187 protein-coding genes, 3 tRNA genes and 2 riboswitches (1 of these 192 cut by a window edge) are annotated in these 230,686 nt (G+C 36.4%); of the genes, 103 read left to right on the top strand and 87 right to left on the bottom strand.

The window, feature by feature from the left end:
* The 4 genes from rmuC to JML65_RS05090 all read left to right on the top strand — a co-directional run.
* A protein-coding gene (rmuC, locus tag JML65_RS05105) for a DNA recombination protein RmuC (protein WP_084086561.1) crosses the window boundary here: on the top strand, positions 1 to 1,361 show its 3' portion. 142 nt of this gene lie to the left of the window's left edge; only the last 1,361 of its 1,503 coding nucleotides appear in the window; its start codon lies off the left edge, out of view; the stop codon is at positions 1,359 to 1,361.
* 57 nt (positions 1,362 to 1,418) lie between these two features.
* Entirely contained in the window at positions 1,419 to 2,258 is an 840-nt protein-coding gene (locus JML65_RS05100; protein WP_202270112.1) for a LytTR family DNA-binding domain-containing protein, read from the top strand.
* Positions 2,259 to 2,348: 90 nt separating this feature from the next.
* A complete protein-coding gene (locus JML65_RS05095; RefSeq protein WP_202270111.1) occupies positions 2,349 to 3,140 on the top strand; it encodes a type II CAAX prenyl endopeptidase Rce1 family protein in 792 nt (263 codons plus the stop codon).
* A 20-nt stretch (positions 3,141 to 3,160) separates the two neighbouring features.
* Positions 3,161 to 3,928 (top strand): TrmH family RNA methyltransferase, encoded by a 768-nt coding sequence (locus tag JML65_RS05090; protein WP_047491333.1) that lies wholly within the window; start codon positions 3,161 to 3,163, stop codon positions 3,926 to 3,928.
* Between the two features lie 142 nt (positions 3,929 to 4,070).
* On the opposite strand, the gene JML65_RS05085 is transcribed toward JML65_RS05090, so the two are convergent.
* Positions 4,071 to 4,409 carry a hypothetical protein gene (locus JML65_RS05085; protein WP_047491330.1) on the bottom strand — a complete coding sequence of 113 codons (339 nt, stop codon included), beginning with the start codon at positions 4,407 to 4,409 and terminating at the stop codon, positions 4,071 to 4,073.
* A gap of 183 nt (positions 4,410 to 4,592) precedes the next feature.
* Here JML65_RS05085 and JML65_RS05080 point away from each other — a divergent pair, with 183 nt between their 5' ends.
* Both JML65_RS05080 and JML65_RS05075 read left to right on the top strand, forming a co-directional pair.
* Positions 4,593 to 5,774: a hypothetical protein gene (locus tag JML65_RS05080; protein WP_202270110.1), complete on the top strand. Its 1,182-nt coding sequence runs from the start codon at positions 4,593 to 4,595 to the stop codon at positions 5,772 to 5,774.
* Positions 5,758 to 6,339, top strand: coding sequence for a hypothetical protein (locus JML65_RS05075; RefSeq protein ID WP_047491324.1), 582 nt, complete (start codon positions 5,758 to 5,760; stop codon positions 6,337 to 6,339). Before JML65_RS05080 ends, JML65_RS05075 begins: the two co-directional genes overlap by 17 nt.
* Here the strand turns inward: JML65_RS05075 and JML65_RS05070 are convergent.
* Both JML65_RS05070 and JML65_RS05065 read right to left on the bottom strand, forming a co-directional pair.
* Entirely contained in the window at positions 6,288 to 6,863 is a 576-nt protein-coding gene (locus JML65_RS05070; RefSeq protein WP_202270109.1) for a 5-formyltetrahydrofolate cyclo-ligase, read from the bottom strand. The two genes, JML65_RS05075 and JML65_RS05070, sit on opposite strands and share 52 nt — an antisense overlap.
* Before the next feature lie 5 nt (positions 6,864 to 6,868).
* Complete coding sequence (locus JML65_RS05065) at positions 6,869 to 8,239, bottom strand: rhodanese-related sulfurtransferase (protein ID WP_084086556.1); 1,371 nt, start codon at positions 8,237 to 8,239, stop codon at positions 6,869 to 6,871.
* Positions 8,240 to 8,632: 393 nt separating this feature from the next.
* Here JML65_RS05065 and JML65_RS05060 point away from each other — a divergent pair, with 393 nt between their 5' ends.
* Positions 8,633 to 10,168, top strand: a complete 1,536-nt coding sequence (locus tag JML65_RS05060; protein ID WP_047491316.1) for a trypsin-like peptidase domain-containing protein — start codon at positions 8,633 to 8,635, stop codon at positions 10,166 to 10,168.
* Between the two features lie 69 nt (positions 10,169 to 10,237).
* Here JML65_RS05060 and JML65_RS05055 read toward each other — a convergent pair whose 3' ends face one another.
* The 3 genes from JML65_RS05055 to JML65_RS05045 form a co-directional block, all read right to left on the bottom strand.
* Positions 10,238 to 10,693, bottom strand: a complete 456-nt coding sequence (locus JML65_RS05055) for a hypothetical protein (RefSeq protein ID WP_047491313.1) — start codon at positions 10,691 to 10,693, stop codon at positions 10,238 to 10,240.
* A complete protein-coding gene (locus JML65_RS05050; RefSeq protein WP_047491629.1) occupies positions 10,693 to 11,073 on the bottom strand; it encodes a RidA family protein in 381 nt (126 codons plus the stop codon). The genes JML65_RS05055 and JML65_RS05050 overlap by 1 nt, the downstream gene beginning before the upstream one ends.
* A 144-nt stretch (positions 11,074 to 11,217) precedes the next feature.
* The gene (locus tag JML65_RS05045) at positions 11,218 to 13,803 is read right to left on the bottom strand and encodes a putative LPS assembly protein LptD (protein ID WP_202270108.1); all 2,586 of its coding nucleotides are present in this window, start codon (positions 13,801 to 13,803) and stop codon (positions 11,218 to 11,220) included.
* A gap of 53 nt (positions 13,804 to 13,856) precedes the next feature.
* On the opposite strand from JML65_RS05045, the gene JML65_RS05040 reads away from it, so the two are divergent.
* From JML65_RS05040 to JML65_RS05000, 9 genes are all read left to right on the top strand, one after another.
* A complete protein-coding gene (locus tag JML65_RS05040) occupies positions 13,857 to 15,143 on the top strand; it encodes an N-acetylmuramoyl-L-alanine amidase (protein WP_052188676.1) in 1,287 nt (428 codons plus the stop codon).
* 57 nt (positions 15,144 to 15,200) lie between these two features.
* Positions 15,201 to 15,275, top strand: a tRNA-Glu gene (locus JML65_RS05035).
* 11 nt (positions 15,276 to 15,286) lie between these two features.
* Positions 15,287 to 15,607, top strand: a complete 321-nt coding sequence (locus tag JML65_RS05030) for a hypothetical protein (RefSeq protein WP_047491306.1) — start codon at positions 15,287 to 15,289, stop codon at positions 15,605 to 15,607.
* A 67-nt stretch (positions 15,608 to 15,674) separates the two neighbouring features.
* Positions 15,675 to 15,929, top strand: a complete 255-nt coding sequence (gene rpsT / locus JML65_RS05025) for a 30S ribosomal protein S20 (protein WP_047491303.1) — start codon at positions 15,675 to 15,677, stop codon at positions 15,927 to 15,929.
* A 10-nt stretch (positions 15,930 to 15,939) separates the two neighbouring features.
* Positions 15,940 to 16,011: transfer RNA gene (locus JML65_RS05020), tRNA-Glu, on the top strand.
* A 64-nt stretch (positions 16,012 to 16,075) separates the two neighbouring features.
* A tRNA-Glu gene (locus JML65_RS05015) sits at positions 16,076 to 16,147 on the top strand.
* A gap of 379 nt (positions 16,148 to 16,526) precedes the next feature.
* Positions 16,527 to 17,300: a T9SS type A sorting domain-containing protein gene (locus JML65_RS05010; RefSeq protein WP_202270107.1), complete on the top strand. Its 774-nt coding sequence runs from the start codon at positions 16,527 to 16,529 to the stop codon at positions 17,298 to 17,300.
* Positions 17,301 to 17,505: 205 nt separating this feature from the next.
* Positions 17,506 to 18,294 carry a T9SS type A sorting domain-containing protein gene (locus JML65_RS05005; RefSeq protein ID WP_202270106.1) on the top strand — a complete coding sequence of 263 codons (789 nt, stop codon included), beginning with the start codon at positions 17,506 to 17,508 and terminating at the stop codon, positions 18,292 to 18,294.
* A 127-nt stretch (positions 18,295 to 18,421) separates the two neighbouring features.
* A complete protein-coding gene (locus JML65_RS05000; protein WP_202270105.1) occupies positions 18,422 to 19,906 on the top strand; it encodes a T9SS type A sorting domain-containing protein in 1,485 nt (494 codons plus the stop codon).
* 81 nt (positions 19,907 to 19,987) lie between these two features.
* Here JML65_RS05000 and JML65_RS04995 read toward each other — a convergent pair whose 3' ends face one another.
* The 20 genes from JML65_RS04995 to JML65_RS04900 all read right to left on the bottom strand — a co-directional run bounded on the left by JML65_RS04995 (position 19,988) and on the right by JML65_RS04900 (position 45,981).
* Positions 19,988 to 22,309: a DUF5074 domain-containing protein gene (locus JML65_RS04995; protein WP_202270104.1), complete on the bottom strand. Its 2,322-nt coding sequence runs from the start codon at positions 22,307 to 22,309 to the stop codon at positions 19,988 to 19,990.
* Positions 22,310 to 22,344: 35 nt separating this feature from the next.
* The gene (locus JML65_RS04990; protein WP_047485019.1) at positions 22,345 to 23,538 is read right to left on the bottom strand and encodes a hypothetical protein; all 1,194 of its coding nucleotides are present in this window, start codon (positions 23,536 to 23,538) and stop codon (positions 22,345 to 22,347) included.
* Positions 23,539 to 23,552: 14 nt separating this feature from the next.
* Positions 23,553 to 24,689 carry a YncE family protein gene (locus JML65_RS04985; protein WP_202270103.1) on the bottom strand — a complete coding sequence of 379 codons (1,137 nt, stop codon included), beginning with the start codon at positions 24,687 to 24,689 and terminating at the stop codon, positions 23,553 to 23,555.
* Positions 24,686 to 26,665: a TonB-dependent receptor plug domain-containing protein gene (locus JML65_RS04980; protein WP_317194027.1), complete on the bottom strand. Its 1,980-nt coding sequence runs from the start codon at positions 26,663 to 26,665 to the stop codon at positions 24,686 to 24,688. Before JML65_RS04980 ends, JML65_RS04985 begins: the two co-directional genes overlap by 4 nt.
* 184 nt (positions 26,666 to 26,849) lie before the next feature.
* Positions 26,850 to 27,035, bottom strand: a riboswitch (cobalamin riboswitch).
* Positions 27,036 to 27,175: 140 nt separating this feature from the next.
* Positions 27,176 to 28,195, bottom strand: coding sequence for a cytochrome-c peroxidase (locus JML65_RS04975; protein WP_202270101.1), 1,020 nt, complete (start codon positions 28,193 to 28,195; stop codon positions 27,176 to 27,178).
* A gap of 16 nt (positions 28,196 to 28,211) precedes the next feature.
* Entirely contained in the window at positions 28,212 to 29,078 is an 867-nt protein-coding gene (locus JML65_RS04970; RefSeq protein WP_202270100.1) for an MbnP family protein, read from the bottom strand.
* A gap of 46 nt (positions 29,079 to 29,124) precedes the next feature.
* A complete protein-coding gene (locus tag JML65_RS04965; protein WP_202270099.1) occupies positions 29,125 to 31,104 on the bottom strand; it encodes a TonB-dependent receptor plug domain-containing protein in 1,980 nt (659 codons plus the stop codon).
* Positions 31,105 to 31,108: 4 nt separating this feature from the next.
* Positions 31,109 to 32,008, bottom strand: a complete 900-nt coding sequence (locus JML65_RS04960) for a hypothetical protein (protein WP_237390788.1) — start codon at positions 32,006 to 32,008, stop codon at positions 31,109 to 31,111.
* Positions 32,009 to 32,277: 269 nt separating this feature from the next.
* On the bottom strand, positions 32,278 to 32,649 hold the full coding sequence (locus JML65_RS04955) for a hypothetical protein (protein WP_202270097.1): 372 nt from the start codon (positions 32,647 to 32,649) through the stop codon (positions 32,278 to 32,280).
* A gap of 3 nt (positions 32,650 to 32,652) precedes the next feature.
* Positions 32,653 to 33,327, bottom strand: coding sequence for a superoxide dismutase (locus JML65_RS04950; RefSeq protein ID WP_284460114.1), 675 nt, complete (start codon positions 33,325 to 33,327; stop codon positions 32,653 to 32,655).
* 138 nt (positions 33,328 to 33,465) lie between these two features.
* Complete coding sequence (locus tag JML65_RS04945; protein WP_115920836.1) at positions 33,466 to 34,143, bottom strand: SCO family protein; 678 nt, start codon at positions 34,141 to 34,143, stop codon at positions 33,466 to 33,468.
* A complete protein-coding gene (locus JML65_RS04940; RefSeq protein WP_115920815.1) occupies positions 34,130 to 34,405 on the bottom strand; it encodes a YHS domain-containing protein in 276 nt (91 codons plus the stop codon). Before JML65_RS04940 ends, JML65_RS04945 begins: the two co-directional genes overlap by 14 nt.
* A 157-nt stretch (positions 34,406 to 34,562) precedes the next feature.
* Positions 34,563 to 34,925: a hypothetical protein gene (locus tag JML65_RS04935; protein WP_202270096.1), complete on the bottom strand. Its 363-nt coding sequence runs from the start codon at positions 34,923 to 34,925 to the stop codon at positions 34,563 to 34,565.
* Positions 34,926 to 35,442: 517 nt separating this feature from the next.
* Complete coding sequence (locus JML65_RS04930; RefSeq protein WP_410668905.1) at positions 35,443 to 37,092, bottom strand: heavy metal translocating P-type ATPase; 1,650 nt, start codon at positions 37,090 to 37,092, stop codon at positions 35,443 to 35,445.
* 371 nt (positions 37,093 to 37,463) lie between these two features.
* The gene (locus JML65_RS04925) at positions 37,464 to 37,883 is read right to left on the bottom strand and encodes a Fur family transcriptional regulator (protein ID WP_047484998.1); all 420 of its coding nucleotides are present in this window, start codon (positions 37,881 to 37,883) and stop codon (positions 37,464 to 37,466) included.
* 17 nt (positions 37,884 to 37,900) lie between these two features.
* Positions 37,901 to 38,803 carry a cation diffusion facilitator family transporter gene (locus tag JML65_RS04920; RefSeq protein ID WP_047484995.1) on the bottom strand — a complete coding sequence of 301 codons (903 nt, stop codon included), beginning with the start codon at positions 38,801 to 38,803 and terminating at the stop codon, positions 37,901 to 37,903.
* An 18-nt stretch (positions 38,804 to 38,821) separates the two neighbouring features.
* Complete coding sequence (locus JML65_RS04915) at positions 38,822 to 39,703, bottom strand: bestrophin family protein (RefSeq protein WP_202270095.1); 882 nt, start codon at positions 39,701 to 39,703, stop codon at positions 38,822 to 38,824.
* A 129-nt stretch (positions 39,704 to 39,832) separates the two neighbouring features.
* On the bottom strand, positions 39,833 to 41,062 hold the full coding sequence (locus tag JML65_RS04910) for an efflux RND transporter periplasmic adaptor subunit (RefSeq protein WP_202270094.1): 1,230 nt from the start codon (positions 41,060 to 41,062) through the stop codon (positions 39,833 to 39,835).
* 91 nt (positions 41,063 to 41,153) lie between these two features.
* Positions 41,154 to 45,518, bottom strand: coding sequence for a CusA/CzcA family heavy metal efflux RND transporter (locus JML65_RS04905; protein WP_202270093.1), 4,365 nt, complete (start codon positions 45,516 to 45,518; stop codon positions 41,154 to 41,156).
* A 139-nt stretch (positions 45,519 to 45,657) separates the two neighbouring features.
* Positions 45,658 to 45,981: a DUF6660 family protein gene (locus tag JML65_RS04900; protein WP_202270092.1), complete on the bottom strand. Its 324-nt coding sequence runs from the start codon at positions 45,979 to 45,981 to the stop codon at positions 45,658 to 45,660.
* 264 nt (positions 45,982 to 46,245) lie between these two features.
* On the opposite strand from JML65_RS04900, the gene JML65_RS04895 reads away from it, so the two are divergent.
* Positions 46,246 to 46,788: a hypothetical protein gene (locus JML65_RS04895; protein ID WP_202270091.1), complete on the top strand. Its 543-nt coding sequence runs from the start codon at positions 46,246 to 46,248 to the stop codon at positions 46,786 to 46,788.
* A gap of 55 nt (positions 46,789 to 46,843) precedes the next feature.
* On the opposite strand, the gene JML65_RS04890 is transcribed toward JML65_RS04895, so the two are convergent.
* The 3 genes from JML65_RS04890 to JML65_RS04880 form a co-directional block, all read right to left on the bottom strand.
* Positions 46,844 to 48,337, bottom strand: coding sequence for a RagB/SusD family nutrient uptake outer membrane protein (locus JML65_RS04890; protein WP_202270090.1), 1,494 nt, complete (start codon positions 48,335 to 48,337; stop codon positions 46,844 to 46,846).
* An 18-nt stretch (positions 48,338 to 48,355) separates the two neighbouring features.
* Complete coding sequence (locus tag JML65_RS04885) at positions 48,356 to 51,289, bottom strand: SusC/RagA family TonB-linked outer membrane protein (RefSeq protein ID WP_115920827.1); 2,934 nt, start codon at positions 51,287 to 51,289, stop codon at positions 48,356 to 48,358.
* Positions 51,290 to 51,372: 83 nt separating this feature from the next.
* Positions 51,373 to 51,470: riboswitch (SAM riboswitch) on the bottom strand.
* A 287-nt stretch (positions 51,471 to 51,757) separates the two neighbouring features.
* Positions 51,758 to 53,005: a hypothetical protein gene (locus JML65_RS04880; RefSeq protein ID WP_202270089.1), complete on the bottom strand. Its 1,248-nt coding sequence runs from the start codon at positions 53,003 to 53,005 to the stop codon at positions 51,758 to 51,760.
* A gap of 359 nt (positions 53,006 to 53,364) precedes the next feature.
* On the opposite strand from JML65_RS04880, the gene JML65_RS04875 reads away from it, so the two are divergent.
* Entirely contained in the window at positions 53,365 to 54,354 is a 990-nt protein-coding gene (locus JML65_RS04875) for a helix-turn-helix domain-containing protein (protein ID WP_202270088.1), read from the top strand.
* A gap of 38 nt (positions 54,355 to 54,392) precedes the next feature.
* Positions 54,393 to 54,800, top strand: a complete 408-nt coding sequence (locus tag JML65_RS04870) for a type II 3-dehydroquinate dehydratase (RefSeq protein WP_202270087.1) — start codon at positions 54,393 to 54,395, stop codon at positions 54,798 to 54,800.
* Between the two features lie 118 nt (positions 54,801 to 54,918).
* Here JML65_RS04870 and pckA read toward each other — a convergent pair whose 3' ends face one another.
* The 13 genes from pckA to rimP all read right to left on the bottom strand — a co-directional run bounded on the left by pckA (position 54,919) and on the right by rimP (position 78,429).
* Positions 54,919 to 56,535, bottom strand: a complete 1,617-nt coding sequence (pckA, locus tag JML65_RS04865) for a phosphoenolpyruvate carboxykinase (ATP) (RefSeq protein ID WP_047484978.1) — start codon at positions 56,533 to 56,535, stop codon at positions 54,919 to 54,921.
* A 127-nt stretch (positions 56,536 to 56,662) separates the two neighbouring features.
* Complete coding sequence (locus JML65_RS04860; RefSeq protein ID WP_202270086.1) at positions 56,663 to 57,568, bottom strand: GYDIA family GHMP kinase; 906 nt, start codon at positions 57,566 to 57,568, stop codon at positions 56,663 to 56,665.
* Positions 57,569 to 57,579: 11 nt separating this feature from the next.
* Positions 57,580 to 58,455 carry an ACP S-malonyltransferase gene (gene fabD, locus JML65_RS04855; protein WP_047484973.1) on the bottom strand — a complete coding sequence of 292 codons (876 nt, stop codon included), beginning with the start codon at positions 58,453 to 58,455 and terminating at the stop codon, positions 57,580 to 57,582.
* 70 nt (positions 58,456 to 58,525) lie between these two features.
* Positions 58,526 to 60,466, bottom strand: a complete 1,941-nt coding sequence (locus tag JML65_RS04850) for a LysM peptidoglycan-binding domain-containing protein (RefSeq protein WP_237390787.1) — start codon at positions 60,464 to 60,466, stop codon at positions 58,526 to 58,528.
* A 38-nt stretch (positions 60,467 to 60,504) separates the two neighbouring features.
* Positions 60,505 to 62,091, bottom strand: coding sequence for a bacillithiol biosynthesis cysteine-adding enzyme BshC (gene bshC, locus JML65_RS04845; RefSeq protein ID WP_202270085.1), 1,587 nt, complete (start codon positions 62,089 to 62,091; stop codon positions 60,505 to 60,507).
* A 12-nt stretch (positions 62,092 to 62,103) separates the two neighbouring features.
* Positions 62,104 to 64,044, bottom strand: coding sequence for a putative porin (locus JML65_RS04840; RefSeq protein ID WP_202270084.1), 1,941 nt, complete (start codon positions 64,042 to 64,044; stop codon positions 62,104 to 62,106).
* Positions 64,045 to 64,138: 94 nt separating this feature from the next.
* Complete coding sequence (locus tag JML65_RS04835) at positions 64,139 to 65,605, bottom strand: RagB/SusD family nutrient uptake outer membrane protein (RefSeq protein WP_202270083.1); 1,467 nt, start codon at positions 65,603 to 65,605, stop codon at positions 64,139 to 64,141.
* A 14-nt stretch (positions 65,606 to 65,619) separates the two neighbouring features.
* Positions 65,620 to 68,415 (bottom strand): SusC/RagA family TonB-linked outer membrane protein, encoded by a 2,796-nt coding sequence (locus JML65_RS04830; RefSeq protein ID WP_202270082.1) that lies wholly within the window; start codon positions 68,413 to 68,415, stop codon positions 65,620 to 65,622.
* Between the two features lie 372 nt (positions 68,416 to 68,787).
* Positions 68,788 to 70,227 (bottom strand): RagB/SusD family nutrient uptake outer membrane protein, encoded by a 1,440-nt coding sequence (locus JML65_RS04825; RefSeq protein WP_202270081.1) that lies wholly within the window; start codon positions 70,225 to 70,227, stop codon positions 68,788 to 68,790.
* Positions 70,228 to 70,239: 12 nt separating this feature from the next.
* Positions 70,240 to 73,032, bottom strand: coding sequence for a SusC/RagA family TonB-linked outer membrane protein (locus JML65_RS04820; protein ID WP_202270080.1), 2,793 nt, complete (start codon positions 73,030 to 73,032; stop codon positions 70,240 to 70,242).
* Between the two features lie 642 nt (positions 73,033 to 73,674).
* Positions 73,675 to 76,632: a translation initiation factor IF-2 gene (gene infB / locus JML65_RS04815; protein ID WP_202270079.1), complete on the bottom strand. Its 2,958-nt coding sequence runs from the start codon at positions 76,630 to 76,632 to the stop codon at positions 73,675 to 73,677.
* A 76-nt stretch (positions 76,633 to 76,708) separates the two neighbouring features.
* Complete coding sequence (nusA, locus tag JML65_RS04810; RefSeq protein WP_047484955.1) at positions 76,709 to 77,944, bottom strand: transcription termination factor NusA; 1,236 nt, start codon at positions 77,942 to 77,944, stop codon at positions 76,709 to 76,711.
* A 17-nt stretch (positions 77,945 to 77,961) separates the two neighbouring features.
* Positions 77,962 to 78,429, bottom strand: a complete 468-nt coding sequence (gene rimP / locus JML65_RS04805; protein WP_047484954.1) for a ribosome assembly cofactor RimP — start codon at positions 78,427 to 78,429, stop codon at positions 77,962 to 77,964.
* Between the two features lie 215 nt (positions 78,430 to 78,644).
* Here rimP and JML65_RS04800 point away from each other — a divergent pair, with 215 nt between their 5' ends.
* From JML65_RS04800 to JML65_RS04705, 20 genes are all read left to right on the top strand, one after another.
* On the top strand, positions 78,645 to 79,958 hold the full coding sequence (locus JML65_RS04800; RefSeq protein WP_202270078.1) for a UDP-glucose dehydrogenase family protein: 1,314 nt from the start codon (positions 78,645 to 78,647) through the stop codon (positions 79,956 to 79,958).
* A gap of 5 nt (positions 79,959 to 79,963) precedes the next feature.
* Positions 79,964 to 81,043, top strand: coding sequence for a dTDP-glucose 4,6-dehydratase (rfbB, locus tag JML65_RS04795; RefSeq protein WP_202270077.1), 1,080 nt, complete (start codon positions 79,964 to 79,966; stop codon positions 81,041 to 81,043).
* A 229-nt stretch (positions 81,044 to 81,272) separates the two neighbouring features.
* Positions 81,273 to 82,136 carry a glucose-1-phosphate thymidylyltransferase RfbA gene (rfbA, locus tag JML65_RS04790; RefSeq protein WP_047484947.1) on the top strand — a complete coding sequence of 288 codons (864 nt, stop codon included), beginning with the start codon at positions 81,273 to 81,275 and terminating at the stop codon, positions 82,134 to 82,136.
* A gap of 173 nt (positions 82,137 to 82,309) precedes the next feature.
* A complete protein-coding gene (locus tag JML65_RS04785; protein WP_202270076.1) occupies positions 82,310 to 83,158 on the top strand; it encodes an ABC transporter permease in 849 nt (282 codons plus the stop codon).
* A gap of 45 nt (positions 83,159 to 83,203) precedes the next feature.
* On the top strand, positions 83,204 to 84,457 hold the full coding sequence (locus tag JML65_RS04780) for a polysaccharide ABC transporter ATP-binding protein (RefSeq protein ID WP_202270075.1): 1,254 nt from the start codon (positions 83,204 to 83,206) through the stop codon (positions 84,455 to 84,457).
* Between the two features lie 3 nt (positions 84,458 to 84,460).
* Complete coding sequence (locus JML65_RS04775; protein ID WP_202270074.1) at positions 84,461 to 85,543, top strand: DegT/DnrJ/EryC1/StrS family aminotransferase; 1,083 nt, start codon at positions 84,461 to 84,463, stop codon at positions 85,541 to 85,543.
* Position 85,544: 1 nt separating this feature from the next.
* Positions 85,545 to 86,246: a WbqC family protein gene (locus JML65_RS04770; RefSeq protein ID WP_202270073.1), complete on the top strand. Its 702-nt coding sequence runs from the start codon at positions 85,545 to 85,547 to the stop codon at positions 86,244 to 86,246.
* Positions 86,247 to 87,206: a hypothetical protein gene (locus JML65_RS04765; protein ID WP_202270072.1), complete on the top strand. Its 960-nt coding sequence runs from the start codon at positions 86,247 to 86,249 to the stop codon at positions 87,204 to 87,206. It begins immediately after the preceding gene.
* Positions 87,191 to 88,558: a GNAT family N-acetyltransferase gene (locus JML65_RS04760; RefSeq protein ID WP_202270071.1), complete on the top strand. Its 1,368-nt coding sequence runs from the start codon at positions 87,191 to 87,193 to the stop codon at positions 88,556 to 88,558. The genes JML65_RS04765 and JML65_RS04760 overlap by 16 nt, the downstream gene beginning before the upstream one ends.
* Before the next feature lie 2 nt (positions 88,559 to 88,560).
* The gene (locus JML65_RS04755) at positions 88,561 to 89,157 is read left to right on the top strand and encodes an acyltransferase (RefSeq protein ID WP_202270070.1); all 597 of its coding nucleotides are present in this window, start codon (positions 88,561 to 88,563) and stop codon (positions 89,155 to 89,157) included.
* A gap of 217 nt (positions 89,158 to 89,374) precedes the next feature.
* The gene (locus JML65_RS04750; RefSeq protein ID WP_237390786.1) at positions 89,375 to 90,340 is read left to right on the top strand and encodes a glycosyltransferase family 4 protein; all 966 of its coding nucleotides are present in this window, start codon (positions 89,375 to 89,377) and stop codon (positions 90,338 to 90,340) included.
* On the top strand, positions 90,341 to 91,216 hold the full coding sequence (locus tag JML65_RS04745) for a glycosyltransferase (RefSeq protein WP_202270068.1): 876 nt from the start codon (positions 90,341 to 90,343) through the stop codon (positions 91,214 to 91,216).
* A gap of 43 nt (positions 91,217 to 91,259) precedes the next feature.
* On the top strand, positions 91,260 to 91,928 hold the full coding sequence (locus tag JML65_RS04740) for an NAD(P)-dependent oxidoreductase (RefSeq protein WP_202270067.1): 669 nt from the start codon (positions 91,260 to 91,262) through the stop codon (positions 91,926 to 91,928).
* A gap of 1 nt (position 91,929) precedes the next feature.
* Entirely contained in the window at positions 91,930 to 92,850 is a 921-nt protein-coding gene (locus JML65_RS04735) for a glycosyltransferase family 2 protein (protein ID WP_202270066.1), read from the top strand.
* A 26-nt stretch (positions 92,851 to 92,876) separates the two neighbouring features.
* Complete coding sequence (locus JML65_RS04730; protein ID WP_202270065.1) at positions 92,877 to 93,809, top strand: glycosyltransferase family 2 protein; 933 nt, start codon at positions 92,877 to 92,879, stop codon at positions 93,807 to 93,809.
* A 19-nt stretch (positions 93,810 to 93,828) separates the two neighbouring features.
* Positions 93,829 to 94,752: a glycosyltransferase family 2 protein gene (locus JML65_RS04725; RefSeq protein WP_202270064.1), complete on the top strand. Its 924-nt coding sequence runs from the start codon at positions 93,829 to 93,831 to the stop codon at positions 94,750 to 94,752.
* A gap of 47 nt (positions 94,753 to 94,799) precedes the next feature.
* A complete protein-coding gene (asnB, locus tag JML65_RS04720; RefSeq protein WP_202270063.1) occupies positions 94,800 to 96,596 on the top strand; it encodes an asparagine synthase (glutamine-hydrolyzing) in 1,797 nt (598 codons plus the stop codon).
* Positions 96,596 to 97,531 (top strand): glycosyltransferase family 2 protein, encoded by a 936-nt coding sequence (locus JML65_RS04715; RefSeq protein ID WP_202270062.1) that lies wholly within the window; start codon positions 96,596 to 96,598, stop codon positions 97,529 to 97,531. Before asnB ends, JML65_RS04715 begins: the two co-directional genes overlap by 1 nt.
* Before the next feature lie 331 nt (positions 97,532 to 97,862).
* Entirely contained in the window at positions 97,863 to 98,804 is a 942-nt protein-coding gene (locus tag JML65_RS04710; protein ID WP_202270061.1) for a glycosyltransferase family 2 protein, read from the top strand.
* A 133-nt stretch (positions 98,805 to 98,937) separates the two neighbouring features.
* Entirely contained in the window at positions 98,938 to 99,879 is a 942-nt protein-coding gene (locus JML65_RS04705; RefSeq protein WP_047484920.1) for a glycosyltransferase family 2 protein, read from the top strand.
* Here the strand turns inward: JML65_RS04705 and JML65_RS04700 are convergent.
* The 4 genes from JML65_RS04700 to JML65_RS04685 form a co-directional block, all read right to left on the bottom strand.
* Positions 99,876 to 100,793: a hypothetical protein gene (locus JML65_RS04700; protein ID WP_237390785.1), complete on the bottom strand. Its 918-nt coding sequence runs from the start codon at positions 100,791 to 100,793 to the stop codon at positions 99,876 to 99,878. The genes JML65_RS04705 and JML65_RS04700 overlap by 4 nt on opposite strands.
* A gap of 1 nt (position 100,794) precedes the next feature.
* Complete coding sequence (locus JML65_RS04695) at positions 100,795 to 102,228, bottom strand: MBOAT family O-acyltransferase (protein WP_202270059.1); 1,434 nt, start codon at positions 102,226 to 102,228, stop codon at positions 100,795 to 100,797.
* A 137-nt stretch (positions 102,229 to 102,365) separates the two neighbouring features.
* Entirely contained in the window at positions 102,366 to 103,388 is a 1,023-nt protein-coding gene (locus JML65_RS04690) for an acyltransferase family protein (RefSeq protein WP_202270058.1), read from the bottom strand.
* 172 nt (positions 103,389 to 103,560) lie between these two features.
* Positions 103,561 to 104,331 carry a class I SAM-dependent methyltransferase gene (locus JML65_RS04685; protein ID WP_202270057.1) on the bottom strand — a complete coding sequence of 257 codons (771 nt, stop codon included), beginning with the start codon at positions 104,329 to 104,331 and terminating at the stop codon, positions 103,561 to 103,563.
* Positions 104,332 to 104,431: 100 nt separating this feature from the next.
* On the opposite strand from JML65_RS04685, the gene JML65_RS04680 reads away from it, so the two are divergent.
* From JML65_RS04680 to JML65_RS04670, 3 genes are read left to right on the top strand one after another with little or no spacing between them, the layout of a single operon-like run.
* Positions 104,432 to 104,974, top strand: a complete 543-nt coding sequence (locus JML65_RS04680; protein WP_202270056.1) for an acyltransferase — start codon at positions 104,432 to 104,434, stop codon at positions 104,972 to 104,974.
* A 7-nt stretch (positions 104,975 to 104,981) separates the two neighbouring features.
* Positions 104,982 to 105,821: a glycosyltransferase family 2 protein gene (locus JML65_RS04675; protein ID WP_202270055.1), complete on the top strand. Its 840-nt coding sequence runs from the start codon at positions 104,982 to 104,984 to the stop codon at positions 105,819 to 105,821.
* Positions 105,821 to 106,993, top strand: coding sequence for a glycosyltransferase (locus JML65_RS04670; RefSeq protein WP_202270054.1), 1,173 nt, complete (start codon positions 105,821 to 105,823; stop codon positions 106,991 to 106,993). Before JML65_RS04675 ends, JML65_RS04670 begins: the two co-directional genes overlap by 1 nt.
* Positions 106,994 to 107,010: 17 nt before the next feature.
* On the opposite strand, the gene JML65_RS04665 is transcribed toward JML65_RS04670, so the two are convergent.
* Both JML65_RS04665 and JML65_RS04660 read right to left on the bottom strand, forming a co-directional pair.
* Positions 107,011 to 107,247: a phosphopantetheine-binding protein gene (locus JML65_RS04665; protein ID WP_202270053.1), complete on the bottom strand. Its 237-nt coding sequence runs from the start codon at positions 107,245 to 107,247 to the stop codon at positions 107,011 to 107,013.
* Positions 107,248 to 107,273: 26 nt separating this feature from the next.
* Positions 107,274 to 108,248, bottom strand: a complete 975-nt coding sequence (locus JML65_RS04660) for a 3-oxoacyl-ACP synthase III family protein (RefSeq protein WP_202270052.1) — start codon at positions 108,246 to 108,248, stop codon at positions 107,274 to 107,276.
* Positions 108,249 to 108,289: 41 nt separating this feature from the next.
* Here JML65_RS04660 and JML65_RS04655 point away from each other — a divergent pair, with 41 nt between their 5' ends.
* The 3 genes from JML65_RS04655 to JML65_RS04645 are packed head-to-tail and all read left to right on the top strand — an operon-like array spanning position 108,290 to position 110,571.
* Entirely contained in the window at positions 108,290 to 108,853 is a 564-nt protein-coding gene (locus tag JML65_RS04655) for an acyltransferase (protein WP_202270051.1), read from the top strand.
* Positions 108,854 to 110,005 (top strand): glycosyltransferase, encoded by a 1,152-nt coding sequence (locus tag JML65_RS04650; protein ID WP_202270050.1) that lies wholly within the window; start codon positions 108,854 to 108,856, stop codon positions 110,003 to 110,005. It abuts the gene before it with no gap.
* Positions 110,006 to 110,016: 11 nt separating this feature from the next.
* Complete coding sequence (locus JML65_RS04645) at positions 110,017 to 110,571, top strand: serine acetyltransferase (RefSeq protein WP_047484901.1); 555 nt, start codon at positions 110,017 to 110,019, stop codon at positions 110,569 to 110,571.
* Here JML65_RS04645 and JML65_RS04640 read toward each other — a convergent pair.
* Both JML65_RS04640 and JML65_RS04635 read right to left on the bottom strand, forming a co-directional pair.
* Positions 110,568 to 111,176, bottom strand: a complete 609-nt coding sequence (locus JML65_RS04640; RefSeq protein WP_202270049.1) for a DUF2306 domain-containing protein — start codon at positions 111,174 to 111,176, stop codon at positions 110,568 to 110,570. The genes JML65_RS04645 and JML65_RS04640 overlap by 4 nt on opposite strands.
* A gap of 100 nt (positions 111,177 to 111,276) precedes the next feature.
* Positions 111,277 to 112,395, bottom strand: coding sequence for an AraC family transcriptional regulator (locus JML65_RS04635; RefSeq protein WP_202270048.1), 1,119 nt, complete (start codon positions 112,393 to 112,395; stop codon positions 111,277 to 111,279).
* A gap of 391 nt (positions 112,396 to 112,786) precedes the next feature.
* Here JML65_RS04635 and JML65_RS04630 point away from each other — a divergent pair, with 391 nt between their 5' ends.
* The 4 genes from JML65_RS04630 (at position 112,787) to JML65_RS04615 (ending at position 116,208) form a co-directional block, all read left to right on the top strand.
* The gene (locus JML65_RS04630; RefSeq protein ID WP_115916628.1) at positions 112,787 to 113,455 is read left to right on the top strand and encodes a carbonic anhydrase; all 669 of its coding nucleotides are present in this window, start codon (positions 112,787 to 112,789) and stop codon (positions 113,453 to 113,455) included.
* A 21-nt stretch (positions 113,456 to 113,476) separates the two neighbouring features.
* The gene (locus tag JML65_RS04625) at positions 113,477 to 113,776 is read left to right on the top strand and encodes a hypothetical protein (RefSeq protein WP_047484894.1); all 300 of its coding nucleotides are present in this window, start codon (positions 113,477 to 113,479) and stop codon (positions 113,774 to 113,776) included.
* A gap of 147 nt (positions 113,777 to 113,923) precedes the next feature.
* Complete coding sequence (locus tag JML65_RS04620) at positions 113,924 to 115,516, top strand: SulP family inorganic anion transporter (protein WP_084086499.1); 1,593 nt, start codon at positions 113,924 to 113,926, stop codon at positions 115,514 to 115,516.
* 56 nt (positions 115,517 to 115,572) lie between these two features.
* Positions 115,573 to 116,208, top strand: a complete 636-nt coding sequence (locus JML65_RS04615) for a carbonic anhydrase family protein (RefSeq protein WP_047484891.1) — start codon at positions 115,573 to 115,575, stop codon at positions 116,206 to 116,208.
* A 113-nt stretch (positions 116,209 to 116,321) separates the two neighbouring features.
* On the opposite strand, the gene pth is transcribed toward JML65_RS04615, so the two are convergent.
* The 7 genes from pth to mfd all read right to left on the bottom strand — a co-directional run bounded on the left by pth (position 116,322) and on the right by mfd (position 125,145).
* Positions 116,322 to 116,885, bottom strand: a complete 564-nt coding sequence (gene pth, locus JML65_RS04610; RefSeq protein ID WP_047484889.1) for an aminoacyl-tRNA hydrolase — start codon at positions 116,883 to 116,885, stop codon at positions 116,322 to 116,324.
* 84 nt (positions 116,886 to 116,969) lie between these two features.
* Positions 116,970 to 117,902: a hypothetical protein gene (locus tag JML65_RS04605; protein ID WP_202270047.1), complete on the bottom strand. Its 933-nt coding sequence runs from the start codon at positions 117,900 to 117,902 to the stop codon at positions 116,970 to 116,972.
* Between the two features lie 97 nt (positions 117,903 to 117,999).
* Positions 118,000 to 118,857: a hypothetical protein gene (locus tag JML65_RS04600; protein WP_202270046.1), complete on the bottom strand. Its 858-nt coding sequence runs from the start codon at positions 118,855 to 118,857 to the stop codon at positions 118,000 to 118,002.
* A 153-nt stretch (positions 118,858 to 119,010) separates the two neighbouring features.
* Positions 119,011 to 119,757 carry a hypothetical protein gene (locus tag JML65_RS04595; RefSeq protein ID WP_047484883.1) on the bottom strand — a complete coding sequence of 249 codons (747 nt, stop codon included), beginning with the start codon at positions 119,755 to 119,757 and terminating at the stop codon, positions 119,011 to 119,013.
* Positions 119,758 to 119,765: 8 nt separating this feature from the next.
* Positions 119,766 to 120,584 carry a hypothetical protein gene (locus JML65_RS04590; RefSeq protein WP_237390784.1) on the bottom strand — a complete coding sequence of 273 codons (819 nt, stop codon included), beginning with the start codon at positions 120,582 to 120,584 and terminating at the stop codon, positions 119,766 to 119,768.
* 6 nt (positions 120,585 to 120,590) lie between these two features.
* Positions 120,591 to 121,406 (bottom strand): hypothetical protein, encoded by an 816-nt coding sequence (locus JML65_RS04585; protein ID WP_084086495.1) that lies wholly within the window; start codon positions 121,404 to 121,406, stop codon positions 120,591 to 120,593.
* Between the two features lie 370 nt (positions 121,407 to 121,776).
* Entirely contained in the window at positions 121,777 to 125,145 is a 3,369-nt protein-coding gene (gene mfd, locus JML65_RS04580) for a transcription-repair coupling factor (protein ID WP_047484877.1), read from the bottom strand.
* A 255-nt stretch (positions 125,146 to 125,400) separates the two neighbouring features.
* Between mfd and JML65_RS04575 the strand changes: the two genes are divergently transcribed.
* The 18 genes from JML65_RS04575 to JML65_RS04490 all read left to right on the top strand — a co-directional run bounded on the left by JML65_RS04575 (position 125,401) and on the right by JML65_RS04490 (position 150,945).
* Complete coding sequence (locus JML65_RS04575) at positions 125,401 to 125,796, top strand: hypothetical protein (protein WP_047484875.1); 396 nt, start codon at positions 125,401 to 125,403, stop codon at positions 125,794 to 125,796.
* Between the two features lie 181 nt (positions 125,797 to 125,977).
* Entirely contained in the window at positions 125,978 to 126,280 is a 303-nt protein-coding gene (locus JML65_RS04570; RefSeq protein WP_202270044.1) for a hypothetical protein, read from the top strand.
* A gap of 136 nt (positions 126,281 to 126,416) precedes the next feature.
* On the top strand, positions 126,417 to 127,916 hold the full coding sequence (locus tag JML65_RS04565) for a GH3 auxin-responsive promoter family protein (RefSeq protein ID WP_202270043.1): 1,500 nt from the start codon (positions 126,417 to 126,419) through the stop codon (positions 127,914 to 127,916).
* Between the two features lie 69 nt (positions 127,917 to 127,985).
* Positions 127,986 to 128,348, top strand: a complete 363-nt coding sequence (locus JML65_RS04560) for a hypothetical protein (RefSeq protein WP_084086493.1) — start codon at positions 127,986 to 127,988, stop codon at positions 128,346 to 128,348.
* A gap of 92 nt (positions 128,349 to 128,440) precedes the next feature.
* Positions 128,441 to 129,676: an MFS transporter gene (locus tag JML65_RS04555; protein WP_202270042.1), complete on the top strand. Its 1,236-nt coding sequence runs from the start codon at positions 128,441 to 128,443 to the stop codon at positions 129,674 to 129,676.
* 957 nt (positions 129,677 to 130,633) lie between these two features.
* Entirely contained in the window at positions 130,634 to 132,724 is a 2,091-nt protein-coding gene (locus JML65_RS04550) for a T9SS type B sorting domain-containing protein (RefSeq protein WP_202270041.1), read from the top strand.
* Between the two features lie 332 nt (positions 132,725 to 133,056).
* The gene (locus JML65_RS04545; RefSeq protein ID WP_202270040.1) at positions 133,057 to 135,207 is read left to right on the top strand and encodes a T9SS type B sorting domain-containing protein; all 2,151 of its coding nucleotides are present in this window, start codon (positions 133,057 to 133,059) and stop codon (positions 135,205 to 135,207) included.
* A 153-nt stretch (positions 135,208 to 135,360) separates the two neighbouring features.
* The gene (gene dnaB, locus JML65_RS04540) at positions 135,361 to 136,950 is read left to right on the top strand and encodes a replicative DNA helicase (protein ID WP_084086489.1); all 1,590 of its coding nucleotides are present in this window, start codon (positions 135,361 to 135,363) and stop codon (positions 136,948 to 136,950) included.
* Between the two features lie 46 nt (positions 136,951 to 136,996).
* Positions 136,997 to 137,473, top strand: coding sequence for a ribonuclease HI (gene rnhA, locus JML65_RS04535; protein ID WP_047484858.1), 477 nt, complete (start codon positions 136,997 to 136,999; stop codon positions 137,471 to 137,473).
* 165 nt (positions 137,474 to 137,638) lie between these two features.
* A complete protein-coding gene (locus JML65_RS04530; protein WP_202270039.1) occupies positions 137,639 to 139,894 on the top strand; it encodes a lectin-like domain-containing protein in 2,256 nt (751 codons plus the stop codon).
* Positions 139,895 to 140,022: 128 nt separating this feature from the next.
* Positions 140,023 to 142,284 carry a T9SS type B sorting domain-containing protein gene (locus JML65_RS04525; protein WP_202270038.1) on the top strand — a complete coding sequence of 754 codons (2,262 nt, stop codon included), beginning with the start codon at positions 140,023 to 140,025 and terminating at the stop codon, positions 142,282 to 142,284.
* Positions 142,285 to 142,403: 119 nt separating this feature from the next.
* On the top strand, positions 142,404 to 143,030 hold the full coding sequence (locus tag JML65_RS04520) for an NAD(P)H-dependent oxidoreductase (RefSeq protein ID WP_047484856.1): 627 nt from the start codon (positions 142,404 to 142,406) through the stop codon (positions 143,028 to 143,030).
* Positions 143,031 to 143,060: 30 nt separating this feature from the next.
* Entirely contained in the window at positions 143,061 to 144,632 is a 1,572-nt protein-coding gene (gene nadB, locus JML65_RS04515; RefSeq protein ID WP_047484854.1) for an L-aspartate oxidase, read from the top strand.
* A 13-nt stretch (positions 144,633 to 144,645) separates the two neighbouring features.
* Complete coding sequence (nadC, locus tag JML65_RS04510; RefSeq protein WP_047484853.1) at positions 144,646 to 145,506, top strand: carboxylating nicotinate-nucleotide diphosphorylase; 861 nt, start codon at positions 144,646 to 144,648, stop codon at positions 145,504 to 145,506.
* A 208-nt stretch (positions 145,507 to 145,714) separates the two neighbouring features.
* The gene (locus JML65_RS04505; protein ID WP_202270037.1) at positions 145,715 to 148,297 is read left to right on the top strand and encodes a TonB-dependent receptor; all 2,583 of its coding nucleotides are present in this window, start codon (positions 145,715 to 145,717) and stop codon (positions 148,295 to 148,297) included.
* An 85-nt stretch (positions 148,298 to 148,382) separates the two neighbouring features.
* Complete coding sequence (locus JML65_RS04500; protein ID WP_047484849.1) at positions 148,383 to 148,823, top strand: hypothetical protein; 441 nt, start codon at positions 148,383 to 148,385, stop codon at positions 148,821 to 148,823.
* A 74-nt stretch (positions 148,824 to 148,897) separates the two neighbouring features.
* Positions 148,898 to 149,890: an aspartate-semialdehyde dehydrogenase gene (locus JML65_RS04495; RefSeq protein ID WP_115916649.1), complete on the top strand. Its 993-nt coding sequence runs from the start codon at positions 148,898 to 148,900 to the stop codon at positions 149,888 to 149,890.
* 56 nt (positions 149,891 to 149,946) lie between these two features.
* The gene (locus tag JML65_RS04490; RefSeq protein WP_202270036.1) at positions 149,947 to 150,945 is read left to right on the top strand and encodes a cation diffusion facilitator family transporter; all 999 of its coding nucleotides are present in this window, start codon (positions 149,947 to 149,949) and stop codon (positions 150,943 to 150,945) included.
* Between the two features lie 20 nt (positions 150,946 to 150,965).
* On the opposite strand, the gene JML65_RS04485 is transcribed toward JML65_RS04490, so the two are convergent.
* Entirely contained in the window at positions 150,966 to 151,400 is a 435-nt protein-coding gene (locus tag JML65_RS04485) for an exosortase F system-associated membrane protein (RefSeq protein WP_047484843.1), read from the bottom strand.
* The gene (gene xrtF, locus JML65_RS04480) at positions 151,387 to 151,917 is read right to left on the bottom strand and encodes an exosortase family protein XrtF (RefSeq protein WP_047484841.1); all 531 of its coding nucleotides are present in this window, start codon (positions 151,915 to 151,917) and stop codon (positions 151,387 to 151,389) included. The genes JML65_RS04485 and xrtF overlap by 14 nt, the downstream gene beginning before the upstream one ends.
* 121 nt (positions 151,918 to 152,038) lie before the next feature.
* On the opposite strand from xrtF, the gene JML65_RS04475 reads away from it, so the two are divergent.
* The 6 genes from JML65_RS04475 to JML65_RS04450 all read left to right on the top strand — a co-directional run bounded on the left by JML65_RS04475 (position 152,039) and on the right by JML65_RS04450 (position 156,485).
* Complete coding sequence (locus tag JML65_RS04475) at positions 152,039 to 153,064, top strand: aminoglycoside phosphotransferase family protein (RefSeq protein ID WP_202270035.1); 1,026 nt, start codon at positions 152,039 to 152,041, stop codon at positions 153,062 to 153,064.
* Positions 153,065 to 153,155: 91 nt separating this feature from the next.
* Positions 153,156 to 153,572, top strand: coding sequence for an RNase adapter RapZ (locus tag JML65_RS04470; protein WP_202270034.1), 417 nt, complete (start codon positions 153,156 to 153,158; stop codon positions 153,570 to 153,572).
* A 78-nt stretch (positions 153,573 to 153,650) separates the two neighbouring features.
* Positions 153,651 to 154,364: an NDP-sugar synthase gene (locus JML65_RS04465; RefSeq protein ID WP_047484835.1), complete on the top strand. Its 714-nt coding sequence runs from the start codon at positions 153,651 to 153,653 to the stop codon at positions 154,362 to 154,364.
* A gap of 10 nt (positions 154,365 to 154,374) precedes the next feature.
* Positions 154,375 to 155,127, top strand: coding sequence for a TIGR00730 family Rossman fold protein (locus tag JML65_RS04460; RefSeq protein WP_052188461.1), 753 nt, complete (start codon positions 154,375 to 154,377; stop codon positions 155,125 to 155,127).
* Between the two features lie 58 nt (positions 155,128 to 155,185).
* Positions 155,186 to 155,656 carry a DUF6702 family protein gene (locus JML65_RS04455; RefSeq protein WP_228377469.1) on the top strand — a complete coding sequence of 157 codons (471 nt, stop codon included), beginning with the start codon at positions 155,186 to 155,188 and terminating at the stop codon, positions 155,654 to 155,656.
* Between the two features lie 259 nt (positions 155,657 to 155,915).
* Positions 155,916 to 156,485 (top strand): AidA/PixA family protein, encoded by a 570-nt coding sequence (locus JML65_RS04450; RefSeq protein WP_047484831.1) that lies wholly within the window; start codon positions 155,916 to 155,918, stop codon positions 156,483 to 156,485.
* Between the two features lie 69 nt (positions 156,486 to 156,554).
* On the opposite strand, the gene JML65_RS04445 is transcribed toward JML65_RS04450, so the two are convergent.
* Positions 156,555 to 158,714 (bottom strand): DUF5689 domain-containing protein, encoded by a 2,160-nt coding sequence (locus tag JML65_RS04445; protein ID WP_202270033.1) that lies wholly within the window; start codon positions 158,712 to 158,714, stop codon positions 156,555 to 156,557.
* A 10-nt stretch (positions 158,715 to 158,724) separates the two neighbouring features.
* A complete protein-coding gene (locus JML65_RS04440) occupies positions 158,725 to 161,469 on the bottom strand; it encodes a TonB-dependent receptor (protein WP_202270032.1) in 2,745 nt (914 codons plus the stop codon).
* Positions 161,470 to 161,873: 404 nt separating this feature from the next.
* Here JML65_RS04440 and JML65_RS04435 point away from each other — a divergent pair, with 404 nt between their 5' ends.
* From JML65_RS04435 to JML65_RS04420, 4 genes are all read left to right on the top strand, one after another.
* The gene (locus JML65_RS04435) at positions 161,874 to 163,073 is read left to right on the top strand and encodes an endonuclease (RefSeq protein ID WP_047484826.1); all 1,200 of its coding nucleotides are present in this window, start codon (positions 161,874 to 161,876) and stop codon (positions 163,071 to 163,073) included.
* Positions 163,074 to 163,124: 51 nt separating this feature from the next.
* A complete protein-coding gene (locus JML65_RS04430) occupies positions 163,125 to 163,544 on the top strand; it encodes a DUF6146 family protein (protein WP_047484824.1) in 420 nt (139 codons plus the stop codon).
* A gap of 193 nt (positions 163,545 to 163,737) precedes the next feature.
* On the top strand, positions 163,738 to 164,475 hold the full coding sequence (locus tag JML65_RS04425; protein ID WP_115916657.1) for a hypothetical protein: 738 nt from the start codon (positions 163,738 to 163,740) through the stop codon (positions 164,473 to 164,475).
* A gap of 18 nt (positions 164,476 to 164,493) precedes the next feature.
* Positions 164,494 to 166,335 (top strand): 3-coathanger stack domain-containing protein, encoded by a 1,842-nt coding sequence (locus JML65_RS04420; RefSeq protein WP_202270031.1) that lies wholly within the window; start codon positions 164,494 to 164,496, stop codon positions 166,333 to 166,335.
* A 58-nt stretch (positions 166,336 to 166,393) separates the two neighbouring features.
* On the opposite strand, the gene JML65_RS04415 is transcribed toward JML65_RS04420, so the two are convergent.
* Both JML65_RS04415 and rho read right to left on the bottom strand, forming a co-directional pair.
* The gene (locus JML65_RS04415; RefSeq protein WP_237390783.1) at positions 166,394 to 166,990 is read right to left on the bottom strand and encodes a superoxide dismutase; all 597 of its coding nucleotides are present in this window, start codon (positions 166,988 to 166,990) and stop codon (positions 166,394 to 166,396) included.
* 217 nt (positions 166,991 to 167,207) lie between these two features.
* A complete protein-coding gene (gene rho, locus JML65_RS04410; RefSeq protein WP_202270030.1) occupies positions 167,208 to 169,025 on the bottom strand; it encodes a transcription termination factor Rho in 1,818 nt (605 codons plus the stop codon).
* Between the two features lie 144 nt (positions 169,026 to 169,169).
* Between rho and JML65_RS04405 the strand changes: the two genes are divergently transcribed.
* From JML65_RS04405 to JML65_RS04390, 4 genes are all read left to right on the top strand, one after another.
* A complete protein-coding gene (locus JML65_RS04405; RefSeq protein ID WP_047484814.1) occupies positions 169,170 to 169,559 on the top strand; it encodes a DUF4293 family protein in 390 nt (129 codons plus the stop codon).
* 132 nt (positions 169,560 to 169,691) lie between these two features.
* Entirely contained in the window at positions 169,692 to 170,615 is a 924-nt protein-coding gene (locus JML65_RS04400) for a M28 family peptidase (RefSeq protein ID WP_202270029.1), read from the top strand.
* Between the two features lie 233 nt (positions 170,616 to 170,848).
* Positions 170,849 to 172,687, top strand: coding sequence for an ABC transporter ATP-binding protein (locus JML65_RS04395; RefSeq protein ID WP_084086475.1), 1,839 nt, complete (start codon positions 170,849 to 170,851; stop codon positions 172,685 to 172,687).
* A gap of 19 nt (positions 172,688 to 172,706) precedes the next feature.
* Positions 172,707 to 173,054: a hypothetical protein gene (locus JML65_RS04390; protein WP_084086474.1), complete on the top strand. Its 348-nt coding sequence runs from the start codon at positions 172,707 to 172,709 to the stop codon at positions 173,052 to 173,054.
* A gap of 142 nt (positions 173,055 to 173,196) precedes the next feature.
* Here JML65_RS04390 and JML65_RS04385 read toward each other — a convergent pair whose 3' ends face one another.
* The 5 genes from JML65_RS04385 to rsfS form a co-directional block, all read right to left on the bottom strand.
* The gene (locus JML65_RS04385) at positions 173,197 to 173,850 is read right to left on the bottom strand and encodes a phosphatidylserine decarboxylase family protein (RefSeq protein ID WP_047484805.1); all 654 of its coding nucleotides are present in this window, start codon (positions 173,848 to 173,850) and stop codon (positions 173,197 to 173,199) included.
* A gap of 4 nt (positions 173,851 to 173,854) precedes the next feature.
* On the bottom strand, positions 173,855 to 174,727 hold the full coding sequence (locus JML65_RS04380) for a phosphatidate cytidylyltransferase (RefSeq protein WP_202270028.1): 873 nt from the start codon (positions 174,725 to 174,727) through the stop codon (positions 173,855 to 173,857).
* Positions 174,728 to 174,751: 24 nt separating this feature from the next.
* A complete protein-coding gene (locus JML65_RS04375) occupies positions 174,752 to 175,333 on the bottom strand; it encodes an LUD domain-containing protein (RefSeq protein ID WP_047484801.1) in 582 nt (193 codons plus the stop codon).
* A 134-nt stretch (positions 175,334 to 175,467) separates the two neighbouring features.
* Positions 175,468 to 177,489, bottom strand: a complete 2,022-nt coding sequence (gene ftsH / locus JML65_RS04370; RefSeq protein WP_047484798.1) for an ATP-dependent zinc metalloprotease FtsH — start codon at positions 177,487 to 177,489, stop codon at positions 175,468 to 175,470.
* A gap of 17 nt (positions 177,490 to 177,506) precedes the next feature.
* Complete coding sequence (gene rsfS, locus JML65_RS04365) at positions 177,507 to 177,875, bottom strand: ribosome silencing factor (RefSeq protein WP_047484796.1); 369 nt, start codon at positions 177,873 to 177,875, stop codon at positions 177,507 to 177,509.
* Positions 177,876 to 177,962: 87 nt separating this feature from the next.
* On the opposite strand from rsfS, the gene JML65_RS04360 reads away from it, so the two are divergent.
* Positions 177,963 to 178,676 (top strand): biotin--[acetyl-CoA-carboxylase] ligase, encoded by a 714-nt coding sequence (locus JML65_RS04360; RefSeq protein ID WP_202270027.1) that lies wholly within the window; start codon positions 177,963 to 177,965, stop codon positions 178,674 to 178,676.
* Here the strand turns inward: JML65_RS04360 and JML65_RS04355 are convergent.
* The 4 genes from JML65_RS04355 to JML65_RS04340 all read right to left on the bottom strand — a co-directional run bounded on the left by JML65_RS04355 (position 178,670) and on the right by JML65_RS04340 (position 182,156).
* Positions 178,670 to 179,782, bottom strand: a complete 1,113-nt coding sequence (locus JML65_RS04355) for an LptF/LptG family permease (RefSeq protein WP_047484792.1) — start codon at positions 179,780 to 179,782, stop codon at positions 178,670 to 178,672. The two genes, JML65_RS04360 and JML65_RS04355, sit on opposite strands and share 7 nt — an antisense overlap.
* Positions 179,783 to 179,788: 6 nt before the next feature.
* Positions 179,789 to 180,919, bottom strand: a complete 1,131-nt coding sequence (gene tgt, locus JML65_RS04350) for a tRNA guanosine(34) transglycosylase Tgt (protein WP_047484790.1) — start codon at positions 180,917 to 180,919, stop codon at positions 179,789 to 179,791.
* 68 nt (positions 180,920 to 180,987) lie between these two features.
* A complete protein-coding gene (locus JML65_RS04345; RefSeq protein WP_228406188.1) occupies positions 180,988 to 181,443 on the bottom strand; it encodes a DUF4296 domain-containing protein in 456 nt (151 codons plus the stop codon).
* Complete coding sequence (locus JML65_RS04340; protein WP_047484788.1) at positions 181,440 to 182,156, bottom strand: polyprenol monophosphomannose synthase; 717 nt, start codon at positions 182,154 to 182,156, stop codon at positions 181,440 to 181,442. Before JML65_RS04340 ends, JML65_RS04345 begins: the two co-directional genes overlap by 4 nt.
* 225 nt (positions 182,157 to 182,381) lie before the next feature.
* Between JML65_RS04340 and JML65_RS04335 the strand changes: the two genes are divergently transcribed.
* From JML65_RS04335 to JML65_RS04310, 6 genes are all read left to right on the top strand, one after another.
* Positions 182,382 to 183,050 (top strand): DUF4271 domain-containing protein, encoded by a 669-nt coding sequence (locus JML65_RS04335; RefSeq protein WP_052188459.1) that lies wholly within the window; start codon positions 182,382 to 182,384, stop codon positions 183,048 to 183,050.
* 12 nt (positions 183,051 to 183,062) lie between these two features.
* Positions 183,063 to 183,803, top strand: coding sequence for a uroporphyrinogen-III synthase (locus tag JML65_RS04330; RefSeq protein WP_047485086.1), 741 nt, complete (start codon positions 183,063 to 183,065; stop codon positions 183,801 to 183,803).
* A gap of 170 nt (positions 183,804 to 183,973) precedes the next feature.
* Positions 183,974 to 185,113, top strand: coding sequence for a T9SS type A sorting domain-containing protein (locus JML65_RS04325; RefSeq protein ID WP_202270026.1), 1,140 nt, complete (start codon positions 183,974 to 183,976; stop codon positions 185,111 to 185,113).
* 158 nt (positions 185,114 to 185,271) lie between these two features.
* A complete protein-coding gene (locus tag JML65_RS04320) occupies positions 185,272 to 187,317 on the top strand; it encodes a S9 family peptidase (RefSeq protein WP_047484787.1) in 2,046 nt (681 codons plus the stop codon).
* A gap of 149 nt (positions 187,318 to 187,466) precedes the next feature.
* A complete protein-coding gene (locus JML65_RS23815; RefSeq protein ID WP_237390782.1) occupies positions 187,467 to 187,685 on the top strand; it encodes a four helix bundle protein in 219 nt (72 codons plus the stop codon).
* Positions 187,686 to 187,725: 40 nt separating this feature from the next.
* On the top strand, positions 187,726 to 188,064 hold the full coding sequence (locus JML65_RS04310; protein WP_047484784.1) for a hypothetical protein: 339 nt from the start codon (positions 187,726 to 187,728) through the stop codon (positions 188,062 to 188,064).
* 124 nt (positions 188,065 to 188,188) lie between these two features.
* Here JML65_RS04310 and JML65_RS04305 read toward each other — a convergent pair whose 3' ends face one another.
* A complete protein-coding gene (locus JML65_RS04305) occupies positions 188,189 to 188,674 on the bottom strand; it encodes an SRPBCC domain-containing protein (protein ID WP_047484782.1) in 486 nt (161 codons plus the stop codon).
* Positions 188,675 to 188,874: 200 nt separating this feature from the next.
* On the opposite strand from JML65_RS04305, the gene JML65_RS04300 reads away from it, so the two are divergent.
* The 10 genes from JML65_RS04300 (at position 188,875) to JML65_RS04255 (ending at position 203,599) form a co-directional block, all read left to right on the top strand.
* Entirely contained in the window at positions 188,875 to 190,410 is a 1,536-nt protein-coding gene (locus tag JML65_RS04300) for a sensor histidine kinase (protein WP_047484781.1), read from the top strand.
* 89 nt (positions 190,411 to 190,499) lie between these two features.
* Positions 190,500 to 191,186 (top strand): response regulator transcription factor, encoded by a 687-nt coding sequence (locus tag JML65_RS04295; protein ID WP_002982671.1) that lies wholly within the window; start codon positions 190,500 to 190,502, stop codon positions 191,184 to 191,186.
* 72 nt (positions 191,187 to 191,258) lie between these two features.
* Positions 191,259 to 191,888 carry a hypothetical protein gene (locus JML65_RS04290; protein WP_202270025.1) on the top strand — a complete coding sequence of 210 codons (630 nt, stop codon included), beginning with the start codon at positions 191,259 to 191,261 and terminating at the stop codon, positions 191,886 to 191,888.
* Positions 191,889 to 191,907: 19 nt separating this feature from the next.
* On the top strand, positions 191,908 to 192,264 hold the full coding sequence (locus JML65_RS04285; RefSeq protein ID WP_047484779.1) for a hypothetical protein: 357 nt from the start codon (positions 191,908 to 191,910) through the stop codon (positions 192,262 to 192,264).
* 68 nt (positions 192,265 to 192,332) lie between these two features.
* Positions 192,333 to 195,020: a TonB-dependent receptor domain-containing protein gene (locus tag JML65_RS04280; protein ID WP_202270024.1), complete on the top strand. Its 2,688-nt coding sequence runs from the start codon at positions 192,333 to 192,335 to the stop codon at positions 195,018 to 195,020.
* Positions 195,021 to 195,291: 271 nt separating this feature from the next.
* The gene (locus JML65_RS04275) at positions 195,292 to 196,053 is read left to right on the top strand and encodes a GntR family transcriptional regulator (protein WP_202270023.1); all 762 of its coding nucleotides are present in this window, start codon (positions 195,292 to 195,294) and stop codon (positions 196,051 to 196,053) included.
* Positions 196,054 to 196,117: 64 nt separating this feature from the next.
* Positions 196,118 to 199,447 (top strand): glycoside hydrolase family 38 C-terminal domain-containing protein, encoded by a 3,330-nt coding sequence (locus JML65_RS04270; protein ID WP_237390780.1) that lies wholly within the window; start codon positions 196,118 to 196,120, stop codon positions 199,445 to 199,447.
* Positions 199,448 to 199,525: 78 nt separating this feature from the next.
* Positions 199,526 to 200,464, top strand: coding sequence for an ROK family protein (locus tag JML65_RS04265; RefSeq protein WP_202270022.1), 939 nt, complete (start codon positions 199,526 to 199,528; stop codon positions 200,462 to 200,464).
* 13 nt (positions 200,465 to 200,477) lie between these two features.
* Positions 200,478 to 202,232 carry a class I mannose-6-phosphate isomerase gene (locus tag JML65_RS04260; protein WP_202270021.1) on the top strand — a complete coding sequence of 585 codons (1,755 nt, stop codon included), beginning with the start codon at positions 200,478 to 200,480 and terminating at the stop codon, positions 202,230 to 202,232.
* 5 nt (positions 202,233 to 202,237) lie between these two features.
* The gene (locus JML65_RS04255) at positions 202,238 to 203,599 is read left to right on the top strand and encodes a sugar porter family MFS transporter (protein ID WP_237390779.1); all 1,362 of its coding nucleotides are present in this window, start codon (positions 202,238 to 202,240) and stop codon (positions 203,597 to 203,599) included.
* Positions 203,600 to 203,693: 94 nt separating this feature from the next.
* Here JML65_RS04255 and JML65_RS04250 read toward each other — a convergent pair whose 3' ends face one another.
* The 13 genes from JML65_RS04250 to JML65_RS04190 form a co-directional block, all read right to left on the bottom strand.
* Positions 203,694 to 204,191, bottom strand: coding sequence for a phosphoheptose isomerase (locus tag JML65_RS04250; protein WP_047484764.1), 498 nt, complete (start codon positions 204,189 to 204,191; stop codon positions 203,694 to 203,696).
* A gap of 23 nt (positions 204,192 to 204,214) precedes the next feature.
* Entirely contained in the window at positions 204,215 to 206,497 is a 2,283-nt protein-coding gene (locus JML65_RS04245) for a GH92 family glycosyl hydrolase (protein WP_202270019.1), read from the bottom strand.
* Positions 206,498 to 206,513: 16 nt separating this feature from the next.
* Positions 206,514 to 207,374, bottom strand: a complete 861-nt coding sequence (locus tag JML65_RS04240) for an ROK family protein (RefSeq protein ID WP_202270018.1) — start codon at positions 207,372 to 207,374, stop codon at positions 206,514 to 206,516.
* A 12-nt stretch (positions 207,375 to 207,386) separates the two neighbouring features.
* Positions 207,387 to 208,721 carry an alpha-L-fucosidase gene (locus tag JML65_RS04235; RefSeq protein ID WP_202270017.1) on the bottom strand — a complete coding sequence of 445 codons (1,335 nt, stop codon included), beginning with the start codon at positions 208,719 to 208,721 and terminating at the stop codon, positions 207,387 to 207,389.
* 81 nt (positions 208,722 to 208,802) lie between these two features.
* A complete protein-coding gene (locus JML65_RS04230; protein ID WP_202270016.1) occupies positions 208,803 to 211,208 on the bottom strand; it encodes an endo-beta-N-acetylglucosaminidase H in 2,406 nt (801 codons plus the stop codon).
* 109 nt (positions 211,209 to 211,317) lie between these two features.
* Positions 211,318 to 212,745: a glycoside hydrolase family 125 protein gene (locus JML65_RS04225; RefSeq protein ID WP_047484760.1), complete on the bottom strand. Its 1,428-nt coding sequence runs from the start codon at positions 212,743 to 212,745 to the stop codon at positions 211,318 to 211,320.
* A gap of 32 nt (positions 212,746 to 212,777) precedes the next feature.
* Positions 212,778 to 215,009 carry a GH92 family glycosyl hydrolase gene (locus tag JML65_RS04220; RefSeq protein WP_202270015.1) on the bottom strand — a complete coding sequence of 744 codons (2,232 nt, stop codon included), beginning with the start codon at positions 215,007 to 215,009 and terminating at the stop codon, positions 212,778 to 212,780.
* A gap of 115 nt (positions 215,010 to 215,124) precedes the next feature.
* On the bottom strand, positions 215,125 to 216,096 hold the full coding sequence (locus JML65_RS04215) for a glycoside hydrolase family 130 protein (RefSeq protein ID WP_047484755.1): 972 nt from the start codon (positions 216,094 to 216,096) through the stop codon (positions 215,125 to 215,127).
* 43 nt (positions 216,097 to 216,139) lie between these two features.
* Entirely contained in the window at positions 216,140 to 217,432 is a 1,293-nt protein-coding gene (locus JML65_RS04210; RefSeq protein WP_202270014.1) for an MFS transporter, read from the bottom strand.
* Between the two features lie 166 nt (positions 217,433 to 217,598).
* Entirely contained in the window at positions 217,599 to 219,248 is a 1,650-nt protein-coding gene (locus JML65_RS04205) for a SusD/RagB family nutrient-binding outer membrane lipoprotein (protein WP_228450299.1), read from the bottom strand.
* 9 nt (positions 219,249 to 219,257) lie between these two features.
* A complete protein-coding gene (locus JML65_RS04200; RefSeq protein WP_202270013.1) occupies positions 219,258 to 222,179 on the bottom strand; it encodes a SusC/RagA family TonB-linked outer membrane protein in 2,922 nt (973 codons plus the stop codon).
* A gap of 373 nt (positions 222,180 to 222,552) precedes the next feature.
* On the bottom strand, positions 222,553 to 223,431 hold the full coding sequence (locus tag JML65_RS04195; protein WP_084086455.1) for an AraC family transcriptional regulator: 879 nt from the start codon (positions 223,429 to 223,431) through the stop codon (positions 222,553 to 222,555).
* A 251-nt stretch (positions 223,432 to 223,682) separates the two neighbouring features.
* Positions 223,683 to 224,675 carry a glycosyl hydrolase family 18 protein gene (locus JML65_RS04190; RefSeq protein WP_047484745.1) on the bottom strand — a complete coding sequence of 331 codons (993 nt, stop codon included), beginning with the start codon at positions 224,673 to 224,675 and terminating at the stop codon, positions 223,683 to 223,685.
* Positions 224,676 to 224,985: 310 nt separating this feature from the next.
* On the opposite strand from JML65_RS04190, the gene JML65_RS04185 reads away from it, so the two are divergent.
* The 5 genes from JML65_RS04185 (at position 224,986) to fabF (ending at position 229,802) form a co-directional block, all read left to right on the top strand.
* Positions 224,986 to 225,852 carry a helix-turn-helix domain-containing protein gene (locus tag JML65_RS04185; RefSeq protein WP_202270012.1) on the top strand — a complete coding sequence of 289 codons (867 nt, stop codon included), beginning with the start codon at positions 224,986 to 224,988 and terminating at the stop codon, positions 225,850 to 225,852.
* Positions 225,853 to 225,940: 88 nt separating this feature from the next.
* Positions 225,941 to 226,360, top strand: a complete 420-nt coding sequence (locus JML65_RS04180; RefSeq protein WP_047484742.1) for an OsmC family protein — start codon at positions 225,941 to 225,943, stop codon at positions 226,358 to 226,360.
* 113 nt (positions 226,361 to 226,473) lie between these two features.
* Complete coding sequence (locus JML65_RS04175) at positions 226,474 to 227,079, top strand: TetR/AcrR family transcriptional regulator (RefSeq protein WP_202270011.1); 606 nt, start codon at positions 226,474 to 226,476, stop codon at positions 227,077 to 227,079.
* 10 nt (positions 227,080 to 227,089) lie between these two features.
* The gene (locus JML65_RS04170) at positions 227,090 to 228,358 is read left to right on the top strand and encodes an acetyl-CoA C-acetyltransferase (protein WP_202270010.1); all 1,269 of its coding nucleotides are present in this window, start codon (positions 227,090 to 227,092) and stop codon (positions 228,356 to 228,358) included.
* Positions 228,359 to 228,560: 202 nt separating this feature from the next.
* Entirely contained in the window at positions 228,561 to 229,802 is a 1,242-nt protein-coding gene (gene fabF, locus JML65_RS04165; RefSeq protein ID WP_202270009.1) for a beta-ketoacyl-ACP synthase II, read from the top strand.
* A 101-nt stretch (positions 229,803 to 229,903) separates the two neighbouring features.
* Here fabF and JML65_RS04160 read toward each other — a convergent pair whose 3' ends face one another.
* On the bottom strand, positions 229,904 to 230,326 hold the full coding sequence (locus JML65_RS04160; protein ID WP_202270008.1) for a hypothetical protein: 423 nt from the start codon (positions 230,324 to 230,326) through the stop codon (positions 229,904 to 229,906).
* Positions 230,327 to 230,686 lie beyond the last annotated feature (360 nt).

Genomic DNA, 230,686 nt, shown 5'->3' with positions numbered 1-230,686 from the left:
ACCTTTCCAACAGTGGGTTGAAAATTCAGGAACTGAGCAAAGAAGTGGAAAAAGAAAAAGAACAAAACCTTCTCCACCAGGATCTCCTGAACGATCTGAAAAATGAATTTGCAAAAGTCTCTGCCGAATATTCGTCACTGAACATGCAGTATCAGGAATTGAAGCAGCTTAGCATCAAACAGACTTCTTATATCGATACCTTGGTTTTAGAAAAACAGGATATTTTTGCTAAGAATGCTGAGCTTTCAGCAAAGAATGAGGGACTTCAAAAATCGCTGGATACACAAAAAGAAGAGATAACAAAAATTCAGGAAGAGTCGAAATTGCAGTTTGAAAACCTGGCAAATAAAATATTAGAGGAAAAGACAGAAAAATTTACGACACTGAATCAAAATAACTTAAAAAATATTCTTGATCCTTTCCAGGAAAAAATTGCAGAGCTCAAAAACAAAGTCAATGAAGCCTATGAAAAAGAAAATAAAGAACGTTTCTCTTTGGCAGAAAAAGTAAAAGAACTTGCAGAACTGAATCAGCAAATTTCTGATGATGCTAAAAAACTGACCAGGGCTCTCAAAGGGGAAAGTAAAACCCAGGGAAATTGGGGTGAAATGATTTTGGAAAGTATTCTTGAAAAATCCGGACTTGTAAAAGGGAGAGAATATTTTCTTGAACATGAACTTCGCGATGAAGATAACAACGCTTTGTTTTCCGAATTTTCCGGTAAGAAAATGCGACCTGATGCTGTTATAAAATATCCTGATGAAAGAAATGTGATTATTGATTCCAAAGTTTCACTCACCGCTTTCACGGATCTTGTAGATGAAACCGATCAGGACGTATATGCCATAAAACTAAGCCAGCATCTGGGATCTATCAAAAACCATATTACACAGCTTAGCCAGAAAGCTTATGACGACTATGGGAAATCATTGGACTTTGTGATGATGTTTATCCCCAGTGAGCCGGCCTATATTGCAGCGATGCAGGCAGACCAGAATCTTTGGAACTATGCTTATGAAAGGAGGATCTTGTTGCTCAATCCAAGCAATCTGATCACTTCTCTGAAGCTCATTGCAGATCTTTGGAAACGTGAATACCAAAACAAAAATTCTTTGGAAATTGCTGAGCGGGGAGCGAAACTTTATGATAAGTTTGTAGGTTTTGTGGAGAATCTCGAGAAAGTGGGAAGAAATCTCGATCAGGCTAAAAATGTGTATAACGATGCCTACAAACAGCTTCACACAGGTAATGACAACCTTATCATTCAGACTCAAAAACTTAAATCTCTGGGCATTAAAAACAAAAAAGACCTTCCTCCAAGTCTTATTGATAATAGCAATATCTTAGACCCTGAAAATTAAAAAGCTTAGGGTGAACCTATGCAGGAACGGATACTAAAATTTGATAAAATAACTGATATGTTTTCTTTTGTACCTTATTTATATCCAAGATCAAAATCTGTAAAAGAAATATTGTTTTCCTCTTTGGCAGCTGGAATTCTTGTTTATCTTTTCCTGATTATTTTTCAACCCTTTGGTACAGAAAGTTTTCATCATCCTTACAAATACATTGTCCTTTTCCCTTACACGCTTATTTTTGGATCAGCTTTTTTTATTTCAAGCCTTTTTGTTTCCCAATTTAAAGATTGGAATATTGGATATGAGCTCATGAAAATCCTTGTGATCTTATTATTAGGATCTATTTCCTCTTACTTTTACAATGCATTATGTATCAGTCATGTAAAACTTAGCTTTGAAAATTATGGCTATATGTTTCTCTACTCTTTAGCAATAGGCATTCCCATTTCTACTATATATATTCTGTCAAGATATATTTATTTAAAAAATATTCCCGAAAATACGGCATTGGATGTGGCTCCGCAGCCCATAAGTAACTGTGAGGCTCCCAAAGAAAAAGTCCTGAAAATTTTGGGTAACAATATCGAACTGGAAGTTACTGAAGAAAATTTCCTGTATGCTCAATCTATGGAAAACTATTGCAATGTCTACTTTTTAGAGGATGGTAAGATAAAGAAACTTTTAATCAGGATAAGCTTATCCAATATCTTAAAACAAGTGGAAACCCATTCCATTAAAAAATGCCATCGCTCCTACATTATCAATCTGGAAAAAGTAAAGGATCTTAAAGGAAATGCGCAGGGTTATAAATTAATTCTTCCGGAAATTGATTTTGAAATTCCGGTTTCCAGAAGTTTTATCTCCAGTATTATTCCCCAATTACAACAGTCTAAAAGGTAAAAACTTGCCATTGGTCACTATTCTTTGACACTCATCACATTAATTTGACACGCATTACTGAATAGTACATTTTTGCTCAAAATAACTGATATGAGTAAAACAATTTGCTTCTTTTCAATCTTCATCCTGGGGTTTATCATCTATTATTTTTTTGATGTATTTTATTTCAAAAATATTCAGCAATTCTCAAAAGAAATATTTCACAGCAAAGCTATTGCCCATATGACGGCTTACACGATTACTTTGATTCCATTAGTCATAACATTAAAGGTTTTATTTCCTACAAAGAGCATTCTCAGTCTGCTTTCTCTGGATAAATCCATTACTAAAGGCTTTATATTAGCATTTCTCGGCACTTCACCCATGCTGATAGGCTATGGACTTTATTTTAAAATAAACACTGCGCTCAACATTGAATCCTTATTCATCAATACTATTTCCTCCGCGTTCTTTGAAGAAATCATCTTCAGAGCTTTTCTCATCGGAACATTATACAGATTCACCCGACTCGGATTTTTATCGTCCTTGTTATTCGGATCTTTATTATTTGCACAGGTTCATTTATATCAAAGTCAGAATTCAATGGAACTCATTGAAATATTTACCATTACATTTCTGGGTTCTGTATTTTTTGCCTGGATATATATTGAACAAGGCTTTAATCTATGGTCTGCTATATTTCCCCATTTCTTCATGAATCTGTATTGGGAAATCTTTACTGTTTCGGAAAATGTTGCCGGAAATCTTTATGGAAACCTCTATAAGCTCCTATCCATCTTTCTTATAATAGCCTTCATTGTATATCATAAAAGAAAAAACAAAATACCTTTTCAGATTACGTGGAGAATGCTTTTTTCTAAAAGCACAGAAGTTCAATCATAAATTTTGCATAATTTTGCAATATGTTGATAGAAAGTTTTCAGAACGAAAAAATAAAAAATGTCACTAAGCTCCTTACTGACAATAGATTCCGTAAAAAATCCAAAGTATTTGTTGTGGAAGGACAGCAGGAAAATGAAAGAGCTGTACAATATCATTTTGAACCTTTAGAGTTTTTTATTTGTGAAAATATCTTTAAAGGAAAAACTCCTGATGGAAAAATCCATTATGTAAGTGAAAAAGTATATGAGAAAATAGCATACAGAGGAAGTTCTGAAGGGATTATCGGTATCTACGAGGCTAAAGAAGCCGTTTTATCATCATTTGTTCCGAAAGAAAATTCTACTGTTATCATTGTTGAAGGGGTAGAAAAGCCAGGAAACCTGGGAGCAATCTTAAGAAGTTGTGAAGCATTCGGAATTGATGCACTCATTGTAGCAGACGGAAAAACGGATTTTTATAATCCCAATGTCATCAGATCCAGTGTAGGCTGTCTTTTTGGTATGGAAGTCTATCAGGCTGAAAATGACGAAACGTTGAAATTTCTTCAGCAAAACAAATTCAATATCTACACTACTCTTATGGATGAAAGTGCGGAAGATCTTTATAAAAGAGATTTCAAACAGCGATCTGCTGTTCTATTCGGTACTGAGCATTCCGGGTTGAGTGATTTCTGGATGGGAAAAGGGCAGAATACGCTGATTCCTATGGCCGGGAGTATTGACTCTTTAAACCTGAGCAATGCCGTAGCGATTACCTGCTATGAATCATTAAAACAGAAAAAAGGATAAAAGATTCTACTTCCTTAAGTCTATAGCCTGAAGTTACTTCACCTATTGGTTTACCATTATTACAACGGAAGTAAAAACTAAAGCATAAAAAAACCGTTTCACTGGGTGAAACGGTTCTTTTATTGTTAAGCTTATGCTAGAATTATTTCTTAGCAGCGTCTTTAGCAGCATCTTTAGCAGCGTCAGCAGCACCTTTAGCAGCATCAGCAGCACCTTTAGCAGCATCAGCAGCTCCTTTAGCAGCATCTTTAGCAACTTCAGCACCAGCAGCAGTAGTAGCAGCAGCAGCATCTTTAGTAGCAGTTACAGCAGTAGTAGCAGCAGAATCAACAACTTTAGCAGCAGAATCAACTACAACAGCAGCAGAATCAGCAGTTACAGCAGCTGAATCAGTAGTACCTTCAGTAGCAGTAGCTTCAGTTTTTTTACAAGCAACTAGAGAGATTGCAGCGATAGCAGCTACGAATAATGACTTTTTCATAATAAATTAAATTTAATTTTGTTAATATTGTTTTATAAAATTTTCTTCTGTTCTGTTATTTGAACAAGACAAAGGTATAGCAGATAGAAAACTTGTTTATGAAAAATAATTGTAATAACTTTGTAAAATAGTTTTACAAAAAAACATAACTGATAATCAACAATTTAATTATTTTTTGAAAAATTGGCAGATTTAGATTTATTACACTTTGAGCAGTTGAAAAAGGATGTTCAGAGTCAATACTTAAAAGAATATACCCCTTCGCATGATGATATTTCAAAGTGGAAGGGTATAGACATTATATATTTCCAGGAAGACCTACGCAAAAAAGCCAAAGGTAACATCAGTGAGAAGTCATTTTACACTTACTTTAAAACTTCACCGGTTACAAAATTACCCAGAATTGATATGCTCAATTTACTGAGTATTTATGCAGGTTACGACTCTTGGTACGAATTCAAAAAGCAGCATCTTTTTGCCGGAGAACTCCTTCAGGAAATTGAAAATTTGGAGGACGAAGATCTTAAAGAATTGGAGAAAACAGTTCAACTAGCTCCGGAGCTACCAAAAACTGAAATTCCTGTTCAAAAAACCGAAATTCAGGTCTCCGAAAACAGTGATTTACAAAAAACAAATACTGATAATCAACCAGTTAATAAAACAACACCAGTTTCTAAGGACCAAACTCCATCACCGGATTTTCCTAAGAAAAATTTCTTCAAAAAAAATGCCTGGGCTTTTATTACTTCGATATTGATCACAATAACCGGATTGCTGGGATTTAAAGATGTACTTTTTTCAAAAACTTACAAATATTGTTTTATTGACAAGGACCGCAGTGTGAATGTGATTAATACATTAGACATTATGGTGATTAAAGAAAATGAGTCTCCGATCATGTATAAAATAAAACCCGGTGACTGTTTTCTCTATTCAACCAAGGATAAAAACCTGAAAATGCGGATCAGCGCGCCATTCTACGAGCCTCTGGACGTTAACAGAAATCTGGAAAATGCACCTGAAGAGGAAAAAATAGAGCTAAAGCCTGATGATTATAAAATGGCAGCTTATTATTTCTCTATTAAAGATATTAAAGGCGGAAACCCTGAAGAACAGGTAGCCCTTATTAAACAAAAAAGAAATCAGTTAGAAAACCTGATCAGCAACAATGCGGTTATATATCAGGTATATGATAACGACACTTATGGTATAGAAAGGCTGGACAAACAAAAATACATTACCCTGGTGACCACTCCCACTACTTCATTGAAAAACCTGAATGTTATAGAAATGAAAAAGGACAACAACGGTAAGATCATATCTATTAAATTTAAAATCGCATCCACAGATGAAAAAAATAAATAATTTTTTAATTTTTGCAGTGCTTTTTTTAGCAATCATTGCCTGTAACAATAAAAAAACAGAAGTAAGCGATCTCGATAAGCTTAGAAACAGCACCAATGCCAAGAGCTATCCTGCCGTACAAATGGACAGTATGCAGGCGATCAATTCAATCACAAAACAAAAAGTTCAGGAATTAATGGACCTTTCTACGCTCTATTTGTCCGGAAACAGAAACACTGAAATAGATACGGTGATCTATTCCCAGATGCAAAGTTATTTCCACAAACCGGACTCTTTAACTTTTAAAAGGTTATTCAGGGAACTGGACAGTATGAAGGTAAAATCCATTAAAGTGAATAATCTGAATGTTTATAAAGAATTTTATAAAAAGGATACCCTGGATTATGCCAAATTCAATGTAGAGTATTTCGACAGCAAGAATAAATCTTTAGGGAATTTTGAAAAGAATGCACAGTATATCCTGCTTTCCACACCTAAGCTTAAAAAAGAATTTAAGTTTTACTTCCTTGATTTCTATTCTAAACCACTTAAGAAAGACAGCACCTCTGTAGGGGTCACCAAATAGTCTAAGGGAATATCATTTTCCCAGACGTCATCAATATATTCATCGGGGTCAAAGTAATTGACTCCGATTTTTTTTGATTCTTTAGGCAGGCTTTGAAAAAAGCCATCATAGAACCCTTTTCCATAGCCTATCCTATTCCCTTTTTTATCACAATACAACAAGGGAGTAATGACAAAATCGAAACGGGTCTCTCCGGAATCTTCATTGGAAACAGGCTCCGGAATCCCCCACGCACTGGTATCAAATACAGTATCTTTAAAGATTTCAATATTGATCAGCTCATCATCCACTACTTTAGGCACATAAACGCGTATATTCTGCTCTAAAAAATACTGAATGAAGATTTGGGTATCTATCTCCTTAAACTTCTCAATTGGAATGAAAATATGCACCTTCTGGCCCGCACATGGTTTAAAGAATATTAAAAAACGGGTGAATATTTTTTCAGATAACAAGAAAGCCTCATCACGTGACAAGGCTTTTCTTTTCTGCATATATTTTTTTCTAAGCTCTGCTTTCAGCATAATGGTTATGCATTTTCAGAAGGTTGTAGTATTTTATATAATTTATCAGATAAACGAACTCTAAACGGAAGTTCAAAAGTAATCTGATCTCCTTTTTTAGCCGTTTCACAAGGACCTCCATTTGCATAAATTTCAGTAATTGTAAGCTCCTGTTCTCCGGTGGTAGGCCCGGAAATCAATATTCTATCGCCTATGGAAAGTTCTTTGTTCTCCATTAAAAACTGTCCAATTTTTGACTTTGAATAATAATGTTCTGCTTTTCCAAGCAACACTTTTTTAACCGTAATTTTCTGACGGATATTCTTTGTTTCAGCTTTTGCTAAAGGCTTATTAGGCAGATCACCAGAATTTTTAAATTTCAGGGCATCCGATTTTCCTTTTCTGAAAACTTTATTTCCGACCTGTAATCCTTTTCTTAATTTGACCTGTTCCTCCATAGGTAAATGTATTGTCTCCAAACATTCCGTAGAACAACAATTCTCCATAGCAGCTTTACATTCGTCACACTGAATAAACAATAAATGACAGGCATCGTTAGAACAGTTGGTATGGTTATCACAAGGCTTACCACACTGGTGACACTGCGAAATAATATCGTCTGTAATACGTTCTCCTAAACGGTGGTCAAATACAAAGTTTTTCCCAATGAATTTACTTTTTATACCCTCTTCTTTAATCTGACGGGTATATTCAATGATTCCACCTTCTAACTGGAAAACATTTTTAAACCCCTGGTGTTTGAAATAAGCACTGGCTTTTTCACAACGGATCCCACCGGTACAGTACATCAACAGCTTTTTATCTTCTTTAAAATCCTGTAATTGTTCATTGATAATAGGTAAACTTTCTCTGAAGTTTTCTACATCAGGAGTGATCGCTCCCTCAAAATGCCCTACTTCACTTTCATAGTGATTTCTGAAATCCACTACAATAGTATCAGGATCTTCAAGTAAATCATTGAATTCCTGTGCTTTCAGGTGAATCCCTTTATTGGTCACATCAAAAGAAGCGTCATTCAAACCATCAGCTACAATTTTATGTCTGACTTTTATGGTTAATTTTAAAAAAGAATGGTTGTCCTGGTCTACTGCTACATTCAAACGAATCCCTTTCATGAAGTCATAGACTTCCAGCGTATCCCGAAAAGCCTCAAATTGGTCTGCAGGAACACTCATCTGAGCATTAATTCCTTCATGGGCAACATAAATACGGCCAAGAGCATCAAGGGCATTCCAGGCTATAAATAGTTCGTCGCGAAATTTTTTGGGATCTTCAATGTTGGCATACGCATAGAAAGACAGTGTAAGACGTTCCTTACCAGCTTCATCAATAAGTTGAGCTCTTTCTTCTGCGCTTAAGGTGTTATACAGTTGCATGCTATAAACGTTTTAAGTGAGAAAAATATTTTTGCAAAGATAATGATTTTTCTATAAAGTGTATTGACCAGGGAAAAAGCAACCTTTTAAGAGCTCGGTAATAAAGAATTCCAAATCAATACCTGATCAGGATCTTTCCAATAAATTATCGTATCTTAAGCAGGATTTTTTAGGGATAAACTTACAAAATGTCACATTTTTTTCTTTAATAATTTTTTAAGTTTTGTTAATAGACCATTGAAGATTATGACATAATATATAAAATGACATAATACCCGTTAAATTTTAGTTAAAATTGAAACATAGCATACTAATTGCTTACTTATTTAACATTAAATTTGTTTACTCAAAAACATAAAAAAGAAATTAATTAATAAACAAGAAAGATATACAATGAAGAGTACTTTAAAAAAACTATTACCATTTGCAGTAGTAGGAGTTGTCTCCGGAGCTACTACCGTTGGAGCAATACAATATTTTGGACACAACTCCAACAACGGAGATCAATCTTATTTCACTACATCAGCCTCTAACACTACATTCGCAGGAATGAACACTGGTGCCGTGGGTGATGACTTTGTAAAAGCAGCCAAAACAACAGTTCCGGCTGTAGTTACCATTAAAAATTACCAGAGTAGAACTGCCAGCAGAGCTTCAGAACAGGATCTGTTTGACTTTTTCTTTGGAGATCCTTTCGGAGGTGGAGGAAGAGGCCAGCAAAGGCAAAAACAACAACAGACTCCAGACAATATGCCTTCAGGAATGGGATCTGGGGTGATCATTTCTCCGGACGGTTATATTATTTCAAACAATCACGTGGTGGCAGGCGCCAACAAACTTGAGGTTGTATTGAGCAATAAAAAAGCCTACATAGCTACTTTAATAGGAACTGACCCTAATACAGATATTTCTTTATTAAAGATTGAAGAGAAAGGACTTCCTTACTTAAACTTTGCCAATTCAGACAATATTGATGTGGGACAATGGGTACTTGCCGTAGGAAATCCGTTGGGATTAAACTCTACCGTAACAGCGGGTATTGTTTCCGCTAAAGGAAGAGGAATCGGTATTTTAGGAAGTCAGGGTAAAGCGGCCAACCCTATTGAAAGTTTTATTCAGACGGATGCTGCCATTAACCCGGGGAATTCCGGAGGTGCATTGGTCAACACAAATGGGGAACTGATCGGTATTAACTCTGCCATTCAATCTACAACAGGATATTATCAGGGATATGGATTTGCTGTACCGGCAAACCTTGCCAGAAAAATTGTTGAGGATATCAAAAAATTCGGAATTGTTCAGAGAGGATTCTTAGGCGTTCAGTCTCTAGACCTTTCCAATGACCAGCAGGTTTTAATGTACAATAAGCAAAACAAAACGGATCTGAAAGCAGGAGCCGGAGTTTATGTTACAGGATTTGGTGAGAACAGTGGCGCAGAAGATGCGGGTCTGAAAAAAGGAGACATCATTACGAAAATAGATAATTATGCCATTACAGATTTTGCTGATCTTTCCATGTCTATCGGAAGCAAACGCCCTGGTGATAAAGTTCAGGTAACGTATACAAGAAATGGTAAAGAAAATACCAGTACTGTAACCCTTAGAGACCAAAAAGGAGGAACTTCTACGAGAACTAAAGCTGATCTTAGTGTTACCGAGAAAATAGGAGCTGAGTTTGATCCGCTTAACGAAAGATTTAAAACTGAATATGGACTAAATAGCGGTGTAGTTGCTAAAAATGTAGCTGAAGGAAGTGAAATGGCTAAGATTGGAATTGTAGACAACTATATCATTATAGAGATCAATGGTAAGCCGGTAAATTCACAGAAAGATGTAGAAAAGGTATTGGATAAATACCAGGGGAATGTTCAGGTGAAGTTTGTAGATGATTACGGAAGAAACTATACCAAAGGATTCAAAATGCCATAATGGAAAACAGACAATAGTCTTTTCATATCAACAAAAAAACGCTGCAGAAATCTGCAGCGTTTTTTTTATTTATTTGGGTTTATTCATTTTTTCAGCGATCCTTTTTTTCTTATTCCGTTCATAAATGACCTCTACAATCTTACCGCCAATCCAGGAAAATGGAAAAAAAGTAAGGAAGATAGAAATCTTATAGAAGGTAGGATGATAAGGAAATATAATAATATCCAGCATCGCTATAAACAGCATAATAAAGCCTATAAGGATAGCATAAGCTACTTTGGCATATTTAACAATGATTGCCGTGGCAACACCGCCTATCGTCGTTCCCAATCCGGAAACAAATAACAGGAATCCAAAGAAAGCTTTATCATCCTTCATACTGAAAAGGAATCTTTGCCAATGCTCAAACGGAGCAAAAGCCTCAAAAGTAACCCATTGCGGAAACGCCCTTATACCAAGAGTAATAATAAGTCCGGTTATCCCAAGACCTACCAGCACCGCAATTGTATTTCTTATAAAATTCATTAATCCTGATGTGCAATCATAGAAATTTCAATATCCACATTTTTAGGCAGACAAGAAACCTGTACCGTTTCACGTGCCGGAAAGCTTTCTGCATCTAAATAAGAAGCGTAAATATCATTCATTACAGCAAAATCATCCATATTCTTAAGGAAGATTGTAGCCTTTACAACATTTTTGAAAGTCATTCCTGCTTCAGTAAGAATCGCTTCAAGGTTCTTCATTACCTGATGAGTTTCTTTTTCAATTCCTTCTACCAGTTTACCAGTTGCAGGATCTACAGGAATCTGTCCGGAGATATACAATACTCCATTTGCCATATTAGCTTGTGAATAAGGCCCGATTGCCGCAGGTGCATTAACTGTGTTTATGATTTGTTTCATAAGTGGATATTTAATTTTTTTAAAGGTCACATGCAATCACCATCTGCTGTATTTACTTGTTTGAAAATTCTGCCAATAGTGATTCCATTAGAATATATTTTGGTTGCAAATATAAAATTTATATTCTCAAATGCCAATCTGATATTAGAAAGGTGCATTAGGCTGAGTAAAACTTCTGTCTTTATACTTCAGAGCATCGCTTAAGATATTGGCTTTTATCCCAATAAAGAAGTCGTATACCTTATACTGTCCGAAAGGAACCCAGTTGAAGTTAATTGTAAAACTTCGCTGATCCCTTGAGAATCCAATTCTTGTATATGCCAGCTCTTTAGTAACCATATCATAATGCGTACTTCCGTTGATATTCCAGTAAGGCGTCAGCTTAATACTACCATCCAATCCTATGGATGCAATTTTACTTCCAAACCTGTTGAGTCCTTTTGAATAAGCATAGTTGGCATTAACATTCAAAGTCCATGCCTGATCAAAATGAGCATAATTATCATCATCAAAATAATAATTTTCATTCCGGACTTCTCCTTTGGAAGAATACTTTTTAGCATAATCGGTTTTCTCACCAAAAATTTCACTGCTTAAAGGATAAGACAATTGGATATTGAAACCCTGTACACTAAAATGTCCGAATTCTTCTGTTCTGATTCCCGTGTCCTGTCCCGGAACAAATGCAATTCTATACGGATCAAGGGTAAGACTTGTATTAACGGTAAGTTTACTGTTGAAGAAAGAAGATTGTCCATTGATGGATAAGATAGACCACGGGTGATCTTTGGCAGCAAAGTTATAACTTCCTGAAAGGTTTAAAGATTCAAAAATCTTAAGTTTCTTTACTCCTGTAGAATCTTTCTTAGACTTTACTTTCATCTCAATATTGTTCCCTATATTAAACCCTAAAGCACCTACCATTCCACTGGAAGGACTTCCTACAATTCCCTTTTCAAAGATAGAATAAGGAGTAATTGCACCGGTTGCATTATAGTAGTTTTTGTAATATCCAAAGTTTGGACTTGAGAAATCCGGAGAATAGGTAAACCCGATACTTGGGGTCATCATATGCCTGATAGCTTCCACCGAAGATCCTTTTTTAAATTTAAGCATTCCATATAGCGTAGTCTGAAGACTGGCAGTCGTAGAGAATGTAGAATATCCTGCAAAGTTCTTATTGATTTCATCTACAGTAACATTCTTTATCGGATCATAGTATCTGTTCAATGATTTTGTCGTCAGGGCATTGTCTATGTTGGCACTTAAACTGAATGTAAAATATTTAGCTAACGTGGTATTTGTTGCCAGCGCAATATTGTTTTTAAGGCCGGTCTGCATTTTATCCCACATAGCCTTTGTAAACAATTCGTTTTCCTGTGTGTTCACAAAATTCGTAAGGTTAAACCCTGTGTTTACCGTAATATTTTCAAGAAGCCCCTGTCGTACTCCTGTTTTTGATTTAAATAAATAAAACTGGTTTATGGCAACGTTCATTTGTGGAAGACGAAGATCAGCCAATCCTGTTGCAAAGTTTTGAGAATAAGATGCCGTTCCGGTGATGGTTACCGGAAGCTTCAGAAACCTCTTGGTAAGAGTTACCGTAGAGTTCTGCTGGGTATTCAGTACATTTTGGTTGAAAATATAGTTGTTATTCAGCGGGTTATTGTAAAACTTTGTACTTACAATATCCACTGATGCACTGAACGTAAGAAAAGGATTAGATTTTGCATCCTGTGAATGGGTCCAGTTGATTCTATAAGTACTATTCTTGTTATAATCATCCAAGCCCTTAATTCCTCTTACCATTGTCCCAATATCTGCATTAAAGCTACCCGAATACTTGTATTTCTTCTGATAATTCATCTGTGGACGCAGGTTCCAGCTTCCTTTTGTATACACATCGGCAAGCACTTTAAGATCAAAATGTTCTCCAATAGGCTGATAGTATCCAATCCCGTTAAGGAAGAATCCTACATCTTCTCTTTCTCCAAAACTCGGAATCAGAATACCGGCTGCTCTTTTATCCGAAAACGGAAGGATAGCAAAAGGCATAATAAGAGGGGTAGGTACCCGCTCAATATACATCTGAATCGGCCCGGTTACAATCTGAGATTTGTTCTTTGTTTTAATCAGCTTAATATTGGAGGCCCGCATAAAGTAATCTGCGGCAGTATCTTTTTTCTTAATAAAATAATCATCGGTGGTATAATCTGCTCTTTTCATGGCAAATACCGAGTCATTGTATTTTTTTGTTTTTTGAGCTATAATTACCCCTTCACTTTCTTCAGTTCTGGCATTGTAGGCGATTGCCTGTTTGGTTTTGGTGTTATAGCTGAATTCGTTGGTTTCATACTTTTTTCCACCCTGCATAGTAATTACAGGTTCAACAATCTTTCCTAAAGAATCTTGTTTTCCGCGGGCATAAATCAGATTTTTATTATCATCTATTGAAATATAATCTGCATCAATCTGCATATCCTGATAGATCACCTGGGCATTTTTATTAAGAAAAGTCATCTTTTTAGGGATGTCTCTTCTCTGATCTTCTGCTTTTGTGCGAAGAATATCATCTAAAGATTCTTTTTTTACAACTATGGTATCCTTTTTGGAAATAGTATCATTAACCACATTTTTAGGCAATTTTTCAGGCGTTTTTTGTGCTAAAAAATTGTTAAAAATTAGGATAATTAAAATTTGTAATATATTTTTGAAGACGGTTTTGGCCAATTTTATTCTATATAATTAAGGCCCAAAATTAATATAATTTTTATAACTGTAAGATGCACAAACAAAATTTTAAAATAATTTTATCATTTCTCCTTATTCTAATCAGTAACCTTATTTTAGCTCAAAAGAAGTTTACAATCGTTCTGGACGCAGGACACGGAGGAAGTGATCATGGGGCAAACAGGTCCTATTCTGACATTGGAAGAGTCGCAGAAAAAGATGTAACCCTTGCCATTACCTTAAGATTGGGCGCAATGCTTGAAAAAAACAGAGATTTTAAAGTAATCTACACCCGTAAGATTGATGAATACCCATCTTTATCCGACAGAACCAACTTAGCTAACAGAAGCAAGGCGGATTTATTTGTATCGATTCACTGTAACTCTTCACAGAGACCTACAGCCTACGGTACAGAAACTTATGTACAGGGACCCAACCAAAATAACGAAAACCTTGAAGTTGCCAAAAGAGAAAACGATGTGATTTTTCTGGATGAAAAAGATAAGCAGATCTTCGGTTCTTATAACGCCGATTCTCCGGAGTCTTTAATCGCACTGAAACTTCAGCAAAGTAAATATCTGGAATCCAGTCTTCTTTTAGGTGGATTGGTAGAAGACAACTTTGTGAATAAAGACAAAAGATCTTCCAGAGGGGTTTTTCAGAAAAACCTACACGTACTGCGTATGAATGCCATGCCTTCTGTACTGATAGAAACCGGATTTATCAATCATCCGGAAGAAAGCCACTATATAGCCTCCGAAAAGGGACAGGCTGAGATAGCAGAAAGTATTTACAATGCTATTATTGACTATAAAAAAGCGATCGACAGAAAAACAGGAGGTTCATTTACCATTAAAAAACAGGAACCTGAAAAACCGGCGGAAACACCGTTGAAAAATGATTTCAGGATATTACTGATGAGTTCTCCTACCAAATACAATGAGGGAGACCCTGCCCTAAAAGGATTAAGCTATATCCTTACCATTAAAGAAAATGGCCAGTACAAATACTATTATGCCGTCACTAATATGGCTTCTGTAAAAGATATTAACCTGAAATCTGCCAAGGATGCAGGATTTAGAAATGCCTTTGCCGTAGGGTTCATGCCTAACCAAAAAATAAGCATGGGTTACTATACCATAGAGCTGTATGCCGGCGATAAACTGAACGGAAATTCTTATATTCTTCAGAACCTAAAAGATGTGGAAAGAGAGAAAGATAGCGGTGTTTTCTATTATACCTATGGAAAAGTGGCTACTTTGGAGGAAGCAGTGAAGCTTCAGAAAGAACTTGAGAACAAAGGAATTAAGAATACCGTGATACAAAAAGTATATAAATAATTAAAAAATAATTTTGAAGTTAAAAAGTTAATCATTACTTTTGCAACCTCAAAATTTGGCCTATTCGTCTAGTGGTTAGGACTCAAGATTTTCATTCTTGCAACAGGGGTTCGATTCCCCTATAGGCTACCAAATTTGATATCATGCCGGATTTAAAAATACAAGAAGCGAAATTGCTTTTTAATAAAATCCACTCTAACCCAAAAAGTTATGATTTACAAATCAATGAAGACGGGATTACAGGCAGGGATGATAAAATAAGTTTCAGGCTTTACAGGACAGGAGAAAGGGTTGCTTTTGAAGTGACAATAGATGAACTTACTTTCACCAATACTACTGGGGAATGGAACAATGCGATGATTATGTTGGGAAACACAATCAAAAAAATAGAAAAGGAACAAGAAAATTTAAAAATAGAACAAGCAATAAATAAACTTAAAAAGTACCTTTCGGAAGAAAATTAAAAATTTTATAAAATAAATTTGGTAGTTTAAAAAAAAGTTTATAGTTTTGCACTCACATTTGAACGATATGGCAAATCATAAATCAGCACTAAAGAGAATTAGACAAAACGAAACTAGAAAACTTCGTAACAGATATTACCACAAGACTGCTAGAACAGCGCTTAAAAGCTTGAGAAATGAAGAGAATAAAGCTGCTGCAACGGAACAACTGCCAAAGGTTATCGCTTTATTGGATAAATTAGCTAAGAAAAATATTATCCACAAAAACAAAGCGGCTAACTTGAAAAGCAAATTGACAAAGCACGTTAATAAATTAGCGTAATAATATAGTAGGCCCGTTCGTCTATCGGTTAGGACCTCAGATTTTCATTCTGGTAAGAGGGGTTCGATTCCCCTACGGGCTACAAACTAAGAGTTGACACTTATAAAAACAAAACTAACACATTGCTTCGGTAATGGAAGATAGAGGGCCCGTTCGTCTATCGGTTAGGACCTCAGATTTTCATTCTGGTAAGAGGGGTTCGATTCCCCTACGGGCTACAAAGAGAAGACTTAATAAAAGTCTTCTCTTTTTGCTTTGGTACCTATCCTATCCATTCAAGGTTAACTTTCGCTAAAAGCTGGACAACTCTTTATACTGATCTATTCTCCTATTAAATGATCACCTCCATCAATCCAACCAATGGATTCCCTTTTTAACAGAAAGGTCTGTTCTTACTCATCCAGTATCATCACAAACTTCTACACTCCCCCAGCTCTTCGTTCTTCAAGAAGACATCCTCTTCACCCTGTTTCCAGGAGATTATATTCCTTCAATATTAAATCTTATTAAAAATATCACCATAAATGGAAATATTATTTCTTACTGTTCTTTTTAATCGTTAAATTCGCGTAAACTTTTAATTTAAAAACCAATCACATGAAATTTACTTTACTATCTGAAAGCCGATTCTCATTTAAAAAGGCTTTAGTAGCTTTATTCCTGATTTCAGCAAATACTTTATCCTTTGGACAAAACAGAATTTATGCTCACGCACAGAGCTCCGGTGTTTTTGGAGTAGCATGCTTAGGCTGTCGTGTAGAAAATGCTCAAAATGCAATTGGAGACAATGAAGATGATTATTCTACAATGACGCTGGGAACTGCATTATTAGGAGGAATCCAGCAAACTTTAATTTTCCCGGATCTTAGGGCAGACACAAGACTCGTTGTAGGTATAGGAACGGACAATATTCCTTTATCGGTACAATTACTAAGTGGAGTAACCCTGGAGACCATGAATGGAGGAACTTCAAATGAAGACCGCAGAACGATAGACATAAGTCTTCTTAAACTGGGAGCAACTCCTAACAGGGGGACTGTAGAATTCAAACCGACAAAAGCTTATGACGGTATCCGAATAGGATTAACCGGCGGTGTACTTAGTCTGGGTGGTGGATTCAGAATATATTACGCTTACCAGGACCCGTTGATCAGCCTAATGGCCAATAGTCAGGACGGAAGAGTTACTCTTGATGGAAATATCGCACTGGAAGGTTCAGAGGTTGCCCTAACCAATACCTCAGGGAAAGAAGTATACCGTTCTAAACTGAAGTCAAAAACTTTTGAATCCGGACAACCCGGAGGAGTATATATCATGACTCTACAGACAAAAGACGGGAAAACCTATTCCAAGAAAATAATGATTAAATAGATATACTTTTAATACTTCAATCCGGCCGGGCAAAATCCAGCCGGATTTTTTATTATATAAAGGTTTAAATTCATTAAATAAAAAACAAACATTTACATTTATATAAACAAATTATTACATAATCACCACAATATTAAATAAATTTGCTAACATAATAATTTTATTTATAAATTTACACAAAACTAAAAATCAAAATTTTTTATATATGAAAACTAATTTATTATTGAGACAACGTGCTATCAAAGCAGCCTTGTCTGCATCATTTTTGTTCCTGATGAATTCTATGTCTACTGCACAAATCGTGAAAACGTATGCGAGCAGCCAAACCAATTCGGTTACCGGAATCTGCATAGGATGCGGTGTAGTGAACCCACTGAACGCAATAGGAAGTAATGAGAACGATTATTCCACTTTACAGGTTTCAATAGGCTTATTGGCAAGGACAGAACAGACCCTGATCTTTCCTACTTCCAATATTGCCAACAATACGAATAAGCTTGTAATCGGAATCGGTTCGAATGGTACTCCGCTATCCGCTCAGGCATTGGGAGGTGTATCTATTGAGACATTTAATGGAAATGTATCTAATAATGACTATCAAAATATCAACAATGATATTCTTCAACTTGGAAGTGCAGACCCAAGCAAAGGTGAAATTGAACTTACAATGAATATTCCTTTTGACCGTGTCAAAATCAACGTAAATTCAGGATTATTGAGTCTGGGTGGCGAACTTCGTGTTTATTATACATACCAATACAAAGATCCTTTTATCAATTTAATGGCCCATACGGAAGGAGGTCAGGTGACACTTGATAAAAAACTTCCATTAGAAGGTTCGGAAATCACTTTAACCAATACTTCAGGAAAAGAAGTCTACCACTCTAAACTGACTTCCAATACCTTTGAGTCAAGACAGCCACAAGGTCTGTATATTATGACTTTGAAAACGAAGGCAGGAAAAACCTATACTCAAAAAATTATGATGAAGTAAAAAGCATCTGATGCATACACTACGGCAAGCTTTTCAAGCTTGCCGTTTTATTTTAGTGAATACCTAAAATTTTAATGGCTATACGATAAATAAGATTCCAAATCACTATAACCCTCAATTCCAAAATATGAAAACAAATGTATTAACAGGTTTCCGTATAATGAAATCAGTATTGTCACTCATATTACTGTTCGTGATGAATACATGGTCTTTTTCACAAACTAAAACCTATGTCAACAATCAAAATTCACAAATCTATGGAGTATGCTTAGCCTGCTCCGTCCAGAATCCACAAAATGCTGTCGGTTCCAATGAAAATGACTATTCTTTGATGCAAATTCCATTGGGTGCTATTGCCAGAATTGAGCAGACATTAATCTTTCCGGCAACCACAAAACTGAATAAAGTGATCATTGGTATCGGAACCGGCCAAGCTTCTTTATCCGTACAATTGCTTGGTGGAGTTGCTATAGAAACATTTAACGGAAATGTTTCAAACAATGATTACAAGATCGTCAACAGTGAACTTCTCAAAATCGGCATATCAAATCCAAGTAAAGGGACAATAGAATTTATTGCCACCAAACCCTATGATCGCGTAAGAGTAACTTTAAACAGTGGTCTCCTCAACCTGAATAGCGGGCTCAGTATATACTATGCCTATCATATACCGGATGGCTGTACATTTCCTGCATTTGATCCATTGCATTATTATCCTCTCAACGGTAACACCAATGATATCATTTCTGGAACCCATATAATCAGCACAACAAATCCTCCATCATTCAATAATATGATATGCCACCAGGGAATTAATGCTTCAGGGACATCCGTCAACAGTCTCAAAGCTAACTTATCACCTAGCTTAAAAGCCGCCTATACAATTGCATTTTGGGTCAAAACGGAACAAAAACAGCCCAACATGTCATCCCCCTCTCTCACAATTGATGCATTTGCTATGAGATTTCGTATAAGAAATGATAGTATAGTCCTGGGTATTACCCCTCCTAATTTTGGCTTAGAACCTCCTTTAGAAGAACGCAGCGGCCTCAGTACATCTACTGCATTCCATCATTATGTTCTCAGCAGCGAAAATAACAGAACAATTCTATATAAGGATGGCAGCATTGTAACGGATAACAGCCACTTTAACCCTATTATGATTGATCTCAGCCAAATGCAAGCCATAACTAATTTAATAGACGGCTCCGTTATAATTTCCCTTGACCGTGCACAGATCGATGAATTTATCGTTTACAATAAAACGCTTACTGATGAAGAAATTCAGGCACTTTACAACTCATATGACAGACCAGTGATCAGCCAATCAGGTCTTTATTCAGATCATAAAATCTTAAAGAACATTCCAATAAAAGAAGATTTCATTATTTCTCCCAACCCCACTACCGGACAGATTAGTATATATGGAAATATTCTTTTACAGGGTGCTACTATTACCCTAAGAAATGCTTTTGGAAGAGAGGTGTTCCTTGCAAAAGTAAGATCTAAAACTTTTGAACTGCCTTCTACTCTACCGGGAGGAGTTTATATGCTTACCTTACAAACGAAAGACAAAAAAGTCTATTCCCGGAAGATTATTCTTACCCGGTAAAACCCAACAATATTTAATAATATAAAAGCCCCGGCCAAAATTGGCCGGGGCTAAATGAAACAAAATCAGCTATGCTAGAAATTATTTTTTAATCAGTTTTTGCTGATACATTGCTTTATCAGTCACTGCTTTTAGAATATACATTCCTTTTGGTAACATACTCATATTGATCTGTCCGTTGCTGAATTGTGTATTCACCAATTTACCTGAAGCATCATAAACAGAAATATTTACAATTTTCTCCTGAGTTTTGATCATAAGAAGATCTGTCACTGGGTTCGGATAGATACTGAACTCCAGTTTTTTCACCTCAGCCGTAGCCAGCGTAGAGCCAAGACTGTTTACGGTAATCGTTTTTTCTGCTGTTTTACCATTAGAATTAAAACCGATCACAATACTAGCTGTTCCTGAAGCAATAGGAGTAAGTACCAGCTCATCATTATTATTGATAACTGCAGAAACTACTGCCTGATTGTCATTTGATTTTATAGTCTTCACAATTGAAGCTGTATTATTGTCTTCATCAGAAACCACTGTTTTCAAATCAATTGTAGTCACATTTCCTACTGTAACCTGTGAAGGCAAAGTATTGCTCACCACCGGAACTGTATTATCCGGGAATACCGTTAATGCAGGGAACCAGTAATAGTCATTCAATATTCTCGTATCGGTAAGGTTACCATTAGCATCATAGATATGAACCCAGTTTTTTTGATAATGACCTCCTGTTTCGGTAGTATTTACAATAAGTTCTCCTGTCACTGGATTTACACGTAATCCTGCTCCATAAGGAGTCTGCTTATAAGTTCCTGTCTGTCCCGGAATGGTAATAAAATTTTCATTAAAGGTTTTAGCCGTCACATCAAATTTAACAATTCTGTTTCCTGAACCCCACCCTGCAGATATAAACCAGTAGAGTGTATTTTCTGTGTTGCTTGCTGAAAAACTTCCTGCATTCCATGCTCCCCAAGGATCTGGATATGTTGTGGTAGGAATAGCATAAGCCTGAACGGCAAAAGTAGTAGGATGGATATTTACTACCGCCTGGTTCTTAATGGCCCAGATACTTCCGTCTTTAGCCTGAGTAACAGAATAGAAGTCTCCGGTAATGGTCGTAACAAGGGTGTCGGTTTTAGGATCAATGACTAAAATACCTTCTCCCTGTTTTACTGCAAATACATATTGTGAAGTACGTATCATGTTTCCCATCTGATCACTGTAAGGACCTCCTGTACCTGCCGTACCTGGAATTAAGCCCCCAACCTGAAGGTTGTCAATATTAAATAAATAGACTCCATTGGAAGCCCCGATATATCCTTTATGCTCATTTACTCCTACAAATGATCTTCCATCACCACCTCCGATATCGTTAAAACTGGCTATTTTTTGCATGGTTTGTGCATTAGCAACTACCAGCCTTCCTCCGGGTGTATATTGTACATCTCCAGGGTCTGCCTCCTGCTTTGATACAAAGTAAAACTTATCCCCATAAATTGTTCCAAATTGGGTAGTGGCTCCAAAAGCATGGTTGTTATTGACTGCACTGTATACACGGTAATTGATCTGCCCGTTATTATCTATGAAGTTTACTGATCCGTTTGTATGACCGAACCATTCTTCGTTAACGATAAAGAAGCCCTCAGTAAAACTTGTCGGATTCAGACGATTAGTAGGGTTCATCAGACTCATAAGGCCCGCAGAAGCAACATAAGGAGAAACCGGGGTCATCGTAGAAGAAATGGGAACTGAAGTGAACGAAGGATTGAAATTCCATACATCCCAAGAACCATTTTGTAGGGTACGGGAAGAAGCTCCTACACCGGAGTATCCAAAATTAGCACTTGCAGGATTTTTTATCCAATAAGACCAGTATCCTTTAGTTGCCCATCCGGACTGCCAATGGTCATTAGCATCCACTCCGGTATAATTATCAAAATTATATGCAGTGGTATTAACGATTCCGTTTACCGGAGAAATCGGGGATGCTGTATTTCCGTTATAATACAGGGCATTGAGATTTTGTCCGTCAAGATCGAAACCAAAACCTCCAACTGCCGTTCCCTGTGGTGTTCCCTGGTAAAGTAATGTGAAAAGTCTATGATCTTCTTTAGCAATTGCTTTGATCATATCTGCACCTGTAGCCGTTCCGTTCCATCTGAATCCCCAAACCAGGGCATCCGGATTTTTACTATCATTCCATTGTACCACAAAAGCAGCTTCGTTTGTACCGGTTCCTACCCAATACTTAATATCGGAAAAACTGATTGATGGTGCTACAGCTGCTCTTAGCTGACTTGTTTCCGTTCCCTGAATGTCATTTCGGAGAACCCCCTGGACTTTTATCTGTGCATTCGTGAAAAATGCAAATAGAAAAAGCAGAGTAAAAAGATAAAACTTTTTCATTTCTATTAATTTAAAATTTATTGTATTGTCTACTGTTATTTAAAGTATAAATCATAAGCTCCTGAAACTTCTGTAGAAACTTCTCCTACCCATCCGGCTTCCTGATTGATTCCTGTGTATACTTTCACAAAGTCGATACCCGGAAGTTTTACGTATCTTCCGTTCCTGTCTACCGCCCAGGAAATATCAATATTGGAAGCATCATCTTTATTTGGAGCGTTGTCTGCATAACCAAATTCATATGATTTTCCTACCCAATAAGAACCCGTTCCGCTTTGATCATAATAATTGTCTTTAAGCTTAGTACCCTTAAAACTGTAAGAAGCCTCGGAAAACCATAAAGGATAATAGCTTTGTAAGTGGAACATATTCTTTGTTTTAAATCCATTATTTCCCAGATTATCCTGCCACTTGATGTATTCTGTATCAACTTGCCAGCCCAAATTTCCAGGAACAGGAGGCTTATTCTCATTAGGCTTGAAATACGTTATGCTATAATCCTTTACTGTTGTATTTTTAAAATGCTCACTTCCTGCAATTTCGTACCATTCATTATCATCAGGTTTTCCGTTTTTGTTTCTGTCGTAGGCCACGACAATGATTCCTGGTTCACAGGATCCTGAACGCGGGTCAGCTGCGGCATTTCCAAAGAAGGCATTTCCGAGGATTTTAAAATCTCTTCCATTCAGATTGGGAATCGTATGATCAAATCCAAAAACGACATAGCCTCCGAACCCCCCAAGACTTATTTCTTGAAAACTGGAACCTATCAAAGATTCTCTCGCTTTCTGAAGCATATTTTCAGCTGTATTTCCCGGTTCATATTCGGGAATCTTATTCATAAACTGTCCGGGAGCAGGACGATAATCAAAAACCTTAGCTATATATTTGCTGTAGGTAGCCGTTTCCTTTTCTACCACTATTTTAGAATGATAGGTATGAACATTTCCATTATTCTCTATCTTAAGTGTCAATGGATAGGTAGCGACTACCGGACTGATAAATTCAAGTTCTGAACTTTGAGAAATAATGGAGTCTTTCACACTCCAGGTAAAGTTTCCTGAAATATTGGTAGGAATACTCAGAACTTCAAAACGTTCGATAGTATAAGAGTCATCCAACCCGTTAAATACAAAATTTTCCTCATCATCATGCTTACAGGCTATCATTCCTATGAGAAGAAATGATAAAAACCCTGTTTTTAAATAGGTAAAAGTTTTGATCTTCATGTTTATCAGTTTAATTATTTATAGAGAAAAGTAAAATGGGCAGGGATATTTCCTCCCTCGGTTTTCCATTTGAAATGGCCATTTTTATCGAAACAGTACACAAAACCCATTGCAACGTAGTTTCGGGCATCAGTAATATAAACATCCTCTGTAATTGGGTTTACAGCAATTCCGTAAGGGGTTTTAATGGCATTTTCATATTCCTTATCAAAAATCCTGTTAGAAATAATCTGTTCTGTTTTTACATCAATAATCCCGAATGTTTTTTGAGAGGTATGGGTATTGTAATTGAATTCATTTCCATAGAAATAAAGTTTATCATTGACAATCGTCATCTCACTTACCGCAATATGGAAATCTTTTTTTATCATCCCCGTTGCAGCATCAATTAGATATAAACTGGAGGGTACCGAGTAATAATCTCCCCGGGAGCTTACATACAGATCACCATAATTGTCTTTTTTAAGCCGGTGGAGGTTAATAGCGACATCTATTTTTCTTGTTTCTGTAAAACTATTTAAATCGATTATGGAAACTGTTCTGTCGTAATTTGGAGCCATATAGCCTCCGGAATTAGCAACAAAAAGCTGATCTCCTACAATTTCTATTTCCTCAGGCTGGTATCCTACTGTAGCCTGACGCTGTATAGACAGGGAAGCTGTATCGATTTCCACTATTTTCCCTTTAGGTGCATTAGGATTGACATCTACAGGCCCTGCATAACTGCTGGCATAACCTTTTCCGTTTTTAAATGTTATATATCTGCAGTTCTGTAAGGGAATAGATGTTATCCGTTTAGCTGTTTTAGCATCCAGCACTTCAATTTTATTGGAAACATTGACTACGATATACAGCTTACTACCATAAATTTTAATATCATTTCCTACGTCCCCCAATTCTTTGATCACATTAGGGTTCACCTCGGCATAGATATTCCGATAGTAAGTTCCTTTGGTATAATCGAAAAAGTCAAGGGTACATTTATTGCTTCCCATATTCCCTTCATTCAATACGTAAAAGCCTTTAATGGCAGTATTTTCCGGTGCTGCCAACCCTTCTACCACTTCCTGACGGACGATAATATCATCGGTACGGCAGGCCACAAGAAAAACCAATATGAAGAGGAGAAGACAGAAGTTTATTTTTCTCATAAGGTGAAGTTTAAAGTAATTTTAAAATTTCTTCCCGGCATGGGATAGTTTCTGACCACATCATAATATTGATTGAAAATATTATTCATTTCAAGACTCAGTTTAAACTGATGTCCTGAGTAGTCGAATTTTTTCTGAACGGATAAATCATGGGTATACCAGGGCTGAACAAAATTGTACTGAATATTATCCTGCTGCCCGTCATAGCGTTCCCCAACATAGATCACACTGTAATTGAAATTCCAGTCACGGTAATCCGCCATCAGCGTAAAAGACCCACTGTGCCAAGGGGTATAAGGGATCTGTTTTTTATAAAAAGTATCCCCCGGGCTTATATCATCTCCGGGATTACTGATATCTTTTGCACTTTGATAGGTATAAGAAAGCAACGGTTTAATTTTTACTTTGCCCCACATCATTTCAGCCTGGACATTTACATCTGTACCTATGATGTCAACCAACCCAAGGTTCATCATCATCCAGCGGAACATATTTCCTGTGGGTGCTGCAACAATTTTATCTTTTACCCGGTTGTAATAACCATCTACCTTGGCATAAAAAGCTTTAAAGACAGGATGATTATATTTCTTCTGATAGGTAAACCCTAAATCATACTGCGTCGTAAACTCCGGTTTCAGAAAAGTACTTCCAATATTCGTATAATAAAGATCATTGAAGGTGGGAAGTCTGAAAATCTTTTTATAGAAAGCTCTAAAAGTAAGCTCCGGAACAATAGCCGGCTGGTAGCTCATAAAAATAGCAGGAGTCCATTCACTTCTGTCCTCAGGTCTTTTATTTCGTTCCACTTCTTCAAAAGTAAAAGTACCTAACAGACTTCCTAAAACTTTAAACCTGTTCCATTGATAGGTCGTAGCCAAAGCTACCAATGTGGTATACCGGGTAGGATAAGAAAACTGATACAGATCTGCATCCAGATTATTGTATTGGAAATCTCCACTCAAGCTAATGTCCCAATGGGAATTCACTGTATATAAATTGGAAGATGAAATATACAGTTCCCTTTGAATGTAGGTATTATCTGAATATTTAACCAACTGAGACTGTACCGTATCAAGAAAACGGGTATAATCATAAGCAAATTTTGCTTTAAGCTGAGTTTCGAATTTAGGGAAAAGCTTTTTCCTCAGGTTGGCCTGTACAAAATAATTCTCATCAAACATTCTTGCCCCTCGCCCGTCAAAACGGCTATTCACAACAGGAGCAGGAACACCCCGATTGGAAATATAGCCATATCCGCGGATATTCCAGCTTCCATTATTTAAAGTACCATTCAAAGAGGTTTCAAAACGTTTGGCTTTAATATCAGAGTCTCTTCTTTTAGCTATTGTATCATAGGCAGGCTCTCCGTTAGGGTATTTTTTTACATACCGGTATCTGTAAATACCATCACTTTGCAGAAATTCAGCACTAAAACTTGCAGAAATTCTTGGTGATAGTTTCTGTTCTAAACGGAAAGAAGGATTGAATAAATCAATTGATGCACTTTTTGCCCTCAAAACAAGATTTGTTTTTCGTGTTCCGGTAAAAACAGGTGTTTTAGGCTGCAAATAAATAGAACCTGATGATCCGAAATCCCTGGCGGGCTGAAATATCTCACTTTTCTGACCGTTGTACAATGATATTTCTTCCAGATCATCCAAAGAATATCTCCCCAGATCCACAAGACCGTTCTGAGCATTTCCCAATTGAATGCCATCATAAAAAACCCCTACGTGCTGGCTTCCCATACTTCGGATATTAATGGTCTTGAGCCCCCCTATTCCGCCGTAGTCCTTGATCTGAACACCGGAAAAATACCGTAAGGCATCTGCCACAGAGTGGCTGTTCAGTCTTTCAAGCTCTTCTCCCTGCAATACCTGAGCAGGAACGATTTCTTTAAAGTTCTTTTTGTAAATATTGACCGCCTTAATAGCTTCTTCCTTTAAGGTGTCTTTTTTCTTTGTTTGAGAAAACAAGAATTGTGATGTTAACACAAATATTGTGAAAACAACTTTATGAAGTTGAGATGTAGTCAGTTTTGCCACCATTAGCTCATTCAGGGATAATGATGACGCTAATGGATATTAGAAAGCAATGACAAAGCACAGCATGTACTGCACAGAATCATTGTAGTCCTAAAGCTTTATTCCACGAAAGCGTCAAACGTTTATTTATTCTGGCAGGTCTTCTGACTTACTCCATTTTTGAAATCCTTCCCATTAAAAAACAGTGGATATAATCTTCAAAAACTTTGGTACGGAGCTTACAGCAGCGGGTCTGTTCCGGATTCTCACCGGATTCCCTTTTAAGAGCTTTTTACGGCTCGCCAAATTTCGGCAAAGATATAAAATTCCGGTTAGATACAATACAACGCAGAATAAAATGATTATCAATACATAAACATGAAAAATCCCGTTATTTTCTAACGGGATCTTTGATGAACTTCAGTCATCAATTATGTTGAATTGTTTTGCTCTTATCTATACTTATTTTTTTGCAAATTCACGATCGCTCAGGGTTTTCATAAATAAGATAAGATTGGTCTTTTCCTGCTCTGAGAGAGGAATTTTATTTCCATTGTTTTTAAAGACCGGATCAAGATTATCGGCATCCAAAACACCTTTATCAAAATAATCAAGAACGGCTCTTAAAGTAGGAAACTGTCCAAAACTTCCATAAGGAGCTGTATATTCTACATTTCGTAATGAAGGCACCCGAAAGCTCATATAATCTCCCGGAAGACCTGTCACTCTTCCACGTCCGGCCTCATTGGGATTGGGATTCACAGGAAATCCGATATTTCTAAAGCTCTGATCGGTAAAAAGTTCTGTACTATGACAGCTTGCACATTTTTGCTGAAAGGTCTGATATCCCTGAGCTTCGTTTTCTGTAAAAACCTCTCCTTCATTTCTTTTTACTCTGTCGTATTTACTATTGGCAGAAATCAGTGTATACTCGTATTGTGCAATACTTTTATAAATTCTTTCCGCAGTAACGGTTTCATCTCCAAATGCCTTTCTGAATAAATCTCTATACATAAGATCAGTCTTTATTTTGCCAATCACCTCCAAAATAGAAGATCCCATTTCTTCATGAGTGATAATAGGAACCAGCGGTTGATTTTCCAGTTGAAGAATATTCCCGTCCCAATTATAAAAATTCAAGAACATCATGTTCTGAATAGCTGGTACATTCCGTAAGCCTAGTCTATTCTCAATACCTACCGCCTGAGCATTGTTATCGGCAAAAGCATTTCCCTGAATGTGACAGCTGGAACAGGATATGGAATTATCTGCACTGAGTCTTTTATCCTGAAATAACTTCTCCCCCAGCTCTACTCCATATTTTGTAGGCACATTAGATTTCACCGAATTATTTAGTTCCGGAAAGCCAAAAGGAATATTGAGTGATACTTGAGGATTATCATAAGAAACAGGCTCATAATTATCGTTATTACAAGATATTAACAATATAAAAATAGCTAAAATGCTTACTCCTTTTTTCATTACAACAGAGATGAATCTAGTTTTCAACACCAGTCACTGAAAACATTCCTGAAATATCACCGGATCCGTTTCCGCCAAGGTTATCCACAAATTTCACCATTTGATTGGCCGTATGGATATTCGGAGTGGCATTCCCATCCGATCCAGTTCCGGTAACCAGTACAATCGTGTTGATCTTACCTGTCAACAGTTTATCAAAATCTGCTTTAACAGTAATTTTAGGGGCTTTATGATCTACTATTGCATGGGTAGGCAGGTCTAGGCTAACATCTCTGTATGCATCTACTCCCTGGGTAAAATTCCCTTCAGATCCTTTGATGGTGCTTCCTGTATGGATAGACATCTGTTTATGATCTGTCCCGTAGAAACCTTCAATCTTTGTAAAACGATAACCGGCTCCCCATTCCCACATCATTTGGGTGTCATTAGAACCGGCAGTTGCATAGAATTTTGGAAACCTCATCTGATCCAGTACATTCAGTTCTCTTTTTACTCCTAATCCGAATTTGATCCTTTTATATTCCCCAGCCGGGATATTGCTCAGAATATAACGAAGCGTTTCCGGTTTTGACTGATCTATTACGGTAGCTCCCTGATCCAGGTCATTAATTTTGTAGGGAACTTCATTACCATCTGCCTTTATCAGACGAATATTACTTATTACATATTTTAATTCTGAGAAATGATGGACCTGACCTTCTGCAGAGATATTGGTGGTAGCTGTTCCAGAGACAGCATCTCCAAGCACAATGGTTGTATTTTTAAAAGTATTATTAAATTCAAGGGTTACATTATTGGCAACAGGATTATCATCACTATTCTGGCAGGAAATTATACCCAGTGAAAAAGCTGATAATAGTAAATATTGTTTTAAGTTTTGCATTGTAAAAATTTTAGTTGTTGTTGTTTTAATTAAAGTTTTATGATCCTTAAAAACTGAATTGTAAAGAGGTGAAGATATTACGCCCCATTCTTGGAATGTTTCCCCAATCTGCATAGGTGCTGTAATATTTGTTCAACAGGTTTTCGGCTCCCACCTGAAAAACAGTTTTAATTTTTTTGATTTTGAAATTATAATCCACGGAAAAATTCCATATGGCATAGGCTGGAGTCTTGTCTTCTCCATATTCCGGACTATAATTAAGCTGGATAAAATCTCCGTTTACAGAAGTATGAATTCCAACATTATGGTGGGTAAAATGTAAAGAAGTCAAATAACTCAACGGGCGGATAAAAGGTAAGTTTTTCCCTTTATCATCTCTTCCGCGGGCGTACGTTAAACTTCCCTTCCAATGCAGTTCCGGCAAAATGCTATAGCTTGTATTCAGAGACATATTAAAAAGTGTCGCATGATCCAGAGAAGTATAAGCCTTCACACCTACCGATTGATAATTCATGGGACTTCCGAGACTTAAAATTTTTCCAATGATGTAATTCTGAATATAGAAGTAATTCACTTTAGCTTCAATACTCATCTTTTCATTTTTAAAACCTGCACTGGCATTGGTTTCGTAAGAAATTTCATTGTTTAAATCAGGATTTCCGATATAATCATATCGATCAAAACTATTGTAGATATAATATCCATAGCCTTCTGAAACGGAAGGTGCTCTATGTCCATACCCGGTTCCTACAGAAAAACTAAAATGATCCTCTGTGAATTGGTATCCAGCATGTAAACTTGGAAGAATTCTCGTTTTTTGCTGAGATGCTCCCGGGTGAAAAATCCAATTGAATTCTACATATTTAGACTCATTATAGTTCAGTCCTAACGATCCACCAAAATTCACACGGCTTTTATCTGATATTTCCCAACTGTTATTCATCGAAAGCCCCGCAAAACGCGTAGTTACCCAGGGCCAGCTGTATGCAAACATTGTCCTGTTCTTCCGATCTTGTGGATACATCCGCATTTCTGCAATGGATGTATTATTGTACATATTCAATTCTATTGCTGAGGTATACCGTTCTTTTTTAAGATGAATCGATGAAATCAGCCCATATGTGGTACTCCATCCCGGCATATCCATATGTACAAGATTTTCAGGACGTCTGGTATCATCCATATAATGTTCTATGGTGTTGTAATAGATTTTGGTATCCCAGGATTTAATCAAACCCTCATTAAACAATTGCCTGTAGGAAGCTGATGTAATCATCGCTCTGGAAAGCCATAAATCCATTGGCAATGCAGGAAATCCGACATTTTTCGCCCTATCGAAAATTGCATCTACCCTTACTGAGGATAAAGGACTTGTTTTATAAGCTATTCCAATTGCAGTGTTGAATTTATTATATTGTGAATGATTGACCTCAGCATTATTTCCGTCATAATAATTATCTGCTTTTCTGAAGGAAATACTTCCATCTACCGCAAGTTTATTCCCGGAATAAGAGATATTTCCAAGATTGAAAAATTGTTTATTGTTGAACTCAAAACCTGTCTGATAGGCTCCATTCCACTTTTTTTCAAGACCAAAAGGTGTATTTTTTCTTTTCAGATCAATGCTTCCGGCCACTGTTGATCCATGTGCACTCCCTTCCTGCCCTGATTTTATATCTATCGCTGAGAGATTATTAGCCTCCAGATAAGAAGTCACCGGATCCATTTTATCAGTGCATGCTCCAAAAATATGCATCCCGTCAATGGTAATAACAGACCGTTCCGTACTCATATTATTAAGTAAAGGTTCCCAGGCATAGGCTCCCCGTTTTATAAAGCTTATTTTTTCTGAAGAAGCGAGAAATTCGTCCACTGAAACGGACATTTTTATATCCGTTTCAATTTTCTTTTTACTGCCCTTTACGTCTACCTGATCTAAAAGAGTAATACTGTCTTTTCTTCCTTTTCTGTTTTGGGCATTCATTAGCATTCCCAAAAACATTAATATAATTCCGAGTTGTTTCATGAAACTAGAATAAGGTATCGATAAAAAGTTCACTTTTAGCTCCCGGAACACCTGGTGTAAAATCAGTGGAAACCTTTGTTCCCTTGATGATTTTTCCATTTTGATCAAGCATAATAAAATTTAATGTCCAGTTCCCTGTCATCGTATAATTAACAACACCATGATACAAACCGTTATTTCCTTGTATTAAATCCTGATTATTGGGAGATGAATGATTTCCCATGGATGGTTCCGGCATTCTGGGATCCAATTGCAGCGTATAGCCTTTTACCTCTGAATATGAAAACTGTGAAGGATCAGGAAAATTTCCTGTAGAAGCGACAGGCTTATTGAATTTATAAATCCCTGCCACCAGTTTATTTTCTGCAACTTTTGGTTTTTGAGGAGCAATAAGAGCAATATAATATTGTTCTCCGTCATTTCCTGTAAACGAGGTCATGTTAAGGTTTTTGTTAGTCTGTTCATTCACGGTAACATCTTTGTTGACCTTATACATTTTTTTGTTCACTGTAAAACTCAAATAAAGCTTCCAGTTCGCTGCGGTATGGCTTATATCAGTAAATACAGAATACCCTGAATAATATTTACCATCCGGCTTGTAATCCAGAGTGTACTGGTAAGGACATGAAGTTTTATTCCCATCAGCTTTTGTCATGATAGGTAAAAAAGTTACATCTGAAACATTGATATTTTCGTTCGTCTGGGTATCAAGAACTTTTAATCTGATTTCATTATACCCTTGATAAAATATTCCGTTTAAAGTCTCGATGCTTATTGTATAACCATCTTTATTGACAGCTGTTGCTTGCTTAAATTCGTAATGTTCCGGAACGACTGTATTGATTTCGCTTTCATAATCCGTTTTGTCGAGAGTGCATGAGACCACTATCAACAGTAAACTCATTATGAAAAGTTGATACATTTTCATTGTTGATTTTTTAGTTGGGTGAATACAATAGAAATACTTTGAATGTTGAAACATTCAGTTTTTTACCACAAATAGCTTTATAACACTTAGGTTTTTAAAGTTATCCACAGAGTGTTAATAAGTACACAGAACACTTTTGAAAATCAAAAATTTTCAAGTTTTGTGAACTTTCTATGCCATGGGATTTTATGCCTATTCAAGATTTCTTAAATAAACTTTTGTAGTTAATTTTCTATAGGAGAATACTAAAAAACCGGTGGTTTGAAAATGTGTTTCAGAAACAGAAAAGAATAGGCTGTTTCATAGATGAAATTAGTTTTGGAAACTATAATTTTTCCAGTGATGGTAACCTCTGTGATCTCAGGCAGTGTATAAATATCAAGAATTTTCTGCCCTGAGTTCTTTATTTTATTGAAAGGAGTAGATTCTGGATCAGTATTAGTTTTTGCCAGTTCTTTGCTCAAATAACATTTTCCATTACAATGAAGTTCCGGTTTGCTTTTGTTGACGCACAGAGTATTGACAATATAATTATAATTTACAGCATACTCAGCCAGTGGTATCAGAGGTCTGAATACCATATAGCTAATAAAGAGTATGCTGTAAATTAATTTCATGAATTATTTTTTGCTTAAAGCTTCATCATATCTTTTGCTCACTTCTTTCCAGTTCAGCACATTCCAGATTGCAGAAAGATAATCTGCTCTTTTGTTCTGATATTTCAGATAATAAGCATGTTCCCAAACATCAATTCCCAGAATAGGAGTTCCTTTTTCTTCTACAATATCCATCAATGGATTATCCTGATTAGGAGTAGAGGAAACGAAAAGTTTTCCGTTTTTATCCACAGAAAGCCAAGCCCATCCTGACCCGAAACGATCTGCTCCTGCTTTACTCATTTTCTCTTTGAAAACATCCATACTTCCGAAAGTTTCAGTAATAGCTTTCGCCAATTTTGCAGAAGGTTGAGTATTCTTCTCTGGAGTAAGGATCGTCCAGAAAAGCTCATGGTTATAATGTCCACCAGCATTATTTCTTACTGCAGGACTTAATTTTGAAGTCTCAGAAAGAATCTTAATTAAGGTTTCTTTTTCCTGTGGAGTTCCTGCAATCGCTTTATTCAGGTTGCTGGCATACGCTGCACCATGCTTTGAATAATGGATCTCCATTGTTTGCGCATCTATTGATCCTTCCAATGCATTATATGCATATGGTAGAGGAGTTTGCTTAAATTGAGCCAGTGTAAACTGAGCCGCCAATACTGCTCCTAAAGCAGCTATTTTCATAATCTTCATAACGTTTTGTTGTATGGTTAAACAATATTTTTATTAATAAGAAAGCTTAGGGCTGAAAGTAATTTAGTTGATCTCAGTTAGCAGACAAATACAGACTAAATATCTGCACAGAGGCACTTCAAATCTCCATCCCCCAGCCTATTTCAATAATTTCCTGATATCTTCAATCAGAATTTCGCGGTCAGGGTGATATTTCCCTGTTAGTTTTGGGTTTTTACCTTCGGGATCTTCATAATTCAACCCTGAATAATAGAGGATTGGCATATTCTCTTTATTGTATCGGCAGCGGATATTTCCTTCCTGATCTACCAATGCAATCATTCCACTGTGGTTAAGACTTTCTCCTTCATCTTCCTGATCTCCTACATAAATATTAAACTTATCCGCAAGGTCCCCGATATATTTTCTATCTCCCGTCAGGAAATGCCAGTTGGGGGATTGAGCTCCAATTCTTTTAGCATGCTCTTTTAGGGCTTCCGGAGTATCATTTTCAGGATCAATACTTATAGAAATAATTCCAAAATCAGGATTATTAATCTGATTCTGAATGGCCTTCATATTGGTATTCATCACAGGACATATGGTGGGGCATTTACTGAAGAAAAACTCTACCAGATATACTTTTCCCAGCATATCTTTATTCGTTATTTTTTTAGTGTTCTGATCAGTCAGATTAAAATCAGGAACTTTCATAACAGTATAAAGATTCTTTTTAAAATATCCCATCCCTACTCCAATACCCAGAAAAAGCAAAGCAAAGGCCACAATGGGGATAATAATCTTCGTCTTGTTGTTAGCGTTCTTATTTTTTGGCATATTTTTCAGGGCTTTTTTTGAATTCATCTTTACAGTAAGCACTGCAAAAACCATAGGTATTGTTTTTATATACGGCAGTGTCCTTCAGGAACTCTGCGGTTTTCATATGACAGATCGGGTCTTCTTCGTTCACCACCTGTATATTCTTTAAGTTCTCTTTAGAAGAACTCATATTGCTTTTATGTTTCACCTGAGGTGTTTCTTTAGCACATGACAGTAATGATATTGACAACAAAGCTGTCAAAATAATCGGAGATTTCATTTTGATATAAATTGAAATTAATGATACTATTAAATGTAAATGGAATAGACTGTTAGCTTTTGAGAAAGCATAACATTTGTGAAAGCAATCAGGACTCAGTATACTAAGTTCAAGAATACTCCCAATCAATAAACTAAAAACATAGTTTAAAGTAAACCTATGCCAAGGGAGGATGGAATATTCTGGAAAAATATCCTGAAGGATGAAAGTTAAAGTCTTTTGTATCCGGAGTTTTCACAGACAGCTCAAGTTCATTTTCGTATGAAAAAGAAAGGATTTCATGGGAAAGGAAAACATCCAGGCCTGCAATTTTTATCGTTTGACGGCTATTGGATTGTTTTTCTGTTTTTGCCAGTTCTTTTTCCACATAGCATTTTCCTTTACAGGTAGACTGAGGTATATCTCTGTTTTCACAAAGATTTTTTACGATATAGTCATAGTTAACAACATAATTTACCAGTGGCAAAACGGGACGTAATGCAACGGTAAAAATGATGAATATGGAAATGAATAACTTCAACTATTCTGTTCTGTGTTACAAATATACTATTTCAAAATTGTTTTAAACCTTATTTATGATCAATGTCATTAATGGTTTTCTATCTCTTTTATGGTTTAGAATTAATTGCAGATGGCTAGATTAATGCTTACCGGCTTACTGTTACCTATAAAAATAATAAAACTGTATCTGTTACTGTAATGATATTATCCCGACCTTTGAGTCCATTCTTAAGAATCTATATCATGCTCAAAATAAGTTTACATTCATAAGATGGAGGAGCATCAGTTCAGTATAGAAAAGAAAATATCTGACTTTTTTCTTATCAAATAAAAAAATTAGTTCTTTATAAAATTTAATCTTGTTAAAAGGCTCTATTGATGTATTTTGGTAGGGCTTTTTTGTTGTTTATGAAGGAAGAATGATTTTAATATAGCCTTTTTTAGTTATTATTTTTTCATATCCATATAAAAAGCTCTGCTGAAAATCAGCAGAGCCCATCATTAAAATCTAATTGTATGTTTTATTTGTGTTTTCTTTAAAATTTCATTCTCTGAATTCTCACTGCATTTAAAATCGCCAGCAATGCAACTCCTACATCAGCAAAAACAGCTTCCCACATGGTTGCAAGCCCTCCGGCTCCAAGGATTAAAACAACAGCTTTTACGGCAAAGGCTAAAATAATGTTCTGCCAAACGATTTTTTTGGTCTGTTTACCGATATTGATCGCCATTGGAATTTTGCTGGGTTTATCATCCTGGATCACCACATCTGCCGTTTCAATGGTGGCATCACTTCCCAAACCTCCCATGGCAATTCCCACATCACTTAGGGCAACTACCGGTGCATCATTCACGCCATCTCCAACAAAAGCTACCGTTTGATTTTTAGCTTTAATTTCTTTGACCTTATTCACTTTATCTTCCGGCAGCAAATCCCCGTATGCATTGTCGATACCGAGTTGATCTGCCACATATTTTACCACTGTACTCTTATCACCACTCAGCATCGTAGCTTTTACATTCATTTTATGCAGTTTGTCAACTGTTTCTTTAGCATCTTCCTTAATGCTGTCTGCAATGGTAATATATCCTGCAAACTTACGGTCGTACGCTATAGCGATAATGGTATACACAATATTGGCATGGTTGATATCATAGCCGATGTTGAATTTATCCATTAATTTAAAGTTCCCTACCAAAAGTTCTTTCCCATTGATCGTAGCTTTCAGACCATGACCTGCAATTTCCTCTACATTTTCCAAAGGAATAGAATGATTGATATCTCCTACATAATTATGAATGGCAGTAGCTACAGGGTGAGTACTTTTACTTTCCAGGACATTGACCATCTGAAGGATTTCATCTTTGTTAAACTCAGGGGTAATACTTACTTCCTGAACTTTGAAAACCCCTTCCGTCATAGTTCCGGTTTTGTCCATCACTACATTTTGAATTTCTGCGATACTATCCAGAAAATTACTTCCTTTAAACAGAATTCCGTTCCGGCTTGCAGCCCCTATTCCTCCGAAATAACCTAACGGAATAGAAATGACCAATGCACAAGGGCAAGAAATTACCAGGAAGATCAGCGATCTGTATAACCAATCTCTGAACTGGTAGTCACTGACAAAGAAATAAGGTAATAAACAGATTCCTATGGCCAGCAGTACAACAATTGGCGTGTATACTTTAGCAAATTTTCTGATAAATAATTCCGTAGGTGCTTTTTGTGCTGTGGCATTCTGAACCAGCTCCAATATTTTACTTAGCTTACTGTCTTCATACGCAGTATTTACTTTAACAAGGGCAATACTATTCATATTGATCATCCCTGCCAGCACTGCTTCTCCTTTATTCTTGGTATCAGGTTTACTTTCTCCTGTTAAAGCTGCCGTATTGAATGAGGCCGCATCTGAAAGCAATTCGCCATCCAAAGCCAGTTTCTCACCAGGCTTCAACTGAATAACATCTCCTATTTTTGTTTCTTTCGCTTTTATGGTCTTGGGCTGATTGTTTTCAATAACCGTTACCTCATCAGGACGTTGATCCAATAAAGCCTTTATATTCCCTTTTGCTCTGGTTACCGCCATAGACTGGAAAACTTCCCCTACAGCATAAAACAGCATTACGGCAACTCCTTCCGGATATTCTCCAATGGCAAAAGCACCAATGGTAGCAATTCCCATCAGGAAAAACTCGGAAAAAACATCTCCCTTAATGATACTTTTATAAGCATCTTTCAACACAGGAAGCCCTACAGGAATATAAGCTGCCAGGAACCATACTAACCGTACCCATCCGGTAAACCATGTGGGTTTTATATAATTGTCAAAAGCAATTCCTAATAATAAAAGAGCAAATGATATGATAGCCGGAAGAAACATCTGAAAGACCGTCTGATCTCCGGAATCATGAGAGTGGTCATGTCCATCATGATCATGCCCATCTCCTTCTGAATGATTATGCTTTTTGGTTTCTGGTTTTTCCGGGGTTGTGCTACAGCATTTTTCCATAACTGATATTTTTATACAAATTTAATGGTGAGACAGATGCAATGCTATTGCAAACTTTCAAGACAATTTTCGCAGATTCCTTTGGCAAACAGCCTTATTTCATCAATCCTGAAATTGGTCTGAATATTCTCAGGGAAGGAAATATCTTCTTTACACGTGGTTTGTTTACATATTTTACAATAGAAATGGAGATGCCAGTCTTTATGTGTTTTCTCATCACAATCATCTTCACACAACTTATATTTTGTGGTAGTATTCTCCTGTATACTGTGAACAATACCTTTTTCTTCAAAAGTTTTCAATGTTCTGTAAATGGTGATCCTGTCTGCATTATCAAAATGATTTTCTATTTCAGAAAGAGACAATGCTGCTTCCTGAGAGCTTAAAAAATCATATACCAGAATTCTCATGCTGGTAGGCTTGGTATTTTTATCAATAAGCTTGCTTTCTATATCTTTTTTCATTGTCAACAATTTTAATGTTACAGATGTACTTCTGCTTCCTCATATCCTTCCTCCTCTATCTGAAAAGTGGTATGGCTTATTTTAAAGTTTCTGATCGTCTCCTCCGTCAAGGTTTTCAATAATTGATTTTGAGAAGCCCCTTCGTTCTTTACAACATGAGCGCTCATCGCGTTGACGCTCGAGGTAAGGGACCATACATGAAGATCATGGATATTCTTCACTCCAGGGGTCTGTTCCAATGACTGACGCAGCTTATGAATGTCTACGTCTTTGGGAGTTCCTTCCAGTAAAACATTAATTGCTTCTTTCAACAGTTTCCAGGTTCTTGGAAAAATCAGAAACCCAATGGCTGCAGAAATCAGAGGATCGGCATAATACCAGCCTGTGGTAAGCATAATAACTCCGGCAATCATTACCCCTACAGAGGTAAGCATATCTGAAAGAACTTCAAAGTAAGCTCCTTTCATATTCAGGCTTCCTTCTGAATCTTTTCTGAGGATCATCATCCCGATAATATTAACTATCAATCCTATTCCTGCTACAATCAGCATCGATTTACTCTGTACCTCCGGTGGACTCTGAAAACGTTTATAAGCTTCAACCAATACATAGATAGAAATTCCCAGTAAAACGACTGCATTAATAACAGCAGCTAATATTTCAGTCCGGTAATATCCATACGTTTTGGAAGGATCTGCTTTTCTTTCTCCTATTTTTATGGCAATAAATGCCAAAAGTAATCCCACAACATCCGTCAGCATATGGGCTGCATCAGCCAATAATGCAAGACTATTGGTAATTATTCCTCCAATAACCTCAGCAATAAGATAGGTTCCGCTGAGACCGAGTACGATCAGAAGGTTCTTTTTATGTCTGCTAGCAGCAGAGGGTGTTTGTATTTGTGTTGGTGTGTTTTCCATATGATGTTTATGGTTTAATTACATTTCATAATACAATGTATTTTCTTTTTTTAAAGGGACATTTTGCTCACCAATCATTTGTCTGATATTGATCTCTATGGTCTGTGCCAAAGACGTCATTGGAGTATCCACCGGGCCATTTTCAAAAGGGTCCTGCATAATGATTGATGTTTTTTCAATAGCAATGAACATGATCGGAATCAGGAATGTAATCGCAATTTCCACTACAAGCTGCGAATCGTCCAGCCCAAACGGAAGTATCGCGGCAAATACATAGATCAAAATATGTACTAAAATGCTGTAAGATCTTGGGAAAACGGTATTTTTCAATCTCTCGCATTTTCCCATGCTGTCACAAAGTCTTGTGACGATATCATTCAGCTGCATTTGCTGAAAATCCGTTAATTCTTTTGTTGTGGCAATTGCCTTTAACTGTTTAGAATGAGCATCCAGCAGAGCATTGGGTATATTCATTCCGCTGATATGATTTCTATCCAGATATTCCTGAACTTTTTCTGAGAAGGGTTGTTTTCTGAGAGATTCTCCCAGCGCATACGTCCAGATGATTTGTCTTTCGGCAAAATCTTTTATTGTTTTGTCATCTCCCGCAGGTATAAACTGGAGAACCAGTCTTACAAACGTCCTTGAATCATTAACAATAGCTCCCCAAACGGTTCTTGCTTCCCACCATCTTTCATAGGACTGTGAAGTCCGGAAAGCCAGCAGTAAAGACACGGCCGTTCCTAAGAGTGCGGGAATATTCAAAGGAAGTGAGATTTTTCTAAACCCAGGCAGCATATCCAAAAGGCCAATAACCACAGCGAATATTCCAATAAACAGGATCTGAGATTTTATTTCACGGATGAAATACCAGACTGATATTTTTTTGTTTAATAACATAATTCATCATTTATTAAATACAACTTCTCTTTTCACCTTCAGACAGTTTTTACAGGGGCAAAAACTAATATGGAATCAGTTCTAAATTAAGCATAAAAAACGATATTTCCCTGATTCCGATCATTTTCATTAATGTTCGTGTTCTCCGGAATTGACTAATTTAGCGTTCACAAAAAAGGCACCTTTTACCACAATTTTTGCATTGTCAGGAATTTTCCCCACAGCGGTAATGGCTGTATATCCCATATCAGATGTACCTTTCACTACTTCTACTTTTTCAAAATTCAAAGTTTTAGGGTGAGGCTTTCCTTTTTCTTCATGTTCTTCCTCTATTTTTTTATCGGTTTGAATAAAAATGTAGTATTTACCGTCTGCTTCTACAATAGCCTCTGTGGGAACAGCCGGTGTAGTGCTTTTATCCAGACTTACAATTCCCGTGATATTCATTCCGTCAATTAAACCGGTTTTATTTCCGATCACTTCGCAGTGCATGGAGATTGTTTTACTTTCATTTTCAAAGGAAGATCCTATACTATAAATTTTTGCGTCATATTCTGTTTCAGGATTATTCGTCAGCTTAAAGTGAACAATCTGCCCTACTCTCATCTTTGGAAGATCTCTTTCAAAAACCTGAAGATCCAAATGAATTGATCCGTTATCAATCACAGTAGCAACGGGAGAAGAAATATCTACATAACTTCCTATCTGTGCCGTAATACCGCTTATGGTCCCACTGATCGGGGCAGTAATCACCAGACCTGATCTCATATTCCCATTGCTTACCTTTCCAGGGCTTATTCCCATCATCTGAAGCTGCTTAAGAAGAGAAGCTTTTTTGGTTCTTAAAGTGTTGAGCTCTGCATCAGCACTTTGAAGGTTCTTTTTGGCGCCTGCATCATTATTAAAAAGCTCTCTTTGTCTTCTGTATTCCTGTTCGGCATAGGTAATCCTGCTGTTTGTGGTCAGATAATCTTCCTGAAGCTGTATATATTCCGGATTGGCAATGGTAGCAATCACCTGTCCTTTTTTCACAGTGCTTCCAACCTGGACATTTAATGTTTTAATGATCCCTCCATACAGAGAAGTAATGGTAGCTTTATTACTGTTAGGAACACTGAGCAGTCCATTTGCTTTAATAGTGGAGGTCAGTTCTTTCATTTCTACCGTTCCCAGGGCTACTCCCACAGATTTCATCTGTTCTTCTGTGAGTGAGGCTATGGTTTCCGGAGCTTCTTCCTTAGGTTGTTCTTTCTGTTCGGTTTTATTGGCAGTTTTTTCCACTGCGGCTTCTTTCTTTCCACAGCTTATAATCAACAGGGAGAAAAGGGTTAGGGCTATGATGTTATATTTGAGTTTCATATGAAAATGTTTACTTTGTCTAAGATCAGATGTAATCGCCTCCTTTACTAAGGCTTCTTTTCCGGAAAATTTTGTTACTAGCGATTTCATATTATTTATTAATGATTGAATTAATGGTCACTACAGATTGATTAACCTGCTGGATAGACTCCAGGTATTTTAGCTGGATATTCGTTGCTGTTTGTAGCGCAAAAAGATATTCCACATAGGAGATTTCTCCTGTTTTATATCCTAATTGAGCGGCTTTTACAATTTTCTCCGCATTCGGCAATGCCTGGCCTGTATAATACTCATATTGCTGAATATCCTGCTGATATTGGCTGAAAGCATTTTCCAACTGTGTAGAAAGTTGCTTCTGCTGCATTTTTGCATTGGTTTCTGCTACCTGCTTTTCATATTCCAGAGCCTGAATTCTTGCTTTTGTAGCTCCAAATGTTAGAGGAATCGCCACACCTACGGTTGCAGATTGAAAACGTTTGCCTGATCCGTAGAAGTTTTCCTGCCCATTGATGGTATGAAGACCTATTAATGACTGGTTTGTATACCCTAAGCTAAAGTCCGGTAATCCCAAAGATTTTTCAACCTTTTTATTCTTTTCGGCAATTTCCATTTCCTGGTAAAAAGCTCTTACTGACGGGTTATTAGCCACCGCGGTACTATCCAGTACATTTTCAGCTCTTAAAGGTTCATAGTCTTTTGTAAACGGTACTTCAAAATTATCTGACGTGTTTAAAAGTGTTTTTAAACTTTTATAAGCGTTATTTAAATATACTTCATTTTGCTTAAGTAACAGATTAATTTCCCCTTTTTGAGTCTCGGCCGTATTAATTTCAATCTTTTTAATATCCCCGGCTTTAAATCTCACGGTTGCAATTCTTATAAAATCATCATAGACACTGTTAAGGTTGGTAAGCTGTGCTTTATTGTACTGAAAATACTCAATCTGATAATAATAAGTACGAACCTGTCTTATCAGCTCGTTGGCTGTAATTTCTCTGTCAATTTGCTTACTCTTAATATTCTCGTTGATCAATTCCTTTTTTGCTTTAAAGAGCGTAGGAAAAGGAATACTTTGCGAAATGGCAAAAGACTGATCAAACTTCGGACTGTTGTACTGTCCAAGCTGGGCATCAACACTTAGCTTGGGAAGTTCTTTAGCTGTAGCCCTTAATGCCTCTGCAGACTTGATACTTAAATCTTTTGACTTTAAAGCCAGGTTATTATCCACCGCCATTTCTATTGCCTGGTCTACAGAGATAGGTCTGGTCTGTGCTTTAAATGTCTGTCCCAACATCATAAACCCTAAGATAAGAATGATCGTAAATGTACCTGTTTTATTATTTTTTCGCTTCAAAAATTTAGTATTAAAAATAATATACAGCATAGGAAGCACAAATAAAGTAAGGAAGGTAGCCGTCACCAAACCACCGATTACCACAGTTGCCAAAGGCTTCTGAACCTCGGCTCCGGCTCCGGTAGAAATAGCCATGGGTAAAAATCCTAATGAAGCTACTGTAGCCGTCATCAAAACCGGTCTTAACCTGGTTTTTGTTCCTTCAAATACTCTTTTCAGGATATCGGTTTCTCCCTCTTTTTCAAGCTGGTTAAAAGTTCCTATTAAGACGATCCCATTAAGCACAGCAACTCCAAACAGAGCAATAAATCCGATTCCTGCACTGATACTGAAAGGCATATCTCTTAAAAGAAGGGCAAATACTCCCCCAATCGCACTCATAGGAATTGCCGTAAAAATTAAAGCAGCCTGTTTGAATGAACGGAATGTAAAATACAAGAGCATGAAAATAAGAAATAACGATATCGGAACGGCAATCATCAGACGCTTACTCGCTTCCTGAAGATTTTCAAACTGCCCGCCATAGGTAAAGTAATATCCGGATGGAAGTTTAATTTTTTTATCCAGGTTCGCCTGAATATCTTTGACGACACTTTCTACATCACGACCTTTCACATTGAATCCAATTACAATTCTACGTTTCCCCTGTTCACGGCTAATCTGTGCAGGACCCAGCTTGTAGCTTATATTGGCAACCTGTGACAATGGAATCTGAACTCCTGTACTTGAGGTAATCATTAAATTGTTAACATCTGCAATATCTGTTCTGTGAAGACTGTCCAACCTTACTACCAGATCAAAACGTCTTTCATTTTCAAAAACCTGTCCTGCAGCTTTTCCTGCGAAAGCCGTACTTACAGCATTGTTAACATCTTCAATATTTAATCCGTAATTCGCTATTCTTGTTCTGTCATATTGTACATTAATTTGTGGAAGGCCGCTTACTCTCTCAATTTGAGGAGCTGTTGCACCATCAACCGTTTGGATTACTTTTCCTACTTTATCTGCATATACTGCTAATGAGTCAAGATTTTCACCAAAGATTTTCACGGCAACATCCTGTCTGATCCCCGTCATTAATTCATTGAAACGCATCTGAATAGGCTGATTTTTCTCAAAAAAGACTCCAGGAATCGTTTCCAGCTTCTCACTGATCTCATCTGCCAGTTCATCATATGATTTTTTGGTTTTCCACTCGCTCTGTGGTTTCAGTACGATAATCATATCGGTGGCCTCCGGAGGCATCGGGTCTGTAGGAACCTCAGCTGAACCGGTTTTTCCAACGACCATTTTCACTTCATCAAATTGCTTAATAATTCTCGAAGCCTGCATAGAAGTTTCTATACTCTGGCTCAGTGAACTTCCTTGCGGCAGTATACAATGGAATGCAAAATCTCCTTCTTGAAGCTGCGGAATAAATTCTCCACCCATATTTTTAAAAATGAAAGCAGCCAGTACAAAAACAACTATTGTAGCTGAAACCACTGCATATTTTATTTTAATAGCCTTCTTCAGTAAGGGTTCATATATCCTTTGCAGGCGGTTCATCATCTTATCTGAAATAGTTTCTTTATGAGAGATTTTTTTGGATAGAAATAAAGCACTCATCATTGGAATATAAGTAACAGATAAGATGGTAGCTCCAATAATGGCAAAGCCTACCGTTTTAGCCATTGGAGTAAACATTTTCCCTTCTACCCCTGCTAATGTAAGGATAGGTACATATACGATAAGGATAATAATCTGTCCAAATATTGCACTATTCATCATTTTAGAAGCAGCAGTTCCTACTTCCTGATCCATCTGAATCTGAGTGAGATTTCCATTATACTTTTTATGATGAAGAAGATGCAAAGTCGCTTCTACAATAATTACAGCTCCATCTACAATCAACCCAAAATCTATGGCTCCAAGACTCATCAGATTGGCACTTACTCCAAAGACGTTCATCATTCCTAATGCAAACAACAATGAAAGAGGAATTGCGGAAGCAACAATAAGTCCTGCTCTAAGGTTTCCTAAAAAAACGACCAGAACGAAAATAACTATTAAAGCCCCTTCAATCAGGTTCTTCTCAACAGTACCAATTGCCCTATCTACCAAATCTGTTCTGTCCAGAAAAGGTTCTATTACAACATCATCCGGAAGTGATTTTTGAATAACAGGAATTTTGGATTTAATATTTTCCACCACTTCATTACTGTTCGCTCCTTTCAACATCATCACCACACCTCCCACAGCATCTACTTTTCCATTGTATGTCAAAGCTCCATAACGTACAGCACTTCCTAAACGAACATCTGCCACATCTTTGATAAAAATGGGAACACTGCCGGTTTCGTTTTTAACGGCGATATTTTTTATATCTTCAAGAGAGGTCACAAGACCAATGCCACGAATAAAATAGGCATTCGGTTTTTTATCAATATAAGCCCCACCTGTATTTTGGTTATTTTTTTCTAAGGCTGTAAATATTTCAGTAATGCTGGTTCCCATTGCTTTAAGGCGGTTAGGGTCAATGGCAACTTCATATTGTTTCAGTTCTCCTCCAAAACTATTGATTTCAGCAACTCCCGGAGTTCCGTTGAGTTGTCTACGGACAATCCAGTCCTGCATAGTTCGAAGGTCTTTAGCATTATATTTCTTCTCACTCCCTTTTTTAGGATGGAGAATATACTGATATACCTCTCCTAGCCCTGTACTTACCGGAGCAAGCTCAGGGGTTCCTATTCCTTTGGGGATTTCTTCTACGGCATTTTTTAACTGCTCACTGATGAGCTGTCTTGCAAAATAAATATTGACATCTTCTTTGAAAACGACTGTAATCACAGAAAGTCCAAATCTTGAAATACTTCTTGTCTCCTGAATATCCGGGACATTAGCAATACTTTGCTCTATAGGAAAGGTAACCAACTGCTCCACTTCCTGACCTGCCAATGTAGGACAGGCTGTGATAATCTGTACCTGATTGTTTGTAATATCCGGTACAGCATCTATCGGTAATCTGGTAGCACTCCAGGTTCCCCAGATGATCAGCAATAAGGTCATAATTCCAATCACAACCTTATTTTTAATACTGAATTTTATGATTTTATCTAACACGATTTTATTGAATTTTTATTGAAAAACAAATACTTACAGCTTATAAAGCTGCAGCAAAAATATCATGAAAACCTCTGCAATGGTATTGCAAAGTTTCAAGTAATGTTTAGAAAGCATCACTTTCTAAAGTCAATAAAAATTAAATTTTGGGAGGCTGCCAGATAGGGTCATATACCTGGTAAGCAAAGTCATTCTTCTGAAAAAGAATTTTCTTTGAAAAATAAGCAGGAACCTGCTTGGGAATCTCTAATAACGGATCCATCTTAAATGCTGATACTGCAATCTGGCAACAGCTGCAGGCACAAAGCGGCGAACAGATATCTCCTTTCTCCGTAGAATGAGCTCCATGGATACTTAGTGATATTTTCTTTTCTCCTGAATCATATGGTGTAGACACATCTTCACATGGCATTAATGATAACGCCATGAAATAAATTGCCAGTATCCATCTTAACAGATTCATTGTTACAAAGGTAAAGCTTTTTTCCAAAACGGGTGATGTCCTGGAATATTTAATATGCAATACAGAAGTGTTTCTGATTATTCTAAGCTTAATAATGAAATAAAAAACAATCACTACATTGGTAAGAAACTAAGATTTTTTTTAAACAAATGCTCCCTACAAAAACTTTATCATTACTATTAATTCCCCAATTTACTATTGCTTTTTCTCAGGAAAGCTGCATATACATGACTATTAATCAGTCAAAATTGACAAAACACATTTTTGAATCCTGACAATTATGATAACTTAGGTATTTTAAAGAATGTCTCTAATCAAGTAATAAGAAATAATATTAGAATGAAACCCTTTTTTGCTACACCTTTACTTATTTCATTGACTTGTTCAATCCTTTTTTCTTGTGAAAAAAAAGAAATATTAAGCAAAGATATCAAGATCTTAAACCAAAATAGAAATCTTTCGACCGTTAATGGAACCGATATTTATACAACAAATCTTATGATCGAGCCTGATACCTCTGACACACTTAGGTTTAAACTAACAGATAAGGATTGGGCCTTTTTAGGGAGAAGTTTTGATAAGAATAAAATCTATCTTATTAATAACAATACAAAGATAGGAGAAAGAGCAAATTCTATTGAACTTGGTGACACAATTATAATTAAAACAAACAAAAGGTCCCTAGCCATAAACTTTCGCCATTTTCTTGACGAAAAAGAAAGTATAGATACCCTAAAAACCAAACGTTTTAAAAACTTCATACACACTTTTGATTCTCTGGTATACTATAGATCTAGGGGAAAATAAAAGCCACCGCAAGTGCAGTGGCTAAAAAAATCAAATCTAATTATTGGGTTATAAACTATAAATTCGGGTTGTTTTCAGATTCCTTCTGTGGAATACTGAATAAATAATACCTGCTATTCGGTACAAATCCTGTTTGATCAGGGAATGCAAAATTAGTATGACCTCTTCCATCAACCGTTTTTACCGTTCCGTCCGGTGTAGTTACCTGAACTTTAACAGGCTCTCCATTAGCGTCTACGAAACGCTTCCTTACTACCGTCCCCTGTGTTCTGATGATATCTGAAAGAGAAAACCCTTCTCCGAATAATTCTTTTCTTCTCTCAATTAAAATTTCCTTTACCACATCATTCTGAGCTAAAGAGCCACTGTAGACATTAGCATTTCTGGCTGATTTAAACTGATTTAAAACAGTTACTGCCTGCGATACATTTCCGTTTCTTGCTTCCGCTTCCGCTTCAATCAGGTACATTTCGGCAGCTCTCATATAGACGATATCAGCAATAAGTCCTGATTTAAATTTAAACTTAGCATACCTCAACAACCCTTCTCTTCCTTTAAGGCCATCCCATGAGAAAAGCTGAGATCTGATATCATTAGCATCAAAGAGGTCTTTAAAATAAGGATCAGCCATAAAACTGTAATAATAACTTCCGGAAGAAGATACATCCAGGTAATGGAATGCATAACTTGCCCCGGATTGCTCCTGGGTTTGTCCGTGCCCCCAAATCCATTCAGCATTATTGATATCGTTGAAACCATCCTTATATTTCTCCGGAGCCATCAAAGGGTAACCTTCTCTTGCAATTTTTGCCGCAGCGGCAGCTTTACTCCATTCTCCCGTATTCAGATAGGTTCTTGCTAAAATCCCGTTTACGACAGAACGATTGATCTTATCTTTATTATTTCTCGTATAATCTTTCAATAAATTATCAGCATCTGTAAGATCACTTTTCACTAAAGCATAGATCTCTTCCAGACTTGCTCTTTTCTTCCCTACTGTAGTTATCGTTGAAGGTTCCGTATAGATAGGAGCTGTTAATGCGGTCTTATCTTTCAGGTAACTGAACTGATAAAAACTGGCAAGATTCAGATAACAGAAAGCCCGTAATGCCTTTGCCTGGCCTTTCACCTGATTCTTTTTTTCCTGACTTCCTTCTGTTCCGTCAATTCTGGCAATCACATTATTCATGTTATTGATGGCAGAATAGAGCATCGACCAGATAAATAATGGACGGCTTGCCGTACTATTAACCATTTCAGTAAAAGTATAGGTAGAAGAAAAACCATATTTATTAGTCAGTACCGCTACATCACTTCCCATAGCATCACTTGCTCTTAAAACAGTTGAATACCCAATATTGGCATAGGTTGTTCCATCATCATTGAATCTGGCCCAGGTTCCGTTGATTACTGTTTCTGCACTTTCAGCCGTTTTAAAAACCTCCACATCATTAGCCTGGTCGGTAGGAGCTGTTGCCAGGTCACTTTCACAGCTGGTCAGTACCCATGCTGCGAGTAAGGCAAAAGATAAATATTTTAATTTTTTCATTGTTTCAATTTTTAAAAGTTAAAGAGTTGCCTGAAGTCCAAAAGTGATTGTTCTCATCGCAGGATACCTGTAATAAGTAGTACCATCCAATGCCTGTTCAGGATCCATTCCTTTATGTTTATAGAAGGTCAGAAGATTTTCTGCCTGAACATAAATTCTGAACTTTTTAAGTCCCAGTTTTTCAAAATAGTCTGAAGGGAGAGTATATCCCAGACTTACATTTTTAAGTCTTGCATACGTCCCGGAATATAAAAATCTCGAAGAATTGGACGTCCAGTTATTGGTAATTGTGCTCAATGCAGGTACATCCGTATTAGGATTTTCAGGCGTCCATCTGTTTAACATTTCTACGCTCCACGCACGACCTCCGGCACTTCCGTTATGCATAATTGAGGTATAATCGGTATCAAGAATTTTACCCCCGATTTTGAAAGTCAGCAATCCTGAGAAATCGAAATTCTTATAGGTAATACTTGTACTAAGCCCTCCGGTTACTTTTGGTAGTGCAGATCCCTGCAGTGTTCTTGTTGCTTTTGCATATTCAGAAGTAGTACCTTCCACTGTATTTCCATTAGCATCTGTACTGATGGTTTTCCATAAGGGTCTTCCGTTACTTGCATCTACCCCTGCCCATTCCGGAATATAGAAATCATATACAGAACCACCTACCTGCAACAACTTTGTTCCGGTAAGGATAGAACCTTTAGGTAATTTCGTAATCTTATTATTCAATGTACTCAGGTTAAGATCTAAATTCCATTGGAAATCATCCGTCTTAATTGGTGTTGTAAAAAGAGAGAATTCAAAACCTGTATTTTTTATGGTTCCGATATTGGCCGGAAAATCATTAATTCCCAAAGACGGAGCTACCGGCATATTAAATAGAAGATCCTGGCTTTTTCGCTCAAAATACTCGATATTTCCTTTCACTCTGTTATTAAGAATCGCAAACTCTAATCCTACGTTCAGATTAAGATTCGTCTCCCATTTTAATTCGTTGGTTCTCGCTTTTTCAAGTACTGCCCCCGGCTCACCAAGGTTATTGTAAAATTTATAAAGTTCCTGATAAGCGTAATAAAGAGGGAGTTTATTAGGCTGTAATAATTTATCATTCCCCTGTCCTCCATAACTTGCACGAAGTGTCAGCTGATTAAAGAAATTCAGATTTTTGATAAATTCCTCATTAGAGATTTTCCATGAACCTCCTACAGACCAGAATTTCCCCCAACGGTTATCCTTAAAGAATCTTGAAGAACCATCGGCTCTTCCTGAAGCTGACAGGAAATAGGTATTATTAAAATCATATTCCACTTTTCCAAGGTAACTTAGCAGGCTGACCTTATCACTGTTTCCACTGAAACTTCCCAATAAAGCGGCAGCATCCGGCTCATAGTAGTAGGGAAGTGAAAACTGACTTCTGGTCCCGGAAATTGTTTGATAATCATATTTATAAAATTCCTGACCTGCCAACACATTAAAGTGATGCTTTCCGAATTTTTTATCAAAAGTCAGAATGTTACTCGTGGTATACGATAAAGTTCTGCTGTTTGACTTTGTGACCGATCCTCCAATCTCACTACCCTGCCCGATAAGCGGGTTTGAGTAATAATGTCCATTATAGTTGACCAAATCTACAGAAAAGCTGGTTCTGAACTTCAATTCAGGTAAGAATGTGAAATCCATGAAACCTTTTCCGGAGAAGTTATCTTCTTTATTTTCGTTTTTATCTAAAGGTAAAGTTGCTGCCAGATTTTGATTCTGAAGAGCGTTGGTAGGCCTGTATTTTCCAAAATCGTAAATTCTGTTTCCGGCACCATCCAATACATAAGACCCATCCGGATTTCTCTCATAATAAGGATAGAATGAAGGAACAGATCTTGCTGCCTGGATAACATTGCTTGTATTGGAATCTGAAGACGTAGGAGCCTGTTGAATACTGTTGGTATAACTTAGGTTTACCCCTACATTCAGCCATTTCTTAACTTCAGAATTGAGTTTTAACCTTGTGCTGTATTTTTTAAATCCAGATTCAATGGCAATCCCTTTATCATCAAGATATCCCAATGAGAAAAAGTAATTGCTTTTTTCACTTCCTCCACTGATATCCAGATCTACCTGATTTCTCGAAGCCACTCTCTGTAAAACATCTCTCCAGTCATCATTCCATAAAGGTGTCGCTCCGGATAATAGTTTTCCGTCTGTACCTACAGGTTTTGAATAATTGGCTCCATAGGGATTAATACCCAGCTCAGAAATAAGATTATTGGTAGCCATCTGAGCTGCCTGCTGTCCATTGATCTGGCTAGATCTGTATCCGTTTCTCAATGCTTCCCAATACAGTTGGAAATACTGATCCGTATTGACTTGTTCGTAATCTTTTACTGCTCTGGTGGAAAAACCCTGGCTCATATTAAAATTGATTCGGGCTTCTCCTTTTTTACCGGATTTAGTCGTAATAATGATGATCCCGTTCGCCCCTCTTGATCCATAAAGAGCACTTGCCGTAGCATCTTTCAGTACACTGATTGATTCTATATCATTAGGGCTTATAGAGTTTAGATTTCCGTCAAAAGGAATTCCGTCCACCACATATAAAGGATCGCTGGATGCACTGATAGAACCAATTCCTCGGATCCTGATTGTTGCTGTAGATCCCGGCTGTCCGGAAGAACTTGTTGTCTGCACTCCTGCAACCTGTCCTTCCAATGCTTTTGTAATATTGGTAACAGGTCTGTTGTTAATTTTATCACTGGAAATAGTTGCCACAGAACCGGTATAGCTGGTTCTTTTAGCCTTCCCATAGGCTACCACCACCACTTCATCAAGCTCCTTCTCATTGAGTGTATCTTTTTTAGCCTTGGTATTCTGTCCGCTTAAGCTTCCTATTCCTAAAAAGAATACCGCTACAGGGGGAATCCAAATTTTTGAGCTAATCAAATTTTTATTAATCATAATCAATTTTGTTTATCATATATTAAAATTTTGCCCTTTGCAGATAATACAGCAAAGGGCATCGATAAATACGATAAACCTAATGCTTATTTTTCCTTTAAAGGCTGAATGTAACACCTTGCGCGAGAGCAGGTTGTTAAGATTTCATTGGGTCAGTTCCCTCCATCTTTCTTTATAAGCCGATCGAAATATGTCTGCAAATCTAGAAATATTTAGTCTACAAAACAAGTAGACTTATAATTTTTCATGATAATTTTTCAAAAATTAACTTAATATTTTATTAAAAAGCCGATAAAATAAGGACTTATAAAAATTGACACTTTAGCAAACATGAGAAATATCATTAATAATAATTGAATCAATACACTCTGTGTGCATGGAAATAAAAAAATGACGCCAATGGCGTCATTAAATTTTATCTGAGTAAGAATTTTTTAGGAATTACAAATAATAACTCACTTATTAAGATCAGTAAAGTCTCTGGATGGATACAAAAACCTCCAGTGTATTATCTGAAGTATTGGAATCTGAAGTCGTATTACCATTCCCTGCACTTGTAAAAGATTTGTTATCTATACGGAGTGCATAGTACACTCTGTACCATTTGTTGTCAGCAGTAGTAATATCAAAAGTTACCGTTTCGTTTCTTCCATAGGTAAGATAAACCCCATCATCAAACTGTGCATAATTATTAGGGAAAATTAATAAGTTAGCGCCATGTGAGTCACCTGTATGGGTAGACACTTCAGAAACCCATACTTTCGCATTGGCAGTAGTGATATTATAAAGACGCGGATCAAAATTAGTAGTTGCCCCGCTTGAGTCAAATGCATTGGGAGCAGTAATAAAAGCATCCACTCTGAACGTATTATTGATAACGGGAAGATCATTAAGAAACTGGCTTAAAAGAAATGATGTTGTCTTGCGCGGAATTGAAGAATGATAATAAACCAGCTCTCCGGGAGCAATCACAGCTCCGGCTCCTACTGTTGCACTACAGGTCTGTCCGCCAATATTTAACGCAAAAGTAGTCAGTGTAGGGCTGGAAGCCGTAGGTACACCTGACACTGTATAGCTAAGAATTCCTGATCCTACATTAAAATTTCCAGCAGCCAGTGTTGCCGTAAGACCATTTACAGGTCCCACAGTCTGTGCCGGATAGACCCCTCCGTTTCCTCCGGTGTAAGGAACAGTCATTGTTCCGGTATAGGGAGTTCCGGCCGTATAGGTTCCTGGAGAAAGTGTTACTCCGTTACAGGTAATAGATCCTAAAGTTCCAGGCGCAAGAGAACCATTATTGAATGTTCTCCATTCAGTTCCGTTCCAAAATACGTAACCGACATAGCCTAGCCCTGCGGTTCCCAAATTGTATACAAGTAATCCCGCAGCCGGTGAAGGGATGGTAGCCCCATCCGTCTGAGAAGTCAAGGCAACTTTTGGCCCCAAAAATCCTTTTTTACTACCCACTGCAAGAGCGTCAACATTCACATCAAGCATTGCAGATGCATTAGGCACCGTAGTACCAATCCCAACGCTACCAGAAGAAGTTACAGTAAAATCATTGGATTGCTGTACAGCTGTTGGAACTCCTGTCGCATTGTTATCTTTTAAGCCGTCTACATGGAAACTTCCTTGTGGATTCGCGGTATTAATTCCTACCTGGGAGTAGGCTAATCCTGAAATAATTGTTGTCAATAAGAATAGTGTTTTTTTCATTTTTCGAATTATTTTTTGTTAAAAAGTTGACAAAAGCTTCTTTGAGGTGCCCTATCAAAGCATGATCAATTGTGTTTTATATCTGGATTTTTTTTTCTAAAAATATTGGAAGAGCACAGCAAAGTATAGCTAAGAAAGAATAGAGTTTGAAACTTTTACAATAGAGTAAGGACATTTATTCGGTACATTTGTTTGATACAATTTCTCCTGCAAAACTAACTGTATCATTAAATCAAAAAATAAAAGTATAAATCACAATCTTGAAAATGATTTAAATTTTATATATCTTTGAAAACCAAAACAATATCCTAATGAATTATGATAATTCATTAATTTATTCCTTATAACACGGATTTTAGATGTCAGAAGTAAACACAAAGAATGTACAGATAGAAAAATTTAAGCTTGAACTAATGGATAGGTATACTATTCTTATGCTGCTGGTTTTAGGAGTATATGCCGTAATCTTTACATTCTTTATTCATGACAAAATGATGTCCTGGTATTTAATGATCGGGTTATTTTTTTCCGGTTATACCTATTCAATTGTAAGAAAAAAATATCCGATAAGCCTTATAGTGCATCTGTATCTACTATTTGCCCCTATTTACAACTTCTATATTATGCTTGCCTTCTGGAATAATTCTGTTGCAAGTTTTTGTTGGCTGCTTCCCATCCCACTGGGAGCCTATATTTTCTTTTCCAAAAAAGAAGTATTACTGTATGTGGCTTATATATTATTATTAATTATTACCGGCTATATTGCAGCCAATAACTTCAACTTTACGTTTCCTGAGCATACCCAAAAAGAGGTAATGTTTACAGATACTATCCTTTTTATTTCAAATATCTTAGTTGTTTCATTATTAATTTATTATAAAGATAAGATCCGAAAACTGGAAATTCTCTCTCAAATAGAATCCACTGTAATTCGAAAAGATGAAATACAGGCTCCTACTGAAAACTCATGGGATGACATTGATGTTGAAAGCATGAAAAAACTATTTGAAAAAATAGAAACCGCCATGACCGAGAATAAACTTTTTAAAGATGACAAGTTCAATCTCTCAAAACTGAGCGTAGCACTAGATGTCAACAGCACTTATATTTCTAAAGCTATACGGTATAAAGGATATTCTAATTTCAATACATATCTTAATATCTATAGAATCAACTATGTGAAAAAACTTTTTACAGAGATTGATTTCCAAAAAACGACTTTGATGTATATCTACACTGAAGCAGGGTTTTCAAATCAGTCAACGTTTAACAGAGTTTTTAAACAGATTGTAGGAATTACCCCTTCAGAATATGCGCAGCAAAACCCACAGACGAATATTGATCTGTAGTCTATATAAATTTATTTATCTTTGACTAAATTTTTTAAATGAAAATTCTTATCGTTAACGGCCCCAATCTTAATTTACTAGGAACACGAGAACCGGAAATCTATGGAACAATCTCTATGGAAAAGTATTTGGAAAATCTAAAATCCGAGTTTCATTCTTATGAATTAAAATATTATCAATCCAATATTGAAGGAGAGCTCATCAACAGGCTTCAGGAAGATGATTTTGATGCAGTAGTGATCAACCCGGGAGCATTCACTCATTATTCTTATGCGATAGCAGACTGCTTAAAGAACATACGAAAACCTAAGGTTGAAGTACACATCAGTAACATTTATAAAAGAGAGGAATTCAGACAAAAGTCTGTGACTGCTGCCAACACCGATGCTGTATTGTCCGGCTTCGGAATGGAAGGATACAGATTAGCTTTGCTAAGTTTAAAATAATTTATCTTTTTAAATATCTATCACAGATGTAGCAAAATAAACAATACATTTTACACTATTTGAAATAAAAAAAGCCTCATCAGTGATGAGGCTTTTGTATGTATTGTAAATAATCTTATTAGATTGTTTGTTCCTGTAATTGAGGTCCTGAAGCAATAAGTTTTTTACCTGCTTCAGTATCACAGTACTGCTCAAAGTTTTTAATGTATCTTGAAGCAAGATCTTTTGCTTTTTCTTCCCACTCGGAAACATTAGCGTAAGTATCTCTAGGATCTAGAATACCTTCAGAAACATTTGGAAGTGCTGTAGGAATTTCAAGATTCATGATTGGAACCTGAGTTTTAGGAGCGTTATCAATAGAACCGTCAATAATAGCATCAATGATTGCTCTTGTATCTTTTAAAGAAATTCTTTTTCCTGTACCGTTCCAACCTGTATTTACTAAATATGCTTTAGCACCATGCTCTTTCATTTTACCGATCAATGTTTTAGAATACATTGTAGGGTGTAATGTAAGGAATGCTTCACCAAATGCAGGTGAGAAAGATGGCTGAGGTTCTGTAATTCCTCTTTCTGTTCCGGCAAGTTTTGAAGTATACCCGCAAAGGAAGTGGTACTGAGCCTGATCTTCATTCAGGATAGAAACCGGAGGAAGTACTCCGAAAGCATCTGCTGAAAGATAAACAATCTTTTTAGCGTGCCCTGCCTTAGATGGCAATACAATTTTGTTGATATGATAGATTGGATAAGAAACTCTTGTATTCTCAGTGATTGATCCGTCTTTATAATCTGCTACTCCATTGTTAACAACAACGTTTTCAAGAAGTGCATCTCTCTTGATCGCTCTGAAAATATCCGGTTCTTTTTCTTCTGATAAATCGATAACTTTAGCATAGCATCCTCCTTCATAGTTGAATACTCCGTTATGATCCCATCCGTGCTCATCGTCACCGATAAGGTATCTTTTTGGATCTGCTGATAAAGTAGTTTTACCTGTTCCAGAAAGACCAAAGAATAAAGCAACATCACCTTCTTCTCCTACGTTAGCAGAACAGTGCATTGAAGCCATACCTTTCAATGGAAGGTAATAGTTCATCATAGCAAACATCCCTTTTTTCATTTCACCACCATACCAAGTACCACCGATAATCTGTAGTTTTTCAGTAAGGTTGAACATGATGAAGTTTTCAGAATTTAATCCTTGAGCTTCCCAGTTTGGATTCGTCGTTTTAGAACCATTGATTACAGTGAAATCAGGCTCTCCGAAGTTTTCAAGCTCAAAATGAGAAGGGCGAATGAACATATTGGTAACGAAATGTGCCTGCCATGCCACTTCAACAATAAATCTTACTTTAAGTCTTGTATCAGCATTTGTCCCGCAGAAAGCATCTACTACATAGATTTTTTTTGCCTCCGCCAGCTGATTCATCACTAGTTCTTTACAAGACCCGAAAATTTCTGAAGTGGTAGGTAGGTTTACTTTACCATCCCAGAAAATTGTATCTCTTGTAACATCATCCTGAACAATATATCTGTCTTTAGGTGAACGACCTGTGAAAATTCCTGTTTTTACCGATACCGCGCCAGATTCTGTAAGCTCAGCTTCCTCAAATCCCTGATTTTCAGGAGAAACTTCAGCCTGATACAATTCTTCATATGAAGGATTGTATACGACTTCATAGTTTCCTTTAATCCCTAATTTCTCTAAATCCTGGATGATTTTAGTGTTTTTCATTTTACTTATATTTTCTATTTCTTTATTGAGTTCAACAAAAATAATATTAATTATTTGTTAAAGGTGGTTTAAATATACTGATATAAGTCAGAATCACAAATAAAAAAAGGGGCTTGTAATTTATTGATTATAAATTAATTATATCTTGCCATTCAAAAACACTAGTAAAACCCTTCTCCCAAAAATAGTCTTTATAGTCCCCAAATTTGGCACTCATCACGAAATCTCCACCCCATGCCCCCAAACTTTTTACAAAACAAGGGCAGTCTGAGAATAAACGCTCTTTAACTGTAGGAATTTCAAGGAAATCGGAAATTTTTTGCTCATGAATCATCATTAGCTCAGAAAAATTTTGCAATTCACTGCATAACAAAATTTTCTTTGTGATATCTGAAAATTCACTCACCAGTTCCGGGGATTTCTTTTTTGACTTGTAAAAACGGATTCCTTCTCTGCTATCTTGCTTTTGATTTAAGTGAATAAAAATCAGTTCATTTTTAAAAGGAGGATTGAAAGTCACCTTATCATATTTAATTTCCGGTTTACTGCGGAAAAGGACTGCGGATTTCTCTTTTGCGACCGCAATATCGTAGCCACTTCCTCCTAAGCTGATTGAGTTCAAATAAAAAGGATCGATTTCGGCCCATTCTGCCAGGTTATTCATTAAGGTAGAACTACTTCCTAGCCCATAATCTGCAGGAAACTGAAGATTTGTTTTTAAATGGTAAGTACAATCGTTTTTGAATTTTATACCGGAAAGCTGCTGTACATTCTTTAAGGTTTTTAGAATAAACTCAGCGCTTGACGGGATGTTGGCTTCAAGAATCTGCCAATTTTTATAGTCTATGACAACTTTTAGCCATAATTGGTTCTGATGAAAAGCTTCCCAAAGAATCAGGGATTTGCCGTCATTTTTTTCATCAAAAAAAAACTCTTGTCCAAGCTTGGTAGGTACCGCCAGGACAAGAGCTCCATCTATCGCGAAATATTCTGAAGTAAGCATAAGCTTGCCCGGTGAAAATATCGCGTTCATATTTTTTTATTTTAGATTGCAGAAACAGCGTCTACAGATCCGTCAATTTTTTTGATCAGCCCCTGAAGGGTTTTTCCAGGTCCAACTTCTACAAAATTAGAAGCACCATCTTTGATCATATTCTGAACAGACTGTGTCCATTTTACAGGACCAGTAAGTTGATCAATAAGATTTTGTTTAATCTCATCAGGGTTTGTTACTGCTGTAGTAGTAATATTCTGATATACAGGAATAGTAGCTTTTCTGAATTTTGTTTTCTCAATAGCTGCAGCTAATCTTTCTTGTGCCGGCTGCATTAATGGCGAATGGAAAGCTCCGTTTACAGCCAGTAATAAGGCTCTTTTTGCTCCTGCTTCTTTCAATTTAGCACAAGCTTCCTCTACTGCAGGTGTTTCTCCTGAAATTACCAATTGCCCAGGGCAGTTATAATTAGCAGGAACTACAATTCCATTGATCTGAGCACAGATTTCTTCCACTTTAGCATCTTCCAATCCTAAAATAGCTGCCATTGAACTTGGATTTGCATCACAAGCCTCCTGCATAGCCTTAGCTCTTTCGGATACTAATTTCAAACCATCATCAAAAGATAAAACTCCGTTAGCTACCAATGCTGAGAACTCTCCTAAAGAGTGTCCTGCCACCATTTCAGCTCCAAGACCGTTTACTGCTTTTAATGCTGCTACTGAATGTATAAAAATTGAAGGCTGGGTAACCTCTGTTTTCTTAAGATCCTCATCTGCTCCGTTAAACATAATGGAAAGAATATCGAAACCTAAAATTTCATTGGCAGATTCCATCAGATCTTTGATATCTTTTCTAGAATCATACAATTCTTTTCCCATTCCTACGAACTGAGAACCCTGCCCAGGAAATACAAGTGCTTTCATGTACTGAATTAAATATTATGCAAATATAACTATATTGTTAACAATATACTGTTAAAGAGATATAAATCATTTATGGAACTAACCTGATTACTCTGTATCCAGTATTTACGTAAGCTCCGTTAGCTTTAGATTTTACAAACTCAAATTTTGTTGCAAGCTGGGTCTGAACTTTATTCATCTGTTTAAAGATCTCTCCTTTTTTATTTTCTCTGGTCAGCATATCATTCACCACATCAAAACCTACGATGGCATATTTTGGAGGTGTTTTACAGTATTTTGTTTTATAGGCTGCCAGAATTTCTTTTTCAAATCCTCCGTCAGTATTGATCTTTCTGTCCATCAGGTACACCAGGCTGGCCTGGCTCAGGTCATCTACTTTCTTTTCAAAAATTGGAGAATAGAATAAACTGAAAGCTTTCACTCCCTGTACTTCTTTAGAAAGAGCAATCATTCTGTTGGCAAAAGCCTCTCCCATGCTATCGTTATCATTAGCCAGGACTGCAATAACCGGGGCAGATTGCCCTGTCATCATATTCTGATCCAGCTGAATTTCTGCCGGAGAATTAACGATAACAACATTTGGATTTTTAACAGATTTTTCAAGACCTGCTTTAATATAGTTAGCATTTTCTTTCTTAGCATCTGCTACTACATATATTTTCTGATCTGAATATACTCCTTTTACTTCTTCAACAATTTTATCAGCATATGTCTGATTGTTTGTTTCTACAATAATCAGGTTGCTGTAGTTGTATAATTCCGGAGAGTTAGCAAATGGTGCTACAATTGGAATTTTTTGATTTTTGGTAAAATCTAAGACATCAATCACATTAGACTTAAAGAATGGACCGATAATCAAATCGGTATTGTCCGGATTGATCTGTGTCAGAGAATTTTTAAATGAAGCCTCGTTTCCGGAATCTACTATTTTAATATCCAGTTTCTGACCGCCTCGCGCGTTTCTTTCAATAGCCAGTTTAGCTCCGGTTAGAAAGTCTAAAGCCATTCCTCGGTACTGAGTTTCGTTGGTACTGTAACCAAACGGTAGCATCAACACCACACTCAAAGCATCTCCGTTTTTCTTTACATAAGCAGGATCCTGCTTTTTGATTTTTAAAACCATTCCGGATTTCAATCCATGTGAAAGATCCGGGTTCAGAGCGATCAAATCATCGATACTCACTCCAAATTTATTAACAATAGAGAATACAGTATCTCCCTGCTGAACAGTATAGGTTACATAATCATCTCCTACAACCACATTGGATGAAGAAGATTTTTCGTTTCCTGAATCTATTTTTGTTTTTGGATTGACAGGTTCAGCAACGGTATCCGTATTTGATTTTTTTATTTTGATGGAATCTCCAGGTTTTAATCCTTTTTCTTCTAATCCGGGATTTAAAGCAAAAAGATCCTGTTGAGTGATTCCAAACTGTTTCGTTATTCTGTAATAATTATCCTTAGCCTGAATTACATATGTTTCCCCTTCTACAGCTACAGCTGGAGGAGTTACAGTAACTTCTTTTTCTACTGGAGTCTCTACCGGTTTTTCAGTAGCAATAACCTGCTGGCTGTCTCCATATTTTTTTATGCTGGCAAGAGGTAATGTGATCTCATCTCCGATTTTCATATGAGAATCCAATTCAGGATTCAGTTTTCTTAAATCGGTTTCAGAGATTCTGTACTGCTTGGTAATCCCATAGATCGTTTGCTTTGGCTGTAAAACAATTTTTCCAAGCGAAGCATTCGTATTGGTTTTTACTTTTTCGGCTACGGCAGTTTTGGTAACAACCGAAGCAGTTACTTTATCTGATTTTATTGTCAAAATATCTCCAATAGCCAATTTGCCGTCCTTAAACTTTGGGTTTAGCTTCAGCAATTCATCTACAGTTATTCCATACTTTTTTGCGATGTTGTAAGGGTTATCACCTTGTACAACCGTATGAGATTTTTGAGCTGAAACTCCCAAAACCATACATAAACTAGATAGAATAAAAAACCTCTTTATCATATTCGATAATTATAATTTACAAAAATACTCCTTTAAAATTAAATGGCAACAATTATTAATTTGGATTCTTGAACCACCATTTCTTCCAAACAATTTTCAAGCCATGAATATCCTTCATCTGAAAAGAATGTACTAAAGTTATATACCCTTTCCTGCCATGTTTTAGAAGGATGTACACTTAAGAACAGATTTTCAAGCCTCTCCAGCAATTCGCCCTGTTTAATTTTTTCAGCATGAAGCAAACGCTTTTTCATTCTTTTAAATGATTTCAACTGTCTCACTTCTTCTGCATTCACAAGATTTCCAAAAGATTTCTCCGTAATAGAGGCTGTTGCTTTCAGCTCTGAAAAGCTACGAATTAAAAGCTCTTCCTTTTCATCCAGCAACTTTAAAATGGTATTATCATTTAAAATTTTACGATTGGTAATGATGGTAAAGTTCTGAAAAAAGTCTTCTATACTAAGGTCCAATTTTTCAATTTTTCCCAGTGTTTTTTCTTTCAGGAAAAGCATTGAATTTCTTGGAATCAGAATAGGAAAAGGAATATTAATTGCAGAAAAATAGTCTTTAAGCTCCAGCCAATACATGATTTCAGCATTTCCACCAATATAAGCCAGGTTGGGCAATACTTTTTCCTGGTATACAGGACGCATCAAAGCATTAGGACTGAATCTGTCAGGATGATTTTCAAGTTCAGTTAATATTTCTTCCTGTGTCAATTGAATATCTGTGTCTACAATACTATATTTTTGACCGTTATATTCAATCCTATCTCTTGTTTCGGTAAGATAGAAAAGATTAATATCCCGAGGATTTACCTGTACTTTTCCGTATTTCTCCGTGAGGAAATCGACTTTATTTTTTGAAATTTTCTGTAAACTACAGTGGAGAAGCTCATCTTTAAAAACATCTTTAATCTGATTCTTTAATTCTTTAGAATCTCCATCCAAAATCATAAGACCCCACTCTGAAAAAAGACGATTAACTAATGTTTTAATAGCTTGTGTCAGGGTATTTCCTTGCTTATAGGATTCTTTCAGCATTAAGATAAGCTCGGTACCGAAAACAGAATCTTTAAATTCTTTTTCAAATTCCGAGATAAAAAAGGTATCGGTGATCTGTATTCTTCCTACAGCCCCTCCTGATTTCTCGTGGGTTTCGTAGTAGTTACTTTCAGTTTTAAAATGATTGATCTCCGCAAAATCATGGTCTTCCGAAGCCATCCAATATACCGGTACAAAATTAAAATCCGGAAAATTTTCTTTCAGGTAAGTACACGTCTTAATTGTCTGTAGAATTTTATAGACAAAGAAAACAGGTCCCGAAAATAAATTCAGCTGATGACCGGTTGTGATGGTAAATGTATTGGGAAGTCTGAGATTTTCCAGATTTTCCTTTTGTTTTGAAGAAAGTTTGAGATCTGAAAGCTGTTTTTCAAATACATCATAAAGTATTTCCCTCTGCTCGGGTAAGAATGATTCTTTCTTTAGTTCGATCTGATTTCTGAAATGATCTAAAGAAAATGTATGTTTCTCAAAACCCTCAATTTTCTGATTCAAAAAATCTTTTACCAATTGAGGAATGCTTTCTATATCGTTAAATGATATTTTATTAATTGTTTTCAACTTGTTTTGTTTTTAGTTGAACAAATACCACACAATTCCGATATTCAACCTGAAGTCATATACGGGGTAATGCGGAAATGCATATGCTTTGTTACTGGAAATAACAGTTCCCATCTGTTGTCCTTCGATAAAGAAGAACATTTTTTTGACTTTCATATTTACATAAAGGTCTGCAATAGGTTGTCCACCGATGGAAAATGAATTTGCATCAGGCAAAATGTACTCATTAAGAATTGGAAAATAATCTCTGGATGCAAATTTAGAGAAGTAATAGACTTTAATTCCTGCCTGAATTTCTGCAGCTTTTTTAAATGCCTGAGTCTGAAAGAAGAAATTAGCTCTTCCGATAAAACTTGGCATCGGAAGCAATTCTTTATTCGTTAATGCATTTTGGAAATGCAGTCTTGTATTTAAATGAAATTTGCCATAGCTGAAAGTTGCATCTCCTCCGATCTGAGAAATGTTCAATGAACTTTCACTTTGTTTTGGATTAGCGTTGCTGTCAAAATAAGTATAGTTATCAATTCTGAAATAGTTTGCGAAAATTTCCGTCTTGAACCACTTCAGATTGATACTTCCTCCAATTTCCATGACAGACTGATTCTTGGCATTCTCAAGATAATAATTATACTTGCTGTAAACAGAAGTATTTAATAAATAATTAAATGAAGGGTAAGCACTTTGGAAGTTTACTTTTGCGTTGACAAAATAATCTTTTATAGGTTCAAATTTCAGATTGTTCGTCGTTTTAAGATAGCTTTTAAACTGGCTTCCGTTTGAAAATTCTAAAAATGAATTCAACTGTATTTTATCCAAAAGTTTTACCTGCAAATTTCCAACAGCTCCAATCCTGTTTTCTTTAAGCTCATTAGGAAAAGCTACTCCATTGGCAATAACAGTGTTATTAATTCCAAATTTCAAAATCTGATAACGAACCCCTGCATCCAGTTTGAATTTTTCATTATTGAAAACCAAACTTACCGTATTGCTGAAATTCTCTGAATATTTTTTAGTTGCCAAAGGAAACCCATTGACCAATTCTGTAGGCTCTTTATACCAATACTGCTCCAGAGCTCCCTGGTTATAATAATATTTGTTTCCCTGATGAGAAATGGTATGTCGTATGCTGAATGGGAATTTTTCTGCGTTGAATGGAGTGAATTGATGACTCAAATAGTATCTTCTATAGGCAAACTGCGAGCTGCTGGAGGCCAGATTAACCTGCATATTTTGCCTGTTATTAGAATTACTGTCCCCATTTTGAAACAGATTATCTTCTACCAGCCCTCCACTTTCCTGATTATTTACATTCTGATGAAGATAATGGGCAAATAGCTCATAGTTTCCACTTTTTGAGGTATAATGTCCTGAAAATATAGTATTGTTATTTGCCGCTAAGGAATTCCTGTAAAATCCCTGAGAGCGCAGTCCCATATACTCAATGGCAAAATTGAATCTTTTCCCAATATTCTGGGTATAGGTTGAATTTAATGCAGCACCGTTTTTCATTGCCGTATGATAAATGAATGAGGCAGTAGGTGTTTTTACATCATAATATTTCACATCGTTAGCTCCCAGAATCATATAAGATTTATTGGAAGGCAGCAAAGATAAATTCTGCTCGGGATTCACCTCAAATACAAGCGGATTAAAACCTGCTCCGATGTTAGCAGGTTGAGCTCTTCCAAAATTATCACGGTTGTTGTACTGTGAAAAAATATGGGTCTTATCAAAAGTCATTACCGTATCAAAAACTTTTTTTTCTGAAAACTGGGTTTGGTATTGATAATCGTTGATGGTAGGTTTAAAAATTTTTAAGGAGTCTTTTTTCCCGGAGTCTATGACCAGGGTATCTTCTTCTTTTTGAGTTGATTTGTTAGGATCTGTTTTATCAACAACCTGAGCTTTGCTCACAAAACCAAAGAAGATGAGTATGAAAAGGATGTACTTCATTATTCATTATTGTACAGCAAAAATAAGAAATAATAAGAAATAAAAGAGGCTATCTCAAAAATGAGATAGCCTCTGCTATAGAATTGTACGATAATTAATAATTGTCGTTTTGCTTAATGTTAGGATTAGCCTGGATCGCTGTAATAGGGATCGGCCATTGCCATTTAAAGCTTCCAGCGTCAAGAGTCTGCTTAACAGCCGGTGCTCCTGTACCGTCAAAAAGATCTCCTTTACCTGATCTCTGAACAGAAAGACCTAATCTTTTCAGGGTGTACCATCTGTCATTTTCAAAGGCAAGCTCTAATCTTCTTTCTTTCAGGATAGCATCTAAAAGAGCCTGTCCTGCTTCCGTTCCCGGAGTAAATGAAGAATGTCTTTCTTGTCTTAATTTATTCAATAAAGTAAGAGCCTGTGCAGGGTTACCTGTTTTGTAATAAGCTTCTGCAATATTTAACAATACTTCAGCTGATCTCAGATATTTAATAGGCACTACATTAGAAGGACCTCCGTTACCAGCATATTTTGTTACGTGATTATATTTTTCACCACTGTATACACTTGTTGTAAAATACGTAGGTTTTCTTACATCATCCGCAGTATATGCAGTATATAAATCATAATCTACCACAAATTCTGATCTAAGACTAGGAACCGCCTGGTTGTATGCTGATCCTACTGTATTACTTGGCTCAGCCGGCGCATTAGATATCTGGAATAAAACCCCATCAGTAATTTTAGCTAGGCCTTCATTTTCTTTCCAAATTCTGTTAAAGTTATCTAATGTTGTGATACTTGGTGAAAGTCCTAATGCTAATTCTCCGTATTTGATTGTATTAGCGTAATCTCCTTTATAAAGATTTACTCTTGATAATAATCCATAAATAGCAGCCTTGCTCATTCTCCCTTTATCAGCATCATTCTGTGTAATATTATCAGCAGCAAATAATAAATCTGCTATGATTTTATCATACACCTGTTCAACAGTAAGATTTCTGGAAGCCGTATTATTTAATGGAGCATATTTTTCTGAATAATAAATTCCAATAGAATTTTTAGCTCCTGCAGATTGTGTAGGAATTTGAGAATATGCTCTTACAATATCGAAGTGAACGATTGCTCTCAATGCTCTCGCTTCTGCTTCTATATTCATTTTTTGTGCACCTGACAATACTCCGTTATTGATATAGGACAACACAAAGTTTGTTCTGCTGATAGCAAGATAAGCTGCACTATACAATCCTGTTGTCTGTGAATTGTCTGAAGAAAACTCAAAATTTGAAGCTGCAAAATTTGAATTTCTTCCTGAAGCTGTACGAATCAAATTGTCAGTAGTAAGGTCACCCATAATAAGCTGACTACCTGTATCACTGTTATAATATCCACCTCCTTTAAGTGCTGTATAAGCACCATCCATAGCCTGTCTGAATGATTCAGGTCTTAACATCGCCTGGTCAGCAGTTTCGTTAATAGATGAAACCTGGTCTAAATTTCTATCACAAGACGTCAACGTAACAAAAGCAGTTAACGCAGCTAAACTTATTTTTATTATATTCTTTTTCATAAAGCTATTCAATATTAAAATTCTAATTGCAATCCTACCAGGATTGTTCTTACAGCTGGGTAAGTATAAAGGTTGTATGATCCAGGAACAAATAATGCAGTAGATTCACCAGATCCTACTGAAACTTCAGGTTCTCCGTGGAATTTAGTTACAGTAAATAGATTCTGTCCCTGTACATATGCTCTAAGCTTATTGATAGGAGATCCTTCTCCAAGGAATTCTTTATCAAATGTATATCCCAATGTAAGAGATCTTAATCTTAAATAATCATTTTTTTCAATCCATTGATCAGAATCACGCATACCGTTTGAGTCAACTTTCTGGAATACATTGGTATCTCCTGGGTTTTGCCAAACATTAGCAGCAGATTGTGCCATATTTCTACCTGCAACAGCAAGAGTTGGATCAACAGCAGCAGCGTACATATTGTTATATGTATATCCTCCTAGCTTGAATGCAAAATCTGCACTGAAGTCAAGTCCTTTGTACTGAACTGTAGTTCCGAATCCACCAAAACTTTTTGGGAAAGGAGATTTGTCTGTAATAGGAACTGCATTAGAAGCGCTGTACACGTTAGTTACATTTCCTGCCTTGTCATAATATAATGCATCTCCGTTATTTGGATCCACTCCTGCGAATCTTACATTATAGAATACATATGGAGACTCACCTACTTTAAGATAAGTATCTCCTAAGTTTCTTTCAGTTTGACCATCTGCTAACTTATCAAGAGTTGATTTCTGGAATGAGATGTTAGCATGTAAGTTCCATTGGAAATCTTTCTTTTTGATGATATCTGCACTAAGTTCAACTTCAAGACCTTTCTGAGACATATCTCCTGCATTGATATACTGGTAATGTCCTCCTTCTTGTTTGTCTAAAGGCACAAGCTGTACAAAATCTTTTCTCTTATTCTGGTATACTTCCACGGATCCACGAATTCTTCTGTTCATCATGGTGAAATCAACCCCTAAGTTGGTAATTGCATTAGACTCCCATTTAAGGTTTTCGTTACCGATGATATAGCTGCTTTGTGCGAATGTTCCAGGATACAACGCTGCATTAGAACCATATAAACCGTAGCTGATGTTGGTTACGTTATAATAATCAGGAAGTGTTCCGTCATTACCCGTAGTACCGTATGATCCTCTAAGCTTTAAATCATTGATAAAGCCGCCTTTCATAAATTCTTCTTTCGCAATATTCCAAGCAGCACTTGCAGACCAGAATACACCGCTCTGATTATTTGCGCCGAATCTTGATGAAGCATCTCTTCTTAATGATCCTGTTACAAGATATCTACCTTCATAGTCATAATTTAACATCCCCGCTAAACTGAATAAGGTATTTCTTGTCTTAATTCCGGTAAATGTATTTCTTTCTGAAGGAGTTGTAATAGAAGGAACGTTTAATACTGGAGATTTCAATCCGTAAGCTCCTCCGTTCATCGTTTCATTGAAGTTATCGTTATATTCGATAAATCCTAAGAAATCGAAGTTGTGACTTCCGTATGATTTTTTGTAGTTGATCGAGTTATTCCAAGTATAGTTAAATCCATAGAATGAATTTTTGTTCAACGCTCCTGTAGGAATTTTGTTTGTTGTTAAATCCAGGTTTGATCCTTTTTTCAACCACTGAGTTCCCATAAACCAATCGAAAAGTCCGTTGAAATTAGTTTTAAATTTCAGACCATCGATAATTTTATATTCAGCAAATAAGGTTACCGGAATTCTCAATCTCTGATCCTCCAGTCTGTAGTTACGAATCTGCTCTACCACATTGGAACCTGCTCTCATGGTTTGATTATAACTTCCGTCTGCGTTATAGATCGGCTCATATGGAGCATATTTATACATCGCCCCAAATGGGTTCTGTGTATTGTTTCTATCTCTGAAATTCTGGGTAACCTGATACTGAACTCCCAGGTTGATTCCTACGTTCAGTTTTTCACTCAGCTTATTTGTAAAACCGAAGTTACCTGTATATCTTTTAAGTCCGTCAATATCTCTGATGATCCCATTATCAGAATCATATCCTAATGAGTAATAAAAAGTACTTTCTTTAGAACCTCCTTGTGCACTGAACAAATAAGACTGAATAGCAGAAGGCTTTAACAGGTCTTTTTGCCAATTATGATCATATGCAGCAAGTCTATCCATCTCTTGCTGAGATCTTGGCTTAAATCCTAAATACCCAAGTTGATTCTGAAAGCCCATTAGCTCTCTTGAATTCATCATGGTATAATTATTGTCCTTCAATCTTTCACTGAAACCAAATTTAGTTTCAAATGAATAACGAGTTTTTCCGGCTTTTCCAGCTTTAGTAGTTACTACAACAACTCCATTAGCACCTCTTGCACCGTATTGAGCAGTAGCTGCAGCATCCTTAAGAATTGAAATAGATTCTACGTCTGCAGGGTTGATTGCACTGAACTGTCTTGCAGTCATATACATTCCGTTCACTACATAGGTAGGCTCTGATGAACCACCAACGCCACCAATACCTCTTACCTGAATTGTCGCAGCAGCACCTGGCTGTCCGGTACTACTTTGTACAAACACCCCTGAAGCTCTACCTTGTAAAGAGTTACCGATAGAAGTAGTAGGGCTGTTTCTTCTGATTTCATCTCCACCTACTACAGCCTGAGCCTGAGTAATTTCATCCGCTTTCTTCTTCTGATACCCTGTAACGACTACTTCTTCAATCTTCGTTTCATTCGAATCAGAGTCTTTTGTTGTTTTTTGCGCAAAAGCTGTTTGCCCTAAAAAAAATAAAGCCCCAACACTTAATACTCTTAGTTTCACATTCATATTAACAAATTTTATTAATAAATTTTAAGGCGACAAATATGTTAATAAATATTAACATTCACAAGCTTTTGCCCTCTACAGGCCGTTTCCGACACATTAACCTTGTTTTTTTTATTGAAAAAAAATTTTAACTATTGATAATTTATGTTAATTATTTTTTGCAATACAATAATTTATTAAGAAAAAAATAAATACAAATGATGCTTTTGACGATTATAAAATTTTTTGAAATATTATGCGTTAATTAATAAAATCCTAAGACAGATTAAAAACAATAAAATATATACTTTATTTATAGCATAAGAAGAAATTAAAATCAAAAAAACCTGCTAAAAGCAGGTTTTTCTTTTTTATAATAATTAATTATTATTATTAATAACCAGGATTCTGTTGAATATTTGGATTATTATTAATAGCTGTTTGAGGGATTGGCCACTGCCATTTATGGCTGGAAACAGGAAGACTCAACACAGGCGCTGGATTCCCTGCACCAGTAGATTCCGGACCAAAGTTAGATCTTTGGATTGGAAGAGCAAGTCTCTTCAATGTAAAGAATCTGTCTGTTTCAAATGCTAATTCCAATCTTCTTTCCAACATAATTGCATTCCAAAGAGTTTGTCCGGCTTCTGCACCAGGTACAAATCCAGTATATCTCTGTGCTCTCAATGTGTTCAATAATCCAAGAGCTCCTGCTTCATTTCCTTTTTTAAACATTGCTTCTGCAACATTTAAAACAACTTCAGCAGTTCTTAAATATTTTACATCTACCGCCTCAATTGGCTTATCAGTAGCCTGCTTGTACTTAATAACGTTATTATACGTTTTTGTAAGGAATGGAGAAGTAGTAATATAAGAGCTCTTTCTGATATCCGTAGCAGCAAATTTATTATAGAAATCGAAGTCTACAACATACTCTGATTTAATTTGTCCACCAACAGTTTGGTTATAAGCTGAACCTGTTTTGATGTTTTCAATACTTGAGTTAAGTATTTTAAACAATACTCCATCACTTGATGTATCATTCCAGATATTCTTGAAAGTACCGATAGCTCCTACACTTGGGCTTAAAGCTAAAGCTTTCTGACCCCAAAGAATAGCATTATCATAATCACCTTTGTACAAATACACTCTTGATAACATCCCTTGGATAGCAGGCTTTCTAAGCTTACCTACGTTAGCTGTCTGTGTAATATTTTGCTCTGCAAAAAGCAAATCAGCAATAATTTTATCATATACCTGATTTACATTCAGGTTTCTTGTCACTAACTGGAATGGATCAAACTTTTCTACATAAGCAATACCTAATGAAGTACCTGCATCAGCAGATTGAGTAGGTATTTTACAATATCTTCTTACAATATCAAAGTGAGCTATGGCACGAATACCTCTTGCTTCCGCTTCAATATTACTTCTGAATGCACCTGGTGCTAAATTACCAAGCTTATCAAGAACCGCATTGGCTCTTGCAGCCACAGCATATCCTGTTCCATAAACAGAAACAACCGCATCCACATCTCCTGCGAAATTGAAATTATACGCATCGTTGTTTGATCTTCTTCCCTGAGGATTCTGAATTAAGTTATCTGAAATAACATCAGGAACAATTAATTGTGTATAATCCTGCTGATAATATCCAGAAATCTTAAACGCATCATAAGCATAATCTACACCTTTTCTAAAATCACTTTCAGTTGTGTAATAGGTATCCGAAACCAATCTATCATTCGGCAATACTGTTAAGTCATCAGTACATGACGCAGCAGTAAAAGCTAATGATGTAAATAATACTATTCTTACTATGTTTTTTTTCATGAGAAAATTGAATTAGAAGTTAACTTGCACTCCCATTAGGAATGTTCTTGTATTTGGATAATTGTATAAACTGATAGATCCTGGAATAAACGCTCCATTTGCTTGTGTTTCAGAAGCTAAAGCAACTTCAGGATCTCCCGTATAGTTAGTCCAAAGAGCTAAGTTCTGACCAGAACCGTATACTCTGATACTATTTACAGGAAGGGACTCACCTAAGAATTTCTTATCAAAAGTATATCCGATCTCTACTGATCTCAATCTTACGAAATCTGTTTTTTGTAAAAATGCATCTGAAGATTGAAGACCATTAACATTTGGCTTAGGTAATACATTAGTATCTCCTGGTTTCTTCCAGTAGTTAAATGCATCTGTACTCAAGTTTTGATTGTATGCAGAGAAGTCAGAAAGGTTTTGCCCCATAATATTATAGCTATACCCTCCAGTCTGGAAAGAGAAATCTGCATTTAAATCAAATCCTTTGTATCTGAATGTAGTTCCAAAACCTCCATATGCGCTTGGTAAAGTAGATTTCCCTGATAGGAACTGTGCATCACCTGAGCTGTATACATTGGTAACTGAACCATCCAGTTTATAATACAATGCATCTCCATTAGTAGGATCTACACCAGCACTCTTAACCATTTTGAACACAGTAGGCTCATCACCCACACGCATAAACGTAGTACCATCTAAGCTAAGCTGGGTAGCATTTCCATATAAGCTCTTTACATTATATTTAAGCATAGAGATATTTCCTCTTACAGACCAGTCAATATCTTTACTTCTGATGATATCTATACTTAATTCAGATTCCAATCCTTTAATTTCGATATTTCCTGCATTGGTAACACTCGAGAACAAATAACCTCCTCCTTCAATTGCTGTATTAGGAATTGCATATAAGAAATCTTTTCTGTCATCTTTAAATACCTCGGCAGTTAATTTAATTCTGTTGTTCCACATCACCACATCTACCCCTAAGTTTTGAGATTTTTTAGACTCCCATTTAAGGTTTGGCTGCCCGTAAGAATTAGATGGACCTGCTGTAGGGTCTGTACCATAATCACCGGATACTACAGTAATAAGGTTTTGGTAATCTGCAAGAGCAGATATATTACCTGTTGTACCGATACTGTATCTGAATTTAATATCATTGAAGAAAGGAACATCAAAGAAAGATTCTTTTGCTAAATTCCATGCTGCTGAAGCAGACCAGAAGTTACCATATTTATTATCTTGTCCCAGTCTTGAGTTTCCATCTCTTCTGATGGATCCTGATAATAAGTATTTGCCAGCATAGTTGTAGTCAACTACTCCTAATAAACTCACATATCTTGTTGTTGTTGTATTACCGGTAATCGCAAACGGAGTAGAAGCAGAACCAACATCAGTAACATCAGGTCCTAACATTACCCTTTTTGTTCCTGATAAACTTCCGAATTGTTCCTGGCTATATTCAAATGCAGCAACTGCTGACACTTTGTGTTGTCCAAATGACTTCGTAAAATCGAATCTATTGTTAAATACATATGTCCAGAAATCTGATCTTGTATCTCTGATAGACCCGTCCGGAGTACCATATACTTTAGCGATATCAGAACCTTTTTTCACTACGTATTTATTCTTTCTAAGATCATAAATATTTCCGAAAGTAGATTTGAATGTTAATCCTTTAAAGAATTCATAAGAACCGGATATTTGCCCTGAAATTCTTGTTCTCCAGTCTGTAGTTACCTCATTTCTTCTAAGGTCAACAGGGTTAATAGAGTTGGTTGTAGAATTAAAAGTACCGTCTGCATTATAGATAGGCTCATATGAATTCAATGTATAAATTGAATAGAATGGGCTTAATGCATTATAAGAATATCTTTGATCCTGTGTTCTAACATTAATGATACCAAAATCAAAAGCTAGCTTCATTTTATCACTAACCTTTTGATCAAAGTTGAAACGGGCATTATATCTTTTGAAACCGTCTAATTCCTGAAGGATACCAGAATCTGAATCATATCCTAAAGAAGCATAGTATGAATTATTTTCGCCTCCACCTCTAACGGATAGGTTATGATACTGTATAGTTGAATTTCTTAAGATATCTTTAGACCAGTCATGATCCTGCGCCATTAATTCTGCAGCTTCTGCAGGAGTATAAACCGGGTTTGGATTCACTCCTAATCCTGACATTTCATTCTCAAACTGAATCTTCTGAGCAGTATTCATCATTGTGAAGTTCTTGTCTTTCGGCTTATAGGCAAAACCAAATCTTGTATCATAAGTGATCGCTGGTTTCCCAGACTTACCTCTTTTTGTAGTAACTACAATCACCCCGTTAGCAGCTCTTGCTCCATATACAGCAGTAGAAGCGGCATCTTTTAATTCCGTAACACTTTCAATATCTGTTGCAGGAATTGAGTTGAACTGACGTTGAGTCATGTAAATACCATCCACTACAAATAATGGATCCGATGCTCCTATGGTAGCAGAAACATTGACAGCTCCTCTAATTCTGATAGATCCCGGCTCACCTGGCTTACCTGAATTGGTAGATACCTGTAAACCTGACATCTTACCCTGAAGCATATTCGTAATACCGGTACTTGAAGCTGACATTCTTGTAAGCTCTTCACCACCTACTACTGAAACTGCCTGGGTAATTTCATTTTTTTTCTTTTTTTGTACCCCAACTACAACAATCTCATCAATTACTTTAGTTTTTGCTGTATCTTTTTTTGTTGTCTGTGCAAAAGCAGTTTGCCCCAAGAAGAACAAAGCCCCTACACTCAATACACATAGTTTAACATTCATATTAACAAATTTTAATATATTTTAGCAACAAATATGTTAATAAATATTAACACTAGCAAATTTTTCACATTGATAAAATAGTACATTTTTAACAATTCACACAACATTGAGCTTAAATTATAAACATTTAATAATTTTTAAAGTAAAAAAATATGTAAAAATTAAAATACATTCAAAATAACACATATTAAACAATTAATTCACAGTTTATTTTTTTTTATTTATAACGATTCTAAATTATTTTGTTGTTAAAAACCGCTTTTTTTGAGGATAAAATGACTACAAAAAAGCAAATTATCCCTCCTGACACCACGTTTCCAACACATTACACAAAACCACAATCATCAGCAACAAAATAAAAAACAAGAATATCTGAGAAAAACAAAAGGAACAAATACAAAATAATGAAACCTAATAATTCACCGTATGGTTAGCTATAAAAGCAAGTTACGCCATTCAACAAGCATAAAACCGACTCAGTACGCTTCATCTATCCACGCTCATCGATTAAATAAAAAATAAACCAATAAGTTATTTATGGTTTATAAAATTAACTACACCGATTCCATTTGAAACAAAATAGCACAAAAAAAACTGCCGTTTCTCTGAAACGGCAGTTTAATAATATATTTATTTATGATATTATTTTAGCTTCTTTTTAACAGCTACTTCTTCATAAACTTCAAGAATATCTCCGATTTCAATATCGTTATATCCTTTCAGGTTCAGACCACATTCGTAACCTTTGGTTACTTCCTTCACGTCATCTTTGAAACGCTTCAAGCTTTCAAGCTCTCCGTCAAATTTAACAATACCATCTCTTAATACTCTTACTTTAGAGTTTCTGGCTACTTTTCCTGAAAGAACCATACAACCTGCAATTGTTCCAACCTTAGAGATTTTAAATACCTCTCTGATCTCTACATTACCGATAACCTGTTCTTTAATTTCAGGAGAAAGCATACCTTCCATAGCTTCTTTCACTTCTTCTATTGCTGCATAAATTACAGAATAGTTTCTGATCTCAATTTCTTCTCTATCTGCAAGATCTTTAGCATTTGCACCAGCTCTTACGTTAAATCCGATAATGATAGCATCTGACGCGGCAGCCAAGTTAACATCAGATTCTGTAATCTGACCTACTCCTTTATGAAGGATATTAACATTAATCTCACCTGTAGATAATCTTTGTAACTGATCAGATAGTGCTTCCACTGAACCGTCCACGTCACCTTTCAGGATAATATTTAATTCTTTAAAGTCTCCTAAAGCAATTCTTCTACCTAATTCTTCAAGTGTAGTATGCTTCTTCGTTCTGATCGAAAGTTCTCTCTGAAGTTGCTCTCTCTTATTAGCAATAGTCTTAGCTTCACTTTCATCTTCATATACCTTAAACTTATCTCCTGCTGTTGGTGCTCCGTCTAATCCTAAAATAGTTACAGGAATAGATGGCCCTGCCTCTGTAAGGTTTCTTCCTCTCTCATCAAGCATTGCTTTTACCTTACCGTGGTTTTTACCAGCTACTACATAATCTCCAACTCTTAAAGTTCCGGTCTGTACCAACATAGTGGCAACATATCCTCTTCCCTTATCTAATGAAGCTTCAATAACAACTCCCTGAGCATTTCTATCCGGATTAGCTTTTAAATCCAGCATTTCTGCCTGAAGTAATACTTTCTCCAATAGAACATCCATATTGTTACCAAATTTTGCAGAAATTTCCTGCGCCTGAACATTTCCTCCCCATTCTTCTACAAGGATATTCATCCCTGAAAGCTGTTGTCTGATATTATCAGGGTTTGCACTTGGTCTATCTACTTTGTTTAATGCAATAATCATTGGTACTCCTGCTGCCTGAGCGTGAGAAATAGCTTCTCTTGTCTGAGGCATTACATCATCATCAGCTGCAATTACAATGATAGCAATATCCGTAATCTGAGCACCTCTTGCTCTCATCGCGGTAAATGCTTCGTGACCTGGTGTATCTAAGAACGTAATTCTCTGACCGTTTTCCAATTTCACATTATAAGCACCAATATGCTGTGTAATCCCTCCGGATTCTCCTGCAATTACATTTGTTTTTCTGATGTAGTCAAGTAATGAAGTTTTACCGTGGTCAACGTGTCCCATTACCGTAACGATTGGAGCTCTGCTCATTAAATCCTCTTCATTATCAACTTCATCTTCGCCTTCACTTTCTTCAAGATCAGCATCAGAGAATTCAATTTTATAACCAAATTCATCTGCTACTAATAATAAGGTATCAGCTTCCAATCTCTGGTTCATGGTAACCATTACCCCTAATGAGAAACAAGCAGAAATAACCTCTGTCGGCGAAACATTCATTAAGCTAGCCAATTCACCTACTGTAATGAATTCCGTTACTTTAAGAGTTCTGTCTTGTGCTTCAAGCTCTTGCTGACGCTCATCCTGCTCTCTACGGTACGTTCTCTTATCTTTTCTGTGTTTAGCAGATTTAGACTTACCTCCTTTGTTAGTAAGTTTTTCAAGAGTTTCTTTAATCTGGTTTTTAACTTGTTCGTCAGTTAATTCAACTGGCATAACTCTTTGACCAGGTCTGTTGTTTTGACCTCCTTTCTTGAAGCCACCACCTTGACCCTGACGGTTTCCTCCACCTTGGTTGTTTCCAAAACGGTTTCCACCTCCCTGACCACCTTGTCCTGGGGGACGGTTTCCTTGACCTCCCTGACCTGGAGGACGGTTTCCACCTTGTCCGCCATTGTTGTTATTCTGACGGTTTCCTTGGTTTTGACCACCCTGGTTGTTATTATTTCCAGAATTCTGATTATTCCCTTGGCCTTGTTGATTATTATTCGGACCGCCGGGTTTTTCAATTCTTTTTCTTTTCTTTTTTGCTCCAGAACCTGGTTTTGGCGCAAACTGAGTTAAGTCTATCTTTTCTCCAACGATCTTAGGACCGTCAAGCTTCTGATAAACAGTCTCAATCTTTTGTGGTTCCTGAGACTCCGGTTCAGCCTCAACTTTAGGAGTTTCCACTTTTTTCTCCTCTACAACCGGTTTTGGAGTTTCTTTTATTGGTTCCACAGGTTTTACTACTTCTTTTTTCTCCTCCATTTTTGGTTTGTCTTTTTTCACAGGTCTATTTCTAGATTCTATCTGAGACAAATCAATCTTATCCAAAACTTTAAATTCCTGCTTTTCAGGCGCTGTTTTCACTTCCGGTTCTTCTTTCACTATTTCTTCTTTCTTTTCTTCAACCGGTGTTACTACAGGAGCAGCAGGGGTTTCTTCAACTTCAGGTTTACTAGGTTCTAAATCTATTTTACCTAAAATTTTAGTTTCTGGTTTATTAGCTTTAGCTCTTATCACTTCAGGGGTTTTCTTTTCTTCAATTTCCAGCTTTTCTTCCGGAACTTTAGTAATCACCACCTCATGGGAAGCTTTTCGCTGTTCGCCATCCTTGGCAAACTCAGCTTCCAATGCAGAATATGCCGCTTCTTCTAATTGAGCGTTAGGATTGCTTTCAACTCCAAATCCCCTCGATTGTAAAAATTCTACTAATCTGGACATCGAAATATTGAATTCCTTAACCGCTTTATTTAATCTAATTTTTGGCATTTATATTATTTACTGTTTTTTAATTTTTAAAATTAAAGTATTTCCTTTTTACTGTTTATTAAAATTTATTTAAATCTTAATCTTCAAATTCCTCTCTCAGAATACGTTTTACCTCTTCAATTGTTTCTTCTTCAAGGTCAACCATATTTAAAAGACTTTCAGTTTCTTTATCCAATACTGATTTTGCAGTTGTAAGTCCTACTTTTCTAAATTCATCCAAAATCCACTGCTCGATATCGTCATTGAATTCTCTTAATTCAACATCGTCATCCTCGCTAGCTTCTCTGTATACATCAATCTCATATCCTGTCAACCAAGAAGCCAGTCTGATATTTTGACCTTGTTTTCCAATTACTTTAGAGATTTCCTCAACCGGAGTATATACCAATGCATAGTTAGTATCCTCATTGATTTCAATCTTATTAATTGTAACATTTCCTAAAGCTCTCTTCACCAAAATCTCAGGGTTTTTAGACCACTGAATAACATCGATGTTTTCATTTCTCAACTCTCTTACAACCCCATGAATTCTGGATCCTTTCACACCTACACAGGCACCTACAGGATCAATTCTGTCATCATAAGCATCTACTGCAATTTTTGCTTTTTCTCCAGGAATTCTAACGGCCTTTTTCAAGATGATTGTTCCGTCCTGAATTTCAGGAATCTCCAGTTCTAGTAACTTTTCAAGAAACTTAGGTGCAGTTCTGGAAATAATAATTTGCGGTTTAGAACCTTTAAAGTCTACTGTTTCAACAATAGCTCTGATATTCTCACCCTTTTTAAAGAAGTCGGATGGGATCTGATTTTCTTTCGGTAAAATAAATTCATTCTCTTCATCATCCAACAAAATCACATGCTTATGACGGATGTGGTGAATTTCTCCTACAACTATTTCCCCGATTTTATCTCTAAACTGTTCATACAGCATTGCATTATTGTGCTCCTGAAGTTTTGTAGCCAAAATTTGCTTTAGGGTAAGGATATTTCTTCTTCCTAACTGCGCAACAGGAATTTCCATTGTAAAGTCTTCTCCTACTTCAAATGTAGGATCTATTTTTTTAGCCTCAGAAATTTCAATCTCCAGATCATCGTCTTCAGACATTTCGTCTTCTACAATTGTTTTATTTAAAAATATCTGAAAATCTCCTTTATCAGGGTTTACAATCACATCAAAATGGTCATCTGAATCAAATCTTTTTCTCAAAAGAGTTTTCAGTGAGTCTTCAATAATTGCCATAAGATCAATCTTACTGATCCCTTTTTCGTCTTTAAAATCACCAAAGGATTCAATCAACGCTATATTATCCATCTATTCTTTTTTCTTTTTTAAAATTTAATTACTGCCAATGCTTTTTTGATCTCAGAGTAAGGAATTTCTTTCTCCTCCTCTACATCAACCTTCCCTTTTCCGATATCCTTCGGCTTACGATACCGTAGAACAAGGGTGATCTTTTCTTCATCTACTTTAGATAATTCTCCTTCAATTTTAGAAGAGTCTTCCAACATAACCTCAATCTCTCGTCCTAAATTCTTCCTGAACTGTCTTGGGATAGACAACGGCTCACTAAGTCCTGCAGACATCACCTGAAGGCTAAAATCATGCTCCTCACGGTCCATATTGAATTCCACCGCACGGCTTGCATCAAGGCAATCTTGCAAAGAAACTCCATTGTCACCATCTAAAATCACTGTAATGTCATCCCCTGCAGAAAATTTAAGATCAATAAGAAACAGATCTTTTCTGGTCTCAAGGAATTCATTTAATAATTCTTCAATTCTTTTTCTAAACTCCATACATTGTTTTATCTTGATTTATAGTACGAAAAAAGGCTTTCTTTCGAAGCCTTCTCATTTTTCCCGTAAATCCATTGCAAATATACGCTTTTTTTCTAAAAAAGCAAAATTATCTTATTATCAAGCAAATAGCACAAATTCTATTTACATTAAATTAAACGGGCATATGAAAGTATTTTTATTATTTTTGTCTTGAATTTTAAAAACCAAACATTTTGAATATAACGATTGTAGGAACAGGTTATGTAGGGTTAGTTACAGGAACTACTCTGGCAGAACTTGGCAATTCAGTATACTGTGTTGATATTGATGAAAAAAAAGTTGAAGGTATGAAAAACGGCGTAGTTCCCATCTATGAGCCGAACCTTGAAGAAATGTTTCTAAGAAACATCCAATCTGAAAGATTATTTTTCACTACCAATCTTAAAGAGGCCTTAGATAAAAGTGAGGTCATTTACCTGGCACTGCCTACCCCTCCCGGTGAGGATGGATCAGCAGACCTTTCCTATGTTCTCCAGGTAGCCAATAATATTGGTGAGATGATGACAGAATACAAAGTTATTGTCAACAAAAGTACGGTACCCGTAGGAACTGCTGATAGAGTAAGCAGCGTCATATCTTCCAAAACAAACATTCCTTTTGATGTAGTTTCAAATCCGGAATTTTTAAGAGAAGGTTTTGCTGTGGAAGACTCCATGAACCCATCAAGAGTGGTTGTAGGAGCAAGCTCCGAAAGAGCCAAGGACATTATGTCTAAAATTTATCAGCCCTTTACCAATACTGGGATTCCGATCATCTTCATGGATGAAAAATCATCAGAACTTACTAAATATGCCGCTAATTCATTCTTGGCAGTAAAAATTACTTTCATGAATGAAATCGCCAACTATTGTGAAAAAGTAGGTGCAGATGTAGACAAGGTAAGACTGGGAATGGGAAGTGATGACAGAATCGGGCACCGGTTTTTATTTCCGGGCATCGGCTATGGAGGAAGCTGCTTTCCTAAGGATGTAAAGGCACTTATCAAATCCGGAAAACAGGAAGATTTCAACTTCCAGATTTTGGAAGCTACAGAAAATGTAAATACGACACAGAAGGTAATTCTGGTTTCTGAGATAGAAAAATATTTCGGAGGAAATATTAAAGGCAAGAAAATTGCTATATGGGGGTTAGCTTTTAAAGCCAATACGGATGACATCCGGGAAGCCTCTTCTTTAGATAATATTGCCCTGTTATTGGAAAAAGGAGCTGAAATCATAGCTTATGATACTGTTGCAGAAAGCAACGTACAGAAACTTATTGGGGATAAAATACAATATGCAAAAGGAATGTATGATGCTCTGGAAGATGCAGATGCTCTATTCATTTCCACAGAGTGGCCGGAGTTTAAAAATCCTAACTTTGAACTCATGTCGAAAAAAATGAAGAATAAAGCTATTTTTGACGGTAGAAATATGTATCCGCTAGAAATTCCTGAACAAAATGGATTTTATTATAAAAGTATAGGAAGAAGAACAATTTTAAAATAGACAAAATGAAAAATATAATTATTACTGGAGGCGCCGGATTTATCGGTTCACATGTTGTAAGAGAATTTGTAAAAAACAACCCGGATAGCATGATCATCAATCTTGATGCTCTTACTTACGCTGGAAATTTAGAAAACTTAAAGGATATTGAAAACGAACCTAATTATGTTTTCGAAAAAGCCGACATTACAGAACCTGAAGAATTAAGAAGGGTTTTTGAAAAATACAATCCTGATGCGGTGGTACATTTAGCAGCAGAAAGTCACGTAGACAGAAGTATTACAGACCCGATGGCTTTCATTAACACGAATGTAAACGGAACAGCTAACCTTCTTAATCTTTGTAAAGAATTCTGGACTTTAAACCCGGATCATACCCATGGAAGATTTCCGGATGAAAAAAGAAAAAACTTATTCTATCATGTATCTACCGATGAAGTATATGGTAGCTTAGGAGAAACGGGATTCTTTTTAGAAACCACATCTTACGACCCACAATCTCCATATTCTGCATCAAAAGCAGCGTCTGACCATCTGGTAAGAGCTTATGGTAACACGTATGGAATGCCTTTTATTGTGTCGAACTGCTCTAATAACTACGGGCCCAATCACTTTCCTGAAAAGCTGATTCCTTTATGCATTTCAAATATCATTAATGAAAGACCTTTACCTATTTATGGTGACGGAAAGTATACAAGAGACTGGCTTTTTGTAATTGATCATGCCAGAGCTATTCAGCAGGTCTTCAATGAGGCAAAAACAGGAGAAACCTATAATATCGGAGGATTCAATGAGTGGCAGAATATTGATCTGGTAAAAGAACTTATCAAACAAATGGACGCTAAATTAGGAAAGCCGGAAGGTCATTCTGAAAAGCTGATCACTTTTGTAAAAGACAGACCAGGTCATGACAAGCGTTATGCTATTGATGCGACCAAACTTAATAAAGATTTGGGTTGGAAGCCTTCAGTAACGTTTGAAGAAGGTCTTGGAAAAACGATAGACTGGTATCTTGAGAATAAAGAATGGCTTGAAAATATAACCAGCGGAGATTACCAAAAATATTACGAAAAACAATATAACTAGTATCCATACACCAAAGGAACTACGTATAAAACAATTTTACAATCATAAAAATTTTAATTTTTATGATTGTAAAATGTAATCAGACCACTCTTCCATATATTCTATTAAGAAAATCTAAAAGAGCCTGATCCTATTTTATAAAAAGCATAGAAAAACAGGTTGAAAATCTCTGAACGGGTGATTTAAAATCATACAGACTATGCAGTAGAGAACATAAAAAAATAAAAAGATGAAAGGAATCATATTAGCCGGAGGATCCGGAACAAGACTATACCCTTTAACCATTGCGGTAAGCAAGCAGCTAATGCCTGTTTATGATAAACCTATGATCTACTACCCTCTTTCCACGCTTCTTTTAGCAGGAATTAAGGATATATTGATCATTACTACTCCTCATGACCAACCTGGATTTATCAAGCTTTTAGGTGATGGGTCCCAGATAGGATGTAATATAGAATATGTTGTACAGCCAAGTCCGGACGGACTGGCACAAGCTTTTATTCTTGGGGAGCAGTTTATCGGCAACGATCCGGCAGCATTAGTTCTGGGTGATAATATTTTCTACGGTTCTGAGATGGGAACTTTATTAAAAAACAAAACCAATCCTGAAGGAGGTGTTGTTTTCGCATACCATGTAGCAGACCCGGAAAGATATGGTGTTGTAGAATTTGATGATGACTTTAAAGCAATATCTATTGAAGAAAAGCCTTTACAGCCGAAGTCAAACTATGCCGTTCCCGGTTTATATTTTTATGACAACAGTGTGGTAGACATTGCTAAAAACATTCAGCCATCTGCAAGAGGTGAGCTGGAGATCACAGATCTAAACAATGTTTATCTAAGCCAGGGAAACCTTGAAGTAGGTGTACTGGACAGAGGTACTGCATGGTTGGATACAGGAACTTTTGATTCCCTTCATGATGCTTCAGAATTTGTAAGTGTTATCGAAAAAAGACAAGGCTTCAAGATAGGATGTATTGAAGAAATTGCTTTCAGAAATAAATTCATCAATGAAGAAAAGCTATTGGAAACAGCAGCTAAATATGGCAAAAGCGGCTATGGTGAATACCTGAAACAGCTTATCCGTAAATAACAAAACAATTTGTAAATCCCACACACTATTGGCTTTATGGCCAATAGTTTTTGTTTATAACAACAAATATCAATATATTAGTTGATGATTTTCGTTTTTATGTGAACAATTATTCATAAAACGAAGAAATACGGTAAGAATTAATTATTATAAATTTGTAAAAACTTACACAGATGAATGAACCACAGCAAAAGTGGACAGAAACAATTGAAGCCAATCATTCTTTATTTGATATCCAGCTTAAAGAAGTATGGAAATACAAAGATCTTATTTACATGTTTGTAAAGAGGGACTTTATATCAAGTTTCAAGCAAACTATTTTAGGACCTATTTGGTTTTTTATCAATCCTATTCTAACAACAATTGTCTATTTAGTCGTTTTTGGTGCTATTGCCAAGCTTCCTACTGATGGAGCACCTCCTATTTTATTTTATCTTGCAGGAGTTACTCTTTGGAACTATTTTTCAGCCTCATTACTCGCTACATCCAGTACATTTTTAGGAAATTCCGCAATTTTCGGGAAAGTATACTTCCCAAGATTGGTAACCCCATTATCTATTGTTCTCTCCAATTTAATGCGCTTTTCCGTTCAGTTTCTTTTATTTATTATTGCTTGGGTATATTATTTAAGCCAAGGAAAGATACATCCTAATATATGGATTTTAGCGACTCCTTTTCTGATCATATTGATGGCATTTTTTGCCTTAGGAGTGGGAATGATATTCTCCGCTCTTACTACAAAATATAAAGACCTTAGCATGCTTTTAGGATTTGGTATTAGCTTGTATATGTATGCTACTCCTGTCATTTATCCCGTATCTTCCCTTCCCGGAGCGTTCAAAAAGCTGGCCTATTACAATCCACTTACCGGAATTTTTGAATGTTTTAAATATGCATGGTTGGGTGTAGGAGATTTCTCGCCATTAATGCTGGGAATAAGCTCCTCTATTATTCTTATTCTTTTAGTGATAGGAATAGTTATATTCAATAAAGTTGAAAAAACTTTTATGGATACCGTATAATCTTCAGGAGTCTATCTTATATTAATTTAAAATCCAATCAAAAATATGCTGGCTTTAAAAGCAGAAAATATATCAAAACAATACCGCCTTGGACAAGTCGGAACAGGTACTTTATCCCATGACCTCAACAGGTTTTGGCATAAAATAAGAGGAAAAGAAGATCCCTATCTCATGGTAGGAGAATCCAACGACAGAACTACAAAAAGTGAATCTGAGTATGTATGGTCTCTGCGTGACATCAACTTTGAAATTGAACAAGGCGAGGCAATAGGTATTATCGGAAGAAATGGTGCCGGAAAATCCACCTTACTCAAACTTTTAAGTAAGGTAACCAAACCTACAACCGGGCAAATATACACGAATGGAAGAATTGCTTCTTTATTGGAAGTAGGAACGGGTTTCCATCCTGAAATGACCGGAAGAGAAAATGTATTTCTAAATGGAGCTATTTTAGGAATGACTCGCAAGGAAATCAAACGTAAATTTGATGAGATTGTAAGCTTTTCTGGAGTAGAAAGATATATTGATACTCCTGTAAAAAGATATTCTTCAGGAATGTATGTTCGTCTTGCTTTTGCTGTTGCAGCACATCTGGAATCTGAAATTCTAATTGTGGATGAAGTCTTGGCAGTAGGTGATGCAGAATTTCAGAAAAAATGTCTGGGAAAAATGACAGAAGTAACAAAAGGAGAAGGTAGAACCATTCTTTTTGTAAGTCATAATATGGCAGCTATCAAAACTCTTTGTACTAAAGGAATACTTCTTGATACAGGAAAAGTAGCCTATCAAGGAAATATTGATGATACTGTTCTCAGATATTTAGGAAATAATAAAACATCTAATACTAATCATTTTATATATGAGAATATCAAAAATGGTTTTTTTACTCTGGAAGAGATCATTTTGAAAAATCCATCAAAAAGTATGAATGAGCCTTTGGATGAGAACCAAGAAATAGAGTTTATCACAAATTTTATTCTGGATACGGATCAACCGGAACGTTATCATATTACTTATCACCTTAAAAACGACTATGGTGAAGCATTGTTTTCATTCTCTAGCACAGATATTAGATATAATAAAGGTAAAAACTCTTTAACCTGTACTTTCCCAAAGAAATTTTTTCAATCGGGAAATTATTACATAAGTTTTTTCCTAATAGAAGATAGAAAACAGGCTGTTATTGTTGAAAATGATATTGTTTCTTTTTCAGTCATTGATGGCAACAGAGAAATTGGAGTATACATGGGGCGGGAGCCAGGATTTATCCGTCCTGAATTTAACTGGAAAATACAATAAATTATGATTCCTGTAACGCAACCTTTTCTTCCTCCGCAGGAAGAATACGAAAAATATCTAAATGGTATCTGGAAAAGAAATTGGCTAACCAATATGGGACCGTTGGCAAGCCAACTGGAGATGGAGTTAAAAGATCATCTTAAAGTACAGCATCTATTATTTGTCACCAATGGTACGGTAGCCATACAAATGGCTATAAAAGCATTGGAAATTACCGGAGAAGTAATCACTACTCCATTCTCATTTATTGCCACTACAAGCTGTATTGTATGGGAAAACTGCACCCCTGTTTTTGTAGATATAGATCCTAAAAGCCTATGCATAGATCCGGTAAAAATTGAAGAGGCTATTACAGAAAAAACGACAGCTATCCTGGCAACTCATGTATATGGTAACACTTGTGATGTGGAAGCCATAGAAGTCATTGCCAAAAAGCATAATTTAAAAGTAATCTATGATGCAGCTCATTCTTTTGGAGTGGAAGTCAATGGTAAATCTATTTTTGAATATGGAGATATCTCTACATGCTCACTACATGCTACCAAACTTTATCATTCCGTTGAAGGAGGCTTATTAATTACAAAAAACCCAGATATATTAAAAAAATTAGCCTATATCAGGAATTTTGGCATTTCAGGATATGATTCTTTTTCCGAGCTTGGAATCAATGGTAAAAACTCGGAATTCCACGCTGCAATGGGACTTGCAAACCTGAAGTATATTTCTTCAATACATCATAAAAGAAAAGCCCTTGCTGAGCTTTATAACGAGAAACTTAAAAATTTAAAAGCTGTAAGGCCTCTTTGGCATCCTAAAGCCACACAAAACTACGCCTACTATCCTATCGTTTTAGAAAGTGAAGAACTGTTATTAAAAATAAAAAAAGAAATGGATAGCCAGGAAATCTTTACACGAAGATATTTCTATCCGAGTTTAGCATCTGCCTTACCCTATCTTCCAAAGCTGGAATTGCCAATTACTGAAGAGATTTCCAAAAGATCCTTATGTCTTCCATTTTACTATGATTTAACTTTTGAAGAAGTTGAGTTTATTGCCAGACTTATGCTAAGAATTCAAAATAATTAGTATGAGAGTAGCCGTAATGCAGCCCTATTTCATGCCATACATTGGGTATTTTCAGTTAATAAAGGCAGTGGATAAGTTTATAATTTATGATGACGTAAATTATATAAAACAAGGTTGGATTAACAGGAATAATATCTTGCTCAATGGTAAAAGTTATTTATTTTCTATTCCTTTAAAAGATGCCAGTTCTTTTAAAAAAATTAATGATATAGAAATTAATCAGGAGCTTTTCCCAAAATGGAAAATCAAGTTTTTTAAAACTCTTGAGCTTGCTTATAAGAAAGCCCCTTTTTATACAAGTATAATTCCAGTACTGGAAGAATTGTTGGATTGCCCTAACAAGATCAACGACCTTATATATGTCAGCCTTTTAAAAATATGCAATTATCTTGGAATCGTTACACATATAGAAAAATCATCAACAATTTATCAGAATTCAGAATTGTCAAAAGAAGAAAGGTTAATTGATATTTGTAAAAAAGAAAATGCTGACACCTATATTAATCCTTTAGGAGGACAAGACCTGTATGATAAAGAATATTTCGCAAAAAATAATGTGAAATTATTTTTTATTAAATCTAATAAAGATAATTATATCCAGTTTGGAGATAGTTTTATACCTTGGCTTTCAATTATTGATATATTAATGTTCAATTCGCCTCAGAAAACAAGAGAAATGTTAGACAATTATGATCTGATTTAAATGGAAACAGGAGCTATAGGAGGATACTTTGAATTTGAACTCCCCAATGATAATTTTTTTTGGGGGAATTGCTTTATTGAATTAAACTCTGCAAGAAATTGTCTAGAGTATATAATGACGGCAAAGAAATTCACAAAAATTTATATTCCTTATTATACTTGTGATGCCATTTTAGAGCCTATTAAAAAGCTAAATATTGATTATAAATTTTATGATGTAGATTTCAATCTTGAGCCTATATTTGATTATTCTGAAATACAAGATACTGAAGCTTTTTTATACACCAACTATTTTGGCATTAAAGACCAGTTTATTAGAGATTTGGCTCAAAATATAACAAAGAATATAATTATTGATAATGCTCAAGCTCTTTTTTCTCCTGTAATAAAAAATATTGATCAATTTTATTCTCCAAGAAAGTTCGTTGGTGTTTCTGATGGGGGTTTTCTATATACCGATAAAAAAATTGATGTACATTTTGAAAAAGATGAAAGCTATCAAAGAATGAGTCATCTCTTAAAGCGGATCGATTTATCTGCTGAGCAGGGTTATTCTGATTTCAGTGAAAATGATAAATCCCTAGAGAGACAGCCTATTAAGACAATGTCAAACCTTACAAAAAGAATCCTGTCAGGAATTGACTATGAGTATATTAAAAAAAAGAGAAGAGAAAATTTCTTTTTTTTGCACGAAGTACTGAAAGAAAAAAACATTCTTCCGATTGAATTGTCTGAAGATGCAATCCCAATGGTATATCCTTTCAGAACACATGATAAAAGCCTTAGACAAAAACTGATCAACGAAAGAATATATTGTGCTACCTATTGGCCCAATGTTTTTGATTGGTGCGATGAGGATTATAATGCTTATAATTTGGCAAAAGACATTATAGCATTACCGATAGATCAGAGGTACTCAATTAATGAAATGAAAAAAATTTTAGAATGTATAATGTTTTAATAAGACCTCTTGTTAAGAAAGATGCATTGACATCATATCAATGGAGAAATGATGACGAGATATGGCAATTTACAGGTTCAAAACCCAATATAACAATAACACAGGAAATAGAATCCGAATGGATTGAAAAAGTCCTTCAAGATGATAGCAGCAAAAGATTTGCTATTATATGTAATGAAGAATATATTGGAAATGTACAGCTCACCAATATTAATAGTGATTCTGCCGAGTTTCATATTTTTATCGGAGAAAAAGATTTTTGGGGAAAAGGGATCTCTCAATTAGCAACTTATCAAATATTATATTATGCTAAAGAAGTTTTAAAGCTTAAAGAAGTTTATCTGTTTGTTAAACCCGAGAACATCGCCGCAGTAAAATCTTACCAGAACAATAATTTTGTTGTTACTGAACAGAATACTGAACAGCTAAAGATGTCGCTATTACTATCTGATCTTCCCAATACTACACTAAGCGTATTTATAATGGTATATAATCATGCGGAGTATTTGAAAGAATGTATTGATAATATTTTAACACAAAAAACGAATTTCAATTATGATATTGTCATAGGAGAAGATTGCTCAAAAGATAACTCAAGAGAAATACTACTGAATTACCAAAAATTATATCCCGGAAAGTTTAAGCTTCTCCTTTATCCCTATAATATAGGGGCTATACGCAATCAAAATGAAGTATTTAAAAACTGCCTGGGAAAATATATGGCAATATGCGAAGGGGATGATTATTGGACGGATTCTTTAAAACTTCAAAAACAGGTAAGCTTCCTTGAACAAAACCCTGAGTACAGCCTTACATTTCATAAAATAAAAGAATTAAGTTCCAGACAACAACCATTTACAGTTAAAAATCCTGATGTTGAAAAGACTTATACTTTAGAAGATCTTTCAAAGCAGAATTTTATCATTACAGTTTCTGTTGTTTTCAAAAAAAACTTTGATGAAATGCCTAAATGGATGGATTACTCTCCCATAGGAGATTATCCGTTGCATATGCTCAACGCTTCTTTTGGATTGATAAAATATTTTCCTGAAGAAATGGCTGCCTATAGAGTTGGAAGTGGGATATGGAGCACAAAAAGCAGAGTAGATCAAATGATAAATACAATGTTTTCATTATCTTTCTTATTGGTTCACTTTAAAGAAAACAGGCAAGTTTATGAAAATTTGAAATATCAGTATGATAACCTTAAAGAAGGTCTTACAAAAATTTATGAGGACAAAAACAGTCTTGAATTAAAAATAAAAGACTATAATTATATTGAGACTATAACCTCGTTTGGTAGTCTTTTAAAAATATTAAAAATTAAGATCATTAAAAAAATCAAGATTTAATAATGCTTTCCAAACTAAAAAAATATATCTCAAAAAAAATCATTTCTATAATTTCTTTTAATCAGGCAAAAGAAAAACGAGAGATGTGGACGGACTTCTTATCATTACCGAATATTAATATTCACGATTCTTTTCAGCCCAAAGATGTTACTTATTTTAAAGGAAAAAATACCGAGTATGGCGAAATATCCATTGATGAGCAATTTTATATGAAAGAACATTGCAGTATTTTAGTTTTCCCTGAGGCTAAACTATTAATAGGAAAAAATGTTTTCTTCAATAACAGCTGCTCTATTAATTGTTTGGATAAAATAGAAATTGGCAGCAATACTATGTTTGGAGAAGGAGTGAAGTTATATGATCATAATCACCTTACCACAATATCTGATTCTGAACTATCAATTTCAAAAGCAGAGTTTAGCAAAGCGCCAATCATTATAGGAAAGAATTGTTGGATTGCCAGCAATGTTATAATATTAAAAGGAGTTACTATAGGAGATAATTCTATCATTGGAGCCGGCTGTATCATTCATAAATCCGTACCCTCTAATTCCATTGTGAAGAATAACCAGAATTTAATCATTGAATCTATTACATAAGGTGGCTATAAACAAAAAAATACTATTCATTCTACATGATGCATCTTTATCAGGTGCTCCTATTCTTGTTTTAAATTTATTAAAGAGGTTAAAACAGGACAGAACGGATTATCTTATTGACATTTTATTATTAAAAAACGGAGAGCTATATGAAGATTTCGCGAAAGTCTCCAACGAAATATTTACTTTTAATAATACATCCGAATCATTTTCTTTTTTGAGAAGGAACTTAAAAAAGATTCAGACTATCGTTTTAAAAAAGAAAGAAACTCACCAGGATAAAGTAGATAAAATAATTAATAAGTTACTATTGAATGGATACGATCTGATCTATGGTAATACTATCGTAACTTTAAGCTGGACTCTTCCTTTTTATAAGAAAAATATTCCCACAATTATAGCTGTCCATGAACTTACTTTCGGAATTGAGAGTGTGTATTCAAAAGAATTTGTTTTAGAAAACATTACTAATATTACAAAAATTATAGCAGGATCTAGAGCTGTTGCTGAAAACCTTATCGATCAATACCATGCAGATCCAAAAAAAATAAACGTTGTACATTCCTTTATTGATTCTACCCTTACCATTCAGAAGGACAAAGAAAATTTAAGAAAGGAATTAGCAATACCCAGTAATCATTTAATTGTAGGGATTGCAAGTGCTCAGGAATTAAGAAAAGGAACCGAGATGATCCCCCTACTTGTTCAAAAAATAGCACAAAAAACGGATATCCCTTTTACATTTATAAACCTTGGAGGCGATTCAAAAAGTTCAGCTGTAAGATGTTCAAAAATTGATGCCGAAAAATTAGGGATAGCAGATACGATGATATTTGTAAGCCATAATAAGTTTCCTAATGATTACATTAATCTTTTTGACATTTTCCTTTTAATGTCAAGAGAAGATCCTTTTCCATTGGTAATGCTTACTGCTGCAAAACTAAAGAAACCGATTATTGCTTTCGAAAAAAGTGGTGGTGCTACAGAATTTCTTGAAAATGAACATGGAATTCTTGTTCCCTATCTGGATTTGGATATTATGTCTACTGAAGTTATTAAGCTTATGAAAGAACCCCAACTAAGGGAAAAATTAGGAAAAAATATATACAAAAGACTAGAGGAAGACTATTCTGATGAAAAACTGACTTTAGATATTTTTAATTTAATTGATGAATTAGTTTAAATGATTTCTATAATAATTTCCTCATATCTTCCAAAATACTTTTCTGCGTTAGAAGACAACATTTCTAGCAGCATTGGTGTTCCTTATGAACTTATTAAAATTGATAACCCAGGATTAATGGGGATCTGCAAGGCATACAACCTAGGAGCTGAAAAAGCAAAATATGACAATCTTCTTTTTATACATGAAGATATTCTATTCCATACTCAAGGTTGGGGAGAAAAGCTCATTAAACATTTAAGTAAAGAAAACACAGGAATCATAGGCGTTGCAGGATCTTCATATGTCCCTTCTGCTCCTTCAAGCTGGACCGTTTCAGAGAATTATAATTTTGTACATATATTGCAGGGGGATAAAAGCAATACAGATTCATTTCTAATCCACTCCACCAAGCAAAACAGAGAAGAAGTTTTTGCTGTAGATGGTGTTTTTATAGCCATTACAAAAGAAAATTACGCTCAATTCAAATTTAACGAAACCGTATTAAAAGGTTTTCATGGATATGATTTGGACTTCAGCCTCAGAGTGTCAAAAAAACTTCAGAATTATGTGATAGATGATATTCTCATAGAACATTTTTCAAAGGGAAATCGGGATAAAGTCTGGCTGGACAATAATATTCTGGTTAGAGAAAACAATCACTTAGTCTTCCAAAAAGAATCAGATTCAGAAACCGAAAAAAAAAGTTTCCTTGGTTTTTTATATAACTATTTCACTTATTATCCTATAAATACAAAAAACATAGTATTTACTTTAAAATTTTATCCTAAAAAACTTACTTTTAATGATCATCTGATTATTACAAAGAAGTATTTTAAATATATTAGATACCACAAGAGCATCAACAAAAAGATAAACACAAACACTGAGAACTAAAATTTATTACTTTCACTATGGTGAAGAAAAAATATAATAAAATATGATTATAGGAACAGGGCTTATTGCCAATTCATTAATGAATATTGATACAAACGATATATTATATTTTGCATCAGGAGTTTCCAACTCCCTGGAAACAAGAACATCCGAGTTTGAAAGAGAATTTTCTCTTTTAAAAACGGTATATGAACAAAATAAAGGAAAAAAATTGGTCTATTTCTCCACTTTAAGCATTCTTGACCAATCCAAACAGAAGAGTCCCTATGTCATTCATAAAAAAAAGATTGAGGACTATATAAAAAACAATACTGAGGATTATGTGATTTTAAGAATTGGAAATATTGTGGGTAAAGGCGGAAATCCCAATACCCTTTTTAATTTTCTTAAAACACAGATCTCAAACAAAACTGAATTTACACTCCATACTAAAGCCAGAAGGCTGCTTTTGGATATAGAAGATATTTCCAGATTCCTGAAATCACAATGCTTACATGTTAATAATAAGATTATTAATTTTTCATTTCCGTACAATTTTGATTTGAAAGAAATTATCCGTGCGATGGAAAAAGAAACTTATCAAAAAGCCTCTTATTCAGAAGCAGATGAAGGAGATTTTTATAAAGTAGATTTTGAGGAAGAAATCATCAATTTCTTCTCAGGAATAAGCCCGGAAAATTATCTTGAAACATTAACTCAAAAGTATATTTAAGATGGCTGTTATTCATGTGATTATTGTTACTTATAATGCCATGCAATGGGCAGAAAGATGTTTTGCCAGCTTAAGAACTTCTTCAGCCCCGATACAATGTATTGTAGTAGATAATGGCTCTACAGATGGTACACAGGAATATATCAAAACCCATTTTCCCGAAGTAGATTTTATACAGTCTCCTCAAAATTTAGGTTTTGGAAAAGCCAATAATCTAGGAATTGAAAAAGCATACCGAGAAGGAGCAGAATTCTTTTATCTGATGAATCAGGATGCATGGATTTTCCAGGACAGTTTTCAGCATCTATTGGATATATACAACACTTATCCGGATCCAAAAAAAATTGGTATCCTAAGTCCTATGCACCTGGATGGTACAGAAAAGAATCTCGACATTTTTTTTGAAAGATATCTGGCAAGAAATACCCCTGTCAACAGGATCTTCTCTAATACTTTTACCAGCACACAACAGGAATATTATGAAATTGACTTTGTAAATGCAGCGCATTGGTTCTTACCCAGAAAGACAATTGAAGAAATTGGAGGTTTTAATCCTTACTTTTTTCATTACTCCGAAGATTATGAATATGTTCAGAGGGTAGCCTATTTCAATAAAAAAATATTGGTATGTACTAAAAGTAAAGTAGTACATGATGGTAGACAAGACTTTAATAAAACAAGCCATATCAATGCCAAAAGGGTACAGAGAGAACAGCGTTACCTGGATCCCCGGCTAGAGTTTAGCAGATCTGTTTTAAAAAAAGACTTCATTCCTGATATCATCAAGCAAACGATAATGGGGAAATTCTCAACTGCAATACGTATTTTTAAGGAATACAAGTATCAGAAAAGTAGATTTGAAGAAATTATGAACTCCCGAGAAACACTTAAAAAGAAACAACATTCTTTTTTAAATATATAATTTACAGATATTATCTTCGAATAATAATGGAAAATAAAACACCACTGGTTTCTGTAATAATGCTTACCTATAATCACGCTCCTTATCTGAAGCAGGCTATAGAAGGAGTACTTGCACAGAAAACAGACTTCCCGATTGAGTTGATCATTTGTAATGACAATTCACCAGATTATTCTGATGCCATTATTTCAGAGTATGCAGCCCGTTTTCCGGACCTCATCCGCTATTTTAACCATAAAGAAAATATTGGATTTGTAGAAAATCAGAGATTTGCATTCGGCAAGGCACAGGGAAAATATCTCGCCTACTGTGAAGGTGATGATTATTGGACAGATCATGAAAAATTACAGTTTCAATATGATTTTCTAGAAGCTAATCCGGACTATGTGATGGTTACTGCCAGAAATTTATTATTCCATCAGGATGAAAATAAATTTACAGATGATGGAAAAAACTATATGTTTAAAGATCAGGAATATATTGATTATACCCAAGACAGTTTTTTTGTACAGCGTCCTACACAAACATTTACTTACCTTATCAGGCAAAAGTTTGTGGATCCCAAATGGATAGATGTTTACCCAAATTACAGGGATTTATATTATTTTTACCATGCCCTCGAATTTGGAAAAGGCAGAAGTTTCAATACTGTTGTTGGAGTATACCGGCTTCACAGCGGAGGTGTTTTCAGTTCTTTGGAAAATGAAAAAAAATTCCGTACTTCAATTGATATTTTTAAAAACATCAAGAAGGTCAATAATGACAACCGAGCAGATCAGCAGATCATAAAGAACCTGGATGAACTCATTAATAAATATTATTATGAGAAAGAGTTTGTATCTCCCCTAGTAAACAAAAAATTATATACCGCAATTTTTGAACGCTTTTCAGTTTCCAGAAATTGGGGTACCGGCTTCAGCCAATTATTAAAAATTATAAAATATACTTTTACAAGATAATTCATTTTAAAAATTTACAATGCCTAACGTCTATATTATTATTGTTACTTACAATGCCATAAAGTGGGCCGAAAGATGTTTTACAAGTTTAAAACAGTCTTCTGTTCCTCTGCAATGTATAATTATTGATAATGGGTCCACAGATGGCACACAGGAATACATAAAAAACCACTTTCCTGAAGCTGATTTTATCCAAGCGGAGACTAATCTGGGCTTTGGAAAGGCCAATAATATAGGCATTGAAAAAGCCTATCAAAAAGGCGCAGATTTTTTTTATCTGATGAACCAGGATGCATGGCTTTATCAAGACAGTATAGAAAAAATGCTAGATATTTATAATCATCACCCTAACAAAGATGAGATCGGGATTATCAGCCCTTTTCACATAGATGGTTCCGAAAAATATCTGGATATTTTTTTAGACCAGTATATCGCTAAGAATTATGAAAAAACCAGGCTGATTTCCGACCTGTATTTTCAGACATTGAAACCTTTTTATGAAATCCATTTTGTAAATGCTGCGCATTGGCTGCTGCCAAAAAAAACAATAGAAACAGTAGGTGGTTTTAATCCTTATTTCTTCCATTATGGAGAAGATGATGAGTACGTGAACCGTATTCATTTTCACCAGAAGAAAGTATTACTTGTCCCCGGCAGTAAAGTAGTGCATGATGGTGTGCAGTCCCTTCATAAAATAGACTTCACAAAGTATGAAAACGTCCGTATCGAAGTCAATATTATGAATCCAAATCTGCCCAATGCTCTTGAACTTGAAAAAAGAGCCCTTAAACAAAGCATGCTTAAAAATATAATGACGGGTAATATCAGTCAATATAAACAGCTTTCAAAGAAGTATAAAAAAATATCCAGAGACGGGGAAACATTAACAGGGTTACGAAATCAACTGACTCAGAAAGGTAGTACTTTTCTTAATCTGTCGTAAATTAGCCAATACAAAAAATGAAAATTAATGATGAAAAATAAAAGCCTATGTGTGGAATAGCAGGAATTATAAGCAGTAATACCAGAAATTATCAGGAAGAAATAAAAAAAATGACAGATTCCCTGATACACCGGGGTCCTGATTCCTCGCATTATGAATTTTATGATAATGCAGCCTTAGGCCATCGCAGGCTCTCCATTATTGATTTATCTGAAAATGGAAAGCAGCCCATGTTTTCCAATACCAAAGATGAATGTATTGTTCTCAATGGAGAAATCTACGGATATCAGGATATTAAAAAGGAATATGCCGAATATCCTTATCATGGAGAATCTGATACAGAAGTTATTCTTGCTATGTATCAGAGGAAGCAGGAAAACCTGATCCATGAACTTCCGGGAATGTTCGCATTTGCTATCTGGGATAATCAGAAAAAACAATTATTCTGTGCCAGAGACCGCTTTGGAGAAAAACCTTTTTATTACGCTATTGGAAACAATAACGAATTTATTTTCGCTTCGGAAATAAAGGCCATTCTGGCCACTGGTCTCATTCAGCCTAAGGTAAGCCCCGACGCCCTCTCTCACTATCTTCAGTATGGATATGTAAGTACCTACCAAAGTGTTTACAGTAATATATATACCCTACCTCCTGCCCATCAGCTGATCTGGAAAGAAGGGAAAATTAGTGTATCACGCTATTACAGTTTACCGGCAAAAGACAGGATGATTAGTCTTTCTGATGCTAAAGACGAATTTTTGTATCTCCTCAAAAATGCAGTAAAAAAACAGCTTATTGCAGACGTAGAAGTAGGAAGTTTTCTAAGCGGCGGATTGGATTCTTCCTCCATTGTAGCATTGGTAGATGAATTTCTACCTCAGCAGACTACCATCAGTTTTGGATATGACCATAAAGATAACGAGCTGAAATATGCTAAAGAAATTGCAGATAAATATAAAACCAACCACATAGAAGTCCATGAGAAAAAAGAGGATCTTGTCACTTCTCTATTAAAGATCACTCCTTTTTTTGATGAACCTTTTGCAGATGCTTCCTTTATCCCACATTATGAGATCTGTAAAGCAGCTAAGAAGAACCTTACTGTAGTCTTATCCGGAGATGTAGGAGATGAGCTTTTTGGCGGTTATCATTTTTATACCGTTGAAAACAAAATGAAGCAGCATTTCAGCTATAAAAATATAATGGCTCAATTTGGCTTAAAATTATATCAAAAGCTGAGAACCACTTCTTTCATTACTCAAAAGAACATACAATATAATTCTATCCTTAATTTCCATTTGAATGCTGTAAGAAACGACTTTAATAAAAGAGAACGTGAGCACCTCGGTATTTCTTCAGACTATCTGCAGCCTTACAGTTTCGCACCGGATACAGACTCGCTCAATGATATTATGAGGACAGATCTTGAGAACTATGTTCCCGCCAATATGATGGTAAAATCTGACAGGATGGCTATGGCTAATTCATTGGAAGTAAGAACTCCGTTTCTTGATCTGGATTTTGCCGAGTTTTGTATACAGCTACCCGATCAGTTGAAATTAAGCAATACCAATGACAAGATTATTCTTCGGGAAGCTATGGGATCATATTGGACTGAAACCATCAGAAAACGTCATAAACAAGGATTTGGATTAGGCGTAAAGAATTGGTTTGCCGAAGAAAATCTCATGAATTTCTCTAATGACATGCTGAAAAACCCCAATCATAAAGTATTTAATTTTATTGATTTTAAAGCAACTCAAAGCTATCTGAATAAAGATGAAAAACACTGGAATCTTTTGCAACTTGCCCTTTGGGCAGATAATAACCAATCTGTACTATAATGCTTGATATTTCTGTAATCATCCCTGTATATAATGCTGCTGAATTTTTAGAAAAATCAGTAATCTCTGCATTACAATTTGAAGAAGTTAAAGAAGTTATTTTGGTTGAAGATAAATCAACCGATGATTCTCTGGAGATCTGTAAACGATTAACGAAAGAACATTCAAGGGTTAAACTTTTTCAGCATCCTGACCAAGAAAATCATGGAGCTGCGGCTTCAAGAAATCTGGGAATTGAAAAAGCCGTCGGAAGCTTTATCACATTCTTAGATGCAGATGATTATTATCTCCCAAATAGGTTCGATGCAGAGAAGACGATCTTTAATGATTCAAAAGTAGACGGGGTTTTCAACGCCGTAGGCATTGAATATCTTACAGAAAAGGGAAAACAGGAATTCCAGTCTAAATTCAGTGATAATACACTTACTACCGTCAATTATCCTGCCGAGGGAAAAGAAGTATTCAGAGGACTTCTAGGGTTTACACCGAAAACTTTCGGTACATTCTTCCACCTGAATGCATTAACTATAAAAAAGGCTGCCCTTGAGAAGCATTCTTTAAAGTTCAATAAAGTTCTGCGTGTCCATCAGGATTCTGATTTCATCATTAAACTGGCTTACCACTGTTATTTAAAGTCCGGTATTATAGATCAGGCTGTAGCGATGAGAGGCATACATGATGACAACAGAATTACAAAGATTATAAGGTATTCTCCACAATACAATCAAAGGCAGTATCTTTTCTGGAACTCTTTGTACGAATGGTCTAAGCCATTGCCATTAGAACCGGATTATGCTCAGCATATCTATCTGCAGAAAAAAGCTTTTGAGCTTTCTGCAAAAAAAGGATTTTCAAAAATAACGAGCTTATTGGCCACTGTTCTTAAAAACCCCAATATATTGCGGACAAAATACAGGTTCACCTATTCTCATTGATAGATCTCAATACTCTTCAAATAGTAATAAAACATTAGTATTCTGTTGAAAAGGAGTAACAGATTACTTAAAACTAAAAACATAAAGCCTCTATTCATATATTTTTAGAGGATTTATGTTTAATACCCAATGCTTGAAAATTTATTTTATAAACTAAATTCGCCTTACTCAGATAATAAGAAATTACATTTTAAGGTTTATTATATTCAAAAAAGCAAGTATTTCACTATATCATAATACTAAGAATTGTAAAACTAGAATTAAAAGCTTAAATTTCGTACTTGAAATGGCAGTGTAAAAAAACACAATTAATCTATTATAAAAAGATGAAATGAAGATTTCAGTAGTTATTCCCGTCTATAACGCCGAAAATTATGTCCTTCAGGCAGTGGAATCTGCTCTTCAGTTTGATGAAGTTTATGAAGTAATTCTCGTTGAAGACCAGTCTCCGGACAATGCACTTCTTGTATGTCAGCAGATCGCTGAAAAATATGATAAAGTACAGCTTTATCAGCATCCGGATAAAAAAAATCACGGAGCGGGCCCAAGTAGGAATTTGGGTATAGAAAAATCAACCGGAGATTTTATTGCGTTTTTGGATGCTGATGATTATTTTCTCCCTAATAGATTCGATGCGGAAAAAGAGCTTTTTAAAAACCCAAAAGTAGATGGTGTGTATGGAGCACTTGGTGTTCATTACTATTCTGAAAAAGCAAAAAAACAATACTACAGTTTATTCGGAGACAGGCTTACCACTGTTTATAAAAAACATGATACGTACAATGTTTTCCTGGGACAGCTTCACATGCTTGGAAGCTTTGGGCTGTTCAGTATTGACACCCTTACGATCCGTAGAGAGGCCCTAGCAAAAAAAATGAATACTTTATTCCAACCTCATCTGAGAATGCATGAAGACACTGAGTTTCTGCTTCGCCTGTCTTATTACCTTAATCTATATCCCGGAATTATTGATCAGGCAGTAGCAATACGAGGAGTACACGAAAATAACAGAATAACGAAAATAAATTCCCGGGTAATAAACCCTGCCATATCAAGAACATTGCTTTGGAAAGAGATCAAAACATGGTCAGAAAGTGAAGATGATATTTCTGAAGAGGTGAGGCTTCATATTGAAAGAATGTATCGCAGCTTCGAGATTGCAAAAGCCCCGGTATTCAAAAAATGGGGAATGATTATCAAATATCTTTTTACAGATTATAAAAGTATAAGATCCGGTCTTTATAATATTAACTTCAGACATTCACTGGTCTGATGGGTGATCCCGTGGTGCTCATCTTATTTTACAAACCTATATCTCCACTTTTTTAATTAATTTTTAAGCCACAAGTCTTTATATTTGATTATCTTGCATCATACAAATGATCAAAAAATTCAGCTAGCAAAAAATGAAAATTTCTGTAATAATTCCTGTTTATAATGCCGAAAAATTTGTTTCTCAGGCAGTAGAATCAGCCCTTCAGTTTAATGAGGTGCATGAAGTCATTCTGATTGAGGACAGATCTCCAGACAACGCACTGCAGGTATGCAAACAACTTATTGAAAAAAACGACAGAATAAAACTCTATCAACATCCTGATAAAGGAAATCATGGTGCCGGGCCTACCCGAAATCTGGGAATACAAAAAGCTACCGGAGATTTTATTGCTTTTCTGGATGCTGATGATTATTTCCTTCCCAACAGATTTGATGCTGAAAAAGAACTTTTTAAAGATCCAAAAGTAGAAGGTGTCTACGGAGCGCTTGGCGTCCATTATTATACTGAAAAAGCAAAAGAACAGTACTATCCTGTATTTGGGGACAAGCTGACGACAGTACATAAGAAACATGGTCCAAAAGATGTTTTCCCAGGGCAGATTTATCTGTTAGGAAGCTTTGGACTGTTCAGTATTGATACCTTAACAATACGAAGAGATGCTCTGGTAAAAAAAATGAATACTTTATTTAAAGCCAGTTTGAGACTCCACCAGGATTCTGAATTTTTATTTCGTCTTTCCTATTATCTGGACCTGTATCCGGGTATTTTAGATAAAGCGATAGCGATGAGAGGTGTCCACGAAAACAACAGAATTACCCAGGTAGATTCAAAGAAGATCAACCCGGCTACCACCAGAGTTCTTTTATGGCAGGAAGTTGATAACTGGGCAAAAAATGAAGAGACAATACCTGACCATATCAAGCTTCATATTAACAGAATGTACAGAAGTTTCAGAATCGCAACAACTCCTGCACCTCAAAAATGGGGAGTGATTCTAAAGCATTTGATCTCTGACTACCCAAGTATACGCTCCGGTATTTACAATATTAATTTCAGAAAAAATTTATTTTAGCGTTTCCCTACTTTGATAGAGTCTGCCATTCTGGAAGTAAAAATTTTGCTTGAATTCCGGTACATATGGTTTCCGTCAGTATACATATACGTTTCGCTCTCCTCTGAAAAATCAAAAAATTTCACATTCTGTTTTCGTGAAACATCCTGTAATAGCTTGCTGAAATGGGGGAATTTTTTATTTTCAATCGCCATAATACCTTTAGAAGCAGGAATCCGGACCAGATACACCGTTCCTTTAGTTCTTAAATAGTTAATTATCTCATCAAAAGCTCTGAGACGTTCCTGCGACAACTTTGCTTGTTGAGCTAAAGCCTGATAGAACACTTCTTTTTTGGCAGTTCTGGCAGCCACAGAATCTTTATGCATATTCACATTAATTTCCATCCATCCGTCTTCATGAAGAAATGAATTGGATTTCCCGACCGCACCTACTCTTTCCGTATATATTTTGAACCAGCTTCTTGTATAGTGTTTTAGCAGGTATTCATAATTGGGTGATCTGTCATAGGTGTACACATCATTCAGCGGAGAATGCTCTTCAGGAAAATCTTTACTGTTCTTAATATTTTTATTCAATGATAAAGTCCATGGGCTTACTGTCAGAATGAAAATTCCATTTTTGGTCTCAGGGTCCAACTTCCGTTTTAAAGCTTTAAAGTAGATCTGTCCATAGGGTGATTCAACAACATTGAGAGAGAAATTATCAAAATCCCCGGAAAGTTTCTTTTTTAAAACACTGGGAACAACAGCCTGTGATCCCCGGGAATCCCCCAAAATGATATTCTGAGGCTTTTTAACCGCAAAATGCATATAATTATCATCAGTATTTCCGTCAGCATAACTTCCAAGCACAGCAAATACTGCCACTACTGCCACAAAATAAGGTCCTATTTTTATTAAAAACTTCTTCATGCTAAAACTGAAAATAAATAAATTCATTATTCCCGAAATTGGCATAACGGAGAATGATATAAATAATAACCATATAAAAAATACGTCTCATCCATGGATTGAATCTTTTTATTTCCAATCCGTGAAACCTTTCTCTATTAACCCACTCTACCACAAGCATAAACCCAATCAGCGCCAGGATTTTTACAGGCAATGAATGGGGCAAAGCAAAAATTCCGGTACTGCAAATTCTCTTTATATAATCTAAAGCCTGGGTTATAGATTCTGCCCTGAAAAAAATCCAGGCAAAGCAAGCCGCTAAAAAAGTAATAAAGATCTGAAAACACTCTTTAAAGGAAGGTAATAGTTTTCCCTGTGCTGCTACTTCAATATTCTGACGGTTTTTATTCATTATCAGAAGAGGCATAAAATACAGGGCATTGAGCCCTCCCCAAATAATAAATGTCCAGTTGGCTCCATGCCAGAATCCCGAGACAAGGAAGATCACAAATGTATTTCTGATCTTCATAGAAAGTCCTCCTTTACTCCCTCCTAATGGAATATAAAGATAATCCCTGAACCATGAAGAAAGTGAAATATGCCATCTTCTCCAGAATTCGGCAATGTCTCTTGAGAAATAAGGAAATGCAAAGTTTTTCAGAAGCTCTATTCCAAACAGCCTGGAAACCCCTAGTGCTATATCCGAATATCCGGAAAAATCACCATAGATCTGGAATGCAAACAATACAGCTCCTATTACTAGATTTCCAGGGCTTTCTGTCTGATAGTTCGTAAAGATCTCATTCACTAAGGGAGCACAGTTATCTGCAATGACCATTTTTTTGAAGAACCCCCAAAGTATCTGACGCATGCCATCCACGGCCTGGTCATAATTAAATGTCCTTGTTTTCTGTATTTGAGGTAATAGATGGGTAGCCCTTTCTATCGGACCCGCTACGAGAAGAGGAAAGTAGCTGACAAATACGGCATAATCTGTAAAATTACGTTCCGCTTTAATCCTTTTTTTATAAACATCTATGACGTAAGAAAGTCCATGGAATGTATAAAATGATATTCCAACCGGAAGGATAATTTTAAGAAGCCAGACATTAGCTTTGAAGCCTAATCCTCCAAGAAGTTCGGCAAAGCTCCCAACAAAAAAGTTATAATATTTAAAAAAACCCAGAAAGCCGAGATTGATGACAATACTTAATGTAAGCCAAAATGTAGCTTCCCTTTTATTTTTACTGTTTTCAATCTTAATACCTGAAAGATAATCCAAACCAATAGAAAACATTAGCAAAAAAAGAAATCTCCAATCCCAGCATGCATAAAAATAAAAACTCGCTAACAGCAACAACCTGTTTTGATGCTGAAATTTTTTATTGAAAACAAACCAATAAAGACAGAATACAATTGGTAAAAAGATAAGAAACCCTATTGAATTAAATAACATATTGCCTTTTTAGAAGTTATTGATATTTAAATACCTCCCATAAATCAATAAGCCATCTATATCGATGTTATTTTTTGGGGGAACATTTTTTATTTCGATCATTATGAGTGTTTTAAGTTACATAAAAATAAATATTCTCAACTAATTTTTATTTTTTTAAGATAATCCCTGAGCGGTTTTTCAATAAACTGATAAAATAAAGCAGAAGTAATCATAAGAACTCCCATATACATCCAGAATATAGTATCAATCCCAAAATTATACTGTTCCAGAATTTCCCTCAAGATATATAAAACAGGGATATGTGTTATATAAACAGCATAACTTGCTTCCCCTAAATACTCTAAAGGTTTTAATGAAAATATTCTGGTCAGTGTCCCATTATTTTTCGATATCAAAATGATAAGCGGAATAAACAGCAGTGCCATCAAACCATTATGATAGAAAAGAGGTACAAAGATCAACGCCAATAGTATCAATAAGAAAATGACAATGACAGGAACATCATAATTCTTCTGCTTATGATTTTTTACAAAAAACAGCCCTGCCAGATTTCCTACCAGAAATTCATTAATATGCATCAATGGGAAATAATACAGCAGTTCATGACTTTCTGTATGAGGTCCTTCATAATATAGAGAACCAGCATAAAGACTACAAAACACCTGGGTTATAACCCAGATAATGACCGTAATCACCCAGACACTTTTATTTCCTTTAGAATAAAAATGGTTATAGAGTAATGGAAAAATAAGATAGAACAAAAACTCCACAGAAATAGACCAGCCCGGAAAATTCAGGATCATAGCCTCTCCGGGAATCCAGCTCTGAAGCCCCAACAGGTATAAAAAAACTTTATAAAAGCTGAAACCTGAATATCGGGTGATCAGATAGAGTAAAAGCCCCAATACATATAATGGATAGATCCTGGCAAACCGATTTTTGTAATAATCAAAATAGTTGATCCTGTCTTTCTTATGATAGGCTACGATCATGATAAAGCCGGAAAGAATAAAAAAATAGCTTACCCCTACGTTCGCTTTCAGAAAAACATTAGAAATGTAATCTATTTGGTATAGAAACATATCTTTATTAAAATGGGAAATGACAATAGCCATAGCCGCAAGAAACCGGGTAAATGTAATCTGGGTTATCTTCATAAAAACGGCCAAACAGTCATGTTATACATTGCATTTAATGTTTTATATCCAGAAACCTTACTATATTATTTTATTGCTGTAAACAGAATCATGAATTATTTTCATTGAATAACCTCTCATACAACCCGTTCGCCATCTTATAAAAAAGGAACAAACTCTTCTACTGTATTGCTTATTTAATAAAAACGCCAATATATTTTCCTTCGTATTCTACTACTGTAGTTTCAATATTATTTTTTTCACAAAAATCCTGATAAGCAGAGTTATCACCAATATCGTCACTGATGAAAACACCCCCTTCTCTCAGATGCTTGTAAAGCTCATCATAAGCCCATATCCTGCCATTATAACTCTTATCGGAATCATAGTGGAGAACATCAAAGATCTTATTTTCTGTGAAAATCTTGGGTAAGGATTCTTTGTCTGCAAAGCGGAATAATTTCCAACCTGCTTTAAGATTTTCCGGAACTACATATCCTACATATTGATCACCATCCTGGGCCAGGTAAGGCATATCTGAACTGTATAATGTTCCGTTTCTTTTTACCAATGATAAAAGCGTAGCCAATGAAGACCACCCATAAGCTACTCCAGTTTCTACTGCATGCTGAGCTTTAGTAAACTCACAGGCATAGTAGATAAGCTCCAAAGCTCCGGGGCCGCCCATTTTTACAGGGCAAATCCTTTCTTTTTCTGCTGCCGCAGCTAAAACTTCCTGGTAATTGTTACGGAAAGCATCTATTTCAAGCCCAAAAAGCTTAGAAATGGCTTCTTTTTGTGACACTGCTCTTCCAGCGGCCCAGGAATTGGTTTTATCTTTTCCTTTAAAGGCATTGCCTCTGTTTACAGTATTTTTAATAATTTTCCGGCCCAATTCCGGATAAAGATCAGGTCTTTTTAAATACCCGATAAATGTTTTGAGAACTCTAGTTATTTCACTCACTGTGTTGCCTTTAATTAAAGCAAAAATAAAGATTTTTTTTCATTTATCTAAAAACAGGCTATATTTGTGTAACTCAAAGTGAAAAAAAAAAAGTTACAATATGCTTTATAATTTTTTTGAAAAAATTCAAAGAAAAAAACAACTGTCTTCTTTAAAAAAGCACCCTAACGTATTTTCTCAGAATATAAGGATTGGTGTAGGCAATCATTTTGTCCTGGATAAAAACTTGAAAAAAGTGAATATTGGACAGTCAGCAGATTTTAGAAACTATATTTCTATTCTTGTTTTAGAAAATGCCACTTTACAGATAGGGACTGATTTTTTTATGAATAACTTCTGTTCAATTAATTGTATGGAGCATATCTCCATAGGGGATCATACATTATTTGGGGAAAATGTAAAACTCTATGATCATAACCATTGTTATGAAGCATCTCCTGAGTTTAAAGTATATCCATCAAAGTTTAATAAAGCTCCTATAAAAATAGGCAGCAATTGCTGGCTTGGAAGTAACGTAACCGTTCTCAAAGGGGTAACAATAGGTGATAACTGTATTATTGGTGCCGGATGTACTATTTATCAGGACATTCCTCCCAATACACAGGTAATCAATAAGCAGGATTTAACTTTCAACCCTCTGTAAATCCCATATGAAATTTTCTATCCTCATTGCGCATTATAATAATTCACTGTTATTCAGGGATTGTTATAATTCTCTTCTTTTACAAACGTATCAGAATTGGGAAGCAGTTATTCTGGATGATGCGTCTTCAGAAAAAGAAAAAGAGCAGATAAAAACCATTATTGCCGGTGATGCAAGATTCAAGTTTTTTGAAAATGAAAAAAATGCAGGGGTGGGAGCTACTAAAGGCAGACTGATTGAACTTGCCAGCGGAGAAATTTGTGGTTTTGTAGATCCAGATGATGCTATACTGCCATCAGCGGTTGAATCTGCCATCAATGTTTTTAAACAAAAAAAGAATATTGTCCTTACTTATTCCCGGTTTATGTCCTGTGACAAAGACCTTAATCCTGTTTCAGCATTCAAACTTGCAAAGCAGGTAGAAAACGGAGATCCTTATTTTTTCAATTATCCTATTCAGATAGCACACTTTATAACATTCAGGAAGAATGTTTATGAGCAGACTGAAAAAATGAACCCGGACTTGAAAATCTCTGAAGATCAGGATCTGTATTTGAAAATGTATGAGAAAGGTGATGTTTATTTTATTGACGATACCAATTATCTCTACAGAACCCATGGTGGAGGAATTTCTCAAAACAACAATAAGAAAAACTCTTATAACTATTTTGCTCAGGTTGTTCTTGCAGCCATGAAGCGAAGAAATCTTAAGACTATTCATGGAAAAAAAATTCCGGAGCACTACTCCAATTATCAGGAAATCTTCGCTCTCTTGGAATACCAAAGTGGGATTTTATATAGGATAAAGAAAAAAATCTCCATTACTTTACATAAATTTTTCAGATAATGTCAGAAAACGAAAAAATAAAGGTTCTTTTCAGACACCGCTCTATGGAAATGGGAGGGGTGGAAAAAGTGGTATTGAGCATGCTCAACAATCTGAATCCTGATAAATTTGAACTAACTATATGCCTAAACATGAATCAGGGAGAACTTCGAAATGAAATCCCGAGTCATGTAAAAAAGATCTACCTTACTGAAGGCAAAGAGAGTTTTTCCAAAAATCCATTCATCAATAAACTTCAGCTGGCCCGCAGAAGGCTAAAACTGATACGAATATTAAAAAATCCAAGAATTGCTGACCGTATCTTAGGAAATAAAAAGTTTGATATAGAGATTTCTCCCTCTTATGCTACATTCTCATCTGTAAACAATTCAAGCAATAAACATTCAAAAAAAATAGGTTGGTTTCACTCCGAGATCAATTTACCTGCCCTACAGCCAGTAGTCCCGGAGATCATAGACAACTTTCAAAAGTTTGACCATATGATCTATTGCTCGCAAAGGATCAAAGAAATGATGCATCTGTATTATCCGGATTTAAAATATCCTGCAGAAAGTGTTGTCATCAATGCAATCCCCATCGAAGAAATTAAAAAAAAGGCAGAAGAAAAATTAGAAGACTTCCCCCAGGGACCTGTCTTTGTTTCCGTAGGCAGACTTCATCACAGAAAAGGGTATCACAAACTTATTGATGCTCATAAAAGATTAATAGACGAAGGTTTCCAACACAGTATCATAATCCTTGGAAATGGAGAAGAAATGGAAAACCTGAAAGATCAAATCAACACCAATAATGTTCAGGATACATTTATTTTATGTGGTAATAAAATGAATCCATATCCTTATATTAAAAAGGCAGATTATTTTATTCTTCCTTCCGAATCTGAAGCATGGCCACTTGTAATTGCTGAAGCATTGATTCTTCAAAAACCGATTATTGCAACGGATACCGGCGATGTGGGAATCATGATTAAAGACCGCGAAACAGGATATCTAATCAAATACGAAACCAACGAAATGTATGACGCCATGAAAAAGTTCCTTTCTGATCCGGAATTGATTTCCAAAATCAGAAAGAACCTTCTTACCATCGAAGATCAGTTTGATAATCAAAAAATCTTCAATGCCGTTGAACAAATCCTTGAGAATCTTTATCAACAAAAACAAGGTGAATGATGATCATTATATAATCATCATTCATCTTCAAAATTTTCCAACCCAATAATATTCATCAGATCTGAAACCGTTTCCATATTTTTAAACTGATCCGGATCAATCTGTTGATTAAAGTTTTCATCTACAAAAGCAATGACAGAAAGTAAACTTATGGAATCATAGTTTTCCAGATCCTTTAACTTAGTGTCCCGGTTCAGCATTTGTTTTTCTTCTAGTTCCTCTTGTAACTTTTCTAAAAAAACGGAAGTTTTCATATATTTTAAATTTTGTGATTTGAAAATTAAAAGTCCATTATAGTAGCTCCCCAGGAATATCCTACTCCAAAACCAGCCAATAAAATCTTATTTCCTCTTTTCAACAGGCCTTTATCCAGCATATTTTTTAGTGCAATTGGAATGGTTGCAGAGACTGTATTCCCCGTTGTCTCCATATCAATGTAGAATTTTTCGGTTGGAATTTTCGTTTTTCGTCTCAAATAATTCAGCATAAAAGAATTAGCCTGATGAAAAACAAAATAATCAATATCATCCATGGTAAGCCCATTTTCATCCATGATCTCTTTAATCAATCCCGGAATCTTTTCTATGGTAAAATTAAAAATCTCAGGTCCGTTCATATAAAGATTCTCAGGATCAAATTCATGATTTGGGTTTAATGTAAAATCTGTCCTGAAACCTCCCTTTTTTACGATTAGATTTTCAGCTCCACTGCCATCAGTTCCCAAACAAAATTTATAATCGCCTACATTGGTATCTTTCTCAATAATTACTGAAGCAGAGGCATCTCCGAATATACAACGGTTTCCTTTATCTTTTGGATGAATATGTTTAGTATACGTTTCTGAAGTAATTAACAAAATACTGTTACCAATTCCTGAGGCAATTAATCCTTTAGCAAAAGCCAATCCATACACAAACCCGGAACACCCCAAATTGAAATCTGTAGCTCCAATATTTTTTCTCAGCCCAAGCTTATCCTGTAAAATACAGGCAGTAGTTGGAAAGAAATAATCCGGACTTTGGGTACAGAAAAGAATAAAGTCTATTTTATTTTTATCATAGTTCTCAAAAACCTTTTCTGATGATTGTATAGCCAGATCCAGGACGGTTTCATTTTCAGAAGAAATATGACGCTGCACGATCCCTACTTTTTCCCGGATTCTTTCAGAGCTCCATTCTGGGAACTCCTTTTCCAGATCCGTATTGGTAAGAACCAATTCAGGCAAATAATATTCTATTTTAGAAATTCTTATCATATAAATTCTTTTCTTTGTATGAGAAAAACAAATTTAGAATAATGATATTAATATATCGTATCATATTAAAAATTCATACTACCTATCAATACCTTATCAAGAGAATCTATCTCAAAATTTGTATTGCTAAAGGATTAAAGGTAGGAAAAAATGTTCGTTTTGTAGAAGTTCCCGAATTAGGTACAGAACCTTTTTTAATTGAAATAGGTGACGAAACAACACTTTCTAATAATGTTAGATTCATTAATCATGACGGCGGTTATAATGCTTTACATTTTTTCGAAAAATATAAGGATGTAAGAGCTTTCGGGCGCATAAAAATTGGAAAACAGTGCTTTATTGGCGCAGACACCATCATCATGCTCGGCTCAGAAATAGGTGATAACTGTGTATTGGGAGCCGGTTCCATTTTAACTTCCTCTATGCCGAACGGAACGGTTTATGCAGGGATTCCTGCAAAATTTATTTGCACTATTGAAGAGTATGGAGACAAAGCATTAAAAAACAATGTCATGTATCCAAGAGAGCTCGAAGCAGATAGACCTCAACTTGAAGCTTATGTAAGTGAGCACCTTCCACATACTTATAAACCTATAAAAAAATAAATGTCTAAAAAAAAGAAAATTCTCATTAGAATCGGTTCCCTTCGTCATGGTGGAGCAGAAAAGGTTGTGGTCAACTTTCTTAAAAATCTCCCTGAAGATAAATATGAAGTAGACTTACTGATTAATCTCTACACCGGAATGTATATTAAGGAGGTTCCGTCATGGGTAAATCTATACTACCTTTTGAAAGGGGACATGATCACCACCAACAAACCTCATGAGATTCCTGTAAAAGCTTTCAGGGTACTGTATCAAAAAATGTTTTTATGGTTCCCGTCACTACTCTATAAATTTATTTTAAAGGATAAAAAATACGATATAGAAATAGCTGCTATCCATGGCATGTACAGAGAGCTGCTATCCAGCCCGCAAAAAGATTCAAAAAAAATCATCTGGATCCAGAATGACATCTTTAATCTGAAAGAATACACTCCGGATGTAATCAGACAGCTTTTCAAATTCGACAGAATATTGGTAATCTCCAATAAACTGAAAGAAGAAATGCAGAAACTTGCCCAAAATGAAAGGGAACAGCAGGCTGTTATCAAAATCTTTAATCCTATTGATAAAGGAGATACTTTAAAAAAGGCAGACCTTCCTATTGACGATTTTCCATTTTCAAAGGATCTTCCCACTTTTGTCACTATAGGGACAGTATATCCACAGAAAGGCTATGACAGGCTTCTGGATGTCCACAAAAAACTTATTGATGAAGGGTTAAAACATCAGATCATCATTATTGGTGACGGATTTGATTTTGAGAATATTCAGTCAAAACTTAACCATCTTGAACTTCAGGAAACAGTAAAAATGCTGGGATTCAGAAATAATCCTTATCCTTATTTGAAACAATCCGATTTTTATGTCATGTCATCAAGGCATGAAGGATTTCCTACGATTATTGCGGAAGCCCTTATCCTTAATAAACCTGTAGTTTCTACGGATGTATCCGGAATCAAGGATCTTCTGCAGGATGGAAAATTGGGTATCATTACTCCCAATTCGGAAGAAGGAATCTATGAAGGGATGAAAAAATTCCTCCTGAATAAGGAGCTTGCCAACCAGTATGAAAAGGAAATTGCAGCAGCAGACCTTCCATTTGTGCTTCAGAAATCGGTAGCGCATCTTCAGGAAATTATTGATGAAGTATAAAATATTTTGTTATGCCAGACTACACAGCAATACAGAAAGATTTTTACAGGGAAAGCGGCAAATGGCTTTCTACTTTTGAAATTTGGAAAAAATGTATCAATCCTAATCTCCATTATATTTATCTATTTAGAAAAGCTCAAAAAAGCAATAAAAAAGCTATTTCCGGACTATTCTGGAGAATTGTTTTGAGGCATTTTCAGATAAAATACGGCTTCCAAATCTACCCTGAAACTGAAATCGGGGAAGGATTGTATCTGGGGCATTTCGGAGCACTGGTTATCAATCCTAAAACCAAAATTGGAAAAAACTGCAATATAGCACAGGGGGTAACCATCGGGCAGCAAAACCGTGGTAAGAACGAAGGTTTCCCAGTGATTGGTGATGAAGTATGGATTGGCCCCAATGCAGTGATTGTAGGGAGTATCAACATTGGAAACAATGTATTGATCGCTCCGAACTCATACGTCAATTTTGACGTACCTGACGATTCTATGGTCATGGGAAACCCTGGAAAGATTTACCCTACCACAGAAGCGACAAACGGTTATATCAACAATAAAGTTTAATTGGCCACCCCATTCTTTTTGTTAATAAGATATGCTACCAAAAGATTGGGAAGCCAGCATAACCAGGCTACAGCAATGTAGGAATTGTCCGGATCCTGTGTGATACTCTTTAAAATGGGAAACCAGATTCTTAATGTTACTGCAGCAAAGGTACAGGCATAGCTGTATACCATTAATTGTTGATGCTTTACTACATTACCTTTAGTTATATATACTACTGCTGCCAAAGTTGTGATCAGCCAGATAATTCCCAGGCAAACAAATCCGGCACATGAGACAATTCCTCCGTTAGCATACACTCCCATATAAATTGCAGAAACGGAACTTATCAGCACTGCGGCTACGTAGAGTTTTCCAATGACTCTGTGCGTCTTTAAATATTTATTTCTGAACTGGCTTCCAAACTGACGCCAGCCAATGAAGAGAGAAATTCCCCCAAAAATAATATGCGCAAAAAAGGCAATTTTCCAGATTGAGCTTTGAAGCACCTCCAATGATTTGGAACCCAGAAAAGTATTTTTGTGTTCAACAAAAACATAAATTAAAGGATAAGCACCAATAAGCAATGCAAAAATGGATAGGATAACAAATAAGAATCTCTTCATAACAGTTGATTAAATTTTCTGTAAAAATGAGGATAAAGAAAGCCTCAACTGTTCCAAAATGAAAGATGAAACAAATATGATATCACTTATTATGTGATACTTACTCTTCTAATGTGAGATTTTGACTTTTTAGAAACTCTCTTGGAGAACAATTCATATATTTTTTAAAATTCCTGTTAAATGAGGTCTTGGAATTGAACCCGCTTTCAAAAGCCAGTGATAAAATCGTGTACTTTTGGTTTTCAGGAAGCATGGCTATTCTTTTAAACTCCTCAATCCGCTGTCGGTTGATATAGTCATAAAAATTTTTATTTTCCAACGAATTAATCGTCTGGGATAATAGGTTGGGATGAACATCCAACAGCTGCGCCACATGATTCAGATTCAGATCCGGATCTTTATACAGCTTTTCGTGCTTCATTTTATACACCAGTTTTTCATAAATAGCCTGTATAATATTATCTCCCGGAGAGTTTTTCTGATACTTTGCCACATTATGATCAGCTTCTTTTTCACCGGTAATATCCACGGCAAGCGGTAAATCCAAAATCCCCACACGACTGATACCGAAATAAGCAGCAACCAGAATAAACAAAACAACCATGGAAAAAATGAGAATATCATTCCTTATGATAACTGCAATCCATATGAACGCAATTCCCGTAATCAGATAATAGGACCAATTCAGGTTAATTTTTTCAGTATTAGAGTATTGATCGGAAATTTCTTTTTTGTATTTTCTGACTGCCAGAAGACTTAAGCCCACATATAAAATTCCGGATAAAATCATTAAAAATTTGATAACATCACTCAACACTTCATATCCCTTACCCTTATTCTGATAAACCGCCATCCTATCCTGTGGAGGCAGCATCAGAAATTGAAGTAAAATCATATAAATCATCAAAACAGGCACCCAATGCAGTATCCACATCTTTTTACCCGTATTCCTACCCGTCAGGCTCAGAATATACAGATACAACATCGGACCATGCATGAAAGGAAAAGGAATTTCAAATCCTATGAGATAAGGAAATTTTAAATAACCTCCCGAGCGGAACAACACAAAGAAAACAAGATGTATTCCTATAATCAGAAACCAAAAGGCCAAAAGAAAATCTACAGTTTTCTTTTTCTGCTTTCCCAATATAAGAAAAGATGAAAAACAGGCAATAACAATTCCTGCCCAATAAAATATGCCCAGATCGAAATCCTCCATTGAAACTATAAGGTTAAAATCAGGACCTTAATTTATTCATTTTTCCACAGTAAATGATTATTTATTTTGAATATACTGATCCACAGTTCTTATGAGCAACAGAAAATTTTAAAAATATTTTAATCTACATTTCTCAAATTCTAATTTATACTTTGTAATTTTATCTTAGTTATTTAAACGTTTGAATTATAATAGTGCCAACACTTACTGTAAGACAAAGTATACCGGTTTATTAGACATGATTTTAAGCATATTTTAATATTAAACTTTGTTAAAACTGGTCAATTCTTCTGCAAAAAGTATATTTTTGTACGATTATTGATTTAGTCTATTGATTTTGAAAATAATTTAAACGAAATAAATAATTATAAACTTTTAAAAATTTAAAATTATGTCACAATCGTACGAAGTTATTTTTGAAAACAACAAAAAATGGGTAGAATCCAAAGTATCAGAAGATCCACACTTCTTCGAAGAGCTGGCAAAAACTCAGCATCCTGATTATTTGTATATCGGATGTTCAGACAGTAGAGCCACAGCGGAAGAACTGATGGGTGCAAAACCGGGCGAAGTTTTTGTTCACAGAAATATTGCCAATGTTGTCAACACTTTAGATATGAGCTCCACAGCTGTAATCCAATACGCTGTAGAACATCTTAAAGTAAAACACATCATAGTATGTGGACATTACAACTGCGGTGGTGTAAAAGCAGCGATGACTCCTCAGGATTTGGGATTATTAAATCCATGGCTGAGAAACATCCGTGATGTTTACAGATTGCACCAAGCTGAACTTGATTCTATTGAAGATGAAGACAAGCGTTATGACAGACTTGTTGAACTTAATGTTCAGGAGCAGTGCATCAACGTAGTCAAAATGGCCTGTGTACAGGAAAGATACATCTTAGAAGAGTATCCTGTAGTGCACGGCTGGGTATTTGACCTTAGAACGGGTAAGATCATTGATTTGGAGATTGATTTTGAGAAAATCTTAAAAGACATCCAGAAAATCTATAACCTTACGAGTTCAGACTGGGTCATGAGCAGAAAAACAAAGTAGTTTTTCTAAAAAGAATGTGAAATGAAGTTCTGGAGTATTATTGTATTAACGTTTTTTCTAAATTTTACAGCGCTGCCAAGCATAGCTGCGGTTGCAGGCTGGGATATTTTGAGAACCAATATAATAGTGAACGAAGAAGAACCGCATTCTCACCCGTCTTCTTTTATTGTTTATGAAAAAGCTATTCCGAAAACTTTAAATGTATTCGATTATCTGAAGTTTTCGGAACCTGATTTTCAGGGAATGTCTTTTGTACTGGTAGATGATTCTTTTCATCTATCCCCTTTCCTTAGTATATTTTCTCCTCCTCCGGAAGCTTAACTCCATAGTTAGATTTTTTTGATACCTATTCTCTATCAACTTTTTGATATTGAATACACACGTACTTTAAAAATTAAAAATTTTTCAACTTTTATAACAGACTTATTTAAAGACAAATAAGCCGGTTATTTCTCACAGCTTCACATCATGAAAAAGACATCATTAATAGGAGGAATTAAGGAGAATATTCCTTCAGGACTCGTGGTATTTTTAGTGGCACTCCCACTATGTTTAGGAATTGCGTTAGCTTCAGGTGCTCCCCCATTGTCCGGTATTATTTCCGGTATTGTAGGGGGTCTGGTCGTAGGATTCCTTAGTAATTCAAATATTTCAGTCTCCGGACCTGCTGCAGGTTTAACGGCTATAGTGTTAACAGCCATAACAGATCTTGGTGCATTTGAACTCTTCCTTTGCGCAGGGATCATTGCAGGACTGATTCAATTAATTCTGGGATTTGTAAGGGCCGGAAGTATTTCCAACTATTTCCCGAATAACGTTATCGAAGGAATGCTTGCCGCCATAGGAATCATTATTATTTTGAAACAGATTCCACATGCCTTAGGATTCGATAAAGATTATGAAGGACATGAATCTATTTTTGACAATGGCTTAAACTTCGGATATTTTACTGAATTATTGGGAGCCATCCAACCCGGAGCCATCATTGTTACTTTAGTTTCTGTTGCCATTCTTATCGCATGGGATAAAATTCACGTACTGAAAAGGATGAAAATGCTTCCAGGAGCATTGGTTGCAGTAATTGCAAGTATTATTCTAAATCAACTGTTTAAAATGGCAGGAAGTTCTTTGGCTATTGAAACTCAACATTTGGTTTCTTTACCGGTTCCTCAGTCTTTGGAAGATTTTAAAAACCTGATTGTCACTCCTGATTTTAATGGTTTTACCAATCCAAAAGTATGGATCGTAGGAGCTACTATTGCTATTGTTGCATCTATTGAAACCTTACTCTGTATTGAAGCATCAGATAGATTAGACAGACAGCGAAGAATTACGGATACTAATCTTGAGCTTAAAGCACAGGGAATAGGGAATCTGATCAGTTCATTTATTGGTGGTCTTCCTATGACGTCTGTTGTGGTAAGAAGTTCTGCCAATGCAAATGCAGGGGCAACTTCTAAAATATCAGCTATTATCCATGGACTTTTCTTACTGATCTGTGTACTTTCTATCCCTGTCATTCTTAATCTAATTCCATTAGCTACTTTGGCTGCGGTATTAATTTTAGTAGGGTATAAACTGGCAAAACCAGCTACATTTAAACATTTCTGGCATTTAGGAAAATTCCAGTTTATTCCATTTGTAGCCACTGTTGCAGCTGTTGTAGCAACAGATCTATTAAAAGGAGTAGGAATTGGTCTTGCTATCTCTATCTTCTATATCCTTCAGGGAAATATGAAAAGAGCTTATTATCTAAGCCGTGAAAAGCTGGATGATGCCGATGGGATCAACATCAAATTAGCTGAGGAAGTTTCATTTTTAAATAAGGCAGCTATCAAAAAAACACTTAAAAATATTAAACCCAATTCTACGGTAACCATTGATGCAAGAAGTACTTCGTACATTGCTACTGATGTACTGGAAATGATTCAGGACTTTGCCAATATCCGTGCAAAGGAACAGGATATCATGGTAGAGCTCTTGGGCTTCAAAACTTCATACAGAGATTATGAAAGAAGTGAAGATTCCCATATCCTGGTTACCCATAAAAGAGCAATGTAGTCTCATTACTCATCAACTTTTTTTTAATTTAAATTCAAAAAACAATTACATACTATATGAAAGCACATACATACGAAACCCAATCTACGATTACTCCTGAAAAAGCATTAGATTTTTTAAAGGAAGGAAACCAAAGGTTCGTAAACAATCTTAAAGCTAACAGAGATCTGCTTGAGCAGGTTAATGCTACACGTGAAGGACAATGGCCTTTTGCTGTAGTTTTAAGCTGCATAGACAGCCGTACTTCTGCAGAGCTTATCTTTGATCAGGGATTAGGAGATGTTTTCAGCATCAGAATTGCAGGTAATTTTGTTAACCAGGATATTCTGGGGTCCATGGAGTTTGGCTGTAATGTAGCCGGCTCTAAACTTATCGTAGTATTAGGTCATACTAAATGCGGTGCCTTAAAAGGAGGTCTTGATGCAGCCCAGATTGAAGGTCTGGGAATGGATAACCTCAACCATCTTATCAATCATTTTGACCCTATTATTAATCAAATCATTGAGGAAAATGAAGAGCGTTCATCAAAAAACAGCTCACTTTTGGAGAGACTTAATCAGCAGAATGTAAGAAGTGCGATCGAAGATATCCGTAAGCAAAGTTCAACCCTTCGAAACCTTGAGAATGAGGGTAAGATTAAAATCGTGGGTGCAAACTATAACGTTGAAACAGGATCTGTAACCTGGTTATAGAAGATTAATATCCTTATAGAGGTAGGTAGATCTTACCTCACTAGCAACTATAATAAAAGGCCATCGAGTTTCGATGGCCTTTTCATTTTATGTATGCTCCTCAATACAGAACCTTATTTCCCGTTGAATGCAGACATGGTATTATTCAATCCTGCAAAAACAAAGGAAAGGCTTGCCTTAGAGAATGTTTCAATCCTTTCGGGAAGTTTCTCTGCTTCTTCTCCACTCCACGTACCCAATACATAATCTACCTGACGTCCGGCAGAAAAATCGGCAGAAATTCCAAAACGGAGTCTTGTGTAGTTTTGCGTCTGTAGTACTTCATTAATATTTTTAAGTCCGTTATGTCCGGCATCAGAACCTTTTCCTTTCATCCTCAACGTACCGAAAGGAAGCGCAAGGTCATCCGTTATAATCAGGACATTCTCTAGAGGGATATTTTCTTTCTGCATCCAGTATCTTACAGCGTTTCCTGAAAGATTCATATAAGTATCCGGTTTCAGTACAAAAACCTTACGGCCTTTGTGTTTACCTTCAGCCATCCACCCAAAATTGGCCGTGTTGAAAGAAACATCAAGTGTCTCAGCAATCTTTTCGGCTACTTTAAATCCTATATTATGGCGTGTATTTTCGTACTCTGAGCCTTTATTTCCCAGCCCAACTATTAAATATTTCATCAGAAATTTTTTGCAAAATTAAGAGATAAAAAATAAAAAACTCAACCTTTGGAAGGTTGAGTTTACATATTATTAAAAATAATGTTATTGCGGTTTATAAATATAGTTTACTCCATATCCTTTTGTCATATAAGTCTGTGGATCATAAACGTAATTTGTACTCTTTACAATCGGGTTAGGGATAGGTGGAGTAAGATCTGTAAACGACCATCTCTTAGGATTGTTCGGAGACAATATAAGACTTTCTTTATCATTAAGATCTGTATTTAAAAGTCTTGAAATCTTGTATGCCAATGGTAATAATGTGAACGGACTGATCTCATTATCATAAGCATAATATTCATAGCTATATTTTGTAGTAACAGCTCCCATTACTCCTCCGGCCATAGGACCGTAATGTCTTATTACTTTGGAAACATTGTCTCCGGAATAGGTATAAGCTGTTTTTGAGAAGTTATCATAAGCAAATGGCGTCCCTGTTATATCCGGACCTGTTCTCATAATGATAGAATCCAGTTTTGCAGTCGCAGCACTATACTTCACGCCATAAAGCGATTTTGTTTTTCTGAGAAGCGTCTGTGGTCCCGGAGTAGTAGCCGGTGGAACAGGTGGAGGTCTTCTGAATATAGAACGGTTTTCAGAAATCGTTTCCAATCTTCCGGTATTTCCATAAGTAAGCAGTCTGGTAAAAGAAACACTATCCTTATCCAGTTTTCCGTTTCCGTCAAGATCCAGGAATCCGTTAAAGACAATCTGGCTGATCTTATCTCCACTATACATTACATTAGTGATGGATGCACTATCCGTGATTACTGTATTCACAAGAAGTCCACCATAATGGTATTCTGCTAATGTATCTTTATCTGTAATTTCTTTATATAATGCTCGGGGACCGTTTAACCCTCCTGTATTATTCAGATCTATTAGTGGATTTCCTTCTTCATCCACTAAATTTTTGCAGGAATACACTGAAGAAAATCCTGCTATTAATAAAATAAAATAGAAAAGTTGTTTCATTTCCTGGTAATTGATTATTTTTTGACAAATATAATTTTTTTTTGCATAAAAATTATATTATTATTTATATTCCAATAAGATTAATAATTGAATTCTTTTACAAATTTTTATAACTATAGGTCAGTTTTTGATTTTTCTCAATCACCGGATATTCCTGATCGTAGGTATAACTTTGTATCGTATTAACTCCAGGAGCCGGCGCTGGCATCTGAATATACGTTGACGTAGGGTTGTTTGGAGACATTCTGTAGAAATTGATCGGATTCATCAGACCTCTCATGATAAAAAACACTTTTGGAAGTGTAGAGAAAGGGCTTTTCTGAGAATCGTAATTTTGAAAACTATAGACCGTTTGAACAGCAGTAGTCATATCGGGAACACCATTGATATTCAGGATTCCTTTAGAACTCGTTACTTTAAAAATATTATCTCCGGCATACACAAAAACGTTTTCTACGAATACATTATAGGCAGATATTCCCCCTGCTTTTCTTTTTTCAAGAATCTTGGTAAGTTTTCCCGCTACATCATACGTAAAAGCATAATCACTGATGTATGATGTTCCGGCTAATGAACCTGTTGCCACACATGAAGCATTATAAATCTGTCCATTAATATCCGGAGTTACATTAAACTCATAAGACAAACTTCCTGGAGTCTGGCTTGCAAAATTAATTTTAGTGATTTTTTTATTGGTATTGTAGGTTAATGTACTGGTATAATTGGCATTAGAATTATCATCTTTAAAAACAGCTTGATTTAAAACTCCGGCTGTTGTAATATATTCTTCCTGAGAAACATTATCCATACTGATCTTTTCCAGGACCTTTTTAGGAACAGCTCCTTCATCAGGATTTGGGATTGATTCTGTAGGGTCAGATGTTGTATTGCATGATGCCAATACTCCTAAAAGGGCAACGCCTGTAAATATTTTAAGAAAGTAATTTTTTACCATAGAAAAATTAGTTTTAGTAACGCCAAATATAATTCAATTTTCGATAACAGCATACACTCTATTCGAACAAATTCACAATAAATGGACTTAAAAACAAAAAAAATCTAAAAACATAACGTTTTTAGATTCTTAATTATTATATTTTTATGAAAATTAATAAGGCTGTAGTACCGATGTTGTCAAAACAGACTGTGCCATATCATTATTCAGTACTGCAGTATCCACCGCTCTTCCTATTCCCAGTACCGGTATTGGTGTACCACTTAGCGTACGTTTAATACAGGCTACTTTTACCACATATTTGTTTTTGGGAGTAAGATTGGAAAGAGTGGCATTCAGATTAAAAATTTTATAAGCTCCTGCGCCTCCCAGCAACACATCTGTTCTTACAGCTTTCAGTCTGTCATCTACAAAAATCCCACACGCAAAACTTGCCGAGCCTTTTGCTGTTTTCTGAACAGTAGTTTGAAATGAGAAGGTTACTTTATTATTTCCATTGGTTACGGAGAAATTATCTAATGCCGTTGGCAGTACGGTCCAATCTCCGGCTAAAGGATCACCTTCGTTATAAGGAACAGCTGACCCGCTGGAGTTAAAAGAAACCCCTGTCTGATCTGCTACGGTGTTGATAGAAAACACGGACATACTTCCCTGCCCATCAGCAATTTTAATGGCTTTCCAGTCATTGGTTGCCATCGCTGAGTTGTTATGAAAGATATCTCCACTCGTTCCTGCAGAACCTTTTAAAAGATCCGTACCTCCGGTTCTTAATTCTTTTCTGACATTTAAATCTCCATTCACATCAAGTTTATTTGTAGGATTGGGTGTATCGATGCCCACTTGTGCATTCATCCATACAGCCGCCAGTAAAAGAGATTTTATAAAAAATATTTTTTTCATGATTTGATTTAGTTTATAATCGGGTTAAACACCTCAGGAACCTCATATACATCTACTTTCAGAGAAGACTGTGCAATAAAGCTGTTGATATTAGATGCTGCATTGATTCCGATCGTAAGTGTTTTACCTGATGCATTCCCATAAGATGCCAGTCTTGCACATCCTACACTTACGGTATGAGTTCCTTTTGTAAGGTTTTCAACAATTCCGATCTGGGTATGGGTAAGGAAAGGCTGTAGAGAAGCAATAGCTTTCAGATTTCTCTGTCTCAGATTCACTAATTTATCATCCACAAAGATTCCACAAGCGTAGTCTATCGAAGTATCGGTAGCCCCATTTGCATCAAAATTAGCCTGTACTACCGTTTCAAATTGAAAATAAGCTTTGCTGACTGTACTGTATACGTTGATATCCTGTGAAAGCCCTGCAATTTTCTTGAAGTTACTCAAAGTACCATATTGTGTACCTTTATTAAAAACACTGCCTCTGGAAGTTGTTATATTAGACTGTTCACTATAACTAAACCTCGTTCCCAGTTTATCGGAAAATGAATTATTAAAAATCAGATAAAATTTGTTCGGTTCATATTCAGGAATACGAAGGGTTTTCCAGATTGGAGGATATCCTTCCCCCTGTGATACAAGTAACTGATCATTATTTCCCTGAGATAAAGAGTTATCAGAAGAGTCATACACCGCAATTTTATCTCTTAAATTAAGGTCTCCATTTACATCAAGTTTTGCTTTTGGAGAGTCTGTATTAATTCCCACCTGAGCAGACAATAATAATCCTGCCGGAAGAAGTAAAGTCAATATTATTTTTTTCATCAATTGTTAGTTTTTATAGCTTACAAATTCAATTACATCCATTTTCATCGTAGACTCCAGTGTAAATGCATTAGATACTCCATTGGAATCCTGTACATTTCGTCCTATCGTAAATTGTGATGAAGTACTGGAAGCATCAATTTTTCTGCATGCAATTTCAATTTTATGAGCACCTACAGGTACATTTTGCTCAGTATAATTAAGGGTAAAAATATAGTCCTGGATACCTCCTTTTTCAGAATTATTATTAGATTCTATTCTGTCAGGACGGACAGCTACAAGCTTTCCATTTCTGAATACCCCACACGTAAATCTCACATCATTGATCACAGTAGCTGTTGGCGATTTCATTTCAACTCCTGTCTGGAACTGATAGGTTAATCTGTTTCTACCATTTTTTATGGTAAAATTATTTTCAAGACCTGAAATCTTTACCCATTTACCTTTAGTACCATCAGTGATATTGTCTCCTACACTATTTTTAAAAATATTATCTCCTGCAACACCATTGGTAAGGGTGGTGATACCCACCTGATCTGACGACAAATACGAATTGATCAATTTGTATTGTCCCTCTTCCATAAAGGAAACATTCAACGACTTCCAAACAGGAGATTTACCCTCTCCCTGAGAAACTAAAATCTGCCCGTTCAATCCGGCATCACCTGCCTGAGTGGAGCTTCCTCCTACTCTAAGTTCTCTTCTTAAAGTAGTTTTTCCATTCACATCGAGAGTTGACTTTGGTTTAGGTGTCCCGATTCCCACCTGTGCGTTGGCATAGAATGAAAGAAATCCAGCAACGAAATAAATAGTTTTTTTCATAATTAAGGACTGCAAAGGTACAAATTAAGAACTACAAAAACCTCCACCATACATCCCTAACACCATAGAAATAAACACATTACACCATAGAATTATTCGCACATAAAAGTAGAATTATTACTACACAAGCATACTTTATCTGTTTATTCTAGAACACGCTGCTCCACAACCTCCTTCTACAACGAGGCTTGCGGATTTATTTTTATCATTAAAAAGTGATATTATATTCCCTAAAACTGCTTTAACTCTCTAATTAATGAATATTTTTAATCAGAAAGCTGACAACAATCACAAAAAAACATATAAAAACTTAAGTTTCTATATGTTTTTTCAGCTCCCTGAGAAGCTTTATCATTTCGAAAACCGGATCTTACTGATGTTCGATAATCGCTTTTAGTAACAGATTAACCTCATCAACATTTTTCACTCTTTCCTTTCTCATCATGAGCTGATTACCTTCTTTTCCTGATTTTTCTTTAAGCTGAGCTTCAGCAGGGTTTCGGGTTAAATAATTAATGATATGTCTGAATCTGTCTGTCTGGTAAAATTTATCCTGGGGATTACCCGGGAAATATCCTAAAAACACACCGTTTTTCATTACGATCTTTTCAAAGCCTATATCTGCAGCCAGCCATTTTAACGCAACACTTTTCAAAAGGTTTACCGCTTCTTTTGGAAGAGCTCCAAAACGGTCTATTAATTCAAGTTCAAATTTATGGAGATCCTGTTCATTGGTTATTTCAGCAATTTTCTGATACAATAACAGCCTTTCTTCCGTATTGGAAATATAAGAATCCGGCAGCATAAGTTCAAGATCTGTGTCGATATTGACATCCTTTACAGACTTGAACAGCTTCTGTCTGTCCTCTTCATTTTCAAACAGGTTTTCAAAGTCTGCATCATCTTTAAGCTCTTCAAGAGCTTCCTGCATTAATTTCTGATAGGTTTCAAATCCCATCTCATTGATGAATCCGCTCTGTTCCGCACCCAATAAATCTCCGGCTCCACGAATTTCAAGATCCTTCATGGCAATCTGAAAACCACTTCCCAGATCAGAAAACTGTTCAATAGCTTCCAGACGTTTTCTGGCATCAGAAGTGATCATATCATAAGGTGGTGTAATCAGGTAACAAAATGCTTTTCTGTTACTTCGCCCCACCCTTCCTCTCATCTGGTGAAGATCTGCCATTCCGAATCTTTGTGCATCATTAATAAAAATAGTATTGGCATTCGGAACATCCACTCCACTTTCCACAATTGTTGTAGAAACCAGCACATCGTATTTCCCTTCCATAAAGTCCAATACATTTTTTTCCAGCTGTTTACCTTCCATCTGTCCATGTCCGGTAATAACTCTGGCATCGGGAACCAATCGCTGGATAAGCCCTGCAATATCTTTAAGGTTTTCAATCCTGTTATTGATGAAATATACTTGCCCGTCTCTCTGAAGCTCATAGGAAACAGCATCACGAAGAGTTTCTTCATTAAACCCGATCAGCTGAGTATCAACTGGCTGCCTGTTGGGCGGAGGGGTTTTAATGACCGACAAATCTCTGGCAGCCATTAAAGAAAACTGCAGTGTTCTTGGAATAGGAGTAGCTGTCAAAGTAAGGGTATCAACATTACTTTTCAATGTTTTCAGCTTATCTTTTACTGAAACACCAAACTTATGTTCTTCATCAATGATCAGTAATCCTAAATCTTTGAATTTTACTGAAGCACTTACCAATTGATGAGTTCCTATAATAATATCTACTTTTCCATTTTTTAAAGCATCTAAAGTCTCCGATTTCTGCTTGGCAGTTCTGAAACGGTTGACATAGCCAACATTTACAGGGAAATCCTTCAGTCTTTCTTTAAAACTTCTATAATGCTGAAATGCCAAAATAGTTGTGGGCACCAATATAGCGACCTGTTTTCCATCTGTGGCCGCTTTGAATGCTGCACGGATGGCCACTTCAGTTTTTCCAAAACCTACATCACCACATACCAGCCTGTCCATAACCGTATCAGCCTCCATATCTTTCTTCACATCAAATGTTGCTTTTTCCTGATCCGGAGTATCTTCATAGATAAAACTTGCTTCCAGCTCATTCTGCAGGTAAGAATCCGGAGTATAAGCAAAACCTTTAGCCGTTTTTCTTTGGGCATATAATTGTATAAGGTCAAAAGCAATCTGTTTTACTTTTGCCTTTGTTTTCTGTTTTAAAGATTTCCAGGCAGGAGAACCCAGTTTACTCAGGACCACTTCCTTTCCGTCAGGACCATTAAATTTTGAAATCTTATGCAGTGAGTGAATGCTGACATACAGAAGATCTCCGTTTTTATAAGTCAGCTTAAAACATTCCTGAATCTTACCGTCATTGTTCACCTTTACCAACCCCATAAACTTCCCGATTCCATGATCGATATGAGCGATATAATCACCAATCTTTAAAGACATCAGGTCTTTCAGAGTAAGTTGTTCAGACTTGGCAAATGTATTTTTGGCCTTATACCTCTGGTAACGGTCAAAAATCTGGTGATCTGTATACACCAGAAGCTTATGTCCATTATCTACAAATCCTTCATGAAGTTCAGATTTAAAGCTTTTAAATGGAAGTTCATGCTCCAGTTCTTCAAAAATAGATTCCAGTCTTTCCTTTTGTTTTTCTGTTGAAAAAGATATCCATGTATCAAAACCTTCGCTTTGTTTTTCTTCAAGATCTTCAATCAGCAGTTCAAAGTTTTTATGGAAGGACGGCTGCGGGAGCTGTTCTATTTTAATTTCGGAAATATCTTTCAGCCCTTCTATGGTTATGCCACCAAAATCAACAGTTTTAAATTTTTTATAATCAAAAAGAAACTCCTGATCTGAAATGAAAAGCTCCTGAGGAGCCCTATGGGCAATATCCTTATTTAAAGTATCATATTTCTCTAATGCCTTCTCGTAGAATGTTTTAATCTTCTGCATCCCCACCATCCCATTTCTGGAAACAATAAAACTGTCCTTTGGTAAGAGCTGTAATAATGACACTCTACTTCCTGTTACAGAAAAATTCATATTGGAAACCAACTGAAGTTCTTTTACTTTATCCAGAGAAAGCTGGGTTTCTATATCGAAGGTTTTAATACTTTCCACTTCATTTCCAAAGAAGGTGATTCTGTATGGCTTTTCATAAGAATAAGAAAACACATCTACAATTCCCCCTCTCACAGAAAACTCTCCAGGCTCCGAAACAAAGTCAGTCTGTTGAAAATGATAATGATTAAGCAGCTCATCAATAAAATCAAAATCCAGCTGATCTCCTACTTTTATATGATGTGAAATTGCTTTAAAATCTTCTTTCTTTAACACCTTTTCAGATAAGGCTCCTGCGTAGGCTACAATTACTTTTGAAGACCTTCCTGAGTTGAGTTTATTTAAAACTTCCGTTCTCAATACCAAATTGGCATTTTGCGTTTTCTCCACCTGATAAGGCTCAAGATGGGTGGCCGGAAAATACAGCACCTTTTCTTTTCCCAAAAGATCTTCCATCTCTGCATTCGCATACAAAGCATCTTCTTTATCATCTACCAGATAAAGAATACTTTTCTTTTGAACCAAAAAAAGTTCTGCAACAAAAACAGACACCGAAGATCCTGCACTCCCTTTCACGGCAATATGCTGGTCATTTTCTAACTGGATAAAGATTTCTTTCCCAAATTCCTTTTGTAAAAGATCGGGAAGAAACTTTTCATTGACGGATTTTAACTGCATAAATAGTAGTAATATAAAACGACAAAAGCGATTTCGGGAGTTTTCCGAAACCGTTTTGAGCTATACAAAGATAAGAATAAATTTTTCTTCAATATAAAAACCAATAGATGTTCTAATTTAAAATGAGGCTATTAGACTTTATAAATCTTAATTTTTTACTAATTTATTTAATTACTCGTTAAAAAAAATCAAAAAAATTTCCGTGGCATAATGTTTGGGATTTTACCTTATAACCAAACACTAAAGAATAATATTATGAAAAAAGCAATTAAAATTTTAGGAGTTTTCATGCTGTTTGTTTTTACAGCATTATCGTTTTCGTCGTGCAGCAGTGATGATGATCCTACGAATAACGACTTCTTTGCAGGAACCTATAAAGGGAAGATCTCTTATAACGACGGAGGGTCTACCAATATCAGTACTGATAACGGAAGTGTATTTGTAACCAAGATCGCCAGCGGCACCAAGTATAATTTCTCCTTCTCAAGTGGCATTCCCGATCTCAACGGAATCGAGTTTGAACAGAAAGGAGACCACACCCTTGTCATGATTGGCTCTACAGGAACATCATATATAAGAATTGACAATAATGAATTAAAAATTCTATACCTTAAAGATGGTAAGACCTGGACCGCTAATTGTACCCGATAAACATTTCATACTATAAATTATATTACAAAAACCTGTTTTCAATGAAAACAGGTTTTATTATGGGTTAGAATTGTTTTAATTTTTTTTTAAGCTGTAATAAACTTTAGTTAAGTTTAAAAAACCAAAAATTTTCAGCCCGCTTTTTGCATACCTTTAAGTAACAAAAACAAACAGTATTTCTATGAAAAAAATATTCTCAGCAATGTCACTGATCCTAGGACTAGGACTTGCTACTGCCCAGCAGACAGCTCCCGCTACAAGTACCACAGCTCACCAAACGGTAAAAACAGTAAAAGCGACTAAACCCGTTGAAGTAAAAGCTGCAAAACCCGCTGAAATAAAAACAGCAAAACCTGCTGAAGTAAAACCTGCTCAGCCTGCTGCTAAAATGAAAAAAGACGGGACTCCGGATAAAAGATACAAAGACAATAAGCATCTAAAAAAAGACGGAACTCCGGACAAAAGATATAAAGTAAACAAATAAGCACAACATTAACATATATAGTTGTTATTTTCATAATCAAATTTCGAAATGCCGATGAACAAGTTTTATCGGCTTTTTTATGTCATGCTTTGTAAAAATTGTTCCAGATTCTCTACTTAATTTATAAATTTGGAGCATGTTAAACTTCTTCAAGAAAAATGCAGCGCTTATTTGGGCAAAAAAACATGTTCAAAAAGCAGGGGAATTCAAAAAAAATGCGGAGAAAAACCAGGAAGATCTATTACTTTCTCTTATACATACTGCTCAAAAAACACTTTTTGGACGGGAGCATGATTTTGAAAACATTCGTTCTGTAAAAGATTTTCAGGATAGAGTCCCTCTTGCAGATTATGAAGACCTAAAACCCTATATTGAAAGAGTAAAAAAAGGACAGGCCAATATCCTCTGGACAGACACTCCGGAATATTTTGCGAAAACCTCCGGAACAACTTCCGGATCTAAATACATTCCTATTTCTAAAGAAGGAATGCCATTCCAGATTGCTGGAGCTCAGAGTGCCCTTTTCCATTATATTGCTCAAAAAAATAATGCGGACTTCGTAAACGGAAAAATGATCTTTCTACAGGGAAGTCCCGAGCTGGAAGAAGTCTTTGGCATAAAAACGGGGAGATTATCCGGTATTGTGGCCCATCATATTCCAAGCTACCTTCAAAAGAACCGCCTACCCAGCTGGGAAACCAATATTATGGAAGACTGGGAAGCCAAAGTAAATCAAATCATCAAAGAAACCGAGCGTGAAAACATGACTCTGATCTCAGGAATTCCGCCATGGCTGATTATGTATTTTGAAAAATTGACCGAGAAGCATGGGAAAAAGATCAAACAACTATTCCCTAACCTTCAGCTTATTGTTACCGGAGGAGTCAATTATGAGCCTTACCGTGATAAAATGGAAGACCTCCTAGGAGATAAAGTAGATATTATCCAAACCTTTCCAGCTTCCGAAGGCTTTTTTGCTTTCCAGGATGATTATACTAAAGAAGGATTATTACTGCTGACCAATCATGGAATTTTCTATGAATTTATTCCTCTTGAAGAATATGGCAAGCCTAATGCACGAAGGCTCACATTACAGGAAGTTGAACTTCATAAGGATTATGCCCTGATCCTGACTACCAATTCCGGTCTGTGGGCATATTCTATTGGTGATGTTGTAAGATTTATTGATAAAAAACCTTACAGAGTTCTGGTAAGCGGAAGGACCAAACATTTTACTTCTGCTTTTGGTGAACATGTGATTGCTTTTGAAGTGGAAGAAGCCATGAAAGCCACATTAGAAAAGTTTCCTGCACAGATTACAGAATTTCATCTTGCCCCACAGGTCAATCCTGAAGAGGGTCTTCCCTACCATGAGTGGCTTATTGAATTTGAAAAAGCTCCTGATGATCTGGAATTATTCAGAAATGAACTTGACCTTCAGCTAAGAAATAGAAACAGCTATTATGATGACCTGATTTCAGGAAATATTTTACAAAAGCTATTCATTACAAGGCTTGGAAAAAATGCATTCCATGAATATGCTAAATCTCAGGGAAAATTGGGAGGACAAAACAAAACTCCAAGATTGGCAAATGACAGAAATATTGCAGATTTATTAGAAATTTACAAACTTTAAAGATATTTTTTCAATTCCAAAAACGTATATTCGAAAAAAATTATAAATTTGAAAAACTAAAAGAAAATAATGAAAGCATCTGTACTGTTAAAATCGTCTTTATTAACCTCTTTATTTGTCATTTCATCTTGTGCTACCACAAAATACAGCGAAGATATTTCCAAAAACAACTATTCTAATCTTCAGGCAGGAAAAATGTACGTTGTTCAAATGAGAGATGGCTCTCCAAAACAAAAAATCCTGTTCAGAAATATTGTGGGTGAAAATCTGGTAGGAACAGCCGGCAAAAAAGACAGTACAGAAGTAATTATTCCTAAAGCTAAGGTAGCTGCCGTAAAGGACAGATCAAAAGCAAGAATTGCTACCGGAGCAACAATCATAGGAGCAGCCGGAGTTGCTGCCATCGTACTTAGTGCTACAAGAGCCGACTAAAATAGATTTTATCTTTCAAGATATATTTAATTTATCTTTTAAAAATCAACATATGAATAGCCTTAAATAAATTTTTAAGGCTATTTTTGTCCATGATTTCCTTTACTCCGTTACAAACCTTAAAAAATATCGAATTCAGAAATCTCCTTACAGGACGATTTTTCATTGTTTTAGCATTCAGAATGCTTGCCACCTTATTAGGTTGGTGGGTGTACCAGCTGACTAAAGATCCATTTTCAATAGGCCTTATTGGGCTGTCGGAGGTTATTCCTGCGGTGAGCTGTGCCTTGTATGCCGGCCATGTTATCGACATGAATGAAAAAAAGCGTCTTCTTCTGATTTGCAATTATGCTTATATTTTCCTGATCGGGCTTCTTCTTATTCCTGCATTTCTTAATGTAGAAATGCACTTCACAGGCCATCAGATCACATATTTCATTTATGGTGTTATCTTCTTTACAGGGATAGCAAGGGCTTTTATTGGCCCTATCGTTCCATCTATGATTCCCAGGATTGTAAAAAAAGAAAACCTTCCGAATGCTGTTACCTTGAATCAGGCAACATTTCTGATCTCTTCTGTCTGTGGCCATGCCATAGGAGGTGTTCTTATCGGGTATGTAGGAGTAAAGTGGACATTAGTCGTTATTTTATCTTTAATTTTCATTGCTTCTTTATTTTTCTGGCAACTGAACAAACAATATTCTGAAAATAAAAAGGACTCAGTAAATGTGGTGGAAAGCATGCGTGAGGGAATTTCTTATATTTTTAAAACCAAAGAAATTTTAGGTGCCTTATGCCTTGATATGTTTGCAGTACTTTTCGGTGGTGCGGTTGCTATGATTCCCGTATTTGCTACAGACATTCTGGATTCGGGAGCGGAAGGTTTCGGATTGCTGAATGCGGCTTCGGATATAGGATCAATGTGTATCATTACTATTTTGGCTCTTGTTCCTTTACGAAAAAACCAGGGGAAAATTCTTCTGGTAGCTGTTACAGGATTTGGGCTCTGTATTATTGGGTTCGGATTATCCAAACTTTATTGGGTATCATTTATGTTCCTGGTGATGAGTGGAATGCTGGATGGAATTTCTGTAGTGATTAGAGGAACCATTGTCCAGCTAAAAACCCCGGATCATATTCGCGGACGTGTTTTAAGCGTCAATTCAATATTCATCATGTCCAGTAACGAAATGGGACAATTTGAAAGTGGGGTAATGGCCAAAGTTTTAGGAGTAGTACGTTCTGTAGTATTTGGAGGAACCATGACCGTTTTAATTGCCCTTCTTGTAGGAAGTACTAATCCCAAACTGAGAAAAATGCAATACTAGTTTATCTTCTGCCAAAAAAATAATAATCCGGGACAAAAGCTTATCTGATTTCTTATTCTCTTGCCAACAACTTTGTGTTTTTGTTAGTAAAATTTTCTTTAAACTAATGAATACGCACAAATAAATGCATTTATTTCAACAACAACATAAATAATTAGCTAAAACACTGATTGTTAAATAATTAATAAGTATTTTAGCTTTATTAGAATATAATAATTGAATGTATGATTTATAAAATACCTACTGTTGTTTTAGTCAAGCGATTAATCAATACAGCCTCTGTAGAAACAAGCCCTTTCCCTTCAGAACCTGAGAATATTGAAAGTTTTTTCAAATGTTTCAACTATTAATTGAATAGGTAGGGATACATTAAAATTAAGCTAAAATGACCATAAGACAAATAAGTGCCATATAATTTTAAAAATAAAAGCCAGGAAATACAGGACAAACACTCTCTTTATGATTTCTAAAAGAAAGCATTTTAGATCGTATACGGACGATGAGCAGCATCAAAAAAAACAACAAATACAATATTGCATATCAAATTCCGTTTTCTTTAAAAATATCTCAAAATCTTTAATTTAACATTAATTATTTTCTATATTTGCTGGTAAAATATCCCCTTATGAATAAACCTTTACTAATTTTATGCTTTTTAATAGCAAGTTTTGGAGCACGGGGCCACACTGCCACAGATAAAACCCCACAAAACACTGATTCACAAATCGATAAAACAATATCTTTTGACCGGTCTTTAATTTCAATCCTCCATTTAGAAAATGCGTTATATCAACTGAATTCAAGCAGGACAACATAGAAATAAACAGACCTCAAAACTCACTTCCCTCCAAGCACTCAGATGAACAATTGACCACTTCCGACATACAACCGGTTGGGGAAAAAAGCTAATTTAAACCTAAACAATAGATAAGGATTGAAAATTTTAAACTGATCAAAATGAAAAAATATCTACTGATTCTAATATTATTTATTACTCAGGCCGTCTCTGCACAACAGGATTGTATCACAGCACTTTCTGTTTGCGGAAACTCTGACATATCCTACATTCCTGATGGACCGGGAATCCAGGAATTACCTGAATCAAACTGCGGTACTTATCAAGAAAGATATTCTGTATGGTATAAGTTTACCGTAGCCACTGCAGGGACTTTAACTTTTGCAATCACACCGGCTACCGGATCTGACTACGACTGGTATGTATGGGGACCTAATATAACATGTGCCAACAAAGGAAATACAATCAGATGTTCAACACCAGGTGGAACTGGAGCTACAGGTCTGAATATGACCTCAACTGATCCTTATGATTATTTTGGACAGCCCGGTTCCAATGCTGATGGCTGGGCAAAATATATGGATGTTTTACCGGGAGAAACTTACTATCTACTCGTAAACAACTATAGCTTTAACATCACTGGATTCTCATTAACATGGGGAGGTACAGCGTCTTTAGCTTCTCCATTCAACGATCCGGCACTTACACCTTTCCCATTCATCACACCAGGAGTTCCTAATGCCAATCCAACGGAGCCTAATGAGGTAGTTATCTGTACTGATCCGGCTGTTTTTGACTTTAGTACTTTAACTGCTGGAATTGTTAATGGTAATGCTAACTTTTTTGTGACTTACCACACCAGTCAAAATGATGCCCTTGCAGGAAACAATCCAATTTTAACTCCTCAAACTGTAAACACTACAACTGTCTATTATTACAGTATTCACTATGAAGATCCTACCGATCCGAATAACCCGATAAATTCATGTAGGCAAATTGGTAAGTTTAAATTCAAGCAGGGAAATATTACTGCTACCGATGCCACACTAACCATGTGTAACAATAATGGTGTAGGTACCGCAACTTTTGACCTTACCACAGCCAATGTCTTTGATGACCCGGCAGGTACAGCGATAAAAAAGTATTATCCTACCATGGCCGACCTTAATGCAGGAACCAATGAAATCACAAACCCTTATGCTTATTTATCTTCAACGAATGTAGTATTTGTGTCGGTAACTACCCCACAGGGATGTTCGGACGTAGCACAAATTAATCTTAATCTTTACGCCGTAGTAGTTGTAAATGATGCGGAGATTAGAACATGTTTTATTGAAACAAATCCTTCTACAGGGTCATTCAACCTTAACAATGCATTAGTAACCAATCAGCCAGGTGCTATAAAAAAATATTTCCCGTCACTCACTGATGCCATAGATCAGACAAATGAAATATTAAACTTTACAGACTATATTGCTCCTAATGGCGTAATCTATGTAAGAGTATCTGACAACCGAGGCTGCTACTCTATTGCGAAAGTAACTCTGACGGTACTTCCTCCTGTAAAATCTGATATTTTAGCAGACAAGATCATCTGTATGGAAGATACAACAACGCTAGATGCGGGACCTGGATTTAAAAGCTATGAATGGAGCACAGGAGCAACTACTCAGTCCATTTCTAATGTAGGAGTAGGTACTTACTGGGTAAAACTGAAAACCGGAGACTGTATTGCTTTACAAACTGTAAAAGTATATCCTTCGGAACAGCCGGTAGTAACGAGTATTGATATTTCCAACAGCACTGTAAGCATCAATGTTATAGGAGGAACTCCTGCTTACAAATATTCTATGGATAACATCAACTGGCAGGAATCCAATACATTCACCAATATCTCAAGAGGAAATCACAAAGTATATGTAAAAGATGCTTATGACTGTGATCCTATTGAAATTTCTGTGGTTGTTCCTAATCTTATTAACGTTATTACTCCAAACGGAGATGGGGTAAATGATGTAGTAGATTATTCTGCAATGGCAGATAAACAGAATCTTATATTGAATATCTTCGATAGATACGGAACTAAAATCCATCAGGGAGACAAATCTAACGGATACAAATGGGACGGAACTATTGCCGGTAAGAAAATTCCAACAGGAACATACTGGTATTCTGTAACCTGGAGTGAAAATGATAAAAAGAATACTCCTTTCAAATTCACAGGATGGATTATGGTAAAAAACAGAGAATAATACACTGATTACTTAGTGATCAACCTAACAAACATATTTCAAACTCAGGATAGGAATTCTATTCTGGGTTTGTTTTTTTATTTTCATAAATATTGGATCAATAACAATATTATTTCTTCACCTAACAAACCATCACTTTCTTTAAATATATCTCAAAATCTTTAATTTAACGTTAATAATTTTTTATATTTGCTACACAAAATATCCACTTATGAATAAACTTTTACTATTTTTATCTTTTACGTAAAAAACAAAGAGCACCTTCCAACAGAACTGCTCTCATTTTGTTTTTAATCCCCCTTCAATTTTGTTTTAAAAAAATCATTTCAACAATGAAAAAATTACTACTTATTTTAACTTTCTTTATATCCCAGGCGTTTTACTCGCAATCGGATTGTATCACAGCAATCCCAATATGTGGGGACTCTGATATTTCCTATACCCCGTCAGGAATTGGAAGTATCCTGGAGGTCCTCAATCAACATGGAGGATGTTTATCCGTAAATGAAACTTTTACAGTTTGGTATACTTTCAGTGTATCCACTTCAGGAACGCTTGCATTCACAATCGTACCTAATGTTCAGACAGATGACTATGATTTTGCAGTCTATGGACCTACCAATGGAGGGTGTGCTGCTTTGCAAGAGCCCGGCACTAATATTTTCCTCCAGCCTTTAAGATGTAACTATTCAGGAACCGGTGGAGATACAGGACTCGACCTGACTCTAAATCCACCTGCTGTATTCCCTGTTAATCCTCCGGGACTGACATCCAGTATGAATGCTGATAAATGGAGCCCTTATATCAATGCAGTAGCAGGAGAAACCTATTATTTGGTGATCAACAACCACAGAAAATCAATCAATGGGTTTTCAATGAAATGGACGGGAACAGCGAGCTTAAGCTCAGCATTTAATGATCCTACTCTAACACCTAACCCATTTGTTACTCCTGGAATTCCTGCTGCAGATCCTACAGAACCAAGTACGGTTATGGTATGCGGACTTCCTACTCAGTTTAATTTCCTTTCTCTGAGTGCAGGAATTATCAACGGAAACAATAGTAATTTTCAGGTAACTTACCATGATAAGATCAATGATGTTCTTACAGGTCAAAATCCGATTACCACAACCACTGTAAATGCAACTACTATCTATTATTACAGAATTGTTTACCATGATCCATCCAATCCGGACAATCCAATGAACGGTTGCTTTATCAATGGAAAATTCAAATTTGTAAATGCAAGCATTACGGCTAATAACGTCACCTTACTTTCATGTAATAACAATGGTGCAGGTACTGCAAAGTATGATCTTACCACAGCCAATGTATTTGGTGGTGCCGGAGCAGTGATTAAATACTATCCTACTCTTGATGATTTGAATGCCGGAACCAATGAAATTACAAGTCCTACCAACTATATTTCTCCGGAAACAACAGTGTACGCAAAAGTAACTTCCGTATTCGGATGTACCGCTAACGCTACCATCAGATTGCAATTTCATCCGACAGTAGTATTGAAAGATGCTCAAATGGAAAATTGTTATATCCCGGATAACGTATCTTCTTCTACTTTTGACCTTACCCATGCAGATATTGGTGTTCCAAACCCACTCCCTGCAGGAAATGTTTTAAAGTATTACAAAACAATGAATGACGCTTTAAGTCAGTCTAATCCAATTGCTATTCCTGATGCTTATCTTTCAACAAGTACAATCGTCTATGCAAGGGTTAACAATGCTCAGCAATGTTTTGCCATTGCAAAAATCACATTAACGGTTCTTCCACCGGTAAAATCTACCGTTCTAAAAGACAAAGTGATCTGTGCTGAAGCAACAACAACACTGGATGCAGGACCTGGATTTGACGGTTATGAATGGAGTACCGGAGAAACAACGCAAGTCATCAACAATGTAGGAATAGGAACATACTGGGTAAAATTGAAAACAGGAAAATGTATCACTCCTCAGGAAGTTCATGTGCGCCCTAGCCTACAACCGGTGATTTCGAATCTTGAAATAAGCAATAATACCATCAAGGTTACTGCTACAGGCGGAGTTCCTCCTTATCAGTTTTCTATTGACGGAATAAACTGGCAGGAGTCTAATTCATTCACAGGGTTACCAAGAGGTGAAAATACGGTGTATGTAAAAGATTCTTTCAACTGTACTCCGGTTCAGGTTACCGTTACGGTTCCTAACCTTATCAATGCAATTACTCCTAACGGAGATAACGTCAATGATGTTATTGATTATTCAGCTTTAGCGTACAAGAAAAATCTGGTATTCATCGTCTATGACCGATACGGAAACAAGCTTCATGAAGCAAACAAAATCAGAAACTTTACATGGGATGGAACTGCCTTTGGCAAAAAAATAGCTACCGGAACCTACTGGTATACTATCTCATGGAACGAAAACGATAAAAATAATACTGAAACCAAATATTCAGGATGGGTATTGGTGAAAAATAAAGAATAAATTTCATTTATAACCTTATGAAAATCACCCCAGACCGGGGTGATTTTTTTATCAACATAATGAACCTCCTGTTTACAGTATTTTCATAACAACTGATAATAATTTGTTGAATACTATTTTTTAATTATTTTCTAAATAAGCTATCTTTGCACCATGGCGCAGAAAGAAACATTATCATCCTTAACACACGGAAACTTTGCAAAAGAGCTGTCTATTGCGGATGGAAAAATGCCACCCAATGCAGTGGATTTCGAAAGACTCGTTATTGGAACTTTTTTGATTGACAAAAAGGGGTTGGATCATTCCATTGACCTCCTTACTCCTGAAGTGTTTTATGATCCGAGACATCAGGTCATCTTTTCCGCGATTTTAAAACTCTATGAGGGTAACCACCCTGTAGACTTAATGACGATTATCCAGGATTTAAAAAAAGTGGATAAGCTTAGCCAGGCAGGAGGAGACCATTATATTATAGATCTTACTATGGGTGTGAGTTCATCCGCTCATATTGAATACCATGTTCGTGTCATTCTTGAAAAATATATTTTAAGAAGTCTGATCAATGTTTCTGCCAATGTGATTGATTCTTCATACAAGGAATCTACTGATGTTTTTGAACTTTTAGACAAAGCCGAACAATCGTTTTTTGAGATCACTAACGGAACGATTAAAAAAGGATTCGACACCGCAAATTCATTAGTAAAACAAGCTATTGATACTATTAAATCCTTAAAAGATAAGGAAGGACTTTCCGGAGTTCCTTCCGGTTTCAGAGATATTGATAAAGAAACCGGGGGATGGCAGAATTCCGATCTTATCATTATTGCTGCCCGTCCCGCGATGGGTAAAACAGCATTTCTTCTTTCAATGGCAAGAAATATTGCAGTAGGTCACAAGATCCCAATGGCTCTTTTCTCTCTCGAGATGGCCTCGGTACAGCTTATCACCAGAATGATTGCATCCGAGACTAAAATTTCATCCGAAAAATTAAGAAAGGGAACCCTTGATGATGAAGAATGGCAAAGACTGTTCTCCAATGTTTCCGAATTGGAAAATGCTCCTTTATATATTGATGAAACGCCATCACTTTCAATCTTTGATTTCCGTGCGAAGTGCCGAAGACTGGTTATGCAGCACGGAGTAAGACTGATCATGGTCGATTACCTTCAGCTGATGACAGCCGGAAGCAGTGGGAAAGGTGTTGGAAACCGTGAACAGGAAATCTCTATGATATCACGTTCATTAAAGGCGATTGCAAAGGAATTAAATGTTCCTGTTATTGCACTGTCTCAGCTTTCCAGAAGTGTGGAAGCCCGCCCGGGAAAAAGACCTCAGCTTTCTGACCTGAGGGAATCCGGAGCTATTGAGCAGGATGCAGATATTGTATCTTTTATCTTCAGACCTGAATACTATAAAATTACAGTTTGGGATAATGACGATGAAGGACAGGAAACTTCTACAGAAAATCAGGCTGAGCTGATTATTGCCAAGCACAGAAATGGTGCAACAGCTGATGTCAGACTGTCTTTCCTGAAGCATTTTGCAAAATTTGGTGATATTGAAGCGGCATTTGATGGTGCCGGTGGAGGTTATCCTTCGAATTTTGGCTCCCCTGATCCAAGTGGCTTCGACAAAATTAAAACCACTATCCAGCCTGGCGCAGCATTTGATCTGCCGGATAGTTCAAAACTTTCAGGATCGTCGATGAATGATTTCGATGACGATGATGATTTTCCGTTTTAAGACCCATGCTTAGCCTTAGAAAGCAAATCAATTTAAAAAGATCAATTTGAAAATCGAAATTTATACGGACGGAGCCTGCAGTGGAAATCCCGGAAAAGGAGGATATGGCATTCTTATGCGTGTTCCCGAAAAAAATTATCAGAAAACATTCTCCATGGGTTTTCGAAAGACGACCAACAACAGAATGGAACTTCTGGCTGTAATCACAGCCCTGGAAAAATTAAAGTCTACAGAAAATGACATCCATGTCTATACAGACAGTAAGTATGTAGCAGATGCTATCAATCAAAACTGGATTACAGGATGGATAAAAAGAGGATGGAAAAATGTGAAAAATCCTGATCTTTGGAAAAAATTCATTGAGCTTTACAACAAGCATCAACCCAAGATGCATTGGATAAAAGGGCACGCAGGGCATTTTGAAAATGAGCTTTGCGATAAGCTGGCCGTTGCGGCTGCTGCTTCCCAAAATCTGGAAATAGACTCCTATTTTGAAGGCCTGGACAGCAATTCCCTATTTTGATTCAATCAACATAAATTCAACCACCCGCCGAAAACATTCATTATTACCCATAAATTTATACCATATTTTGAATAAAATATATAAATTTTAACAAAATTAACATTAAATACATATTATTTATCTGGGATTTAATATCTTTACCTATTAATTAAAATTCCCATTTAAATGAATAAAAATTTATTTTTTTTCCTTACCCTTCTACTACTCTGTTTATCGGGAAAATCTTTCGCCCAAACTTACCAGCTTACCGGAAATCCAATTAACACTACAGGATGGACAATGGTTTCTCCCACACAGGTAAACGGTGATTTTATTCAACTCACTCCTGATACCAACAACCAATCCGGATCAATCAGACTGAATGATCCTATTAACCTGAAATACTGTGACAAATGGAGAGTAGAATTCGACTTTAGAATGGATTCTAACCAAACTTCCAATGGAGACGGTCTCGCTTTTTGGTACCTGGCCAATCCTCCGGTTGCAAGTGTACTGGGCTCCGGTCTTGGAGTTTCTCAAAATGCAGTGGGTTTTATTGCAGGATTTGATACCTACAACAATACAACTACTGCTACAATGAGCAAGGTTCATGTTGCTTACGGACAAGTTACCAATACAACCGATACAAATAACGTAGAGTTTTTTAATGTTCCGGGAAGTTCTTTTCACTCACCGGATATGAATACCACGCTACCTTTTCAAGGCACCACCTTTAAACATGTTGAAGTAAGTGCCCAGGTAGATCCGGCTACTCCTACCAACTGGATTGTCAGTATAACCATTGATGGCACTTTAATTTGCAATCAGTCTTTTGCTCCTTCCGGCACTGCCGCTGCAATGACGGTAGGTTATTTTGGTTTTTCAGCTTCTACAGGTGGAGCAAGATCAAGACATTCTATTAAAAATGTAAAAATCTATACGGATAAAGTCTCTATTTTGCAGAACTCTGCAACTCAGTCTTTTTGCCCCAATCCAACTACCGGATATGGAAATGTAAATTTAACAACATTCAATTCTCAATTTGTCAGCAATCCTGCCAACTACACTTTCACCTATTATCCTCTTGGCAGTTCTACTCCTATTGCCACTCCCACTAATTATCAATTCAACGCTAACACCACCGTTACTGTGGTCATCAAAGATAATGCGGGAATATTATGTGATAATCCTGATGCCCGTATTTTATTGGTGCTGGCTCCATTTAAAGCAGAAGACAAAACACTTACAGCCTGTAACAACAACAAAGCCGGCACGGCAATTTTTAATCTGACTACAGCTAATGTAACAGGTGTTCCCGGTTCTGTAAAAAAATACTATAAGACACTAAACGACCTTAACGCTGATATCAATGAAATCGCTTATCCTGATAATTATTTATCAGCTCCCGGAACGGTATTTGTAAAGGTAACGACTCCACAGGGATGCGTAGGCACAGCAAAAATAACCCTTGCCTTCTATCCTGAAACAGAAGTTAAAGAAGCGAGTCTCCGGTCCTGTTTTATTGAAAACAATATCACCAATGCCCAGTTTGACCTTACCACAGCTGATGTTACTCCGCTAACAACGGCAAGCAAAAAATATTACACCACCTTAAACAACGCATTAAACGGAACCAACGAGATTGTAAACATCCTTCAATACATCTCACCAAGCACTACTGTTTATGTAAAAGTAACAGATGCTAACGGCTGCTTTGCTATCACTAAAATTAACCTCATCGTACTGCCACCTGTTACATCTGCTGTTCTAAAAGACAAAATAATTTGCATAGACAGTAAAACAGACTTAGATGCCGGGCCAGGCTTTGATGGATACCTATGGAGTACCGGAGCTACAACTCAATCTATAAAAGATGTGAATGCAGGACTTTACTGGGTACTTCTGAAAACCGGAAACTGTATAACCAAGCAGATTGTAAAAGTAATTCCTTCTGCAAATCCTGTTATTTCAAGTATTGACATCAATAATAACAGCATTACTGTAAATGTATCGGGAGGAACGCCTCCTTATCAATATTCTCTGGATGGCAGTACATGGCAGGATTCAAACACTTTCACAGGGCTTCCAAGAGGTGAAGTAAAAGTTTTTGTAAAAGATTTCTACAACTGTACTCCTGTTGAAGTACAGATCACAGTTCCGAATCTGATCAACGCAATTACACCTAATGGAGATAATATCAACGATGTTATTGATTATTCTGCACTGGCTTATAAAAGAAACTTAGTATTCATTGTCTATGACCGATATGGAAACAAGCTCTATGAAGCCAACAAAATAAGAAACCTCCAATGGGATGGTACTGCTTCAGGGAAAAAAATCCTTACTGGAACTTACTGGTATACTATTTCCTGGAATGAAAATAATAAAAACAATACTGAAACCAAATACTCAGGATGGGTATTGGTAAAGAACAGAGAATAAATTTTAAAAAACAAAACCACCTCCTTAGAGGGGTGGTTTTGATATTGAAAGCAATCTATTTTTAACAAAAAAACTGTACCATGCTATTTTCATTGTAATACAACTAATAATATCACAATCCATCCACTATGAAAAAACATATACTCATTTGTTTATTAGCCTTTCTACTAGGGCTACCTCCAAAATTATTTTCACAAACCTATCAGCTTATAGGAAATCCGGTTAATACAACTGGTTGGAATCTTGTTTCAGACGCTATTGTAAGCACAGATTTCATAAGGCTTACAACCGACCAGACAAGTAGATTTGGTGCTATAACTTTGGCAGATCCCATCACCTTAAGCTACTGTGACAAATGGAAAGTAGAATTTGACTTCAGAATTGACGGAAACGGAACAACACAGTTTGGAAGAGGTGACGGATTCACATTCTGGTATCTTGCTAATCCACCCACAGGTTTTGTATCAGGAGGAGGATTAGGAATTCCAGCCAATGCATCAGGACTGATGGTAGGATTTGATATTTTCAACAATACCACCGAGGGGCAGATGAGCAAAGTACACCTTTTATATGGCACTAACAATACTGCCGGCAACAATATAGAATTTAACAATACTCCGGGAAGTACCTTTCATTCACCTGACCTCAATGCTACCCAACCTTTTGTAGGTGACACTTATAAACATGTGGAAGTGAATGGAGAAACAGATCTTACCAACCCAACCAATTGGATCATCAAAATAAAAATAGACGGAGTACTTGTTGTTGACCAGTCTTTTGCGCCTTCCGGTGCCGCAGCAGGAATGTCACAGGGGTATTTTGGATTTTCTGCAGCAACAGGAGGTGCCAGCGCCAGGCACTCTATTAAAAATGCAAAAGTATTCGTAGATAAAGTTCCTATATTAAGCAATACCGTAACTCCTTTTGTCTGCACCAACCCAGCCACGGGAAATGGCGTTGTTGACCTTACTTCTTATAATTCTCAATTTGTAAATAACCCCGGAAATTATATTTTCACTTATTATATTTTAGGAAGCCCAACACCTATTGCCAATCCTTCAAGCTTTCAGTATTCAGGAAATACAACGATCAAAGTAATCGTGAAAGACCCTACCTCCACTCTTTGTGACAATGGAGACGGAATCATACAACTCAATCCCACACCATTTGCAGCAGATAATGCCAGTCTTACAGAATGTAATAACAATAACGCCGGTACCGCTACCTTTGACCTCACTTCAGCAACGGTAACTTCTATACCCGGTGTCCTTAAAGAGTTTTACCCTACCCTGTTTGATATGAACGCAGGAACCAATCAAATAACTAATCCTACAGCCTATGCTTCTCCTGCCGCAACCATCTATGTAAAAGTAACTACTCCCCAAGGCTGTGTAAGTTCTTCCAAAATCACGTTGAACATTCACCCTGTAGTTGTTGTTAATGATGCTGAAATAAGATCCTGCTTTATAGAAAGCAACCCGTCAATGGCTTCATTTAACCTTACCGGAGCCGTAGTGACTACCCAAAATGGAACTACAAAAAAATATTACCCTTCATTAACTGATGCTATCAATGAAACCAATGAAATAAACAATGCATCTACTTATGTAGCCCCTACCGGGGTTATTTATATCAAAGTTTCGAACTCGAACGGATGTTATGCAATCGCTAAAGTGAACATCACCGTCATACCACCCACCTTTTCTCCTATTTTGGAAGACAAGATTATATGTATAGAAAACAAAACGACTTTAGATGCAGGACCGGGATTCAAAAGCTATGAATGGAGCACTGGAGCCACTACACAGGTTATCAATAACGTAGGAGTAGGCACATATTGGGTAAAATTAAAAACAGGAGACTGTATTGCCACCCAAACTGTAACAGTATACGCTTCCGAAAACCCGGTAGTAACCAGTATTGATGTATCAGGAAGAACAGTCACAGTATACGTTAACGGAGGAACTCCTCCCTACCAGTATTCTATGGATAATATTAACTGGCAGGATTCCAACGTATTTACCAATATAACCAGAGGTGAGGCTAAAGTTTATGTAAAAGACAGCTATAACTGTACCCCTATTGAAATAGCTATTACTGTACCTAATCTCATTAATGTAATTACCCCTAATGATGATGGCGTCAATGATTTCGTAGACTATTCCGCATTATCAGGTAAACGAAATCTTGAAATATCAGTATTTGACCGATATGGGTACAAAATATTCCAGGCCGATCAATCTAACGGGTACAAATGGAATGGAACCATCCATGGAAGCAAAAAAGTTCCTACAGGAAACTATTGGTATTCTGTAACATGGAATGAAAATAACCAGAAAAACACGCCGATAAAATTCTCCGGCTGGATCATGGTTAAAAATAGAGATTAAAAAAATTGATCCATACTAAAAAAATCACTCCTTTATCGGGAGTGATTTTTTGTATTATTTAAGAGGATATATTTCATTATAAACCCATTTTATTCATATTCAATTCTTAAATTTGCCTTATGAATTATTTGGAAGCTTTGAGCAGAAGATATTCTGTTAAAAAATTTAATCATCAGGTGATTCCTCAGGAAACACTTTATAATATTCTTGAGTCAGGAAAACTCTCTGCAAGTTCACTTGGACTTCAACCCTATAAAATTTTAGTTGTTGAAAGTGAAGCTATGAAACAGAAACTGATTCCGGCTTTCTATAATCCATCACAAATCTCCACCTGTTCCCATCTTATTGTAATCATTTCAAAAAAGACAATTGATGAGAGCTATATCCGGGGATATTTCAATCATATTTCTGAGGTAAGAGAAACTTCTCTTGAGAAACTTGAGCCATTCAAAAACAGTATCAATCAGCATATTGTGCAGAAAACACAGGATGAAATTTTCAACTGGGCAGAGAAACAATCCTATATAGTACTGGCCAACTTAATGTATGCAGCCGCTATAGAAAATATTGACTCTTGTCCCATGGAAGGTTTTCGACAGGATATCATAGAAGAAATTCTTAGTATAAATCCTGAAACAGAAAAAGTAACCGTTACCCTCGCTTTAGGTTACCGTTCTGAAGAAGATTACTTCCAACACATGAAAAAAGTAAGAAAACCAAACGAAAAATTGTTTAAATTTATGTAATATTTAAACGATTGTACCTAAAGCAAGCATATGATAAAAGCGGATGTATTAGTAATCGGTTCCGGCATTTCCGGACTTTCCTATGCCATTAAAGTTTCTGAACAGCTCCCTGATGCCAAGATTATTATCGTAACAAAGTCTGACGAAGACGAAAGCAATACCAAATATGCTCAAGGCGGACTTGCTGTGGTTACAGATTTTCAAAAAGATAATTTTGAAAAGCATATTGATGATACCATGAGGGCCGGCGATGGAGAAAACAAACGGGATGTGGTAGAAATGGTAGTCAAGGAAGCTCCTGCAAGATTCAATGAAATTGTAGAATGGGGTGCCCAGTTTGATATGAAAAACGGCAAATTTGCTTTGGGAAGAGAGGGAGGCCACACTGAAAACAGAATTGTCCATCATAAAGATATCACCGGATTTGAAATTGAAAGAGCTCTATTGGAAACAGCCAATAACAGTCCCAATATTGAAATCTTAGACCATCACTATGTTATTGATATCATTACCCAGCATCATGTTCCCGGAAAAGAACTGAACGAAGGAGATATCCATTGCTATGGTGCTTATATTCTGGACGAAAAGTCCAAAACAATCAAAAAGATAACTTCCAAAATAACATTGGTTGCCACCGGAGGTGCCGGACATGTTTATAAAAACACCACCAATCCTAAGATTGCAACAGGAGACGGAATTGCTTTCGTTGCCCGTGCCAAAGGAAAGGTTTCCAATATGCAGTATTATCAATTCCACCCTACTGCTTTATACAGTAAGATTGACGGAATGTTATTCCTTATTTCCGAAGCCGTAAGAGGTGATGGTGCAAAATTAAGAACAAAAAGAGGTGAAAAGTTCATGCAGAAATATGATGAACGTGAAGAACTTGCCTCAAGAGATATTGTTGCCAGAGCTATTGACAACGAAATGAAAATTTCAGGGGACGAATATGCCGGCCTTGACTGTCATGAGATGAACCAGGAGAAATTTCTGGAGCATTTCCCTAATATTTATAAAAAGTGTAAAGATGAAGGAATAGATCCGTTCACTCAATTGATTCCGGTTGTTCCGGCTTGCCATTATCTGATGGGAGGAATTGAAGTAGACAGAGACGGACAATCTTCTATTAAAAATCTTTTTGCCGTAGGGGAATGTACCAATTCCGGATTACACGGAGCCAACAGACTAGCCTCCAACTCCTTACTTGAAGGACTTGTTTTCGGGCATAATGCCGCGATGAAAACAATGGAATTACTGAATGAAAATAATTTTAACTTTGATGATCTGAAAGCTGTTCCTGAATGGAATGAAGAAGGAATGAAAATCATGGATGAAATGGTAATCATCAGCTACCTTAGAAAACAGCTCCAGGAAATGATGAGTGACCTGGTAGGAATTGTGAGAAGCAACAGACGTCTGAATATGGCACTACAGAAACATCAGGAAATTGCAGCTGCTGTGGATGAGATCTATCACTACTCTATTCTCTCTCCCCAACTCTCAGAATTAAGAAACTTAACGACCGTTGCCCATCTTATCATTACCCAGTCTATGGAAATGAAAGAAAACAAAGGTGCATTTTATAATAAAGATTTAGCTTAAACAGCATACCATAATGAAAAGACCAAGTTACGTTACCGATAAAGCATTAAAGACATTTATAAAAAATGCGCTGGAAGAAGATATCCAGGATGGCGATCACTCCACTCTTTCCACAATCCCTCAAGATTTGGAACAAAGTGCTAAACTTCTGGTAAAACAAGACTGTATCTTAGCAGGTGTGGAACTGGCAGAGTTTATTTTCAACACATTTGATAAAAATTTAAAAGTTGAAGTCTTCCTTAAGGATGGTGACGCTGCAAAAGTGGGAGACATCGCCCTTATTGTAACCGGAAGTGCCAGATCTATTCTTTCTACCGAAAGGCTGATTCTTAACTGCATGCAAAGAATGAGCGGTATCGCCACTCTTACTCATGATTGGGACTCCAGGTTGGTAGGTACGAAAACTAAACTTCTGGACACAAGAAAGACCACTCCCAATTTCAGAATATGTGAAAAATGGGCTGTAGCTATTGGAGGCGGAACCAATCACAGATATGGGCTTTATGACATGATTATGCTCAAAGACAATCATATTGATTACAACGGAAGCATTACCAGTGCTGTAAAGATGGCAAAGGATTATGTTAAAAAGACTAAGAAAAAATTAAAAATCGAGGTGGAAACCAGAAATCTTAAAGAAGTTCAGGAAGCCATCAAAGCAAAAGTAGACAGAATCATGCTTGATAATATGAATGTGGAGACTATGAAGCAGGCCGTGGAAATGATCAATGGGTCATGTGAATCGGAAGCTTCCGGTGGAATTACCCGCGATATGTTAAAAGAAATTGCCTCCACAGGAGTTACATTTATCTCTGCCGGAGCCCTTACACACTCGGCTGAAAATATTGATCTGAGTCTCAAAGCCGTGAAATAGCGTTGTATTTTTAACAAAAACAACCCTGCTTTGTTAAAAATACAATAACATGACTTTTTTCATACAAAAATTCAATTTTTATTTATAATATTGATAATCAAATACTTAATATTATTAAGATTGATTAAAAATTAACATTGAGTTAATAATGGTTAAATTTTATTTTGCGAATTTTGCAGAAAATTAAATCTAACTATTACTAACGATTATGAAATTAATCAACAAATCGATACTAACTGCGGTTATTACTTTATCTACAGCTAGTGTTTATTACGCTCAACAAGTTCAGGACACAGCGAAGGCTAAGTCTAAAGACCTTGAAGAGGTTATTCTGAAAGGTGTAACTGATATCGCAAAAGATAGAAAGACGCCAGTAGCAGTTTCTACAATTAAAGCTGCACAAATTCTTGAAAGACAAGGAAATCAAGAGCTTGTAGAAATGTTAAACACTACTCCATCTGTATATGCTACAAAAGGGGGTGGAGGTTTTGGAGATTCTCAGATCACTATGCGTGGTTTTGAATCCAGAAACATTGCTGTAATGGTAAACGGTATGCCTGTTAACGATATGGAAGGTGGTACCGTATACATGTCAAACTGGACAGGTTTATCTGATGTAACTAGTACAATGCAGGTACAAAGAGGTCTTGGTTCTTCTAAATTAGCGATTGCTTCTGTAGGAGGTACAATGAACTTCATTACACGTTCTGCAGACATGAAACAAGGAGGAGCTGTAAGATTAGGTATTGGTAATAACGATTTCTTAAAAACTTCATTTGCTTATAATACAGGTAAGTCTGAAAACGGTTGGGCAGCATCATTCTTGATGGCCAGACAAGCAGGAGGAACTTATGTACAAAATACAGATTACGAATCATATACTTATTTCTTCGCATTAGGTTACCAGCCAAGTGCAAAGCATAACTTACAGTTTATGATGACTTCTTCTCCACAGTGGCACGACCAAAGATCTTGGGCACCTACTATTGGAAACTATATCAAATACAATCCGGACAATGACGGAACACCATACAGACAATATAACTCTGACTATGGATACTATACTTCAGCAGATGGAACAAGAACCAACATAGCTAATGCTATGAACTACTATTCCAAGCCTGTAATGATGTTGAACTGGGATTGGACAATCAGCGACAAGTCTACTTTAAGTACGGTTGCCTATATGTCTAACGGACGTGGTGGTGGTGCCAGAAACCTTGGTAAAGTTGGTGGAAAAGGAATGGGTGACTTTTATGATGCAGAAGGACATTATAACTACAATGCAATTTTTGCCGCTAACGCAGCTGTAACTCCAACGGTAGGTGTTGCCGGAAATACATTGGTACGTAGCTCAAGTGTGAACTCTCACAACTGGTATGGTATTTTGATGAACTTCCAGCACAAAATCAATGATAATTGGAACTTCTCAGTAGGTACTGATGACAGATACTATTACGGATACCACTATCAGGTAGTTTCTGATTTATATGGAGCTTCCGGTTATACTGATGCTACTAACAAAAATCTACCTGGAAATAATATTGTACGTAACACATACGATTACCAAAAATTAAACTGGAATCCTTTCGGTGGATCAAATGCTCCTATGGAAGACAGAGTAGCATTCAGTAATGATGGTGAAGTATTATGGTACAGTGGTTTCGGACAAGTAGAATATTCTACTGACAAATTAACGGTTTATGCACAAGGTTCCATATCCAACCAGGGATATCAGAGAATTGATGACTTTACAAAACCTGGAACGGTTCAACAAGGCCAGGCAGTAGACAGAAAAACAGGATTTAAAAACCTATTTGGCTACAACATTAAAGGGGGTGCCAACTATAATATTGATGCTAACAATAACGTATTTGCCAATATCGGTTATTACAGCAAGCAGCCTTTAATGAGTGCAGTATACCCAAGTAACCAGCAAGTAGTTAACCCTAACTTAACGAATGAGAAAATTTTCTCTGTTGAATTAGGATATGGTTTCAAAACGGCTAACTTCAATGCAAAAGTTAACGTATACAGAACTGAATGGAAAGACAGATGGTTCAGAAGAGGAGGTGTAGACTTCGGAAACGGAATCAGAGGATATTCTGAAATCAGTGGTATTACTCAACTTCACCAGGGGGTAGAAGCTGAAGCAACTTACAGACTAAACAGATTCTTAGAACTACAGGGAATGTTCTCTTGGGGAGATTATCAATACAAAGGAAACGGAACAGGATCTAACTTCCAGGATGACAACACACCTATCCTAACTAACGGAACTAACGTTTCTACTCTTTATTTAGATAAAGTAAAAGTAGGTGGTACTAACAACAGTATTCCACAAACTACCTCTTCATTAGGATTTACAGTAACTCCGGTTTCTGACCTTAGAGTATATGGTAACTGGCAGTATGTAGGAAAAGTATATTCTGCAATGAATATGAATGACTTCATTAAACCAGGAAACGAAGCTTTAAAACTACCTGATTTTAATTTAATCAATGTTGGAGCATCCTACAAGCTTAAATTAAAGAATCCAAGCCAATATTTCACTCTTGGTGTAAACATATACAACTTGTTTGATACTACGTATATTCAGGATGGTGCAACTAATATCAAGACTAAAAACCTTGAGGACTTTACCACAACAACTACTGGTGGAGTAACAACAACTGCACAACAGAAATTTGATGCTTACCAGACAACTTTATACAAAGGATTGGATCCTTCTAACAGAGTTTATTTCGGATTTGGAAGAACTTGGTCTACAAGCTTATCATTCAATTTCTAATAAATCATAATATTAGATTTTATAAATATGAATCCCGGCTTTGAGCCGGGATTTTTGTTATCTTTGTGTACAAAAAAATAGGATTATGGATTTTTACAAGATTTTTCTTAGTGCACACAAAGGATTTGGATACTTAGAACTCCTTTTAGTTGCATTATTTATCATTGCACTTTTAGCTACTATGTTCGGGTACAGTGGAAAAGTGAACAAGTTTTTAAAGAAAACCACTTTATTCACGATGATTTTCTTTCACGTTCAGTTTTTAATAGGAATATGCTTGTTATTCATATTTTCTCCAGGTTTCAAAGCTGCCTTAGATGCAGGAACCTTAATGAAGGACGCTTACAGCAGGCAAACATTTGTTGAGCACCCTTTTTCTATGCTTATTGCCGCTGTATTGATGACCATTATCAATAAAAAGGTAAAATCCAACGATACGATCTCTTTAGGAATCGTAATTATGGGATTGATTGCCGCAGGTTTATTTGCATTTGCCTTCCCTTGGACAAGAGTTTTTGGGGCATAAAATACAATAAGGAAATTATACATTATGCGTTATAATTTATAAATAGTTTAATCTTTAAATTTTTAATTAAATCAATGAAAGTAGCTGTAGTAGGTTCAACAGGAATGGTTGGACAAGTTATGCTTAAAGTTTTGGAGGAGAGAAACTTCCCTGTAACAGAATTAATACCGGTAGCATCCGAAAGATCTGTAGGCAAGAAGGTGAAGTATAAACAGAAGGAATTTACGATTGTAAGCATGAAGGACGCTATAGCTGCCAAACCGGATATTGCGATCTTCTCTGCCGGAGGTTCTACATCTCTTGAATTTGCTCCTTTATTTGCAGAAGCAGGAATAACAGTAATTGATAATTCTTCTGCCTGGAGAATGGATCCTGATAAAAAATTGGTGGTTCCTGAGATCAATGCTGATGTTTTAACAAAGGAGGACAAGATTATTGCCAATCCAAACTGTTCTACCATTCAGTTGGTTATGGTTCTTGGGCCATTGAACAAAAAATATGATTTAAAAAGAGTAATTGTTTCTACTTACCAATCTGTAACAGGAACGGGAAAAGCTGCGGTTGACCAGTTAAATGGCGAGATCAGCGGTGATGACTCTGTTGCTAAAGTATATCCTTATCAGATCTTCAAAAATGCATTGCCACACTGTGATGTATTTGCGGAGGATGATTATACTAAAGAGGAAATTAAATTGATGAAAGAACCTAAGAAAATTTTAGGAGATGATACATTCAATTTAACAGCAACAGCCGTAAGAGTTCCGGTTCAGGGAGGTCACTCAGAAAGTGTAAACATTGAATTTGAAAACGAATTCGAGCTGGATGAAGTAAGAAAAATTTTATCTGAGACTCCGGGAGTAGTCGTAATGGATGATGTGAAAAACAACCACTATCCGATGCCTCTGTACTCGGAAGGAAAAGACGAAGTTTTCGTCGGAAGGATAAGACGGGATCTCTCACAGCCGAAAACGCTTAACCTCTGGATTGTAGCAGACAACCTAAGGAAAGGAGCGGCAACCAACGCCGTGCAAATCGCAGAATACCTTGTAGCAAACAACTTAGTATAAACTAACAAAATAAAAAAGAGTCTCAAATTGAGATTCTTTTTTTTATCAAACTCCATATGAATACCCAGAAAAACACTCATCAAGAAAAAATAGGATTCCAAAAGATCATTGCTGTCTTTGGAGTGATCCTTTTTGTTGGAAAAATTATTGCCTGGAAATTGACCAATTCCGATGCCGTATTTTCTGATGCCATGGAAAGTGTCGTCAATGTTATCAGTGCATTTATGGGCCTTTACTCCCTTCATCTTGCCGCAAAGCCTAAAGATGAGGATCATCCATACGGCCACGGGAAAGTAGAATTTGTCACCTCCGGGATAGAGGGAGCCCTTATTGCCATTGCAGGGATTATGATTATCTATGAGGGCATTCATAGTCTTATTGTAGGCAAAACACTGAGCAAAATTGATTTGGGAATATGGATTATTGCCGCTACTGCCATTATTAATTATCTTTTGGGATATATTTCGATAAAAAAGGGAAAAAGGGAAAATTCTCTGGTACTGATTTCTTCCGGAAAACATCTTCAATCTGATACCATTACCACACTGGGCGTTGTTGCCAGTTTAGTGATTGTTTATTTCACTAAAATCTATTGGCTGGATTCTGTGGTCGCACTATCTTTTGGACTTTATATCATATTTGTAGGCTATAAAATCGTGAGAAAATCTTTAAGTGGCATTATGGATGAACAGGATCCTGAAATATTAAATCAGGTCATTAGAATCCTTGAAGAAAACAGACACATAGAATGGATTGATGTACATAATATGAAAATCCAGCAATTTGGAGCCTCCCTTCATATTGATGCCCATATTACCCTTCCGTGGTATTATGATCTTCGTGATGCCCATAGTGAAATGGAAAAAGTAATTATCCTTCTTGCAAAAAATATGAAACGCAGTATTGAGTTCAATTTCCATATGGATGATTGTAAACCGATTTCATGCCCGATTTGCCAGATCAAAGACTGCCCTGTCCGCGAAAAGGATTTTATAAAACGTGTAGAATGGACACCTGAGAATGTAACCAGTGTAGATAAACACACTGCAGAATAGGAAATAAAAAGACTGATTTCTTACCCCTGTTTATTCATTTGCTTTCTATAATAAAATATAGGAACCACTAAAAGGATAATCAAAGGTTGGATCACAAACCGTCTCATATAAAAGGAGAAAAGATATCCTATCCCAAACTTGTCATGGATACAGTATAGATAAACTGGAAAAGTAATTACAAAAACAATACTCATTAAAATAGCCCCCTGCAATGTCCATTGCCTGTTTTCAAATAATCCCTGAACGATCAGGCATGAAAAAAGAAGATTTAAAATAAACCTGAACAGGTATCCTATGATCAATCTTCCCCATTCAAATTCCGGGAACTCAATATTTTTATTGGCTTCATGAAAATACGTAAGAAAAGGATCATAAAATAGAGTATCCTCAAGCACTCTTATTCCTATAAGACCGCCAATACCGAGTATAACCAGAAACCAGTTAAGAATTTTCATTTTTTAAAGCAAAGAATTTAATCCAGATTAACCAAAGCACCACAACACTTCCATAAATTATAGCGGGAAAAATAAAATCATGGAACATCTTCCCGTATTCCGGATAATCTGACATGACAATATTTAATCCAACAATTCTCAGGAGATTCATGATATAGAGTAAAACCAACCCTACTCCCACAAAAACAAAAGTTTTCGCTCCTTTATAAAAAGCAAAAACAAAAGACATAAATAAAATGATGACAGAAATAGCATTACAGCCCTCCACCATTCTTGTTACATATTGCCCTTTTACATAAAACCAAACCTGTTCATTTTTCACATCATCATAAAGAGCGGTCTCGTAACCTCCTTTATTTTGAAGATATGTGACCTGATTTCCTATCATTCGTGAAAAAGAATCCAATCCGTGATCTTTCTCACTGTTAAGATAAAACTGATAGGCAAAAAGCAATACCAGATAAACGATGATGAATCGCAGTAAAATACCTAAAACCGGTTTGAAATCTTTTAACATAAATACAAAGATAAAAATTAGGCCGTAATAACCTGAGCCCTAATGAAAAAAGTTAAGATGGGAAGCTATTTTAATCTCATGTTTCCAACTCATGTTAAATTAGTATATTTGTTTTTATATTATGACTTCTGAAAACGCAAAACGATTTTTTGAAAACCATTGTGGTAAAAAATCTTCCGAATTCGTCACATTAGCTCAAAGCGGCTCTGCCAGGGTAAATTTTCTGGCCATAACCGACCTTGAAAAGTACATCATCACCTACAATGAAAACATTCCCGAAAATGAAAGTTTCCTTTACTACTCCGGTGTTTTCTCTGAACTACACCTTAATACCCCGCATATTTTAGCTGTTTCGGATGACAGAAAAATGTATGTACAGGAGTTTTTGGGGGAGCAAACCCTTTCGGAGGTGATTACTAAAGAGCAGCTTTCGCCCCGAGTAAAATCATTTGTAAAACAGACTTTGGAGCGGTTATTCAGACTCCAGATTCAAACCCAGGGAAAAATTGATTTTACAAAAACTTTTGAATATGAAAATTATGATGAACTTCCGGTCATTCATGATTTATATTATTTTAAGAATTTCGTGGCAGATGTGTTGGAGCTGGAGTACAACAAATCTACCCTCCTGAAAGAATTCAAACAAATTGCTTTCCTTATTGAGAATCTGGAACCCAAAGGAATCATGATCCGTGATTTTCAGGCCAGAAATATTATGGTGAATGAGAAAAATGAAGTTTCATTTATTGATTATCAATCTGCCATGAAAGGTCCTTTGATGTATGATGTCATCTCCTTTCTTTATCAAGCTAAAGCCGATTTCCCTGAAGACTTCAAAAATGAAATGCTAGCATATTATATTCAGCAGTTTGAAGCTCCGGAAACAAGAATTCAGCTGCAAAATTCTGTGAAACCTATTCAGATGATGCGCTTTTTACAGGTCTTGGGAGCTTACGGATTCCGGGGATTAATCCAAAGAAAGCAGCATTTTTTGACAAGCCTGGAAAAAGGGATCAAAAATATCGCTCAGTTTGCTGATTCCTGGGAAGAGATGAAAAATTATCCGGAACTGAAAAAGGTCATTCAACAGCTGTCTCTTGAAAGATCAAAAATAAAAATTGAGGAAATACTAAACTTGAATCATTAAGAATACTTTATTTTTTGGATTGATCAAAATCTTACCTTACCTTAAAAACTTAAAATACCTTAGTGGTAAAAAAATATAAAAAAGAAGAAAAATGTTACACATAGACATACATAGCTTTTCGTACAAAAAAGGAGGAATTCCAAAAGATTACTCCGGAAACGGAGGGGGTTTCGCCTTCGACTGCAGAGGAATTTTAAATCCCGGTAGAATTGAAGAATATAAAATACAGACCGGAAACGATATTGGAGTTCAGGAATACCTGGAAACAAAGACAGAAATGCCTAAGTTTTTAGAATTGGTAAAGTCCATCATCTCTATCAATATCGAGGATTATCTGGCAAGAGGATTTGAAAACCTTCAGATCAATTTCGGATGTACCGGAGGACAGCACCGATCTGTATACTCCGCCATTAAAATTGCAGAATTCATCAAGGAAAAATACCCTGAAGGAACAGAAGTAACCCTTCACCATGATGAGCAACCTCAGCTGAACAATGGTAATCAGTAGTGAGCAATAAGTAATACCTTTATTACTTATTCCCTATTTTCTATTACCCATTACATATCACTCATTACCTATACTATTATGAAGGCTCTTATTTTTGCAGCAGGAAAAGGCACAAGGCTTAAACCGTTTACAGACCATCATCCGAAAGCTTTGGCAAAAGTGAATGGTATCCCTCTTTTGGAAAGAAATATCAAGTATTTAAAAAGTTTTGGAATACAGGATTTTGTGATCAACATTCATCATTTTGGAGACCAAATTGTTGATTTTTTACATAAAAATAATAACTTCGGTTGTAAGATAGAAATATCTGATGAAACCAATGAACTATTAGAAACCGGAGGCGGCTTAATTTTTGCTAGAAAGTTTCTTGATCATGGTGAAGATTTTTTAATCATGAATGCTGATATATTAACCAATATAAACATCAATACATTGGTAGAATATCATAAAAAGATAAAAGATTTTGCTACTTTAGCAGTTTCGGACCGTGAAAGTTCGAGAAAACTCCTTTTCAATGATGAGATGGTTTTACGTGGCTGGCTGAATGTGCAAACAGGAGAGCAGAGGCTGGCAGAATTCAATAAAGGATTTAAAGCCCTTGCCTTCAGTGGTGTCCACTGCATCAACCCTCTTATCTTTGAAAAAATAAAAAGAACAGGCAAATTTTCTGTTATGGAAGAATATCTGGATCTGATGCTGACCGAACATATTCACGGTTTTGTACATGACAGTATTCTCGTAGATGTCGGAAGACCGGAATCTGTAATAGAAGCCGAAAAACATTTTAAATAATTTTTTGCAAATGGAAATTGACGGAACCAGGGATGAAAGTTTAGTAAATCCAGAGCTTGACATAAACGAAACAAAATTACTTAACAGTTTCAGACAAAAAACATGGGACGAAACAATCGCTAAGGACAGCTGGATGGTTTTCAAAGTCATGGCTGAATTTGTAGATGGCTATGAAAAGCTGGCTAAGATAGGCCCATGTGTTTCCATATTTGGTTCTGCCCGATTGAAACCGGAAAGTCCATACTATGAAATGGCTGTAGAAATTGCCGAAAAGATCACCAAATTAGGGTTCGGAATTATTACCGGAGGAGGTCCCGGAATCATGGAAGCAGGAAATAAAGGGGCTTTCAATGCTAAGGGAAAATCTATCGGACTTAATATCGATCTTCCTTTTGAGCAGCATTTCAATCCTTATATCAATAAATCGTATTCTATGAACTTCGATTACTTTTTCGTGAGAAAAGTAATGTTTGTAAAATATTCCCAAGGCTTCGTGGTGATGCCAGGTGGTTTTGGTACTTTGGATGAGCTTACAGAAGCAATGACCCTGATTCAGACCAATAAAATTGGAAAATTTCCAATTGTTCTGGTAGGAAGTGAATTCTGGAGCGGATTGCTGGATTGGTTCAAAGCAACCCTGCTAAAAGAAGGCATGATTGCCGAAGATGATCTGGATCTTTACAGAGTGGTAGACACTGCAGATGAGGCCGTAGCGCATATTAAAGCATTTTATGATAAATATTCTGTAAATGTTAATTTTTAATTGGCATATTATTTGTGACTTATAACTAGCAAGTATGATTGTAAATCTATTAATTAAGATGAAAAAACTTTTATATATATCAGGAATTTTAACATTTTTTGTGTTAATGAGTTTTATGTATGTAGACTTTTTCTCTTCAATGACCAAGGTTGATTATATTGATGGAAGCAAGACATTGAAGTTTACCACAAAAATGAATACAAGCCATATCTCTGATGCTATTAAAATAAATCCTAATACAGCAGGATTTGAGGCTGAAGTTAAAAAATATGTGAATAACAATTTTGATGTATTTGTCAATGGTGCTCCCAAAACAATAACTTTCACCGGAAGTCAGGTAAGTGGAGAAACTGTATGGGTGTATTTTGAAACCGGAGGAGTTTCAGATATCAACACCTTAAAAATTAAAAACACGATCCTTCTAAGCGCCTTTCCAAAGCAAATCAATCTGGTGAACATTGCCTATAAAGGCAGCCAGAAAACGATGAACTTCCAGAGAGGAAAAGAAGTGAACGAGGTTTCTTTTTAAAAGAATTAAATTTAACCAGTATAAAGGTATCCTAGAAGTTAAGCTTTTAGGATATTTTTTTGCATTAAAAATCACTATAAAGGGATTAATACGTAAAAATACTGACCGTAAATTCCGCACTTATACGCTAACACAGGTCTTTTTAACGTCCTACATTTGTCATGTAATTACAATGTTGAAGCCGATATCACATAAAAAACGGGGCGGAATCTGAAAAGCCATACGAGTAAGGAAAACAAATCATTAAAAAACAAATCACATGGACACATCACAATTAGCATCAAGTCAGGAAATAGACATTATGGTTGTCATTGACACGGATTACGTAAAAGAATACATGAAATCAAATAACCTTACCCCTTGTACAGATGATATTACTAAAGCGGTACCTATTGATCATGCAGGGAAGTATATGATCGTTCCCACTACAAACGTTGCCGGAGGACAGGCAACAGGAGACTTAAACTTCACAGCAAGAGCCGGAGATACTGTATGTTTCCGAGGCTGTTCCATATATCAGAACTCAGATGATGCTATTATTATCTACAAAGTTCAAAACTATGCCGGAGTGGATGTATTTAACGGTAACCCTATTCAATATGAGGGGGTAGACAGAAAACAAGCGGCAATACCTGACCATACAAAAGCCGATGGCCTTCCTGCTTTACCTGCCAACGTTCTTTTTCAAAGTTTGGATGCAAGGATAGGTGGCACGGGACAGGGAAGCTATTATATTTATTTTGCGTTATATACCTTAGATCCTAAGAACAGTGACAAACAAAATCTTTACAGTTACTGTCGTTGGGACCCGACCATTACGGTTAAGTAGTACCTATTATTTTATATGGCATAAAAAAGCCGGCTCTTTCGAGCCGGCTTTTCATATCATAAGCAATGATTATTGTGCTTTTATCTTGAAATCATCTACCTCCCACGTTGCTGCGGCAGCAGTAGTAGAAGTATATTTAAAAGCGATTCTTACATTTTTTCCTAAGAAAGCGCTTAAGTTTACATTACCAGACCCAACCCAGTCACCAAATGCATTCGCATTGGTATCTAAAGTAGCCGGTAATAATGTCCATGTTGTGGTTGCAGGATCACCGGTATAATTATCTGTAGCATATACCTGTAAAGCATTTCCTGCATATCTTACGTCTGTTGAAAAGCTCACTGCAGCTTTAGTTTTTCCAACCAGGCTAACTGCTTTGGAAATCAACCAGTCTTCATTCACAATGTTATTTCCGGCACCTCCGGCATTACCATTCATCATGGCGTAATAATTCTGACCGTTTCCTTGGTTAGATGTCTGCCAAACCTGAGGACCCGTCACATTTTTCACGGTCCAGTCTGAGCTGAATCCACCTGCTGCAAAATCATCGCTGTATACAACCGGAATAGGGGTATATACACTACCGTCACATCTTGGTGCATCAAAGTCTATATTTGCCAGCTTAGTAATCCATAGCTGATAGGTTCCATTATAGATACTTAAAATAGCATAGGCATCTCCTTTTCCTCCTTTTACTTCATATCCACCAGGTTTAATACCTCCAAAACTAGCCTGACCGCTCGTTCTTAAAATCACTGTATTTCCTGAGCAATCCTGAAGAGTTCTGCTTGTTACAGCATTACCATCGGTTAGTGTTCTTCCCAGATCTCCATCAACAAACTGAAGATCTTTAATTTTAATCCATCTTCCAACATCACCTGTTGTTAGCTGAGATATTGTTTTCTCGGTAGGCACTACCGGTCTTGAAGCGGTATTGCTATCGAAGAAATATTTGTACATATCTACCTCCTCTATCTGTCCAAACTGTGTATTGTTACTGAATAAAGATCCTAACTGAACTTCTCCGTTTACACTTCTTACATACAGATTTTTAAGTTTGATATTCACATCTTTACCTAATCTGAATCTGCTGTCAAGATACAGGTTTGTTTTATTCATGTTTATTCTGATCCCTCCTGTAGCATCTTCTACATATACATACTTATAAAGGTTTCCTGTTTCATCATTAGCTACCACCTGAGCTTTAAGATAAGAATCTGAAGTGATCTGTACCCAGTTTGTAGTTCCTGCAGCCAATTGTTTCACATCGGCAACGGTTTTAGCCGTAAGTGAACCTGGATTAAAGTCACATGGTCCTTCTGTAAGCCCGTCTAAACGTGGAAATTTCTTCATATCAAGATCTTCCGACTTGTTTACATATAACTGATAAGTAGTTGTATTTCCAGATTGGAATTTACTGTAAATTCCAACAAATTTACCATTACCGGAAGGAAGAAGCTGACCTGCAAATGCTGCAAATCCACTGTTTCTTACCACCGCAGTTTTTGCATATTTTCCAGCTGCCCATCCTTCACCTATTGTTTTATCCACCGTTACTCCATTAGGTGCATAGGTAGTACATAAAGCTCTCGCATCAAATTCTACATCATTTACCTGGATCAGACATCCGAAATATTGATCATTGGCAGGAACCATGTCAGCCAGTTTCATTATTTTCGGTACAATCTTTCCTTTCGGAGCACAAGATCTGAAGATATGTTTTCCAACAAGTTTTTCAGGAATTCTTGATACAGACGCAGCAGAAGTTTCGGCCCCTGTTTTTACACCAAGCTGTACAAGGCTTCCATAAGCCCCTACAGCAAGTCCGTTAAGTTTGATGTATACTTTTGATCCCTGAGGATATTTGGTATAAGTACTTACCGCATCTACACTCACAGTAAACCCTTGTGTAGGATTTTCCAGTGCATCCTGAACGTAGATCGTTTTATAAATATTTCCTGTTTCATCCGTAGAAGAAACATATCCTACCAAATATAAGTCGTCAGCCTCATTATTGGGAGTGGTGTCTTCCGGAAAGGCATAGGTTACATTATTCTGAAATTTCGCTTTTACGTCAGCAAAAGGCATTACAATCCCGTTTTTATCGGCACAGTCGTAGCCGTCAAGATTGGGCTGATCGTATTTATCATCATGCACACATCCTGTTGTTATAAACAAGGAAGCTGCTGTGATAAAAATATATTTTAAAATTGAGTTATATTTTTTCATTGTAGTCGTTTTAGAATCTTAAATAAACGTTAGTAAAGAAAGTGATTCCTCTGTCATACCAAAGTTTTGGTCCAAAATAAGGAGTTTCTCTCTGCGCATCAGCAAGTGCATCACTAAAGTTCACATTTCGTCCTTGTTCAAATCCTCCGGTTACATAATTTCTGTTGTTCAGGATATTGTTTACAGAAACACTGATTCCCATTCTGTATTTTCCAAACTGGAAAGATTTACCGGCATTGGCGTTCAGCATAAACTGGTTATCGAATTTCTTCTGCTTGGTAATAAGCTCAATCAGTTCAGGAGTTACTCCGGCAAAAGGATCATTGGTCTGTGGATCCGTATACATATAAGGAGTCTTGTTCAATGCTGAGAAATCAAGATACTGATCCATCAGATAGTTCGCAGATGCTCCTACCCACCAGTATTTCGGAGAATTGTATTTTAATCCGAAAGAGAATGCTTTTTGTGGTGTTCCGGCTACTTTATATCCTTTAACATTAGCTTTACCCCAAACGTCTGTTCCTCTAAATCCGTTTAAGTCATCAAAAGTAGATACTTCAGGATTGTTCGTGTATTTGTATTCCCCTACACTGGCTACCCCTACTGCATTTAATGTAGGCGTGATTTTAACGTCAAAACCTAATTCAAGTCCCATGTATCTTTTATTAACTCCGCTCATTGCTTCATTAACCAAAGTACTGAAAGAATTCCCCAGGGTACCGTCATTTACGTCGGCATAATATCTTGAAATTTCAGTAGCGTTTTGAATCGTCGTTAAGTACCCTGATAGTCTCAGTTTTAAAATCTGCCCTCTCATCACATAACTCAGATCATTAGAATTGATCATCTGGTTACCCACTCCCGGCGTTTGGTAATCCACCATTCTTGGGTTGATATAGATTTCATTAAGCGTAGGTGCTAAGCTAAAGAAAGCTCCATTGTAAACAATAAAGTTTTTACCGTTGATTTTATAGGTAATTTTACCTTTAACCCCAGCATCTAAAGCATCATATACAGAACTCTTACCTTTAGAATTGTCTCTGAATCGGGCAATTCCACTTCTGAAGTTTCCTTCTCTATACGCTTCGGAATAAGATGAGAAAACGGAAGCAACAAAATTCCATTTGTTAAAATCTATTTCAGAAGAGATGTTCAATGAATAATGATTTCTAGTTAACTCGTAAGAATACTGGGTTCTGTCTCCTTCTCTTACTTCTGTATTTCCATTATCAGCATCATACTTTGCATCTCCGTTGAATGCATTGAGATTATTGGCAAAATTAGCTCCCAATAGGTCTTTAACTCTTCTGAAGTTATCAGATTTTAAATTCTGATAGTTGAAGTTTACGTTCAATTTCCAATTATCTTTCAGCCTTGTATCAAAGTGAGATGAAAAGTTGAACGTTTTATCTTTATTAACGTCTTCTACAATAGTATACACAGCCCCTCTCGCTTTTCCATCACCATCAACAAGGTTAAGGCGGTTGGCATTATAAAGAGAGTTCCAGTCTATTTGTGACTGCTGTCTGAATTCATCAGCAGAAAGAAGTCCGTAGCTTGGTAATTTCCTGTAATAAGTAGGGTTTGGATCCGGAGCATGGAACCAGTCTAGTCTGCTTCTCGCATCGCTACCAAACTGATAAGATACAGTGTTTGTCCAGTTTGAATTTTTTCCCACTTTCAGGTAATCTGTTAAGATGAACATAGGTTCAAAAACATTCCTGATTCTGGAGTTTCTTTTCTCTCCATCCTGCCATCCCCAGTATGAGTTATAATTTTTACCCATCAGGTCATACACCTCCTGAGTATTCGGAGCATTGGAAGCCCTGTAAGTAGGAGATCCGAAAGCAGTTAGGTTTATAGAGTGTCTATCCGTAAATTTTTTCTCAATAGAAGCAAAATAAGCATAGGCATCCTGATAAACTCCATCAATGATGGCTCTGTCTCCCCATCTTCTGCTTGCAGAGACAGTTACAGCCCATCCGTTTTTAGTAAGCCCTGACGAATAGGTAGCCATAGCTCTGTGCAGGTAGCTTCTGTTCGTAAATGAATAGGCTAATGAAGTTTGTTTTCTATAGCTGGAAGCTCTGGTATTATAGTATACTACCCCACCTAAATTTCCAAAAGTATATTCTGAAGGCGTAATATTGTCTACATTCTCATAAGGATATCTGGTCACATCATTCATCCCTCCCCAATTGTTGAAGTCTATTCTTCCGTCATCATTCTTAGACATGGATACTCCGTTAAAAAGAACATCTTCAAATCTGTTGTCTACCCCTCTTGGTCTGAACCAGTAAGCACCGAGTTCAAAAGCAGAAACATTCTGAAAAGCATCTCTTCCTGAGCTTAAAAGTCCTACAGTAGGCTGCATAGATGAGCCTCCGTCCTCAGAATCACTGGCAGAGTCGTCAATGACTATAACTCCTGCGTCTGATCCCAAAGTGTAATTAAGTGTAATAACACCTAAGTCTTTTCTCTTCTCATTTGCAGCTACATCAAACTCTAAGATTTTTGATTCAAAGTTTGGTTTTGCCACTGTAATAAGATAGCGTCCAGGTTTTAAATCCACAAACTGGAAGTACCCAATTTTATCCGCGGTCACATCGTCGCTGGATTGTGCTAGATCTACTTCTGCTTTCTCTAAAGGCTTACCATCCTGATCCTTAACATACGCATACACAGTGGTTTGCGCAAAGTAAAAAGATGCAGGCATTAAAGTAAATAAAGAGATTAGGGATAGTTTTTTAATCATAATAAACTTATTTTTAACTCCTTCTTTATTTAAGGGGCAACAAATTTAGAACTATTTTCATTAACTCAAACATTTTTAGTTCTTTATTCTATTAATTTTCCTTAACACCCCACTATTATCATAAAAATATATGCTAATTTTCATCAATTGCGAAAAATACAATAATACTATTCTTTCTATTTAAATTTACGTTAAAAATGAAGGCCATTTACTATAGATTACATAATGAATACGGATGTTGGCAAAATTAAATCCATAAAAAAATGAGCGCTTCACAAAGCTCCTGTTTTAGCTTTCCACCTTATTCTTAACTTTTTATTAAACTAAACTCAAATTATTTTAGTCTTTATTCTTATATAAAATTAGTAATTTTACCCCCTCAATTTTTTGAATATACTAAGAATATGAAAAAATATTTAATCATTGCCGCCCTGTTTTGCTTCAGTTCTGCTTTCTCACAACAGAAGCAGGTTAAAAGAGCAGCTATTGCCTTCCTAAATGTAGAAAACCTTTGGGATACCATTCCTTCTGCAGATTATATTGATGGAACTTTACCTCTTTCCAATCCTAAATTTCACAGAAGTGTACCTGTAGATTCTTTAAAGTTTCTTGAAACGACAGAAGACTATAAAGGAGAATGGAGCGATGATTTGTTAATTGGAAAAAAAGTGATCAGAAAACAGTTTTTATCTGAAGACTTTACAGCCAACAGCCCTAAAAGATGGGGAACAAAGTATTATAATCAAAAACTAGCCAATGAGGCAAAAGTGATTTCGGAACTGGGGAGACAGTACACTAATGACAACCCCGCAATCTGCGGATTAATAGAAGTTGAAAACAGACAGGTTATTGAAGACTTAATCAAACAACCTGCTTTGGCACGAAGCAATTATGGGATTGTTCATTTTAATTCTTATGATTTCAGAGGAATTGATGTAGCTATTATTTATCAAAAAGGAAGATTTTCTCTGTTGGATTCTTATAAAAAAGAGATTAAAATTTACGATGAAAACGGGAAAAGAGAATATACCAGAGATATCGTTATAGCTATTGGATTATTGGATGGAGAAAAAGTAGGTATCTTTATGAACCACTGGCCATCCAGAAAAGGTGGGGAAGCAATTTCTCTTGCCAAAAGAAATACAGCTGCTACTGTACTGAAAAACGAAATGGATAAAGTAACTGCTGAAAATCCGGGAATTAAGTTATTCTCCATGGGTGACTATAATGATGACCCTGTAAGCCCGAGTTTGAAAAAACACTTAGCTGCAGTAGGCGATCCGAGTGAATTATCAGATAAGACTCCTTATTATAACCTGATGTACAAATTATATAAGGCAGGTGTTGCTTCACTGGCGTACAGAGATGCTCCAAACTTGTTTGATCAGATTATTGTTTCAAGAAATCTTTATTCACCGGAAAAAATAACTCCTACCTATACCATCTATAAAGCAGAGATCTATGCGCCTGCTTATCTTGTAAACAAAGAAGGACAATGGAAAGGGTATCCGTTACGTTCTTGGGATGGAGACCGGTTCACAGGTGGATACAGTGACCACTTCCCAGCGGTTTCTGTAGTTCAGAAAGAATATATTAAAAAATAAATACAGAAAGGCACTCTTATTGGAGTGCTTTTTTAGTATAAATATTGCATCATGAAAAATTTTGTTTTACTACTGCTTATGGCCATTCTTCCATACAGTTGTTATTCTCAGAATAATCCTAAAAATAATAAAGAACAAACCGAAATGAAGCCTTCTAAAAATGAAGACGGAGAATGGGATATCGTTGTAATAGATACCCAGTTTGATTATTTTTTGAACGCGATTGCCAAACCTATGAATCAGTATTCAGAATCTTATCTGAAAAACAAAAATGCATTCTTAGTCAATGAATGGAATAGCTATTATAACACCGGCAAGTACAGAAATGTTATAGAATCAGGAATAGATTATGACCCACGGGAAAACTACGGGATAAAATTTGAATATAAGCTCTATCAGGTTTTTGCATACGTAAAGTGGAAGTACGGCCTCAAAATGAATGGGCTGTCCGGAAGCGACGGAGCTAGATAATACACATTAAAAAAAGGTTCAGAGGTTTTCTGAACCTTTTTTTTGAATTCTCATTTATTACATATTCTTTATGTAAACACTATGATAAAATTCAAAAATTATTCACAAATTCATTCTAAGTTTTAACTACATTTGCATATCACTGAATTTTAATTTTCAGTAACTAATAACCTATAAAAAACGAATTTAACTCATGAAGAAAATGCTCTCAGCACTGTCTGTGCTATCTGTATGTCTGCTAAGCGCTCAGCTTTATATCCCGGGAACACCATCTGTTTCTACGAATACGAATGTAGGAATTAACACTGCATCTCCACAAGGGTCTTTAGACATTAATGCTAATGGAAATATTCCCGTCATAAGAGGAAACGGCGGGTATATCCCAACTGGTCTAAGGTTTATTGATGACTCTTACACTCAGCAGGGAAATGTAAAAGAATGGGCTATATGGAAAGGAAATCAATGGGCAAAAGGATTGGCTTTCATGAGGTATGATGCTGTTGACTACTGTGCAACAGGAATTTGTGATGCCCCATTATTCCTTCATGACAATGGAAATATTGGAATGGGGTCCTTAAACCCGGATGCTAAGTTAACTGTAAAGGGAAAGATCCATGCCGAAGAAATAAAAGTAGATCTTAACGTACCTGCAGATTATGTATTCCAGAAATATTACACAGGAGCTTCCAGCTTAAAACCGGAATACACAATACCTACACTTGAAGATGTAGAAAAATTCACCAAGGAAAACAACCACCTTCCCAATATTCCATCAGCAAAAGAAATACAGGAAAAAGGACTCAATGTAGGAGAAATGTCAAATTTACTGCTGCAGAAAATTGAAGAGCTTACGCTATATACCATTGAACAGAATAAGCTGATTAAAGAGCAGCAAAAGAGAATCGAGGCTTTAGAACAAGCTAAAAAATAACCTATACAGTTATTATTTATGAAAAAAATTCTAATACTATTAACCTTGTGTTTTGCTGTAATTCAAATTACCGCACAAAGTTATGAAGAAACTTATCTGAAAGATGAGAAGAAAAGGCTTGATAAAGTAGCTCTTGTTGAAATTGAAATTGAAAACTTTATCACTCAGAATATCAATACATTTGATTTTACAGCAGTCATCAACTCTGTAGATACTACCAATAAAGAAACCGGCCAGCCACTTTCCGCTTCGGATTATGCCACTACACTTAATACCGCAAAGCGTCAAAAGCTAAGAAATGAATATTTCAAAAAAAATCCAGAAAAAGTAAGTCTGTATTTCGCACAGGTTCTTCAGCAGTGTACGAATGGAGGTTTTGAAGATAACGGAGGTTCTACAGCAGGCTACGGCTTTGCCAGTGATGTATATGATCAGTCTACCTGGGCACAGTACACACTTACACCGACCACCGTGGTCAACCCTGCTCCCAACTCCAATGTTACCTTAGTAGATGCGGGTTCCGCTGATCCTAACATTCCAAGTATTCCAAGAGTATATTCCGGAAAATATGCCATTAGGCTCAACCAGCCTACCAGCGTATTGTCCAGAAGGGCGTCATTGCTAAGACGGCAGTTTATTGTCAATGAGAGGAGTATAAGCTATGCCTATGCTTTATTTTTCCAAAATCCTGCAGATGGCGGCCATACCCAGGATACAAGATATCCCTATTATCAGGTAAGGCTGAGAAACAGCAGCGGTAATATAGTCTACCAAAGAACCGTTGACGGAGTCTCCAATCCTATTTTCAACTATAATCCTTCCAACAACATTTTATACTCCGGATGGAGATGTGAAAACATTGACACTTCACAATATATGGGACAGTTTGTAACACTGGAAATCATTATGTCAAACTGCGGAAATAGCGGCCATTATGGATATGGTTATTTTGATGATTTCTGTGGGTTACCTCCTAACTGTAATATCCCTAGTGTTGGAACAATCAATCTTCATCCCCGAAGTCAAACAGGGTGTCCTGAAGAACCTATGTATATCACGGGTAACTACCAGCTTCCTCCTAATGCAACGTTTCAAATGCCTGGAGCCGGTATCAAGCTTGACATCCTCGAAGCGAGCACAGGAAATCTTGTTACAACGTTAACGTCTCCCAACTTTCCGAGTACTAATAATTTCAGTTTCTACGTAAGTAATTATTCCTTTTATCCTTCAGGAATGACCTCTAATACAGAATTCAACTTTAGAGTAAGAATGATTTATAATACGGGAGGAATTAACCAGCCGGAGGTTTCGGCTAACCATACCAATCCTCCAGGTCCTGATGTTTCTTTTAAAAACTGCAATAGCCCATGTTTTGAAGAAATGTATATCAACGAAAAGGTGGTTACCTCTCAAACTTTTCAGGCAAGTGGAGGAATCTACGCGAGCTCACAAATATATCCCAACCTCGAGGTCACCTACAGAGCGGGGTATCAGATTCAGCTATTACCGGGCTTCTACACTACCGGACAAGATGTGGGTATATTCCATGCTTATATTGGCCCATGTGAAGACAACAATACCTTCACCAAAATCCCTCCGGTAAATTCAATGGCTAAGGCTTCTGAAACTCAGATATTACCTGCAGAGATTAAAATTCATCCTAATCCTGCCTCAGGGTATTTTAAAATAAGTACAGGCAACGAGAAACTTCTTTCATGGGAAATGTATGACCTCTCCGGAAAGATGGTACTGAAAGGAACTACTTCTGATGCAAATGTTCAGAATCTCCTAAAAGGCAATTATTTCTTAAAAATAAATCTTGAAAAGAGACAGGTGAGTAAAACCGTCATTTTAAAATAATACACAACAAAAAAGGTTCAGAAATTTCTGAACCTTTTTTGTTTATAATAGCTGAAAATTATTTGTTGAATAATTCCTCTACTTTATCCCAGTTTACTACATCAAAGAATGCAGAAACATAATCAGGTCTTCTGTTTTGGTAGTTTAAATAATAAGCATGCTCCCAAACATCTAATCCTAAAACCGGAGTTCCTTTAACGTCTGCAACAGGCATTAACGGGTTATCCTGGTTTGGAGTAGAAGAAACAGATACTGAACCGTCAGCATTTTTCACTAACCAAGCCCATCCTGAACCGAATCTTGTTTTAGCAGCATCAGAAAAATCAGTTTTGAATTTTTCTAAACCACCATAGTTTTCGATAGCAGCTTTTACGTTTCCTACTGGCTCTTTGCTTCCTCCAGGAGTTAAAATACTCCAGAATAAAGAGTGGTTGAAGTGTCCTCCACCATTATTTCTTACTGCTGGCTTATCAGTTCCTGTCTGACAGATTTCTTCAATAGTCTTCCCTGCCAGATCAGTTCCTTCAATTGCTTTATTTAAGTTGTCAATATATGCCTGGTGATGCTTTGTATAATGGATCTCCATAGTTTTTGCATCAATAGTTGGCTCTAATGCATCATATGCATATCCTAGTTGTGGTAATTCAAATGACATAATCTTTATTTTTAATGTTATATCCAAAATTAGCCAATATTTAAGGGATTATCAAGGATTGGGGATTACTTTAATAAATCTTTAACATTGATATATTGATTTAGAATGAATTAAAGTTTAAAATAAATTCCCCCACGGAATTATGGAAGGTCTGAAAATGAAAAAGCACAGATCCCAAAACAGGATCCATGCTTTTTCTATTTAACAATAATTAAATTTATTTATTCATAGACATCAGGAATTCTTCATTATTAAGAGTTCCTTTGATGTTCTTATTTACAAATTCCATTGCTTCTATAGGGTTCATTTCAGAAAGATATTTTCTAAAGATCCACATTCTCTGAGAGGTAACCTCGTCAAGAAGAAGATCATCCCTACGTGTACTTGAAGAAATTAAATCAATAGCAGGATAAATTCTTCTGTTAGCAATTTTTCTGTCTAGCTGAAGTTCCATGTTTCCGGTACCTTTGAATTCTTCAAAGATGACCTCGTCCATTTTGGAACCTGTATCAATAAGAGCTGTAGCAATAATCGTTAAAGAACCACCTCCTTCAATTTTTCTCGCTGCTCCGAAGAATCTTTTTGGTTTGTGAAGCGCATTGGCATCAACTCCTCCGGAAAGAACTTTACCTGAAGCTGGAGTCACGGTATTATACGCTCTCGCCAATCTTGTGATAGAGTCCAGTAAGATCACGACATCATGTCCGCATTCTACCATTCTCTGAGCTTTGGCAAGAACAAGGTTGGCTACCTTTACATGTTTCTCAGCCGCTTCATCAAATGTAGAGGCAATAACCTCTGCATTCACACTTCTTTCCATATCAGTAACCTCCTCCGGACGTTCATCAATTAAAAGAACCATCATATATACTTCCGGGTGATTGGCAGCAATAGAATTGGCGATATCTTTAAGCAACATTGTCTTACCTGTTTTAGGCTGTGCAACAATCATTGCTCTCTGTCCTTTTCCGATCGGTGCAAACAGGTCTACTATTCTTGTTGAAATGGTAGACTCGCTTCCTGCAAGATTAAATTTCTCTTGTGGGAAAAGTGGAGTAAGATATTCAAAAGCCACACGGTCTTTGATAAAAGCAAGATCACGTCCGTTAACTTCCGTAGGTTTTAGCAAAGAAAAATATTTTTCCCCTTCTTTTGGAAGTCTTACAATTCCTTTCACGGTATCTCCGGTCTTTAAACCGAAATTTCTGATTTGTGCAGTAGAAACATACACATCATCAGGTGAAGAAATATAGCTAAAGTCTGAAGAACGAAGGAATCCATAGTTATCCGGCAATATCTCTAAAACACCTTCAATACTTACCATACCATCGAAATGAAATTCTTTCTTATGGTCAGTCTGTTCCTCTGCCTTTTCAGAATGTCTGTTTTGATTCTGATTCTGGTGTTGGTGTTGTTGCTGATGCTGATTTCTATGTTGATTTCCGCTGTTCTGCGGATGGTTGTGTCCTTTTGGGGATCTGTTAGCCTGTTGTTGGGGATTCTTAGGCTTCTCTTCTGCCTGAGCAGGCTCTTGAGATTCTGTATTTTTAGGAGCTTCTGTTCTTTCCTGAGATACTTCAGTATCACCTGTATTTCCAGAAACCCTTTTTCTTTTCTTTTTAGCTTGTGATGCAGCAGTCATTTCTTCTGTTGCTGTTGCTACCACAGCTTCTGCTTTCGGTTCTTCTGTTTTTATTTCTTCAGAAGCGGGAACCGTTTCTTCTGCCTTTTGTTCCACTTTCGGTTCAACCGGAGTTTTGGCATTCACTTTTGGCTTCGCTACCGTTTTCTTAGGAGCAGCTTTTTTTGCCGGGGCTTTTACAGGTTTATCTGCTGTGGCCTCTTCCGTATTTGGACTGGTTTCTGTGGCGTTGAAATAATCTTTTGCAACTTTAGGGTTAGAAGCCTGAAAGTCTAGAACTGCAAAGATTTTATCATTCTCATTGCTATTTCTTGCAACTTTAACGCCTAAATCTTTTAAGATTTTCGTCAGTTCCGTTACGGATTTTGACCTTAACGTTTCTATGTTAAACATACTTAATGTAAAAATGTAATTAATTGTGAGTAAGAAAAGTAAGTCCGGTGACTTTGGTTTTCAAGTACATTGTATAATGCAAATCTACACTTATTTTTGAATTGTGCAAAATTTATGTTATTTTTGCCAAGAATTTAATATTCAATGCTACAGAGAATACAAACCATATGGACGTTACTGGCAGTTTTATCTGCTGTTTTTCTTTTCATTACAGGACAGGATGTTGTTATTTTGAACAATATTCCGGTACTCAATATCGGGTGTATCCTACTGGTTTTGGCCGGAGCATTAAGTATTTTTAGTTTTAAAAACAGAAAAAGACAAATTTTGCTGAATACCATCAGCATCATTATAAACGTTTTGTTGATTGGTGTATTGGCGTACTGGCTGCTAAGCTTATCCGGAGGAATTCAATTTCCTGAGAAGGGTATTGAGCCGATTTTCCCATTAATCGCGGTTATCTGTTTGTTTATTGCAAACGTATATATCCGTAAAGATGAGAGGCTCGTGAAATCTGTAGACAGACTTCGATAACCTTACAACGATTTTTTGAGTGAGAACAGCTTCTTTTTAGGAGCTGTTTTTTAATTATCTTTATTTATGTAATTTCATGCAACATTTCAGTTAAATGCGCGACAGATCATATAAATCTTAATTAAAAAAATAATGAAAAAGCTAACCTACCTCGCTCTATCAATGTTCTCTATAAGTATTTTTGCACAGGAAGTTCCACAGGAAAGAGTAAAAACCATCCTTTCCACTCTTGCGTCAGACGAAATGAAAGGACGTGAAATAGGAACTCCTGAAAATGAAAATGCCGCCCATTATATTGCCGCACTTTTCAAAGAAAACAAGCTGGAATACTGTACAGGAAACTCTTACCTGATTCCTTTTGAATACAAGGGCCAAAAAGCATATAACGTATGTGGCGTTAAAAAAGGAATATCAGATCAGTATTTAGGGTTTTCCGGGCATTTTGATCATATTGGAACCAGCAATAAAAGTGGTGACAATATTTATAACGGCGCAGATGATGATGCCAGCGGCATTACAACTTTGGTAGGTATTGCCGATTATTTTAAAAATAAAAAACCTCAGTTTTCAATGGTTTTCATGGCCTTTAACGGAGAAGAAAAAGGAATGCTCGGCTCAAAAGCAATTTCTGAAGATAAAAATCTGGATAAGATCTATAATAAAATGACGGCTCTTTTCAATTTTGAAATGGTAGCCACTGAATCTCAATGGGGGAAAAATGCATTATATATGACTGGTGACGGTTTTTCAGACCTGGATGAGCTTTTCAATAAAAATGCAGCAAATGGACTGACTATAAAACCAGATCCTTATGCAGAACAACAGCTTTTTTACCGTTCAGATAATGTGAGCTTTGTAAAAAAGAAAATCATTGCCCACTCATTTTCAACAGTTGATATGACTAAAGCATCACACTACCATCATGAAAATGATGATGTTAGTATTGTTGATTTTAATAATATGACTCAAATCATCAATAACTTTGGAAAAACATTAGATCAATTAAATCCTAAAAATTTTGCTCCAACATACAATGACAAGGTTACGTTTAATTAATCCTAAATAACTGTAAAAACCGCCGGAATGGCGGTTTATTTTTTTATTAAGCCTCTGTTCCTTTTCAGTCCTACCGTCCTATGAGCCCTGCTTTTTACTTCAAAAATAAAAGAGAACAGTTCAGAGGTGTAACAAAAATCCATTTTTTGAAACATATAAGATAAAGTAAAATAGGATTAAGAACGTCTTATCTTTTAATTTTACGTAATTTTGCTATCCAATTTTTTCATTGAATGAACGAATATAAAAAAATCTTAAAATTCGCGAGACCGCATCAAAAATATATTTACGGAAGTTTATTTTTCAATATCCTGTACTCCGTATTTCAGATTGCTTCCCTGGGAACTATCTTACCTGTTTTGGGAATGTTGTTTGGAACGATTAAACCTGAGAAATATGAAACAGCACCTGTTTATTCAGGAGAACTGCTTGATTTTTTTAATTATTTAAAAGAATATTCCAATTACTATGTGCAAAGTTTAGTGGCACAATATGGCTCACTGACCGTTCTTGCCTGGCTATGTATTATTACAGCCTTTATGTTCCTGCTGAGAAATGCCTTCAGATACTTTGGATCTTTTCTGTTAATAAACTACCGTGTAGGCGTTACTAAAGATCTGCGTGGTGCCATGTACCGAAAAATACTTTCTTTACCGGTTTCATTCTTTACAGAAAGCCGCAAAGGAGATTTAATGTCCCGTATGTCTAATGATGTAGGTGAGGTTGAAGGGAATATTTTAGGAAGTTTAATCGAATTGATTAATGCACCTTTCATGCTGATCAGTACATTGGTCACCTTATTCTTCTTAAGTGCAGAAATGACCCTTTTCTCCCTTCTGGTACTTCCTGTCATGGGAACGATGATCGCTTTGGTAGGAAAAAGTCTTAAAAAAGATTCTCACGAAGCACAGCATGAAATGGGGACCATATTTTCCATTGTAGACGAAACATTGAAATCCTCAAAAGTGATTAAGATTTTCAATGCAGAGAAAATCATGGACAACCGATTTATGAAGTCGATGAACAAATGGATATCCAGCTCAATAAGCTTAGGAAGAAAGAAAGAACTGGCTTCCCCGATGAGCGAATTTTTAGGATCTATTACCTTTTTGATTATCGCATGGTATGGTGGAAAACAAATTATTGTTGAGCAAAGCATATCTCCAGCAGATTTCCTTGTCTTCCTGGGAATGTTCTTCCAGATTTTACCACCGGCAAAAAGTTTGTCTACAGCGATCTCTAACGTTCAGAAAGGAGAAGCTTCCCTGAAAAGAGTATTGGAAATCCTGGATGCAGATGTGAAAATTGAAGAAGTGACAGAACCCGTTTCTATCACGACACTTCAGAATAATATTGAATTTAAAGATATCGGATTCTATTATGATAAAGCCAATCTTATCCTTAAAAACTTTAATCTGACGATTCCAAAAGGAAAAACAGTAGCTTTAGTAGGACAGAGTGGAAGCGGAAAAACAACTATTGCCAATCTTTTGGCCAGATTCTATGATGTTTCAGAAGGCCAGATTCTTATTGACGGAATAGATATCAAACATTTAAAATTAAAAGAATACCGCCAGCTTTTAGGAATGGTAACTCAGGAGTCTGTATTATTCAATGATTCCGTTTACAATAACATTCTGATGGGTAAACCGGATGCCACAAGAGAGGAAGTGATTGCTGCAGCTAAAATAGCTAACGCAGATTCATTTATCACCAACCTTGCCGAAGGCTATGATACCAATATCGGAGATGATGGAAATAAACTATCCGGAGGACAGAAACAAAGGGTTTCTATTGCAAGAGCAGTTCTGAAAAATCCACCGATTATGATCCTGGATGAAGCCACTTCTGCACTGGATACGGAATCTGAAAGATTTGTACAGGACGCATTGGAAAAAATGATGGAAAACAGAACTTCCCTTATTATTGCCCACCGTCTTTCAACGATCCAAAAAGCAGACTGGATTGTAGTCATGGAAAAAGGTGATATTGTAGAACAGGGAACCCACCATGATCTTATTGCCAGAAAAGGAATGTACAATAAGCTTGTGGAGCTTCAAAATTTCGACTAACTATTTTAAGTAATTTAAAATGAACCCTATACAAGAGTATTTCTACAGAATCGAAGAGCCTGAGAGAAGTACTCTTTTATTTTTGCGTGAAAAAATCTTAGCATCAGATACGGAAAACATTACCGAGACCTTCAGCTTTGGACTTCCTTTTATCAAATACAAAAAGAAGATGCTATGCTATTTCTACTACAGCAAGAAATATAAAAAACACTATATCAGTTTTTATCATGGAGATAAGCTGGATTATCCCGAACTTACTCAGGATGGCAGAAAGAAGTTTAAAATCCTTTTAATTGATGTGGAAGAGGATCTGCCTCTTGAATTTATACTGAACCTGCTTAATGAGATTAAACAATATATCAGATAGCAGATAAGAAAAACTACAAAACACTTGATATAAAAAGTAAGACAGTTATCCCGTTTTTTATGACAATTGTAAATCCGCGTTTAAAAATAAAAAAGACCGTTCTCTTCTGAACGGTCTTCATTTATATGATTTATTGTAAATCTTAATGTTTTAATTTGGCAATGACATCCAATCCTCCTTTTGTTATATCACCGATCTTACAAGTAATCTCAGTATCCAACGGCAGGAAAACATCCATTCTTGAACCGAATTTAATAAATCCGAACTCATGTCCCGCTTTTGCCTGATCTCCTTCATTACAGTAGAAAACAATCCTTCTTGCAACATATCCTGCAATCTGTCTGAACACTACTTTATGATGTGTCAATGTTTCTACGGCCACTGTTGTTCTTTCATTTTCTGTTGAAGACTTTTCATGCCATGCCACCAGATATTTTCCGGGGTGATATTTTTTGTAGATTACTTTCCCTGTTACAGGATATCTACAGATGTGAACGTTAAGAGGAGACATGAAAATAGAAACCTGGATTGCTTTTCCATTCAGGAATTCGCCTTCTTCCACTTCTTTAATCATTACTACTTTTCCGTCCACCGGAGCTATTACATTTTCTTTATGGTCAAGAATACTGCGGTCCGGAACTCTGAAAAACCAGAATACAAGACAGTAAATAACCAATAAAGGCATAATGATCAGCAACGACCACATTTTAAGAAAGTAAATCGCTAAAACGCCCAATACAATAAAAAGTATGGTCGCTACGGTAATCGTTCCTTTTGATTCTCTATGTAATTTCATGAGACTAAATAAATTTTTCTAAAATAAAGTACAAATATACGACAGGAACACAGATTATGAAACTATCCAGCCTATCTAATACGCCTCCATGTCCGGGAATGATGTTTCCACTGTCTTTAACCCCGAAATTTCTTTTCAATTGGCTTTCTACCAAATCTCCCAAAGGAGCGAAAGCAGCTACCAAAAATCCTACTATCATCCAGTTTCCTCTAAGTTCCGGCTGATAATGCTCTATGAAGTAGGACAAAACTAATGTTAAAACTACTCCACCTGCATAGCCTTCCCAAGTTTTTTTAGGAGAAATTTTAGGGGCCATTTTATGTTTTCCGAAGAATTTTCCTACCAGATAAGCAAAGGTATCACTACTCCAGATCAGGACAAACAGAAAAAGAACTTCCAGAGAGAAGGTATCGTCATAACTGGAGAACTTAGGCAGTCCTAATGCAAAACTAAACGGTAAAGCTACATAAATGACCGTAAAAATCAATTTTCCGCTATCGTAGTATAATTCGTTAGGATATTTAAATAGAGTGACTACAGCAATCCCAATTAAGGCGAGGGCTAATATTTCACTCAATCTGAAATCAAAAAAGAAATCATGATTGAAATACCGTTTGGAAAAAATATAAAATATAAAAATGACCAGCGGGAACACCACCCATTTTTCATAGCCTTTTCCAAATTTCATGATTTTAATACATTCCCATGACCCAACTACCAATAAAAGGCTGATCAGCCCATGATAAAGGTATTGCTGCTTAATAAGTTCCGGAGAAATAGTATTGATTAATTGTGCTCCAATGGGAGTCGTACAAAGAATGATTATAGCTACATAAGCAATACCTGAGATCGTTCTTTGAATAAGGTTTTTGTCCAAAATTTAAAATTTAGAATTGCGTGCTTAGTCTTCAAGCAGTAATAGAAACAGTTTAGGACTGGAGGAAGAAGAACCGTCTAATTTTGATTGACCTCCACTAATGGAAGTAAGGTTCTTAATATTTCCATTCCTTTTTATTTTTCCCATTGCATCATTAAGGTTGTTAACAATCTGTGAAACATTGGCAATGATAATAATCTTATCAGGCAACCTTGAAGAATGGTAATGAAGGATATTATTATGGGAGAGCATGATTCTTCCATCATAGGCAATCAGATATTCACATGTGATAAATGCAGCGTTATTAGATGGCTGCAGTTCTGATGTATAAGAAGACCTCACAACGTTTAAAAAGTTCTGAAGTTCTTTATCCCAACAGAACAGGTTATCAATACCTTCTATCTTGATAATTTGATTTAAAGTTTGTAGAGCCTCCGCTTCATCTGCACAATAATTAAAAAATCCCCCCGAATGCGTAAATAATTGCGCAAACTTATAGTCGAGATCCGCATTTTTCAGCGAGTCCCCTAGCTTCTCCAGACTCTGTTTGTCCTCTTCTTCAGGCTGGTTGGTCAGTTTGCTTACAATTCTCTTGAATAAATTCAACTTAATCTATTTTTAGTCAACTTTATACAAAAATAGAAAATTAATTACAATAGATTCCAAAATATCTCCTTAAATATGAAAAAACCTGACAATTTTAAAATTGTCAGGTTGTATTTATCTTATTTTTAAGATTTTTAAAGTTGGGTTGGACTTTCCGGAGCCTGTATTTCGCTCTCTTCCTCCTTCTCTTTTATTTGAGGGATATCCAATATTCCCGGCTGATCTTTTTCAGGAATGGTATTGGTCACAGGTTTCTCTGTCAATTCAGGATCCCATGCTCTTTTTCCAAATATGTCTTCCAGATCTTCACGGAAAATAACTTCTTTTTCTAAAAGCTTATTGGCTAAAGCATCCAGCTTATCTTTATTTTCTGTAAGAATTCTTACGGCTCTGTCATACTGATTTTCAATGATCATTTTAATCTCAGCATCAATTTTCGTAGCCGTATCTTCAGAATAAGGTTTTCCAAAAGAATATTCAGACTGGCCTGAGCTGTCATAGTAAGAAATATTACCAATATTCGGGCTTAATCCATAGACTGTAACCATAGCCTGAGCTCTTTTCGTCACGGTTTCCAAATCTGAAAGTGCTCCGGTAGAAATATTGTTAAAGATTACCTGTTCTGCTGCTCTACCTCCCAATGTTGCACACATTTCATCCAGCATCTGCTCAGTAGTGGTAAGCTGTCTTTCTTCCGGAAGATACCATGCCGCTCCTAAAGAACGTCCTCTTGGAACAATCGTCACTTTTAACAATGGAGATGCATGTTCTACCAACCATGAGATGGTAGCATGACCCGCTTCGTGATAAGCCACTCTTTTCTTTTCAGAAGGCTTAATCGCCATATTTTTCTTTTCAAGACCTCCGATGATTCTGTCTACAGCATCAAGGAAATCCTGTTTGGTAACAGAGGTATGGTTGTATCTTGCTGCAATAAGTGCGGCTTCATTACAAACATTAGCAATATCTGCCCCACTGAATCCAGGCGTTTGTTTGGCCAGGAAGTCTCTGTCTACATTGTCATCCAGCTTGATTTTTTTCAAATGAACATCAAAGATATCTTTTCTTTCATGCAATTCAGGAAGGTCTACATAGATCGAACGGTCGAAACGTCCTGCTCTCATCAAAGCTTTATCAAGGATATCCGCTCTGTTGGTTGCTGCCATGACAATCACGTTCACATCTGTTCCGAAACCATCCATTTCGGTAAGAAGCTGGTTCAGGGTATTTTCTCTTTCATCGTTACCTCCTGAGAAATTATTCTTTCCTCTGGCACGTCCGATGGCATCAATCTCGTCAATAAAGATAATCGCCGGAGATTTTGCTTTTGCCTGAGCAAAAAGATCTCTTACTCTTGAAGCACCTACTCCTACAAACATTTCTACGAAATCAGAACCTGAAAGTGAGAAGAACGGAACTTTAGCTTCACCGGCAACAGCTTTTGCCAATAATGTTTTACCGGTTCCCGGAGGGCCTACCAAAAGAACACCTTTAGGGATTTTACCACCCAGTTTGGTATATTTTTCAGAGTTCTTCAAGAAGTCTACAACTTCCTGTACTTCTTCTTTAGCTCCTTCTAATCCTGCAACATCTTTAAATGTTACCTGAATTCTTTCTTTTTCATCAAAAAGCTTAGCTTTAGATTTTCCAATCGAGAAAATTTGTCCTCCAGGGCCTCCGCCACCCCCCATCTTTCTGAAAAGAAGGAAGTAGAATAATCCTAAGATCGCAATCCAGATCAATGCAGACAACAAGATGTCCATAAACGGGTTCTTACCTGCTCCGTAGTCTTTTGTAGTCTTAATAGCTGGATTTGTTGCCTTAACCTGGTCAAATTTCTGAAGGAAAAGCTGGAGATCTCCATATTTTACAGAAAAATCTGCTTTAGGAGCCATTTCCAACGCCGAAAGTGGATTACTTTCATTGGCAGATTTAGTTACCGTTGCTGCCTTTGCTGCTTTTGTAAGAAAAACGTCTGCTTTCTCTGTGTCTTTGTATATAATTACATTCTGGACTTTCCCCGCCTGCATTTCTCTAAAGAAACCATCTTCATCAATAGATTTTGCACTATCTCCTCCTAAAAAATTGGAGCCAAAAAATAGCAAAAGAGCTATGATTGCAATAGGAAAGAACCAGTTGAATCCTTTATTATTCATTTATACTTTTTAAAATTTTAAAATTCATTTTCTATTTTGGTAATGACTGCGTCACCCCAAAGTTCTTCTATATCATAGTACTCACGTACATCTTTTTGAAATATATGAACTACCACTGAAACATAATCTACAAGTACCCACATTGCATTTTCCGTACCTTCTACGTGCCAAGGTCTGTCTTGAAGTTCGTTTCTTACTTTCTTCTCTACACTTCCTGCTAATGCAGATACCTGTGTATTTGAGTTTCCACTACATATTACGAACGTCTCTGCTACGGAGTTTTCAATGTTTGAAAGATCGAAGATCATGATATCTTCTCCTTTTACATCCTGGATAGCTTCAACGATTTTATCTAATAATGCTTGTTTTTCTGCTGTTTTATTCATTAAAAAAATACTATAATCTGCAAATTTATTGTTTTTTCTTTACTTTAACCTTACTTTTACCCCTTTAATGTCTTAAAGTTTTCTTAAATGAGCCAACTATTCTACCTGAAAGAATGTTCTTCTACTAATGACGAAATATCAAAGTTTTTACTTTACGAAAATTCAGATTTTATAGGACTTCATACTTTTAACCAGACGAAAGGCCGCGGTCAGTATGGAAATGTATGGACTCAAACTGCCGGAAAAAACCTGGCTTATACGCTGGCAGTGAAGTCTCAGAACATCTTGTGCTCTGACTTTATATTCAATTATTATACCGCAATTATTATCAGGGATTTCCTTGCCAAATTGGCTGATCATGACGTCAAAATAAAGTGGCCGAATGATATTATCCTTAAAGGTAAAAAAATCGTTGGAATTTTGATTGAAAAGAAAAAAATTAATCAAAATAATTATTTCATTATCGGAGCCGGAATTAATATCCTTCAGGAGAAATTTGATGAAATATCCAATGCAGGATCGCTTCTCACGCAAACAGGACAGCTATTTGACCTTGAAGACGCGGCGGCAAACCTCCATGAATATGTATCTGAAAGACTGAAAAATATTCCTTCAGATCAGGAAATCCTGGATACATTCAATAAACATCTGTTCCGGAAAGATGAGATCTCGGTTTTTGAAATTGAAAAAGAACGCCAAAATGGCATTGTCAGGAATGCAGACGAAAAAGGTGAACTTTGGATAGAACTGGAAAACGGTTTACGCTCTTTTTACCATAAAGAAGTAAAACTCCTTTACTGATTCGCTCTTTTGATATACAAATAAAGAGTAAGCGGAAGGAATACCAGGTTTGGAAGCCACATCGCCAAGGCTGGCGGCAGACTTTTATTCTCCGAAACTACCTTTAAAGCTTCAAATGAAAATACAAAAAGGAATGCTAATGAGATCCCTATTGCAAGGTTGACTCCAAGCCCTCCTCTTTTCTTTTGTGAGGATAGCGAAAGGGCTAAAAAGGTCAGAATAATGATAGACACAGGCATAGAAGTCCTTTGATAAAGCTCATTCAGATAAGAGTTCAGGTTACTGTTTCCTCTTGCTTTTTCTCTATCAATGAATTTTAAAAGTTCTGGGGTCGTTTTATTCTGTCCCAAAAGCTCATTAGGGAAAAGCTCTTCCGGGGAATGCCCATAGTTTTTCCTTAGCTCTACCCCACTACCCAGTTTTTCCGTATTGTCTTTATTAATAGTCTTTTCAAGATAATTATTCAGAACAAACTGTTTCTTAGCAAGATCCCAGTATACTTCACTGGCTTTCAGCTCATAAACCATTCTTCTGTTTTTGTCAAACTTCTGATATATAAAACTGGAACCTCTCTTTTCTCTTTTATTCCATGAAGCAACAAAAATATACTCAGTCTTACTGAGCTGTGAAGATGCCGGGGCTGTTCCTAAAATCTTTTCTTTATTGGCAGCATTGTAGGTATAAGCCTCCAATTCGTTTTTCTTGATATTAGCCCATGGAAGCACCAAATGGTTGACCACAAGAGACATCAAAGCAATCAGAATTGAAGTATACAGGTAAGGTTTTGCAAAGCGGTGAAAACTGGCTCCACTGCTTATAATAGCCACAATCTCCGTATTATTGGCCATCCTGGATGTGAAATAAATCACCGTAATAAATACCAGAATGGAGAGGAATGTCACCACAAGATTAATAATCCAGAAAGGATAAAAATGAATCAGGAAGTACACCAGATCCAGCTTAGCGTCAATAGCTTTTGCATTTTCTATCCTTGGAATCTTTTGCTGAACATCGATGACAAGTACTACTATAGACAGCAGTATCAGCATGAAACTAAAAGTTCCAAGATATTTTTTAATGATATATCTGTCTATTATTTTAAGCATAGTCTTCTACAGTCTTTGTCTGAGAACCGGAACTACAGAGTTTTTCCATTCATAAAAATCTCCCGCAAGGATGTGCTCTCTTGCTACCTTAACCAAATCAAGATAAAATGCCAGGTTATGAATAGAAGCAATTTGTTTTGCTAAATATTCTTTGGACACGAACAGGTGACGAAGGTATGCTTTTGAATACTCTCTGTCTACGAAACTTGTTCCAAACTCGTCTAAAGGAGAAAAGTCCTGTTTCCATTTTTCGTTTTTAAGGTTCATCACTCCCTGCCATGTGAAAAGCATTGCATTTCTAGCATTTCTTGTAGGCATTACACAATCCATCATATCAATTCCTAATCCAATAGATTCCAGGATATTCCAGGGAGTACCTACTCCCATCAGGTATCTTGGTTTTTCTTTAGGAAGAATATCCGTAACTTCATCTGTAATTCTGTACATTTCCTCTTCGGGCTCTCCTACAGAAAGACCTCCGATAGCGTTACCTTCTGCTCCGGCTTCCGAAATAACTTCAGCTGAAATCTTTCTTAAATCCGAATAGGTAGATCCCTGCACAATAGGGAAAAGCCTTTGCTTATGCCCGTATAATTCAGGGTTATCATTAGTCCATTCTATACATCTTTTTAACCAGCGATGGGTAAGCTCCATTGATGATTTGGCCTGATTATATTCACAAGGATAAGGGGTACATTCATCAAAAGCCATGAAAATATCCGCTCCGATCTGTCTTTGAATCTCCATTGATCTTTCCGGTGAGAACATATGATAACTTCCATCAATATGAGATTTAAATCTCGCTCCTTCTTCAGTCATTTTTCGGTTACTCGCCAGGGAAAACACCTGAAAACCTCCTGAATCTGTAAGGATAGGAAGATCCCAGTTCATGAATTTATGCAACCCTCCTGCAGCCTGCATCGTTTCCATTCCCGGACGAAGATACAGGTGGTAGGTATTTCCCAAAATAATCTGGGCTTTAATGTCTTCTTTTAATTCTCTCTGATGAACTGTCTTTACACTCGCTACTGTTCCCACAGGCATAAAAATGGGAGTCTGTATTTTCCCATGATCTGTGGTAATTTCTCCTGCTCTGGCTTTTCCTTCAGAGGTTTTTTCTATATTAAAAAATTTCATTAGTATACTTTTAACTGATCGATTCAGTAATTCATAATTTTATCAAGTGGGGTATTCCTATACAATCACTATTTCATGATGGGTGGAATTCCACTATTTTTCTGCTTATCTTTTATGTATTTATCGGCTTTCGGATCTTTTTTCAATAAAATCTCCTGGGCTTTATTGGCAATATCCTGCATTTCATCCTTGATCACATAATATTTAAAACTTTCAACAAAATCATTGGGTTTCACCTTATGAGATTTAAGAATGAATCTTGTACCGGCTTCTAAATTACTGTCCTGATACATAAAAGTGGCCTGATCATTAATCGTAAGATCCGCCAAAACTTCAGCCATCAAGTCCTTATCGACCAGATTTTTAGGTTTATCGATATAATCGCTGCACGAAAACATGCATAACAAAACGAAAATAAAGATCAGCTTTTTCATCAGCTTATTTTTATAATTTTTAATGGTCTGATGGAACTTCGCATACAAATGTTCCTCTGGGTGAGAAAAATTGGTCATGCTCTGTTTCATAATCTGTTGATAATTGATTTCCACTTTAAATTTAAAACACCAAAAACAGCTTCATGAATGATACCGCCATTCATTTTGCTCTCTCCTAAAATTCTATTGGTAAATATAATAGGAACTTCTACAATTTTAAAGCCTTTTTTATAAGCCCTGAATTTCATTTCTATCTGAAACCCATATCCTTTCAGTTTCACATTCTCTAAACCTATCTCTTCCAGTACTTTTCGGGAAAAGCAAACGAAACCGGCTGTAGTATCATGAATTGAAAGCCCCAGGATAAATCTCACATATTTCGAGGCAAAATAAGAAAGCAATACTCTCCCCATTGGCCAATTGACCACATTTACCCCTTTGGAATACCGGGATCCGATAGCCATATCTGCCTGAAGGCAGGCTTCATAAAGTTTAGGCAGGTCATTGGGATTGTGAGAAAAATCGGCATCCATTTCAAAAATGTAATCATATTTGTTTTCGATAGCCCATTTAAATCCATGGATATATGCCTTCCCCAAACCATCCTTTATATGCCTTACAGACAAATGCAAATGATGTGAGAATCTTTTCTGAAGCTCTTTTACCACTTCAGCCGTACCATCCGGAGAAGAGTCATCCACCACTAAAACATGAAAGTCATCTTCCAATGCAAAAACCGCGGAAATAATATTTTCAATATTTTCCTTTTCGTTATAAGTGGGGATAATGACTAGTTTTTTCATTTCAGTTTGCAAAGATAGTTTATTTAACCTTTTTATTTTATACAAAATAATCTATAATTTTGCAAAAAATACTTCCCACAGGTTTAACTGAATTTGACATTCACTAAATCTGCATGATATATAATACGATGGAGGGATTTATTTTAGCTGCAGATGATGCGATAACGAAAATCTGTGCCAAATTGTGTTATTTAGGGTTACATAAAAATTAAAAAAAAATAAATTTTGCTATCATCACAAAACTTTATAAATCAAGTAAGGATACCCGAGAATAATGATTGGGTAATTTTCATTCTTGTAGGATGCATATTTTTATATGTATTCATGATGAACATCATAGAACGTGATGCAAGCCTTAAAGATTTTCTGCTTCAAAAATATTTTGATGCAAGCAATAACCTGCCAAGCTGGATCATTACATCATGTGTAACAACCCTTACACTTTCCGTTTTGATTTCCCAGTACATTCCGGTTGTTCCTAAATATATTGCGGATTTACAGCTTTTAGGATATCAGCTCAATAAATTTGGATATACATTACTGGCCGTCTTATTTTTTTATCTGATAAAATCAGCTTTGGGCTTTTTATTTTATCAAAGTATAGGAGATGGAAAAAAATGGACAATTTTTTATTTCACCTCCACTAAATTTTATTTCATTCTGTCATTTTTATTAATAATTCTTTGTGTAACCCATTATTACTTCCCTATTGACAGAAATAAAATATTTCTTTACTATTTCTCATTCTTTTCTTTTGTGTTCATTTTCAAAGTCTTTTTCTATTTATTTCACAAGAACAAGATTCTTCCTGAGAAATGGTATTATAAATTTTTGTATATTTGCACCCTCCAAATCGCACCATTATTACTGCTTTGGAAGTTGTTATTTTTTTAATAAATGTCAATGATGAGAATAAAGTCTATATTGGTTTCTCAACCAGCGCCTAGTGAATCGTCTCCATATTTGGATATAGCGAAGAAGGAAAAAATAAAGATTGATTTCCGCCCTTTCATCCACGTCGAAGGAGTTGACAATAAAGAGCTCAGAACTCAGAAGATCGATCTAACGCAATATACTGGGATTATTTTCACCAGTAAAAATGCAATTGATCATTACTTCAGACTTGCAGAGGATCTGCGCTTTGCTGTTCCGGATACGATGAGATACATCTGTCAGTCCGAAGCCATTGCCAACTATCTTCAAAAGCACATTGTGTATAGAAAGAGAAAAATCAGCTTTGGAGAGAAAAATTTCTCAGACCTACTTCCTCTTTTCAAAAAATTCCCTACTGAAAAGTATCTGCTACCATCTTCAGATGTTTTAAGTCCGGATATTGTAAAAACTCTAGATTCTTCTAATGTAGAATGGACAAGAGCTATCATGTACCGTACTGTATGCAGCGACCTGACAGATATCACCATTAAGGATTATGATATGCTGATCTTCTTCAGTCCACAAGGAATTAAGTCTTTACAGCAAAATTTCCCTGATTTCAAACAAGAGGAAACAAAAATCGGTGTTTTTGGAAACACTACTTTGGCAGCAGCGGAGGAAGCTGGCTTAAAGGTAGATTTAATGGCACCTACAAAAGAAACCCCATCCATGACAATGGCTCTGGAAAAATATGTTAAGGCTCTGCATAAATAGCCTTTAATAAAAATTTAAAAAAAACCATCTTTTCGAGCTCGAAAAGATGGTTTTTTTATTTAAAAGCAAATAAAATAAAAAAATATACTACTGAAAATCAAATATTTAATACATTTTTCTTTTTTCACCAAATTGAGATTTTTTATATTTATATTTATAAAAAATTTAATATGAAAAAAGTTTTATTCTCTTTATTTTTATTCGCAATTGTATTTGTAAATGCACAAAATGACGATTGTACAGGAGCAATCTCCCTAACTATGGGAACAGATTTCGTATCGGGAGCAATTACTTCCAATAACACCGGAGCAACTACTGACGGCTCTGTGCCTTCATGTAATTCAGATGCTGTAGAAAACGTTTGGTTTAAAGTTGTCGTACCGCAAAGCGGAAATCTTAAGATAGAAACAAAGGAAGCTTCCGGTTCCACTTTTGATGACACTGTAATTACAGCTTATAGTGGAAGTTGTGGCTCTTTAACAGAAATTGGCTGTAACGATGATGGTGGCGATGACTATTTTTCACTTCTTTCATTAACCGGGCAAACTCCCGGAGCTACTTTATACATCAGTGTTTGGAAATACAGCGACACTATAGATAGTGGTGACTTTCAGATTTCAGCTTATGAACCTATTCCACCAGCCAATGACGGCTGCACAGGAGCAGTCTCTCTAACTGTTGGATCAGATTTCCCTTCCGGGGCAATTACTTCCGATAACACAGAAGCAACTACTGACGGATCTTTGCCTTCATGTAATGCAGATGCTGTAGAAAACGTTTGGTTTAAAGTTGTTGTGCCGCAAAGCGGAAATCTTAAGATAGAAACAAAGGAAGTTTCCGGTTCCAATTTTGACGACACTGTACTTACAGCTTACAGTGGAAGCTGTGGCTCTTTAACGGAAATTGGCTGTAACGAGGATGACGGTGACGGCTATTTTTCACTTCTTTCGTTAACCGGGCAAACTCCTGGAGCTACTTTATATATCAGTGTTTGGAAATATAGTGACTATACAGACAATGGTGAATTCCAGATTTCCGCCTATGATGACACATTATTAGCAACCCATGAAGTTTCTGATCAAAATGAAAAAATAAAAATATTCCCAAATCCATTTACTGACCTGCTCAACATTTCTGATGCATCTAACATAAAATCTATTCATATAGCAGATATTTCAGGAAGATTAACCAAGGTAATTAAAAAGCCATCATCTTCGGTGTATTTAGGTGACCTAAAACAAGGAATGTATTTAATCACTTTAAATATGGAGGATGGGACTTCAAAAACCATAAAAACCATAAAAAAATAATCACTTCAACGATATTAACGGTAAAGGCTATCAAAAATCTGATAGCCTTTCTTATATTTGAATAAAAATTAACATTGAATAAAATGTCCGTATAAAGCTCCTTTCAAATTGAAAGGGATCAGGGCATATTTTCTTCAGTAAAAAATCAAAATATTCGGATGAAAGCTCCAAAAGCAAAAAAAATAGAAAAAATATTAGAAACTCACGGCGATAAAAGAACCGACAATTACTTTTGGCTCAATGAAAGGGAAAACCCTGAAGTGATCCAGTATATTGAAGAGGAAAATGCTTACGAAGAATTCATCATGAAAGACACTGAAGAACTTCAGGAGGCGCTTTTTGAAGAAATGAAGGCCCGTTATAAAAAAGATGACGAGTCTCTTCCTTATTTCTTTAATGAATACTGGTATATTGTACGCTATGAAGAGGGTAAAGAATATCCTATTTTCTGCAGAAAACATAAGAGCCTGGACAATCAGGAAGAAATTGTACTGGACGTCAACACGCTAGCCGAAGGCCAAGACTTCTTTGAAGTGGGAAGTGTAGCGGTAAGCCCAGGCAATACGCTGGCTTCTTTTTCCGCGGATAATGTAGGGAGGAGAATTTACACTCTGCAATTTAAAAACTTAGAAACTGGAGAAATACTTCCGGACAGCATTCCTAATACCACAGGAAAGGCTGTTTGGGCCAATGACAACAAGCATGTTTTTTATATCAGAAAAGATCAGAGTCTTCGTGCATTTCAGGTATACAGACATGAGCTGGGAACTGATTCATCGGAAGATATTTTGATTTTCCATGAAGAAGATGACACTTTTGACGTCAATGTTTTCAAAACAAAATCATTACAGTATATTTTCATCGCAAGCTCAAGCACTATTTCTGATGAACACCGTTTCATTCCTTCTGATAATGTATTTGCAGAATGGACGATCATTCAGCCAAGAATAGATGATCTTGAATATTCTGTAGAACATTATGAAGATGAATTCTACATCATTACCAATGCTGATGATGCCATCAATTTCAAAATTGTAAAAACAAAGATCAGCAAGTGTGGCATGGAAAACTGGACTGATGTGATTCCGCACCGCGCTGAAGTTTTATTGGAAGGTTTCGAAATTTTTAAAGACTATCTGGTTCTTGAAGAGAGAGAAAGTGGATTGCTGCAAATCAAAATCATTGATGAAAAAACACAGGAATCATATTATTTACCTTTCTCAGATCCTACTTATACTACCTATATTGGGGTAAATCTCGAATTTGACACAGAGATTTTGCGCTATGGCTATACTTCACTGACGCAGCCAAGTTCTACCTATGAATATAATATGAAAGAAAAAACAACCAAACTTCTTAAACAACAAGAAGTTCTGGGTGGAAATTTCTTTCCTGAAAATTATATTTCCGAAAGAATATGGGCTGATTCAAGGGATGGAGAAACAAAAATCCCAATTTCTTTGGTATACCATAAGGACACCAAAAAATCGGCAGACACACCACTTCTTCTGTATGGATATGGAAGTTACGGACATACTGTAGATGCCAGCTTCTCCAATGTAAGATTATCAATTCTGGATAGAGGATTTATTTATGCTATTGCCCATATCCGTGGTGGTGAATACCTGGGAAGAGAATGGTACGAAGACGGAAAAATGCTTTTTAAGAAAAATACATTTTTTGACTTTATTGATGCCGGAAAATATCTAATCAAAGAAAATTACACTTCATCCAGACATATGTACGCTATGGGTGGAAGTGCCGGAGGTCTTTTAGTGGGAGCTGTTGTTAATTACGAACCTCAGTTATTCCATGGAATTGTAGCACAGGTTCCGTTTGTGGATGTAGTGACCACTATGCTTGATGATACGATTCCTTTAACAACCGGAGAGTATGACGAATGGGGTAATCCGAATGACAAAGAATATTATCATTATATGAAAGAATATTCTCCTTACGACAATGTGGAAGCAAAAGATTATCCGCACATGCTTATTACTACAGGATTTCATGATTCACAGGTGCAGTATTGGGAGCCTGCAAAATGGACAGCAAAGCTGAGAGAATTAAAAACAGATGATAATATTTTAGTTTTCAAAACTGATATGAGCTCAGGACATGGAGGAGCGAGTGGAAGATTTGAATCACTGAAGGAAGACGCATTGGAATATGCATTCCTTTTAAAAATCAATGATAATTTATAAATGATAAATGATGGATAGTCTGGATTATAACAAAATTTTTGCCTTCAAAACAAAACAGTTAGCCATCACTATCATTAAGGAATTATCAACACCCTTATAACGAAGCTTTTGGAGTAATAAGAAAACAAATATTCCGATCCTCAACCTCTATGGCAGCCAACTATCGGGCTATGTGCAGAGCAAGGTCAAAAGCAGAAAGATTTTCTAAGATATCTATTGTTATTGAAGAAACTGATGAAACATTGTTTTGGTTTGAGATGTTGGAGGAATTGGAATATGTTCAAAAAGAGCTATTAACAGATATAAAAAACAAAACTGAAGAAATACTAAAAGTGACTTCTTCATATAGAAAAATGCTAAAAAGGTAACTTTATCATTTAACACTTATAATTTATTATTTATAAAATTATGAACGAATCCGAATATTGGAAAAAAATAGAACAATTTTTTGAAGACAATTTCCAGACTGAAAAAAATCCGCCGATTGAAACGATATTGTTTTTGATAGGACTTCAGGAATTGGGAAGCGGTCAACAAAAATATACCAAAGACGATAAACTGAATATCCTTCATATTGCCGTATGCAGATTATTAGAACCTTTTGGCTATTATAAATTTACGCATTATGAAGATGGATGGCCACATTTTGACAAAGTGGAGGGCCTGCCTGAATTAAGACCTAATGAGCAATCTCTGCTTATGAAAAAAGCGATTATTCAGTATTTTCAGGATGAAGAATTGCTATAAAAATAAAAGCTTGGATATTTTCCAAGCTTTTATTTTTTTTCAGGTATTAGCCTAATCAACAAAAAACATTCTGATTTTTCGCTAGGTCTAAGTATATTCTAAAAGGCTCAGCTAGTCTTACTATTTATTTTAAAATCTCCTCAAGCTGGCTAAGCCCCATTTTAAATCCTTCTTCAAAACCCATTTCCAATTGCTGCTCTAATGCTTCCGCTGACATAAAATGAATATTAACAGTCACTTTTGTCCCCTCTTCTACTCCCGTAAAACCAATAAGCCATTTTGACTGTCCAAAATTTTCATTAATCTTGCCATTTTCATCACAGAATGCATCAACTCCATCAAAACTTCTATGTTCCATAATCTCCCCGTATTTTACTTGAGCATAATGCCTCTCCCCTTCAGGACCCACCATGGCATATAGCCAAATTCCATCTTCTTTAAAATCCTGCTTTTTCGTTTCACATTTCCAGGGCTTAGGAGCCCACCACTGATCCAATAATTCGGATTGAGTAAAATAGTTCCATACCGTTGAAACATCTGCATTATAAATTTTCATTACATACACTGCATATGCATCAAAATCTTTGTTGAAAATGATATTAGATTCCATAAGTAATTATTTTTAATAAAGTTACTTCTTTATTTATTTACCGTACTTTTCATATGACAAGGATTATATAATTCATAAATAATTGTTAAAAAACACCCTTTTAAGAAAAAAAATACAATTTTTTGGCTCGTTTTTTGTTTACCTTGTCTTAAAACAATTAATTTTAACATTCATTTTTCCAAAACATATAAAATAAAATAATGAATAATAAATTCATCCCAATAATTTCGGTGTTTATGACGATCTCACTGATTGTCTTCGTTACGCTCCAATTTTATTGGCTGAAACGTTATTACGGCACTCTTGAACAGGACTTTTCAAACAAAGTTTATTCAGCTCTGGAAAACGTATCCAAGAATATTGAAGAGATTGAAGCTGATAAATATCTGAATAAAGAAAACAGAAAAACAATTCTTGCCAATAGTAGCCAGCCTTCTTTGACAACTATTCAACAGGTAGAGGATTCTGGTACTCAGAGACAGATCATCTACTCTAAAAATATTATTTCAAATACCCAGCTTCCGATTTCTAAAAAAGGAGACACTGTAAAACTGACTACCTTATATACTGACGAAGCAGCCTATAAGATCAAAAGAGATACCACCAACCGGGAGCTCCTTACTGCTGATCTTAATACAGATATTGAAAATGGAGATTATGCCATTAAAGAGTTTGTAAAAGTATACGGAAGCAATTTACCGATCGCGAAGAGAGTGGATCCTGTCATTCTGGATTCCGTTATTTCAAAAGAATTGAAAATAAGAGGTATTACGGCAAAATTTGGGTACGGAGTTATTGACAAAAACAATAAGCTCACCAGTATTGCCAATAAAACATATAAAGAGAAAAAAGACAGCAATACGTATAACTATCCACTTTTTACAGACAAAAAAAATACGTTATACAGCTTAGCCCTGGTTTTTCCTAAAAAAGAATATTCCCTGGCGATGAACAACTGGCCTATGCTGCTGGGAACTTTTCTTTCGTTACTGACGATCCTTGGGATCTACATTATCTCCATCAACTATATGATGAGGCAGAAAAAGCTGGCTGAAGTAAAGACAGATTTCATCAATAATATGTCTCATGAGTTTAAAACACCTTTAGCAACAATTTCTGTAGCAACAGACTCTTTGGCCAATGATAAAATTGCCACGAATCCCGATAAGGTAAAATATTACTCGGAACTCATCAAACAGGAGAACCTGAGGATGAAAAAACAGGTAGAAAATGTCCTTAATATGTCTAAGCTTGAAAGAAATGAAGTAAAACTCTTCCTGAAGGAAACCAACGTAAGAGAGCTCATCAAAAGGACTACAGAATCTTTCAATCTCATTGTAGGACAGAGAAACGGATCGCTTACCCAGAAGTTTACGGCGACGCATTATACTTTTAAAATAGATGAATTCCACATCTCGAATATGCTGGTTAATCTATTAGACAATGCCAACAAATACTCTCCTGAAGCTCCGGAAATTCATGTAGAAACGAAAAATGAAGGAAATTGGTATGTTATTGAAGTTTCAGATAAAGGAATGGGGATGGACACCCAAAACAAAACAAAAATTTTCGAAAAATTCTTTAGGGAAGAAACAGGAAATATACACAACGTAAAGGGACAGGGGTTAGGTCTCTCGTATGTTAAGAAAATTGTAGAGCTCCACAAAGGACAGGTGATTGTAGACTCCAATAAAGGAAATGGAAGCACATTCACCATAAAGCTGCCTATGAGCTAACATTAAATAAAGTAAAAAATCAAATAACAAAATATAGAAGATAGAGTGAGAAAGTTCATTCTTAGTATTAATTTTTAATTATTGAAATTATGAGCAACAGAATATTATTAGTAGAGGACGATCAGAGTTTTGGAGCGGTGCTTAAAGATTATTTAACAATCAATAATTTTGAAGTTACTCTTGCCACTGACGGAGAGCAAGGACTTAAAGAGTTTACAGAAAACGAATTCGACATCTGCATATTTGACGTAATGATGCCTAAAAAAGACGGGTTTTCATTAGCTGAAGATGTGAAAAAGATTGATAAAAACACTCCCATCATTTTCCTTACAGCAAGAAATATGAGAGAGGATATTTTGAAAGGATACCAATTAGGAGCTGATGATTATATCACCAAACCTTTTGATACTGAACTTCTTTTATACAAGATCAAAGCTATTCTTCAGAGAAGCTCTACTCTTGAAAATGAAGAACAGGAGCAGTTCAAAATCAGCAATATTTTCTTTGATTCTATGCTGAGACAGCTAAAAGTAGGTGATAAAGAATACAAGCTTTCTCCAAAAGAGAATGAGCTGTTAAAACTTCTTTGTATTCATAGAAATGATTTCATGCCAAGAGATCTTGCTTTAAGAAAAATCTGGAAGAAAGAAAATTACTTTACAGCTAGAAGTATGGACGTATATATTGCGAAACTTCGTAAGTTGTTAAAAGATGATGAAGGATTGGAAATTATCAATGTTCACGGAGAAGGTTTTAGACTTTTAGTGAAAAATTAATTCTAAAATCAAACTATAAATATAAAATTAGCAAAACAATTCAAAATGTTTTGCTAATTTTGTTTCATACCCATGGATATGAAGAATACATTTGTAGGTTTGATCGCCGTATCATTACTTATTGTTTCCTGTAAAAAGGATGAAAGAGCAACGTATATAAAAGAAGCAGGTTCTCAGCCTGAAGTAGCATTGAATACCTCAAAAGCTTCCCTGATGAATCAGGCAGGCATTCAATCTAACCCTACTCCTTCTCCTATTGCAGCAGCTCCGGGAATGAACCCAGCACACGGGCAGCCGGGACACCGTTGCGATATTCCTGTGGGACAACCTTTAAACAGTAGCCCTACTCCGGTTTCTCAAAATATAACCGTCAACGGAAATAATGCCATTCAAATTGACCCTAATGCTGTTTCTCCGGGAAAAATTACTATTGATAATAACGGCAAACAGGTAAAAACAGCTCCGGGAATGAATCCTCCTCATGGAGAACCGGGACACCGATGTGATATTCCTGTGGGACAGCCTTTAAACAGTAAGCCGGCACCTGCTCCTCAGCCAACGGCTAATGTACAGACTATTCCTACCCCCGCTCCAGCTCCTGCATCGAAGAACCTGGCTATGGGAGAAAAACCAAAAGCCAATCCTGCTCATGGTGAACCCTGGCATAACTGTGCTGTGAAAGTTGGTGATCCTTTGCCATAAATTTTGTATTTTTGCAGGAATGAAGCTGCTTCACCTATTTTTAATAGTATTTTGTTTAGGAATTTTTTTGGTTCCTAAAGACAGCTTCTATGCCCAATCCATGCAAGATACTTGCTGTAAGGCAGAATCTAAAAAGGATTGCTGTAAACATCATTCTTCTAAAAAAGACAGCAAAGACGATACTACAAAATCTTGTAATGATGACTGTTGTTCATCATGTGTTGCCTGCTTTACTTTTATAGAAACTCCATTTTCAAAAAATTTACGCCTGGAACTGTCTTATTACAAATCGAATAAGAACCCTCAGTTTCAATACTCAGATCCTTATCTTTCAGACCGTTTAAAAGAGATCTGGCAGCCGCCTAAAATAGGTTAATTAAACAGAGTCTGTTCATTATATGATGTAATGGACGGTTTTTTAATTAATCTAAACTTTTAAATAAAATGAAATTATATATTTCCAGGTTACTACTTGGTACCTTATTCCTGTTTACACAATTTATTGCTGCTCAGGGTCTTTCAAAAAATCAGTTCAAAGTAAAAGGGAACTGTGAAATGTGCAAAACCAGAATTGAAGGAGCTGCTAAAAAGGCAGGGGCAAAAACCGCAGTATACTCAATCGATCTGCAAACTTTAACATTAGAAACAGAGCATGTTTCCGCAGATGAAATTTTAAAGAAAGTGGCTGATGCAGGTCATGATAATGAAAAATACAAAGCTTCCAATGATACCTATGAAGGTCTTCCGGGATGCTGCCATTATGATAGAACCCTTCAGCCGGCTGCTACAGAATCTCAGGATCATCATGCCCATAAAAAAGAAAACGAGTTTTATGTAAAAGGAAACTGTGCCTCATGTAAAGCAAGAATTGAAAAAGCAGCTAAAGATGCGGGAGCCGGTTCGGCGGAATGGAATGCAGAAAAACAAACCGTAATCCTGGATTTCGATTCTTCAAAAACCTCATCAGATAAGATTTTAAAAGCAATTGCTGATGCAGGTCATGATAATGAAAAGTATAAAACCTCCGACACCGTTTATAAGAACCTTCCGGGATGTTGCCTGTATGACAGAGATATTCCGTTTGGAGAAGCCAATCCCAATGTTCATTATGAAGAAGGAACAAAGCATGAGGATCACAAAGAGCATCAGCCGCAAGCCAATACCGAAGATCACAGCCAGCATGAAAAGAATATTGACGGTGTAGTGGTAACAGGGTATAAAGCGGCGACATCTTTAAGTAAAAAAGAAGCCGGACTTGTTTTTAATATTGATAAAAAAGAACTTTTAAAAGCTGCCTGCTGTAATCTGTCTGAAAGCTTTGAAACCAATGCTACAGTAGATGTATCTTTCAGTAATGCCGTTACAGGTACCAAACAGTTAAAAATGTTGGGTCTGGACCAGAAATATACCAGCTTAACGAAAGAGCAGCTTCCTGAAATCAGAGGATTAGCCTCAGCTTATGGGCTGAATTTTATTCCCGGAAGATGGATTGAAAGTATTCAGTTAACCAAGGGAGGAAGTACCGTAACTAACGGGTACGAAAGTATTACCGGCCAGATCAATACTGAGCTTCTGAAAAATGCAAAAACACCCGAAACCTCTCTGAATCTTTTTTCTGACTTCAACGGAAGAGCTGAAGCCAATATTACAAGTGTTTCTCCCATTAATGAGAAATGGTCACAGACATTTTTACTTCATGGAAACGGAACCTTTGGAAATACGGATATGAATGGTGACGGTTTCCTGGACAGACCAAAAGGAACACAAATCAATGCTGCTTACCTTCTTAATTATAATGATCTGGAAAAATCCGGATTCGGATCTCACTTTGGAATCAATTTCATCCGGGATGAGAGAACTGCCGGACAAGTAGATTTTGATAAAAAACTGGCTCAGGATAAACAGTATGCTTATGGAGTAGGTATTGATATTTCAAGGTTTCAGGTTTGGAACAAAACAGGATATGTTTTTAAAGGAAAACCTTACCAGAGTATCGGATGGATGAACCAGTATGTGTATCACCAACAGGATAGCTTTTTCGGGCTGAGAAATTATAACGGGCAACAGCACACTTATTATTCCAACTTAATTTTTGAAAGCATTATTGGAAATACCAACCACAAGTATAAAGCCGGAGCAAGCTTTTTATATGATGGCTATGAAGAAAATTACCTGACAGACAACCTTAAGAGAAACGAAATTGTTCCGGGAATTTTTGCAGAATATACTTTAACAGGTTTAAAATATACTTTAGTAGCAGGAGCAAGAGCTGATTTTCACAACTTAGCAGGAACTCAGTTTACCCCCCGACTTAATTTTAAATATGATTTCACTCCCCAGACGATCTTAAGACTTTCTGCAGGAAGAGGATTCAGAACGGCTAATGTTTTTGCGGAAAACCAACAGTATTTTGCGTCCAACAGAGCGATTAATATTCTGTCAAACGGTGGGAACATCTATGGTTTAAAGCCTGAAATAGCATGGAATTATGGAGTAAGTCTGCAACAGGAATTTAAAATTTTCGGAAGAAAATCAACTATTATTGCAGATTTCTTCAGAACGGATTTCCAGGACCAGGTGTTGGTAGATTTGGATAAATCACCTCAGCAACTTACATTCTATAACCTTGAGGGCAAGTCTTTTGCCAACTCTTTTCAAACGCAGTGGGATTTTACTCCTTTCAAAAACTTTGATGTAAGATTAGCGTACAAGTATTATGATGTACAGGCAGATTATATCGGTGGAAGAAGAGAAATTCCTTTTATGGCCAAGCACAGAGGATTTGTGAATTTAGCCTATGCCACCAATAAAAATGATAAAGGCGGATTCTGGAGCTTTGATACTACTTTAAACTGGGTAGGAAAACAAAGACTTCCGGATACATCAAGCAACCCTGCAGAATTTCAGTTACCGGTGTATTCAGAATCGTATGCCATACTTAATGCGCAAATCTCAAGAAATTTCAATAAAAAGATCAGAGCTTATGTAGGGGGAGAGAACCTTACTTCATACTATCAGAAAAATGCAATTGTTGATTTTAAAAATCCTTTTGGAAGTTATTTTGATGGCGGAATGGTGTACGCTCCTATTATGAAAGCTAATTTCTATGTTGGGCTTGATGTTACTTTCTAGTCATTGATACGGGTTGAAAAAACCTTTCAACGCTAAAACATTTCCACAGATTTCTCAGATCACACAGGCTTATGCGCTGTAAAATTCGTGAGATCTGTGGGATTTTTTTGTCGTATGGTCCATAAATACCAGGGTGATCATCATCGACAGGTCGCCATAAAACCAGGATATTTATTATTATTTCTTCACTTCAAGGATCTATGATCAACAGATTTAATAAAAAAATGATCTTGAAATCAAAAAATTATTATATTTACACTTTATTATATGTATGAACATACCTTCTAAAGATTTTACGATTGATCACAACAGCAAACTCCCACTCCATGTACAGGTAGAGGAACTTTTTCGTAAACTTATTAAAATGGAAGAGTATAAAAAAGGAGCTCTATTACCTAAAGAAGTTGACCTGGCTAACCTTTGGGGTGTTTCCCGAAATACCATTCGTCAGGCTACAAACAAACTGGAGCATGAAGGACTGATCATCCGTAAAAAAGGCATTGGAACCCGTGTTGCCGAAAAGAAGAGTCTTGTCACCGGATTGGACCACTGGTACAGCTTTACCAGAGAAATGCAGGAAAAAGGAATTCTTGTAGTCAATCAATCCTTAAAGACGGGTGCAGAACAGCCTACTGAAGAAATCTGCAATTTTTTTAACTGCCCTTCGGATAAAAAAATATTTAAACTTTCTAAATTAAAGGGTGAAAATTCAGGAGATCCGATTGTTTATTTTGAGAGCTATTTTCATCCAAGAATCGGTGTTGATAAAAATGATGATTTCAACATTCCCTTATATGGGATGCTACAGGAAAAATATGGGGTAACAGTACACCGTTCCCGGGAAAACATCAGTGCCTGCCAGGCAGGGAGTGTCATAGGAAAGAAGTTAAAAGTATCAGCCAGTTTTCCGGTGCTGAAGCGCGAGCGTTTTGTCTATGATATCAACGGAAAACCCGTAGAATACAATGTCGGTTATTACCGTTCGGATAAGTTTACCTATACCATAGATATTAACAAGTCTCCGGATAATTGATGGTGTTTTTTTATCGTCTAATATGTTCAAACATTCCAACATATAATTATTAAAAATGAAGCCCATGTATAACAAGTATTTTATTTTGCTGATCTCCTTTTTGATGACAGGCAATGGTATCTATGCTCAGAAGAATGTTCCTTATTTTGGGAATATACAGGCAACCAACGGATATTCCCGTGAAATAAGTGGTGAGAATATCGACTATTTCTCGGCTTTTCCCGATCATGCTACCCGTGCCTTACTTACGCGTACCACAGATGGAGCTAAGACCATCGAATGGGAAACAGCTCCTGTACCACAAAAAAATACCGGCTCATATGTATATTTTAACTGGTTGGTTTCCCATTCGTCCGGAACCAGTGGAGGACCCCGTAATTTTGATTTATACATCAATGATCAAAAAGCACTAACCCTTACGACCTATCCCGCCAATCAGCGTCCGGACTGGATTGCTAAAGCGGCAGACAGTACAGCCTTTGTATTTCATCAAACCAAAATGGACGGACTGAAAGATTCCTATGGTATCGCTTATCTGCGGGTTCCTGTGAGTAAGGTTACCCCAGGAAAACCTCTCCGTTTAAAAATAGTGGGACAAGCACAGAATAGCCGGGATTGGCTGATGACTTATAAATTTACATTTCAGGAAAAAATAGATGCCCAGTCTACCCCATTTCTTTTAAAAGACGGCAAACGTCTTCTCACCCTTACGACCCTTCACTTTGGTCCGGAACAAAAAATAACCGCTAAAATAGATAACAAAGACACTTTCTCTTTTACGATGCCGGATGGTATTAAAACCTTTGACATTCCTGTTTCTCTTTCCTCAAAAGGAGGTAATATAGAACTGGTGGTTACCTCAGGAAAAAAAGAGCTTCTCCGTAAAACCATTCAGGCAGGAGCTGTAGTTCCCCGTACCTTATACTTCGTTCATCATTCTCATACCGATGTCGGATATTCACATCTCCAGGCAGAAGTAGAAAAGATTCATACCCAGAATATCTATGATGCACTCAAAATGATTGAGGAAACCAAAAATCTACCTGAGGAAGCCCGTTTTAAATGGAATGTAGAAGCCCTTTGGGATGTGGAAAACTTTATGCGAAAAGCAACTCCCGAAGATAAAAAGGCTTTTGCAAAAGCCGTCAAAGAGGGAGGCATTGGTCTTTCTGCCATGTATGGTAATATTCTGACAGGACTTAGCCAGCCGGAGGAATTATTTCATTACACTGAATACGCGCAGAAACTGGAAAAGGAATTTGGCTTTACGATCAACAGTGCCATGATGTCTGATGTTCCCGGATTTGCATGGTCTTTAGTTCCGGCCCTGGCTTCATCCGGTGTAAAATATTTCTCAAGTGGGCCTAATTATCTGGGAAAAACAAATCCTTATCTTGGAGACCGTGTAGGAAACTTTGTCAAAAAATGGGGTGATCAACCTGTATGGTGGCAATCTCCATCCGGAAAACAAAAAATATTATTCTGGACCGCAGGAAGAGGATATTCTTCGTGGCATGGAGTTCATCCCGGAGCTGTATTTGAAAATGGTCAGAAAAAAATTGCAGAATATCTGGAAGATCTTACCCATGCCAATTATCCTTATGATATGGTACAATGGCGATATAATATTGTTGCTGATAATGGACCTATAGATCCTTCTATCTCAAAATTTGTGGACGAATGGAATAAAAAATATGAATCTCCAAAAATAGTACTCAGCACCAATGAAAAAATGTTTGAAATTTTTGAGAAAAAATACGGAGACCAGATTCCTGTAGTAAAAGGAGATATCAGCCCTCATTGGGAGGACGGAGCAATGTCTACCGCCAAAGAAGAAGGGATTAACAGAAACAGCAGCTTAAAGCTGCAACAGCTCACTACCCTCTACGCTATGCTGAATCCTCGCCAATATAACGGTCAGCATTTTTATGAGGCATGGAGAAATGTTATTTTGTTTCATGAACACACCTGGGGAGCATTCAACAGTATTACCGCACCGGATCTTCCTTTTGTAAAAGACCAATGGCAGGTAAAGAAACAATTCTCTCTCGATGGAAGTTCTCTTGCAGACAAGCTGGAAAAGGAGCTGCTACAACCCATTACTGATCCGGCTTCTAAGACGATTGTTGTTTTTAATACCTCTTCGTGGGTACGTAGTGGCACAGTCTCCGTTCCGGAAGCCAACCTTGGAAATGCCGTTCAGGATGCTTCCGGGAATAAGACCCCTTTACAAAAGCTGCAGGATGGAACTATGGCATTTATCGCGAAAAATATTCCACCACTTGGTTCTGCAGTCTATACCATTACTAAAACTAAAGTCCCTGCTGCTGACCCTTTCACTATAACCACTAACAGTATATCGAATGGAAAGGTTACCGTAACATGGGATTCTAAAACGGGAAGTATCACCCATTTTACAGATAACAGTACAACTAATTATGCAGGAAGTTTTAACAATCAAGGGTTGAACAGCTACTGGTATGTTCCGGGATCCGATCCGAAAGAAGCTGTATCCAATTCTGACATACAGGTAAAAGTATTGGAAAAGGGACCGGCAATGGCTAGAGTTTCATTGGTATCAGAAGCTCCGGGAGCAAAAAAGCTGGAAAGAATAATCACTCTATGGGCAGACAGTGATGAAATTTCCCTGGAAAACATTCTCGATAAAAAGTCTGTCCGTTCAAAAGAGTCTGTACATTTTGGATTCCCTTTCAATACTGATTTTAAAAACATTACTGTAGATGCAGGATACGGTACCATGAAATATCTTACGGACCAGCTTCCGGGATCCAATATGGATTACTGGTACAGCCGACGTTGGGTTGATGCTTCTTTCGGACAAAAGGGTATGCAGTGGATGATGCTGGAAACGCCATTGATTGAAGCGGCAGAAATGATTGACGAAAGAATGGTTATTGACAACAGCCACAAAAAATGGAAGGATCAGGGAACTCCTTATACAACCAACTGGTTCAGCTACGCCATGAATAACTACTGGCACACCAATTATAAGGCAGATCAGGAAGGTCCGGTACATTACCGCTATGCTCTCCGTCCGCATTCTGCTTTTAATGCTGTAGAAAATGAAAAATACGCAGCTGCTTTTACTCAACCTCTCATCGCTATTCCCATGAAAGAAAAATCACCCCTTACAGGAAGCCTTTTTCTTATGAATAATGATAAAGTGGTAGTAACAAGCATTACTCCACAGGAAGATCAGAGTTTCGTGATCAGGCTGTATAATCCTGATGAGAAGGAGCAGACCACTGCATTTTTATGGAAACAACTTCAGCCATCGAAACTTATTGACCTTACAACAGGCAAAACAATATCTCCAAACGAAAAACTTAGTTTATCAGGTATGGACGTGGTAGAAATAAAGGTAATACCTTAAAGCTAACCCTTATAGGTACTAACCCTTATAGATTGAATATAATCTTTATACCCATTTAATAATACTAAAAGTAAAACAATGTCAAAGCCAGTAATTGCCATCGATATGGGAGGCACAAAGATTAAAATAGGTATTGTACAGGGTAATACTGTTCTTTCCTCTGATTCTATTGATGCTGATTCCGGTAGCGGGCTCAGAAAGAGACTCCATTTTATCCAAAAGGCTGTAGAAGATTTGCTTGACCGAGAAGGGATTTCCTTAGCAGAGATTACAGGACTTGGGATGGCTTCTCCCGGTATTATAGACAGTATTCAGAAAAAGATTCTTTCAATTGATAAGAAATTTGGAGATGCTCCCGGTATTCATTTAGAAGAATGGTGTTTACAGACTTTCAACCTACCCTTTAGCATAGAAAATGACGCCCGTTCTGCTCTATGGGGAGAATGGAAATATGGAAAGGCAAAAAATTTTGACAGTGCTGTCATCATGACTTTGGGAACGGGAATAGGAAGTGCAGCTATCATGGACAGGCAGTTATTGAGAGGTAAGCATTTTACGGCAGGAATACTGGGTGGACATTCTGTGATCAATTACAAAGGAATCCATTGCAACTGCGGTAATAAAGGTTGTGTAGAAACCGAAGCTTCAACCTGGAATCTTACCAGTATAGCCCGTTCAGATAAAAATTTTGCAGAAAGTCCCCTAGCCCATGCCCCTGCCATCGATTATGAATTAATTTTCAACCTGGCACAGGAAGGCGATGCAGTGGCGTTACATATTCGTGAACAAAGTGTACAGGTATGGTCGGCATGTGCCATTAATCTCATTCATGCTTATGACCCGGAAATTTTAGTTCTTACTGGAGGAATTATGGCCAGTAGTTCTCAGATTGTTCCTTACATCAGAAAACATATAGAAACTCATGCCTGGACACCCTGGGGGAAAGTAAGCATTGAGGAAGGTGAATTTCCTGATACAGCCGCTCTATTGGGAATAGCACATCTTGTAAGTAATTAATAAAAATATAAGAATGAAATCAAATTTTAATAAATATCCTATCATTGAAATACAGGGGCACACCTGTACAACCGGCTGGGAAAATATTGCGAAAGCACTTCAAAAAGGTACTTCAAAAATAATAGCTATTGAATGTTATCCGGGAGTATTGCTGGAAGAAATCATCACTTCAGTACAGGAATGGTTAAGCCCTGAACGTATCTTCAATACTACAGAGGCTATGAAATCTGAGGATGAAATTACCGAAATGGTGGAAAAGTACGTAACAGATGATCCTGTATTCGGGTATATAACGCCCTTGGAACTGGAGGATTATTTTGATCCGTCAAAAGTGGCTGTACTTCAGAAAAGTATAGATCATAGTAATGGCTGTACAGTCATTATAGGACCGGGAGCTAGTTTAGTCTATCCTAAGTTTGACCTTTCCGTTTATGCAGATATGCCCCGATGGGAAATACAGATGCGCTACCGCAACAATACAGCCTGTAATCTGGGCAGAACCAATTATACTGATTCTGTTGCCTATCAATACAAGCATGCTTATTTTGTAGATTGGCGTGTGTGCGACCGCTATAAAAAACGCATCCTGAAGTCCTGTCAGTTTGTGCTTGATACCACTTTACCTCATCACCCCAAAATGATCGGGGTACAAGCTTTATTGGAAGCGCTGCAGAAAACTGTAAAACGTCCCTTTAGAGTCGTTCCTTTTTTTGATCCGGGACCATGGGGAGGCCAATGGTTAAAAGAGGTGTGTGATTTAGACAGAAGCCGTCCCAACTATGCCTGGGGTTTCGACTGTGTTCCAGAAGAAAACAGTTTATTATTAGGCTTTGGAGATCAGGTCGTAGAAATACCTGCCATTAACCTGGTATTTTTTCAGCCGGAAGCCTTATTGGGAAAACAGGTATATGAAGGATTTGGAGATGAATTTCCTATCCGTTTTGATTTTCTGGACACCATGGAAGGAGGCAATCTGAGCTTACAGGTACATCCACTGAAAGAATATATCAAAGAAAAATTCGGGATGTCTTATACTCAGGATGAAAGTTATTATATGCTGGATGCCAAAGATGATGCTTTTGTCTATCTTGGCCTGAAAGAAAATATCAATCCGGAAAGGATGATGGAAGATTTAACAGCGGCACAGCATGGCAACATCCCTTTTGATACCGAAGAATATGTACAAAAATGGCCGGTCCGCAAACATGATCATGTGTCAATCCCGGCAGGCACCGTACATTGTTCAGGAGCAGATTCTGTAGTACTGGAGATTAGTGCTACTCCCTATATTTTTACCTTCAAGCTGTGGGATTGGGGAAGAATGGGACTGGATGGAAAACCCAGGCCTATATCTCTGAAACACGGTAACAATGTAATCCAATGGGATCGTACGACTTCATGGGTCAAAGAAAATATTCTTAATCTTACCGAGTCCGTGGCTGAAGGAGATGGATGGAGAGAAGAACGCACCGGACTAGATGCCTTGTCGTTTATAGAAACCCGAAGACATTGGTTTACAAAAAAAGTGATTCATCATACGGAAGGTGTAGTGAATGTACTGAATCTGGTGGAAGGCCATGAAGTTATTGTAGAGAGTCCGGATCACCGTTTTGAGCCTTATGTCATTCATTATGCCGAAACCTTTATTGTACCGGCTGATATAGGAGCTTATACCATTATGCCTTATGGTGAAAGTGCAGGTAAAGAATGTGTGACTATAAAGGCAAGCATCCGAAGGGACATGATTGCAGAAAAAGTTTTAAACTAAACGATATGCCACCAACTCCAAATTCAAATATTATTTATAAAGCTACCCTGGTAGCCTCCGTGGGCGGTTTATTATTCGGGTATGATACGGCGGTGATTTCCGGAGCTATCGGATTTATGAAGATCTATTACCAGCTTTCTGATGTGATGACCGGCTGGGTGGCTTCCTGTGCTTTGCTTGGCTGTATTGTCGGAGCAATGTATTCCGGGAAGCTTAGTGATTATGTTGGGCGTAAGAAAGTCCTGATGCTTTCCGGTTTCTTGTTTACCATTTCTTCAGTAGGTACAGCTATAGCTCCCAATCTTTGGATCTTTGTATTATTCCGGATTATTGGTGGTATGGGAATAGGCATTGCCTCTATGCTCTCTCCGATGTATATTTCAGAAATGGCGCCTGCTGGCATCCGGGGACGTCTGATCTCTATTTTCCAATTGGGAATTGTCTCCGGAATTCTCATCATCTATTTTGTGAATGCCTATATTGCAGGGATACATAATGAAAGCTGGAATATTTCTACCGGCTGGCGCTGGATGTTTGGCTCAGGAATTATCCCATCAGTAATTTTTGTATTGCTATTGCTCACTGTACCGGAAAGTCCGCGTTGGCTGGCCGGGCAGAGACGAAATACAGAAACTTTGGAAATCCTTAGTCAGATCAATGGAAAAGCTATTGCTCAGCAGGAGCTTGAATCTATTAACGAATCACTCAAAGACGAAACCCCTTTTTCCTTTTCCGACGTCAGAGAGCCAAAGGTAAAACGGGCGTTGGGAATTGGTATTCTACTCGCTGTATTTTCACAGATAACGGGGATCAATGCGATTATGTATTATGCTCCGGAAATCTTTAAAGCAACCGGCGTAGGATCTGATTCTGCCTTTATACAGACCATTTTGGTGGGTATTATTAATGTCATTTTCACTTTCGTGGCCATAAGATATGTAGACCAATGGGGGCGGAAAAAATTATTACTGCTCGGCATCAGTGGTATGAGTATCTGTCTGTTTATCGTAGGTCTGGCATTTTACTCACAGCAGCAGGGTTATCTTGTTCTCATTGCCATATTGGGGTATATTGCCTCTTTTGCCATGTCCCTGGGGCCTCTTACATTTGTTGTGATTGCTGAAATTTTCCCTACCAAGGCCCGGGCCACAGCGATGTCTGTTGCTACTTTCTTTCTGTGGGCAGCTGTATTTTTGGTCTCTCAGACTTTTCCTGTACTGATAGGAAGTATAGGAAATGCGTATACCTTCTGGCTTTATATGCTCGTTGCGGTCATTGCTTTTCTTTTTATCTGGAAAAGAATTCCGGAGACCAAAGGAAAGACACTGGAAGAAATAGAAAATACCTGGCAGGAAAATAAGAATTGAATGTTTAGCATTTCCTGCGGAATGAAATAACAAATCCCATTTTAGTCATCAAATGATCAACTAAAATGGGATATTTATTTGTACTTATCCTGAACTATCTTCCGAAGTCATCCTGTACTCTTACAATATCATCTTCATCAGAAGGATGAGAGGCATCGGTGTGCTGCCAGATTTCAGCAACAACTCCCCAGCCGTCTAAACCGATCAAACGGTGTCTCTCTCCCTGCTGAAGTTTTACCTGATCTGCCGGATGGTAGGTTTTCAATTCTCCTTCTTCATCGGTATTGCTTCTCTTAATACCCACGGTTCCTTCTACTACCTGCCAGATCTCAGCTCTTCTGTGGTGATACTGCCAGCTTAGTCTTGCTTCAGGAGCTACTATAAGAATTTTAGGACTCAATTTTCCTCCTATTCTTAAACTGTCTACATCAATTCCATCAAAATATTGGTTGGCAAAGTCCTGTGCCTGAGTTTCATCAATCACAAAAAAACCACCCCATGGTCTTGTATCATCTTTTGCAGCAAGATTAAATCCTTGCGTTGCCAGCATTTTTTCTACTCTAGCGAATATTTCTTTCTTTTCTGTACTCATACAGTTGTATTTGTAGTTTAAAATTATTTAGTTGATTCTTCTTTTGATATTGAATATGGAAAATCTTTTTCCTGGGAACCTCTTTCTTTATTAGGTCGGCTATCCATTTTAAAATCCAGAACAGCACCTTTCATCAGTTCTTTATGGCTTAGCCAGTTTTTGGAATAAGGCTGCTGGTTTACATTCAATGATTTTACATATAGGTTTTCGGAATTATTTTCCGGAGCTTTTATTTCAATTTTCTTGCCATTTTCAAGATGAACAGTAGCTTCTTTGAACAATGGAGCTCCTAAAACATACTGGTCTGTTGCCGGTGTTACCGGATAAAATCCTAATGCTGAGAAAATATACCACGCAGAAGTCTGCCCGTTATCTTCATCACCACAATACCCGTCGGGTGTTGCCATATATAGTTTATTCATGACCTGTCTTACCCAATATTGTGTTTTATAGGGAGAGCCGGCATAATTGTATAAATAAATCATATGCTGAATAGGCTGGTTTCCATGAGCATACTGCCCCATATTCATGATCTGCATTTCTCTGATTTCGTGGATCACGCTTCCATAATAACTGTCATCAAAAACCGGTGGCAGAGAGAAAACCTCATCCAGTTTAGCTTCAAATTTCTTTTTGCCTCCCATCAATGTGGCAAGGCCATCAATATCCTGAAAAACAGACCAGGTATAATGCCAGCTGTTTCCTTCTGTAAAAGCATCACCCCATTTGAAGGGATTGAAAGGTTTCTGGAAGTTACCATCCTTATTTTTACCACGCATCAAGCCTGTTTCCTGATCGAATACATTTTTATAATTGTAGGCTCTTTTTTTATAGATATCAATTTCCGAAGCCGGTTTTCCTAATGCTTTACCCAATTGGTAGATAGAAAAATCATCATATGCATATTCCAGGGTTCTGGCTGCATTTTCGTTAATCTTTACATCATAAGGAACATAGCCCAGTTTATTGTAATACTCCACACCTGCACGGCCTACAGCTTCTATAGGTCCTTCATTATTTGCACCGTGTTTTACAGCCTGCCAAAGGGTTTCTGCATCATAACCACGAAGTCCTTTTATATAAGCATCTGCTACTACAGATGCAGAATTGTTTCCAATCATAATATCTGAATATCCCGGACTGCTCCATTCTGGTAAGAAGCCTCCCTCTTTGTAGGCATTGGCCAATCCTTCCTGCATTTCAACATTGATCCCCGGATATACCAGGTTCAGGAAAGGATACAAAGCACGAAACGTATCCCAGAAACCTGTTCCCGCAAACATCCTACCATCCAACACTTTACCATTGTAAGGACTCCAGTGCTTTATTTTATTCTGCGCATCAATTTCATATAATTTTTGTGGAAAAAACAATGTCCTGTATAAAGAAGAATAAAAGGTTCTCATCTGTTGGTCTGTTCCTCCTTTCACCTCTATTTTCCCTAATGTTTTGTTCCAGATATTTTTAGCCTCGGTTTTTACCTGCTCAAAATTTTTGCTGCCAATTTCTCTTTTCAGATTCAGTTCAGCCTGTTCAAAGCTTATGAATGAAGAGGCTACTTTTGCATAAACCGCTTCCTTGTTTTTAAGTTTAAATCCAACAACTGCACCGGCATGATCGCTGGTAATTTCTAGCTGATCATTAACCAGTTTATCATTCTTCCAGGCTTTTGTCAGCTCGAAATCTTTATCAAACTGAATCACAAAATAGTTTTTAAAATTCTCATATTTTCCTGTTGAATATCTGGTCGTATACCCCAGGATTTTTCTTTCTTTAGGAAGAATTTTAATGTAAGAGCCTTTATTCAAAGCATCAATTACTACGTAAGCACTGTCTGTTTTAGGAAAATCAAACTTAAAGAAAGAAGCTCTTTCTGTAGGTGTAAATTCAGTTGTTACATTAATATCAGCTAAGTATACACTATAAAAATAAGGAGTTGAAACCTCAGCTTTATGGCTGAACCAGCTTGCCCTGTCATCTTCTTTAAATTTTAGCTGACCAACACCCGGCATGATGGAAAAAGCGCCATAATCATTCATCCATGGAGAAGGCTGATGGGTTTGTTTAAATCCTTTTATTTTATCGGCATCATAAGTGTATGCCCATCCGTCACCCATTTTACCTGTCTGAGGAGTCCAGATATTCATTCCCCAGGGAAGTCCGACTGCCGGATAGGTATTTCCATTGGATAAAGAAGGCTTAGACTGAGTTCCCATTAACGGATTCACATAATCTACAAGAGATCCGTTCTGCCCGAATGCACAGACCTGTAATAAAAGAAAAAAAGTAGAAAATAAAGACTTCATTGTATCGTTTTATTATTTATTTAAGCATTTTCAAAGCATAACTGGCCGCACCTAAGATGGCTGCATCTTCAAAAATAGCAGAAATTCTAACGGGCAAGTTAATATTATTCTTTATTAAATTCTGAATAAACCGCTTCTCAAAGTAAGGATATGCTTTTGCAATATTCCCTCCAATTACCAAAACTTCAGGTTCATAATGGTTCACGTATTGTACTACAAATTCGGAAAAAGAATCTGCATATTCATCAAATATTTTGGTTTGTATTTCAAGGGGTTTATCCAGCAGCTCTTTGGTTCCTGAAATCTGTTCCCCTGTTAATTCAGCATAATAATTAACAAACCAGCGTGTTGCCAGATAGTCTTCACAAATAGAGTTTTTAAAGGATGAATCCCAAAGATCTTCGTCAGTGGCAAATTCCCCATTATAAAAAGTAGTTCCCAATCCTGTTCCCAGCGTTACTCCAAAAACCTTGTTGAAACCCTGCACACAACCTCCAAAAACCTCACCTTCCATAAAGGCAGCGGCATCATTTACAAAATATATCTGATCCTGAGAAATCGACATTCTTTTAGCCAGCTCTTCTTTGATATTAACCTGATAGATGTCTATAAATTTTCCTTGCTGCATCAGAGATATTCCATTTTCATAATCGAAAGGCCCCGGCATTGCAATTCCCAATAAAAGATCTTCTTTATCCAAATCATGGGCTGCCTTATCGATCGCTGAAACCCATGCAGAAAAAATGATTTCTTTAGATTCAAAAGAGTCTACATGCTCCCGTACATATGTTGAAGAAATGATTTCACGTTTTTCAGAATTCACCTGAGCCAGTGTAATATGGGATCCTCCAATGTCTATTCCTAGTATATTTTGCATTATTTTTCCAATTTATTTTCCTTCAAAAGTTATAACAACATTTGGGTTTTGACTATTTACAGTATAGCTATCAAATGTTAAGGTGTTATTTTTTAAATTATATTTTATAGGTTTTCTATCTTTTAACAAATAGGCAGAGCTAATCTTTTTAAATGGAAAATTTTCCAAAGTAATTGTTTTTTCTTCCTTATTATTAAGGATATGAACATAGATTTTACCTGCCTTCTGAGTGATGGCTCCCCATTTTTGAGGTGGAAGATACCCTCCTCTTGTTCCATAAATACTTTCACCATACACTTTCATCCAATTTCCCATTTCTGTAAAGGAATGAATAAAAGGTTCCGGAATTTTACCATTAGGCATAGGTCCTACGTTTAACAACAAATTGGCGTTACTTCCTGCTGCATTGACCAACAAATCTAAAAGTTCCTTAGATGTTTTATTCTTGTTGTCTTTTAAATTGAACCCCCAGGAGCCATTTATTGTTTCACAGGTTTCTAAAGGCAGTTGAGATGTTTTTTGAAAACTCAATCCACTTTTATTCTGCCCCGGAATATCTCTTTCAAACATCTGGAAATCTTCCCCTTTTAATGGAGTGATATGATGATTATTCCCAACAAGACATTGAGGCTGAAGTGTATGGATAAGCTGATAAATTTCCTCCATTCTCCAATCTACATATGTTTGTTCCTTTCTGTTTTCTTTTTCCTCTTCCATTTGATCCCAATACCCATCAAACCAGATCCCTGAAACTTCACCATACTGGGTTAATAGTTCTGTCAATTGATTTTTCATAAACTGGATATAGTCATTCCAGTTTCCTTTTTCAGTACGTCCGGTTTCCTTCCCTGTACGGCCTGTCCAGTAAGAATAATCAGTTCTTCTCCAGTCCAACAGTGAATAATAAAATGCTATTTTGATCCCCTGCTGATGACACTCCTGAGCCAGCTCTTTCACAAGATCCCTTTTAAAGGGGGTATTCATGATCGTAAAATCCGAATATTTGGTATCCCACATACTAAAACCATCGTGATGTCTTGTCACTAATGTAATATATTTTATTCCGGCATTTTTAGCCATTGTAACATATTCTTTAGCATTAAACTCTGTGGGGTTAAAGAAATCTTTCAGCTTAGTGTAATCATTCACTGGAATTTTATCATCGTTCATCACCCATTCTCCCCTGCCCAATTCACTATATAATCCAAAATGGATAAACATACCGAATTTTTCATTCTGAAATTCTGTTCTTGCTTTAAGATTAGCGGCTACCGGTTCATAGTTTTGCTGAGAAAATCCCATACAAAAGCTCACCACCAATATCATTAATAATATTTTTTTTACCATCAGTTACTTCCTAAATTTTAACAGATAAAACCTGCCTTATGCTATTAAAAACATAACGCAGGTCTTGATTAGATCTTATATTTATTTTACAATTATTTTACCAGATGACACTACCTTATTATCAGCTGATGTAATTTTGTAAAGATAAGTACCCGCGGGTAAATCCTGCGTATTAACTACATTATTATTTGGGTTAATATTCTGTTTTTTAGACAATGTTCCTGAAGCTCCATACAAAGATATTTCGCTTGCAGATCTGTCATCAATTCTAAACTTAATATCCTCTCCTCTTTTAACAGGATTCGGATACGCTGTATTTTCCTGTTTATTTTCAATTCCTTTTGCCGTTTTTACAGATAAAGAAGAAGGACAAGGGACTTCTGTTTTCCAGTTGACATCCGACATACTGATTAAAGTAGCGGAATGACCGTTTGGAGTAGCATCTACTGCTCCGCTTCCACTTCCGTCATCCATTTTCCAATTGGCCTCCAGGCTCGTTGAGCTGGCCGCAATATTACATTTGTTATCCAGGATTTCCTGAGCCGTCAGAGCTTTCTTCCATACTCTGAATTCATCCAGCGATCCATTAAGTGCACGGGAGTTATCATAATTTCTACCCATATAAAGAATACCATTTGCTGTAAAATTACCGGTAGCCGCAGTACTTGCATCAAGATTACCATTGACGTAGAGTTTCATCGTTGCTCCATCATAAGTTGCTGCCACATGATACCATGTATTGGCATTAAGAGCTGTATTTCCGTTCAATTTTATCTGAGATGAACCAAAACTTAAGGTAAACTGCAGTTTATTATTGGCAAGAGTAGCATCTCCCAATCTTAGTATGGCTGAATTATTATCTCCCACTTCAATTCCTATTACTGACGAAATATAAGGGAAAGCAGTTTTGAATGTATTTACTTTTACCCAGCCTTCAAAAGTAACAGCATTTCCATTGAGGTTAAATTGTCCGGCATTAAGATATTGACTGCTTCCGTTAAAAGAAAGAGATCTTGGGCCAGGGCTGGTAACAGGAACAAGCCCACTATTGAATGGAGTATCTGCTGAATAGGTACTGGTAGTTGTTCCTCCGCATACAGACTGTATTTTCCATACATAGTTGGTATTGGCAGTCAGGTTCTGAAGGGTATAGGTATTGGTGGTAATATTAGGAACTGTAGTCCATGTTGAGGCTGCTGTAGTTTTATATTGTAAAGTATAGGAAGCAGCTGTTCCTACAGTATCCCAGGATAATTTGGTAGTTGTTCCAAGGGCATTGGATGCTATTAAATTTGATGGAGTGGCACATCCGTTTCCTGAATTAAATCTTGGGGCAAAAATGTAGGTACTTTTTGACGTTGAAGAACAGTTAGACTGTATTCTCCAGTCATATTCTGTATTGGATGTTAAATTATTTACGACAATATTGCTTCCTGTATAATTACTTGTTACATTCGTCCAGGTTGTTGAACTGGCAGGCTTATAATCTATATTGTAAGTTTGGGAGCCGCTGGAGGTCCAGTTTAATTTTGCAGAAGTTCCTGTAAGAGTGTTTGCTTCTAATCCTAACGGCGGATCACATGCTGCCCCCTGAGTCCAAGAATAAAGCTGGCCCGACAATACTGTATTTTGGTTATAGAGTATATTGGATCCTGTACTTAAATAGCTGGCCATGTTCGTACCCGGCAGATCATACCACATAAATACGCCATAGCCGTCATTTTTTGAATTGGTAGCCAAAGTGGAAAGTGTAGAAGTAGAGGTGTTATTGATCCATGTTGCCGCAGCAGAAAGCTTAGCTTTGGTAAGAGGAGGCACACTCGGAGCGCTGTATGTCCCGTAATAGGCATTCCAGCTGTAGTCAATATAATTTCCTGCCTGATCTCCATTATAGCTCTGCCTTGAAGTTGCAGGGCCCAGATAATAGAAGGTAATCAGTTTATCAGGCATTGCTGCTTTAAGTTCCTGAAGAAGCATTACAAAAGAGCTGCTATTTGGCTGTCCGGTTCCGTTATTTCCGTAATCAGCATATTCGTCATCCAGGTCTACCCCATCCAACCCATAAGTATAAACAGTATTTGCGATCTGCAGGGCAAAATCTTTCGCAGCTTCCCTATTCGGAAAGTTGGAGATCCCAGCTCCCTGATGATTTCCCAGAATATCAAGTAAAACCTTAATTCCTTTTTGTTGTAAAGGTTTCACATATGTATCGACATCATTCAATACTTTGGTAACATTATTATTGTTTGAAATGTACGCTCTGCTTTTGGACACATCATAATTAATGTTGGCCGCAAAAATAATAGCGACGTCAAAAAGCTGTTTTCCACTGTTCTGCAGGGTATAGGATCCTGCATTCAGCATATTGTTGTTATTCACTTCCACATAGCATATCCCAACAGGATTATTAAGCTGTTGTGCATCGAGAAGAGAGCCTGAATGAAGCATCATTGCCATCAGGCCCATAAAAAAGGATTTTTTTTTCATTGTATACATTATTTTGATGTTTTTGGTGTCGGGATTCTATATACCACTCCCCGGGTATGCTTTTTTAAAGAAACATACCTAAGAAAGAAGGTCATATAAAATAAGGGGGCTATGTCAGCAGCTCCGGGTTTTCGTTAAAGGTTTTCCATAATAATTCTCCAAATAAAGTATTCGACCATGCGAACCATTCTCTGGTGAATTTTTTGTCGTTGTCTTTATGGAAGGACTCATGCATAAAGCCTGTCCCACCGTGCGTTTTCTGTAAGGTGTCTATGCACCATTTAATCTCACCTGTATCTTTAGTGGTGAGTGCTTTCATAATGATACTCATCGGCCAGATCATATCAAGCCCAATGTGTGGTCCTCCAATTCCTTCCGCCAGTTTACCTTTGAAAAAGAATGGGTTATTTTCTGACCAAACAAATTTCCTAGTGTTCACATACACAGGATCATCTGCTTTTACGGCATCTAAATAAGGCAGACCCAATAAGCTCGGACAATTGGCATCATCCATTAGGTTATAGCTTCCAAAGCCATTAACTTCAAAAGCATATATTTTTCCATATTCCGGATGATTGTAAATTCCGTACTTTTTAATGGCGGCATCCACCTCATCAGCAAGGCTGGTAAGTTGCTGAGCCAGACCTTTTTCATTTTTGATCTGAGAAACCATTTCTGCTGCCTGACGTAGGCTTACCACAGCAAATAAATTAGAAGGAATTAAAAATCCATAAATCGTAGCATCATCACTTGGACGGAACATGGAACTGATCAGTCCAACCGGTTTTGTAGGATAACCATATCCTCCCATAGGAACACCATCTGTAGCCCAAGCCGTTGTACGCTCAAACTTGTAAGGTCCCAGGTCTTTTTTCCTCTGCTGCTCGGTAAATGTCTGTAGGGTAAGCTTAATGCCCTGTAGCCAATTAGCATCAAAAGGTTTGGTATCTCCTGTTGTTTTCCAAAAATGATAAGCCAAACGAATAGGATAACACAAAGAATCTATTTCCCACTTTCTTTCATGGGTACCAGGTTTCATATCTGTATGATCGTATTCTTTCCATTTACTTATTTTTTTGTCATCATTATAAAATGCATTGGCATAAGGATCTTTCAGAATGAATTTCGTCTGTTTATAAATAACCCCTGAAATAAGCTTGTGAAGTTTTTCATCTTTTTTTGAAAACTGTAAATAAGGAAAAACCTGCGCAGAGCTGTCACGAAGCCACATCGCATCAATATCACCCGTAATTACATAAGTATCAGGAGTTCCGTTATTTTCACTGTAAAAAACAGTAGTATCTAATGTATTCGGAAAACAGTTTTCAAAAAGCCAGCTTAATTCTTTATTTTTTACTTTCTTTTTAAAAGCCGCAATAGCACTTTCTACGGATTCACTGGTAAAATGTCTTTTATCTTTGGGAACACGAACAACCGGAAAATCGTCCATAACCAGATTCTTTGCAAAAACATTCTGTGTAAACAGCAATCCGGCTCCTGCCAGTGCACTTGTTTTAATAAAATTTCTCCTTTCCATTGATACTTTTATTTCGTTTATTTTTATTAGTCTTATTTTACAGGCTTACTTCCCATTACAAATCTCAGCTCTCCACCATTCATAATATCACTGTGGTTCAATTCCCAGCTCTTGTACTCTTTCCCGTTCAGGAACATTTTCTGAACGTAAATGTTTTTATCGGATATCTTGTCTGCTACTACGGTAAATGTTTTTCCATTTTCCAGCAGCAATGAAGCTTTAGGAAACTGAGGTGCACCAATTGCATAGACAGGTTTCCCTGGTGTCACCGGATAAAATCCTAATGAAGAGAAAATGTACCATGCCGACATCTGTCCGCAGTCTTCATTATTCACAATTCCATCAGGTTTAGCTGCATACATATTATCACGGATATATTTGATCATTTTCTGAGTCTTATAAGGACTTCCTGCATAATTATACAGGTATGGAACATGATGCCCCGGTTCATCTCCAAACCCCAAAGAGCCGATGAATCCTGAAATATCAACATGCTGTTCTCCCTGCATATTAAGAGCTTCTGTAAATGTTTTATCCAGTTTTTCTTCAAACCCTTTTTTCCCTCCGTACAGGTTCATCATTTCATCAATCTGGTGAGGAGCAAAAAAATCATATGCCCAGATGTTCCCGGAAACCCAGTGTGGCTGAAGCTTTTTCCAATCGTTCAGTGCAAAATCTGCTAAAAATTTTCCGTCTTTTTGTCTTGGCCAGAAGTGGTTATTTTCTTTATTGAAAGTATTCAGGAAGTTCATAGAACGTTTCTTATAGACTTCTGCATCTTCTTTTTTACCCAGTTTTTCTGCAAGCTGCTGGATACACCAGTCATCATAAGCATATTCAAGGGTGGCAGAAACAGAAGCTCCGTTTTCCGAAGGAGAATACCCCAGTTTAATATAATCGTTTAGGCCTCCTCCACCATCACTGCTGCTCATTTTATCTGTTAAAGAAGCATCTTTCATTGCAGCAAAGGCTTTTTCAGCATCAATACCCGGTACACCTTTTGAAATAGCATCCCAAATGACCGATACACTGTGATAACCCAACATACAGAAATTATCGTATCCACATAATTCCCAGATAGGCATATGGTCTTTACGGTCGGTATACCTGCTGATCAGGGAATTGGCAAATTCTTTGGTATGTTTCTGATCCATAATGGTCAGCAGAGGATGGGTTGCTCTGAAGCCATCCCAATAAGAATAGGTACTGTAGTTGGTAAACCATTTGGTATTCATATTTTCCTGAGCAGCCACATAATCTCCATTGGCATCCATATAAAGGTTAGGAGCTATAAATGTATGATAAACCCCTGTATAGAAAATCTTTCTCTGACTGTCTGTACCTCCTGTCACCTGAAATCTTCCGATAAGATCTCTCCATGTCTTTTGTGCCGTTTCTTTAGCTTTTGCAAAATCCACATTCGTAGCCTCAGCATCAAAATTCTCCTGTGCATTTTCTGTACTTACCGGAGATAAAGAGACTTTCACTTCGATACTTTCATTATCTTCTGTAGAAAATCTTACAAAAGCTTTCGCATCCTTAGCAAGGGCAATCTTTTCGTTGTTTTTGATTTTCCCTTCGGCATACACTCCGTAAGATTTGAAAGGTTTTGAAAACTCCATCACGAAATAAGCAAATCGCTTACCTCCCCAACCATTGCTGTAGCAGTATCCTTTTATTTTGTTATTACCCTCTACACTTACCAGAGTATGGTAAATATTTCCAAAAATTTTATTGGTTGGATCAATAATGATATTGGATTCATCACTCTTGGGGAATGTATACTTATGAAATCCCACTCTTGGAGAAGCCGTAAGTTCGGCTTTGATTCCATAGCTGTCGAGCATTACTGAATAATATCCCGGGGCCGCCGTTTCTTTTTCATGGCTGAATTTTGAGCGATAGCCTGTCTCGGGGTTATCTTCTGATCCCGGAACCATTTTTACCTGACCTACGGTAGGCATAACCAGAATATCTCCAAGATCTGCCCATCCTGTTCCACTAAGGTGATTGTGGCTGAATCCCATGATCGTCTTACTGCTGTAATGATACCCGGAACACCAGTCCCAGTCTCCACTTTTAGTATTCTGATCCGGACTTAGCTGAATCATCCCAAACGGCGTGGTAGCTCCCGGAAATGTATGGCCGTGACCTCCTGTCCCGATAAAAGGATCTACCCAGGATAAGACATCACCCTTTTGTTGTTGGGCATTCACCGTAGAAACCAGGAGTGTAAAAAAACAGATAAGCAATTCTTTTTTCATGATAAGAGGTATCAGTAATTTTTTATTTTAAAAGTTGGTTTAAAAATATGAAAACCATTACAAATATCCCAATAATAAAGGGAATTAAGCCGATCAACATATTAAAAAACCTCATTTAGATTGAATTTTTTTTCATAAAATCAATAATTTCAGAAATATATCCAAACGCGATAGCTACCACTGTGTCGGCAGCACCATAATATACGGTTACTTTATCTCCTTCAGTCAATGCAGCACATGGGAAAACCACATTCGGCACATCTCCTGTCAGTTCATACACTTCTGCCGGAGCCAGCAGATAAGGTTTTGTTCTGTACAATACTTTTGTAGGATCTTCAAGGTCAAGCAATGCTGCTCCCATTGAATATCTGAATCCTCTGCAGGTATTGATTACCCCATGATAGAAAAGCAACCATCCTTCCTCTGTTTTTATAGGAACCGGACCTCCTCCTATTTTTGTACACTGCCAGGCACTGTCTTCAAAAGGAGTTACTTTCATTACACAACGGTGCTCTCCCCAGTATTTCATATCAGGACTGTAGCTGATATAAATATCACCAAAAGGCGTATGTCCGTTATCACTTGGACGGCTCAGCATCGCATATTTTCCATTGATCTTTTCAGGGAAAAGCACTCCATTTCTATTGAATGGCAGAAAAGCATTTTCACACTGGAAAAATTCTTTAAAATCAAAAGTATATCCAATTCCAATGGTTGGTCCGTTATATCCATTACACCATGTAATCCAGTAACGGTCTTCAATAAAAGTAACGCGGGGATCATATTTGTAATCAGATTCAATCATTTCTGTGTTTCCTGCCTTCATTTCAATAGGGTCATGATTGATTTCCCAATTGATTCCATCTTTACTGAAACCTGCAAAAATATTCATCTGCACCGCTTTGTTGTCACAGCGGAATACCCCTGCAAATCCATCCTCAAAAGGAATCACAGCACTGTTGAATATACTGTTTGACGTTGGTATTGCATATCTGTTAATGATCGGGTTTTCGGAAAACCTCCACATGATATCATTGCTACCTTCCGGGCGATCCTGCCATGGGATCATTACTGATTGAGCTGTCATAAAGTATTTTTTACTTTTTATTTAAATTTGTTTAATAATTGATTTATTGTTCTTTTTGATTTTCCGAATATGGAAACGGAACCCATAGGGTTACAAGAAATGCCGGAATAGTAGCGATCAGTACCCAGATAAAAAACATTTTATATCCTACCCAGTCGCTGATCATTCCACTGAACATTCCCGGAATCATCACTCCGAGATTCATAATACCTGTTGCAAATGCATAATGGGCTGTTTTATGTTTTCCCGGGGCAATCTGCTGCATCATGTACAGCATAAGTCCGACAAACCCAAAACCATAGCCAAAATACTCCACCACTACTGCAATTCCTACCGGTAAGAGATCAGCAGGCTGGTAGTACGCTAATAAAGCATAGACTACAAATGGAATATTGAATGCAGAGCATAGCCATATCAATGATCTCTTCAATCCGCGGGCTGAAATAAAATAACCGGCCAGTACAGATCCTAAAATAAATGCTGCAGAACCATACGTTCCATAAATAAGTCCAATATCTGATGTTGAAAGTCCTAATCCTCCTGAGGACCTTGGTGCTTTAAAAAATAACGGTGCAATTTTTATAGCAAATCCTTCAGCAAAACGATACAAAATAATGAACAGTACAGACCATAAGATGTTCTTCTTTGTAAAAAATGAGGTAATGACTTCCAGCAATTCCTGACGGACATTTCCTGCGGTTTTTTTATCTTTCTCTGATACTTCTTTATTTTCTTTTGGCAGAATCAGGTAGTGGTATATAGCTAATACAAAAAACAATAGAGCATAAATCACCATAATGATCATCCATGCACGGGTTACCCCTTTTGTTTTTTCTAAAACCCCGGCAAAATAAACTAATGCCCCACTACTGATAATTTTGGCCAGATTATAAAAAGCTCCCTGCCAGCCTATATATTTTGCCTGCTCTTTATTGGTAAGGAAACTGATATAAGTTCCATCTGCCACCACATCATGAGTCGCTCCACAAAAGGCAATAACCGCAAAAAGAGCAATACTGTATTTGAAAAAATCCAGCAAAGGAAGACTTAATGCCACCAAAGCAAACAAAATTCCTATCGCAAACTGGGTAACAACAACAAAGAATTTTTTGGTTTTATAGATCTCCAGAAAAGGACTCCAAAGAGGCTTTAACGTCCAGGAGAACATAACCAGAGCTGTCCAAAATGTAATTTGGGCATCTGAAACTCCCATATCTTTATACATAATCCCGGAAACTGCATTAATGGTTACAAAGGGCACTCCCATTGCAAAATATAATGTCGATATCCAAAGGATGGGTTGTATTGAACGGGTTTCAGAGTTGTTTTTTCCCATATTAAAATAAGGTTCTAAAAAAAGAGGGCATCTCAAAATTTCATTCCGACTTAAAACGAAACTATAGAAGAATAAATTATCGGAGATTCTCCTCTCCTTACGAAATGAACACTCAGGGTACAACCTGATTTTTGAGATGCCTCTGTATATAAATGATTCTGATTAATTATAACTTCTTATCCCACCATAATTTTGTACTTCCGATATCAGGACCACCCAGCGTACTCGCAGCTTTTTGATATCCAACCGGATTATTATTACGGTATTTTGTTGCAATTGGTATTCTTCTGACCATTTTATCTGTATCAATATTTCCCTGACTGGAATTCAATACATTTTTAAACAAAATAGGATATCCAGTTCTTCTTTGTTCAGCCCAGGCTTCAGAACCATCAGGATACAAAGCAAGCCACTTTTGAGTCATCAATCTTTCCAATTTTCTTTCTGGATTATCCGCCTCATTCCATTTGATGGTAACAGTACTTAACATTGAATTTCCTGCAGGAATATTATTGACCGCATTTTTGGGATCAGTATAGGCTTGCTCCACAGAAGTGGCATCATTGATATAGGCATTGTAATCAGCACTTTTCCCCCATTCATCCATAGACGTTCTTACCCCCATTTCATAATTACTTTTGGCATCACCGGCTCCTGTATATCCAAATAAAGCTGCTTCAGCTTTTAAAAACCAGGTTTCTGCAGCCGTAAATATCTTCCCTTTTCCGTTTTGATTTCCCGGTGCAAAATAAGCACCTCCTGCCGCATCAGCTAAGGGAACTGAATAATTTACATAGAACGTTTTATCTCCTTTCAGATCAATACCCTGACGAATCCCTATATATTGTCCTGCCGCCGCCGGATCGGTTGCTTTAAAGGCATAAGCACTGATTCTCGGATCTTTAAATCCATTTAAGTAAGCTAAAAGCGGAGCTCCTGATCGGCAATCTCCCCAGTCATAAATCACTCCTCCTATCGGAGAAGGCGTTCCGTAATTAATGAGCGCATTGTCTGTATTATTTTCAATAAGACCTACCGGAGATGCAAGCGCCTCTTCTGCAAACTTTTTAGAATCTACCGGTGCCGCATATCGCATTCTCATGGCAATTCTGAATTTAAGAGAGTTCGCAAATTTCATCCATTTTACTGTATCACCTCCAAAAAATACATCAGCCGATTTAATTACCGATTTATCTTCAACAGCTATATTGGCGTTTTGGAGAACTGTAATGGCATTCGTTAAATCCGCAATAAAAAAATGATAAGCATCGGCCTGAGAATCAAAATCAGTAGATCCATCACTATTCGGTTTATTGAATTTACTATAGATCACAGGTCCATGGGCATCAGAAACTTTAAGACTGGAAACCACCTTAATAATATCCATGATCGCCAATGATTTATCAAAGTTATATCCCGGATAGGTTTTCTCCATAACAGCCTTAAAAATATCTTTCTTGTTAAGAATATCTTCAAGCTGGGTAATCATTATCCTTTCATTCCAGTTATCCATCATAAAATATGTTGAATTGAAATTATTTCCATTGAAAGGATTAGAGGTACTGAAATACCCACTAAACATATCGGCATTCAGGTTTTGTTGCAACTGATATACTCCAAGATTATAATGTACCAAACCTCTTTGCATAAGTTTCATTGAAGATACCAATTGTCCAAAATCAGCATTCAGCTGCTCATCTCCTAAACCTGGAGTATACTCACTGTTAATTTTATCAAAATCACTTGTACAGCTTACAGTAAACAGGCCTGTAGCCATTAACAAATAAAACGCTTTATATTTAAAATATTTTTTCATACTACAGAATTAAAAATTTAATTTCACTGAGAATCCTACTGATCGTGTTATTGGAATTCCAAATATATCTACCCCAACACCTCCGGGATTAACCCCTGAAACTTGTTCAGGATCAAACGGAGCTTTCTTATAAAGGAAGAAAAGATTGGTCCCAATCACACTTAGTGTTGCATCCGAAAGGTATTTTGAATTCACTTTAAAAGTATAGGAAACAGAAGCCTGTCTTAATCGTATGGCAGTAGCTTTATACATATAGGCCTCTGTTAGAGGATCTCTACCTCCTATACTTGAATAGTAAGCCTGAGCATCTGTTTTGTCAGTGTAAGGTGTTCCGTCCTCTTTCACTGCATTTTCTATAACAACTCCACCGGCATCACGGGCATCTGCAGATGTTTTACTTACTCCTAGCTGATCATTCATTGCCTGGGTAATACTTAGAACTTTACCTCCAAACTTCCCATCTATCAGGAAGCTTACATTTAAGTTACCAATATTAAAGGAGTTATTGAGGCCAAGCATAAATTTAGGGTTTGGATTCCCTAAATAATTATCTTTATTTTCTGTTCTTCTGGGAACTCCGTTCTTATCTACAATAATACGTCCCTGATCATCTCTTAAAAAAGCAAACCCATACATATCTCCGAAAGAGCCTCCTACTTTAAGTCTGTTATAACCACTTCCTATTAATTCAAGACTGATATTGGAATCCTGGAAATACTTTACAGGTAATAACTCTATTATCTTGTTTTTATTGGAAGAAGCATTGAATGTTGCTGTCCATCCAAATTTCTGTCCTTTGAAAATATCATAAGAAATAGCAGATTCAAAACCTGTATTCTGAATGTTTCCAGCATTTATCGTTACTTTACCATTATTATATGGATCACCAAAACCTATTGCACTTACATCTTTCAACATTTGATTGGTTGTATTTGATTTGTAATATGTGAAATCAAAGGTCAATCTATTATTCAAAAATCTCAATTCAGTTCCCGCTTCAAAAGTTTTATTTAATTCAGGTTTCAGCCAAAGATCTTTAAATTCTTCACCGGTAATAGGTGAACCACTGAAACCAATAGGGGTTCCTGCATCAAAACCACTGATGTGATTGATCAAAATGGGATCCAATGCATTACCCACTCTTGCATAGGAAGTTCTCACTTTCCAGAAATTAATCGCCTTAGGCAGCGTAAAAATATCTGAAAGAATAGCATTTGCCCCTACAGACTGATAGTCAAAAGAAGTATTGGTTTTTCCATAAAGATCAGCTAATGTTGAAGACCAGTCATTTCTATATGTTAAATCCAGATAAACCAATTTTTTATATCCTATTGTAGTACTGGCAAATACAGACTGATCCTGTCGGTTTCCATTATATATGGTGTATGAAGCTACACTTTCATCCCGTTCTTTTGGCCAGTATAGATTATTAGCTGTAAACAGATTGGGTAGCTTTAACAAGCTATTATCTATTTTGGATGTTAAAGATCTTAAATCCGAGATACTTGCTCCTACGGTAAAGTCTAAGCTGATATCATCTGTGATATGTGGAGATCCCAACAATAGTACATCTCCATATTTGGTGGTACGCTCTATTGAATTTTTAATAAGTCTTCCGTTTTTTCGTCCCTCATAGGTTCCCGGCAAAACAGTTGAAAGAGAATAGGCTGAAATCTGTCTTTCAGTATCTGAGAAATAATAACTGTAATTTCCACGGGCCTGAATATTTAACCAACTGTTAATGGCATAATTCAAGGATGCTGATCCGTAGAAGTTTTTGTTCGTTGTAGTTACAGGGTTTCTGTTCAGCACCCACATTGGATTTTGGTCTTCTGTAGAAAAAACACCATTAGAATCTATATTCCACCAGTTCTGGGCAGGCAGGTTTCTTGATTTATCCAGGTATGAATAATTATTGGCATAATAATCAAAATCTACTCCTCGTGGCAACCAATAAATACTGGTTAAAGGAGAAAACCATCTTCCCGGGGACGCCCTGTTTTTAGAATCCTGTAGAGAAGCCATAACATTGGCTTCTAAAGTCAGTTTATCATCTAAAAACTTACTGGAGTTCCTGAAATTGACATTATACTGCTTAAAATTAGAAGTTGGAATAATCCCATCGTTCGTTGTATTTCCTATAGAGAAAAAGTTTTGAGACTTTTCATTACCGGCACTGAAAGTAAGGCTATTTGTCAATGTTGTTCCTGTGTTCAGAAAATCGTTCAGATAGTCTTTTGAAGCACCTTTTTCTCCCCAGCTTCCCTCAGAGCCCGGCGTATGGGTTGTGGGATTATGTGGGGTGGTCTGAAGATAGCTGTATTGAAGCTTCGGCAGATCATATGCTTTATCAAAAGTAAGACTTGACGAAAAAGACAGTTTACTTCTTCCTTTTGAGCCTTTTTTTGTCGTAATCAATACGACACCGTTGCTTCCTTGTGACCCATATAATGCTGAAGCAGACGCTCCTTTCAGGAAGTTGATACTTTGAATATCTTCAGGATTAATCATACTGAAAATATCTCCTGTATCCGGCATTTGCGAGAATACCATGGCATCTGGCCCTCCGGTATTATTGATAATCGGAATACCATCTATTACAAAAAGAGGCTGGCTGTTTCTTGTAGATTTATCCCCACGCATTACTATTCTTACAGAACCTCCTACACCACCATTCGTTTTGTTGATTTGCACGTTGGAAACTTTTCCATTGATAGAATTTAAAAGATTGGGAGTTTTTACTTCCGTAAGCTCATCGCCACCAATCTGCTGGCTGGAGTAAGTCAGAGACCTGGCCTGTCTTTTTATCCCCAAAGAAGTGACAACAACCTCCTGAATATCGGTTGCCTTAGTGGTGTCGGCTGTTTTTTTCTCTTGTGCATTTGCCAAAAAGGAAAAAACGAATAGAACCGGTATAACTGCTTTTCTCATAAGGTTTAGATTAGTTAGATTTATTTGAAAATCAATTACATCACTTTAAATAGTTCCTTAGTGTTTAATACAAATTCTTTTATTTTTTAAACAATAATATGCTCTTTATGTATTAAATAATTTAAAGTTTTGTTAAGATTTAATTCATATTAGCAAATCTAAATTTTGTTAGCAGTCCGATATAATACTATTTTGTCATAAAACGATATTATTCTTTCATACACTTTCAAAAAAAGAACACAATAGGCTATTTTACAGCAATATACATACGTTTACATTCTACTAATTAAAGTAGCTTTATTTCACTTTTTAACAAAAAAAATCCAGATATTAAATCCAGATTCTCAGGCTAAAATGCTAGTAACCTACCTTATTATTCAATTTTTTTCACTCCTTTAAACTGCTCACGGAATTCTGTGGGAGTTGTTTTTTTAATGGATTTAAAGACTTTATTAAAGTTGGCAATATTATTAAACCCCGCTTCAAAAGCAATTTCAAAAACCGTCAGATTTTTTTCCATCAACCAACGAGCAGCATAGCTAATTCTTATTTCATTAAGGTAATTAACAAAAGTTTTCCCTATTCTCTTTTTAATAAATCTGTTAAAAGTAACATTACTCATATTGATAAGCGAAGCTACATCATCCAGTGTTATTTTATTTTCAAAATTCTTATGAACGAAATCATGAACGATTTTCATTTTATCATTATCTGCAAAACTTTCAAGCTCTATACTATAAGACGACAAAAACGTTTTATCTTGTGCAATAGCCAGCTCATTAAGAATCTTCATCATCTCTATAAAAGATTCGAAACTGTTCATTTTTGAGAGGTTAAGAAACGAATCTTTTAGTTTTTCTGCCGTTTCTGTAGAAAACAGTATTCCTCGTATTGAATCCTTTACCAGATTATTGATGGGTTTCAGAATATTTTTCTGCATCAATGACTGGCTAAAGAAATCCTGATTGAACTGGATGGTAATCTCATGTGTTTTTCTGTTTTTACATTTGTGATTAGCCCAACAATGTGGAAGGTTTGGCCCTACCAGTACCAATTCTATATTACCGATTTCTCCTGTATGATCGCCTACCATTCTGCGGTACCCTTTCCCTTTATAAATAAAATTGATTTCAATTTCCGGATGGTAATGGTATGGAAAATCAAAAGAGGCTTTGATCCTGTCAAATACAAGAAAACTGTCTTCAGGAGATAGTGGAGTTATTTCTCTTAAAATATTTTCTAATTCACTCATGCAGCAGTTTTGAAAAATTAAAAGCTAGTAATTTATGGTATTCAAATACATAATTATCACTCATAATTTGAATGACTAAATTACGGTTATTTTTATAATGGAAATCATTACACTTGTATGCTAACCCTTATTTATAGAAATAAAGCCGTTTCACAAATTTGTAGAAACGGCTTTCATACTTAGTTTCTTTATTCTCTGGAATATCTTTCAGTCAAAGGTTAAGACATTAACCAAAGGAGAATTTATTTCCATTAATAGGTTTTAAGTTTTACTATCATTTCCTGATAATATTTATAATCTAATTTCTTGTCAAAATTAAATCCATACGCTCCGTAACCTCCTACTTTGGACTGATATTTCGGGGAAGTATAATATTGTTTCAGACGCAATGGTCCCTGGCTGCTATCCGTAGAAGAATATGCCGCCTCAAAATCTGCTGAGATTAGCATGATCCGTCCTTTTGGAAAACCAGCCTGTACATAACCATCAATTTTACCGTCGGTATAAGCCTCACTGCCCCAATAATCCTGTATATATATGGAGCTAATTTTTGTAAGTGTTTCTTGTGACAGCTTTAATTCTGACAACCCAACATTTGTATCAATGATTAACAATTTGCCGGATTTGGATTTAGGACCAAAGTATTTGGCAAACGCCTGTACATAAAGATCCCAATCATTGCTATCGATTCCGGTCGTAGAATATCCAGGTTCTAAGTCCAGATCTATTCCATCAAATCCCCACTTGTTCAAAGAATCCGACACCTTTTTAGCATATGCATCATAATCTTCCGGGGTGTTTTGAAATTTTATTGTTTTCCTTTCATCTTTATAGTTTTCAAAAATCTCATTTAAAAACTGGGTTTGGACTACTATTGTCCCTTTAGACTTCAGATATTGGATGTCATTAACAATTTCAGTCAGTGTTTTAGCATCTTCACCCGTTGCGCCCGGAGTTCTATCTCCTCTCTTTAAATTACAAAGTCCTGAAAAGCGATGAAATAAATTGACAATATCCACACCTTCAGGAATATCCCTTAGATTATAATAATCAGGAGTTACTCCTCCTCTTGTTAACCCGTTGAAGTATCCAACTACTTTAAATTTTTTATGACTTATGGCTTCAAGTGGATCCGGCTGTTGTGGATCAACTGTACCTTCATCTCCTGTACAAGAAATACAGTTCAAAGACAATAAAATTAAGATCAATAACTTTAAAAAAGAATTTTTAGTTTTGTTTTTCATATCTTCTGTTTTTGCGTGATTATCAATACATGAAATAAATATTAACCACTTTATCAATTTTACACTCAATTATCATCAAACAATTTAATTTTCGTTAATATTTAATTCATATTTACAAATCTAAATTTTGTACCTTGACAGATATAATACTATTTTATCATAAAACGATATTATTTTTCACATCTTCATACCATTCCATCAGATAACTGACTGACAGTATCAAAAGAAACCTCATTATATATTCCTTGTTTTGATAATTTAATGTAGATGAAATCATGCTTTTTTGTATCTTTAAAATTAAAGTTAAAGTATGTCTCAACAGCTTATTTTTGAAGATCACTATAAAAGACTCGGACTGGAAATATTCTCAGAAGAGAATCTGAAAAAGGTAAACGGGAATCAGTTCAGATCAGATATTAAAGTCTTTTTTATTCCTGCTGGTTATGAGCTTACCATAGATTTCAATCATTACAGAACACAGAAACCGGCTTTATTTTTTCTTACCAATCAGCACCTGGTTATAGAAAAAGGAAAAGAAGAATCCGTATTGCTTTATTATAACCGCGATTTTTACTGTATCCAGATTCATGACAAAGAAGTAGCGTGCGACGGTCTTCTTTTTCATAATGTCTTTGAAATACCTTTCGTAGAACTTGACCACGAAGAAACTTTGATCATTAAAAACCTGTTTCAAAATATCAGGAACGAACTTGAATGGAAAGACTCTTCGGCCGAAGAAATGATCAGAACCTATGTAAAACAGATTATTATCCGGGCTACCAGAAAGTGGAAAAAGCAGAATCTGGATAATGATATTATAAAGATTCCGGGCAGTGAACTTGACATTTTCAGGGACTTCAGCAGGCACCTGGAAATTCACTTCAGAGAAAAGCATCATGTAGCAGACTATGCCGAACTCTTACATGTGGCACCCAAAACACTTAGCCATAAGTTTAAAAACCTCAATTTAGATTCTCCCAACCAGTTTATTATCAACAGGATTTTATTAGAGGCAAAAAGACTCCTTTTCTATACAGATAAACCCGTTAAAGAAATTGCCTATGACCTGGGCTATGAAGATCCGGCCTATTTCAACAGACTTTTTACCCATAAAACAGGAAGCACACCCACTAATTTCAAGAAAAATTACAGCTCGGGAAAAAAGTACAATATTTAAGTCTTTTTATCTATTGAATACGGCAACCCATCGACATATCTTTGTAACATCAAAATCAATCAATATTAAAAAATAAAAATCAAACATTATGAGACGTAACGCAACTGCCGTTTGGAACGGTACTATCAAAGAAGGTAAAGGTCACTTAACAACTCAAAGTACCACTTTAAACCAGACTCAATATTCTTTTAACAGCCGTTTTGCCGATGGTGTAGGAACCAACCCTGAAGAATTGCTGGCAGCAGCACATGCAGGATGCTTCACTATGAAATTGGATGCAGAACTTTCTCAGGCAGGCTTTACTCCTGAAGAGCTTAAAACAACTTCTGTGATCACCCTTGACCCTAATATCGGAAAGATTACAAAATCTGAGTTGACGTTAACGGCTAAAGTTCCGGGAATTTCAGAAGAAGAATTCCAGAAATACGCCAAGATTGCTGAGGAAGGATGCCCTGTAAGTGCAGCTTTTAATTTTGAGATTACTTTAAGTGCTACTTTAGAGCAGTAAAATCTCACTTTATAATATCTTAAATCTGAGTATATCACTACTCAGATTTAATTTTCAAACAAAATATACCGAATGGTATATTTTTGTATATTTGTATTCAGAATTGTACCCATATGTCGAAGGCAGAAAAAACGAAACAGCATATCATCGAGAAAACAGCTACTTTATTTAATACAAAGGGCTATACTTCTACATCATTATCAGACATTACAGAAGCCACAGGCCTTACCAAAGGCAGTATTTATGGAAATTTTGAAAATAAAGATGAAGTGGCTATTGAAGTTTATAAATACAATGCCGGGCTATTAAGTAGAACAATCCAGCATTCTTTTGGGGATGAATATCCTACATCAGCTGAAAAACTTCATGCTTTTGTCGCTTTTTACAGAAAAAATTGGCCGGTGGTCTTTTCCAATGGAGGATGTCCTCTGATGAATGCAGCCACAGAAGCAGATGACTCTTTTCCGGCTCTTAAGCCCCATGTCAGAAGTTCTTTTGAAATATGGATGACAAAAATATCAACAGTCATTATACAAGGCCAAAAAAACGGAGAAATTAATGAAAAGGTAGATGCTGAGAAATATGCCTCTTTATTTATTATGCTTATTGAAGGTGGAATTCTGCTTTCAAAAACCATGGGTACCCAAAGCTTTCTGAACAATGCTTTGGATACAATTACCCACATGATTGATCATGAACTAATTATTCTTCCATCATAAATTTCACAATATGGAAACAAAAAGAGTGGCTATTGTAGGATACAACAGAATCCCATTTGCCAGAATGAACACCGCTTATACAGACCAGGGAAATCAGGATCTTTTACTTGTTGCCCTTAACGGCCTCATAGACCGGTACCATTTGAAGGATAAACTTCTTGGAGAAGTTGCAGGTGGTGCCGTGATCAAGCATATCTCAGAGAGCAACCTCATCCGAGAAACCGTAATGAATACGTCTCTTGATCCCGCCACTCCCGCCTGTGATCTTCAGCAGGCTTGTGATACCGGTATTGAAGCGGCAATTTATATAGGAAATAAAATTGCTTTGGGACAGATAGAAAGCGGCATTGCCTGCGGTGTAGAAGCCATGAGCAATATTCCTTTTGAATCTGCACCCAGATTAAGAAAAGCTCTTCTTAAAGCCAATAAAGAAAAAACAGCATTCGGAAAACTGAAACAGCTGCTAAGCCCAAAACTGAAAGACTGGATGCCTGTTCCCTACAAAGGGCAAGAACCTAAAACAGGACTTGTTATGGGGGAACATACAGAAATTACTGCAAAATATTATCATATTTCAAGAGAAGAACAGGATCAGTTAGCTTTAAAAAGCCACCTGAATATGACAAAGGCCTATGATGAAGGTTTTTTTGATGATATGATCACGCCTGCTTTCGGATTGGATAAGGACAATAATATGCGTCGTGATACCAGCTTAGAAAAATTATCACAGCTGAAACCAGCTTTTGACAGGCAAAATGGTACCTTGACCGCCGGAAACTCCACTCCTTTTACGGATGGGGCCTCAGCAGTATTGCTAGCCAGTGAAGAATGGGCAAAAGCCAATAACCTTCCTGTCTTAGCCTATATTACTTTTTCAGAGTTGGCAGGGATAGAATATGTTGAAAACAAACAGAATCTGCTTTTAGCCCCTGTTTTCGCAGCAGAAAGAATGTTAAAAAAAGCAGGACTGCATTTTGAGGATTTTGATTATTATGAGATTCATGAAGCTTTTGCCGCCCAGGTATTAGCCACTATAAAAATTTGGGAAGACGATGACCTGGCAAAAAAATTTGGGCTAGAAAAATCTTTGGGAAAAATTGACCGAAGTAAACTGAATGTTAAAGGAGGAAGCCTTGCAGCTGCGCATCCGTTTGCAGCAACCGGCGGAAGAATTATTGCCACATTAGCTAAACTGCTTAACGAAAAAGGCAGCGGAAAAGGGTTTATTTCTATCTGCGCTGCCCGTGGACAGGGTATCACCATGATCTTAGAAAAATAAATTATAACGATAAAAGAGTTTTCTACAGGCAAAATTACTTGCTATGCCATAAATAATATATCTAAATATTCGTGTATAGCGAAAGAAAATTGATAATATTGCAGGTTAAAACAAAATTGATACAATAAAAAGGCAAAACAGACTGTCGGTAAATCGGTTTTACTATATGGAAATTTTGCCTATTTAAAATTAGTAACTAGATATGAAAAGAGTTGTCATTACAGGATTAGGCGCCGTGACGCCTTTAGGAAATAATGTCGAAGAATTTTGGCAAAACAGTATTAATGGGGTTAGCGGAGCCGGATTAATCACTCATTTCGATACCGAAAAGTTTAAGGTACATTTTGCCTGTGAGGTAAAGAATTTTGATCCGAAAGTGTATCTGACCCATAATGAAATAAAAAGAAGCGACCTTTTTACGCAATATGCCATGTATGCCTCCTCAGAGGCCATTCAGGATTCCGGTTTGGAATTTGAAAAAATGGATCCTTTTGATACCGGAGTAATCTGGGGTACTGGACAAGGGGGAATGTGGACTTTTGAAAAAGAGGTGATGGATTTTGCACAAGGTGATGGTACACCGCGTTTCAATCCTTTTTTCGTCCCTAAATTCATTGCCAATATGGCATCAGGAATGATTTCCATGAAATATGGACTTCAGGGGATTAATTACACTACTATTTCTGCTTGTGCTACAGGAAATACGGCATTAATGGATGCATTTAACTATATCCGTCTCGGAAAAGCAAAAGTGATCATCAGTGGAGGTTCTGAAGCAGCTATTTCCCCTGCTTCTATTGGCGGATTCTCTACTATGAAAGCGATGTCTACCAGAAATGACGACTTTGCCACAGCTAGCCGCCCCTATGATGCGGAAAGAGATGGTTTTGTAATGGGTGAAGGTGCAGGAGCGTTGGTGCTTGAGGAATATGAGCATGCAAAAGCCAGAGGAGCCAAAATCTATGCAGAGCTGGCAGGTGCCGCAATGACAGCGGATGCTTATCATATGACAGCCCCTCATCCTGAAGGAGCCGGAGCGATTAAAGCAATGCAACTGGCCGTAAAAGAAGCCGGTGTCAATATGGAAGACATCAACTATATCAATCCACACGCAACGTCCACTCCGTTAGGAGATTTAATTGAATTGAAAGCGATCAATAACGCCTTTAAAGGAAGTAAAAACCTTGATATCAGTGCTACCAAATCAATGACTGGGCATTTGCTGGGAGCTGCGGGAGCTGTTGAAGCGATCCTTTCCATTAAGGCTATTCAAAACAGTATTATCCCTCCAACCATCAACCTTCATGGTATTGATGAAAGCATTCCTAGGGATATCAATATTGTTTTTGGAGAGGCAAAAGAAAAAGAAATCAACTTTGCACTAAGTAATGCCTTCGGATTTGGAGGTCATAATGCCACTGTTGTATTTAAGAAATTCAGCTAATTTTCAGCTTGAAATAATTTTAAATCCCTGCATATCATTATCATGCAGGGATTTTTTTATTTTGTTCCCGTTGATTGGGTAGATTACTACATAAGAGATCATTATTTTGGATCCGGAATAAAAAAATCTTCAGTATTTTCTGTCATTGGAATATAGAGCCTTTCCCATTCTTTACTCTCTACCATCTCCCAACTATGTCCTTCACCCTTAACATCTTCTGCTAAAAGAACAATCCCTGGTTCAATTATAAATGTTGAACCATCACTTACTTTAAATTTTATATTTCCTTTGATTGTAATGACATACTGTCTTCGGGGTGCAACATGTGCATTTTTCTCCCATTCTTCAGTTTTGGTACTGAACCAAAATCCTGTAGTGGGTATATGTTTAAGACTAGGTATTTTCCCTTTTTCGAATGTACATGTGGTATCTGAGTTATTCAAAAGCCTTACAGCCGGAATAAATTCTGTGAAAATTTCCGAAGCCGGGTTTATATCGAGGTTGTTTTCATGCTCTGCATTCATATTAGTCAATACTTAAATAGTTGGCTTTGATAAATTTAATTATTTAAAAATAAAAACAACCATTTCTTACTATAAAAACAGGAAGCTTCATATCCGGAAGATTTCAAGGAATATATAAAAAAAGCAGCCAAAAAATGACTGCTTTAAAACATAACGAATATATATACTCTTTGAAAGAGATTATATCAAAAATTATTGGGCATCAGGGATAAAAAAATCGTCCGCATTTTCTGCAATAGGAATATAAAGTCTTTCCCATTCTTTACTTTTCACCATATCCCAGCTATGTCCGGTTCCTTTAAGATCTTCAGCCAAAAGAACAACTCCTGGTTTGATTATAAATGTTGAACCATCTGTTAC

Origin of the sequence: Chryseobacterium sp. KMC2 (assembly GCF_016756935.1) — a bacterium.
Classification (GTDB): Bacteria; Bacteroidota; Bacteroidia; order Flavobacteriales; family Weeksellaceae; genus Chryseobacterium; species Chryseobacterium rhizosphaerae.
This window is presented reverse-complemented; position numbering and strand designations above follow the sequence as displayed.

Coding starts and splice junctions, on each gene's coding strand:
- JML65_RS04425 (WP_115916657.1), top strand. CDS start 163,738: ATGAAGAAAATGCTCTCAGCACTGTCTGTGCTATCTGTATGTCTGCTA.
- JML65_RS04660 (WP_202270052.1), bottom strand. CDS start 108,248: ATGATAAGAATTTCTAAAATAGAATATTATTTGCCTGAATTGGTTCTT.
- JML65_RS04920 (WP_047484995.1), bottom strand. CDS start 38,803: ATGGAAAACACACCAACACAAATACAAACACCCTCTGCTGCTAGCAGA.
- pckA (WP_047484978.1), bottom strand. CDS start 56,535: ATGAAAAACACTAAAATCATCCAGGATTTAGAGAAATTAGGGATTAAA.
- JML65_RS04520 (WP_047484856.1), top strand. CDS start 142,404: ATGAATTATTTGGAAGCTTTGAGCAGAAGATATTCTGTTAAAAAATTT.
- JML65_RS04435 (WP_047484826.1), top strand. CDS start 161,874: ATGAAAAAATATTTAATCATTGCCGCCCTGTTTTGCTTCAGTTCTGCT.
- JML65_RS04525 (WP_202270038.1), top strand. CDS start 140,023: ATGAAAAAACATATACTCATTTGTTTATTAGCCTTTCTACTAGGGCTA.
- rfbA (WP_047484947.1), top strand. CDS start 81,273: ATGAAAGGAATCATATTAGCCGGAGGATCCGGAACAAGACTATACCCT.
- rfbB (WP_202270077.1), top strand. CDS start 79,964: ATGAAAAATATAATTATTACTGGAGGCGCCGGATTTATCGGTTCACAT.
- JML65_RS04915 (WP_202270095.1), bottom strand. CDS start 39,703: ATGTTATTAAACAAAAAAATATCAGTCTGGTATTTCATCCGTGAAATA.
- rsfS (WP_047484796.1), bottom strand. CDS start 177,875: ATGAATAAAACAGCAGAAAAACAAGCATTATTAGATAAAATCGTTGAA.
- JML65_RS04955 (WP_202270097.1), bottom strand. CDS start 32,649: ATGAAATTAATTTACAGCATACTCTTTATTAGCTATATGGTATTCAGA.
- JML65_RS04340 (WP_047484788.1), bottom strand. CDS start 182,156: ATGAAAAAACTAGTCATTATCCCCACTTATAACGAAAAGGAAAATATT.
- JML65_RS04385 (WP_047484805.1), bottom strand. CDS start 173,850: ATGAAATTACATAGAGAATCAAAAGGAACGATTACCGTAGCGACCATA.
- JML65_RS23815 (WP_237390782.1), top strand. CDS start 187,467: ATGGCAGCCAACTATCGGGCTATGTGCAGAGCAAGGTCAAAAGCAGAA.
- JML65_RS04650 (WP_202270050.1), top strand. CDS start 108,854: ATGTCTAAAAAAAAGAAAATTCTCATTAGAATCGGTTCCCTTCGTCAT.
- JML65_RS04160 (WP_202270008.1), bottom strand. CDS start 230,326: ATGAATGCAGAGCATGAAAACAACCTCGATATAAACCCGGCTTCGGAA.
- JML65_RS04470 (WP_202270034.1), top strand. CDS start 153,156: ATGTTACACATAGACATACATAGCTTTTCGTACAAAAAAGGAGGAATT.
- JML65_RS04285 (WP_047484779.1), top strand. CDS start 191,908: ATGAAGCTGCTTCACCTATTTTTAATAGTATTTTGTTTAGGAATTTTT.
- pth (WP_047484889.1), bottom strand. CDS start 116,885: ATGAAATATTTAATAGTTGGGCTGGGAAATAAAGGCTCAGAGTACGAA.
- JML65_RS04415 (WP_237390783.1), bottom strand. CDS start 166,990: ATGTCATTTGAATTACCACAACTAGGATATGCATATGATGCATTAGAG.
- JML65_RS04900 (WP_202270092.1), bottom strand. CDS start 45,981: ATGAATCTGTTAAGATGGATACTGGCAATTTATTTCATGGCGTTATCA.
- JML65_RS04570 (WP_202270044.1), top strand. CDS start 125,978: ATGAAAAAAATATTCTCAGCAATGTCACTGATCCTAGGACTAGGACTT.
- JML65_RS04880 (WP_202270089.1), bottom strand. CDS start 53,005: ATGAAAAAAACACTATTCTTATTGACAACAATTATTTCAGGATTAGCC.
- ftsH (WP_047484798.1), bottom strand. CDS start 177,489: ATGAATAATAAAGGATTCAACTGGTTCTTTCCTATTGCAATCATAGCT.
- JML65_RS04595 (WP_047484883.1), bottom strand. CDS start 119,757: ATGAAAAAAATATTTTTTATAAAATCTCTTTTACTGGCGGCTGTATGG.
- JML65_RS04770 (WP_202270073.1), top strand. CDS start 85,545: ATGAGAGTAGCCGTAATGCAGCCCTATTTCATGCCATACATTGGGTAT.
- JML65_RS04635 (WP_202270048.1), bottom strand. CDS start 112,395: ATGGAGGATTTCGATCTGGGCATATTTTATTGGGCAGGAATTGTTATT.
- JML65_RS04600 (WP_202270046.1), bottom strand. CDS start 118,857: ATGGTAAAAAATTACTTTCTTAAAATATTTACAGGCGTTGCCCTTTTA.
- JML65_RS04705 (WP_047484920.1), top strand. CDS start 98,938: ATGAAAATTTCTGTAATAATTCCTGTTTATAATGCCGAAAAATTTGTT.
- JML65_RS04405 (WP_047484814.1), top strand. CDS start 169,170: ATGCTACAGAGAATACAAACCATATGGACGTTACTGGCAGTTTTATCT.
- JML65_RS05030 (WP_047491306.1), top strand. CDS start 15,287: ATGCCGGATTTAAAAATACAAGAAGCGAAATTGCTTTTTAATAAAATC.
- JML65_RS04830 (WP_202270082.1), bottom strand. CDS start 68,415: ATGAATGTGAAACTAAGAGTATTAAGTGTTGGGGCTTTATTTTTTTTA.
- JML65_RS04860 (WP_202270086.1), bottom strand. CDS start 57,568: ATGAACGCGATATTTTCACCGGGCAAGCTTATGCTTACTTCAGAATAT.
- JML65_RS04550 (WP_202270041.1), top strand. CDS start 130,634: ATGAAAAAATATCTACTGATTCTAATATTATTTATTACTCAGGCCGTC.
- JML65_RS04500 (WP_047484849.1), top strand. CDS start 148,383: ATGGATTTTTACAAGATTTTTCTTAGTGCACACAAAGGATTTGGATAC.
- JML65_RS04300 (WP_047484781.1), top strand. CDS start 188,875: ATGAATAATAAATTCATCCCAATAATTTCGGTGTTTATGACGATCTCA.
- JML65_RS04260 (WP_202270021.1), top strand. CDS start 200,478: ATGAAATCAAATTTTAATAAATATCCTATCATTGAAATACAGGGGCAC.
- JML65_RS04230 (WP_202270016.1), bottom strand. CDS start 211,208: ATGAAAAAAAAATCCTTTTTTATGGGCCTGATGGCAATGATGCTTCAT.
- JML65_RS04640 (WP_202270049.1), bottom strand. CDS start 111,176: ATGAAGAGATTCTTATTTGTTATCCTATCCATTTTTGCATTGCTTATT.
- JML65_RS04760 (WP_202270071.1), top strand. CDS start 87,191: ATGTATAATGTTTTAATAAGACCTCTTGTTAAGAAAGATGCATTGACA.
- JML65_RS04320 (WP_047484787.1), top strand. CDS start 185,272: ATGAAAGCTCCAAAAGCAAAAAAAATAGAAAAAATATTAGAAACTCAC.
- JML65_RS04875 (WP_202270088.1), top strand. CDS start 53,365: ATGTCAGAAGTAAACACAAAGAATGTACAGATAGAAAAATTTAAGCTT.
- JML65_RS04675 (WP_202270055.1), top strand. CDS start 104,982: ATGAAATTTTCTATCCTCATTGCGCATTATAATAATTCACTGTTATTC.
- JML65_RS04735 (WP_202270066.1), top strand. CDS start 91,930: ATGGCTGTTATTCATGTGATTATTGTTACTTATAATGCCATGCAATGG.
- JML65_RS04455 (WP_228377469.1), top strand. CDS start 155,186: ATGAAAAAACTTTTATATATATCAGGAATTTTAACATTTTTTGTGTTA.
- JML65_RS04215 (WP_047484755.1), bottom strand. CDS start 216,096: ATGACAGCTCAATCAGTAATGATCCCATGGCAGGATCGCCCGGAAGGT.
- JML65_RS04625 (WP_047484894.1), top strand. CDS start 113,477: ATGAAGTTCTGGAGTATTATTGTATTAACGTTTTTTCTAAATTTTACA.
- JML65_RS04715 (WP_202270062.1), top strand. CDS start 96,596: ATGCTTGATATTTCTGTAATCATCCCTGTATATAATGCTGCTGAATTT.
- JML65_RS05000 (WP_202270105.1), top strand. CDS start 18,422: ATGAAAACAAATGTATTAACAGGTTTCCGTATAATGAAATCAGTATTG.
- JML65_RS04490 (WP_202270036.1), top strand. CDS start 149,947: ATGAATACCCAGAAAAACACTCATCAAGAAAAAATAGGATTCCAAAAG.
- nadB (WP_047484854.1), top strand. CDS start 143,061: ATGATAAAAGCGGATGTATTAGTAATCGGTTCCGGCATTTCCGGACTT.
- JML65_RS04485 (WP_047484843.1), bottom strand. CDS start 151,400: ATGAAAATTCTTAACTGGTTTCTGGTTATACTCGGTATTGGCGGTCTT.
- JML65_RS04390 (WP_084086474.1), top strand. CDS start 172,707: ATGAACCCTATACAAGAGTATTTCTACAGAATCGAAGAGCCTGAGAGA.
- nusA (WP_047484955.1), bottom strand. CDS start 77,944: ATGGATAATATAGCGTTGATTGAATCCTTTGGTGATTTTAAAGACGAA.
- JML65_RS04545 (WP_202270040.1), top strand. CDS start 133,057: ATGAAAAAATTACTACTTATTTTAACTTTCTTTATATCCCAGGCGTTT.
- JML65_RS04560 (WP_084086493.1), top strand. CDS start 127,986: ATGAAAGCATCTGTACTGTTAAAATCGTCTTTATTAACCTCTTTATTT.
- JML65_RS04200 (WP_202270013.1), bottom strand. CDS start 222,179: ATGAGAAAAGCAGTTATACCGGTTCTATTCGTTTTTTCCTTTTTGGCA.
- rho (WP_202270030.1), bottom strand. CDS start 169,025: ATGTTTAACATAGAAACGTTAAGGTCAAAATCCGTAACGGAACTGACG.
- JML65_RS04250 (WP_047484764.1), bottom strand. CDS start 204,191: ATGAGTACAGAAAAGAAAGAAATATTCGCTAGAGTAGAAAAAATGCTG.
- JML65_RS04210 (WP_202270014.1), bottom strand. CDS start 217,432: ATGGGAAAAAACAACTCTGAAACCCGTTCAATACAACCCATCCTTTGG.
- JML65_RS04170 (WP_202270010.1), top strand. CDS start 227,090: ATGGAAACAAAAAGAGTGGCTATTGTAGGATACAACAGAATCCCATTT.
- JML65_RS05085 (WP_047491330.1), bottom strand. CDS start 4,409: ATGAAAAAGTCATTATTCGTAGCTGCTATCGCTGCAATCTCTCTAGTT.
- JML65_RS04985 (WP_202270103.1), bottom strand. CDS start 24,689: ATGAGAAAAATAAACTTCTGTCTTCTCCTCTTCATATTGGTTTTTCTT.
- JML65_RS04395 (WP_084086475.1), top strand. CDS start 170,849: ATGAACGAATATAAAAAAATCTTAAAATTCGCGAGACCGCATCAAAAA.
- JML65_RS04460 (WP_052188461.1), top strand. CDS start 154,375: ATGGAAATTGACGGAACCAGGGATGAAAGTTTAGTAAATCCAGAGCTT.
- JML65_RS04885 (WP_115920827.1), bottom strand. CDS start 51,289: ATGATTAATAAAAATTTGATTAGCTCAAAAATTTGGATTCCCCCTGTA.
- JML65_RS04565 (WP_202270043.1), top strand. CDS start 126,417: ATGTTAAACTTCTTCAAGAAAAATGCAGCGCTTATTTGGGCAAAAAAA.
- rimP (WP_047484954.1), bottom strand. CDS start 78,429: ATGGAGTTTAGAAAAAGAATTGAAGAATTATTAAATGAATTCCTTGAG.
- JML65_RS05075 (WP_047491324.1), top strand. CDS start 5,758: ATGAAAAAAATAAATAATTTTTTAATTTTTGCAGTGCTTTTTTTAGCA.
- JML65_RS04890 (WP_202270090.1), bottom strand. CDS start 48,337: ATGAAAAAATTAAAATATTTATCTTTTGCCTTACTCGCAGCATGGGTA.
- JML65_RS05010 (WP_202270107.1), top strand. CDS start 16,527: ATGAAATTTACTTTACTATCTGAAAGCCGATTCTCATTTAAAAAGGCT.
- JML65_RS04645 (WP_047484901.1), top strand. CDS start 110,017: ATGCCAGACTACACAGCAATACAGAAAGATTTTTACAGGGAAAGCGGC.
- JML65_RS04725 (WP_202270064.1), top strand. CDS start 93,829: ATGCCTAACGTCTATATTATTATTGTTACTTACAATGCCATAAAGTGG.
- JML65_RS05060 (WP_047491316.1), top strand. CDS start 8,633: ATGAAGAGTACTTTAAAAAAACTATTACCATTTGCAGTAGTAGGAGTT.
- JML65_RS04820 (WP_202270080.1), bottom strand. CDS start 73,032: ATGAATGTTAAACTATGTGTATTGAGTGTAGGGGCTTTGTTCTTCTTG.
- JML65_RS04950 (WP_284460114.1), bottom strand. CDS start 33,327: ATGAAGATTATGAAAATAGCTGCTTTAGGAGCAGTATTGGCGGCTCAG.
- JML65_RS04505 (WP_202270037.1), top strand. CDS start 145,715: ATGAAATTAATCAACAAATCGATACTAACTGCGGTTATTACTTTATCT.
- JML65_RS04740 (WP_202270067.1), top strand. CDS start 91,260: ATGATTATAGGAACAGGGCTTATTGCCAATTCATTAATGAATATTGAT.
- rpsT (WP_047491303.1), top strand. CDS start 15,675: ATGGCAAATCATAAATCAGCACTAAAGAGAATTAGACAAAACGAAACT.
- JML65_RS04240 (WP_202270018.1), bottom strand. CDS start 207,374: ATGCAAAATATACTAGGAATAGACATTGGAGGATCCCATATTACACTG.
- nadC (WP_047484853.1), top strand. CDS start 144,646: ATGAAAAGACCAAGTTACGTTACCGATAAAGCATTAAAGACATTTATA.
- JML65_RS04775 (WP_202270074.1), top strand. CDS start 84,461: ATGATTCCTGTAACGCAACCTTTTCTTCCTCCGCAGGAAGAATACGAA.
- JML65_RS04225 (WP_047484760.1), bottom strand. CDS start 212,745: ATGGAAAGGAGAAATTTTATTAAAACAAGTGCACTGGCAGGAGCCGGA.
- JML65_RS04245 (WP_202270019.1), bottom strand. CDS start 206,497: ATGAAGTCTTTATTTTCTACTTTTTTTCTTTTATTACAGGTCTGTGCA.
- JML65_RS04185 (WP_202270012.1), top strand. CDS start 224,986: ATGTCTCAACAGCTTATTTTTGAAGATCACTATAAAAGACTCGGACTG.
- JML65_RS05095 (WP_202270111.1), top strand. CDS start 2,349: ATGAGTAAAACAATTTGCTTCTTTTCAATCTTCATCCTGGGGTTTATC.
- JML65_RS04940 (WP_115920815.1), bottom strand. CDS start 34,405: ATGAAATCTCCGATTATTTTGACAGCTTTGTTGTCAATATCATTACTG.
- JML65_RS04615 (WP_047484891.1), top strand. CDS start 115,573: ATGAAAGCACATACATACGAAACCCAATCTACGATTACTCCTGAAAAA.
- JML65_RS04430 (WP_047484824.1), top strand. CDS start 163,125: ATGAAAAATTTTGTTTTACTACTGCTTATGGCCATTCTTCCATACAGT.
- JML65_RS04655 (WP_202270051.1), top strand. CDS start 108,290: ATGATATTAATATATCGTATCATATTAAAAATTCATACTACCTATCAA.
- JML65_RS05065 (WP_084086556.1), bottom strand. CDS start 8,239: ATGCAACTGTATAACACCTTAAGCGCAGAAGAAAGAGCTCAACTTATT.
- JML65_RS04295 (WP_002982671.1), top strand. CDS start 190,500: ATGAGCAACAGAATATTATTAGTAGAGGACGATCAGAGTTTTGGAGCG.
- JML65_RS04190 (WP_047484745.1), bottom strand. CDS start 224,675: ATGAAAAACAAAACTAAAAATTCTTTTTTAAAGTTATTGATCTTAATT.
- JML65_RS04870 (WP_202270087.1), top strand. CDS start 54,393: ATGAAAATTCTTATCGTTAACGGCCCCAATCTTAATTTACTAGGAACA.
- JML65_RS04450 (WP_047484831.1), top strand. CDS start 155,916: ATGGACACATCACAATTAGCATCAAGTCAGGAAATAGACATTATGGTT.
- JML65_RS04990 (WP_047485019.1), bottom strand. CDS start 23,538: ATGAAGATCAAAACTTTTACCTATTTAAAAACAGGGTTTTTATCATTT.
- JML65_RS04695 (WP_202270059.1), bottom strand. CDS start 102,228: ATGTTATTTAATTCAATAGGGTTTCTTATCTTTTTACCAATTGTATTC.
- JML65_RS04730 (WP_202270065.1), top strand. CDS start 92,877: ATGGAAAATAAAACACCACTGGTTTCTGTAATAATGCTTACCTATAAT.
- JML65_RS04945 (WP_115920836.1), bottom strand. CDS start 34,143: ATGCCAAAAAATAAGAACGCTAACAACAAGACGAAGATTATTATCCCC.
- JML65_RS04345 (WP_228406188.1), bottom strand. CDS start 181,443: ATGAAACAGAGCATGACCAATTTTTCTCACCCAGAGGAACATTTGTAT.
- JML65_RS04765 (WP_202270072.1), top strand. CDS start 86,247: ATGGAAACAGGAGCTATAGGAGGATACTTTGAATTTGAACTCCCCAAT.
- JML65_RS04835 (WP_202270083.1), bottom strand. CDS start 65,605: ATGAAAAAGAATATAATAAAAATAAGTTTAGCTGCGTTAACTGCTTTT.
- JML65_RS04785 (WP_202270076.1), top strand. CDS start 82,310: ATGAATGAACCACAGCAAAAGTGGACAGAAACAATTGAAGCCAATCAT.
- JML65_RS04575 (WP_047484875.1), top strand. CDS start 125,401: ATGAAAAAAGCAATTAAAATTTTAGGAGTTTTCATGCTGTTTGTTTTT.
- JML65_RS04665 (WP_202270053.1), bottom strand. CDS start 107,247: ATGAAAACTTCCGTTTTTTTAGAAAAGTTACAAGAGGAACTAGAAGAA.
- JML65_RS05055 (WP_047491313.1), bottom strand. CDS start 10,693: ATGAATTTTATAAGAAATACAATTGCGGTGCTGGTAGGTCTTGGGATA.
- JML65_RS04960 (WP_237390788.1), bottom strand. CDS start 32,008: ATGAGTTTACTGTTGATAGTGGTCTCATGCACTCTCGACAAAACGGAT.
- tgt (WP_047484790.1), bottom strand. CDS start 180,919: ATGAAATTTTTTAATATAGAAAAAACCTCTGAAGGAAAAGCCAGAGCA.
- mfd (WP_047484877.1), bottom strand. CDS start 125,145: ATGCAGTTAAAATCCGTCAATGAAAAGTTTCTTCCCGATCTTTTACAA.
- JML65_RS04930 (WP_410668905.1), bottom strand. CDS start 37,092: ATGGGAATTGCTACCATTGGTGCTTTTGCCATTGGAGAATATCCGGAA.
- JML65_RS04825 (WP_202270081.1), bottom strand. CDS start 70,227: ATGAAAAAAAACATAGTAAGAATAGTATTATTTACATCATTAGCTTTT.
- JML65_RS04400 (WP_202270029.1), top strand. CDS start 169,692: ATGAAAAAGCTAACCTACCTCGCTCTATCAATGTTCTCTATAAGTATT.
- JML65_RS04585 (WP_084086495.1), bottom strand. CDS start 121,406: ATGAAAAAAACTATTTATTTCGTTGCTGGATTTCTTTCATTCTATGCC.
- JML65_RS05070 (WP_202270109.1), bottom strand. CDS start 6,863: ATGCTGAAAGCAGAGCTTAGAAAAAAATATATGCAGAAAAGAAAAGCC.
- JML65_RS04325 (WP_202270026.1), top strand. CDS start 183,974: ATGAAAAAAGTTTTATTCTCTTTATTTTTATTCGCAATTGTATTTGTA.
- JML65_RS04680 (WP_202270056.1), top strand. CDS start 104,432: ATGCTTTATAATTTTTTTGAAAAAATTCAAAGAAAAAAACAACTGTCT.
- JML65_RS04440 (WP_202270032.1), bottom strand. CDS start 161,469: ATGATTAAAAAACTATCCCTAATCTCTTTATTTACTTTAATGCCTGCA.
- JML65_RS04220 (WP_202270015.1), bottom strand. CDS start 215,009: ATGAAAAAAGAATTGCTTATCTGTTTTTTTACACTCCTGGTTTCTACG.
- JML65_RS04310 (WP_047484784.1), top strand. CDS start 187,726: ATGAACGAATCCGAATATTGGAAAAAAATAGAACAATTTTTTGAAGAC.
- JML65_RS04630 (WP_115916628.1), top strand. CDS start 112,787: ATGTCACAATCGTACGAAGTTATTTTTGAAAACAACAAAAAATGGGTA.
- JML65_RS04850 (WP_237390787.1), bottom strand. CDS start 60,466: ATGATAAAGAGGTTTTTTATTCTATCTAGTTTATGTATGGTTTTGGGA.
- fabF (WP_202270009.1), top strand. CDS start 228,561: ATGAAAAGAGTTGTCATTACAGGATTAGGCGCCGTGACGCCTTTAGGA.
- JML65_RS04305 (WP_047484782.1), bottom strand. CDS start 188,674: ATGGAATCTAATATCATTTTCAACAAAGATTTTGATGCATATGCAGTG.
- JML65_RS04670 (WP_202270054.1), top strand. CDS start 105,821: ATGTCAGAAAACGAAAAAATAAAGGTTCTTTTCAGACACCGCTCTATG.
- JML65_RS04255 (WP_237390779.1), top strand. CDS start 202,238: ATGCCACCAACTCCAAATTCAAATATTATTTATAAAGCTACCCTGGTA.
- JML65_RS04965 (WP_202270099.1), bottom strand. CDS start 31,104: ATGAAACAACTCGGAATTATATTAATGTTTTTGGGAATGCTAATGAAT.
- JML65_RS04290 (WP_202270025.1), top strand. CDS start 191,259: ATGGATATGAAGAATACATTTGTAGGTTTGATCGCCGTATCATTACTT.
- JML65_RS04620 (WP_084086499.1), top strand. CDS start 113,924: ATGAAAAAGACATCATTAATAGGAGGAATTAAGGAGAATATTCCTTCA.
- xrtF (WP_047484841.1), bottom strand. CDS start 151,917: ATGTTAAAAGATTTCAAACCGGTTTTAGGTATTTTACTGCGATTCATC.
- JML65_RS04280 (WP_202270024.1), top strand. CDS start 192,333: ATGAAATTATATATTTCCAGGTTACTACTTGGTACCTTATTCCTGTTT.
- JML65_RS04495 (WP_115916649.1), top strand. CDS start 148,898: ATGAAAGTAGCTGTAGTAGGTTCAACAGGAATGGTTGGACAAGTTATG.
- JML65_RS04995 (WP_202270104.1), bottom strand. CDS start 22,309: ATGAAAAAGTTTTATCTTTTTACTCTGCTTTTTCTATTTGCATTTTTC.
- JML65_RS05005 (WP_202270106.1), top strand. CDS start 17,506: ATGAAAACTAATTTATTATTGAGACAACGTGCTATCAAAGCAGCCTTG.
- fabD (WP_047484973.1), bottom strand. CDS start 58,455: ATGAAAGCACTTGTATTTCCTGGGCAGGGTTCTCAGTTCGTAGGAATG.
- JML65_RS04975 (WP_202270101.1), bottom strand. CDS start 28,195: ATGAAAAAAGGAGTAAGCATTTTAGCTATTTTTATATTGTTAATATCT.
- dnaB (WP_084086489.1), top strand. CDS start 135,361: ATGGCGCAGAAAGAAACATTATCATCCTTAACACACGGAAACTTTGCA.
- JML65_RS05100 (WP_202270112.1), top strand. CDS start 1,419: ATGTTTTCTTTTGTACCTTATTTATATCCAAGATCAAAATCTGTAAAA.
- JML65_RS04755 (WP_202270070.1), top strand. CDS start 88,561: ATGCTTTCCAAACTAAAAAAATATATCTCAAAAAAAATCATTTCTATA.
- JML65_RS04970 (WP_202270100.1), bottom strand. CDS start 29,078: ATGCAAAACTTAAAACAATATTTACTATTATCAGCTTTTTCACTGGGT.
- JML65_RS04195 (WP_084086455.1), bottom strand. CDS start 223,431: ATGAGTGAATTAGAAAATATTTTAAGAGAAATAACTCCACTATCTCCT.
- JML65_RS04530 (WP_202270039.1), top strand. CDS start 137,639: ATGAATAAAAATTTATTTTTTTTCCTTACCCTTCTACTACTCTGTTTA.
- JML65_RS04465 (WP_047484835.1), top strand. CDS start 153,651: ATGAAGGCTCTTATTTTTGCAGCAGGAAAAGGCACAAGGCTTAAACCG.
- JML65_RS04275 (WP_202270023.1), top strand. CDS start 195,292: ATGAACATACCTTCTAAAGATTTTACGATTGATCACAACAGCAAACTC.
- JML65_RS04330 (WP_047485086.1), top strand. CDS start 183,063: ATGAGAATAAAGTCTATATTGGTTTCTCAACCAGCGCCTAGTGAATCG.
- JML65_RS04360 (WP_202270027.1), top strand. CDS start 177,963: ATGAGCCAACTATTCTACCTGAAAGAATGTTCTTCTACTAATGACGAA.
- JML65_RS04690 (WP_202270058.1), bottom strand. CDS start 103,388: ATGAAGATAACCCAGATTACATTTACCCGGTTTCTTGCGGCTATGGCT.
- JML65_RS04925 (WP_047484998.1), bottom strand. CDS start 37,883: ATGAAAAAAGATATAGAAAGCAAGCTTATTGATAAAAATACCAAGCCT.
- JML65_RS04745 (WP_202270068.1), top strand. CDS start 90,341: ATGATTTCTATAATAATTTCCTCATATCTTCCAAAATACTTTTCTGCG.
- JML65_RS04475 (WP_202270035.1), top strand. CDS start 152,039: ATGACTTCTGAAAACGCAAAACGATTTTTTGAAAACCATTGTGGTAAA.
- JML65_RS04235 (WP_202270017.1), bottom strand. CDS start 208,721: ATGGTAAAAAAAATATTATTAATGATATTGGTGGTGAGCTTTTGTATG.
- JML65_RS04910 (WP_202270094.1), bottom strand. CDS start 41,062: ATGAAACTCAAATATAACATCATAGCCCTAACCCTTTTCTCCCTGTTG.
- JML65_RS04265 (WP_202270022.1), top strand. CDS start 199,526: ATGTCAAAGCCAGTAATTGCCATCGATATGGGAGGCACAAAGATTAAA.
- JML65_RS05050 (WP_047491629.1), bottom strand. CDS start 11,073: ATGAAACAAATCATAAACACAGTTAATGCACCTGCGGCAATCGGGCCT.
- JML65_RS04555 (WP_202270042.1), top strand. CDS start 128,441: ATGATTTCCTTTACTCCGTTACAAACCTTAAAAAATATCGAATTCAGA.
- JML65_RS04420 (WP_202270031.1), top strand. CDS start 164,494: ATGAAAAAAATTCTAATACTATTAACCTTGTGTTTTGCTGTAATTCAA.
- JML65_RS04180 (WP_047484742.1), top strand. CDS start 225,941: ATGAGACGTAACGCAACTGCCGTTTGGAACGGTACTATCAAAGAAGGT.
- JML65_RS04710 (WP_202270061.1), top strand. CDS start 97,863: ATGAAGATTTCAGTAGTTATTCCCGTCTATAACGCCGAAAATTATGTC.
- JML65_RS04700 (WP_237390785.1), bottom strand. CDS start 100,793: ATGAAGAAGTTTTTAATAAAAATAGGACCTTATTTTGTGGCAGTAGTG.
- JML65_RS04445 (WP_202270033.1), bottom strand. CDS start 158,714: ATGAAAAAATATAACTCAATTTTAAAATATATTTTTATCACAGCAGCT.
- infB (WP_202270079.1), bottom strand. CDS start 76,632: ATGCCAAAAATTAGATTAAATAAAGCGGTTAAGGAATTCAATATTTCG.
- asnB (WP_202270063.1), top strand. CDS start 94,800: ATGTGTGGAATAGCAGGAATTATAAGCAGTAATACCAGAAATTATCAG.
- JML65_RS05090 (WP_047491333.1), top strand. CDS start 3,161: ATGTTGATAGAAAGTTTTCAGAACGAAAAAATAAAAAATGTCACTAAG.
- JML65_RS04175 (WP_202270011.1), top strand. CDS start 226,474: ATGTCGAAGGCAGAAAAAACGAAACAGCATATCATCGAGAAAACAGCT.
- JML65_RS04840 (WP_202270084.1), bottom strand. CDS start 64,044: ATGAAGTACATCCTTTTCATACTCATCTTCTTTGGTTTTGTGAGCAAA.
- JML65_RS04205 (WP_228450299.1), bottom strand. CDS start 219,248: ATGAAAAAATATTTTAAATATAAAGCGTTTTATTTGTTAATGGCTACA.
- JML65_RS04605 (WP_202270047.1), bottom strand. CDS start 117,902: ATGAAACAACTTTTCTATTTTATTTTATTAATAGCAGGATTTTCTTCA.
- JML65_RS04355 (WP_047484792.1), bottom strand. CDS start 179,782: ATGCTTAAAATAATAGACAGATATATCATTAAAAAATATCTTGGAACT.
- JML65_RS04270 (WP_237390780.1), top strand. CDS start 196,118: ATGTATAACAAGTATTTTATTTTGCTGATCTCCTTTTTGATGACAGGC.
- JML65_RS04780 (WP_202270075.1), top strand. CDS start 83,204: ATGCTGGCTTTAAAAGCAGAAAATATATCAAAACAATACCGCCTTGGA.
- JML65_RS05040 (WP_052188676.1), top strand. CDS start 13,857: ATGCACAAACAAAATTTTAAAATAATTTTATCATTTCTCCTTATTCTA.
- JML65_RS04590 (WP_237390784.1), bottom strand. CDS start 120,584: ATGAAAAAAATAATATTGACTTTACTTCTTCCGGCAGGATTATTATTG.